Here is a 225,241-nt window from a genome sequence, read left to right as displayed (position 1 = left end):
GCCGAAGATGCGCATCTGCTCCGGGGTGGGACCCACGAACACGAGCCCGGCCGCTTCCACGGCCTCGGCGAAGGCTGCATCCTCTGACAGGAAGCCGTAGCCGGGGTGGATGGCGCCCGCGCCGGTTGCCTTGGCCGCGGCCAGGAGCGCGTCCACCCGGAGGTAGGACTCCTTGGCAGGGGCTGGTCCCAGCAGCACGGCTTCGTCGGCGAGCCGGACGTGCTTGGCGCCGCGGTCCGCCTCCGAGAACACGGCAACGGTCCGCAGGCCCAGCTTCCTGGCTGACTCGATGATGCGGCAGGCGATCTCGCCGCGGTTTGCGACCAGCAGGGTATGGAATGTGGTCATCGTGCTGCCTTCGGCCGGGTGACGATCATGCGGACGGGGGTGGGGTTGAAGCCGTTGCAGGGGTTGTTGATCTGCGGGCAGTTGGAGACGAGCACCAGGGTGTCCACCTCCGCGCGGAGTGCCACGCGCTTGCCCGGGGCGGACAGGCCGTCCACAATGCCCAGGGCGCCGTCCGGATCCACCGGGACGTTCATGAACCAGTTGATGTTGGACACCAGGTCCCGTTTGCCCAGGCCCCAGCGGGAGCCCTCGATCAGGAAGTTCTCCACGCAGGCGTGCTGTTCGCGGGTGTGCTGGCCGTAGCGGAGCGTGTTGGATTCCTGCGAGCAGGCGCCGCCGACGGTGTCGTGCACGCCCACTTCGTCTGCCACCACGGTCATGAGGGGTGCGCCGGTGTCGGCCCGGAGGACTGAGCCGGTGGTGAGGACGATCGACTGCTGGGCGGCGATGGTTGCCGGAGCGGAGTAACGCACAGTGGTGTCGGCTGCTGAGTACAGCAGGCAGTCCACCGCCTGGTTGCCTTCCAGGTCCACGATGGTCAGGACGTCGCCGGCTGCCACTACCGCTGACCAGGGGCCGCGGGCCTCGACGAATTCGTCCAGGATCACGGTGCCTGCGGCGAGCGCGGTTTCGGCGGCGTCCGGGATGGGCTTGGTGTCAGTGGCGGTGTTCATCGGGCATTCCTTGCGGTGAGGTCGTGTTCGGTGTTGCGGAGGGCCTGCCGGTGTTCGGGCGCCAGCGGGCCGGTGAGCGAGCCGGCTTCCAGCTCCTCGAGGTCCTGCGGTGCGTGCCAGGCAAGGATGTCGATGGCGGTCCCGGCGAAGTCCGGGCGGGGGTCCAGCGGGTGGGCGGTGTTGGCCAGCACCAGCACAGCGTCCATCTGGAGCAGGAGTTCGACGGCGGCACCCGGCCCGGCACTTCCGGTGAAGGTGATGCTGCCGGCGGGGTCCACGGTGATGCCCTTGAAGAAGGAGAGCGACGGCGCCACATCCCTGGTGCCGAGGCCGTTCTTGAGTGCGCCCAGGGTGAGCAGTTCGCGCGCTGCCGGGGAGGAGCTGTGCGCGGCTCCGGCGCCGTACTTGGCTGTGTTTCCTGCCAGCGTGGTGGCGCCGGTGAGGGTGTCGTGGCGCGATGAGGAGTCCGCGACGATGGTGGCCATCAGACGGCCGGCGTCGGACAGCAGCGGGTGGCCCGTGCCGGGGTAGGCCTGCCAGGGAACCTTGACGGTGTCCGCGATGTTCAGCCGTTCGTGCAGGCTGCCCGCGCGGTACAGAAGGGCGTGCACACACGCGTCGCCGGCAGTGTCGGTGAGGCGGATCCGGGTGCCGCGGGCCAGGACCATGGTGGTGTAGCGGCCAAAGGCGAGGGATTCGGCCCAGGTGGGGATCACGCCGTCGGGCATTCCGGCCAAAAGGCGGGCCGGGGCGGACGCTGCCGGCACGTGGCGCATGCTCTCGGCTGTCTTGCCGTGCTGCTCGCGGGCGTGGGCGCGGGCGCCGGCCGTCGTGGCCGTGCCGGTTACTGGTGTTTCGAGGGTCTGTGTCATGTCAGTCCTGTAGTTGCTGGAATTTTCGGAAGATCTGCGCGTGTCAGGCTTTGGCGGCCAGGTTCCGCTGCCGGACCCAAACACCCAGGAGCAGGACGGCCGTGACCATCAGTGGTGCGGACCAGAGGAGGAGCCCGTTTTCGCCGGAGGGGTCGTAGACCTCGGGCCGGGGCCAGGCGAGGTTGACCACCATGACGCCGCCGTAAAGGACTGCCAGGATGTTGACCGGAAGGCCCCACCGGCCCAGGGAGAACAAGCCCGCCGGCATGGTCTGTCCCACCCGGTCCCAGTCGCCGCGCAGGCGGTTGACCAACTGCGGGACGGTGACCAGGAGGTAGGCCAGGTAGACCATCACGATGCAGACGCTGCAGAGCGTGGTGAACAGGGCCGCGTTGCCCACGTTGATGGCCAGCACGGCAACTGCCAGGGCGCCGATCACAATGGAGGGCCACATGGGCGTGCCGCGGGTGGGGTGGACAGAGGAGAGAAGGGCCGACGCCGGGAGCTTGCCGTCGCGGGCCATGGAGAACACCAGCCGGGAACCGGCGGTCTGGATGGCCAGGGTGCAGACGAAGATGGCGATGGCCACGTCGACCAGCAGGACCTTGCCCCAGAAGGTGCCCAGGACTGCGGTGAGGACGTAGGGAAGGCCTTCGGTGGCCAGGCGGCCGTCATCGAGGCTGGGTGCGGCCATCAGGGCGGTGATGATCATCAGGGCGCCGCCGATGCCGGAGATGAGCAGGGCGGAGAGGATGGTCCGCGGGGCGGTGCGGCGCGGGTCCTTGGTTTCTTCGGACAGTTCGCCGGCGGAGTTGAAGCCCACCATGACGTAGGCGGCCATCAGCCCGGAGACCAGGAAGGCTCCCACGGCGCCGAGGTCTGATCCCTGCAGCACGGTGGTGTCCGCCACGACATCCGGTCCGCGCTGCGCGGCGCTGACCAGGGCCAGGATCACGGCCACGACGCCCACGATCTCGCAGGTGACGCCCACCGAGTTCACGTGCGCCATGAGCTTCACGCCGAGGGAGTTGATGATGGTGGTGGCCACCAGGAGTACGGCGCCCAGGACCACAGCGTTGCTGGCGCCAGTCACCGTGTTGAGCCCCGGGTCGCCGCCCACTACCTGGAAGCCGTCCCAGAGCTGGGGAAGGACCACCTGCAGGGCGATGGCGGCGGCAGCGGCGGTGACCACCTGCGCGATGGCCATGAACCAGCCCGCGAACCAGCCGACGCCCTCTCCCCCGACGCGGCGTGCCCACTGGTACACGGCGCCGGAGAGGGGGTAGCGGGCGGCAAGCTCGGCGAAGTTCAGCGCCACAAGCAGTTGGCCCACCAAGACAACAGGCCAGGTCCAGAAGAACGCGGGCCCGGCGAAGGAGTAACCGAACGCGAAGAGCTGGAAGATGGTGGTGAGGATCGAAACGAAAGAGAAGCCAGCGGCAAAGGAAGCGTAGCGGCCGAGCTTTCGGTGGAGGGTGGGCTGGTAGCCAAGGGACGTCAGGTCTGCATCGTCCTGGTGGACGGTGGGGAGAACGGTTGAGGTCATCGGGAATCTCCGGGCTGGAAAGGGATTGGGGGGCAAAGCCTCCCGGCACTGCAGCGCTCGGCCGAAGGCTGCTGATTACCGGTCAATTGATAGTTTTCCAGCGGGATGTCCCCAAACAGTTTCACCTCTGTAAAAGGCGGATAGACATCTTGTTTCGCGCAGATTTCCGTCCCCTCACCATTCCTGCCGGCCGTTTTCGGGCTGCCCACTGGTCCATCCGCCAGTGCAACAATGGGGCCGTGACTTCAGCCGGACCGGGACGCCCCCGCCACCAGCAGCCCTCGCGGCCAGGGGCTACCGCCCGCGACGAGATCCTCGACGCCGCGGCGGAGCTTTTTACCACGCAGGGCTTCGCCAGCACCTCCACCCGGTCCATCGCGGACGCCGTGGGAATCCGGCAGTCATCCCTCTACCACCACTTCAAAACCAAGGACGACATCCTTGAGGACCTCCTGGAGGGGACGGTGTCAGGGGGCCTGGAGTTCGCGCGCGCAGTTGCCGCGTTGCCAGCCGACCGACACGGAAGAGAAGGCCCGGCTGGAAGCCGGCTTCACGCCGTCGCGCTTTACGACGGCACCCAGCTGTGCAGCGCCCGGTGGAATCTTGGCGTCCTGTACCACCTGCCCGAGGTGCGCACCACGCGCTTCGCCCCGTTCCTCAGCCACCGCCAGGAGCTCCGGCGGCTGTACGGGGAGCTGGGCGGCGGGCTGTCAGCAACCGTGACCGGCCCGGACGGCGGCGACTTCACGTTCCGCCTGGTCGAATCCCTGATCTATCTGCGGGCTGATGGTGCCGTGACGGCGGAATCTGCAGTGCAGGCGGCGGACGCGGGATTGATCCTCTGCGGCCTCGGGGACCAACTGCCGGCCATCCGCGCGGCGAGCCAGGCCCTCATTCAGCAGCTGGCCTGAGCCGGAGACGCCCGCGTCCGTGATGCCCCCACCCGGCTTGCTCGGCTAGGCTCGGAGCATGACGCGAGAGAACATCAGGACCCCCGACGGCGGCACTGTGGAGCTCTTCTCCACTGGCGCGGAACTGGCTTCGGCCGGTTCGGGTGTGGTGGTGGTGCCGCCCTCCATGGTGACGGCCGCTGACTACACCAGGTTCGCCCAAAAACTGAGCGCGGCCCTGGGCCGGCCCGTGCACACGTTCAACCGTCGAGGCCGCGGCTCGTCGTCGCCTCAGCCTGAGGACTACACGCTGGACGTGGACATCCGGGACCTCGACACCGTCATGAAGCACACCTCCAGCACGGACGTCTTTGGGCACAGCTTCGGCGGGGCCGTTGCCCTGCATGCCGCGCGGACCCTCCCCGTGGAACGGCTCGCAGTCTACGACCCCGCGGTGTCGGTGAACGGCAGCGTCAGCGCGGACTGGATTGCTGAGTATGAGCGGGCCATTGCCGCCGGTGACGATGACCGCGCCCTCGCCGTGATCCAGCGCGGCCTGGAAGCCGGGGGATCGTTCTCATCGCGCATGCCGCTGTCCATGCTGACCCTGGCCAACAAGCTGACCGCCGGCACCACGGAAGGCAAGCAGCAGCGCGAACTCATGCGCGCCGGCGTCCGTGAGATCAAGGCCATCATCGCCGCGGACATGCCTGCCGAGCCGTTCCTGGACCTGCCGCTGGAGACCCTGATCGTGGTGGGCGAAAAAAGCCCGGCCTACTTCGGCATCGCCTGCGGCCAGATCCACGACGTACTGTCCGGCTCCAGCTACACCATCCTGCCCGGCTTCGGCCATGACGGCGCCATCAAGGCCCCGGACAAGCTCATCAAGGAACTGAGCGACTTCTACGCCGGCTGACCCATGTAGCTCGCAGTAGTTGTCGTTTTGGACGCTCAAAACGACAACTACTGCGAGCTAGTTGGGCTGGTGCCAGGGTTAGTGCTCTGCGCCGTGGCCCGGACCGGCACCTTCGGTCTTGCGCATCATGGCGGAAAGCACGACGGCGGCAAAGGCTATGACGGTTGCCGTCATGAACGCGGCGCTCATCCCGGCGACGAGTCCGGACGCCGCACTCACCACCGCGAAGATCGACACCAGCAAGGCCGTGCCGGCGGCACCGGCCACCTGCTGCGTGGTGCTCATGATCGCAGACCCGTGGGAGTAGAGGTGCGGCGGCAGCGGGTTCAGTCCCGTGGTGAAGGCGGGGGTGAACAGCAGTGCCAGGCCAAAACTCAGCCCCACGTGCAGGGTGACGATCCACCAAACGGCCGTGCCGGCGTCGAGCATTGAAAACTGCCAGAGGGTGACGACCATCAGGATGGATCCGGTGACCGTGAGGGGCAGCGGACCCACCTTGTCGAACGCGCGGCCGATGACCGGGCCCAGCAGGCCCATGGCCAGGCCGCCGGGAAGCAGGGCAAGGCCGGTTTCGAGCGAGCCCAGGCCGCGGACCTGCTGGAGGTAGAGCGGCAGCAGGATGACGCCGCCGAAGAGGGCCATCATGGCCACCACCATCAGCAGGACCGAGACGGTGAACATGCGGAAGTTGAAGGCGCGAAGGTCCAGCAGCGGCGCGGCGGTTTTCTGCAGCCGGACCTGTCGCAGCACGAATACCGTGAGCGCAGCGACTCCGATGACCAGGGCCGCGATGGCGCCGGCGCCCGGACCAGCCTGGCCGCCATGGCCGCCGCCGATTTGGCTGAGCCCGTACACCAGGCCACCAAAGGCCGGGACGGTGAGGATGACGGACAGCGCGTCGAGCCGCCCCTTTTCAGTCTCGCCCACGTTGGTGAGGTACTTGGCACCAATGGCCAGCGCGGCGAGGGCTACGGGCAGGACGAAGACGAACATGAAGCGCCAGGTGAAGTGCTCCAGGATCAGGCCGGAGACGGTGGGACCCATGGCCGGTGCCACCGAAATGGCGATGCTCACGTTGCCCATGACGGCACCGCGCTTGGCCAGCGGGACCAGGGTAAGGATGGTGGTCATCAGCAGGGGCAGCATGATGGCGGTGCCGCCCGCCTGGACGATGCGGGCCAGCAGCAGGATCTCGAACCCGGGGGCCACCGCGGCAAGCGCTGTTCCGCTGGCGAACAAGCCCATGGCCAGCAGGAAGACGGCCCGCGTGGAGAGCCGCTGGAGGATGAAGCCGGTAGTGGGGATGACCACGGCCATAGTGAGCATGAAGCCGGTGGAGAGCCACTGGACGGTGGGCGCATCCACGCGCAGGTCCACCATGAGCCGTTGCAGGGCGACGTTCATGATGGTCTCGTTAAGGATCACCACGAACGTCGCCACCAGCAGCGTGCTGATGATAGTCACCGATTCCCGGGACATCTTCTCCGGCGCAGCGAGCTGGGCTCCTTGGCGGACTCCACCGCGGAAATCGTCGCGGTTTCCTTCGCCCTGGACGGGCTGGCCGCCGGCGTTCGGAGAGACTTCGGTAGACATGGGTGTTCCCTCAGGGGTGTTTTATGAGTGATGCGCGGTGGACGCCGCTGCAGGTTCCAACACTCTACCCGCTGGAGTAATTCCTCCATACGGGTTTAAAAACCCTGAGGGAACTTTAGGGGTTAGGCAGTCTGGCCTGCGTGCTGCCCTTCGGAGATCTCCTCCACCAGCTTGTTGTTGAAGGCCGGGAGGTCGTCCGGGTTGCGGCTGGTCACCAGGCCCTGGTCCACCACCACTTCCTCATCAGTCCAGTTGGCGCCTGCGTTCTTCAGGTCCGTTTCCAGGGTGAAGTAGGACGTGACGTTGCGGCCCTTGATCACGCCGGCCTCGATCAACAGCCAGGGACCGTGGCAGATTGATGCCACCGGCTTGTGCTGCTCGAAGAAGCTGCGGGTGAAGTTCTGCGCATCCTTGTCGACACGCAGGTGGTCCGCGTTGACGACGCCGCCCGGAAGTACCAGGGCGTCGAAGTCGGAGGCGTTTGCGTCGGCGACCGTGAGGTCCACGTCGAAGGTATCGCCCTTGTCCGTGCCGTTGTAGCCCTGCAGCTTGCCGCTCTTGGGAGCGATCAGGCTGGGCTCGCCGCCGGCATCCTTCACTGCCTGCCAGGGGCTGGTGAGCTCTACCTGCTCCACGCCGTCAGTCAGCAGGAATGCCACTTTCTTGCCTGCGATGCTGTGCTCTGCCATTGTTCCTCCTCGACTGAGGCGGCCTGCGGCCTTGAGGCGCGCAGCAACCGCCCAAGAGTTGATTGCCTGACATGTTCCAGCCTAAGAAAGCTGAAAGTAATAAGCAAGCTGACTATCTTATTGGGCCGCGGGTGTTTTCGCTGTGCTGGTATTTGGGCTGCCAAAAGGTACCTGCGCGCGAAAAACGTACGACGACGGCACGCGGCTGCCGTGCGTGCGTCATCCTTGCTGCCACATGACTTAGGCCCGTGGAATGGTAGTCGGTGCGGCAAGTCCAGACGACCGCTACACCTCAAGTTCGAATGTCACACCCTCGTCGGATGATGTGTTTATGGGAATCGGCAGCGGTGTTGGGGTGGCTTGGGAGGGTGTTCATGCCTCTGTGGCCGCCCTTGATGCGCTCACTGCCCTTGGTGCGCTGGACCAGGAGGACGCCTTCCTGGCTTCCGGGGTTGCTGTTGGTTCGGGCGCTGCTCTCGGTTCCGGCGTTGTTATTGGTTCGGGCGTTGATGTGTTGCAGCGGCGGTACGAGATCCGGCTGGAGCGGCTGGAGCTCACGGCCCGGTTGGAGGCGCAGCTCGCGGCGATGAAGGCGCGGGATGCAGCGGAGGCGATCGGGTTTCAGCAGGCCATGACCCCGCCTGACGCTTCGGTGCAGGACCGCACCTACGCCGAGATGTCCGTGGTGGAGGAGATCGCCGGGGTCCTCACCGTCAGTTCCGCCGCCGCAGGTGCCCTGGTGGAACAGTCCCGGAAAATCTGCTCCCTCCCACCGGTGTTCCAGGCCCTGTCCGCCGGTGCCATGTCCTGGCAGCACGCCCGCATCGTCGCGGACGAAACCGAGGGCCTCGATCAGGCGGGCGCTGCGGCGCTGGTGGCGCACTTCTTCGACCCCGACGCACCCCACCCCGCCCGCGGCGCAGCCCCTGGCGAACTCGTCCCCTCCCGGTTCCGGGCCAAAGTCCGCGCCTGGCGCGAACGCCACCACCCCGAGACACTGCAGAAACGCCACGCCAAAGGGGTGGCGGACCGGCGGATGGAATACACCCCGGACCGGGACGGCATGGCCTGGGTCTCGCTCTACCTCCCCGGCGACACCGCCTGCGCCATCTGGAACCGCACCACCGCCACCGCCCGCGGCCTCCAAGGCCCCAACGAACCACGCACCATCACCCAACTCCGCCCCGACATCGCAGCATCCCTGCTCCTCAGCGACGGCGCCTCCAGGAGCGCGGATTCCCGGCCCGGCACGGAAATCGGCAAGGTCCCCACCCCGCGGGCCGACGTCCTGGTCATGGTGCCGGTGTTCTCCCTCCTCGGACTCACGGATGAGCCAGCCATGCTCGACGGGCTCGGACCCATCCCGGCATCCATGGCCCGCAAACTGGTCGCCGACGGGGCGAACTCCTTCTACCGCATCCTGGTCGACCCGAGAGACGGGGCACCCTTGGAGATCGGCCGGAAGAACTACCGGCTCACCGAAACCATCAAACGCTGGATCAGGATGCGCGACGCCAAATGCACCTTCCCCGGCTGCACCAACCGCACCCCGGACAACGAAACCGACCACCTCCAGGCCTGGGAAACCGGCGGAACAACCGGGGCCAGCAACCTGGCACAACTCTGCCCGAAACACCACCGGCTCAAACACCACACCCAATGGACACCAGACCCGGCCACCAACAACGAATCACCCGGCTGGACCTCACCCACCGGCCGCCACTACAAACCCGAACACCCCCACCCAGAACCCACCCACTGGCCACCGGCTATCCATCCGGGACAACGAAGCCTGCTGGAAGAAGTTCTCCTGCAGCGATTGGCTAACTAACCCTGCCCAGCACCATTGCTATGGCCCGAACTGCTATGGCCGGTGGTGCTCAATAAGCCAGCGCGCCATCTCCTTGGCGCGCTGGGCGGCCTGCAGGTCACCCTCGGTTGCGGAAATGATGGAGCCCTTCATCAGGATGTGCCAGGACCGCGCGAATTCCTCGGCGCATACCAGGCCGGCTTCTGTGGCCAGGGCCTCCACATGGCCGCGCATCTTCGCGAGATAGTCGATGCTGGCCTTCCCCAGCGGGTGCGACGGGCCCATCTCCAGCAGGACGTTGATGAAGGCGCTGCCTTCGAAACCGTCCTGCCGGAACCAGTCGCTGAACACGTCGAAAATCGCCAGCAGTTGCTCTACAGGAGTATCGCCCCGCGATCTCGCCTTCGAAATGACGGCGTCCACCGTCCAGTGCTTGTCCCGCTGCTCCAGGAAGGCGAGGACCAGCGAGTCCTTGGACGGGAAGTGCCGGTAGAAGGTAGCTTTCGCTACACCCGATCGCTCAATGAGCTCGTTGACGCCGACATCCCGGATGCCGCGACGTGAGAACAACCCGTACGCCACGGACAGGATCCGCTCCTCCGGGTTGGCGTGGCCGCACGGCCACTCCGTGGAAGGCGGGACTGCCGTTGACGTTGAACCCCCTGGCGCGGGAGACGATGAAATCGAAGGATCTGGATTCATCACGGTTTTAGTCTAATCCTCCGCGAGACAGACTTGTCTCTCTCGTTGTAGGGTTTGTCCTACGTGCAGTGCATTCGAACGTCGCACGGGTCTATGTGGCCCCTGCGGCTTGATGCAAGGAGGCCGCTATGACAGCAGAGCAGCTCGCCCCGGTACCCCCTGACCCGGAGCCATGGCTTCCCAGTGACACTCCTGCCGAAATACGCCAGTTTGCCATCGATTCCCTCCGGTGGCAGGCCCAGGAGATTATCGATGAACTGCTCTCCAGCACCGATCCCTCCGAAGAACTGTCAAGGGCACGGCTCCGCCGCTCCGTAGCGCGCAATCCCGGCCGGCCGGAGAAGGCACTCCTGGAACAGCTCATGGCAAGTGAGGACGGGCTGGGCCTCCAGGCCCACGGCCCGCATCCACAAACTCCCGCGCCCCCGCAAGGCCTGCCGACCCTGCACACTTCAACAGATTGGATCGGAAGCTAACCAGGCGTCAGGAGCTCAGCGGAACGTTGTCGATCAGCCGCACCGGACCCACCTTGGCTGCAATGAGCGCCAGGGCCTCGCCACGGAAAGGGGTCTCCCGGCAGTTCTCCGCCAGGGGTTCAAGGGTTCGTGGGTCCACCACGTCGAAGTAGTCGAGTTCCACCAGGGGCTGGGACTCCACCATCGCCAGGGCAGAATCAAGATCCAATGGCTCGTGCGCGTTCGCCCGCTCTTCCAGCAGCCGCAGCGCCCTGGACAGGACCAGCGCGGCGTCCCGCTCCTCGTCGGACAGGAAGCGGTTCCGGCTGGACAAGGCCAGCCCGTCGTCAGCACGGACCGTGGGAACGCCCACAATCTCCACCGGGAAGTTCAGGTCTGCGGCCATACGCCGGACCAGGGCCAACTGCTGGGCGTCCTTTTGGCCGAAGTAGGCCCGGTAGGCCGGGACGCTGCCGGACGGTCCCGCAGATCCGGCCGGAAGGCCAGCCGCCGGCATCCCATAGTGCAGCAGTTTGGCAACAACAGTCAGGGCGCCGTCGAAGTGGCCGGGCCGGGAGGCGCCTTCCCACTTCTCCCCCAGGCGCCCGGACGTAACCCGCACCAAAGGCTCCCCGCCTGGGTAGACCTCCTCCACGGAGGGGGCGAAGGCGAGGTCCACGCCCTGCTCCTCCAGGAGCGCAAGGTCCGCCTCAAGCGTCCGCGGGTAGCGGTCCAGGTCCACAGCGTCGCCGAACTGCAGGGGATTCACGAAGATGCTCGCCACCACCACGTCATTATTTTCGACGGCGGCACGGGCCAGGGCGGCATGTCCTTCGTGGAGTGCGCCCATGGTGGGCACCAGCCCCTGCGAGGTCCCCTGCTTCGCCGTGAGGAGACGTGCGCTTTCGGCGTGCAGGCCGGCCACGGTGGTGACGAGTTGAATGGACATTCAGTCCTCCTTCGGATCGAGGGCCTCGTGCAGCCCCTTCAGCTGGTCGGGTTTCAGCAGTCCGCGCCCTTCGGCGCGGAGGGCTGTGGCGCGTGCCATCGCAAGGTAGGCCTCAAGCACGTCGCCGTGCCCGCCGGCGTCGAACTCCCGCAACGCCTCGGCATGCGCGCTGACCGTTCCCACGTCCCCACGTGCCACGGGACCGGTCAGCGCAGACTCCCCCGAGGCCAGTGCGTTCTCCAGGGTGGCCCGCAGCAGCGGCCCCAGCATGCGTTCGGGCGATTCGACGCCAACCTCGCGCAGCAGCTGTGACGCCTGCGCCACCAAGGTAACCAGGTGGTTGGACCCGTGGGCCAGGGCTGCATGGTAGAGCGTCCGGTCCGCCTCGGCGATAGCCACGGGTTCGGCCCCCATCTCCACCACAAGCGCCTGGGCGATGGGCAACATGGGCGCATCGGCCGTCACCCCGAAGGTGCAGTCGAGCAGCCGGGTGAGGTCCAGGCTCATGCCGGTGAAGGTCATGGCCGGGTGCAGCGCCAGTGGAACGGCCCCGGCGGCGCGGACGGGATGGAGCACGCCCACGCCGAAGCGCCCGGAGGTATGTGCGACCAACTGGCCCGGCTGCCACGCGCCGAGCTTTGCCAACCCATCCACCAACCCGGGCAGTGCGTCGTCCGGCACCGCCAGCAGCACCAGTTCCGCGCGCTCCACGACGTCCTGCACTTCCAGGATGGGCACACCGGGCAGCAGGGTCTCGGCCCGCTCCCGGCTGGCTTCGGACACCGCTGACACCCCGACGACGGCGTGCTCGGCTGCGCGCAGGGCGGCGCCTAGTACCGCCCCTACCTTGCCGGCGCCGATGATTCCGACGCCGAGGCGTCCGGGCTTAGCCATGCTGCTGGCCTTCCTGTTGGTAATGGGTGCGGGGCGCTGGGGCAGCCCCGGGCTCAACGGCCGGCGTGGATTCCGGAGCTGATTCAACTGCCGGAACAACCTGCCGCAACCATTGTTCGGTGGTTTGCCGCTTCCGTGCCAGCCGGGCGCGTGCGGACTGCTCGTCGAAGAGTTGCCGGGCCTCGTCAAGCCCCGCCTGGGTCAGCCGCGGGGCCACCGGACCGGCAGTGGTGTGCAGCACCAGGTCCGCCACGCGGAAGCGGCGCGCCAGGGGCCCCTGTTGAAGCGCCATCGACTGCGTCCGCTGGTGCGGCACGACAACAAGTTCCCGCCACCAGCGGCCGGAGCGGATCAACAGGGCAGTGTCCGTGGCCGCAAAGCCGTTCCGCCGCCATGCAAGTGGTGCCAGCAGCCACGCCCGCCGCGGCGTGGTGACAAAGCCACCGTCGGTATCGAAACCACCCAGCCCGGCAGAAAACACCGCCTCAGGATGGTTGGTTCCGGGGTCGGGCAGGACCAGCGAGAGCATGGCAAGGACATCGGCGAATTTACCTACCGGCAACAGGATGGTCCTGGTATTGCCTTCGACGGCGTTGCCCGACGTCCCGTAGCCCGCCACGTTCACCTGCATCCGGTACCAGCCGAACGGGCGCCACAGCGGAGGCTGGGCAACCTTCACTGCCTGGATCCGGCCCGGCGGCAGGGTCTGCGCCTGCGTGTCCAGCAGCCCGTACCGTAGCCGGATACCGTCCGGGGAAATGGCGGCAGTGAAGTTGTACCCCTTGTTGAAAAAATTCCAGTAACTGGCTGCAAGGCCAAGGGCAGCCGGCACCAGGTAGAAGTAGAAGGCCCGGTTGTCCGTCAGCGCGGACAGGACCACCGAAGCGGCGCCTCCCACCACGATGAAGAAGCTTTGCTCACTCAGCAGCAACGATCCGACAAGGCGCGACGGCGGCACGGCAAGTACCGTAAACTCCGGCGCCTCGGACGCGTGCTGGGTGGGATGTTGCCGGCCAACCGCGCCTGCTGAACCGGTGCCCGACGGGCCGCCGGAACCGCCCACGTACCCAGTGCTTGAGCCGGCGCCGGCAACAGCACCGGAAGCGTGCGCCAGGATGGTGGCCCTCAGTTGGCGGGCGTCAGCAATCTTCAGGTAAGCCAGCCGCACAGCTGATTCGCCGGCGTCTGCCACCTCGAACTTGAGTTCGGCCAGGCCGAAGATGCGGGCCAGGAGGGGCTGCACGATGTCGATCGCCTGCACGCGGTCCAGCCGCGCCTGCCGGTGCTGGCGGAAGAGGAGTCCGCTGTTGACGCGGACATAGCCGGCGGACACCTGGTATTTGGTGAAGTACCAGGTCAGGACGAATCCCAGCACCGCCACGGCCAGCACCACGGCACCGCCTCCCAGGAGCCACGGCGCGCGGCGGGAAAACCCTTCCTCGAAAACTGGCTGGCCCTGCAGGGACCGCTCAAACAGCTCCCTGCCAAAGAAGAAGGCGATGGCAGCCAGGGCCACCCAGCCGCGGATGAATGGCGAGGCGGGATGGACACGCAGCCACTCGCCGTCGGCCACTATGGTTTCCGGGCCGGCCGCCGCAGGAGGCACGACTGGCCGTCCGGGCAGCTGGCCGTCAGCCGTCACAGCCCTGCCAGCCTGGCTTCGCCGCGGGCGGCCAGCTGTTCCCGGAGCCGCGCACCCTCCGCAGCCGGCAGGCCGGGGAGGCGGGCGTTGGTGCCGGGCGATGCTGTGTGGAGCTTCACGGTACACAGTCCCAGGCCGCGCTCCACGGGCCCCACCGCGATGTCCACGTATTGCATGCGCCCGTACGGAACGGCCATGGTGCGCTGGAAGAAGATGCCGCTCCTGACCAGCAGGTCGTCGTCGCGCTCGGCGTAGCCGATGGCCCTGACCTGCCGCGGGATGAGCACCAGCCGCCATACGGCAATCAGCATCATGACGGCCGGAACAGTAATGGCCAGCCACAGTGGAGGCCACCGCCACCAGCCCAGGAGGACAAACGCCAGCGGAACGGAAAGGATCAGGACCGCGGCCAGGTTGCCCAGGGCCCATTCCACGAGGCGGACTGTTATGTATTTTGGCGACACCCGCTGCCAGGCGATACCCGGGGGGTCAATCGCCTCGGTATGCATATTCGCCTTCCCCAGCAGCCTCCCCGCGGGCAGGGCGGCCCTTTTTCCCGTCCAGGTTTGAATCGCTGTCCTCGGGCGGAATCTTGCAGAACCGCTCCACGATGAGCCCAACGATGATCATCACCAGGCCGCCGCCGGCCATGGCCAACGCCAGCCAGGTGATTCCCTGGTCGCTGCGCATGCTCCAGATCCGCAATTGGTCCAGGAAGATGCCGACGTGCCAGCCGAGCAGCACTGTTCCGGCATACGCGCATGCCTGGGCCAGGACCAGGGTCCGGGCGGCCAGGAGGGGGTCCAACTGGGTCTTCTTTACGGTGCTGTTGGGTTTGAGGCTGTTACGCCACCTCAGGATGCGGATGCCAAGGATCAGCGTGATGATGACGATGACGCCCATGGTGGCAAGCGCGGTAGCAGGCAAAACAGGCGTGGCAATGCTGTAGCGGCTGGTCACCACCGTGGCAGACCAGCCTGCGATGGCGAGGATGACGCCGATCAGCAGCAGGCGCAGGGGGTTGATGGGCTTCATCGCTCCTCCACCGCGCCGGCCGTGGGCATCCCGTCGAAATCGCCGAAGCCGTCGAACGGAGCCAGATCGGGAAAATCGTCCGCCTGGGCGGCCAGCGCGCTGATCCTTTCGCCCTCCAGTGTGGCGGCGGGTTCGATCAGCGACCAGGGGTAAAGGACGAACGCACGGGAGGCAGCCCGGGGGTGCGGGAGCGTCAGGGCGGGATCGTCGCTGCGGAGGTCCCCGTAGGTGATGATGTCGACGTCGAGCGTCCGCGGTCCCCAATGCACCTCGCGGACGCGGAGGTGCTTGTTTTCGACGGCCTGGCAGTGTTCCAACAGTTCCTTGGGGGTCAGGCTGGTTTCCACGGTGATGACCATGTTCAGGAAGTCGGGCTGGCCGGCGGGGCCGCCCACGGCTTTCGTCTGGACGATCGGTGAGACGGCAAGGAGGCGCACCTCCGGCGGATCCACCAGGTCCGCCACGGCCTCAGTCAGAGTCTCGTTCCGTTCACCAAGGTTGCTGCCGAGCGCGAGGACGGCCTTGGTGTAGATGCCGTTCATCTGCCGGCCCCGGCCAGGGCATTGTCCGCGGGGACCCGCGTCCTGTGGACGGTGACGGCCACGTCGCCGAAAGGAACCTCGATGGGGGCCTGGGGTTTGTGGACGGTGATCTCCACGGCCTGAAGCTTGAATTCGGCCAGGAGGCTGTCCGCGATCCGTACCGCCAGTGCCTCGATGAGGTTCAGGGGTTCCCCGGAAATCCACTCGGTTATACGCTGCGCCACCTCGCCGTAGTGCGCCGTGTCCCGGACGTCATCGGACTGCGCCGCTTCGGTGAAGTCCAGGTAGAGCACCGCGTCCACCACGAAGGGCTGGCCCTCCCGGCGTTCGAAATCGAAGACACCGTGATGACCAACTGCGGTCACTCCAGTCAGCGTAATCCTGTCCATGGGTCCCCCGGCCCTACTGCGTTTTGGGTACGGCTGGTGCCGTAGGTACGGCCGCCATGCGCGCGGCCACCTTGACGGCGTCAAGGCTCGAGCCGACGTCGTGGACCCGGACGGCCCAGGCCCCACGGTAGGCGCTGATGGCCGTAATGGCCGCCGTGGCACCGTCCCGCTCCTCGGGAGCGCCGGCCTTTCCTGCCACGGTGAGCAGGGTGCCCAGGAAGCGCTTGCGGGAGGCGCCCACCAAGACCTTGTGGCCCAGGGTGTCCAGCTGGTCAAGGTTTTGCAGCAGTTCCCAGTTCTGGGCATCGTTCTTGGCGAAGCCCAGGCCCGGATCGATAATGATCTGTTCCGGGCTGACTCCGGCGGCATAGAGCTTGTCCCGCACTCCTGCCAGTTCCGCCACCACTTCCCCGGCAACATCGGCGTACTCTGCAAGCGAGTTCATGGTGCGGGCGTCGCCGCGGCGGTGGGTGAGGACGTAGGGCACCTTGGACGCTGCGACGAACTCGGCCATTTCGGGCTCGATGCTCAGTCCGGAGATGTCATTGACGATGGCCGCGCCTGCCTTGACGGCCGCTTCCGCCGTAGAGGCGTGGGTGGTGTCGATGCTGACCAGCGCCCCGGCCTTCACCAGGGCCTCGATCACGGGCAGGACCCGGCGCTGTTCCTCGTCGGGGCTGACGTCGTCTGCCCCCGGGCGGGTGGATTCCCCGCCCACGTCGATGATGTCCGCACCTGCGTAGAACATCCGCAGGCCGGCCGCGATGGCGGTGTCCGCCGTGGCATGCTTTCCGCCGTCGCTGAAGGAATCAGGGGTCACGTTCAGGATGCCCATGACCAAGGTCCGGCCGGTGGGCAGGTCTTCAAAGCGCGCGGCGGGGCGGGGCTTGCGGAGGATGGGCAGCGGGGAGGTTGCGGGCCCCGTTCCGGGGGCTGCAGCGAGTGAATCCATGGGTCTGTGGTTACCTTCCGAGGATGAGGCTCATGGCTTCGGCACGGGTGGCCGGGTCATGAAGCTGCCCGCGGACCGCACTGGTGACGGTCTTCGCTCCGGGCTTGCGGATGCCGCGCATTGACATGCACATGTGCTCGCATTCGACAACGACGATGGCGCCGCGGGGCTTGAGGTAGCGGACCATCGCTTCGACGATCTCTGTGGTGAGCCGCTCCTGCACCTGCGGCCGCCGTGCGTAGATGTCCACCAGCCGGGCCAGCTTGCTCAGCCCGGTGACCCTGCCGTCGTGCGAGGGGATGTAGCCAACGTGGGCCACCCCGTGGAACGGCACCAGGTGGTGCTCGCAGGTGGAGTAGAACGGAATGTCCTTGACCAGGACCAGTTCCTCATGGTCCAGGTCGAAGGTGGTGGACAGGACTTCCGCGGGGTCATGGTGCAGCCCGGCGAACACCTCGGCATACGCCTTCGCCACCCTTTTGGGGGTGTCGAGGAGGCCGCCGCGGTCCGGGTCCTCGCCGATGGCAAGGAGGATTTCGCGGACGGCCGCCTCGATCCGTGGCCGGTCCACCTTGTGGCTCGTCGAATGGTGGGAACCGTCCTGGGCCAGGTATCCGGCGGAGGCGGGAACGTCGTCGTCGTCGAAGGAAGTCACAGGGAAAGCTTAGCCGCGAAGGGTGTCGGGCCCCGAGTCGGTGACTCCGCCCTTGAAGGGTGCATCCTCCGGAACGCCCTGCGGGTGCGGGGGCTGGGCGTCCAGCGGCTCGTCCAGCCGGGCCTTCTTCGCTTCTTCCTGCGCTTCCCGCTCGGCCCGCTCCCGGCGGGTCTCCACCGGCCCTGCCAGGACGGGGCGGGTTTCCTTGGACAGCCACACCTCGCGGAAGTCGCGCTTGCGCACGTCGCGGAAGATGTCGGCAATCTCGGCCTGGTTGAGGGTCTCCCGCTCCAACAGCTCAAGGGCCAGCAGGTCCAGGATGTCGCGGTTCTCGGTAAGGATTTCGTAGGCCTCGTCGTGGGCCTGCTCGATCAGGCGGCGCACTTCCTCATCCACCACGTAGGCGATCTGGTCCGAGTAGTTGCGCTCGTGGCCTGCATCGCGGCCCAGGAACGGTTCACCGCCGCCCTGGCCCAGGCGGACAGCACCGACGCGTTCGCTCATGCCGTATTCAGTGACCATCTTGCGTGCGGTGCCGGTGGCCTTTTCGATGTCATTGGAAGCACCGGTGGAGGGGTCGTGGAACACGATCTCCTCGGCGACACGTCCACCCATGGCGTAGGCCATCTGGTCCAGGAGTTCGTTGCGGGTCACGGAGTACTTGTCGTTTTCCGGGACCACCATGGTGTAACCAAGGGCGCGGCCGCGGGGAAGGATGGTGATCTTGGTGACCGGAGCGGAGTTCCGGAGGGCCGCCGCCACCAGGGCGTGGCCGCCTTCGTGGTAGGCGGTGATCTTGCGCTCGTGTTCCTTCATGACGCGGCTGCGCTTCTGCGGGCCGGCCATGACGCGGTCAATGGCCTCATCCAGGGCGCGGTCGTCAATGAGGTTGGCGTTGGAACGCGCGGTGAGCAAAGCGGCCTCGTTGAGGACGTTGGCGAGGTCGGCGCCGGTGTACCCGGGCGTCTTCTTCGCCACACCCTTCAGGTCCACCCCGGGTGCCATCGGCTTGCCCTTGGCGTGCACCTGCAGGATCTGGTCGCGGCCGATCAGGTCCGGCGCTTCCACGGACACCTGGCGGTCGAAGCGGCCGGGGCGCAGCAGGGCCGGGTCCAGGACGTCGGGGCGGTTGGTGGCCGCAATGAGGATCACGTTGGTCTTGACGTCGAAGCCGTCCATCTCCACCAGCAGCTGGTTGAGCGTCTGCTCGCGTTCGTCGTTGCCGCCGCCGATGCCGGCGCCGCGGTGCCGGCCGACGGCGTCGATCTCATCCACGAAGATGATGGCGGGCGAGTTGGCCTTGGCCTGTTCGAAGAGGTCGCGGACACGGGATGCACCGACGCCGACGAACATTTCCACGAAGTCAGAGCCGGAAATGGAGAAGAAGGGTACGCCTGCCTCACCGGCAACCGCGCGGGCCAGCAGGGTCTTACCGGTACCTGGCGGGCCGTAGAGCAGCACACCCTTGGGGATCTTGGCGCCGACGGCCTGGAACTTGGCTGGTTCCTGCAGGAATTCCTTGATCTCCTGGAGTTCCTCCACGGCCTCATCGGCACCTGCAACGTCAGCGAAGGTGACCTGCGGCATGTCTTTGCTGACCATCTTGGCCTTGGACTTGCCGAACTGCATGATCTTGGAGCCGCCGCCCTGCATGCGGGTCATGAGGAACCAGAAGAGTGCGCCCAGCAGGATGACGGGGATCAGGAGGGAAAGCAGGCCGGAGAACCAGTTGCTTTCAATCGGCTGATCGGTGAAACCCTGGGCCGGCTTGGCGTCGGTGACAGCCTTCACCACGTCCTGTGCGCGGGCATCCACGAAGAAGAACTGGACGCTCTTGCCTTTGTCCTGCCCGTCCACCTGCAGGTTGTCCTTCAGCGTGAGGTCAACGCGGTTCTCGCCGTCGAAGATCTTGGCCTGCTCCACCTTGTTGCTGGAGAGCAGTTCCAGGCCCTTGTCCGTGTCGATCCGGGCCGCACCGCCGGGGGCGAGCGTTGCAAAAGCCACAAGGAGCAGACCGACCACAACGACGATCCAGATGCCCGGGCCTTTGAAGAAGTTCTTAGCTTTCATCTGTTCGGGGGCTGGCCCCGTCCCTTCCGGTAGTGCTTCACGGCGAGTACTCTGCGCACGTGATGGTGCTGCGTCAGCTTCTAGCTATACACCGTCCGGAGTACATCACGCATAGCGAAAAGCAAAAGTTCCCTGTGGGCGTAGCGGGACAGACAGCGCACCGAAGGCGTCGGAAGGGCCTGGGGTTACTCGTAGACGTGCGGGGCCAGGGTGCCGACGAAGTCCAGGTTGCGGTACTTCTCGGCGTAGTCCAGGCCGTAGCCCACCACAAACTCGTTGGGGATGTCATAGCCGACGTACTTGACGTCGATCTCCACCTTGGCGGCAGTGGGCTTGCGGAACGCGGTGCAGATTTCCACCGAGGCGGTGCCGCGGGATTCCAGGTTGGTCTTGAGCCAGGACAGGGTGAGGCCGGAGTCGATGATGTCCTCGACGATCAGCACGTCCTTGCCCATGAGGTCAGTGTCCAGGTCCTTCAGGATGCGCACCACGCCGGAGGACTGGGTTCCCGAGCCGTAGGAGGACACGGCCATCCAGTCCATGGAGATGTGGCTGTGCAGTGCCCGCGCCAGGTCCGCCATGACCATCACCGCGCCCTTGAGGACGCCCACAATGAGGATCTCGCGGCCTTCGTAGTCCTTGTCGATCTGCGCTGCGAGTTCGGTGATGCGCTGCTGGATCTGTTCCCTGGTGTAGAGAACGTGCTTGAGGTCTGCCTGGACGTCGTTTGAATCCACCAATGGCTCCTGTTTAGATGCGGGGTGCGACTATTTTGCGGGCGGTTTTTGAGGCCGGAATACTAGCTTCCCACAGCGCGCGCGTTCGCGGGGAACGGAAGGGGCGTCCCCCGCGGCGCCGGTGCCCGCATCGTCCTTCGATTCCTCCAGCTGCGCCAGCGACAAGCGGTACACACTCACGCCGCCCGGAAGCTCAACCGGACCGGCCGAACCCTGCCGCCGCAGCAGCGCTTCCGCCGCCAAAAGGCGCTCGTAACTGGGCTGTTGGCCGCCGACGTCGGCCGCTGCCTTGGCGATCACCCGGAACCTAATGGCAGGGGCCAGGGCGCGCAAGGCCTCCTCCGGCAGGCCCAGCCCGTCGCTGTCCTGCTCCACCAGGGAGGCGTAGGTGCTTTCCGCCACATCCTCCAGGTAATCGGCGTCCAGCTGCAGGATGGCGGCGGTGCGGGCCAGGGATTCGGCCACTCCGGGGCCGAGTTTGTCCTCAAGGTGCGGGAGGACCTCCACGCGGGTCCGCGAGCGGGCGAACGCGGGATCGGTGTTGGTGGGGTCGTGCCAGGGGTCCAGCTCCTCCACTGCGCAGATTTCCTCCGTGTCCGCGCGCCGGAGCCCCAGGAAGGGGCGCAGCAGTCTGCCACGGGCTGGCCGCATGCCGGCGAGCGAGCGGGTGCCGGAGCCGCGGGCCAGGCCCAGGAGTACCTGTTCGGCCTGGTCGTCAAGGGTGTGGCCCAGCAGGATTGCCTCCGCACCCTGCTCCGCAGCGGCGGCTTCGAGGGCTGCGTGACGGGCCTCGCGCGCAGCGGCCTCCGGACCCATGCCGGTGCCGGCCACGGTGACGGTCCGGACTTCCACCGGCGCTAGGCCCAGCTCCTCCAGTGCCTGGGCGGTGCGGGCAGCGATGTCAGCGGATCCATCCTGCAGCTGGTGGTCCACCACCACGGCACCCACGGTCACCGGATGTGCGTTCACGTGGCCCCTGCGGGCGAAGTAGGATGCGACGGCGGCGAGCGCCAGGGAGTCGGGGCCGCCGCTGCAGGCCACCAGGACGTGGCGGGGATAACCGGCGTCCGCCAGGGCGTCCTGCAGCATCTTGCGCGCAGTGCCGACGACGGGCGCCAGCCTTCCGGGCCGGCGTCGTCCGCTGGGAACGGCGGCAGGCGCGGGCGCCGCTTCAGGCAACTTGGCGTCAGGCAATCAGAGGCCCATCCGCTCAAGCCACAGCTTGGCGTCGTGGATCTCGGGCTCGGTGGGCAGGTGGTCCGCCGACTCCCAGACCTTGTTGAATCCGTCCATGCCAGCCACATCCACCACGGCGCGGACGAACCGGGCGCCGTCGGAGTACTGGCGCATCTTGGCGTCCAGGCCCAGGAGGCTGCGGATGAATTTCTCCACCATGCCGCGGTCCTTGCCACGGTCGTTGAAGCGCTGCCGGATGGTCTTCACCGACGGAACGATGCTGGCATCCACGCCGTCCATCACCACGTTCGCGTGGCCCTCCAGCAGGCTCATCACCGCGGTCAGGTGCGAAATGGCGGCCTTTTCCTCGGGGTCCTGCAACAGGTCAAGGATGGCACCACGGCGCGGCGTGTCCCCGGATGCAGAGCGGTCCTTCAGGGAGCGGGCGGCAGCGGAGGCCCGCTCCATCAGGGAATCGACGTTGCCCAGGAGGTGGCCGCTCAGGCTGTCGATCTGCTCCAGCATATGGTGGCGCAGCCAGGGCGCGGCGGCGAACTGGACGCGGTGGGTTTGCTCGTGGAGGCACACCCAAAGCCGGAAGTCCTCCGGAGTGACGTTGAGTTCGCGCTCCACGGAGATGATGTTCGGCGCCACCAGCAGGAGCCGGCCGCCGGCGGGAGCCGTGGAGTTCTCCGCGAGCGCCGCGAAGGGATCGTACTGGCCCAAAACCTTGCTGGACAGGAAAGCCAGGACCGCACCCAGCTGGCTGCCGGTGATGGCACCACTGACGCTGGCTGCAGAGGGGCTCAGGGACCCGCGCCGGCTGTCCAGCATCTTCTGCATGGCAGGCTTGAGCATCACCGCGAAACTCTGGGTGTTGGCCTTGGCCCACGATGCCCGGTCCACCACCAGCACGGAGGAGTCACGCAGGTCGCGTGCAGCCTCCAGCCCGGTGATGTCATGGACGTGCGAAACAGAGGCGTCCGCCAGGCGGCGCAGGCTGTCCACCGCCTCGCCGATGGCCTTTTCGTCAAGCACGGGGCCGGCCGGAGCCAGCCGCGCCGCGGTGGAGGCAGCGAGGTCCCAATTGATCAGGGCCTGCGCCTGGTCGGACTGGACCCCATTGGATTGGGCCCCGTTGGACTGGGCAGCTGAGGACAACGTCGATGCGGACTCGCGCGCAGTGGACTCCATGAGTCCCATCAGAACACAGCAGGCTGGGGATCGTCCTTAAGTTCGCTCACCGGCGAACTTCCACAGCCGCTGAACAGCCGCTGGACAGTGCTAGCGGCAGCCGCAGCCTGCAAGCGCCGTGGCCGCCCGGTCCAGTGCTTCCTTGTTGCCGGCCGCCCCTGGCACCAGGCCGTTGCCGAGGAACGAGAACACCAGGAGCCTGCCGTCAGCGTCCACCACATAGCCGCTCAGCGCCAGCACCGTGTTCAAGGTCCCCGTCTTGGCGCGCACCAGCCCAGCGCCGCCGGAGGTGGTGGCGTCCCCGTACCGGGTGTCCAGGGTGCCGGACAAGCCCCCAACCGGGAAGCCGTCCAAAGCGGCGCGAAGCCTGGCATCGGCACCGGTGGTAATGGCGCGCACCACGTCCGTGAACTGCCGGGCCGGAACCTGGTTGCCCATGGCCAGGCCGCACACATCCACGAGTTTCATGGTGTCCGAGGACAAGCCCGCGGCTCCGAGTTCGGCAGCAACCACCGCAGTGGCGCCGTCGTTGCTGCCCGGCCGGCCAGTGGCTACCGCGGCCATCCGGCCCATGGTCTCGGCCAGATAGTTGTCCGAGACCTGCAGCATGAGGTTCACCTGCTCCGCCACCGTGGCGGAGTCAGCGGCGGCGAGGACGGCAGCGTTGGCTTGGGAGCCTCCGGGTGAACGTTCGACGGCGGGTGCCACGGTCAGCCCCGCACCGGCACCTGCCGCACCGAGCCGGGCGGCAAATTCCTGGCCTGCGGCCATGGCGGAGTCCTGCGGACGGGGGCCGGTGGTGACGGCGGGGTCAAAGCGCGCGGAGTTGAGGGCCAGCGAGTACAGCGGGGCGATTTCGCCGGCTTCCACGTCGCCGGACTGCCAGTTGGGGTTCAGCGCGGGTCCCGTAAAGAGGGAGTCATCCACCAGCACCTTGATCTCACCCGTGGTGCCGGTGGCCTGCAGCGCCTGCACGGTGGCTGCGGCAAGAGTGGCGAGGCCGGCGCGGCCCATCGCCTGTTCCGGCTTCGACTCCCCGGCGCCCAGCAGGACGTCGCCGCCGCCCACCAGCACCACCTGTCCCGGGGCAGGGCCTTGAATCACCTTTGTGCTGAACCGGTGGTCGGGACCCAGAGTTCGCAGCGCCGTGACCGCCGTCAGCAGCTTAAGGTTCGACGCCGGCACCCGGCCGTCCTCGCCGCCGCGGTCAAAGAGGACCTGGCCCGTGAGCGCGTCCTGCACCATGCCCGTGAAGGTTCCGCCGCCGTCAGCCTTCAACACCGGGTCCACCTGGGCGCTCACCGCTGAGGGCACCGGCACCGGGGCGGAGGGCTGGAGCGGGGCAAGCACCTGGGGGGCGGAAAGCGTGGCGGGTGGTTGTTGCCAGGCGGGCGGCGCCGGGGCGGGTGCGGGAGCCTCGGGGCCTTTGAAGCCCGGGGCCACCAGCAGTGCTCCCGGGATGGCAAGGACGATCAGGATCAGGGCCGCCAGCGCCAGCGGCCAAGGCTTGCGCGGACTTTGGCCCGGGCCTCCCCCGCGGCTGGACCGACGGCTGCGCAACGGTTCCCCGCCGGTTGATTTGGTCATGCTGGTGCTGGTCCTCAAGTCCTGAAATTTCCCCACAAGTTCCTGATTCCAGGGCCTCTCGCTATATCCTCAATTGTAGTCGGCGGCACCGACACTCCTTTTTGTGGGCCCGTCAAGTGTGCCGCGCACCCCCTGCAATTGCCGAGGAGCATTCCCATGAAGCACGACGTGACCATCGAGATCCCCAAGGGATCGCGCGTCAAGTACGAAGTTGACCACGAGACCGGCCGCGTCCGCCTGGACCGCGTCCTCTTCACCTCCATGCAGTACCCCACGCACTACGGGTACTTCGAGAACACCCTCGGCGAGGACGGCGATCCGCTGGACGCACTGGTGCTCCTGCAGGACTTCGACCTGCACCCCGGCGTCATCGTCGAGTCCCGCCCCATCGGCGTCTTCAACATGACGGACGACGGCGGCGGAGACGCCAAGATCCTCTGCGTCCCCGTGGATGCCCGCTTTGACCACATCCAGGAAGTCAGCGACGTCAACGAGTTCCTGATCAAGGAAATCGAGCACTTCTTCACCCGTTACAAGGACCTCGAGCCGGGCAAGTGGGTCAAGGCCGAGGGCTGGGGCGACCGCGCCGCCGCGGAAGCCGAACTGGAAGCATCCATCAAGCGCTACGTGCCCACCGGACACTAGTCCCCACCGTCCCCCTAACCTCGCTTCGCCCGGTCAGGGAACCCTGACGGCGTGGGCCCACCCACCGAGGCCCTAACCTCGCTTCGCCCGGTCAGGGAACCCTGACGGCGTGGGCCCACCCACCCTTCACACCAGTCCGACGGCGGGTGCCTGGCTTTTCGAAGCCGGACACCCGCCGTCGTTGTTTCAGGAAGTTGTGGCATGGTGGGGCTGTGAGTTCCGAGCCCGCGCTGACCTCCCAGCTTCTGTTCCACCCGCCCTGCGGCCCCGTCAGCGGATGGCGCGACGACAGGGTTGTTCGTGCCACCGGTATCCCCTACGCCAGGGCACAACGGTTCCAGCCGCCGGCGCCAGTGCCGGACTGGACCGCCGAATTCGCCGCCACGTCCCTCTCGCCCGCCTGCCCGCAGGCGCCGGTCCCGTTCCTGGACGATGTCCTGGGCACCAAGTACGGCGAGCTTCCCGGCAGCGAGGACTGCCAGAACCTGTCGATCACCATGCCCGGCGATCTCTCTCGGGACGAAAAGCTGCCCGTCATGGTCTGGATCCACGGCGGCTCCTACACCACGGGATCGGGTGACCTGGCGATCTTCGATCCCGCCCGGCTGGTGGCCGAGAACCGGGTGATAGTGGTCTCGGTGACGTACCGGCTCGGCTTGTTCGGGTTCCTGGCGACGCCTGCCGGGCGTCCCGGCAACCTGGGGCTCCTCGACCAGCTCGAGGCATTCCGCTGGGTGCAGCGGAACATCGCTGCCTTCGGCGGCGATCCCGGCCGGGTCACCGCGTTTGGCCAGTCCGCCGGGGGCGATGCGATCGCCCACCTGATGGCCACGCCGGAGGCGCCCACACTTTTCCAGCGCGCCGTCATCCAGAGCGCGCCGCTGGGCATTACCCGGGGCCGGGCCAAGATGAACCACGCCATGGGCATCGCGGCCGACGGCGTCACGGAGCAGACGCCCGCCATGGATGTGGTGGCTCTCGAAGCACAGGTTACGCAAGTGGCCAAGAAGTTCGGCATGTTGGCGGCCATGCCGTTCGGCACCCAGTACGGCCACGATCCGCTCCCCGAGGAGTCCGAAATAGAGGCGGCCTGGAACCGGACTGCCCCTGCCATCGAAGTCCTGATCGGACATACCTCGGAGGAGGCCCGATTGTTCCTCCCCCGCAGTCCGCGCCTGATGCGCTTGGCGGGAGTTCCCGTGGTGGGTCCCGCGGCCGTCCGGGCCATCGACTGGCTGGTGACCGAGACCGTGTACGGTCGGGCAACCCGGAAGTTTGCGCGCCGGCATGCCAAGGCGGGCGGAAAAGTGCACCGCTATGTCCTGGACTGGCATGCGCCCGGCAACATCTTTGGCGCCGCCCATACCGTGGACCTGCCCCTGCTGCTCGGCAGCAAGAAGACGTGGGACGGCGTGGGACTGATCGCCGGGGCCGACTGGGCGAAAGTGGATATGACCGGGCGGGCAGTGCGCTCATTGTGGGCCGGTTTTGCCCGCGGGGATGACTTGGGTGAAGCCGGCGTGGTGGACGACGCGCTCCACTACCGCCGTGTCTGACAGGCCGATGAGGACCCTCGGTGTGGATCTGGCCGCCGCAACGAAGAAGACGGCGGTCGCCGTGATCGAGTGGGACCGGCACCCGGAGGCCAGGGAGGCCGCGGAGGCCGGCACGCAGCCGTCCGCCAGGCTCGCCCACCTGGCTCTGGACGTGGACGACCAGGAGATTGTGGACCTGTTCGGCACCTGTGACATGACCGGCGTCGACTGTCCCGTCGGCTGGCCGGACGCACTGATCCCCTTCCTGACCGGGCACCTGAACTTCGACGCCGCACCGGTCCTGGAACACGACGGGATCGCCGGCCGGCGGTTGCTGGCTTACCGGGACACCGACCGCTTCGTCACCCGGGAAACGGGGTTGATCCCGCTCAGCGTGTCCGCCGATCGCTTGGCGCATCCCGCCATGCGCTGCGCCGTGATCCAGGCGAAGATCGCCGGGCTCCATGGCCCGCAGCCGCGCGACGGCTCAGGCCGGCTCGCCGAGGTGTACCCCGCGGCATCATTGAAGATCTGGGGCCTCAATGGCCGCGGCTACAAGGGCCGCGGCATCCCCGAAGCCGAGCGCCTCGGTGTCCTGCTCGCTTCGCTGGAAGAGCAGGCACCATGGCTGGACCTGTCAGGTCACCGGGACAGGCTGGCAGCCTCGGACGACCTGTTCGACGCCGTCATCGCCGCCCTTGCCGCCCGGGCCGTGGCCCGCCGTCGTACGCTCCTGCCGGACGCCGCCCACGCCGCCGCAGCCCGCAGCGAAGGCTGGATCCACCTGCCGTCCTGCACCCTGGACGAACTGCCCTGCTGAGGGGAGAACTAGCCGCCCAGCTTCCAGTTCCGGATCTCCTCCGGGTCCTCGCCGTGGGTGCGGGTGTGCTCGCGGGCACGGGCCCTCCGGTCCTGCAGGTCCTGGCGCAGGAGTGAGTGTTTCTCGGCCATCCCCGGCACCCGGTCGATCGCGTCAACGGCCAGGGTGAAGCGGTCGATTCCGTTAAGCATGGCCATGTCGAACGGCGTGGTGGTGGTCCCCTCCTCCTTATAACCGTGCACGTGCAGGCCCTGCTGGTTGGTGCGCTTGTAGGCCAGCCGGTGGATCAGCGCCGGGTAGCCGTGGTACGCGAAGATGACGGGCTTGTCCGGCGTGAAGATCCCGTCGAAATCGTGGGCGGGCAGGCCGTGGGGGTGCTCGCTCTCGTCCTGCAGCCGCATCAGGTCCACCACGTTGACCACGCGGACTTTGAGCCCAGGCGCACCTTCGCGGAGCAGTTCGGCGGCCGCCACGGTCTCCACGGTGGGGACATCACCGGCGCAGGCCAGGACGACGTCGGGCTCCTCCCCGGGCACCTCGGAACCGGCGAACGTCCAGATCCCCAGGCCGCGGCGGCAATGGTTGGCGGCGTCAGCCGGGCCAAGCCAAGTGGGCGAGGGCTGCTTGCCGCTGACCACGATGTTCACGTAGTCCGTGGACGCAAGGCAGTGCTCCATCACCGAAAGCAAGGTGTTGGCATCCGGCGGCAGGTAGACCCGGATGACCTCCGCCTTCTTGTTCACGGCGTGGTCGATGAACCCCGGGTCCTGGTGCGAGAACCCATTGTGGTCCTGCTGCCACACGTGGGAGGACAGCAGGTAGTTCAGCGACGGCACCGGCTGGCGCCAGGGCAGTGCGCGGGATACCTTCAGCCACTTGGCGTGCTGGTTGAACATGGAGTCCACGATGTGCACGAACGCTTCGTAGCAGTTGAACACCCCGTGCCGCCCGGTCAGCAGGTAGCCCTCCAGCCAGCCTTGGCACAGGTGCTCGCTCAGTACCTCCAGGACCCGGCCGGAGCGCGCAAGGTGCTCGTCGACGTCGTCAATCCGGTACTGCCACACCTTGTCGGTAACCTCGTAGACGTTCTGCAGCCGGTTGGACGCCGTCTCATCCGGGCCGAACAGCCTGAAGTTCTCCATGTTCTGGGCGATGACGTCCCGCATCCAGGAACCGAGCGTCACCATGGGGCTGACGCGCTCGACGCCGGCAGTGGGGACCTCGACGGCGTGGTCCTGGTACGCGGGCAGTTTCAGCGCGCGCCGCAACACGCCGCCGTTGGCATGGGGCGTGGCACTCATGCGGAAGTCACCCGTGGGCGCGCCTTCGGCGACGTCGGGCCGGAGGCGGCCGTCGCCGTCGAACAGTTCATCCGGCCGGTAGGACTCCAGCCACTCCTCCAACTGCTTCAGGTGCTCGCCGTTGGTGCGGACCTCGGACAGCGGCACCTGGTGGGCGCGCCAAGTGCCTTCCACCTGCAGCCCGTCCACGGTGCGGGGCCCGGTCCAGCCCTTGGGGGAACGCAGGACGATCAGGGGCCAGCGGTGCCCGCCCTCCCCCGCCTTTTCGGCGGCCGGATCCTGGCGGTGGGCGTCCTGGATGGCCTTGATCCCGGCCAGGCAGCGGTCCAGCACGGCGGCGAAATCACGGTGTGCCTGCTCTGTGTTGTCCGGGTCCGCGACGTTCACGAAGTACGGCTCATGGCCGTAGCCGCGCAGCAGTTGCTCCAGCTGGTCCTGCGGCATCCGTGCCAGGACAGTGGGGTTGGCGATCTTGTAGCCGTTGAGGTGCAGGATGGGCAGGACCGCGCCGTCCGCCGCCGGGTCCAGGAAGTTGTGCGAGTGCCAGCTGGCGGCGAGCGGCCCGGTTTCGGCCTCGCCGTCGCCGATCACGACGGCGGTCACCAGCTGGGGGTTGTCGAACACCGATCCGTAGGCGTGGGCCAGGGAGTACCCGAGCTCGCCGCCCTCGCTGATGGAGCCGGGGCTTTCGGGGGCCGCATGGCTGGGGATGCCGCCGGGGTAGGAGAACTGGCGGAACAGCTCATGAAGGCCCGCCTCGTCATTGCCCACGTGCGCATAGATTTCGGAGTACGTTCCCTCCAACCAGGCATTGGCGACGACGGCGGGGCCGCCATGGCCGGGACCGGCAACAAAGAGCATCTCGAGGTTGTCGCGGCGGATCACGCGGTTCAGGTGCGCGTAGACAAAGTTCAGCCCGGGAGTGGTGCCCCAGTGGCCCAGCAGGCGGGATTTGGTGTCCTCTGCCTGCAGCGGCTCGCGCAGCAGTGGGTTGGAGCGGAGGTAGATCTGCCCCACCGAAAGGTAGTTGGCCGCCCGCCACCACTTGTCGACGAGGTCCAGTTCCTCCTGCGGAAGGTCCTCCTGCTGCGTCTCGTCCTGCGGCTTTACATCGTGCCCTGCGCTGCCGGCCATAACCATCCTCACCTCGGGTGTGCCGCTGCAGGCGGCCGTTCCCCCATCGCAACAGATGAAGGGGCAGGCAGGCAACCCCCGCCGTCGAACCTTGTCTTGCTGCCCCTGGCCACCTGTAGGGTAGTAAGCAAGCTTAGCTTCCGCTGCGGCGGGGCTGGGACCATCGAATGCGGGGAGATCGAAACATGCCAGCCGAAGACGACGTTGTAATTCCCGGAGTTCCGTCCAGTGAACCTCCGGCGCTTGAAGAGCCCACCACCCCGCGGGAGCCGTTGCCGCCGAAACCGGACCAACGGGGTCCCGAAGCCGTGTCCCCAACCGGCAGCCCGACCGGTGCCCCAGCCACCGCACGCGCCCAGTCGGGCCAATACCTGACCACAGCCCAAGGGCTGCGGCTGCCGGACACGGATCATTCCCTCAAGGCCGGTGCGCGCGGCCCCATTCTGCTGCAGGACCATCATCTGCGTGAAAAGATCACCCATTTCGACCATGAGCGGATCCCGGAGCGTGTTGTCCATGCACGGGGCGCCGGGGCGCACGGCGTGTTCCGTTCGTACGGGACGGCTTCGAAGGTCACCCGCGCCGGCTTCCTCGCCCCGGACGTCGAGACGCCGGTGTTTGTCCGGTTTTCCACCGTGCTTGGCTCGCGGGGCTCTGCGGACGCAGTCAGGGACACCCGCGGGTTCTCCACGAAGTTCTACACGGATGAGGGCACCTACGACCTGGTGGGAAACAACATCCCTGTGTTCTTCATCCAGGACGGCATCAAGTTCCCGGATGTGGTGCACGCGGCCAAGCCCCACCCGGACCGCGAGATTCCGCAGGCCCAGAGCGCCCACGACACCTTCTGGGACTTTGTGTCGCTCCACACCGAGGCACAGGCCCACACCCTGTGGAACATGTCCGACCGCGGCATCCCCCGGTCCTACCGGACCATGGAAGGCTTTGGCGTCCACACCTTCCGGCTCAGCAATGCCGCCGGGGACACCACGCTGGTGAAGTTCCACTGGAAGCCCAAGCAGGGCGTGCACTCCCTGGTCTGGGAGGAAGCCCAGATCATCAACGGCATGGACCCGGACTTCCACCGGCGCGACCTTGCTGACGCCATCGAGGCGGGGGCCTTCCCGGAGTGGGAACTGGGCATCCAGACCTTCCCGGATACCGAAGACCAGATGTTCCAGGGCATCGATCTCCTGGACCCCACCAAGTTTGTCCCCGAGGAACTCGCGCCGGTGCAGCCCATCGGACTCATGACCCTCAACGCGAACCCCACCAATTTCTTCGCCGAGACGGAGCAGGTGGCCTTCCACCCCGGCCACTTGGTGCCGGGCATCGACGTCACCAACGATCCCCTGCTGCAGGTGCGCCTGTTTTCCTACCTGGACACGCAAATCTCGCGGCTGGGCGGGCCCAACTTCGCGCAGATCCCGATCAACCGGCCGCATGCTCCGGTCAACGACATGCTGCGCGATGGCATGCACCAGACGGCAGTCCATGCCGGTGTTGCACCGTACCGGCCCAACTCCCTGGACGGCGGGTGCCCGTTCCTGGCCGGCCAGGACATGGGCGCGTTCGTGGACGTGCCCGAGGCGGTTGCGGAGTCCATCAAGGAAAGGCGCAACCCGGCCTCCTTCGATGACCACTACAGCCAGGCCCGGCTGTTCTTCCGGAGCCTGAGCGCGGTGGAGCAGGACCACGTGATCCAGGCGTACACGTTCGAGCTCGGCAAGTGCTTCGAGACCGCCGTCCGCGAACGCCAGCTGCAGGCCTTGGCCAACATCGATGCCGGGCTTTGCGCCGCCGTCGCCGCGGGCCTGGGAATGCCGGCCCCCGATGCGACGGAGCAGGTCCCGGACCGGGAACCAAGCCCGGCTGTGTCCCAGGTGGGCGAAACGTGGCCGGTTGCCGGCCGCGTGGTGGGCATCCTTGCCGATTCCTCCAGCGACCTGGCCCAGGTGGAGGCGGCCCGCAAGGCGCTCGACGGCGAAGGCATGGTCCCGCTGGTCATCGCACCAACAGGGGGCGTGCTTTCCTCCGACGGGCTTTCGGTGACGGTGCAGCGGACCTTCCTTACGGCGCGGTCCACCGAGTTCGACGCGCTGATCGTCGCCGGAGGCAAACAGTCCGCGCCTGACGCCACCGCCGGGCGCGACGCCAAGGCCGGGGAGCCTGTTGACACCCCGGATCCGCGCGTCGCGCTCATGCTGTCCGAGGCGTACCGCCACGCCAAGGCCATTGGCGTGTGGGGCTCCGGCTCTGCCGTCCTCGAGGCGATCGGCATCCGGCAGGAAACGGTTGGCATCGCTGCCGGGGACAGCGCGGCCGAAGTCACCGCCGAGGTCTCCGGACTCCTTGCCGCGCACCGCGCGTGGGACAGGTTCCCGGCGACCGGGGTAGGCGCGTCCGCTTCCGCGGCGCAGTAGGCCTGCACCGGCCTTCCGCTCCGCTGGTTTTGGCTGGGGCCCGCATCGAACGTGATGCGGGCCCCTCGTCATTTCCGCCAGTGCCCGGCGAGGCGCCTGCGCGCGAAACAGGCCGTTTCGCAGTTCCTACTTCCGGGTAGTGTGGACCCAGAATGTTCACCCTCACCATCAACCAGACGGACAGCCGGCGCGACGGCGACCAGGTTCCGCAGCTGCTCAAGGCACTGCGGCACATCCCCGCGCGCCTGGATTTTGACAGGTCCGTCGAGGACGAGGTCCAGGGGATTGTCGACTGCCCGCACCAGGCGGTGGATGCCGCCCTGATCGCGCTCCGCAGCGGGCATTGGTACGTGGGTATCGGGGCCGGGCCGGTGGATGAACCGCTGCCCAACCAGATCAAGGACGCATCCGGCCACGGCCTGGTCTACGCCCGCCGGGCGGTGGACCGGCTCCGCAACAGCAAGGAGCGGGTACCGGTTGCGGTGGAGGGACCGTTGGCCGATGTTGCCCACGATGCCGAGGCTATCCTCCGGCTGCTGGGCCACATCGTGCGGGACCGCTCCGGGGCAGAATGGCGGGTACTGGACCTGCTGACACCTGGAGTCCGCGGCCAGCAGAAAGCGGTGGCGCAGGAACTGGGCATCACCACGCAGGCCGTCAGCAAGGCCGTCGCGCGGGCCCAGTGGAATGAGGAACATGCCGCCCGGCCCGCGGCTGCCCGGTTGCTGGCGCTGGTCCTGGCGGTGGGCTGACCGCCCCCCCGCCGGGGGCAGCCGTCGCAATCTGTTTTTGGGGCCCTTGGACCCTTAGCTGCCGGTTGCCGCCATCACGGGCTCGCCGTTGAAGTACTCCAGCTTCCACCCGTCGATCGCGTGGTGGTGCGCCAGGTTCAGTACGGCGTTGTCCACGCTGGCCAGGGTCTGGCCGATGGCGCGGCTGAGCGTGACACGCAGCAGGGTTCCGTGGGTGACCACCAGGAGCCGTTGCCCGCGAAACTCCTCCGCCAGGGCTTCAAGTGCGGCGATTCCGCGGTCTGCGGCCTCGTCTTCGCTTTCGGCGCCCTTGAATCCGCCGGGTACCCGCAGGGCGTCCAGCTCCGGTCCGGCCTGCATTCCTTCGGCCGGGCCGAAGCTGCGCTCCGTGAGTTCCGGGACGCGCCGGGATACTGTCAGCCCGAGCCCTTCGGCAATGAGGTCCGCTGTTTCGGCGGCGCGGCTCAACGGCGAGGAAACGATGGCGTCCCACTCGTACGGGGCAAGGACGGCGACGGCCTCACGCGCCTGGCCACGTCCAACGTCGTTGAGGGGGATGTCGGTTGCCCCCTGCAGCCGGCGCTCGGCATTCCAGTCGGTCTGGCCATGGCGGACGAGGGCGAACGTCGTAAGGGTCATGCCCCTATTCTGCCTTGGCCCGGGGCCGGGACCGGAATCGCGGCAGCGGGCCTCGTCGCCGGGCGACTCAGAGGAGGCTTCGCAGCACGTGGGCGGCGCCGTCGTCGTGCACTGAGTGGGTGACCTCATCCGCTGCGGCCACCACCTCCGCCGGGGCCTGACCCATGGCCACCCCGCGGCCGGCCCATGTGAGCATCTCGATGTCGTTCCGGCCATCACCCACGGCAACGGTGAGGTGCTCTTCGAAGCCGAGCCGGACCCGGAGGTTTTCCAGGGCGCTGGCCTTGGTCACGCCTGCGGCCGCGATGTCCAGCCACGCGGTCCAGCCCACGGAGTAGGTAACTCCCGCAAGGCCCACGTGGTTGATGGCCTCGGTGAACTCCTCGGGCGTGTTCTCGGTGCTGAACACCACTACGCGGACGGCAGTGGACTCCAGCATGGTGTGGAAGTCCACGCCCACCGCCTCGACGCCGAAGCTGGCGTCCTGGAACCGCTCGGTGGACAGGAAGTTGCCGTCGGCGTCCTCCAGCGCATACTTGGCGGACGGGAGGCGTTCACGCAGGGCGCGCAGGGCCGGGGCCGGATCAAAGGTGGCCTTGTGGATCACCTCGTAGCCATTCTCCAGTTCGGGGTGGAGCCGGAGGGTCACGCCGCCATTGCAGCAAACCGCATATCCGCGCTCGATCCCGATCTTTTCGATAATGGGAAGCGTGGCATTCAAGGAGCGGCCCGTGGCGATCATCACCTCGTGCCCGGCGGCCACCACTGCCTGGGCGGCCTCCCGGACACCCGGGGACATGTGGCCGTCATGGTTCACCAGTGTGCCGTCCACGTCCAGCGCGACCATGAACTTCTGGTCGATAGCGGTGAACTCGATGTTGTTCAGGGCGTTGTTCTCGTTGTTCTCTCGCCGGTCATCGTTGCCGGCGACTGAGGTTTCAGTCAGCGTTGTCATCCACATAGTGAACCAGACGTAACTGACACGCGCTAGGACGGGGACCACAGGTTCACTGAACTGTTGGTTAACTCGGCGGGTTTCCACATGCGCGCGGCTGCGTGCGGCTGCGTGCGGCCACTCGCGGAAGCGCCGTCATCTGCGGTACGCACCCGCCCGCGGACACCACACCCCCGAACGCGCCGGTGCAACGTCCATCAGCCGGTGCGAATATGAGCTGCCTAGTTGTCCACATGCACCAACCGGCCCCTTCAACGGCCACTCATTGGCCGGTGACGATAAGGGCATGCACCTGATCTCCGCGCAGGACCTCCGCCGCACCACGGGGGACGCCCGTTCACTCAGTAGACGCTACGCGCAGGGTGAACTTGTCCGTGTCCGCAAAGGTGTTTATGCCGAGAAACGTGCATGGGTGTCATTGCCGCCATGGGAAAGATACGTCCAGACCGTCCGCGCGGTAGATCTGGAGCTCCCGCAATCGACATTCTGCCTGCACACGGCCGCTGTCATATGGGACCTGGAACTTCTCGCCGTGCCTGCATACATCCACCTCTCCGGGGCAACCAGAGGCCACACGGGCCGCAGGAAACCAACAACGTCCGCGGCACGTGACAGGTCCGGACAAACAGGAATCGAACACATCACCGCCTACGGCATCCACCGGCATTTCGCGAACGCAGCAGCAGTCCAACGAGGAGGGCTGCTGGTAACCCCTCTTGCGGAAACAGTCACTGGCGTCATTGCGACGGAGGACTTCGCGGCAGGAGTGGTGTTGGCGGATCATGCGATCAGCAGTCGGCGAGTATCCGGGCCCCCACTTGGCAAGGACGAACTGTTGAGAACGGCCTTCACGCTCGAATCAGCGGCCCGTCGGAACTGGGTGGCACAGGTGCTCGACTTCGCATCGCCGCTGTCAGAGTCGGCTGGTGAATCGCTCAGCCGCGCCCAGATGCATCTGCTCGGCTTTCCGGCCCCCATGCTCCAGGCAAAGTTCCTGCAGGAAGGTTCACTGCTCGCCCGGACCGACTTCTTCTGGCCCAAGTACCGGCTCATTGGCGAGTTCGACGGCGACGCCAAATACCTCAATGATGAATATCTGGGCACTCGAACAGCCCGCCAGGCCGTGCTGGCGGAAAAGAAACGCGAGGACAGGCTTCGGGCGGCAGGTTTCCGGGTTGTCAGGTGGGACTGGGCAACGGCGTCGAACCCTGTCCGCTTTGCAGCATGCCTCCGGCAGGCAGGGCTGCCAAGCAGCCGGAGCAGGCAACCGGGCACCCGCTAACGGACAGTGCACCCCCGAACTCGGCGGTGCACTGTCCGCTCAAGGGTGCACCGTCCAGTTGCGGGTGCACCGCGAAGAAGAGACCGCCCTACAGGACCGGCAGCACCTCGAGGCCGCCCAGGTACTTCTGGAGTGCCTTAGGCACGTTGACCGAGCCGTCCGCGTTCTGGTGGTGCTCCAGCAGGGCCACGATCCAGCGGGTGGTGGCCAGGGTGCCGTTCAGGGTGGCCACGGCGCGGGTGCCCTTTGCAACGCCCTCCGCATTGACGATGCGTTCACGGATGTTCAGCCGGCGTGCCTGGAACGTGGTGCAGTTGGAGGTGGAGGTCAGCTCGCGGTACGCGCCCTGGGTAGGGACCCAGGCTTCGCAGTCGTACTTGCGGGCAGCGGACATGCCCAGGTCGCCGGCCGCGGTGTCGATCACCCGGTAGGGCAGTTCGCACTTGGCCAGCATCTCCTCTTCCCAGGCAAGGAGCCTCTGGTGTTCGGCGGCAGCCTCTTCAACGGTGGTGTAGATGAACATCTCCACCTTGTTGAACTGGTGCACGCGGATGATGCCCCGGGTGTCCTTGCCGTGCGACCCGGCCTCGCGGCGGTAGCAGGAGCTCTGGCCTGCGTAGCGGATGGGACCGGCGGAGAAGTCGAGGATCTCGTCCGCGTGGTAGCCGGCGAGTGCCACCTCTGAGGTGCCCACCAGGTAAAGGTCGTCTTCGGCGAGACGGTAGATCTCGGCGTCGTGCTTCACGTCGAAGCCCGTGCCCTGCATTGTTTCCGGACGCACCAGGGTGGGCGTGATCATCGGGACGAAGCCGGCCTCGATGGCCTGGTCCATGGCCATCTGCAGCAGCGCCATCTCCAGCCGCGCTCCAACGCCCTTGAGGAAGTAGAAGCGGGCGCCGGAAACCTTGGCGCCGCGTTCCATGTCGATCGCGCCAAGCAGCTCGCCGATCTCCAGGTGGTCGCGCGGTTCAAAGTCAGGGAATTCGCGCGGCGTGCCGACGGTCTTGACCACCACGTAGTCGTCCTCGCCGCCCTCGGGAACGCCGTCCTCAACGAGGTTGGGGATGGTGCGCAGCAGTTCTTCCTGCTTGGTCTGGGCGGCATCGGCCTCGGCGGAGGCGGCCTTGACGGAGTTGGCCAGCTCCTTGACCTCGGCCAGCAGGGCCTGCCTCTCCTCGCCCTTGGCCTTGGCCACCTTCTTGCCGAACACGTTCTGCTCGGCGCGGAGGTTCTCGAAGCGGAGCAGGTCCTCGCGGCGGGCGGAATTCGCGGAGATGATCGCGTCCACCACTGATTCGTCCGCGCCACGGGCACGCTGGCTGGCACGGTACTTGTCCGGGTTTTCGCTGAGGTCTTTTACGTCGATCACCAGACAAGGGTATCCAATTCACTGCACGACGGCGGGCGGCCGGCTCCGTGCCCCCTCCCGCCGCGCGCCGGGCTACTGTTGAAACACCATGAGCGACTGGATTCTCTACCTGCTGATTGCGGTGGCGCTTGCCTTCGCCACCTCCAGCTGGTGGGGGGTGCGGCGCCTCAAGGCCCTGCACGTTCGCAGTACCGTGGCCGGCGAAGCTTATGACTCCGGGCTGGCGCAGCAGCGCGTGGCAGTAGTCCTGAACCCCATCAAGGCCAGGGCTGGCGAAGCCCGGGAAATGATTCACAGGGCCTGCCTTGCCGCCGGGTGGGACGAGCCCGTCTTCTTCGAAACGAGGGCGGAGGACCCGGGATTCTCCCAGATGCAGGCGGCACTGGCAGGAAAGCCCGACGTCGTCCTGGTGGGCGGCGGGGACGGCACGGTACGCGTGGTGGCTGAGGCCCTCGCACGCACCAACGTTGCCATGGGCCTGATTCCGCTGGGCACCGGCAACCTGTTGGCCCGCAACGTGGACCTGGACGTGAACGACCTCCACGGCAACGTCCAGACAGCGCTTTTCGGCCGCCAGCGCTATATCGACACTGCCCGCATGGCCATTGAGAACTCGCGGACCGGGCATTACTCCGAGCACGTGTTCCTGGTCATCGCAGGCATCGGCATGGATGCGGAGGTCCTGGCCGACACCAACGCAGGACTGAAGAAGGCGGTGGGCTGGCTGGCCTACACGGAGGCCGGTGTGCGGCACCTCCCCGGCCGGCGGAAGAGGGTATCCATCGCCCTGGACGGGAGCCCCGAGCAGATCCGGAACATCCGCAGCGTGCTGTTCGCCAACTGTGGTCTGGTACCGGGCGGCATCGATTTCATCCCGCAGGCCATGATCGACGACGGCATGCTGGACGTAGTGGTGATGAGCCCGCGCAGCGCCCTTGGCTGGCTCCTGATGTACGTGAAAATCATGTTCAAGCACAGCGGAAAGCTGCCCGTCATGACCGTGTACCGGTCAACCAGGGTGGTCATCAAGTGCCCCGAGCCCATGCCCACACAGCTCGACGGCGACACATCAGGGGAAGCGACACAGCTTACGGTTCAGGTGGAGCCCCGGTCGCTCCTGATCCGGGTGAAAGGGCAGGTACAGGCCACCGGCGCAACCGCGCGCTAATAAGGGGTAAATGCAGCGCCGGGTGGAATGCCGGCATTACGCAGCGCCGGGATCCAGCTCAGGCCCCGGACTCTTTCTCCGCGTCAGCGGCCTGCTTGGCAGCGGCATGGGCTTCTTTGGCAGCGGCGTGGGCTTCGGATTGCTCGCGGATCATGGCCTGCTCCTCCTCGAAGCGCAGGCGGTCGGCGCGGTCCGCGTCGTCCCCGTCCCAATCCTGGTTGTCCGCCGTCGGCTTGGGGTTGACGATCATCCCCTGGCCGTCGTTGTCATTGCTGCTGGTCATGACCCGCTCCCTTCATCAGGGGCCATACCCCATGTGGATCAAGCAAGCATACGCATTGTCCACAGCCCGCGGAAGTACCTCCAGAGGCATTCGCCTACGCTGTGCGCGAAGCCTCGGAACCGCTTTCACCTGCGACGGATTCCGCGGCAAGTATGGATTGGACCCAGGTGTGCGCCGCCGAGAAGGCTGCATCGGAGGTGTGCGCCGCCACCGGCGTGGCCTGCCCGTCAGCCCTGGGGTACGAGCCCAGGAAGCGGGTTCCCGGGCTGATGCGGTGCAGCCCGGCGAGCGCATCCGCCACCCTCGCTTCGCAGGCATGGCCGTCCGCGTCAATGCTGAAGAAGTAGTGGCCCAGGTACTGCCCGGTGGGCCGGGATTCAATCCGGCTGAGGTTGACGCCCCGGCTGGCGAACTGGTCCAGGATCTCCATCAAAGCGCCCGGACGGTCCTCCGGAAGCGGGACCACAAGGGTCGTCTTGTCTGCTCCGGTAGGCGCCGGCAGTGCACCGGGCCGGCTGACCAGGATGAAGCGCGTCACGGCACCGGGGTTGTCGCCGATGTCCTCTCCCAGCACGGACAGCTCCGGGTGCTCCCGGGCAACGAGCGGGGCGCAGATTGCGGCGTCGTAGGTGCAGTCCCGCTCCAGCAGTCCGAGTGCCGCTGCAGCTGTTGATGAGCCGGGCATATATTCCGCTTCAGGTATATGCTTCTCCACCCACAACCGGCACTGGGCCCAGGCATGGCCGTGGGTGGACACCTGCCGCACGTCTTCCACTCCTACTCCGGGCCGGGACACCAGGACAAAGCTGATGGGAACCAGGACCTCGCGGAGGATGCGCAGTTCCTGGCCGGAGGCGATCGCGTCCAGGGTGGCAGTGACTCCGCCCTCCACCGAGTTCTCGATGGGGACCATGGCACCGTCCGCTGACCCGTCGCGCACCCTGTCAAGGGCGGCATTGACGTTGGAGGCCGGGACCCTGACGGCCTGGGGTGCATCAGCCACCTGCAGGAGGGCCGCCTCGGTGAAGGTGCCCTCCGGTCCCAGGAAGGAGTAAGTTCGGGGACTGCCGGGCACTAAAGGACCAGCGGCTTAAGTCCGTTGTCCGAGACCAGGGGCTTGCCGGATTCCAGCCACTGGTCCATGCCGCCGGAGACGTTGATGGCGGTGTAACCCTGGCCGGTAAGCCATTGGGCAACGCGGAAGGACCGCCCGCCCGTGCGGCAAATGACATAGAGGTCCTCATCCGGGTCGAGTTCGCCGAGCCGGGCCGGGATCTGGTCCATGGGGATGTGGAGTGCGCCGTCGGCGTGACCGGCAACCCACTCGTAGTCCTCCCGGACATCCAGGATCACTGCGTCAGCGGGGACGTCGTGGACGGGGACGGTATCGAAATCGCTCATCGGAGTCCTGTCTTGGCGGATCAGAGTTCGCTTTAAGCCTAGCCCTTCTGCCCCTTGCCGCCTTGAAGAAGCCGGAAAAGCCGCGGGTTAGGCTGGAGGAACCCAAGGAGGTTTCCATGTCCCGACAGATCGCCACCCTCACCGGGGCACTGCCACTCCCCGGCCGCAACATGGAACCGGCTGCCGGACGACGAACGGTGGCGCGATTGCATGGCTGAACTCCACGAACTCCCGGCCCTGGACCTGCGGGATCTCCTGCGGAGCGGAACGGTGTCCGCGGTGGAGGCAGCCGAGCATTTCCTGGCACGGATTGAGCAGCAGAACCCCCTCCTGGGCGCCTTCATCACCGCGACTGCGGACCAGGCCCTGGAGGAGGCCCGTGCAGCGGACATCCGGCACTCGCGGACAGTCGCCGCGGACCTGCCCACACTGCACGGCATGCCGATTGCCTTTAAGGACCTTACCGACGTCGCGGGCGTGGTGACCACGCACGGCAGCGCCGCACTGGAGCACAAACCTGCCCCCGTCGACAGCCCGCTGGTGGCACTCTTTAGGGATGCCGGCGTGACCGTCCTGGGCAAAACGCAGGTGCCCGAATTTGGACTGACCGCGTACAGCGAAAACCGCATCGCACCGCCGTCGCGCAATCCCCGAGCACCCAGCCGGAGCTCGGGAGGCTCCTCCGGCGGCAGCGCCGCTGCGGTGGCGGCAGGGCTGCTGCCTTTCGCCCCGGGGACCGACGGCGGCGGGTCAGTCAGGATTCCGGCGGCCGCGTGCGGCCTGGTGGGGTTGAAGCCGGGACGGGGCCTCGTAACGGCCGGGGAAAGCGCGGGCGACCCCGCCCGGCTGGTGGTGCCCGGGCCCCTCGCCCGGAGTTCAGGGGACACGGCACTGATGATGGACGTCCTGGCCCCGGGGCACGCCTACCTCCAGGCGCTGCATCAGGAGCCACCGCGGGTAAGGATTGGTGTCACGCTGGACAGCCCGTGGTCGAGCACTTTCCCCTTCACCCTGGAGCAGGAGGCCCTGGACGCGCTGCGCGCGGGCGTTGCCCTCCTGGAGCAGGCCGGCCATGCTCTTGGTGATGCCGACATCCGCTACGACAACCGCTATCCAGATGCCTTCACCACGGCCTGGACCGCGGGGGTGGGTACCACCAGGATCAGCCCCACGCGGGAGGCGCTGCTGGCACCCCTCACCAGGACCTTCCGGCGGCGGGCCCAGCAGCGCAGCCCGGCCAAGCTCGCCGAGGCGCTGGCCTTCCTGCGGCAGTTCCAGCACGACACCCTGGCACAGTACGGGCAGTGGGACATGATGCTGATGCCCACGCTGGCACAGACTCCGCGGCCGGTGGGCTGGTTCACCGGGACGGCCCATGGAAGCGACCGCTGGCCGGCCGCCGAGTGGCCCGGGGATGCCGACGGCGACTACCGGAAACAGTGCGAATACGCGCCATGGTCCTCCATGGTGAACGTGTGCGGACTGCCGGCCATCACCCTTCCCGTGCACTGGACGGGAGGAACCGCCGGCAGCGGGCTTCCCATGGGCATCCAACTGGTGGGGCCTATGGGGTCGGAAACCCTCCTCCTGCAGGTGGCGCGTCAGCTGGGCTTCTAGGAAAGCCGGCCTGTTAGGCGGCCCCCCGAGGCTGTTGACCTGGATCTAACGCCGTCTTAACCCGCTGGTAACCGTGGCCGCGCAAACTGGAAATGCACGTTTCTGCACCTGCATCCGTCCTCCCCCGACCAGGAGTTGCCACCATGAACGCTGAACAGGCTGCGGCGAGCGCCGGGCCCACCGAGACCGTCGACGACGAACGGCCGGACTTGAGCAACGCCAACGTCAGGGAGGACGTGGCCTTGGCCGGCAGGTGCGGACTGGTCCACCTGCCCACGGGCCGGACCTGCCTCCTCCCCCTCCGCCATCAAGGGCCCTGCGAGTTCCACCGCCCGCAGGAGGCGGAGGACGTGGTGTCCAGCGGCGACTGACAGCTTCCTGCGCTGCTCTCTCGACTCCCACGCCCGGCAGGAGGACGATTAAAGGGCAGTCACCATAAGGAGGTCTGTGATGTGCTACGCATCGAGCAAGGACTTCGGGTGGGGCGCGAAGAAAGAAGCCACGCGCCGGCCTGAAGCGGAACCGGAAACCCCTGCGGAACCTCCGGAGGAGCCGGTCAAGGCACAGAATTTCACGTTCTGGGCCTTCCCCAACTGGCGCAGGACCCCTGCGCCGCGCACCCCCTCCGCCGACGGGGACAAGACCCAACGGAGCAGGGAGAGGGTCTGACGTCCGGGCACCTGCCCGCGCAAAAGTCAGCAATCAACGGAGGGGTCCTCATGGAGGGCCCCTCCGCGGTCTTCCCTGCAGCCTGCCCCAAATGCAGCAGCTTACGGCCGCAACTCACGGCGCCGCCCCGCCGGTCGTTGTGCTGTCCCAGCAGTGCGTCTATGGTTGAACAATAAGCATGCTTAGCATTCTGGGAAAGGGGATGAGCATGAGCGCAGGACAATACACTCCGGGGCCCGACCGTCGGCCGGAAACGGACAACGACATGACGCCGTCGAACGCAGCACCCTCAAACATGACGCCGTCGAACACAGCCCAGCCGGCAGCAGACCGCGCAACCTACGGCAACGCGCCATCCTACTCAGCGGGTGAGCCGGGAACACCTGCCGCCGGAACCACCCCAAGGGCCGGCGGCGCTCCGGAACGCAAAGTAACGCGCACCGGCGTCATCTGGGCGGCCGTGGTAGCAGCCCTGGTGCTGCTGATCCTGCTGATCATCTTCATCCTCCAGAACCAGGAGCTGGTCCTGGTGAAGTTCCTGGGCTTCGAAGGATCCGTCCCGTTGGGCATGGCACTGTTCATCGCCGCCGTGACCGGCGCCGTCCTGGTGGCCGTGGCAGGCGGCGCCCGGATCCTGCAGCTGCGCCGGAACGCCCACCGGTCCAGGGTCCAGCAGCGCAGGTAGGGGCACGGCCAATACAGAAAAGCCGCCCGGCAAGGAGAGGCTGCTGGCGATGGGCAAGGTTGTGGTGATGAACCACGTGACGCTCGACGGCGTCATGCAAGGTCCCGGCCGGCCGGATGAGGATACGCGGGGCGGATTCAGCGACGGCGGCTGGGCGGTTCCCTACGCCGACCAGGCCACGGTGCAGAAGATGGGCGAACGGACGGGTCCGGACCATGCCTTCCTGTTCGGGCGGCGTACCTACGGGCAGCTCCTCGCGTCATGGAACGCCCAGGGCGGCCCCTTCAAGGAGGCCCTGAACAACACGCCGAAGTACGTCGCTACCAGGGATCCGGCAACCAGGCTGGAGTGGCCGAACTCCATGCTCCTGCACGGTGACGTTCCCGCGGCCGTGCAGGAACTCCGGGAAAGCTTCGCCTCCAACCTCGTCATCATGGGCAGCGGAGTGCTGATCCGCGCACTCATGGCTGCCGGCCAGATTGACGAATACCTGCTGATGATCCACCCGGTCGTCCTGGGCAACGGGCAACAGCTTTTCGCGGGCGGCACCAAAACCCCGCTGCGGCTCATCGAAGCCGACCATACAAGCACCGGCGTCCTCATGGCTTTGTACACCCCGGACAAGCCTGATTAGGAACGCCGGCCGGATCAGGCGTCCAGAGCGTGGGGCACCGGGAAACCCCCGCGCCCCTCGGCGGAACCGAGCGTCAGCGGGAGCCCAGGCTGGCGAACTTGCGGGCCCGGGCCGCCACCAGCTCAGGCACGGGAACACCGGCCACGGAAACCAGCTCGTACTCAATGGCCCTGGCCATCCGGCTGCAGAATTCACGTGGTTCCACAGAAGCATCGCCGCGCTCATCCACGATGTGGTCCACCAGGCCGTTGGCATACAGTGCCGTGACGTTCACACCCTGTGCCTGCGCCATGTTCGGGGCGAACGCGGTGGTCCGGTGCACGATGGCACTGGCACCCTCCGGGGGCAGCGGCGAAAGCCAGCTGTGCTGCGCCGCGATGGTCCGGTCGGCCGGGAGCAGCGCAAGGGCGCCGCCCCCTGCGCCCTGGCCCAGCAGCACGGAGACCGACGGCGATTCCAGCCCGATCAGTTCGTGCAGCGAGCGCGCAATCTCACCCGCAAGCCCGCCTTCCTCCGCCTCCTGCGACAGGGCTGCGCCCGCGGTGTCGATGACGGTAAGCAGGGGCAGGCGCAACTCCTCCGCCAGCTTCATCCCCCGGCGCGCTTCCCGCAGCGAACCTGGCCCCATGCCGGCCGCGTCCTTCCGCAGCGGACGCGCATGCCCCAGCACGATGCATGGCTGGCTGCCAAAGCGCGCCAGGGCCAACAGCAGCCCCGGGTCCTTCTCGCCCTGCCCGGTCCCGTTCAGGGGCAGCGCGTCGGTGGCACCGAACTTCAACAACTGGCGGAGGTCGGGCCGCCGCTGCCGCCGCGAGATCTCGATGGACGTCCAGGCATCAACGGTCGAGGGGCGGACGTTGAGGGTCTCGGGCGGAGCGGGAACCCCTGCAGCGGCACCCTCCTTCATGGCCAGGATGTCCAGCGCCCGGCCCACCAGGTCGGCCAGGTCGCCAGGTTCCACGACGCCGTCGATCAAACCCTTCTGGAAGAGGTTCTCCGCCACCTGTACGTTCTCAGGGAACGGTTCGCCGTACAGCGCCTCGTACACCCGCGGGCCCAGGAATCCCAGCAGCGCGCCGGGCTCGGCCACGTTGATGTGCCCCAGCGATCCCCAGGATGCCATGACGCCGCCGGTGGTGGGGTGTCGCAGATAGACAAGGTACGGAAGCCCGGCCTGGCGGTGCGCCCGGACGGCACCGGTGATCTTGACCATCGACAGGAACGCAAGCGTCCCTTCCTGCATCCGCGTCCCCCCGGACGCGGGGCCGGCCAGCAGCGGCAGGCCCTCCGCAGTGGCACGTTCGACGGCGGCAACGATCCTTTGCGCCGCCGCGTGGCCTATCGACCCGGCCAGGAAGGAGAATTCGCTGACGATCAGCGCCACCCGGCGGCCTCTGATGAAACCGGCACCGGTGATGACCGACTCGTCCGCGCCGCTGCGTTCGCGGGCCCTGGCCAGGTCGCGGGCGTACTCAGAGGACAGGACCGGCTGTTCCGGCTCCGTATCCCATGAGATGAATGAACCCGGGTCCACCACCGCATCCAGCAGTTCGGTCGCTTTCAAGTGCCGCACCTTCTCCGCCGTCGCCATGCTATTCGGCCCCGGGAGCCGTGCCGTTGCCGGCCGCAGAAGCGAGGCCCAGCCACTCCCGGATCGCCGGCCCGTCCTCGTTGAGCAGCGGCGGGGCATCATGGTGCTTCCCGGTGGTTTCGGCGGCGTCGCCGGGGGCGAAGAACCGCAGCGGCGGGCCGGGCAGGCTGACTTTGCCGAGCAGGGGATGCTCCACATCCACCACCAGCCCCTGGGACGCCACCTGCTCCCAGGCGTACACCTCGTCCAGTGAGCGGACCTTCCCGGCCGGGATCCCGGCGTCGTTCAGTTTTTGCAGCAACTCCTCCGCGCCGTACGCCGCAAAGGCCCGTTCGACGGCGGCAATCACCTCTGCGCGGTTCCGCACCCTTTCGGCGTTGCTGGCAAAGCCCGGGGCGGCCAGGTCCAGGCCAAAGGCCGCAGCGAACGACTGCCACAGCTTCTCGCTGCCGACGCTGATCTGCACGCTGCCGTCCTTGCACTTGAACAGGCCGTAGGGGGCGATGGACGGGTGATGGTTGCCCTGGGCCTGCGGAACTTCGCCGGCGACGGTGGTCCTGGTGCCCTGGAAGGCATGGACCCCGATCAGCGATGCCAGCAGCGACGTGCGCACCACCTTGCCCTGGCCTGTCCGGTTCCGCTCCACCAGGGCGGCCAGCACGCCGGCCACCCCGTTCATCCCGGAGAGCAGGTCGGCAATGGGAACCCCCACCCGCTGGGGATCGTCCGGGCCCGACCCGGTGAGGGACATCAGGCCGGCTTCACCCTGCAGGATCTGGTCATAGCCGCTGCGCTGGGATTCGGGCCCGTCATGGCCAAAGCCGGTGATGGACAGGATCACCAGGCGCGGGTTGATCTCGTGCATGGCGCCGGTGGAGAAGCCTAGCCGGTCCATGACGCCCGGCCGGAAGTTCTCGATCACGACATCTGCCCGTTCCAGCAGGCCGCGGAGCACTGCCTTGCCGTCGTCGCTTTTCAGGTCAAGGGTGATGGATTCCTTGTTGCGGTTGCAGGACATGAAGTAGGTGGATTGCAGGTCGTCCTCCGGGCCCACGAAGGGCGGGCCCCAGCCCCGGGTGTCATCCCCCGTGCCCGGGTTTTCCACCTTGATGACACGGGCGCCGAGGTCCGCCAGCATCATGCCGGCGTGCGGTCCGGCCAGTGCCCGGCTGAGGTCGACGACGGTGTGCCCGGCCAGGGGGCCTTGGCGGTTCTCGGTGCTCATGTTCTGGTTTCCTCTCTAAAAAACAGGCTGGGTTGGGGTGCGGTGGCCGTTAGAGCCAGCCGGGGACCACCAATGCCAGCCACGCCAGGACGGGTCCGGCCACAATGACGATCCCGCTGTAGCCGAGGATCCGCTTGTAGAACTGGTCCTTGTCCACGCCCTCGGGGGCGTTGGCGAGCACCAGGGCGCCGTTGGTGGAGAACGGCGAGACGTCCACGATGGTGGCGGAGACGGCGAGCGCGCAGATAACGCCCACGGCGCCGATTTCGCCGGTGGAAAGGAACGGGACGGCCAACGGGATGAGGGCCGCAAGGATGGCAGTGGAGGACGCAAAGGCGGACACCACGGCGCCGATGAAGCAAATGATGAGGGCTGCAAGGAGCGGCATTCCCATGTCGGCCACGCCGCTGGACACGAACTTGATGGTGCCGGCTTCCTCCAGCACTCCAACGAACGTCAGCATGCCGCAGATCAGCAGCACTGTGGACCAGCTGATCTTGTTGATGGCGCCCTTCTGCGCTGCGGGTGACACCAGGGCCAGCACGATGGCGATGGTGATGGACACAAAGCCGACGTCCATCTTGAAACCGAGGGCCACGACGGCCAGCACAATCAGGCCGGCAATGGTGACCAGCTGCGGGATCCGGTCCTTGCGCTCCTTGGTGGCAGCGATACCGTCGCCGGCGGGGTCCCGGGGGCCGTACATGCCGGAGCCGAAGCCCTTGAAGGGGACGTCGCCGCCGGCGGCCTTGGCACCGACGCTGACGGACATCCGGGCCTCGGCCGCCTGCTCCACAAAGTGGCCCACCCTGGAGGACAGGAGGTTCTTGCCGCCCAGGACCACGAAGAGCACCATCGCGATGACCAGGTTGAAAATGAGGCTCGAGAGGAACAGTGCCGTGGGGCTGAAGGCGAGATCGGTCTTGGCAAGGATGCCGTTGACCGTAACGCCGTAGACCGCGATGGGTGAGAAGCCCCCGGCCTGGGCGCCGTGGATCACCATCATGCCCATCAGCAGCGGGCTGATCTTGTACTTGCCGGCAAAGCTCAGGGCGATGGGAGCGATGATGGCAACGGCGGCGGGAGACAGTGCGCCCACGGCGGTAATGACGGCGGTGATGGCGAACATGACCCAGGGAATGAGGGCCACGCGGCTGCCTACCAGCTTGACCGCGCCGCGGACCAGCAGGTCGATGGTGCCGTTGTTCTGCGCGATGGCGAACAGGTACGTGACGCCGACGATGGTCAGGAAGAGGCCACCGGGGAAGTTGGCCAGGATCTCGTTGGTGGACATGCCCAGCACCAGGGCGCCGAGCAGGAACGCGCCGACGAAGGCAAGCGCCCCCATATTCAGGGGCAGGACGGTGGCGAGCAGGAACATCGCCGCCAGGATGATGATCGATAAGACAGGAGCGGACATCGTTGGTTCTCCATTGGGGGTGCGAGGAGTGTGACGTGAGTTACTGGCTCACTGGACTAGCCTCTTAGACAGTGAGTCTATCTGTCAATAGACGAAGCAGGTATCCTGATCCGGTACGTCCGAGGGAGGGCTTTGTGGAGAAGACAGCACGGCTGGGCCTGGAGCGGGTCTCGCGGCCGCGGCTTTACGAACAGTTGGTGGAGCAGATCCTTGCGTACATTGAGTCCGCCCAGCTGAAGCCCGGCGACCTCCTCCCGGCGGAACGGGACCTCGCTGAGCGGCTTGGGGTTTCCCGCGCCACGCTGGCCCAGGCCCTGGTGGCCCTGGAAGTACTGGGCGTGATCGATGTGCAGCATGGCACCGGCGCCGTCCTGGCCCGGCGGCCCAGCGTCGCCTCGGTGGTCAAGGGCCTGCGCGAGCACCAGAGCCGGCTGCCGGAAATCGTGGAAGCCCGCAGCACCCTGGAAGTCAAGCTTGCCGCCCTCGCGGCGGAACGCCGGACCGACGCAGACCTGGCCGCCATCGACAACGCCCTGGACGTCATGTCGAAGGAAATCGACGACGGCGACCGCGGCGCCCAGGGCGACGAACTGTTCCACCAAGCCGTCACCGCCGCAGCCCACTCCTCGGTGCTCGCGCAGCTGATGGCCTTCATCGCCGAGATGATCCTGGAAACCCGGATGGAGTCGCTGGGCCAGCCCGGACGCCCCGAGCAATCCCTCGCCTCGCACCGGAAGATCGCCGATGCAATCCGTGCGCAAGACGCGGATGCCGCCGCGAAGGCCATGCTGGCGCATATCGAGCTGGTCTCGGACGTGGAACTGCTCCGCTAGGTCAGCCAAGGGCGTAGGCCCGCGGGAACCTGCTGCTAGAAGGTGCCGGTGTTCGACCCTGTGGTGGCGGCGACGGCCAGGCCAATGATGAACAGCAGCCAAATGGCGCCGTAGCCCAGCAGGCAGAGGTAGCCCAGCACCAGGCCGGTGATGGACATTCCCTTGCCCGAGGGTTCGCGGCGCAGGGCCAGGTGGCCGGTGATGATGGCGGCGAACTGGGGCAGCAGCAGCCAGCCCATGATCACCGACGCGATGCCGCAGACCATGCTGGCGATGCTCAGGGTCTTCGGTTCCACCGCCCTGCCGTAGTACGGCTGGCCGAAGTACTGGGGCTGGCCGTACTGGGCGTTGTTGTACTGTCCTTGGCCGTACTGCCCCGGGTTGTACTGGGACTGGCCATACTGCGGCTGCCCGTAGGAAGGCCCCTGGTTCTGCGGCGGCGGCTGGTAGCCGGGCCAGGGCGAAGAACCGCTGCGCTGGTAGTCAGGTCCCTGGGATGGCTGGTTGCTCATGATTTCTCCCCTATGAATCTGGCTACAGCCTACTTCAGTGCAGCGCCAGCCGGATGGCCAGGATTACCATCAGCACGCCGATGGCTCCGTCGATCCACCGCCAGGTGCGGGGACTGCTGAGCACGCCTGCCAGCGCCCTGGCCCCGTACCCCAGGCCAAAGAACCACAGCACGCTCCCGGTGACCGCGCCTGCGGCAAAGATCCAGCGCAGGTCGGGGCCCTGCTGGTTGGCCAGGCTGCCCAGCAGCACCACGGTGTCCAGGTAGACATGGGGGTTGAGGAAGGTCAGGGCGGCGGTGGTGGCAATCACCGAATTCTTCGACCGGGGCGCCTGCCCTGCCAGGGCCGAGGGCTTCATCGCAGCCATGAAGGAGCGCACCGCGAACCACAGCAGGTAGGCGGCCCCGGCCCAGCGCAGGACTTCCAGCGCCGCCGGGAAGTGGGTGACAATCGCACCGATCCCCGCCGTCCCGCCGACAATCAGCACGGCGTCCCCCGCCATGCACACGGCTACCACCGCACCGATGTGCTCCCGGCGGATGCCTTGGCGCAGCACGAAGGCGTTCTGCGCGCCGATGGCCACGATCAGTGCGAGGCCTGTCAGCATTCCGGTTATTCCTGCGGTCCACATAAGGACGACGGTAGGATCCAGGCGAAGTTCAGGCAAATAAAGGATCTTTGGGAATCATTAGGATGTCTTTATGAACCTTGAACACCTGAAAGCCCTCGTGGCGGTTGTCGACGAGGGAACGTTCGAGGCAGCCGCGGACCTGCTTCGAATCACCCCTTCCGCGGTGAGCCAGCGGATCAAGGCCCTGGAAGCCTCGGTGGGCCAGGTCCTGGTACGCCGCCGGCTGCCCTGCACCGCCACCGACGCCGGTGCGCTGCTGCTGCGGATGGCCCGCCAGGTGCAGGTACTGGAGGCGGAGACGGCGGCAGCGCTTGGTTCAGGAGTGAACGCGCGGGCCCACCTGCCGGTGGCCATCAACGCGGATTCACTGGCCACCTGGTTTGTCCCCGTCCTGCATCAGGCCGCGCAATGGGAGGACACCACCATCGATCTCCACGTGGAGGACCAGGGCTTCAGCAGCCAGTTGCTGCGCGAGGGGGACGTCATGGGGGCTGTGACCTCGGATCCTGTTCCCGTGAGCGGCTGCCGGGTGGAGCTGCTGGGCTCCATGCGGTACATCCCGGTGGCTGCCCCGGGGCTGCGGCGGCGCTTTTCCGCATCCGGGCGCGTGGATTGGGCCGCAATGCCGGTCCTGAAATTCAACACGAAGGACACCCTGCAGCAGCAGCTGCTCACCGCAAAAAACGTGCTGCAGCTTCCGCCCACGCACCTGGTGCCGTCCTCCCAGGGATTCCTCGCCGCGGTCACAGCCGGGCTGGGCTGGGGCATGATCCCGGAACTCCAGCTCACCGATGAGCTGGCCGACGGCGCCCTGGTCCGGCTGGATGACACCGCCTACCAGGATGTGGCGCTTTACTGGCAGGCCTGGACGCTCGATTCGGAACGGCTCAACCGGGTCACCGCCGCAGTGCGCAGCGCCGCCAAAAACCAGCTGCGGCCGGGTGAATCGGGGGAAGCTACCGGCCCAAGTAGGGCAGGATATAGACGGCAAAAATGACGAAGGCCGCCAGCAGGGCGAGTTTTCCTCCACTGGTAACGCCCCGCTGCTGCGCTTTGCCGTTCCGGCCGTGGCGGATTGGTCGCCCCGGCGTTCCCGCCTGGTGTCCCGGGACTGCCTGCCGGCCTCCCGTGGACTTTCTTGCCGGCGTTCCTTTTGCCGCTCCCTTCGCAGGCAGGGCACGGCCGGCGGGGTGCCTCGACACACTTCGAGTCCGGTCCGCGTCCTCGTCTGAACTGGACTTTCGCTGCGGGCCGGCCGAGGGGCCGGCGGGGGGAAGTGCTCCTGCCGGCCGCACCACGGTTCCCGGGCGCACGTTCCGAAGGGCAGTGATACCGGGCTCCTGCTCGTGGGTGAGCTGTTGGCCCAGTTGGGCGTACAGCCCCACAACTGCCTGCTGGTCGAGCACTGCCGGGAGCGCCTCGATGGCCGCCACCACCCGCTGGAAACCGGCCACGGCAACATCCGAGTCGGTCACCCCGAACAGGTCCGGCTGCGCGGCCATGCAGATGAGCGGGCGCACCAGCCTGCGGTGCGGCGGAGACAGCACGGAAGCCACGGCAGCGCACTGGGCCAGCGCACCTTCCACCGCCTGGGTCCGGGCATAGCGGCCCTGCCACAGCACACCAGATGCCACCCGGACTTCACCGGTCCAGTTCTTGGAATCGATCACCACTACCCCGCCGGGACCCACAAGGACGTGGTCAAGGTAGGCCTTGGGGCGGCCCGGCCAGTGGACATCGTGCAGCACGTACCAGCCGCGCGGGACCAACTCGCTGAGCTTGTCGGCCACCACCCGCTCCCCCACGGCCCCGGCATCCCACGACTTTGTCGCGCACTCGGCCTGGTCGAGCCGGCGCTTCAGGCGGGCAACGCGCTCGGCCGCCAGCCTGGACTGCTCCGCTGCCCCGTCTCCTGCCCCCATTGGACGTCCCCGTTTCCTTGCCGATGGGATGACGCCGGCGGCCCGCCGTCGTCCGTTCCTTCCGGTTTTCTTCCTGGAATTTTTTCGAAATTAGCAGGACGGGAAAGCGCCGGTATATAGGTACTTTCCGGGCCGTGTACTCAGGTGGACTACTTGGGTGTGGGCGTCATGGCGTGTCACAGGGTCCGGATTTTGGGCGGGTCGTTTTGACTCCTGCCAGGTTCTGGCATGCTGGAGCCATGGCTAGCCGCGCGGGCACAGTTGCCCAACCCCAGGACCTTGTTGACATCACTGCGCTCCTTGACGCGTATTACGACATCGCACCGGACCTTGGTGATCCCGGGCAGCGCGTGGTGTTCGGAACATCCGGGCACCGGGGGTCCAGCCTCAAGGCCTCCTTCAACGAGCAGCACATCGTGGCCATCACCCAGGCGATTGTCGAATACCGGGCAGCGCAGGGCGTCACCGGCCCGCTGTTCCTGGCCAAGGACACGCACGCGCTGAGCGAGCCGGCACAGAACTCGGCCCTGGAGGTGCTGGCAGCCAATGGAGTCCAGGTCCTGGTCGACGCCCGCCACGGCTACACCCCCACCCCGGCGCTGAGCCATGCCATCCTCACGTACAACCGCAAGGCGGCACAGGGTGCACCGCAGGCTGACGGCATTGTGGTCACGCCCAGCCACAACCCACCGGCCGACGGCGGCTTCAAGTACAACCCTCCGCACGGCGGCCCCGCTGACTCGGACGCCACCGGCTGGATTGCCAACCGCGCCAACGAACTGCTGGAAAACGGACTGCGCGGCGTGAAGCGGATCCCGCTGGCGGAAGCCCAGGCCGCGGACACCACCGGAAAGTTCGACTTCCTGAGCAGCTATGTGGACGACCTTCCGTCCGTCCTGAACCTGGACGCTATCCGCAACGCGGGCGTCCGGATCGGCGCGGACCCCATGGGCGGCGCCTCCGTTGACTACTGGGGCGAGATCGCCGAGCGCCACCACCTGGACCTCACCGTGGTGAACCCCACGGTGGACCCGCAGTGGGCCTTCATGACACTCGACTGGGACGAGAAGATCCGCATGGACTGCTCGTCGCCGTCCGCCATGGCCTCGCTGATCCAGCGCATGTCCGACGCCGCAGCTTCCGGGCAACCGGCCTTCGACGTGGCCACCGGCAACGACGCCGACGCCGACCGGCACGGCATCGTCACCCCCGACGGCGGCCTGATGAACCCCAACCACTACCTGGCCGTGGCCATCGACTACCTCTACCGCAACCGCAGCGGCTGGAACCCGGCCTCGGTGGTGGGCAAGACCCTGGTGTCCTCCTCGATCATCGACCGCGTGGCCGAGAGCCTGGGCCGGAAGCTTGTTGAAGTTCCGGTGGGCTTCAAGTGGTTTGTCCCCGGCCTGCTGTCCGGCGAAGGCGCATTCGGCGGCGAGGAATCCGCCGGTGCCTCCTTCAACAAGCTGGACGGCAGCGTGTGGACCACGGACAAGGACGGCATCCTGCTGGCCCTGCTGGCCTCCGAGATCACCGCCGTGACCGGCCAGTCCCCGTCCCAGCTCTACAAGGGCCTGACGGACCAGTTCGGCGCCCCGGTCTACGCACGGATCGACGCGGCCGCCACTCGCGAGCAGAAGGCGAAGCTGGGCAAGCTTTCCGCTGCGGATGTCACCGCTACCGAACTTGCCGGCGAGACCATTACGGCCAAGCTCACCGAGGCCCCTGGCAACGGCGCGCCCATCGGCGGCCTGAAGGTGGTCACCGAGAACGCCTGGTTCGCTGCCCGCCCGTCCGGCACCGAGGACGTCTACAAGATCTACGCCGAGTCCTTCAAGGGCGAGGAGCACCTGAAGCAGGTGCAGGCCGAGGCCAAGGCACTGGTGGACAGCGTTATCGCCTAGCTTCCACCTTCCAGGCGCCAGAGGCGGAGGATCCGCCTGATGGTGTGGTCGCCCTCGGGGGCCATGTCCACCAGGGCAATACGGTCAAGCACGACGGCGTCACCCGGGTGGAGTCGCTTGGCCTCAGTTTCTGCGGTGGCCGGGCTGGTGCTGGTTTGGTTCGTGACCGCCTGGTGGGAGACGTGCGGGCGGTAGCCGGTCAGGGTGTGGTGCGGGGTGAGGATCCTGCCGCCGGCATCCGTCACCACCTGCACCAGCCGCTCGTGCAGTTCCTGCAGGGCTGGGTGCGGTTGCACGAGGTTGACGGGGACGGAGCCGTTGCGGCCAAAAGCGGCGTCCTTCCCCACTGTCAGTCCGGCACCGAGCGCCGCGGCGGCGGCAGCGTGGGCCAGCCCGGCGATGCGTTCGGCGATGTCGGCACTGTCCTGGCTGCCGGCGTCGAACCTCACCAGGGTGATGTGCAGCGGCCAGTCAGTCCGCGGGAAAACCTGGCCCTCAGCCACGGGCTCGACGAAGGCCACAAAGATCAGGTTCCGCATCGCCATACCCCAGTCTCCCACCCGCCCCTTCGACGCCCGCTCACTTTTGGCAACGGATATTCCAACGCCCGCTCACATGTGACGGTAAAACAACGAACGCCCGCTCACCATCGTGAGCGGGCGTTCCCTAAAAGACCGTCAAAAGTGAGCGGGCGTTTAGGGGTTCTTGAGGGGCAGACGTTAGACGGTGCGGACGGCCTCGTCGTAGGAGAACTTCGGCTTTGCCTCGCCCCAGGCCTCTTCACCGGGCTGGCCGATGTTGACCACCAGGAAGCTCTTCTGGTCGCCGGCCGGGAAGAAGGCGGCGTCGATCGCGTCGAAGTCGGCGCCCGTCATGGGGCCGGCGGCGAAGCCGAGGGAGCGGACGGCCAGGATGAAGTAGCCGGCCTGCAGGTGCGCGTTGTTGTTGCCGGTGGCGGCAGCCAGGTCAGGATCGGCGTCGTACATGGCCTTGGGGGCGTTGTAGCCGGGGAGGAAGTTGTCCCATTTGCCGGCCCAGTCGGTGTCGTAGCTGAGGATGGCAACCAGCGGTGCGGAGGCCGTCTTGGCCTGGTTGCCGCGGGACAGGGCGTCCACCAGCGTGGCGCGGGCCTCGGGCGAGCGGACGTAGGTGACCCGCAGCGGCTGGGAGTTGAAGGCGGTGGGGCCGAACTTGGTGAGCTCGTAGATGGCCTGTGCCTGCTCCTCGGTCACCTCACCGGTAAAGGAGTTGGCGGTGCGGGCCTGGGCGAAGATGGCGTCCACGGCTGCCGAGTCGATAACCGCTTCGTCATGGGCAATGGTCATTGGCTTACCTTTCGCTGTGCCGCCCGCCTGCCGGGGTGGCCTCTGTTGCTTTCCATAGTTGCAACTTCAAGTGCTTTCCTCCTCTTCCCGTGACGCCGGGTGACCTTGGACACAGCAGGGCTGCGCGAAAAACTTGGCGGTATTCTTGAGCGAGTTGATCTTCGCCCCCTCGCGGCACCCCCTGAAAGGCATCCCTTCCCATGAGCATGCTCGGAATCAAATGGAAGCTGCACGGCACCGGCAAAAACATCAAGCCCGGCCAGGTGGTGGCCCCGGACGAGCGGTTGGCGTGGCCGCTGACCATTGGCGTGGGCATGCAGCACGTGGTGGCCATGTTCGGCGCCACCTTCCTGGTTCCCATCATTACCGGGATGCCGCCGGCCACCACGCTGTTCTTCTCCGGCATCGGCACGCTGCTGTTCCTGGTGATCACCAAGGGCCGGGTGCCCAGCTACCTGGGTTCAAGCTTTGCGTTCATCGCGCCCATCACCGCGTCCCAGGCGCAGTTCGGCATCCCCGGAGCGCTTGGCGGCGTGGTGCTGGCCGGCACCACCCTGGCCCTGGTGGGCGCAGTAGTGCAGAAATTCGGTGCCGGGTGGATCAACCGACTGATGCCGCCCATCGTCACCGGTGCCATCGTGGCGCTGATCGGCCTGAACCTGGCCCCCGCCGCCAAGCAGAACTTCGACGCTGCCCCCATCACCGCCTTGGGCACGCTGGTCACCATCATCCTGGTCAGCGTCCTGTTCCGCGGGATCCTGGGCCGGCTCAGCATCCTGGTGGGCGTGGTGGTGGGCTACGTCGTGGCCATGCTCCGCGGTGAGGTGAAGTACGACAAGATGGACGCCGCGGCCTGGGTGGGCCTGCCGCACTTCCAGACCCCCGAGTTCCACATCGGTGTCCTGGGTTTGTTCGTCCCGGTGGTCCTGGTGCTGGTGGCGGAGAACATCGGCCACGTGAAGTCGGTTGCGGCCATGACGGGACAGAACCTCGACGGCGTCTCCGGACGCGCGCTGATGGCTGACGGTGCCGCCACCATGCTGGCAGGCTTCGGCGGCGGCTCCGGCACCACCACCTACGCGGAAAACATCGGCGTCATGGCGGCCACCAAGGTGTATTCGACGGCGGCCTACTGGGTGGCGGGCATGTTCGCCGTCCTGCTCAGCTTTTCGCCGAAGTTCGGCGAACTGATTGCCACCGTCCCGGCAGGCGTGCTGGGCGGCGCGGCCACCATGCTGTACGGCATGATCGGCGTCCTGGGCGTGAAGATCTGGGTGCAGAACAAGGTCAACTTCTCCAACCCCGTCAACCTGACCACCGCGGCCGTGGCCCTGATCATCGGCATCGCCGACTACACGTGGACCATCGGCGACCTGAAGTTCACCGGCATCGCATTGGGCTCCGCTGCCGCACTGGTGATCTACCACGGCATGAAGGCGGTGGCGAAGGCACGGGGAACGGTGGCCGAACCCGAAACCGAGCAGGGAGTGCTGCCTCCCGCGGCCAAGGCCGCGATGAAGGCCTCCGCGAAACGCGCACCGAAGAAGCGCTAAGCCACCCTGCCCGTCCGCACGCCAGTCGGGTAGCAGCTAGGCCGCATGTCCTTCCGGTGCCGGGCCGCCCGCCATCCCGGCGTGCAGGCCCGCGACCTGGTGGCCCGGCGGGAACGGACCTGGACGGCCAAGGCCGAACACCGGAACCGGCAGCGGCCGCTTCGCCGCCAAAGAGCCGTCGGACTGGTGCGGGCGCAGCCGCTTCAGCACCCACGGCACGAAATACTGCCGCGCCCACACCAGGTCCTCGGCCCGGGCCTGCGTCCACCCGTGGGCCGGAAGCGGCCGTGGCTGGAGCGGCTTGAGCGCGTGCGCCACGCCCAGGGCGTTGAGGGTGGCCACGGCAACAGAGTGATGGCCCAGCGGGGACAGGTGCAGCCGGTCCGGGTCCCACATCAGCGCGTGCTGGAGCTCGGGCAGGCACCACAGGTCAACCATGATGGCGTGGTGCCTGGCCCCGATCCGGTGCAGGTGCTCGTTGTAGATGGCCACGCGGCCACGGATCTTGCCAAAGACCGGCGTATTCCCCCAGTCGGGCCCGGCGTACAGCAGCACGGTGGCACCCGTGGCGGTCACGACCCCCACGGCCTCGTCGATTTTTTCCGCCAGCTTGTCCGGATCCCCGTGGCGGAACACGATGTCGTTGCCACCGCCGGACATGGCTACCAGGTCGGGTTTGAGTGCCAGGGCCGGCGCCAGTTGCCCGTCCAGGATCTGTTTCAGCAGCATGCCGCGGATGGCCAGGTTGGCATAGGCGAAATCAGGCTGGCCGGCGGCCAGCTCCTCTGCCACCCGGTCTGCCCAGCCCCGCAGGCCGCCCAGGCTCTGCGGTTCGGGGTCGCCAATTCCTTCGGTGTAGGAGTCCCCCAGTGCGACGAACCGGTGCCAGGGGTGCTTGGCCGGTCCTCCCGCAGTGGAGCGCAGCTCCTGCTTCGCGATGGTCATGCCGTCCTCCCTTCTGCAGCGGACGGGGGTTCCTTCCCCGCCGCAGCGTCCTTGCGGGGCGACGACCCGGTTGGAAAGTCACGCCCCGCCGCCGACGGCCGCGGGAGCTCCGACACGCCGTCGTACGTTTCCTGCCGCAGCCCGGAAGGCTGCCCGGCACCACGGTCCATGCCGCTGGGGGCCACCACATTCAGTGCCGCGTCCCGGAGGTCCAGTTCGTGGTGCAGCGCCTGCGTCTGCAGGAACCGAAGCGCCCCCTCACGGGTGAGCCCGTATTCGTTCATGAGGCTGCGCACCGCAAGGTCCACCAGGACCAGGGAACTTTGGACGACGGCGAGACCCGCCGTCGTTTCCGCACGCTCAGCCACCCGGACCACAACACGCAGGGCCCGCGCCACCTGCCGCGCGTAGCTTTGGCTGTGCACCAGGTCATCACTGGTGAAGGTGTGCGGTGACGGTGAGTAAAGGTTGATGGCGGCGCTGGTGGCACCCTCGGTGAGGATGGGGACGGAGAGCAGGGACTGCACGCCGTGGACGGCGGCAGCACTGGAATACCCAGGCCAGCGGCGATCCCGGCTCAGATCTGACAGCAGGACGGATTCCCCAGTGCGCACGGCTTCCATCACCGGTCCATCGGCGAAGGAACATTGCTCACGGTCCGCTTCGCGCGCCTGCTCGGTACTGGCCGCGAGGGTGCGGGCCTTGCCCAGGCGAAAGAGGGTGGCCGCCCAGCTGATGCTGCGGCGCTCACCTTTGATACCCGTCATGAAGTCGCGGGTCACTTCCCAGAGGTAGTCTTCAACGTCCTTGCTGTCGAAAACGGGCTCCGGGGTAACTGGAAGCGGTCCCCAGCCAACCTGCCCCGTGGGATCAGCGGCCATGCTCCAGCCCTGCTATCAGCGCTTCGGCCCACTGCAAAACCTCTGATTCAAGAATACGACCCCATTGCACCCCGGTGGGGAATAGCGGGGAAACAAGGGGGATTCGCCCGGTTACCGATGAGCGGCGCGCCGGTGTCCCCTTCCGCCGGCCCCCTGCGCAGTAGCATCGGGAGAGGGAACGCCGAATACTCCCTGCTCGCTTGGGTACCTGTCCTTGAGCAAGGGGTCGTGGAGCATCCATGCCAGCACGGAAACGAGCAATGGAAAGAGGAGCTTTATGCAGGAGCCGGGCACCAGCGAGCACACTTCAGAAGCGGATACAGCCGCAGGCAACGGGGAAGTGGAAGCGGGCGCTGCGGAGCAGGCAGCGGAACTGGACGTCAACTTCGACGAGCAGTTCTTTGCCGCCCGGCCGAAGGCACTGCGGCCCATCGCCCGCCGGCGCCAGTTCGTCGGCAGCAGGCCATCCTTCGAATTCGACGGGCGCAACGCCGCCTATGTGGAGTGGCTGCGCAACCAGGCCATGCTCGGGGACGCGAACACCTTGGCCCGGCAGCTGTCAGGCCAAGCCAGCATGTGGCAAAACTCGTATGCGCACCCAAACCCCCGTGCCGCCGTCGAACGCGCCTCCGTGTGGTTCACCGCCTACCCGCTGTCCTTCATCACCCCCACCGGCCAGTCGTTCCTCTCGGCACTGGGAGACCCGCAGATGTGGAAGGCCTTCCGCGAAATCGGAATCCGCGGCATCCACACCGGTCCCGTGAAACTTGCCGGCGGCATCAGTGGCTGGTCCCACACGCCCAGCGTGGACGGGCACTTCGACCGCATCAGCATGGCCATCGACCCGGTCTTCGGCACCGAGGAAGAGTTCCGCAGGATGTGCGAGGTGGCTGCTGAGCACGAGGGCACCATCATCGACGACATCGTCCCCGGCCACACCGGCAAGGGAGCCGACTTCCGGCTCGCCGAAATGAACTTCCGGGACTACCCCGGGATTTACCACATGATCGATATCCCGGAAGAGGACTGGAACCTGCTCCCGGACGTCCCCGAAGGTGCCGATTCGGTCAACCTCAGCCCCGACGCCGAGCAGGCGCTGCAGAAGGCCGGCTACATCATCGGCCGGCTGCAGCGGGTCATCTTCTACGAGCCCGGGGTAAAGGAAACCAACTGGAGCGTCACCCGGCCCATCGTGGACACCACCGGCCAAACCCGCCGCTGGGTCTACCTGCACTACTTCAAGGCCGGGCAGCCCTCCATCAACTGGCTGGACCCCACGTTCGCCGGAATGCGGCTCGTGGTCGGCGATGCCCTGCACTCGCTCGTGGACCTTGGCACCGGAGCGCTGCGCCTTGACGCCAACGGCTTCCTGGGCGTGGAAAAGAGCGCAGAGGAACAGCCCGGCTGGTCCGAAGGCCACCCGCTCTCCGAGGCCGCCAACCAACTCATCGGATCCATGATCCGCAAGGTGGGCGGGTTCTCCTTCCAGGAACTGAACTTGACCATCGACGACATCAAGGCAACCTCGGAGTCCGGCCCGGACCTGTCCTACGACTTCATCACCCGGCCGGCGTACCACTATGCCCTGGTCACCGCGGACACCGAGTTCCTTCGGCTGACCCTCCGACTGTCCCTGGAAATCGGCGTCGACCAGGCCTCGCTGGTGCATGCCCTGCAGAACCATGACGAGCTCACCTACGAACTCCTGCACTTCGCGGCCGGGCACCGGGACGAAATCTTTGAGCTCAACGGCGAAGAACTTACCGGCGCACAGCTGGCCGAGCAGGTCCAGCAGACCCTGCGGGACCGGCTCACCGGCGAAAACGCGCCCTACAACGCCGTGTTCACCACCAACGGCATTGCCTGCACGTCGGTCAGTTTCATCATGGCCGCCCTGGGAATCCAGGACCCGGACGCCGTCACCCCGGAGCAGGAAGCCCAGATCCGGGACGTCCACCTGCTCCTGGCCATGTACAACGCCCTGCAGCCCGGCGTCTTCGCGCTTTCCGGCTGGGACCTCACCGGCATCCAGGCGCTGGACCGCAGCAGGGTCCGGGAACTCACGTCCCAGGGCGATACCCGCTGGATCAACCGCGGTGCCCACGACCTCATGGGAACCAGCCCGGACGCAACCACGTCATCGGCCGGGATGCCGCGGGCCCGCAGCCTCTACGGGCCACTGCCAGAACAGTTGAAGGACCCGGACTCGTTCGCGCGCAGGCTGCAGCGGATCCTTGCGGTCCGCGAGGACAACGGGATCGCCACCGGCACCCTGCTGGACGTGCCGGACGTCTCCAACCGCAGCGCACTGGTGCTGGTGAACCGGCTGACGGACGGCAGGCTGCAGGTCACGGCGCTCAACTTCTCCGGGCAGGACATCGCCGGCAGCATCCAGTCCAACGAGCTGCCGTCCGGCGCCAACGTCACGGACCTCTTCAGCGGCGAGACGGTGGGCCAGGTGGACGACCTGCACAGCTTCTTCCTTGAACTGCCCGCCTATGGCGGCACTGCACTGCTGCTGACCGAGGCACCTGAGCCGGAGGCCGAGGCCTAACGCCGGGGGTGGCGCCGGAAAACCCCGGCGCTACCCGACTGCTGCGGCCGTCAGCGTCGCTTCGATAATGGCCGGCGAGAGGACGTACTGGGTGACCAGCTGGCTGGCCCCAAGCACGCCCGCATGGGCGCCGGCCCGCGAAACGTTAATGCGCAGGTGCGAGGTGGCCAGCGGCGGAGAGCGCCGGTACACCACCTCGCGGATTCCGGCCACCAAGTGCTCCCCCGTCTCGCCGACACTGCCGCCCACCACGATGACGGACGGGTTGAGCAGGTTGACCACAGTTGCCAGCACCTCGCCGATGTCCCGTCCGGCCTGCCGCAGGGCCTGGATGGCCTGCAGGTTGCCGTCGGCGGCGAGCCGGAGCACGTCGGCGCCTATTGCCACGTCAAGTCCCTGCTCCTTCAAGGAGCGCGCGACGGCGGGACCTGACGCGAGTGCCTCCAGGCACCCAAAGTTTCCGCAGGCACACAGGACATCCGCGCCCCGTGCCACCTGGACGTGCCCCAGGTCGCCGGCCGTGCCGTTGGCGCCGCGCTGCAGTTCCCCGTTGCTGATGATTCCGGAGCCAATGCCGGTGGCCACCTTCACGAAGAAGAAGTTGCTGTGCTCGGGCCAGTGCGCGGACTGCTCCCCCAGCGCCATGATGTTCACGTCGTTGTCCACCAGCACGTGGACCGGCAGGGACCGCTGGACGTAGCTGACTACGTCGAACCCGTCCCACCCCGGCATGATGGGCGGCTTCACCGGCTTGCCGGTGTCGTGTTCCACCGGGCCGGGCAGCCCGATACCGATGCCGGCGAGCTCCCCCACGCTGCGTCCCACTGACGCCAGCAGCTCCTTGCCCTGCGCCACCACCCGGTCCAGCACCACCTCCGGCCCGTCGGCCACCTGCTGGGCCAGCCGGTGTTCGGCGAGGATGGCTCGGCCAAGGTCGGTGACCGCCACGATGACATGCGTGGCGCCCACGTCCACCGCCAGGACCAGGCGGGCGGAAGGGTTGAAGGCAAAGCGCGACGGCGGCCTGCCGCCACTGGAGAGCGCCTCCCCTGCCGGACCCACCAGGCCGGACAGCATCAAGGCGTCGATCCTGGAAGCGACGGTGGAACGGGCCAGCCCCGTGGTCAGGGCCAGCTCCGCACGGGTACGGGCCCTGCCGTCCCGGAGCAGCTGGAAGAGGTCGCCCGCACGCGACAGGCTGCCGACGTCAGCGTCTTTCGCGGCCTGTCTCCCCGTGGCTTGAGTCATGTCTAAGTCATAACACTCTTACTTACTACTGTCATCACAGCAGAAGAAGGACGCGCAACAAACAACTTTTGCTTGACGCGTGTCAAAAGTAGTCCTAGGTTGTGACTCACGGCACATTTGCGAATCCGATGCCTGGCATCGGCCGCAGTGATGGCCCAGCATCCCGGAGTCCGCTTACAAAGAGGTAGGAACTTGTCCCAGCACGCAGCGCCCGCAGGCCGCCCCCTCGGCGTCGGCATCCTCGGCGCCGGACCGGTCACCCAAGCCATCCACCTCCCGGCCCTGGCCCGCCTCCAGGACATCCTGGAAGTGCGGCACATCATGGATGTGGACTCTGCCGTCGCTTCCTCCGTGGCCGCCCGTGTCGGCGCCGTGGCCGGTACCAGCATGGAGGCCCTGCTGGCGGACCCCGGCGTAGACATCGTGGCGATCTGCAGCCCGCACCAGTTCCACGCAGACCAGGTCATCGCCGCCTGCAGGGCCGGCAAGAAGGCAGTCCTCTGCGAAAAGCCCTTCGCCATGAATGCTGAAGAAGCAGCCCGCATCTCGGCCGTCAGCACCGAAACCGGCGTTCCGATCGTCGTCGGCGCCATGCACATGTTCGATCCCGGCTGGCTGGCGGCCGAACAGAACTGGGGTGACCTCCCGGAGCAGGTCCACACCATCCGCTCTTCGATCGTGTTGCCGCCCAATGCGCGGTTCGAGGATTTCGCAACGGAAATCATTACCCGGCCCACCGCAGGCAACCCTGACTACTCGGACATCGAGGTCATCAAGGGCGCACTGCAGGGCGGAATCATGGGCCTGGCCATCCACGACCTGCCCCTGGTCCGCCGGTTCACGCCCGACTTCGCCGACGTAGAGGTCCTCCACGCGTTCCACGTCCGCCCGTTCGGCTACGCAGTCTCGCTCCGCACTCCCACCCGCGTTATCGAACTGCGGGCCGTCATGAACAGCACCTGGAAGCCGGAATGGACCTTCGAGGCCATCGGGGATGATGCGGCCCTGCACATCGACTTCACGCCGTCCTATGTCCAGGCCGGCTCCGCCGTCGCCACCATCTCCCGTGGCAAAGGTACCGAAACCACCGGCTTTGGCCCGTACGGCCACAACGGCTACGAGGGCGAATGGCGTGAACTCGCCGGGCTCGCCACGGGAACCCGCCGGGCCCCCTCCACCCAAACCCTGATCGACGACCTCACGTTCGCCCTGGCCATCGCCGAAGCAACGGTGGCAAGCGCCGCGGCAGCACACGCCGGCGCCGCAGAAAAAGCAGGAGTTATGGCATGAGCGGCCAGTACACAGTTTCGGCGGGCACCGGGGCCCGGGAAGCCGGCGCTGTCACCCAAACCATGGCTTCACTGCCTGAAACCTTCGGTCCCGCCCAGGACAGCCGGCAGGGCACCGCGGATGTGCTGGTGATCGCGGGCGAGCCCGGTTGGACCGCCGAGGCCGCAAATGCCGTCGCGGCGGGCGCCCGCGGGATCGTGGTGGCCAACCCTGCTCCCGAAGACACCACGCAACTGGCCGCAGCGGCAGGCGCCGCAGGAACCGCCGTCGTCCTTGACCTCCGCTGGGCCTCCAATCCGGCCCTGGTGGGTGATCCCACGGAACCCGACGCCCGTGATGCGGTGCGCAGCGCCGCCGGTACCGCCTCACTGCTGGACAGTGTGGCGACGGCGGCTCCCGGCACGGATCCGCAGCGGCTCCTGGTCGACCATCTCGCCGCATTGCTGGCCGTTTGCGGGCCGCTCGACGGCGTGCGGGTCCTGCACAGCGGCGCCACCGGGTACGCGGTGCGCGGCAGGCTGGCCAATGGAGCCCCGTTCACCGCCCAGGGCGTGCTGACCTCGGCCCGAATGGCCGGCGTCGATATCCGCCTCTACACCGCCGACGGCGGAGTCAGCGTCCAGGTTCCCGATCCGGACGCCGCCTGGCCGGCGAAAGTCCGGGTCACCGGGACCCAAGGCGAACTTTTGCTTCCCACGCTTTACGAATCCGCCCACCGGTCAGCGTGGCGGCGCCTGAAGGACCATCTTCGCGCCGGCACCAGCCCGGACGATCTGGCCGGGTTCGCCCAGCTGACCGACCTCTACGCAACCCTCGCTGCCACGTAACCAGCCCACCGATACGCAACCGAACAGCACAACCCAACAATCCAGTCCCACCTCCACTCTCAACGATGAGCAGGACCGCACCAACGGCGCTCAGCGCAAGCGGTCCCGAAAGGACACATCATGAACGCAACTTCCGAACAGCGCCGCTCCTTCTCCCGGCGCGGTTTCCTGGGCCTGACGGCTGCCGCTGCCGCAACACCCCTCCTCGCGGCCTGCGGCGGCGGTTCGGCGTCACAGGGCGGCGGCGGAGGCGGAGCCGGCGGGACCGTGAAGTTCTGGGACATGCCGTGGGCAACACCGGCCTACAACGACGCCGCCAAGGGCATCGCGGAAGGTTTCAACGGTGCCAACGGCGCCAAGGCGAGCTACCAGATCATCCAGTGGAACAACTTCTACCAGACCTTCTCCTCGGCGATCGCCTCCAAGACCGGCCCGGCTGTGTCCACGGGCGGCGGCTTCCAGGCGTTCCAGTTCGAGCAGCAGGGCCAGATCGCCTACGCGGACAAGGTTATCGAGAAGCTGAAGGCCAACGGCCAGTTCGACGATTTCCTGCCCGGCGTGCTGGACCCGTTTAAGTCGGACAAGGGCTACGTCGCCGTCCCGTGGCAGCTGGACATGCGCGTTTTCTGGTACCGCAAGTCCCTGTTCGAGAAGGCCAACGTGGCACTTCCCACGGACTGGCCCTCCCTCCTTGAAGCGGGCAAGGCCCTGAAAAAGGTGGGCGCGTTCGGCTTCACCACCGGAGCCGGCGCCGGCAACAACTACGCCAACCACTCCATGATCATGATGATGGTCAACAACGGCGGCGGTGTCTGGAACAAGGACGGCGAGCTGGACCTGATGAACGACCGCAACGTCGAGGCCATGGAGTTCGTCCTGGAACTTGTGTCCAACGGCATCATTGATCCCGCCGCAGTCAGCTACACCACGGACAACATGTCGGCGCAGTGGAAGGATGGAAAGGCAGGCTACGGCCTGTTCCAGGTGAACGTCCCGCAGCGCGTCGGCGACACCTCCGGCGACCTCCTGGTGGCAGACCCCATCACCGGACCACACGGCGACAAGGCCACCATCGTCTTCCCCAACAACATCATGATGTACACCAACACCCCCTCGCAGGAGGCCTCGGAGGAGTTCCTGGTGTACTACCTGGGCCAGCTCAAGCAGCTGTGGCAGAAGAAGCTGATGTCCGCCCTTCCGGTCTTCAAGTCGATCACCGAGCTTCCCGAGTTCGCCAACGACCCCAACAACGTCAAGATCGTCAAGGACTGGCAGCCCATCGCCAAGACCTTCGCTGCCCAGGGCAGCAAGCTGAACGCCAACCTTGCAGCACTCGACGGCGGGCAGGCACTGAACCAGTTCAGCCAGACCATCATCACCGGAAAGGCAGACGCCAAGACTGCCCTGCAGACCTTCCAGTCCGGCCTCGAATCGGTCCTGAAGAAGTAGGACGAACCGCCCATGTCCAGCACCACCACCCAGTCCGGCCTGTCCCGGGCCCGCCGCGGGATTGCCCCCGGCGGGTCCGGGGCCGTCCCCGGAAAACGCAAGAGCAAGCTTTCGGCGCAGGCCACCAGGACATTCTTCTGGCTCCTGCTCCCCTCCGTCGTCCTCCTTGTCCTGATCCACGGCTACCCGCTGATCTACGCCGCCGTCCAGGCAACGCACGACGGAAACCTGCTCCAGACCGGCAACTTCGTGGGCGGGCAGAACTTCGCAACCGTCCTGACCTCGCCGGCGTTCTGGAAGGCTGCCCAGTTCACGCTGTGGTTCACCATTGTGGGCGTTTTCGGCTCCTGGCTGGTGGGGCTGGGCCTGGCCCTGCTCCTGCGCACCAAGATCCCGGCCGGCGGCACGTTCAAAGTCCTGTTGCTCCTGCCCTGGGTAGTTCCCATCGTGGTCTCATCCACTGCCTGGAACTGGCTGGTGGCCACCCCGGACAGCCTGATCCCGTCGCTGTTCCGGAACCTGGGCATGGGCACCCCGCTCTTCCTGGCCGACCCCACCCTGGCCTCCATCACGGTGATGGTGTTCAAGGTCTGGGTCAGCTTTCCGTTCATGATGATGATGATCTCGGCTGCACTGGCGTCGGTGGACACCACTGTCTATGAAGCAGCGAGCATGGACGGCGCCAGCCGCTGGCAGCAGTTCACCCAGATCACCCTGCCGCTGATCGCCCGCTCCACGTACATCAGCTGGATCCTGATGACTATTTTCTGCGTCAACGACTTCCCCACCATCTACCTGCTCACCGGCGGCGGCCCGGTCAACGCCACCACGTCCCTGGTGGTCCTGGCCTACCGGACCGTGTTCCAGGACTTCGCCACCGGCCCCGGCGTCGCCATCGCCTTCCTCATGACCATGACCCTGGTGGTCATCTCGGTCATCCTGTACCGCCAGATCCGAAAGTCGAGCGTCGAATAATGAGCGCAGTCCTCCACGCCCATCCCGAATCCGGCCCGTCTCTTGGCATTGATGCCGGCAAGCGGCGCAGGGCCCTGTCGGAAGCCGGCCAGCGCGGCCGCTGGTGGCGGTTCGCGGCGATCCTGATCATCACCGGAATCGTCCTGGTGCCCATCATGGTCACGGTGCTCCTGGCCTTCACGCCGGGACCCAACAGCACTGCCACCGGCTTCACCTTCGAAAACCTCAGCAATGTCTTCTCCAAGACCCTGGCCGCTACCTGGCTCAAGAACAGCCTGGTCACCACCCTCTCCACCGTGGTGGTGTCCGTGGCCGTCGCCGCGCCTGCCGGCTACGTCCTCTCCCGCGGCCGCAGCAAGGCAGTCTCCGGCTACTCGCTGCTGCTGTTCGTGATGCAGTCGCTGCCCATCATCACCTCGGTGGTGCCGCTGTTCATCCTGTTCGCCGGCATGGGCCTGGTGGACAACCTCCTGGGCCTGACCATCATCTACGTCGGTTCCACCATGACCGTGGCCACCTGGATGATGGCGGCGTACTTCGATTCCATCCCCATCAGCCTGGAGGAAGCCTCCTGGATCGACGGGTGCTCCGTCTTCGGGTCCTTCACCCGGGTGGTCCTGCGGAACTCACTGCCCGGCGTCCTGTCCACCGCGATCTTCGCTTTCCTCCTGGCCTGGAACGACTACCTGGTAGCCATCGTGTTCCTGCGCTCCAACGAAATCTTCACCCTCCCCATGGGTGTGCAGTCCTTCTTCCAGCAGAACGCAACGGACTGGACTTCGGTCATGGCCCTGGCAGTGGTCATGATGCTCCCGCCCGTGATCGTCTTCGCCACCTTGAACAAGTACTTCAGCGTCGGCGGCATCGGCGGCTCGCTCGCCGGACGCTGACACCCCAACTTCCCCTGAACAACCACTCCACAAAGGAAATTTATGTCCTACTCACTGCAGCTTTACACCCTCCGCAACGCCATTTCGGAGGACCTCCCGGGAACCATCAGGAAGGTGGCCGAAATCGGCTACACCCAGGTTGAGCCGTACAACTTCGTGGCCACCGCCAAGGAACTTGGCGCGGCCCTGAAGGAGAACGGACTCACTGCCCCGTCCGGCCACGCACCCCTCATGAGCCAGGACCAGGACGAGATTTTCTCGGCAGCCAAGGAGCTGGGCATCACCACCGTCATCGACCCGTTCCTGCCCGCCGAGCACTGGCAGAAAGCCGAAGACATCCAGGCCACGGCAGCGAAGCTTAACGCCGCCGCCAGGAAGGGCGCCGAATACGGCATCCGAGTGGGCTACCACAACCACGCCTGGGAGCTGGAGTCCACCATCGAGGGCCGCACCGCCCTGGAGTACTTCGAGTCCCTGCTGGATCCGGAACTGGTCCTGGAAGTGGACACCTACTGGGCAGCCGTCGGTGGCCAGGACCCTGTTGAGCTCCTCCAGCGGCTCGGCGACCGGGTGAAGTTCATCCATATCAAGGACGGCCCGCTGACCAAGGACAACAAGGCCCAGCAGCCGGCAGGGCAAGGCAAGGTCCCCGTCATGGACGTCATCGCAGCCGCGAAGTCCCTCGAGGTGGGCGTCGTGGAGTTCGACGACTACGCCGGCGACATCTTCGAGGGCATCACCCAAAGCCTGTCCTTCCTTGACGCCGCAGGCGAAGGAGTCAAGGCATGACCACCACAGCATCCCGCAAGGGACCCGTAGGCGTCGGCGTCATCGGCGCCGGCGTGATCAGCAAGCAGTACCTGGACAACCTCACGGCGTTCCCGGACCTGAAGGTCCACGTCATCGCCGACCTCTTCGAGGAAGCAGCCGAGGCCCGCGCCAAGGAGTACGGCATCGCCGAGTGGGGCGGGGTAGACAAGGCCCTGAACCACCCCGACGTCGAAATCATCGTCAACCTCACCATTCCCGCCGCGCATGTGGAGGTGGCCACCGCCGCCGTCAACGCCGGAAAGCACGTCTGGACCGAAAAACCGTTCTCCCTGGACCGCGAATCCGGGCTGGGACTGCTCAAGACCGCCGACGCCGCAGGTATCCGCCTGGGCTGTGCCCCGGACACCTTCCTGGGCGCGGGCCTGCAAACCGCACTGCGGCTGATCCGGCGCGGTGACATCGGAACCCCGCTGACGGCCATGACCACGTTCCAGACCCCCGGTCCGGAGTCCTGGCACCCCAACCCGGCGTTCCTCTTCCAGCACGGTGCCGGTCCCCTGTTCGACATGGGCCCCTACTACCTCACCACCCTGGTCCAAGCCTTTGGATCCATCCGCAAGGTGGCCGCCGTCGGGTCCAAGGCCAAGGACGTGCGCGTGATCGGCTCCGGGCCCAAGGCGGGCGAGGAGTTCACGGTCGAGGTGCCCACGCACGTTTCGGCGATGGCGCAGTTCGAGTCCGGTGCCTCCTCGCACAGTGTCTTCTCCTTCGAGTCTCCGCGCACCCGCATGGGCTTCGTGGAAATCACGGGCACCGAGGCCACCATTTCGCTGCCGGACCCCAACTACTTCACCGGTGACATCAAGCTCTGGCGCGCCGGTGACGAGGACTGGACCACCGTTCCTGCCACCGGGCCGGCCAACGGCCGTGGAATGGGCGTGCTGGACATGGCCCGTTCCCTCCGCGCCGGCGTCCCGCACCGCGCCACCGGCGAGTTGGCCTACCACGTCCTGGACACCATGGTCTCCATCTCGGAATCCATCGACTCCGGCACGTTCATCAACGTCGAAAGCTCGGCCCCGGCATCCCCCGCCCTCCCCGAGGACTGGGCACCGGAAACCGCAACGATCTAACCCGGCAAGACCAGTCCAGCAAGCAGGAAGCACCCAGGAACGCATCATGACCATACCCGCTCACCCGTCCGAATCCCCGGCCTCCCGGCCGGCTTCCCGCCCGTTGGGGGTGGCTGCCATCGGTTATGCCTTCATGGGCAAGGCCCACTCCAACGCGTGGCGGAATGTGGCCAGCTTCTTCGACGTCCCGGCCTTCGAGCAGAAAGTCCTCGTGGGCCGGGACGCCGACGCCGTGGCGGAGGCGGCGGCCAAGTATGGCTGGGCCGAGTCCGCAACGGACTGGCGGACGGTCATCACGCGGGAAGACATCGACATCGTGGACATCTGCGCGCCGGGCTGGATGCACGCCGAGATCGCCATCGCCGCACTGGAGGCGGGCAAACACGTGCTGGTGGAAAAGCCGCTGGCCAACACCCTGGCCGAGGCCGAACTCATGACGGCCGCCGCTGCCAAGGCCCGTGCCAAGGGAGTGCAGTCGATGATCGGCTTCAACTACCGCCGCGTCCCGGCCCTGGCCTTGGCGAAGGAACTGATCGCTGAGGGCCGGCTCGGCACGGTCCGGCACGTCCGTGCCGCCTATTTGCAGGACTGGCTCAGCGACGCCCAGGCGCCCATGACGTGGCGGCTGCGCAAGGAAACTGCCGGTTCCGGCGCCCTGGGCGACATCGCCTCCCACGCCATCGACCAGGTCCTCTTCCTCCTGGGCGACCAGGTCACGGAGGTCAGCGGCCGGCTCAATACCTTCGTCAACCAGCGTCCCGCCGGAAACGGCGCCGGCTCCGGGTCCAAAGAGGACGTAACGGTCGACGACGCCGCCTGGGCCACGCTGTCCCTCACCTCCGGGGCCATCGCCTCAGTGGAGGTCTCCCGGGTGGCCACCGGCAGGAAAAACAGCCTCCAGATCGAAATTTACGGCGACAAGGGCAGCCTGTTGTTCGACCTGGAGAACCTCAACGAACTCGGTTTCCTGGACGCCACCCTTCCGGTCCGCGAACAGGGCTTCCGCAGGATCCTGGTCAACGAACCCGAGCACCCCTACCTCGAGGCGTGGTGGCCGCAGGGCCACATCATCGGCTGGGAGCACACCTTCACCCACCAGATCCGCGACTTCCTCGCCGCGATCAAGGACGGAACCCAGCCTTCGCCCTCGTTCGAAGAAGGCCTGAACGTCCAGTACGTCCTGGACGCGGTGGAGGAATCCGCAGCCAACAAAAGCACCCTCACCGTCGTCCGCCAGTAGCACCGCCCACCAGTTAAGGACCCCTCATGCCCCGCCCTTTCACCCTGTTCACCGGCCAGTGGGCCGACCTTCCCTTCGAAGAAGTCGCAAAGCTTGCTTCCGGCTGGGGCTACGACGGCCTGGAAATCGCCGTCTCCGGCGACCACCTGGACGCCTGGCGCTGGGACGAACCCGGCTACGTCGAGTCCAAACTCGAAATCCTGGACAAGTACAACCTCAAAGTCTGGGCCATCTCCAACCACCTCAAAGGCCAGGCCGTCTGCGATGACCCCATCGACTTCCGCCACCAGGCCATCGTCGGGTCCAAGGTCTGGGGCGACGGCGACCCCGAAGGCGTCCGCCAGCGCGCCGCCGAGGAAATGAAACACACGGCCCGGCTCGCCAAGGCCCTCGGCGTGGACACCGTCGTCGGGTTCACCGGCTCCTCCATCTGGCAGTACGTGGCCATGTTCCCGCCGGTCCCGGAAAAAGTCATCGATGCCGGGTACCAGGACTTCGCCGACCGCTGGAACCCCATCCTGGACGTCTTCGACGAAAACGGCATCCGGTTCGCCCACGAAGTCCACCCGTCCGAGATCGCCTACGACTACTGGACCACCGTGCGCACCCTCGAAGCCATCGGCCACCGCGAAGCGTTCGGCCTGAACTGGGACCCGTCCCACATGATGTGGCAGGGCATCGACCCCGTCTCCTTCATCTGGGACTTCAAGGATCGGATCTACCACGTGGACTGCAAGGACACCAAGGTCCGCCAGACCGGCCGGAACACCGTCATGGGCTCCCACCTGCCCTGGGGCGACCCCCGCCGCGGCTGGGACTTCGTCTCCGCCGGCCGCGGCGACGTCCCTTGGGAAGCCTCCTTCCGCGCCCTGACGGCCATCGGCTATGACGGCCCCATCAGCATCGAATGGGAAGACGCCGGCATGGACCGCCTCCACGGGGCCCCCGAAGCCCTCGCCGCCCTCAAGAAATACGACTTTCCCGCCTCCCAAACCAGCTTCGACGCCGCGTTCAGCAGCAAGGACTAGCGCGTGCGCGGGCTTCAGCCGGGCCAGCGCTGCGAAGTATGGGTTGCCTCGGTCTCAGGGGAAGCGGAACGGGCATACTCCACGGGGAATATGCTCCTTGAGGCACCTAACTGGACACTGGACGGCCGGGCTCTGATCCTCAACGGGGCTGGCAGGCTGTGGCGGTTCGATCTGAGGGAAAGCTCCCTCAGCGAGGTTCCGCTTACGGGTATTCCGGAACTCAACAACGACCACGTCCTGGACCCTGACGGTGGCCACATCTTCCTCTCGGGCGAGGACGGCCATATCTATCGGGCACCCCTTGCGGGCGGCCCAGCCACCAGGATCACGGACGATGACGGCTCCTGGCACTTCCTGCACGGCGTCAGCCCCGACGGCCGGCACTTGGCGTACATGGAGATCGCAGCAGGCGACTTCAGCAAACCCGGCCGGCTGCGGACCATCCCGGCAGCAGGCGGAGCTCCCCACGATGTGGAGGTCGGCCCAGGACACTGCGACGGGCCCGAGTACGCGCCCGACGGGAACTGGCTGTACCTCAACACCGAGTCCTTCAGCACCATTCCCGGGCATGCCCAGCTTGCCCGGGTCCGTCCGGACGGCAGCGGGTTCGAGCGGCTGCTGAACAGCAGCACCGTCGATTGGTTCCCGCACCTGTCCCCTGACGGCAGGCTGGCCAGCTACGTCCGCTTCCCCGCCGGAACCCAAGGCCACCCCGCTGACCTGCCGGTCGACGTCGTCCTTGTGTCCACCAGCGACTGGACCGCGCCGCTGCACACGTGGCCGGCATTCGGTGGGCAGGGCACCCTCAACGTCAACAGCTGGTCGCCGGACTCCCAGCGCTTCGCCTACGTGGCATACCCGCTCGACTGGGGCGTGCGCGCCGACTCCTGGCCAAGGACGACGTCGTACGCCTCCACGGCGCGGTCCGTTACGGTGGTGGGTGATTCCAGGTGGACCGCGCCAGAGGGCAGGATGCCTGCGCCGCCGTACCGTTCCATGACCTGCCACTGGGCCACCACGTCCTCCCCCGCGTGCCCGTCGGGAAGGCTGGTCCAGAACCGGAACCCGCCGGCGTCGTTCAGTGCTTCCCTTCGGTACAGCACGCACCCGCCCAGCCATGCGACGTGGTACGGCACCCACTGGCCGGGCTGCAGCGACAGTTCGGCGCTGAGGTGGCTGAGGTTGGCGGCGCTGTGCAGCGGCCACTGTTCGAATTCCGGGGTTCCCGGCCGGACGCGCTCCGGCGTCACGGGGCCGGCCCAGGCCTTGAAGTTTGCCGTCTGGTGTGGCCGGCGGTCGTCCAGGAAGGACAGGCCCTGGGGCGCCATTCCGACAAAACCGCACTGCAGTTCGTCAAGCGCCAGGCTCAGCCGTGCCAGGGCGCCCGGTTCCAGCCAGACGTCGTCGTCAAGGAAGAGGCACTGGTCCGCGGTGGACTGGTCCAGCAGGAACTGCCGGTGCTCTGCCAGTCCCCGGCGCGGGAGGTGGCGCAGCAGCATGACGGGCCGGCCCTGCGCCTCAAGCACCCGCACCATCGCGGCGGCGGCCGGGTGTTCCCAGGCAGGTTGCCCCGCTGACTGGTCGCTGACCACGACGGCGAACGCGGGTTCCTGCTGCGCGGCCAGTCCGGCGAGGGTGACGGCGAGTTCGGCCGGCCGATTGCAGGTGGGCACCAGCACATCCACCACAGCCTGGTCCGGCCGGTCCTGCTGCTGCGCCCACCGCTCCGAAAACCTCATGCCCACGGTCCACCTTCCTGGCGTCGAAGTTGGCGCCGACGGGGCAGCCCAACGTGTTGCTGCTGCCCGTTGCCGGCGAGTTGGTTTCGTGTGGTCCGTACCCAGCCGTGCGGGATGTATTCGCGTGGCCGTCCCGCGCCACAGCTCCGTGGGCCGGGACCCGGCCCTCCCGGAACGGCAAAACCCCCGCCTCCGCTGCCGGGCGGCAGGGAAGCGGGGGCCTTATGGATCAGGATGGCTTATCCGGCGTCGAAGCTCTCGTCGTCGTCATTGGGCGATTCCTCCTGCGGAAGGTCGTTGCCGCTTCCGTCGGGGATGCCGGCTGCTTCCTGGCCGGACTCGGATGAGACCGCTGCCGACCCCTGGGAATCGTCATTCGCCTCATCGATGTCCGCGGCGCTGGAGGGAAGGTCCATGTCGTGCGGGACGGGGTTCTGGCCTGTGCCCGACTGCGGCTCGTTGGTGTCCGTGCCGCCCGAAGAAGTGCCACCGCCGCCGGACTGCTGGCCTCCCTGCGTGCCGGCCGCCTCCTGCTCGGCGGTGGGGGTGCCGTAGCCGCCGGGAGCGGTCTCGGGTTCAGCCTGCTGGTTTTCCTGCGTCATGGTTCCTCCTGTTGTGCTTTGCCGATGGTGCTGGCCTGGTGAACTTTTGTGGGCTACAGCCCCTTGCCGCCGGTGACCGGCAGGACTGCCCCGGAAATGTAGGAGCCGTCCTCGGAGGCAAGCAGCACGTAGGCCGCTGCGAGCTCCGCGGGCTGCCCCGCGCGTTCCAGGGGTGTGTCCTGCCCGAAGGACGGGAGCTTGTCCGGCCACTCGGTGGCGGGGATCAGCGGCGTCCAGATGGGACCGGGGGCCACCGCGTTGACGCGGATTCCCTTGGGTCCCAGTTCCTGGGCCAGGGCCTTGGTGAAGGCCACCTGCGCCGCCTTGGTCATGGCGTAGTCGATGAGCCCGGGCGAGGGGTTGAAGGCCTGGATGGAGGCAGTGGTGATGATCGAGGCCCCCGCCTTCAGGTGTGGGACCGCAGCCCGCGCCGACCACAGCAGCGAGTAGAGGTTGGTCCGGAAGACCCGGTCAAACTCCTCGGTGGGAAGCGTCTCCAGGCTCTCGCGGTTCTTCTGGTATGCCGCGTTCAGCACCAGGACATCGAGCCGGCCGAATTCAGATACGGTCTCCTCCACGATGCGGGTGCTGAATTCCTCTTCGCGTCCGTCGCCGGGAAGGAGGAGAGCGCGGCGGCTGGCTTTCCGGATCCACTCTGCGGTGTCCTGCGCGTCGCCTTCCTCCTCTGGGAGGTAGGAAATGGCGACGTCGGCCCCTTCGCGGGCGAAGGCGATGGCCGCGGCCTTGCCGATGCCGGAGTCCCCGCCGGTGATGAGCGCGGCTTTCCCTTCGAGCTTGCCGTTCCCCTTGTAGCTGTGCTCCCCGTGGTCCGGTTTGGGGTCCATGGGCGCAGTGAGTCCGGGCTGTTTCTGTTCCTGCTCCGGGAACGGACCCGAGTGGTAGCCGCCGCGCGGATCCTTTGGCTGGTCTGTCTGCTTGTCCGTGTCGCTCATAGTCCGCCTGCCTGTGTCGGTTGACCTGTTCGGTCGGGAAGAGCACCGCCGCGCTCCGGCCCTTCGAAGCTATCGGGAGTGGCGGAACAAGTCCACCACTCCAAGGTAATAATCAGTAAACTTATCAAATGTCGTCGCAGGCGCAACGGCCGGCCTTGTTTCTGGGTATGGGAGGAGTAGAAAGAAGGCCTGGACGTGGCCGGAGTGGAAGGAGAGCCGCATGTCTGAAGTTGAGGACTATACGGGCCGGACGGGGCGGAATGAGACCCGTGAAGAGCAAATGGACCGTAACTGGGCGGAACTCCTGCAGGAGTTGCGCGTGCTGCAGACCGGGGTGCAGATCCTGGCCGGTTTCCTGCTGACGCTGCCGTTCCAGCAGCGCTTCGAAAAGCTGGACGACTGGGAGGTTGGCCTCTACCTCACCAACGTGGTGATCGCCGCACTGACCACCGCCTTCATCCTCCTTCCGGTCAGCGTGCACCGGCGGCTCTTCCGGAAGCGGCTCAAGGAGATGCTGGTTTCCAGCGCCGATACCATCACCAAGATTGCCCTTGGCGGCATCGCCTTGCTGAGCGCCGGCACTGCCGCCCTGGTGTTCGATGTCGCGGCCGGCCGGTCCGCGGGGGTCGCCGCAGGCGGGGCGCTGCTGGGCGTCATGGTGGTCATGCTGGTGTTCGTCCCGCTTCGGCTGAACAAGCTGGCCAGCGGCAGGGCGCTTCCCCCGGCCGCCGCGAAGGAGGGTTAAGACATGCGTAAATGGGCGAAAGAGCACGGACTGCTGGTTGCGAACCTGGCCTGCTTCCTGGTGTTCTTCGTGGGCATGGTCCTCTCCGGCGCCGCGTCCTACAGCGAGGACCAGCAGGCCCACGGCGAACCCGCGGTGTCCGTGCTCCAGTTCCTGGGCACCGGCGCTTTCGTCGAGGCTACGTTTGAGAACTGGGAATCCGAATTCCTGCAGATGGCCATGTACGTGGTCCTCACGGTTTTCCTGTTCCAAAAAGGATCAAGTGAGTCCAAGCCGATAGGAAAGAAAGCACCGCAGGACGAGGACCCGCAGCAAGCGGCCATCAGCAGGGCCACGCCGTGGCCCGTGCGGCGGGGCGGTGCAGTGCTCAAGCTGTACGAGAACTCCCTGTCGATCCTGCTCTTCGCCCTTTTCCTTGGATCCTTCGTCCTGCACGCCGCCGGAGGCGTGGACGAGTACAACCAGGACCAGCAGAGCCACGGCCAGCCCGCCATCACCTTCCTGCAGTACTTGGGCAGCAGCCGCTTCTGGTTCGAGTCCTTCCAGAACTGGCAAAGCGAATTCCTGGCCGTGGGCGTCCTGGTGGGCGCCTCGGTCTACCTGCGGCAAAAGGGGTCCCCGGAATCAAAGCCCGTCGCCGAACCCCACTACGAAACCGGCGCCTGAAGACCCCAACAAATCCAGCACCAATCCAACCAGCCCCACCCAAAAGGAGAGACTGTATGCGAACCTTCGTGCGAACCACCCTTCTGGCCCTGCTGCTCCTGGCCGCCCCGGCCCTGCCGGCCGGAGCGGCAACTGCGGCGGCACCGGCATCCGCCGCCGGCCAGGCAGTCCCGGAACAGGTGGCCTCGGGATCAACAGGCGCTGCGTGGGCGGCAGGCACTTCTCCCACGCCTTCTCCCGGGGATACCGCGTCCACCGGCCCGGCCAACCCCGGCACCGGGGAGTCGGCCCAGAATGAGAACACGCGCCTTAACTACACCCCGTGGGTGATTGCGGGCGTGGCCGTCCTGGTGGCGATCGCCATCCTGATCTTCCGGCGGCGCCGGAACACCACGATCGTCGGCTAGGCGCCCTCGAGTACCTGGCTTGTAACCCAGGCCAGGTACTTGCCGGCGTTCGCCACGGCGTCTTCCGGGCTGGATGCCACGTCCAGCAGCTGGGCAGCCGCCTCCACGCCGTGACCGGCGAGTTCCTCAACGGTCACCAGGATCCTGCCCGCCACCACGATCACAGGGATTCCGCGGTCCCGGGCGGCGTCGGCGAGCGCGATCGGGGCCTTGCCGGTGAGGGACTGCGAGTCCATGGATCCTTCCCCGGTGATCACCAGGTCCGTCTGGCCGAGTTGATCCGCCAGTCCGGTGAGGTCGGCCACCAGCGCGAAGCCGCCTTCCAGGGTGGCGCCGGTGAAGGCAAGGAACGACGCCGGGAAGCCGCCGGCGGCGCCCGCGCCGGGTACGTTCACGTCCCGGCCCGTCGCCTCCCGCAGCACTGACGCCCAGTTGCGGAGCCCGGCGTCGAGCATTTCCACAGCGTCCTGGTCCGCACCCTTCTGCGGCCCAAAGACGTGCGCGGCGCCGGTGGGACCGTACAGCGGGTTGCGGACGTCGACGGCGATGCGGAAGATGGTGGCGGACAGCCGCGGGTCCAGTCCGCTCGTGTCCAGGGCAACCACATCGGCCAGCGAACCGCCGCCCAGGGGCACCACGTTGCCGGCGGAATCCAGGGGCTTCAGGCCCAGGGCGCGCAGGGCCCCGCTGCCGCCGTCGGTCATGGCCGAACCGCCCAGGCCCAGGACGATCTCCGTGGCTCCGGCATCCAGCGCCGCCGCGATCAGCTGGCCGCAGCCGTAGCTGTGGGCGCGCAATGAGTTGGCCGGTGTCGGTTCCATGTCGGCCAGGCCCGACGCCTGCGCCGTCTCGATCACGGCAGTCACCTTGCCGTCACCCTTGTGGATAGCCCAGGCGGCACCGAGCGGGGCCAGGATGGGGCCAACCACCGCGTTCAGCCGCTCCTCATAGCCTGCCGCCACGGCCGCTTCCAGGGTGCCTTCCCCACCATCCGCGATGGGAAACTGGGTAGCCACGGCGTCCGGGTATACCCGCAGGGCCCCTTCGGCGATGGCCGCGGCTGCCTCGGCTGCCGTCAGGGACCCCTTGAACTTGTCGGGAGCGATAAGAATGCGCATGCGGTCCATCATGCCAGCACGAGTCGGGAAAGCGTTTGCCAGATCCGGGATGTGGACTTTCCCCCAGGGGTCGCTTAGGCTTCGCGCCAGTCGTGGCTGGTGATGTGCGAACCCGCCTGCGGTCCCATCTGCAGCATGCCACCGTCGACAACCCAGCCTGCGCCGGTGACATAGCTGGAGGCCGGTGAGGCGAGGAACGCGATGACGTTGGCGATCTCCCAGGCGTTACCCGGCCGGCCCAGCGGCACCCCGGGCCGCTCCGCCGTCGTCGGGTCCTGATCCTCCTGCCCGGTCATCGGGGTGGCAATCTCGCCGGGGGCCACCGTGTTGGCCGTGATGCCGTACTGTCCCAGCTCAAGGGCAAGCGTCTTCATGAGGCCGCCCAGTCCGTGCTTGGAGGCGTCGTAGGCGGATGAGCCCACACGCGGCTGGAACTCGTGCACGCTGGACACCGCTACAAGCCTTCCGCCCTTGCCTGCCTTGACCATGCGCCGTGCCGCAGCCTGCAGGCAGACGAACGCGCCGTTGAGGTTCGTGTCCAGGATCTGCATCCAGTCGTCGATTTCCATGTCCAGGAACTTGGTGCTTGCCCCCGTCCCCGCGTTGTTGACGAAGACGTCCAGTCCGCCCAGCTCCTCGGCAAGTTCGTCGATCACGCCTGCCGCGTGGCGCAGTTCAGTCGTGTCCAGCTGCCGGACCACAGCCTTGCGCCCCAGGCCCCGGATTTCCTCAGCAGTTTCCTCCGCCCCCTCCTTGTCCGAGTGCCAGGTGACGCCGACGTCCATCCCGGCGCGGGCGAGTGCCACGGCAGTGGCCTTGCCGATCCCGGAATCGGATGCGGTAACGATGGCGGTGGTGGGGGCAAAGTTGCTGGTATCCGGCATGGCGGGCCTTTCGTTAGGTCGAGCGGTGCGTTCGGTTAACGGTCGTCGGGTTAGGCGGCGGGCGGCTCAGGCGGGCGGGTGGCTCAGGCGGGCCGGCGCATGTCCGGTTGATAGGACTCGCTGGCGGCTTCGGCCGCGTCCTCGCGGCCCGCCGCCTCCGAATCATCAGCGGTTTCCGGCACGGCCATCAGCGGGACGGCGAAGGTCACCACGGGACGGCCGTCAGAGTCGTCTGCGGACCTGATGGTCAGGCTCCGGGTGCCCGGCGGTACCGACGGGCTGAACACCTGAAGATTGCGGGAACCGATGGCGGCCGATTCCCGCAGGGTGTATTCGGTACCAAAGTGGTCCTGCAGGATGAGCCGCGGTTCGGGTGCGTTGTCCGAGGGCAGATGGATGTTGACCACCAAGCCGGAGGCCCACACCTCCACGGAAAGGACGGTGAACTCGGTGGCGGAGGTGACATGCCGTCCGTAGGTGGGGGGCAGCAGCATCCGACGCAGTGCGCCGGATGGAATCAGGTTGCTCATGATATGTCCTGTAGGTCTTGCGCCGGCGGTTGGCGGGTAGCGTCGGAGGATGATCCGGCGCGCGTCAAGCGCTGGGGCGCGGGTGCGGCTTAGGCGTCTTCCCGGTTGGGGTTTTCCAACCGGAAGAAGTTCGATTGGGTGCCGTCGCTGCGCTGTTCCTGGTAGATGAAGTTGAGTTTTCGGGAGTCGAAAGTGTCAAACCATTCCTCCCAGCTAACGTGGCGGAGCTTGTCGTCCTTGCCACCGAAGTCGATCCGCAATACGCCGAGATGGTCGCCGTGTTCCGTGCCCTCCACTGTGGCGGGCACGCCATCGCGCTCTTCCGCCCACTGCTTGATGACTTCGTGGTGCGTTGTGGCCAGGCTGCGGCCTTCACGCTCCGGCTCATCCTCGGTTGAGGTGACTTCCTGCGAGTACTTCAGGGACTTTGCGGAATCCGGTCCGCGACGTATCTTCCCGCCCTCCGGGCCGGCCCCCAGGCCCTCTTCGTCCCCGCTTCCATCCGATTCACGGTTCTTGCTGCCTTTGTCTTCTGCCATGCCCGCCTTCCTTTCACCCCGGGCTAACTAGTAAGTCTACTTACCATGGAGCCTCCGGACAGGACCCGCTGTCAAGGGGACGGAAGACACTCTGCGGCCTGCCTGCGGAAGATGGGCAAAATCTGCGGGACCGGTGGAATGCTGCCGCTGGTGGGCTGCTCTACTTGCAGGGCGACTACCGGAGCGGGCGGACCACCGCGTAGTAGCCGGGCACCCGGTCCTGTCCCGGGACGCCGGTCACGGGGTTGGTTTCAATGGCCACGTGGCCATCCTCCAGCAGTTCCCATGCCGACGCCGGAAAGGCACGTTCGCGCTCTTCGGGCCCGAAGTGCCCCGGCATGGGGAGTCCGCGGATGGCGAGTTCCAATGGCGCCGGAATGCCGCGGGTGGTGGCTCCGAGGTGGGACACGTACTCCACCGGATTCCCCTGGAAATTGGTTTCGGCCATGAAGACCGTGCCGCGGCGGCCGGCAAGGTGCCGCAAGTTTTCGACGAGTGCCGTTTGGTGCTCCGGGTCGAGGACGTGCAGTACGCCGCGGATGAAAACATTGGCCCCGTCATCGCCGGCGCCAATGGACCGTACCAGGGCTGTACCGGCACCATCCGCCGTCATGTCCCGTGCTTCAAATACTGCTGTGCTGCTGCCTGCCGACTCCGCGCGCGCCCTGGCAATGGCGTGCCGCGACACATCAACGCCAATGACCCTGGGAAAGATCCCGGCGAGTGCGCGGGTAAAACTGCCGTGCCCGCAGCCGGTGTCGACCACGGGAAGCGCGGGATCGAGGTAGCGCAGGAGACCGTCCTTGTAGCCAAGGAACTCATGGTCGCTGCCGGAGTCCCACAGGACCTCCCCGCCCGGGCCCGTGGCGGTAATGCCGGCCCAGTAGGTGTCCCATGCCTTATGCCGGTCCTTCGGGGCGTTCCGCGAGAGCCTGACGAGTTTGGGGATCATCAGGTACTTCTGCCAGGCCGAGGAGGATGACTTTGTTGAGGACACGGCTCAAATATATGTTCCCTTGCTGGGAGCCGCGGCACGTTGGGCTGGATTACGGCGCGCCACGCCGCACATCGCGCGAACCGGGACGGAAACGGCAGAGGTGGGACGGGCGTCCTCCCTGGTAGACCCGCCAGGCTGCCATCCCCCTAGAATGTACTCAACTGGGAGGGAAGGGAGCACTGTGACGGCTGCGCCGAGTGACGTCCTCCTGCCCCGCACCGCCGTCGTCGCCGATCCCGACGCCGGCCGGCTGGCCACCAACGCCAGGGCACTGCGCGAAGCCGGATACAGCGTCTTCGAAGTAACCGACGCCGATGGCCTCGCCGCCCTGCTGGACACCACCGAACCCTCCGTCATCGTCGCCGATGCCGTCCTGTCCACAGCATTGCCAAACGCCCCCTCTGCCGCGCCCGTCCTGGTAATGGTGGACCTGGACAACCCCCAGGAGATCGGCGTGGCCAACGCGTCAGGCGTCCACGACTGCATCACCAAGCCGCCGGCGCCCAGGGAGTTGGTCCACCGCGCCTCCGTCCTGATCGAGCAGGTGTCCCGGCGCCGCGCCTCCCGGCAGGAAGCCGAAGGGCTGCGCGGGCAACTGCGCGAGGTCTCGGCTGCGGTGCGCGCCACCAACGATCCCCAGGAGATCGCAAACCACGTCGTCGCCGGATTCGGGCGGACCTTCAAGGCGGACCACGTTGTCCTGGCCACCTTCGAGGACCACCGGGTCCCGGCGATCACTGCCGAGTGGCACCGACCCGGCCTGGCGGCCCTGCCCCCGGACGCCCTTCCCGGCGAAGACGAAGGCCGCGCCATGGCGGACACGCTCTGGGCGGGGACCGAGACCCTCTCTGCCGAGGGGAACGAGGCCGAGCCCAGGACGGATGACAAGCCAGCGGCCGCCGTCGCCGGAGCCGCCTCCACCCTTGCGGTGCCCATCGGCGAAGGAAATTCCTCCCTGGGCATCATCTGGATCGCCACGATGGACCGGCCCCGCACGTGGTCCAACGCCGAGCTGGGGCTGATCCAGCACGTGGCAGGCAACGCCGCCTATGGCCTGATCCAAAGCCACCTGATCAGCAGCCAGCAGCAGGTGGTGAAGCAGCTGCGCGAACTCGATAAAGCCAAGACAGACTTCCTGGCCACCGTGAACCACGAGCTGCGCACGCCGCTGACCTCGATCATGGCGTACCTGGACATGATCCAGGAAAGCACCGAGCACCCCGTGTCCAGGGAAGTCCACCAGATGCTGGACATCGTGGTCCGCAACACCGAACGGCTCCGGACGCTCATCGAGGACATGCTCAGCGTCTCGCGCGGCGGCCTCGACAACACGGAGATGCACCTGGCACCGGTCCGTCTGGGACACACACTGGACCTCGTGGCCGCGGCGCTCCGGCCGTTGGCCACACTGCAAAACGTGACCATCGACGTGGACCCGGTGCCGGAGGATCCGGAAATCCTTGCCGACGAGGTGCAGCTGCAGCAGGTATTCACCAACCTGGTATCCAACGCCATTAAGTTCACGCCCAAGGGCGGAAGGATCGAGGTGGGCAGCGAATCCCATGCGGCGGAAGACGGCTCCAAGTGGGCCACCGTGCGGATCGCTGATACCGGCATTGGCATTTCGAGTGATGAAATCAACCACGTCTTCACCAGGTTCTACCGCGCCTCCAATGCCATGAATGGTGCCATCCCGGGGACAGGGCTGGGCCTTGCCATTTCCAAGGACATCGTGGACCGCCACGGCGGGCGAATCGACGTCGACTCCACCCTGGGCGCCGGGACCACGGTTACCGTCTGCCTCCCCCTTGGGACTGACCGCGTGCAGGCCAACTAGGCGCCGAAGGAGGACTGGCCATGTTTGCCGACGACGACCCCCGGCTTTCCCAGCTGCTGGAAGGCATTGTCCGGCTTGCCTCCGGCGACCTCAATTCCCGCATCGAGGTCTCACCTGCCCGGGATGAGCTGGATGCCATCATCATGGGCACCAACCTGCTGGCCGAAGATCTGCAGGTCATTTACGAGGAACTCGAGCAGCGGGTCCAGGTCCGTACCCAGCTCCTGCACGAGGCACACCTCGAGATGCAAAAAATGGCCATGCAGGACCCGCTGACAGGCCTGGCCAACCGTTCGGCGCTGATCGAAGCCCTTCGCACCGCCCTGGAGGCGCGCCCGGGGCCGGAGCGGGAACCGGCAGAAGGTCCGGCCATCCTGCTGATGGACCTCGACGCGTTTAAGTCGATTAACGACAGCATGGGTCACACCGCGGGTGACCAGGTGCTGGTGACCGTGGGCGAAAGGCTGCGGACCGCCGTCCGGGCATCCGACGTCGTTGCCCGCCTGGGCGGGGACGAGTTTGCCATCGTCATGCCGTCGGCGTCGGCGGACCAGGCTGCGGTGGTGGCACACCGGATCCTGGCCTCGCTCAATGACCCGATTGAACTGCCCGGCCGCAGCGTGCGCTGTGGTGCCAGCATCGGGCTCAGCGTGGGCAGCGAAGGCCAGACCCCGGAGGACATGCTGATGGAGGCCGACGTCGCCATGTACGCCTCCAAGGCTGAGGGGCAGAACAAGCTGCACAGGTTCGAGCCGGCCTTGCTGCTGATGCGGCGGCTCCGGAGCCAGTTGGTGGACGACCTGCGGGCCGCCATCAAGGACGACGCGCTGACGCTGCACTACCAGCCGGTGGTGGAGCTTGGTACCGGACGGATTGAAGGCGTGGAGGCGCTGGTCCGCTGGAACCACCCCACCCGCGGCTTCATCATGCCTGACGAGTTCATTCCCCTTGCCGAGGAAGCAGGGCTGATCTCGGAACTGGGCCTGTGGGTGCTCCAGACCGCGGTGAAGCAGCTCCGGTGCTGGACAGACGCCGAGTTGGTGGACAGCACCTTCTCGGTGCGCATCAACATTTCCGCTACCGACCTGCAGAGCCTGCAGTTCATTGAGGACGTGCGGAACATCCTCCAAGACACGGGGGTCAAGCCGGAGCAGGTGGTCCTGGAACTGACGGAAGTGGCCATCGTCAAAGGCAACGAGTTGGACCGGTATTCGCTGGGCGGGCTCCGCGGCCTGGGCGTGGGCATTGAAATCGACGATTTCGGCACCGGCTACTCCTCCATCAGCTATCTCCGCCGGCTGCCGGTGGACCGGGTCAAGGTGGACAGATCGCTGATCACTGGCCTTGAGAGCGACCCCAGCCAGCCCGCCCTTGTGGCAGCGGTGCTGCAGCTGGTGCAAGCCTGCGGACTGGAGGCGGTCTGGGAAGGCGTTGAGACGGCGGAGCAGGCGCAGATCCTGCGGGACCTGGGCTGCCGCAGTGCCCAGGGCTACTACTTCAGCCGTCCCGTTCCGCCGGAGCAGATCCCGGATCTGCTGGCTGACCAGCAGGAAAGCGCTAACCAGTAGCGCAAAACTACTGCGCTTTTGGAGCCGCCGTTATACGATCAGCGTGCGGTGTCCGGTTCGTCGCTGCCGCGGAATTCAGGGTCGTTCGGCACCGTACTTTTATAAGGCGTTTGGAAATTTGAACATAATTGGGCCATTGGGTCATTACTTCGTCAACTGGGGGCGTTGCTAATGTCGGTTCGGGTACAGGCATGGGGAATTATCGCCGCTGTCCTGGCGGATACGGATCCTGCGGGAGCGGCTGTCCGGCAGCGGTTGAGCAACAGCCTCGACGAAAATCCCGGCGTGCCGGAGCGGGCGCTGCTGGAGTATCTGCTTGAGACCAGGCGCAGTGATGCCAATACGGTGGAGACGCTGGAAACGGCCAGGGAAATGCGCCTGACCCCGCCCGCCCTGCCACCGCAGTTCGCAGAGCAGTTGGACGCCATCCGCAGCATGTCCCGGATAAGCGCCCTGCTCGATAACCAGATGCTGATGACCGCCTTCCAGCCGATCTATGGGCTCAAAGGAAAAACCGTGGTGGGTGCAGAGGCTCTCTCCCGTTTCGTCAGCGACGACGGAGCCGCCGCTGAATTGTGGTTCGCCGAGGCAGCCGCCGTGGGCCTTGGGGCAAACCTTGAGTTTTCTGCGCTCGGCTCCGCTGCCGCGGCGGCCCGCACCCTGCCGGAAGACCTATATGTTTCGCTGAACATTTCGCCCACGTCCTGCACGGACCCGCGGCTGCCGGAGCTGTTCGACCACATCGAGCTTCCCATCGACAGGGTGGTTCTCGAATTGACCGCGGATATTCCGGAAGAGGAATACCTGCAATTTATTTCTGCGATTAATCCGCTGCGCGAAAAGGGGCTGCGGATCGCCGTCGACGACACCCACACCGGCGCAGGGGCACTGAGCCGCATGATCCACCTGCGGCCCGACTTCCTCAAGGTGGGCCGCAACGTCATCGCCGATGTGGACAAGGACGGGCTGCAGCACGCCCTTGCGTCGTGCCTGGTGGACTTCACCGAGCAGATTGGTGTGACTCTGGTGGCGGAAGGCATCGAGACTGTGGGCGAACTGAAGGCCCTCACCGAGCTTGGCATCAGCGCCGGCCAGGGCTACCTGCTGGGTCGGCCGTCCGTCCGGCCCGAGGACTGGGCCAACTGGAATACGCGCCTGGACATGGACGGCCTGGAGCGCCACTTGGCCGGCCCGGGCGAGTCGCGGAAGAAGCGGGGCACAACGGCGTCGTGACGATGGACCAGCGGCCGGCGGACCGAAAGCCGCCAGCCGCTGCCCACCCAGGCACTACTCGGAGTGGCCCTGGTCCCTGCTCATTTGGTCCTCGGCGGGCGGGGTCTCCCCGGGAGGAACTCCCCCGCCCGGCTCCAGGCCGGTGACGTTGCCCTCCGCAGGGTCGGGGTTCGGCGATCCGCCCGACTCTTTGCTGCGCTGCTCAGCGAGGTGGGGCTGGGCGGCGCCAACATCGTCCTTCCCGGGACGGTCGGGATTCGCGGGGTCATTTTCCGGATGGTAAGTGCTCATGCTGCCTTTCCTTCCTCTCCGGCTGCGGTTCGGTTCCCCAGCACTGGACTAATTGTAAGCATGCTGATAATTCTGGAGGAGTAGGGCCGGTAAGCCGCTGGGGCGCCGGCATACGACGTCGGAAGGAGCAGTCAGATGGGAATCGGCGACAGCATCGGCAAGGCAGCGGAAAACGCGATGGAGGACCTGGCCGGGACATCCAAGCCGACAGAAAAGATGGATGTTCCGAATCCGGCGGACCCCAATGACGACGTTGAAGTGCACTCTTCCCTGAGTGAGGGTTCGAATGCGATGGAGGCGGAGAAGCAGAAGGCTCCAGGCCTCAAGACCGGGGCCGCCCCGGCCCCGGTGTCCAACAGCCCGTTGGGCGGGGACGTTGATGAGACGGACAACCTCAGGGCGCACAGCGACATGGCCCGGAACGACCAAAAGCAGAACGAGGCGTCGGACGACGGCGGCCTGGCCGGCGATGCGACAGCGCCCACCGAAGCGGACCGCGGCTAAGTCTCCCGACAGGTTGGATAAGCCGGGTGCGCTTCAGCCGGCCGGGTCCTCCGGCCCGGGCGCATGCCGCCACTGGCCGCGCGCCCGCAGCACGTCGCGAAGCAGGTCCGCCCGGTCCGTGACAATCCCGTCCACGCCAAGGTGGAGGAGCCGGCGCATTTCCGCCTCCTCATTGATGGTCCATACGTGCACCACCAGGCCCAGCTCATGGGCGCGCCGGATGAAGCCGGCAGTGACTACAGGTATCCGTCCATAGCGGACGGGTACCTGCAGTGCGTGCACGTCGCGCAGAGTCCGGCGCATCAGCCGCCGGAACACCGGGCGTGGCAGTAGCGGGCCCAGCAGCGTGAAGAGGGCATTCGAGGCCACTCCGGCGGACGAAGCCACCGGTTGGCTGAGCAGCTTCAGCACCGCCCGCCGTCGGCGGTCCGAAAAACTGGTGACCAGCACCCGGTGGTGCACCTGGTGCCGCTCGATGGCGGCCGCAGTGCTGCGGACCGAGCCCCAGTCCTTGACGTCGAGGTTGAGCCGGGCGTCTGGAAGCTGGGTTACCAGTTCGTCGAAGGTGGGGATGGGCTCGCGGCCGTTGATCCGCGCCTTTGCCACCTCCGCCGCGGGCAGCTCCGCCACCCGGCCCTTGCCGTCCGTCACCCGGTCCAGGGTTTCGTCGTGGAAGAGCAGCAGCACGCCGTCGGACGTGGTGTGGACGTCCGTTTCGAGGTACCGGAAGCCGAGTTCAACGCCGGCGCGGAACGCGGCCATGGAGTTTTCCAGACCCTCGCCCGAGAACCCGCGGTGGGCCATGGCGATGGGCAGCTGCCGCCCGGCGTCGTCCGGGTGCTCGAAGAAGGGCAGGGTCACACTGCGAGCGTACCCGAGGCCCGAGGCCTTCAGTCAGCGCGGCAGTTCAGCCAGCGCAGGGAAGGATGTCCACGCCGTCACCGCAGTGCAGCAGGGTCCGCCCGCGGCCGCCGTCGAGGTGGACCCAGACCGCCGTGTGGTCCGGCGTAATGGTGTCCACCACGCCGCCCGATTCGAAGCCGGGTGAAAAGAGGACCCGGACCCGGTCGCCCTGGCGCAGCTGCTTCCAGTGCGGAGCGGGCGTTGCTGGGCGGAGCGGCGCCTCGGCTGCGTGCTGCTTGGTGCTTCTTGCCATCGTTACCCCCTTCGAGCCGGCGGAGGTGCCTGCTCTCCACGCTTGACGCTACGGCGGGAAGGTAAACGCCAAGTGAGCGGAAGCTGGGAAAACGGTGGCGCCGGATGCGGCAGGCTGGGGTTCAGGAAAACTGGACGCCCAGGGAAGCGAGGCGGGCCTCCAAAACCTGGGCCACGCCGTCGTCGTCAAAATGCGGTGCCTGCTGCCCCGCCGCGCGGATGGCCTCGGGGTGGCCGCTGGCCATGGCATAGCCGTGGCCGGCCCACCGGAGCATTTCAATGTCGTTGGGCATGTCCCCGAAAGCCACTACGTCAGCGGCCCCAATGCCCAAGGCGGACGCATACTCGGCCAGCGTGACGGCCTTGTTCACACCGGGCAGGGACAGTTCCAGCATCGCGACGCCGGGCGAAGAATGGGTGGCCGCTGCCAGGTGTCCGACAGCGGGAGCCACCTCGGCGAGAAAGTCGTCAGGCGTGCCGTCGCGGACGATGGCGAGGAATTTCACCACAGAGTCCTCGCCCGTGAGCGTGTCCTTCAGCGGCGCCGGGGTGAATTCGGCGAGCAGCTCGCTGGACTCGTTCTCGATGAAGCCCGGTTCCAGATGGAAGCCGGTGAGCGTCTCCGCGGCGAACAGCGCAGCCGGGCGGAGCTCCTTGATGATGTGCCGGACTTCCAGGACAGTGTTGATGGCCAGGGTACGGGCGGAGACCAGGCGGTCCGCTTCCAGGTCCCACACCACGGCACCGTTTGAGCAGATCACGCGGCCGGTGTGGCCCAGCTGTTCTTCGAGGGGGTGCAGCCACCGGGGTGGCCGGCCTGTAACAAAGACAAGTTCGACGCCGGCATCACGGCAGGCGTGGAAGGCGCGGACGGTGCGGGGGCTGATTTTTCCGTCATGCCCGAGGATCGTTCCGTCAATATCGCTTGCTACCAGCCGCATCCTGCAAGTCTACGTGGGTCATTGGGCAGCCGGAGTGCGCTGGAAGGCGGCAGGGCGTCGTCGTACTTCCCCGCAACGCACCTCCCGCGTCTGTTGGATCACGGACGTGCCCCTTTCATCAGGGGATGATGGCAGCCGATTCCACGGAGTAGAGCCGGGCATAATTCAGGCACATGCTCAGGCTTTCATCGGCGGGGACCCGGTTGCCGGTGAGGGCTACCGGGTCCTGGTTGGCAAGCCGGGGGCCGGCGGGCAGGAGGAGTGTTTCGCCATCGAGGCTGGTTCCTTCGGGGAAGATCAGCGTGTAATCGTCCCCATCCTTCGACTGCAGGATGACGCAGCCTGCCCCGTCCTTGGCCAGCGTGCCTCTGAGCTCCGCCTCAGGCCCGGAAGCGGAAGGCTGGCCGGAATGGACCGCCACTTTCAGCCCGTCCGCGCCCTGCAGCATGCCGGTGGCAAGTTCCGGGGAGGCCGGCACCGGCCGGAAGGCGTAGCGGCCGGCGGCGCCGTCCGCAGGGTTCATGAGGAACTCCACTCCCCGCGCCTGGTCGGTGTCCAGGTTCCGAGGTGCCGTTGTCGGCGGGGCTGACGGCTTCGCCTGCCCCTCCGGCGGGCCGCTGTACTCGCAGCCCGTCAGCGCGGCGAGTATCGCTGCAGGAACCAGCCAAAACCGCACGAACCGCATCCGCTTCCCCCAGAGCTGACAGTGCTCCCAGCCTAGCCTCTCCGCGCCCTGGGCCGTGAGGAGTGCCGGTTGTCAGCCTCCGGGGCTACACTGAAACTATCGAACATATTTTCGAATAAAGGTGTGTTGTGGGCGTTATTGTCGGTCCCCGCGTGATAGACGCGGGTGCCTCGTTGTTCTCGGTGCTGATCTCGCCCGTGGCGGTGGCGGCGGGCTTTCCGTCGCCCGCACAGGACTACTTTGACGGCCGGATCGACCTGAACGCGCACCTGATCAAGGACATCACCAGCACCTTCGTGGTCCGCGTGACCGGTGACTCCATGGAGGGAGCGGGCATCAGTGACGGCGACGAACTGATCGTGAACCGGGCGTTGGAGCCCAAGGACGGATCCGTGGTGATCGCGGTGCTTGACGGCGAACTGACGGTCAAGCGCCTCCGCATTACCCGCACCGGGGTGCTGCTCCAGGCGGAAAACCCCAAGTACCCGGACATCCATGTGCCCGCCCTGTCCGAGCTGACCGTCTGGGGCGTTGCCACCAGGTGCCTGCACCATGTTTGAGGCCGTGATGGCTGGGAAGTCCCATGGCTAAGCCTATGGTGATGCGGCAGATGCCGCAGATCGCTCATGTGGACGTCAACTGCTTCTATGCCTCGGCCGAGCGCGCGTTCGACCCCTCCCTGGAGGGACGCCCGCTGGTGGTGCTGTCCAACAACGACGGGTGCGCGGTGACCCGCTCCCCCGAGGCGAAAGCCCTGGGCATCACCACCGGTGAACCCTGGTTCAAGCTCGCGCCGCGGGCCAAGGAGTGGGGCCTGGTGGCAAAGTCGAGCAACTATGAGCTGTATGGGGATATCAGCGCCCGTGTGATGGAACTGCTGGGCAGGTACTCGGCCTGGCTGGAGGTCTACAGCATTGATGAGGCATTTCTGGGCGTGAAGGGCGGCCCGGGAGAGCTGCTGGCCCTGGGCCGCAGGATGAAGGAGGCAGTCCGGCGGCACGTGGGCGTCCCGGTCTGCGTGGGCATTGCGCCCACCAAGACCCTGGCCAAGCTCTGCAATAAGTGGGCCAAGAACAATCCTGCTTTTGGCGGGGTCTGCCTTTGGGAGTCGGTCCCGGCAGACATGCGGGAGGCGCTGATGGGCCGCCTGCCCGTGGATGAGATCTGGGGCATCGCCGGCCGGCTCACCAGGCGGTTGAACGTCCTGGGGATCTTCACCGTCCTGGACCTGGTCCGCGCGGACCCCGTGGTGATCCGCGACAGGTTTTCCGTGGTCCTGATGCGCACCGTCCTGGAGCTCCGCGGCACCCCCTGCATCCCCATGGAGGAGGAACGGATTGGACGCGACCAGTTGATCTTCTCCCGCTCCTTCGCCACGCCTGTGACCACCACCGCAGGCCTTCGGGAGGTGCTCAGCATCTACGGGCAGCAGGCAAGCGCCAGGCTCTCAAAGCACGGGCTGCAGGCGAAGGTCCTGACGGCATTTGCTGCCACTTCCCCGTTCAGGGACAACGAGCAGGCCTACCCCTCGGTATGCGTCTCACTGCCCATGCCCACGGCGGATCCGCTGCTGCTCACCAAGGCCGCGCACGCCCTGTTGCCCCACACCCGCGAAGGGCTGAAGTACGCCAAGGCGGGCCTGATGCTCACCGACCTGCGGCCCACGGGAAACCAGCCGCCGCTGGAGCCGTTCGAGAACCGGCATGAGGAACGCGGGATCGGGCCGCTGCTTGAGGACGTGAGCAGGCGTTTCGGGCGGGGTGCCATCGGATTGGGGCACGCGGGCATCAAGTCCGGTTTGGACTGGACCATGAAACGGGACATGCGCTCCCCCCGGTACACCACGCACTGGGACGAACTCCCCCTGGTCAAAGCGGCCTGAAAAGCGGCAGGTCCCGCCGCCGGCACAGTGCCAGCGGCGGGACCTCATTCCTGCATGGAAGTCTTAGTCCGGACGTTGCCCGCCTAGACGCGCTTCCGGGCTGTGACGAAGTGGAAGATCAGGACGACTACTGCAACGACCAAAAGAATGTGGATAAGGCCGCCGCCGATGTTCGCGAGCAGTCCGAGAAGCCAGAGAACAGCGATGATAATGGCGATCCAAAGCAACATGAGAGTCTCCTTGACTAGTTTTTCAAAATCCCCATGCGGGCCACGTACCCACCAAGGCGGCAGCTGAATCAATGCAGGCGAAACAGGAAAAGCAAGCGTCGATCGCATCCGCCGCCGATACCGGCTGCCTATCAGCCCGAACCAAGACGTCCCGGGACGAATTTTGACTTCCCGCTACGCCGCGTTGAGCCTGCGAGTCGCCCCGTGAACGCCTGCTACATGATCGATTGTCGGGCCGCCGGGCGCTCCGTAATCTCGTCTCAGCATCCGCCCCAGCAAAGGATTTACCCATGGCAAACCCGCAGGACAACAGTCCGCAGAACCAGCAAGGCTCCACCCGCATCGTCGCCGGCCAGTCCGCCAAACCCAAACGCCCGGTAGGCCTGAAAATTGGGATCGCGGCAGCCGTCCTGGCACTCATTGGCGGGGGAGCCGCCGTCGCCTCCTCCGTCAACAGCGCCACCCCTGCCGCCACGCAGGAGACCGTCCCGTCCGGCAACCCCGCCGCCGAACTGAAGCTGGGCTACTTCGGGAACGTCACGCACGCCCCCGCACTGGTGGGCGTCAGCAAGGGCTTCATCGCCGATGAACTCGGCAGCACCAAGCTCAGCACGCAGGTCTTCAACGCCGGCCCCGCAGCCATCGAAGCGCTGAACGCGGGCGCCATCGATGCCACCTACATCGGACCGAATCCGGCCATCAACTCGTTCGTCAAGAGCCAGGGCGAATCCGTCAACATCATCGCCGGCGCAGCCGCCGGTGGTGCGCAGCTGGTGGTCAAGCCGGAGATCAACTCCGCCGCGGACCTGAAGGGCAAGACCTTGGCTTCGCCGCAGCTTGGCGGCACGCAGGACGTGGCGCTCCGCGCCTGGCTTTCGTCCCAGGGATACAAGACAAACGTCGATGGCAGCGGCGACGTCGCCATCAACCCCACGGAGAACGCCCAGACCCTCAAGCTGTTCCAGGATGGAAAGCTCGACGGCGCGTGGTTGCCTGAGCCATGGGCCTCACGCCTGGTACTGACCGCCGGAGCCAAGGTACTGGTGGACGAAAAGGACCTGTGGGACGGTTCGCTGTCCGGCAAGCCGGGCGAGTTCCCCACCACCATCCTGATCGTGAACCGGAAATTCGCCGCGGACCACCCGGACACCGTCAAGGCCCTGCTGAAGGGCCACGTGAAATCGGTTGAGTGGCTGAACTCAGCGTCCACCAGTGAGAAGGCCACCGTCATCAACGCGGCACTGAAGGAAGCTGCCGGCGCCGAGCTCAAGCCCGACGTTATTGACCGCTCCTTGAAGAACATCGTCTTCACGGTGGACCCGCTGGCCGGGACCTACCAGAAGCTCCTGGCCGACGGCGTGACTGCCGGCACTACCAAGCAGGCCGACATCAACGGCATCTTCGACCTGCGGGCGCTCAACAGCGTGTCCGGCGACAAGACCTCGGCGGCGGGACTCGGCAAGGAGTAGCTCTCACCCCCATCCATTGCTGCGTACTTGTCCTTCTGCACCCTCAGAACGACAAGTAGGCAGCAATCGGCGGGTGGGCGGCGCCACCTGCACCCCGCAGCCGGGCCTACCTGGGTCCACTACGCCTCGGTGCCGGCGCTGATTTCTTGCGCAAATCCTGTGCTTTTGCGGCGCCAAGGCTGGAAAGCCCGCCGCTAGGCTGAGGGGGTTGCCCTGCGGCGGGCGGCGAAGGATTGGGGGTTGCCGGTGCACGGTTTCGGGACAAACAGGGATTCGCTGTCGAAGGTCCCAGGCGGTTTTCTCCCACCCAACGTCCGCCGTTCCGCCAGCGGACGGATCCCGCAGTGGGCCATCGATGAAGCTCTTGGAAAGGCCGAGCCCCCGGCACCTTGGCGCAGTCCTGACCCTTCCCCGCCTGGCCGGGGGAAATTCCGGCGCCGGCCAAGGAAGCAACAGCGCCGGCCGAAGCGGTCGGTGCAGTTCAGGACGATGCTGGGAATCGCCGTCGTGGTCTGCCTGTACTTCACACCGACGCTCTTCGACCGCGTGGTCCTCCCTGTCGCTGCCCCGTACCTGCCCGGCGCGAAGGTGCCGCCGCCCGGCGTCGAGGCCGCTCCTTCTCCCCTCGGGACGCCACCGGCAAGCACCGGTTCCACTGCCTTCATGCTGCAGGAGTCGCCCAGGGCGGGACAGTCCCTAGTAGCGTACGATCCGTGCCGCCCCGTGCACTACGTTGTGCGTCCGGACAATGCCTTGCCGGATGGAGCCGCCCTAATCAGCGAAGCGGTGGCATCAGTTTCCCGCGCCTCCGGGCTGCAGTTCGTCTACGACGGGCCCACTACGGAGGCGCCGGCCGATCAGCGGCAAGCTTTCCAGCCTGACCGCTACGGGAAGCGCTGGGCCCCAGTGCTGATCGCCTGGTCAACGCCGACGGAAACGCCCGACCTCGCCGGAAACGTGGCAGGCCTCGGCGGGAGCGGGTACGCGGAAGCCGTGGGGCAACCGCTGGTCCTCGCCGCCGGCCAAATCAGCCTGGACGCCCCTGACCTCGCCGGCATCATGGCCAGCCGGCCGGACGGCGCCGCGGAAGTGCGGGCCATCATCATGCACGAACTCGGACACGTGCTGGGCCTGGCCCACGTCAATGATCCCACCCAGCTCATGTACGCCGAGAACAAGGGCGTGCAGGACTTCGCCGCCGGCGACCGGGCGGGGCTTGCGCTGCTGGGAAGCGGCCCTTGCGTGCCGCAGTTGTGACGCCCGCCCGAAGAAGAACCCCCATCGATTGCCGCGTAAATGTCCTTTTGAACCCTCAAAACGGCACTTAGGGAGCAGTCGATTCCGGCTTAGGCTTCCTTTTCGGCGCCGCGCTTTTCAACACCGTGCAGCTCGGCGCGGGTGGGCGGGTTCGCGCCGGGACGGGAGACCGTGACCGCTGCCGCACGGGCAGCGTGCTCCAGGAGCTCAGCCAAGGCCTCGACGGGGAGTTCCCGCAGGTCCTGCCGGTTCTGCGCCCCGTCCAGCTCGCGGTCCACCAGGCCCGACAGCAGCGCCGCCATGAACGAGTCCCCCGCACCCACCGTGTCCGCCACTTCAACCTTGGGCGCGGGAACGGATGTTTCGCCGGCGCGGCATACACCCCAGGGGCCCTCCGCGCCGCGGGTCACCACCACCATTGCCGGTCCTTCGTCACCGCCCAGCGCCAGCCACTTTCGCGCCGAATCCAGCACGTCCTCCCCCGGGTATAGCCAGGCCAGGTCCTCGTCGGACGCCTTCACCACATCCGAAAGCGTGACGAACTTCTCCGCCTGCCCCCGCGCATAATCCACGTCCGTGATGATGCTGGGCCGGCAGTTCGGATCGAAGCTGATGGTGGCGGACGGGTGGGCGTATTCGACGGCAGCCAGCACCTCGGTGGCGCCCGGCTTCAGCATGGTGGCGATGGACCCCGTGTGCAGCAGCGTGGTGCCCTGCAGCATGAAGCCGAGCCGGTCCCCCATGCCGGGAAGCTCCCAGGCGAGATCGAACGTGTAGGTGGCCGCGCCGTCGTCGTCAATCAGCGCAGTGGCCACGCTGGTAGGCAAGTCATCCGGGGGTACCGGCAGCATCACCGAACTCGCCCGCAGGTGCGCTGCCACCGAATCCCCGTAGGCATCCCGGCCGTAGCGGCCGATGAACTGCACCGGATGGTCCAGCCGGGCCAGGCCCACTGCCACGTTTAGCGGGCTGCCGCCCACGTGGGCCTGGATTCCGGAGGCGCGCTGGACAACGTCAACAAGGCCTTCGCCGATCACTGTGAGCATGGTCATACTCTGCCAGAAATAGGCCGCTGCCAGCAGTTCGTGTCAGCGCAGCAGCCTGCCCACCAGTTCCCGGCACGTCACATAGGCTTCCGCGGTGACGTCGATCAGGGAGAAGTGATCGCCCGGCACCATGACGAGCTCCGCTGGCACAGGGCCCACGCTGCTGGCATCCACGTATGTGGTGGACATGCTCAGCGGCACGTCCACATCCTCCGCGGCGTGGACGGCAAACACCGGGACGTCCAGCGGCAGGGCGGCCATGGGGTCAGCCACACGGTGCAGCACGGAGAAGTCCGACGACGGTCCGCCCAGCAGATTGGCCACGGCTCCGTTGCTGTGGTTCAGGCGTTCGGCCTCGGCCAGGTTGAGGACGCCGGACTGGCTCACCACGCCGGTGAGGCGGACGCCGTCGTGCTCCATCTGCAGGCCGTCTGCAGGCCCAAGCCCGCGCAACCGGTCCCTGCCTGCGGCCCACACTGCCAGGTGGCCGCCGGCCGAGTGGCCCAGCGCCACCACTTTGCCCAGGTCCAGTGCGTGCGGTTCCGCGAGCGCGGCGAGCTTGTCGATCCCCGCGAGGATGTCCTGGATGGTGCCGGGCCAGCCCCCGCCGTTCCCGGCCCGCCGGTATTCCAGGTTCCAGGCGGCCATGCCGTGTTCGGCGAGGTCCTTCGCCAGCGGCTCCCCCAGTTCTGCCCCGTACTGCGAGCGCCAGTAACCGCCGTGAATCACCACCACTACGCCTCGGTGTTTCCCACCAGGTGGAAGGTCTGGCAGGAACAGTTCGCCCCACTGGTTGGGGTCCTGGCCGTAGTCATAGCGGTGGCGGTGCGTCACACTGGCCCACTTTAGCTGCCCGGTTCCGCGGAGATGCCGCGGACTTTCGGGGCCACGGCCGTGAAAACTGGGCCAGTTTGTGCGGTCCGCGGCTCCGTTGCCCTTCCATCGTTTAGCCTGAGGCCTTTGTGGGCACGCCTCCTGGTATGGAAAAGCCTGAAGTGACCACCCAGGAATCGACGGTTGAGGAATGGACGCGCGCGCTGGCAGAGTCCACGGGGTCGCCCGGCGGCGGGGCGGGCACGGGGCTGATGCTGGCGGTGGCGGCGTCGCTGACGTCGATGGTTGCCGGTTACAGCGGGGACGACGGCGGCGAGCCGGATCGGATACGTGAGCGGGCCCAGGAGCTGCGCCAGGAAGCCCTTCGACTGGCAGATGACGACGCCTCGGCGTCCAAGGCATTCGGTGCTGCCTTCCGGCTGGAGCCGGGGGACGAGCGGGACGAAGCAATCCGCCGCGCATCCGTGGAGGCCGCGGCTGCTTCCGCCGTCCTTGGCGAGCGGGCCATCGAAGCGATCGACGACCTCGCCTGGCTGGCGACCAATGGCAACCGTGCACTGGTAGCGGATGTCGTCGTCGCGTTCGGTGCCCTCCGCGCTGCTGTGGCGGGTGCACGCACCAATGTCAGTTTCGATCTCGGATCGCTCCGATCGGCCGGCACGGACCTGGAACAGGTCCGTGAGCAACACCCGGACCTGTGGGCGGCCGTCGAAAAACTCAACGCCGGGATGGACCGGATTGACGAACTTACCGCAGCCATCGATAACCGCGCTGCCCCTACGGATGCCCTCTGACACTGACGCACCGCATTTGGACCTGCCACCTGACCTGTGCTTATGGTGGACAGCATTGCTTGCCGAAGCGCACCTGTGGGGAGGGGTACCACGTGAAGTCCGAAAGCACTGCTTGGGCGTTCCTCCGGCCCCTCCTGCTCGCTGTGGCGGCAACTGCAGCCTGGATTGCCCTGTCGGCCGCGGGCGCGTCGGCTGACTCCTCACCCTCCCGCGACTTGCTTCCGGGGGTTTTGGATGCTGCCGCCGCCAACCTTACCCACCAGGGTAAAGATGACCCGGAACCGGTGGTGGCAGGGCCGGACGGCGGGAAGGCCACGGCCACGGCTTCCACGGTTGCTTCACTTGTTCCGGCGCCGTCCCTCCGCCCCGCCGCGGAGGAGGTCTCCGGCCTGGCCGAGGATGTTGTGCAGTCGGTTCCGGCGGCCAACGAGCTTGTGCCCTCGGGAACGGTAGCGGCTGTGGTGGATCCTGCAGTGGTTGCCGTGGATGGCATCGTGGACGGGACGGTGGGGGCTGCTGTTCCGCTGGCAGTTACCGTCCTGGCACCCCTGGACCCGGTCCTTGAACCGGCCCTTGAACCGGTCATCGACGCAATGCCCCTGCCCATCGCTGCCCCGGAAGCAGAGCCCGTCGCGGTCCTTCCCGTCACTACGAATGTCACCGCGGCTCCCGCTCCGGAGCCCGCACCTGCCTCTCCCCCAGCTGCTGAACTGCCGCAGACCACCGGGGGCGTGACGGGTCCCGCGCAGTCCCCCGGATTGTTGCAAAGCACCAGCCCGGAAAGCCGGGTCCAGATGAAGCTTGCGGCCGTAACGCCGGTGCTTTTCAAGGCCGGCCCCGAAGACGCGCCATTCCGCACGCCGTGGGATGTTCCCCCTGCCGTGCCAAGTGCTGCCACGAGCGGAAGCAGCCTATCCGGTGGCAACGACCCGGCGGCTTCGGGCTGGACCAGCTCACCTCACTTCCCAGCCCCGGCAGCTGGGACGTCTGCCATCGGGGGCCCTTTGCTTACCGCCCCCTCTCCGGTGTCCTTCGACCCCGGCTCTTCACCTGACTAGTTAAGGCCCTCCCCGCGTCGCTTTCGCGCGGGCACGCGCCAGCTTCCGGGGTAAGCAGTAGCCCCAATTCAACTTTCAGGAGAATTCCCCATGATGCACCGCACCTTCCGCAGATGCCTGTTCGGTACCGCTTTCGCAGGCGGACTCTTGGCCTTCGGCGGTGTCGCAGCCAATGCAGCCGCTGCGGCAATGCCAGTGGGCTACTCCTCAACTCCATCAACGCTGGCCAACACGGGCGTGAACCCCGGCCTGTTGGTAGGGGGCCTGTTGTTTCTTGCCTTTGGTGGACTGCTGACGCTGGTCCTGAGCCGCAAACGCCGCTGAGCGCACCCGCTGCTGCCGGGCGCGGCCTGCGTCATGAACTAAAGCCGGCAGAAGTAGCGTAGGGACAACACCCACAAACCAGGGAGGTCCCGCATGGCACGCGTCTTCATTACCGGATCCACCGACGGGCTGGGCCGGGCCGCCGCCGCCTCGCTCCTGCAGGACGGCCACGAGGTGATCGTGCACGCCCGTTCCTCCCACCGGCTCCCCGCGGTGCAGCACCTGCTGGACCGCGGGGCACTGTGCGTTGTCGGCGACCTGGCAGTGGATCAGGAAGTCCGGGGGGTCGCCGACCAGGTCAACGGGATCGGCGGCGTTGACGCCATCATCCACAACGCTGGTGTCCTGAACGGCGCCGCGCTGCTGCCAGTGAACGTGGTGGCACCTTACCTATTGACGGCCCTCATTTCCGGCCCCCGCCGGCTCATCTACCTGAGCAGCGGCATGCACCGCGGCGGCGACACCGGCCTGGACGGCCTGGACTGGTCAGGACGGACGACGACGGCCTCCTACTCCACCACCAAGCTCCAGGTCACTGCGCTGTCGGCAGCCGTGGCCCGGCTTTTTCCGAACGTCACCAGCAACGCGGTGGACCCCGGCTGGGTGCCCACGAGGATGGGCGGCCGGTCCGCACCGGACAGCCTGGAACTGGGCCACCGCACGCAGGAATGGCTGGCCACCAGCGACGACCTGGCGGCGCTGGCCAGCGGCGGCTACTGGTACCACCAGCGCCGGCAGACCCCGCACCCCGCCACCCAGGATCCCCAGTTCCAGGACGCCCTGCTGGACCGGCTCGCCGAGCACACCGGTGTCACGCTGGACGCGCCTGCTTAGTTCCCCGCCCCCTCATCGATTGCTGAGTACTTGTCGTTCTCGAGCCTGAAAACGGCACCTGCTCAGCAATGGACGGGTGTAAAAGGTGCGGAGCGCTCAGACAAGGATGGCGAGGGGGTGGGGGTTAGGGCGTGCGGAGGCGGCGTTCGACGTCGGCCGCTTCCGGGTATGCCGCCTGGGTGCCTTTGCGGGTGGTGGCCAGAGCCGCGGCAACCGAGGCGAAGGCTGCAGCGTCCGCGAGCGCATCACCGGCCGCCAGCCGGACTGCAACCGCACCGGTGAAGGCGTCACCCGCCCCGGTGGTATCCACGGCCTGCACCTGCATGGGCTGGACAAATGCCACCCGTGAACCCGCCGAAGCCAGCGAGTCCAGCACAACGGAACCCTGCGAACCCAGCGTCACCAATACCTGCTGGATTCCCCGCTCAGAGAACCGAGACCGCACCGCATCCCACTCAGAGGCAGCGGCGCCGGCAGCGGGAACCGAAGAACCCAGGAACAGCGCGGCCTCATGCGCGTTCACCAGCAGGACGTCCGTCAACCCGGCCAGGCCTGACGGAATCTCCGCATACGGCGAGAGGTTCAGCAAAACCGTTGCGCCGGCGTCGTGCCCTGCCTGGGCGGCCGCAAGCACCGTGTCCATGCTGACCTCCAGGCACAGGCTCACCACGGCGGCGCCCTCCATGACATCCGCGGCCTCGGCGACGTCCTTCGGTGACAGCGTGCCGTTGGCGCCGGCCGAGATGATGATGTTGTTCTCACCGTGGGCGTCCACGGCGATCACGGCAACACCGGTGGGTTCGCCCGAGGTCCGCACATGCCCCACGTCCACGCCGGCCCCGGCCACCGAGGCCTCAAGCATGGCGCCGTTGGGGTCCTCCCCCACTGCACCCACCAGGCTGACGTGGCCGCCCAGGCGCGCCGCGGCGACGGCCTGGTTGGCGCTCTTGCCACCCGGATTCACCGCGAACCCGTGGCCCTGGACCGTTTCGCCGGGCTGCGGGAGGCGGTCGCAGTAAATGGTGAGGTCGGCGTTGAGGGAGCCGACGACGACGATCCGGCCCGCCCCGGCAGCTGCGGCACTCATGGTGCCACCTCGGCCTCAACCGGTTTGGGGATCAGCAGCGAGGCAGCGAACGCGGCCACAGTCAGCGCCAGGCCGACCACCACCACGGTCAGGTACGACGCCGCCGCATCGCCAAAGGCCGACGTCGCCACCAGCACGGCCGGCAGGATCAGGAAGCTCAGGCCCGCGCCGAGGTTGAAGGCGCCGGCGTTCATGCCGGGCAGGAAGCCGGGGTTGCCGGCGGGCGAGAGGATAACGCCGAGTCCGTTGAGCATGATGTTGACCGTACCGGCGTACATGATGCCCAGCAAGACCGTGCCGGCGATCATCATCGGCAGGCTGTGCAGGCCAAGGAACCCGATGATGGCGAGCGCGGCGATGCTGCCCAGGAGCCCGATGCGCAGCACCTTGGTGTACCCGAGGACCGGGGCCAGCTTCCCGCTCAGCGGTCCCACCACCCAGCCGAGCAGGGCGTACGGGGTGAGGATGATCAGCGACATCTCGGTGGGTCCCACGCCGAACCCCGGGGAGGCGGCTTGGACGTAGGCGGGGACAATGCCGTTGATCACCGCGAAGATGCCGGTCATGGTCAGCGTGGTGGTCAGCAGCGGCGCCCACGTGGCGCGCTGGCGCAGATGGACCGTTTCCACCATGGGCTGGGCCGCACGCTGTTCGGTGCGCCAGAAGGCAAGGAACGCGACGGCGGCCACGAGCACCAGTGCCAGGCTCAGGACCAGCACGCCTGGGTTAAATCCGGCGACCAGCTTGGAGCCTTCGTTCAGGGCGGTCAGCAGGGCGCCCACGGCCACCACGATGAAGAACACGCCCAGCCAGTCCATCCGGGTGCCGGCGGCAGGCTTGCTTTCGGCGGCGAGGAGCAGGATGAGGGCGGTGGCCGCGACGGCGAGGACCACCATGAGCCAGAAGATGCTGCGGAAGCCGAAGTGCTCTGCGAAGTAGCCGCCCACGAAGGAGTCCACGCCCGCCACGCCGCCGTTGACGGCAGTAATAAGGCCCATCAGCGTGCCGTACTTGCGCGGGTTGCTGACGGCCGAGCGCAGCATGATGAGGCAGAGCGGGACGGTGGGGCCGCTGACACCCTGGATGATGCGGCCCACGAACAGCCACGTGATGTCCGGGGCAAGGGCGGCGATGACAGAACCCACCGCCATGAGCACCATCATGCCCACCAGGACCTTCTTGCGGCCCACGATGTCGCTCAAGCGTGGCAGGAACAGGGAGAAGAGCGCGGCAGCGGTGAAGAACCAGGTCTGCGAGAGCCCGATGAGGGCCTGGTCCGCCTTGAGTTCCTGGCCCATCGTCACCAGGGCGGGACTGAGCATGGAGGCGTTGAGCTGGAACGCCACGCAGGCGGCCAGCAGCGCGGTCATGAGGGCGGCGATGTTGCCGCGGCCGGTCTTGGTTTCAGCCAGGGTTGCGGTCGTCATTTACTTGATCCCTCCGGCGGTGAGGTGGGCACTGTCCGGCGTACGACGTCGGCTGCCCCGCCTTGGGTGCGCTCCGCACCGAGGTGCGTGCCGCCGTCGTCCGCGTTGCCTTTGTTGGTTTTGTCGCCGGCGCCCGGCTCGCCGATCCTGACCAGCGCGTCGGTGACGAGGTCCCAGAAGCGCGCGTGGTCCAGGTCCACGGCCACGCTGGTGTGGCAGTCGGCGGGGGCGGGGGCGCGGAAATCGGCGACGGTCATGCCCAGGGTGAGCGTTCCGGTCAGTTCGATGTTCACGGGGACCTTGCGGGTGCTGACGATGCTGGGGTCGATCACGTAGGCGACGGCACAGGGATCGTGGACGGGCGGGTAGTCGAAGCCCTGGGCGTCCTTGTAGGCATGCGCGAAGAAGTCCATCAGCTCGGTGACGAACTTTGCAGGCTTCGTGCCGATGGCGGCGATCTTTTCCACCACGTCCGGGGTGGCCAGCGCCTGGTGGGTGAGGTCCAGGCCCACCATGACCACCGGCCACTTCTCGTTGAAGACGATGTGCGCGGCCTCAGGGTCGATGATGATGTTGAACTCGGCCACGGCGCTCCAGTTGCCCACGTGGTAGCCGCCGCCCATGAGGACAACTTCCTTGACGCGTTCCACGATGCGCGGTTCCTTGCGGGCGGCCATGGCGACGTTGGTCAGGCCGGCGGTGGGGACGAGTGTGACGGTGCCGGGCTCGTGCGCCATGACGGTGTCGATGATGAGGTCGACGGCGTGCCGCGGGTCCAGCTCGATGGTAGACTCGGGCAGGGCCGGGCCGTCCATGCCCGAGTCGCCGTGGATGTCCGGCGCGGTTTCGATGCTCCGGACCAGGGGGCGCGGGCAGCCGGCGGCGAAGGGGACGCCGGTGATGCCGGCGATGGTGCCCACGGCCAGGGCGTTGCGGGTGACTTTTTCGAGGGTCTGGTTGCCCACCACGGTGGTGACGGCCAGCAGTTCGATGTTGGGGTTGCCGTGTGCCAGCAGGAGGGCCACGGCGTCATCGTGGCCGGGGTCGCAGTCCAGGATGATCTTCCTGGGTTCTTGCTGGTTCGTTTTCGGATCTGGTTCCACGATGGTTCTCCACGTCATTGGGGCCTGCCTTCGGGGCAGGGGCTTCTGTCTTCCGGGAGCGATCATGGCAGGGTTCTGTGGTCTGCGTCAAACGCTTAACGTTGGTCGGGTATCAGCGCGCGTCAAACGCTTGACGCCTTGCCCTCCCTAGTCAGTCCGCCGGCGGATAGGATCGAGGTATGGATTCCGGGAAACAGGTGCAGCAGCGCGCGCGGCCGAGGCGGGTGACGGCGGCGATGGTCGCCGCCCGGGCCGGGGTGTCGGTGGCAACGGTGTCCCTGGTGGCCAACGGCAAGACGGCGGGCCGCGTGTCGGAGGACAACATTTCCCGGGTGCGCGATGCCATCTCCGAGCTGGGCTACGTGGTGGATGGGATCGGCAGCTCGCTGGCCAAAGGCGTCAGTTCCATCGTGATTTTGGTTGCGCCGGATATTTCCAACCCGTTTTTCGCAAAGGTGATCGGCGGGGTGCGCGAATCCTTGGGGCCCAGTTACCAGCTGCTGCTTTCCGTCACGGATTCGGGCGAGTTCCCCAAGGCCGACGACGTCCGGAAGCTGATGTCCCTCCGTCCCGCCGGGCTTTTGGTGGACGCGCCGAACGCAGGTTTCCTGGCCGATCTCTCGGTTGCCGGGCCGCTGGTCCTGCTGGACGCGCCCGGCCTTGAATCGCTGGCCCCGGCCGTCAACCTTGACGTCGCGCAGGGGGCCCGGGAGCTGGCCTCCCACCTCGCCGCCGCTGGCCACCGTCGGGTGGCCTACCTTGACAGTGTCACCGGGACGGAAACCTTCGCGATCCGCCGCGAGGCATTCCTGGCCGAGGCCACTGCACTGGGCATGTCTGTGGATGCGGACCACATGCCTGCCACCACCATCGACGTCGGTGAGGCGGCGGCCGCCTTCGCCGCAGCGTGGCCGGACTGGCAGAGCGAGGGGGTGACCGCCGTCGTCTGCGCCACTGATACGCATGCCTATGGCGTGCTGCAGGAAGCACGCGTGGCGGGGGTCCGGATTCCGGAGGAGCTGGCGGTGGCCGGGTTCGACGACCTCCCGTACTCCGCCACCAGCAGCCCCGGCCTGACCAGCGTGCACCTGCCGGCCAAGCTGCTGGGCCTCAAAGCCGGGGAACAGCTGCGCCGGCTAATGGAGGGCCAGGAGCTGGAGCAGGAGGAGCTGACGCTGGAAAGCTCGCTGGTGGTGCGCGGGTCCACATCGCCGGCCGCAACGTAAGGGCTTTTTGACCGGCTCGTGTCGGACCCCGGCCGTAAGCTGGGATCATGCCGACTAACTGGGAAAGCCTGGACGCCCCGCTGCGCGAGTCTGTGCAGCACAACGTGGAGATCTATGAACGCGTCCGGCCTGCCCTGAAGCTTGTCACCCGCGACGTCCTGCTGACCCTGCGCGGCATGCTGAAGGACAGCGAGGTGACGCCGCTGTTCGTCACCGGCCGCACAAAGACGGTGGAGTCCTTCAAGGAGAAGATTTCCCGCACCGAGGAACCGCTGGAGCCGGGCGGGCGGCGGCTGCTGAAATTCCCCGACCCGTTCCGCACGCTGAATGACATGGTGGGCATCCGGGTCATCACCAAGCTGCCCGCGGAAAACGCCGTGGTGGCCAACATCATCAAGCGGCAGCGCCAGGTTTTCGATTGCCGCGGGGACCGCGAGAAGGACATTGGTTCCATCGAGTCCGGCACCTACGGGTACTCAAGCCGCCACCTGATCCTGCGGAGCATCCAGAACGAGGCCGTCAAGGAGTACCAGCAGGTCTTCAACCCGGACGCGCAGCCCAACGGCAGCTACTTTTTCGAGTGCCAGATCCGCACCATCTTCGCCCATGCCTGGAGCGAGATCGAGCATGACATCCGCTTCAAGGCCGAGGATCCCCGCGCCTGGACGCCACACTTCGACCGGCAATTCACCGCCACCGCTGCCATGCTGGAGACGGTGGAAACCGCCTTCGCCGACCTGCACGAGCGGTATGAGGAAGTCCGCAGCTACTGGGATATGGACGGCGAGGGGGCAGCCCCCCTCACGCCCAACCGGATCCGCGACGTCTGGCGAACGCTGCTCCCCCACGTTGACCGGAAAGTGGACGATGACTGGGGCTGGGCCGCCGAACTGCTCGCTGCACACGACCTGAACCAGACCATGCAGCTGGCCGGGCTCCTGAATGCCAACCGGATCACCGAGGTCCGCAAGGCCCTGGACCACCGCTACTCCCCCGGCCCGGACCGGCTCCTGGACGACCTCCTCCTCTGGCAGTACGGCACCAGGCATGTGGACCTCACCGCAGAAGCGCCCGACGTCGTCCCGCACCCGCGGCGCGACAGCCTCCTGCGGCGGCTGCGGCAGATCGAGCGGTACCGGATGACGAACAAGTAGATGGCTTTGGGCGTGCGCCTGGTCCTGTCCGGGTTCGGTGCCGTGGGACGGGCGTTTGTTGACTCCGTTTTGGAGCAGGATTCCTTGTTGCAGGTCGCCGCGGTCCGGGGTCACGGGACGGAGGTTCTCCTTGCGCCCGGCCGCCCACTGCCGGAGCGCTCTTCCTGGGGGCCTCTGCGGCCAATCGAGGAGACTCTTACCCTTACCCGGGCTGACATCCTGGTCCAGGCGCTGCCTTCTTCACCCGAGGCCCACGCGCGTGTCCTGCACGAGGCGATTGCTGCGTTGAGGAGCGGCGTCGATGTGGTGACGGCGACGAAGAGCCATGTACTCAGCCATTGGCGTGACCTTGAGCGCGCTGCGGAGGAAGGCCAGGCCGGGATCCGGTTTTCCGGGGCCACCGGCGCTGCGCTTCCATCGGCCGACATGGCGCGAGTCGCGCTGAGGGGGATGGGCTGTACCGGTATACGGGCCTGCCCCAACGGCACGTCAACCTTCATCCTGGATGAGCTTTCCGCTGGCACCGGGCTTGACGCGGCGGTGTCGGAAGCACAGCGGCGGGGCATTGCGGAGGCCAACCCTTCCGCGGACCTGTCCGGACAGGATGCAGCCACCAAGGTGCGGCTGATCGCCGGACTCCTGTGGGACTGGGACGTTTCCCGGATTGCGGTGGAAACGGAGCCAATCGATTCTTCCACGCCCGACAGGGCGTTGGCTGCCACTGGGAACGGCCTGCGCCTCCGCGCCGTTGCCAGGGCGTCCCTGGACCGGCCCATGGTGGTCAGCGTGCAGTTGGAAGCTGTGCCGCCCGGCGACCCGCTGTTCTCCCTCACTGGTCCGGAAAAGGCCATGGTCTTCAGCTGCCCCGAGGCCGGGGACATCACTGTGCAAGGGGGCCGCTCCAGTCCGAAGGGCGCGGCGCTGGCGATGCTGAAGGACGTACTTAACTTGGCCGGGTCAAAGCTGGGCGGTTTCCGCTAGCCGTAGGTGCCCTTTTCATCAGCGACGCACCCCTGTCCCCGACGAACAGCCAAAAGGTCCAACAGCGCAAAATGTAGTGCCTCGGTTCTGTCGTCGGAAATGTTATCGACGAGATGGCCCCGGGTTCCAAAATCCCGGCATGGGACTCTGGCGGCCAAACCGCAGCAAGCGTAGCGTCGAGCAGAGAGCCGCCATGGTCAAGAAACAGGGGCCCGATGGCCCATGGCCAGCGGTTGTCGAGTTCCCAAGGAGACAGGTAATGGCGGGGTGGAACGCTGATACGGCAGCCGGACCTTTAGGGGCCGGAACTGTCACCCTGGTGGAAGGTTCGTCCTTCTGCATCTCCATGCCCAACGGAGATATCAATCCAGCGCATCCCCATGGCCTGTTCGTCCAGGACACCCGTTATGTTTCCAAATGGGCCCTGACAGTGAACGGGCTGCCGCTGGAGCCGCTCACTGCCGAGCTTAAGGAACCCTACCGGGCCCTTTTCGCCGGCCGTATTCCGCGTTCTGACGGCTATGCGGACAGCCCCCTGATCGTGGAACGGCTGCGTGAGGTGGGTGAAGGCATCCGGGAACAAGTCACCATCCGCAATTTCTCCCTTGAACCCATCGAATGCACTCTGCAGCTGGTGGTTGGCTCGGACTTCGCTGACCTCTTCGAAGTCAAGGAAGCCAGGATCCAGAGGCAATGGGAAGAGCTCCGGCACGCTAACGCGGGCATGCTGGCGATCCGTGGCAGGTGGAAGGACGTCCAAAAGGACATCGCATTCAATGCTCCCGGTGCGGACGTGACGCCGGAAACCATCACATACCGGACCATCGTCCAGCCAAGGTCGGAATGGTCCACACTTATCAGCGCCGTACCGGCCACCGGGAAGTCAGGTCCGGCAAGCTTCAGCCACTCGGGGGGCGGGCTGTCCCCAAGTGACCGGCGCCGCCGGGAGTGGGTGGCAAGGATCCCGATGCTGCGGATGGGAAACCCGGCTATCGAGCGCACCCTCCGTCGCAGCTATGACGATCTGGGCGCTCTCCGGATCGAGGACCCGAACCATCCGGACCGGGTGGTGGTGGCAGCCGGGGCGCCATGGTTCATGACCATCTTCGGCCGCGATTCGCTCTGGGCCTCAGAGATGGCGCTTCCGGTCGACCCCTCCCTTGCACTGGGCACCCTGCAAACCCTTGCCGACCGCCAGGGAAGCGTGGTTGATCCAGTAAGTGAAGAGGAACCGGGGAAGATCCTCCACGAAGTCCGGCTGGATGTCTCCAGTGGGCTGTCACTCGGAGGAAAATCCACGTACTACGGCAGCGTGGACGCCACCCCTTTGTTCGTCGACGTTCTGGGCGCTGTCAGCCGCTGGGGCTTCGCAAAGGAAACCATCAACGCCCTGCTGCCTCACGCGGACCGCGCCCTGGACTGGATCCGCGACTTCGGCGACAAGGACGGTGACGGGTTCGTCGAATACCAGCGGCTCAACCCCAACGGGCTGGTCAACCAGGGGTGGAAGGACTCGTGGGACGGGATCAATTTCGCGGACGGACGGCTGGCCGAACCTCCCATCGCGCTGTGCGAAGTCCAGGCATATGTCTACGCTGCATACCTGGCCAGGGCCTGGATGGCATACGACGACGGCGATGATGGGCTCGGAGCCGCATATGCGGACCGCGCAGCGGTCCTGAAGAAGCGGTTCAACGAGGAGTTCTGGATCCCGGAGCGGGGCTATTACGCCATTGCCCTCGACGGTCACAAGCAAAAGGTCGACGCGTGCGCCTCCAACATGGGCCACTGTCTGTGGCTGGGCCTGGTGGACGACGACAAAGCTGCGGAAGTGGCCGGGCACCTGATGTCACCCGAAATGTTCAGCGGCTGGGGCGTCCGCACGCTGGCAAGCAACATGGGCGCCTATAACCCTGCCAGCTACCACAACGGCTCAGTATGGCCCCACGACAACGCCATCATCCAGGCAGGCCTGGTCCGCTACGGGTTCGTGGAAGAAGCGCAGCGGATCTCCACCGCGCTGCTGGAGGCAGCTGAATTTTCCGGTGGCCGGCTACCGGAGCTTTTTTGCGGGTTCAGCCGCGATCAATTTGCCGAACCCGTCCCCTACCCCACCGCCTGCTCGCCCCAGGCATGGGCGGCGACCTCGCCGATCCTGCTGCTGACCAGCCTGATGCGCTACGACGCCCATGTTTCCCGCGGCGGAGTCTGGATGGACCCGGTGCTGCCAAAATCCTACGGCGACCTGCAGATCACCAATGCACCGCTGGCTGGCGGACGCGTCACGATCAACATCAGGGACTCTGTCCCCAGCATGGACGGGCTTCCGGAGGGCATGGCGTTCCACCGCGGCCACCGCCCCTGGATTACCGAACTCGTAGAACAAGCCGACCACCGCAGCAAGAGCTGACCAGGCCGCGAGGTCAACCCTGAAGGAAGTCCTATTTCACGAACCGGGCCCCTGAACACCGGCCCATGCAGGGACATTTTTTCGAACGCCGTCCACTATACTGAACTCATGACTTCACGTAAGACCGTGGCCATCGCCGTCCCGCTCGAAGCTGAGCTCGTGGAACGGATCCGTGCCGTTGACCCGTCCATCACCGTCCTCTACGAACCGGACCTCCTGCCTCCCGAACGTTTCCCGGCGGACCATGCCGGTGATCCCGCCTTCAAGCGCAGCGAGGAGCAGGAGGAACGCTACTGGGCCATGCTCAACAGCGCCGAAGTGCTGTACGGCTTCCCCAACGAGAGCCCTGCGGGGCTGGCCCGGATCGCACGCGAAAATCCAAAGCTGCAATGGGTCCACGCCATGGCGGCCGGGGCGGGCGGGGCCGTCAAGGCTTCGGGTCTCAGCCAGGACATCCTGCAGAAGTTCAAGATCACCACGTCGGCCGGAGTGCACGCCCTGCCCCTGGCGGAATTCGCAGCGATGGGAATCCTGAACGGCTTCAAGCGGAGCGCGGAACTCGCGCAGGACCAGTCGGCAAAGGTCTGGCCCGAACTCCGGGTCCCCACCCGGCTGGTCAACGGATCCAACCTGGTTATTACCGGCCTAGGTGAGATCGGACTGGAAACCGCCCGGATAGCCAAAGCGCTCGGCATGAAGGTCAGCGGCACCAAACGGACCGTTGAACCCATTGACGGCATCGACGAAGTGACAGACAACGAAGGCCTGCCGGGCCTCCTGGCCGCGGCAGACGCCGTCGTCAATACACTGCCCGGGACCGCCTACACGGAGAAACTGTTCAACCGTGAACTGTTCGCCGCCATGAAGCCCGGAACCACCTTCGTCAACGTGGGCCGCGGAACCGTGGTGGATGAGGAGGCGCTGCTGGAGGCGCTGGACAACGGCCAGGTGGGCTACGCCTGCCTGGACGTCTTCGCCGTGGAACCGCTGCCGCAGGACAGCCCCCTCTGGAACCACCCGAAGGTCATGGTCTCGCCGCACACTTCCGCGCTCAGCGCGGCGGAGAACAGGCTGATCACCGAGCGGTTCTGCAGCAACCTCCGGACGTTCCTGGACGGCGGGGATCTCCCCCACCTCGTGGACACCGTGCATTTCTACTAAGCCGGAGCACCCATGCGTATCGCCAGAATCAATACAGCAGCAGGTGCCCAGCATGCCGTCGAACGGGACGGCACGTGGCACCACGTCAGCGACCCCTTCGAGGCCCCCCTTTGCTACACGGGGGACGCCACTCCACACGAAGAGGCCGTATTCCTCGCCCCGGTGGCACCCGCCGTCGTCATCGGCATTGGCCATAACCGGACCCTGAATGACCATCCCCTGCCCATTCAGGCATGGCACAAGTCCGTCCACACGGTGGCGAGCCCCGAGGATGCCATTGTGGCGGCCCGCGATCGCGGCATCGTCCATGCGGAGGGTGAACTCGCCGTCGTGATTGGCAAAACGGCCACGGACCTCACAGCGGAGAACGCCCTGGAGCACGTCCTGGGCTACACCTGCGTCAACGACGTCACCAACGTGGACCAGAACGCCGTGGACGAGCGGAACTTCCAGGGCAAGGCCGGCGTCAACTACACCCCCCTTGGCCCCTGGATAGAGACTGAACTCCCGGACCCCGAGCAGGCGGCCATCGACGTCCACGTCAACGGCACCGCAAGGGCCAGGTCCGGCACGTTCAACCTGCCCTCCAGCGTGGTCGAGTGCCTCACCTACGTCACGTCCTGGCTGACCCTTGAACCGGGTGACGTCGTGATGACGGGGGCACCCGGCACCGCCGTTCCCGTGGAACCCGGCGACCGGGTAGACATCGTGGTGGAAGGCATCGGCACGTTGAGCAGCACCGTAGCCTGACGTCGGCGGCGGCCTCGACGCCTTTATGATGGATAGCGTTCAGTTGACTGAACGCTCAGCCATCGTCCGGCGACCTAAGGAGAATCATTGGTCGATTCCCATACCCCCGCTTCATCCGAAAAGCCGGGAGCCTCCTCACCGGCACCGGCAGTCACCCGGGCAGCAGCCGTACTGGACGCCCTCGCTGCCTCGGCTACCGGACGGCTGACCCTGAGCGACCTCTCGCGCGAGGTGGGAATTCCCAAGTCCTCCACCTCCAACCTCCTGCTGGCCCTGGAGGAAGCACGCCTGATCAGCAGACAGGGTGCAGAGTTCACCCTGGGCCGCAAGCTCGTGGAGCTCGGCGCGGCCTACCTTGGCCGCATGGATGAGGTGCAGGAGTTCTACCGATACTGCGAACAGGCCTCCGTCCTCTCCCGCGAGACGGTCCGGATCGCCATGCTGGACGGCGCGAACGTGATTTACCTTGCCCGCTACGAAGGCCATCCCGCCGTACGGCTCACGTCCAATATCGGCGACAAGATGCCCGTTTCCCTCTGCGCAGTGGGCAAGGCGCTGATCGCCCGGCTCAACTGGCATGACATCGAGGAGATGTTCCCGGACGACGCCGAACTCCCCGTCCTCACGCCCAAATCCCTGCGCACCGGCGCGGAACTGAAGGCACAGCTGAAGGAGATCCGCGAGCAGGGCTTCGCCTTCGAAGATGAGGAATCGACCACCGGGGTGGTGTGCCTCGCCGTCTCCGTCCCCACCCGCGGCGCCCACGGTCCCAGCCTTGGCCTCTCCGTCACGGCACTCAAGGCCACCTACACCCCCGAGCAGGGATCCCAGATGATCAAGGAACTGCAGGAACTGGCCCACTCCCTGGGCAACCCCATGGGATAGGCGCGGCCCCTCCCGCCTAACCCCTTCGCAAAACTGAAAACTATTGCCAGCCGTTCAGGATGCTGTATTGTGTTCAGCATAGTGACCGGCACAACAGGTGTTGTCGCTATCCCACCAGGCCAACGGGGGCCTGGAGTGCATTAGAGGGAGTTTTCGTGACAACTCGTACTAACTCACCGCAGGCCATCACGGACGGCGCCGTCGTCGATCCGGACCAGCTGCGAAGGGCAACACTTGCCAGCTCCGTAGGCTCCGCCTTGGAGTACTACGACTTCTACATCTACGGCCTTGCCTCGGCCCTGATCTTCGGACCGCTGTTCTTTGCCCCGCTTGGGGAGAGCGGAGCGGTCATCGCCTCCTTCGCCACCTACGGCGTCGGGTTCGCCGCCCGGCCGTTCGGCGGCGTGGTGTTTGGCCATATCGGCGACCGGTTCGGCCGGAAGATGGTGCTGATCCTGACCATCGGCCTGATGGGCCTGTCCAGCTGCGCCATCGGCCTGCTGCCCACCTTTGACCAGGCGGGAATGCTGGGCGCAGTGCTCCTGGTGACGCTGCGCATCCTGCAGGGCCTGGGCGCCGGCGCCGAGCAGGCAGGCGCCACCACCCTCATCTCGGAGGTGGCCCCGCGCCGCCGTCGCGGTTTCTTTGCTTCCCTGCCCTTCGTGGGCATCCAGCTGGGCACCCTCCTGGGCGCAGGCACCTTCGCCCTCATGGCGTTGGCTGACAAGGAAGTCCTGCACGGCTGGCTGTGGCGCGTTCCCTTCCTGGCAAGCATCATCCTGATTGCGATCGCGGTGTTCATCAGGCTGCGGCTCAAGGAGACCCCGGTCTTCCAGGAACTCGAAAAGCACAAGGCCGTGGTGAAGAACCCGGTGGGCCAGATCTGGAAGCACTCGAAGAAAAACGTACTGATCGGCATCGGCCTGCGGATGGGCGAAAACGGCAACTCGTCCATCTACTCTGCCCTGTTGGTCTCCTTTATCAGCATGCCGGCGGGGGTCTTTGCCGGGGACAAGTTCATCGGCCCCACGGGCCTGCTGATTGCCGCCGGCTTCGCCGCGGTGCTGGTGGTTGCCTTCGGCGCCCTGTCCGACCGCTACGGCCGGGTTCCCGTTTACCGCTACGGCGCGCTCTTCCAGGCCGTCATCGCCCTGCCCGCGTTTTACCTGGTCACACTCGGCAACGTCGCCCTGGTCTGGGTGGTCATGGTGGTGGGCATCGCCCTCGGCGTGCAGGCCATGCTCGGCCCGCAGTGCGCGCTGCTGCCCGAACTCTTCGGTTCCCAGCACCGCTTCACCGGCGTGGCCCTCAGCCGTGAACTCTCCGCGGTACTCGCCGGCGGCTTCGCCCCGATGATCGGCGTGGCACTGCTGGCCGCCACCAACCACTCCTGGCTCGTTCCGGCGCTTTATTCACTGGTCCTGGCAGCAATCTCCTTCGTCACTACGTTCTTCACCCCCGAGACCAACGGCCGTGACCTGGTGCTCGTGGAGGATGCCAGGTGAGCAGCGGCACCACCGTGCCCGCCCCGGCGGATCCTGCGCCCAAGCGTGCAGGGTTCGTCGGGCTGGGACTCATGGGTGCCCCCATGGCGGCCAACCTGCTCAAGGCAGGCTGGCAGGTCAAGGGGTGGAACCGCTCCCCCGGTGCCGTCCGGGCGCTCGAGGGGTTGGGCGGGACCGGCGTGGACAGCGTCACGGACCTGCGTGATGAACCCGTCCTTATCTTCATGCTCCCCGACCTTCCATTCATCGAAGAGGCCGCGGCGGGGCTTCTTGAGGCGTGGCGGGAGGTGCCGCCCGCCACTGGAACGCTCGTAGTGGTTATGAGCAGCGTGTCGCCGGTTGGTGTGCGGGCTTTCGCCAGCACTGTTGCGGACGCGAGTAATGGAAACGCCTCGGTGCTCGACGCCCCGGTCAGCGGCGGCACGGACGGCGCGCGGCGGGGAACCCTCGCCATCATGACGGGTGGATCGGAGCAGGACTTCCGGCGGATCCTGCCAGCCCTGGAAGCCATGGGCTCGTCAGTCCGCCTGCTCGGGGACCTGGGCGCGGGATCGCTGGCCAAGGCATGCAACCAGCTGATCGTAGGAACCACGACGGCGGCACTCGCCGAGGCTGCCGAACTCGCCGAACGTTCCGGCATGGACGTCCACGCCCTCTTTGAGGTCCTGTCCGGCGGCCTGGCAGCCAGCCGGGTGCTGGAGCTCGTGGGCCCCCGACTGGCGGCAAAGGACTACACTCCGACGGGGCCCGCGAAGTTCATGCACAAGGACCTCTCCTTTGTCCTCGAAAGCGCCGGCACTGCCGGCACTGCCGCTCCCATGGCTTCGGCCGGCGTCGACCTCTACGCGGAGGTGGTGGCCCAAGGCCTGGGCGACCTGGACCTGGCCGCGGTGCGGCAGGCCATCGCCACTATGGGTACCGCGTAAAGTGCCACTGACCACCACCACGTAATCCCGCAGCGCACATCGAGAAGAGGCCCCCTCCATGGACCACGCATCACCATTCGACCTGACCGGACGGACGGCCCTGGTCACCGGATCAAGCAGGGGCATCGGGAAGGCTTTGGCCGCGGGCCTCGCGCAGGCCGGTGCCACGGTGGTACTCCACGGACTGGACGCGGCACGCCTGGAAGCCAGCCGCAAGGAACTGGCAGCCATCTTCGGTGACGACAAGGTGGGTGCAGTCTCTTTCGACATCACAGCCGAAGGCCAAGTGGCGGCGGGGGTAGCCGAGGCCCAGGCAACCTTCGGCGCGCTCGACATCCTGGTGAACAACGCCGGTATCCAGCACCGGGTGCCCTTGCTGGAACTGGAAGTGGCGGACTGGAACCGGGTGCTCGCCACCGACCTCACCAGCGCCTTCCTGGTGGGCCGCGAGGTGGCCCGCCGGATGCTGGAGCGCAAGCGCGGGAAGATCATCAACATCGGCTCGGTACAATCCGACCTGGCCCGGCCAACCATCGGCGCCTACACGGCCGCCAAGGGCGGACTCCGGAACCTGACCCGGGCCATGACGGCCGAATGGGCCTCCCAGGGTCTGCAAATCAACGGCATCGCCCCGGGCTACATCCACACCGAAATGACCCAGGTCCTGGTCGATGACGAGGCCTTCAACTCATGGATCCTCGGCAGGACACCGGCCGGCCGCTGGGGAACCGTGGAGGACCTGGCCGGGCCTGTCACCTGGCTGGCCTCGGACGCCTCCAACTACGTGAACGGCCAAACAATCTTTGTCGACGGCGGAATGACGACGGTGGTCTGACGTGGCAACGGCAACAAGCAGCCCACTGTCCGGACAGGCCATTGTGGTCCATGGCGTCAACGACCTCCGGATCGAAACCGTCGAACAGGCCGCCCCCCGGCCCCACGAAGCCGTAGTGGACATCGCCTACGGCGGCATCTGCGGATCGGACCTGCACTACTGGCTGCACGGGGCAGCCGGTGAATCGATCCTGCGCGCACCCCTGGTGCTGGGCCACGAAGTGGTGGGCACAGTTGTCCAGGCCGCGGCGGACGGCTCCGGCCCCGCCGTCGGCACCAACGTCGCCGTTCACCCTGCCACCCCGGGCGGAACGGGCGTCCGGTACCCGCAAGACCGGCCCAACCTTTCGCCGGGCTGCACCTACCTGGGCAGCGCCGCGCGCTACCCGCACACCCAGGGCGCCTTCAGCCGCTATTCAGTCCTGCCCGCCAGGATGCTCCGGCCGCTCCCCAGGGGCCTGGACCTGCGCGCCGCCGCCCTCACCGAACCGGCCAGCGTCGCGTGGCATGCCGTCGCCCAGGCCGGCGACCTTGCCGGCAAACGCGTCCTGGTGATCGGCAGCGGTCCCATCGGCAGCCTCGTCGTGGCCGTTGCCAAGCGGGCGGGCGCCGCGGAGATCATCGCCGTCGACATGCATGAGGAGCCCTTGAAGATCGCGACGGCGGTGGGCGCCACCGGGACCATCCTCGCCTCCGACACAGATGCCATCGCAGCCGTGGAGGCCGACGTGGTGCTGGAATCTTCAGGCAACCACCGCGGCCTGGCGTCGGCGCTTCGCGGCGCCATGCGCGGCGGCCGCGTGGTCATGGTGGGACTCCTGCCCAGCGGCGACCAGCCCGTCCCGATCTCCCTGGCCATCACCCGCGAACTCCAGCTGGTGGGCTCGTTCCGCTTCAATGCTGAGATTGACGACGTCCTGGCCGCCCTGGCCGACGGATCCCTGTACGTGGAGCCGGTGGTCACCCACGAATTTCCATCCACCCGGGCACTTGAAGCCTTCGAGCTTGCCAAAGACCCCACCAGGTCCGGCAAGGTGCTGATTTCGTTCCGCACCGGGTAAAGCCACCACGGAAGCACGTGGCCGGTGAACCTGGCTGCGCCGGGACTGGACACCTAACTGGCATTCCAATTGCTATATTCTGGTGTTTTCGCGCCGGGCAGGGGGTAGCCCGCGTACCGCACGTAGGAATGGCCCTTTATTGACAGCCAGCAGCAATGATCCAGGACCCGTGCAGGGGAGGGTCCACCAAAACGACTTCCTCGACTGCCCCACCGGCCTTGTCGAGTACTACTTCGAGGACGGAATCTTCCGCTGGTCTGACGGGCTGTACCGCATGTACGGGTATGAGCGGGGCGAGGTGGTCCCCTCCATGGACATGGTTATGCCCCATCTCGAGCCCGAAGACCGCCCAAGGGTCCAGGCGTATTGGGAGCACGTGTCCAAGAACGGCGGGCCGTCATCCATTTATGTGTCCATCCGGGACCGCAAGGACCGGCAGCACAAACTGCTTTACTCTGCCGACTACATCCTGGACGGAACCACCCCCATCGGTGTCTGGGGCGTAATCGTGGACCTGACCACGTCAATCCATTCGGACCGGCACCAACTCGCCACGGAGGCGGTGGCCGCGTCGGCCGTGAACCGGGCGGTCATTGAGCAGGCCAAGGGCATCCTGATGGGGCGCACCGGCATCACGGCCGACGAGGCCTACGGGCTCATGAGCCAACTGAGCCAGGATACGAACCGCAAGTTGTACGCGATCGCGCAGGAGATCGTCGAACGCACCACCGTCGGGGCCGGCAAACAGGGCAACCAGGACCATCCCCTGCTCTAGCTGCAGGACTGGAAGATGAATTACCCCTTCCGCTCCGCCCGGTAGACACTGGGGCTGACCCCGTGCAGGCGCCGAAACTGGCGGGAAAAGTAGAACTGGTCCTGCAGGCCCACTTCCCGGCCCACCTGCGCAATGGTCAGGTCGGTCGTATCCAGCAGATGCCGTGCGCGCGCCATCTTCAGGGCTGTGTGATGGGTCAGCACTCCCCCGCCGGTCGCCTCGCGGAACAGCTTGCTGAGGTGCGACGACGACACCCCCACCAGCGCGGCAAGCTCGGGCAGCCGGATGGTCCCGTCCGCCCGTTCCTCCAGGTAGTTCATCGCCTGCTGCAGCGGTGTCCCCTTCTCAGGGACGCGACGGTCCGCCGCCAGCGTGGCCAGCAGCTTCCACGCCATGCCCGCCGTAACCACCAGCCGCGCCGGTGACTGGTCCTTCTCCAGTGCCGTGATGATCTCATCCAGCATGGCCGTCAAGCGGTCCACGGCCAGCAGCGGGATGATGGGTCCATCGGGGCGTATCCCGGCCTCCGTAACCAGCTCGGGGACATCGCTGCCCCGCACGTGGCACCACCAGATCGTCCATGGATCATGTGTCGCGGCACCGTATGCATGTGCCTGGCCGGTTCCGCCGGGAAGCACCACGGCGGTTCCCTTGCCTACGTCGGTCCGGGTACCGGCGGTTTCCACCCAGCCCCGTCCGGCGACGCAGAGGATAATGATGGTTTCCTCGGCACCCCCCGGACGGTAGCGTCCATGGTCCTCCGCGGCCGGGAAGACGCCGGCGTCCGTGACCACGAGGTGCCGGGTGATGGGACGGGCAAGCGCCTCACGGACCAGCGGACGTGGCACCACCACCAGCCGCTGGTTGGCGAACCCGTGTGCCCGCTCCACATCCGCTCCCTCCGTCACGAAACGTCCATCCTATGCCGGAGGGGCGCCTCAGGCTCGGGCTTCCCGCCATTCAGTCCAGTGCACCATCTGCACGCTGTCCAGGGCGAGCAGGTCCCCGTCCACGGCATCCCTTCGGAGCTGGGCCGGTGCGGGCACGCCCACCTTGGCTGCCTTGGGCAGCGGCAGGATCTGAAGGACGACGTCGGAACCTGGCTGGATGCCCACGTCACTGGTTTCGAGGATCCAGGGGGAGCCGTCCCAGAAACGGTCCGCCACCACCCTGCCGTCCACCACAAGGCGGGCGACATCGCCCGCCCAGGCGACCTCCAACTCAGCCAGCCCTCCCCCGGTGGTGGGTCCCGCCGTCGGAAGTTCCAGCCGGTACACCGCTGCGGAGTGGCTGATGGCTGCATCGTCCGGGGCTCCGGCCCGGCCCGCCAGTGAGCCGAAGAACGCAGGAACGGCCTGCGCGGAGCGGACAAGCTCCACCGGCACGGCCAGGCGTGCGGGCTCCAGTCCCTCCGTTTCGACGGCCACGTCCTCAAAGCAGCCAGGCTCCGGGGAGTACCGCCGGACTGCCGGCGTTCCCCCAGACCTTCCCGACAGTCGGCCCCCGGCATCCAGCCAGACTGGATCTGCGGACAGAACCAGCTCCCGGCCGCACGAGGTATCCAGGACCCAGGTCTGGTCCGCCAATACGGCGGGCAGCATCAAAATTGCCAAGGAACCTGTGGGGGTAGCCGCAGCCAGCGTCACCGGAGCAGAGGCAGCAATCACATAGGCGTTGCCCCCAAGCGCAGTTGCGGGGCCCTCCAGCACCGTCCCCTCCTGGAAACACAGCTGGGGCTCGATCCCCTCTTCGGCTGCAAGGACCAGGGTGGCCGAACCGTCGGCATCGAGAACGGTCAACGGCGTTGCCGTGGCCCACAGCAGCCGCACACCCCCAATTTCCAGGTTCACCGGCCACGCCGCGATGGTGCCGGCGGGAACGTCCACGGGCGCGGCAGGAAACGTCACCGTCTCCACATCGAGGTCCAGCCGGAACTGCGCACCGGAGTATTCCGGAAGGGGAATATGCGGCTGGTGCCAGGTGATGAAGACAAATCCGGAGTTCCCATCGGAGCGAAGGGCCCAGCGGAGGGTCGCCGAATCCTCCACCCCGGAGGGCACCCGGTCCGGCAGCGTGGAGGGCATCGGCGCCAGAAGCTCTCCGAACGCGGCCAGGAACGCGTGCTGTCGGCGCAGCAGCCCGAAACTCTGCGCCAGCCGGCCCGAGGCGCCGATCGGAGCGTGGAAGTCGTAGTCGAATGCCGGAAGATCGTTGGGATAACCCGTCGCCTGCGATTCCTGCAGCTCCGGCCCCGGATTCATGCCGCCGGCGAACATGTAGTAGCCCTGCCAACTGGAGCCGCTGCCGATCTTGTTGTTCGCCACCGCTGCCACATCCTTGCCCGAAGGCCAGGGCCGGCGCTGGTACGCCGTGGCCATGCCGCCGGTCAGCTCGCAGGTGGCAGGCGGGTAGAGCTCGGATGGCGAGCGCGGAGCGGAAGCCTCCGCCCCGGAAAAATGCTCGCGTAGATCCGCGCCGATGCCGGGATCGTCCCACTGGTGGCTGAAGAGGTAGTGCTGTCTGAAGGTGGGGTCCCAGGGAGCCTCGGCGTCCACCCAGAACCCGTCGCCGTAGCCCCCGAAGACCGGCAGCACATCCTCCAAGGGAAGATCGGCACCGCCCCATGCAGTCGCCGTCCAGATCGGGGCAGTGATCCCCGACGCACGCGCCAGCCTCTTCAGCTCGGTGATATGCCCGGGCTGGTCGTACAGCTCGTTCTCCAGCTGGATGCCGATCACGTTGCTGCCCGGCCCGGTCAACCCGTTCAACTGGGCACCAATGAGGTTGAACCAGCGCTCTACCAGTGCCAAGTACGCGGGATCGTTGGTGCGGTGCCCGACGTCGGCGGCCTGCACCCAGTCCGGAAACCCGCCGTTGCGGGCCTCGCCGTGGGCCCAAGGCCCGATGCGCAGGACGACGTCCAGGTCCAGGGCCGCGCACAGCCGGACGAAGGCAGCGACGTCCAGGTTGCCGTCAAACCGTAGCTCCCCCTGCACCGGCTCGTGGTGGATCCAGAAAATGTAGCAGGCCACCACGGTGATGCCGCCGGCCTTCGTCAGCCGGAGTCGGTCCTCCCAGCGGTTCCGGGGAAGCCTGCTGAAGTGGATCTCGCCCGACACCGGAATGTACGGGCCGCCGTCGCGCTCCAGATAGTGGCTGGTAAGCCGCCAGCGGTTGTGCACGTCCTCGGTATTGCTCATGGCAGGCAGTTGCCGCCGCCCGGCGAAAGGCCGGTGGACGGCAGTCAGCAGCTCAAGGGCGGTGTGTTGGCCAGTCAATGCGGGAGTCCTTCAGTTCGCAGGGGCGGTAAGTATCAGCTTGTTGATGCGGCGTTGCCACGCCTCGTCGGCCCACAGGGGATGGTGGGGAGCCGCGTTGGAGCAGGGCACCATACCCCATACGCCATGGTCCAGGGCTGTGCGGATGCCGTGCTCGGCCAGGTCCCGCCCCACCGGCCCCTCCTCGAACGTGCCCAGGAGCGGGGTGTACCCGATCCAGCCCTCACCCACCAGGGCGGGCACGTTTTTCCACCGCGCCCAGGCGGCGATGGCGATGACGCGGGACTCGATCTCGCGCCGCATCACCTCCCGGTAGGGACCGTAGTTGTTGTACAGCCAGGTGTCCCACGCGTCCGGGTCGATCCAGTCGTAGCCGTAAAACATCTGGTCGGTCACCACGGTGGCGCGGTATTTCCAGGCGGCGAGGCGGCCGTAGTCCGGAAAAGGACGTGCGTCGGCCCGCAGCAGCGCACGCAGTGCCGGGTTGGGGAAGCCGTCGGTCCCCTCGGACCGAATGTCGATCTGCTGCTGCAGCGCGTCCAGCACGCCATAGCTGTAGACATGGAATTGCGCTGCACCCAGGCCGTCGGGCACCGTGTGCATGGCCAGGTGCGGGGGTTTTCCGTAGCTGGCCGTCACCAGCAGGTCGGGATGCAGCCGGCGCAGGCGCTGTACCTGCTCGCTGCCGCCGTCGGCCAGGGCCGGCAGGATGGAAAAGTCCACCTCGTTGTGCAGTTCCACGAGGGCGATGCTGTCCCGGTGCCCGGCGTCGGCGACCGCCCGGATCAACCGGTCCCAGGCGTCGGCCAGGACCCCGTACCGGTCCGCCAGCGGGACGGCATCGATGGCTTCGAACCACTGCGGCGACGCGGCGAACACCGGCGACTGCTGGTACTCCCAGCTGGCCAGGACCACCACCAGGCCGTGCCGTTGGGCGGCGTCGAACAGGTCCAGCAGCCGCTGCCGCAGGTTCAGCCGGTAACCGCCCGGGGCGTCATACCAGCGCGTCCCGCGGCCGTAGATACCGCCGTCGGGCGCCGTGCCCAGTCCCTCGATCTCCAGATCCTCCGCCAGCGCGTCCAGGCCCAGGCCTCCGAAGAGCAGCAACGGCGCGGCGCAGATGCGGATGGCGTTGTACCCGAGCTCCGCTGCCTTGGCACACGCCTTGTCCAGGTCCGCGTACGGCCCGCCGTCCTCGGCGCGGGTGTACCAGGAGAAGTCCCAGAGCGAGATGGCCATGCGGGAGGGAAGGTGCGCCGGCGGCGCGCCGGTCAGGCTGCGCGTGTCACCTTCCAGGCTCCCGGACCCGAGGTATCGCGGTTCTTCAGTCACCGGGAGACCTCTTCCTTCATTTGCAGGGGCCCGGACAGCCGGCCGCGCCTGGCCAGTTCCCGAAGCGAGGCCGCCGCAGCGCCACGCGACGCAGCGGTATCAGTGGCGAACAGCAAAAGCTCCGGCAGCGAGGTGGCGAAATAGTCGGGTTGCGCGGGCGCCGCCTCCAGTTCGGCTGCCCGGATTTCCAGGCTGTCCCAGATCCGGTCCGCTTCCTGGCGCCTCCCCAGACGGATGAAAGCCACACCCCTCCAGTAGTCGGCTGGCCCGGCCGGACCCCGATCCACGGCCAACGCATTCCCCCCGCCGCAGGCTGCAGCCCAGGCCTCCCTCGCAGCCACGCCGCCACCCGACCGTTCCAGCGCATCGCCCAGCGCCACGAGCCGTTCAGCCATGCTGTCCCCCGGATGCCGCCCCTCGCCCAGGTTCGCCGGCGCTGCGATGCCCTCGCGCAGCAGGGTGATTGCCGCCGTCGGCTCCTGCTCCATTAACGTCCGCGCCTGCTGGACCGCGGCCCGGTCGTAGGCGGCGAGCGCCAGCCCCTCGCCGCCTTCAAAGGGCTGGAAGGTGCGCGAGGCCAGGAGTGCCAGGGCGTCCTGGGCGCGTCCGACGTCGGTCAACAGGTTGGCGTAGAGGACGGCGAGATCATCACGGGCCAGGACGGCGGGCCCCTGCTGTTCGATGTCCGCGATACGCTGCTCGGCAGGCAGGCCGCGCAGCCCCGACAGCACGGCCCGTTCAAAGACAAGCCGGGCGTCCCCCGGACTGAGGTTTAAAGCCCGCGCAAGGCAGCTGTCGGCAGTGGCGGGGTCGCCGCCGGTGTTGGTCACAGCCAGGGCGCTGTTCCGCCACACCACAGGGTCTGTGCTGCCGTGTGCCATGGCCTGCTCCAGGTGGCCCAGAGCGTCGGCGGTCCGCCCGCTGTCCAGCAGCCAGCAGCCCAGGAGTCCGTGGGCCACGTGGTCGCGCGGGTCGGCTTCGAGGGCGCGGAGCAGCGCGTCATAGTCATCCAGGCCGTAGGGGAAGGCGTAGCACGAGTCCGCGCACCGGGCCTTCGTGCGCTCGGCAGCCGCGGCCCGGGAATCCTGGAGTTCCTCCAACCAACAGGCACGCAGATAGTGGCGGAGCGGACCGGGGTTGCCGAACGCCGGGTAGTCCGCGGCTTCGGCTTCGGCTTCGGTCAGGTCCAGGGCACGCTGCCACTGCCCCGCCCGGGCCAGCCAGCAGGCCACAGTCAGCCCGGTCTTCGGATCCGCCACGTCCAGGGCCCCGCGAGCGCCAGGGCCACGGGATCCAGCGGGTCGGCGGCCGCGATGTCCTGCAGCAACTGCCCACTCTCCGTCCTGCACCCCAGCTGTTCCAGCGCCAGGTACCGGAGGTGCCGTGCTTCGGGGCTGGTGGTTTCCAGGGACGATGCGGCGTCAGCGTGCTGCAGGGCCCGGGCTGGGTCTTCGTCGCGCAGGGCCAGCCGGGCCAGCGCAAGCTGCGCCGGATGTGCCCATGCCCTGTCCCAGGCAGCCTTCCCAAACCGTTCCCGGGCTTCGTCCATGAGGCCAAGGCGTTCCAGGACGAGGCCCAGCCGGTAGCTGGCCTCCCCGCTGGGCGGGTTAAGGTTCCGCCGGGTCAGTCGTGCCAGCGCATTCGCCAGCAGGTCCCGCGCCTGGCCGTAGCGGCCTTCCCGGTACCTGGCTGCGCTCAAGGCGATGGATGCGCGGGAGTCCAACGGATCCCGGCGGATCATCTCCTCGAAGTAGGGCAACGGCGACCGTGTGGGGTGCCGGTTTTGCGCCAGGTGGGTTGCGGTGACAAACAGCTCGTCCTGGCTTTCCATGTCCCGCGGCTGCGCGGGTTCGGTGGCCACCCAGGGCCCGGCCGCATTATCGACGGGCTCCCGGGGCGTCCAGGTAATGAGTTCGCGCCCGGCATCGAGGACCTGGAGCGTCAAGTCCGTTGCCCTGGCCGGCGAGGGCAGGTCAAAGGTGGCGGTAAACGGATGCGCTGGCGAGAGAAGGACAGTCCAGCTCCGGACCGTTTCGCCGGAGCACTTCAGGACAACGGCCGCATGTTCCCTGCGGGTGGTGCCGGAGACGCCAACGGTGGCGGTCCTGCCGGAACCGTCCAGGGAAAGCGCGACGGCGGCGTCCAGGTTCGCCTGGTGCGCCGGCCCCATCTGCCGGATGGGGTACCAGTGCTGGCTGAAGGTGCGCGTCTCGCCCGGGGCGAGGTAGCTGAAGTCCGGCTGGTTATCCGTGAAGACGCCGGCCATCAGCTCAACGTACGGGCCGTCGTCGTCCGTTAAATGCCCGTCCCATGTCTGGCCCACCGGACCGTTGCCCCACGTCCACTGCTTCTTGCCGGGCGCGATGCTGCGGTCCGCCCAATGGACGAACCCGGCATCCGCCTGGTGGTCGTAACCGCCGAAGAAGCTGTCCGCCGTGTCCGTAATCATGTAGGAGGTGGGGACGGGGATGTTGGCGTAGAAGTCGAGCCGGTCCGCGTCCGGCCGGCCCTCGGCAGGGCTGCTTACGGCGGCCCGGGCGGGATAGTCCACGCCGTAATAGGGCCGGTCAGCGCGCGGAAAAGCGGTGATAGCCCGGCGGGCGTGGTCCGCCACGTACCGGACGTCGGTGGGAAAGAAAGACTGGTAGCCGTCATGCGCCCGCGCGGCCACGTTGGCCCACCAGAGGAAGGTCTGCGGCTCATCGGTCCGGTTATGCAGCCGCGCATCGACCTCGATGAGTGAACTGCCGGGCCGGAGCCGGACGCCGTGGGTGCCCCGCATCCGCTGCAGCGGGTCCAGGTCGCTGTGCCAGACGGTCACGTCACCGTTGCCGGCGCGCTCAACGGCCGTTTCCACCGGCAGGAACGTGGCGGGCCGGTGGTGCTGCGGCCAGTTGAACTCCACCCCGCCGGAGATCCACGGCCCGGCCAGGCCCACCAGCCCGGGCTTGATCACGTTGTTCCGGTAAAAGAAGTCGTAGCCGGTGGTCTTGTCGTAGCCGACGTGGATGCGGCCCCCGATCTCCGGGAGCAGCATCAGGCGGACGTACTCATTCTCCAGGTGGATGGCCTGCCACAGCCTGGGCTGTTTCACCGCCTCGATGCTGTCGATGAACGGCATCGGATATACCTTGCCGCTGGATCCCTGGTAGACGCGCCGGTCCAGGAACAGCGGATATCTGTCCGGCTTACCGGGTGCGTAAGTGTCGATCCATACCGGCTCGCTCCAGCAGGCCACGCCGCCTGCCGCCAGGAGGTCCTGCTGGCCAGCGGGGGCGTCGGGCAGGAGGATCATGCTGGGGTTTTGGGGGTCGCTGGTCACCCCTCAAGGCTATGGAGCCCTGGAACCGGTTCCCATGGCAAAAACGATCAGCTATATGGACGATCGTGTACCACGCGGGAGTGGACGCCGGCGATTCCCGCGGCGCCTGTCCGCCGGATTGCTACAGAGCCAGGCGCGGCCCGTCCGCCACTACCGGCGCCGAGGACACCACAGGCAGGGCGTCGGTGAGGGCCTCGACAATGGCCATCTGGCCTGTGGAGTCCGGAACGCCCGGGTACTGGACATGGGCAGCTTCCGCAGGCTCGGCGGCCGCCTCCTCCGAGCGCATCCGGACCAGCGCCACCGCGGAGATGAGGAACCACGCAACGTTAGTGACCACGGACGGCCAGGCGCTGTGCAGGGTGCCGTTGATGATGAAAGCCACGGAACCGAAGAGGTTCGCTGTCTGGAAGCCCTTCCCTGCCTTCAGCCAGCCCATGGAAACGGCGAGGTACGCACTGAGAATCGCAACCGCGCCTGCCCAGCCGGCGATTTCCCACAGCAGATTCATGGCGTCCTTTCAAGGGTCCCGAGCAGTATTCGGGCAGGGTTTAGGAGGGGGTGAAACAGGGTTGGTTTGCCGGTGCCGGGTTTCTCGAGCCCTGTTCGGGCGAGGACCTCATGCTGGTCAGCGGGATAATCATACCCTCCGCCGCAGGGTCAAAATGTCCACCGGAACCCCGCTGTCCGGACTCTGGACAACCCCTCCCGGACGTAGCACGATCGGAGCTGTGACCAGCACACCCGCCAATGATCCGTACCTGCGCGAACTCTTCCAGCTGAGGCGCGTCAAGGACCGGATGGACCGCGAGTACGCCCAGCCGCTCGACGTCGAATCGCTCGCCAAGGACGTCCACATGTCCGCAGGCCATTTCAGCCGCCGCTTCAAGCTCGCCTACGGCGAATCGCCCTACAGCTACCTCATGACGCGCCGAATCGAACGGGCCATGGCACTGCTGCGCAAAGGTGACCTCAGCGTCACGGAGGTGTGCTTCGCCGTCGGCTGTTCCTCCTTGGGGACTTTCAGCACCCGCTTCAGCGAACTGGTGGGAATGCCCCCGAGCGTATATAAGCAAGAAGCGGGAGGATCGACGGCGGGGATCCCCGCGTGCGTGGCGAAACAGGTCACCAGACCGGTCAGGAATCGAGAAGCGCCCACCCCCGAGCCGTTACTAGCATGACTGCCATGGACATCAACATTTCCTCAACCTTCCTTCCCGCAACCGATCCCGATGCTTCGCTGGCGTTCTACCGCGACGCTTTGGGCTTCGAAATCCGCAACGACGTGGGCCGCGGCACCATGCGCTGGATTACCGTTGGCCCCGCAGGGCAGAAGGACGTTTCCATCGTCCTGCACCCGCCTGCGGTAGACCCTGGAATCACCGAGGATGAGCGCCGTACCATCACCGAAATGATGGCCAAGGGCACCTACGCCACCATCGTGCTCTCCGCCCCCGACGTGGACGCCGCCTTCGCCAAGGTGGAGGCGACCGGGGCCGACGTTGTCCAGGAACCCATCGACCAGCCGTACGGCATCCGCGACTGCGCCTTCCGCGACCCCGCCGGGAACACCGTCCGCATCAACCAGCAGCCTTAGGCATATAAACAGCCACGTATATAAGGGACGACGCGGGTCGGAGACTCACAGTGCAGCCTCCGTCCCGTGCCGCTCCACGAGAAGGGGGACACCTTGAGCACGGACGCCGACATGGAGACCAGGCAGGCGCTGCACATCGCCGACAGCCACGACCGGATCCGGGTGCAGGGCGCCCGGGAAAACAACCTGAAGGACATCAGCCTGGAGCTGCCGAAGCGCCGCCTGACCGCCTTCACCGGCGTGTCCGGCTCCGGCAAGAGCTCGCTCGTGTTCGCTACCATCGCCGCGGAGTCGCAGCGGATGATCAACGAGACCTACAGCGCGTTCGTGCAGGGCTTCATGCCCAACCTTGCCCGGCCGGATGTGGACCGGTTGGAGGGGCTGACCACCGCCATCATTGTGGACCAGGAGCGGATGGGCGCCAACCCGCGCTCCACCGTGGGCACCGCCACCGACGCGAACGCCATGCTGCGGATCCTGTTCAGCCGCCTGGGTAAACCGTATGTCGGGCCGCCCACCGCCTTCTCCTTCAACGTGCCCACCCGCAAGGCCAGCGGCATCATGAGCACCGAAAAGGGCGGCCGGGTGGAAAAGAACGTGGTGCGCCAGGTGACCTACCTCGGCGGCATGTGTCCTCGCTGCGAGGGCATGGGGAACATCAGCGACATCGACCGGACTGCGCTGTACGACGATTCCAAGTCCCTGAATGAGGGCGCGCTCACCGTCCCCGGCTACTCGATGGACGGCTGGTACGGACGCCTGTTCGGGGGCATGGGCCTGCCCATGGACAAACCGATCGCCAAGTTTACGGCGAAGCAGCTGGACACAATGCTGTACGCCGAACCCACCAAGATCAAGGTGGAAGGCGTCAACCTCACGTTCGAGGGCATCATCCCCAAGATCCAGAAGTCCATGCTGTCCAAGGACGTGGAGGCCATGCAGCCGCACGTGAAACGCTTCGTGGAGCGGGCGGTCACCTTCGCCACCTGCCCGGACTGCGGCGGAACCCGGCTCACCCCGGAAGTGCTCAATTCGAAGATCAATGGCAGGAACATCGCGGACCTGTGCACCATGCAGATCAGCGACTTGGCGCAATGGATCCGTGACCTGGACGAACCCTCGGTCCGGCCGCTGCTGGCCGGGCTGCGGGACCTGCTGGATTCCTTCGCCGAGATCGGCCTGGGCTACCTGTCCCTGGACCGCCCGGCGGGCACCCTTTCCGGCGGCGAGGCGCAGCGGACCAAGATGATCCGCCACCTGGGCTCCTCGCTCACCGATGTCACCTATGTCTTCGATGAGCCCAGCATCGGGCTGCATCCGCACGACATCGAGCGGATGAACACGCTCCTGCTGCAGTTGCGGGACAAAGGCAACACCGTGCTGGTGGTGGAGCACAAACCGGAGATGATCGCCATCGCCGATCACGTCGTCGACCTCGGCCCCAAAGCCGGCACGGGCGGCGGCGAGATTGTCTATGAAGGCGACGTGGACGGGCTCCGTTCCAGTGGGACCATCACCGGCCGGCACCTGGACGACCGCGCCCGACTCAAGGAATCCGTCCGGAAGGCAACCAGCGCGCTTGAAGTCCGGGGCGCCTCCACGAACAACCTGCAGAATGTGGACGTCGACGTCCCTCTCGGCGTGCTGTGCGTGGTGACGGGCGTGGCCGGCTCGGGGAAGAGCTCGCTGATCCATGGCTCGCTGGCCAAGCGGGAGGGCGTGGTGGTCATCGACCAGGGCGCCATCAAGGGGTCCCGCCGCAGCAACCCGGCCACCTACACCGGCCTGCTGGAGCCCATCCGCAAGGCCTTCGCCAAGGCCAACGGGGTGAAACCGGCGCTGTTCAGCTCCAACTCCGAGGGCGCCTGCCCCACCTGCAATGGCGCCGGGGTGATCTTCACCGAGCTCGGCGTCATGGCCACCGTGGAGTCCACCTGCGAGGACTGCGAGGGCCGCCGCTTCCAGCCCGCCGTCCTCGAATACACGTTGGGCGGGCAGAACATCGCCGACGTTCTGGACATGTCAGTGGACGCGGCGCTGGCGTATTTTGCCGGGGGTGAGGCGAAGACGCCCGCCGCGCACAAGGTCCTTGAGCGGCTGGCGGACGTCGGCCTCGGCTACATCACCCTGGGCCAGCCGCTCACCACGCTGTCCGGCGGCGAGCGCCAGCGGCTCAAACTGGCCACGCAAATGGCGGAGACCGGGGACGTGTACATCCTGGACGAGCCCACCGTGGGCCTGCACCTGGCGGACGTCCAACAGCTGCTGGGCCTGCTGGACCGGCTCGTGGATGCAGGGAAGTCGGTGATCGTGATCGAGCACCACCAGGCGGTGATGGCCCACGCGGACTGGGTCATCGACATCGGCCCGGGAGCAGGGCACGACGGCGGCAGGATCGTTTTCGAGGGAACGCCGGCTGAGCTGGTGGCCGGGCGGGCAACGCTCACCGGGCGGCACCTGGCAACGTATGTGGGGGCCTAAAGCCGCCCCAGGAAGGCGACGGTGGCGGCGGCGATCTGCTGCTGGGCGGCCTGGCGGCTGACGCCGGGTTCGCCGTCGCCCGGCTGGTTGCCGTAGTCGCCAAAGAACGCGTGCACTCCGCCCCTGACAGCCGCAAATTCCGTGTCGGCGGGCAGCAGTTGGCGGGAGGCGTCGATTTTTGCCGGGGTGCTTAGTCCGTCGCTACTGCCGGAGACGGACAGGATGGACAATCCGGTCCTTCCCCGCAGCGACTCCACAGGGTAGGAGGCGTACAGGACCAGGCCCTTGATGTCGGCGTTGTGGAGGGCGAACGAGGATGCAGAGACACCGCCGAGCGAGTGGCCGCCCACGGCCCAGGTGGTGATGTCCGGGTTGTCCCCGATGGCGCCGCGGGCCTGGTTGCCGTCCAGCAGGCTGAGCCCCAGCGGTTCCTTCAGGATGACCACCCGGTACCCGGCGCCTACCACCGGCGCAAGAATGTCCTGGTAGGCCCGGGCATCCACGCGCGCGCCGGGGTAGAAGACCAGGCCCTTGGCAGTGGCGCTCCCCTCGGGTGACATGGTGACGGCGGCGTTCGTTTCGGTGACGCTGAAGTCCGACGTCGGGCCCGCCTCCGCCGTCGCTCCCGGCTGGTAGGCAAAGGGGTTGAGCCAGGCAAGCCCGGCAGCGAACTCCAGAACGGCCAACCGGCCCAACCATGCGCCAACAATCCTGGGTAGGGAGCGGGGCCGGGGAACATCCCGGCGCAGCCACAGCAGGACCGCCCAAGCCACGCCCGCGGCGCCGGCCGCCAGCAGGATTCCCGGCAGCAGCGGATGACCGGCCAGGACGGCGGGGTTCCCGGCCAGCATCCACACGGCAACCCCCGAGAGGGCCGCGGCGCAGACCACTGATACCCAGAAAATGACCGTCCGCCGTCTGGGCGGCGCAACGGCGGCCGGGGAGGATGAGGTGTCCATGGTTCCTGATCCTGCCACCGAAGCGCGGGATTTCAATGCCGGCCTGCCCTACGCTGGTTTTACCAGGGCCCCGCGGCCGCAGGGTTCCCTGGCCGAGCTTGCGAGGTGAGGGAACGGTTGGGGACCTACCGGTACGACGTCGAGATCCTGCATCTGCTGGTGTCCCCCGCGCATGCCTATTTCGGCCGCGCCCGGGACGGTGCCGCCGACGTTCCCACCACTGATGCAGACCAGGCGGAGGTGGTGGCCGGCAAGGGCATCGTGGGTGACCGGTTCTTTGGCAAGGCCGCGCACATGGACGCGGCGGTGACCCTGTTCGCCGTCGAATCCCTCGAAGCCATCGCCGCCGAGCTGGGCGCCCGGCCGTTCGATCCCCTGCTGACCCGCCGGAACGTGGTGCTCCGCGGAGCCCAGTTGGCGCCCCTGCTGGGGCAGGACTTCACGCTGGAATCCGGCGGGTCTGCGGTGTCCATGCACGTCGGCCGGCACGCCCAGCCTTGTGCGTGGATGAACGAGATGCTGGCGCCCGGCGCGCATCCGGCCATGCGGGGCCGCGGGGGCATCCGCTGCCGGGCCGTCTCCAGCGGCTTCCTGCACCGGGGCCCTGCGGTGCTGGTCAGTCCGGTACCGCTGCACCCGGACCGGGCCGGCGAAGCGACCCTGCTGCGGCCATCCCGCCTGCCGTAGATCCGGGCGCCCCGCGGCGGGGGACCTGCATCCTGTCGGTCCTGAAGCTCCACGGCAGTCCGGCGGACCGGCTTGAGGAACTCACCGGCGAGCCCCACACCTTGCGCCGCAAGCCTGGGATTACAGATTAGTTGAGCGAATAACTGATTTAGGAATCTTATTTACAACTTTGTCATACCGGGATAGGTTCATCCCCAGCGTACCACATCAGGTCCGCTTCACCCGAACCTACCGAGGACAGCTATGACATCACCCAGGACTCTGGCCACAAGCCTCATGAGCCTCACAACAGCAGCACTGTTCGCCCTTTGCTCAGCGGGTCAGGCAACGGCGGCGCCCGCATCGCCGGACACCAAGGACGTTGCCGGCGTCAGCAGCTTGGCCCTCGCCGACACAACCGGCGCCGACTACTGGACGCCCGAACGCATGCGCTCGGCCATCCCGGCGGACGTTCTGGCGAAAAAGGCTGTGGACCGGCAACAGTCCAGCCCGGCCGTCCTCCCGGAGCAGGCTAAGGTCCCGGAGACCAAGATCCAGGGCTCGGCACCCCAGATCCAGACCAAGGCCAACGCCAGCGAAAGCCCCGTGTCCCACATCGGCAAGGTGTTCTTCACCCTCGGCGGCACGAACTATGTCTGCTCGGCAAACTCGGTGGCATCGGCCAACCGGAACACCGTGTCCACCGCCGGCCACTGCCTCAATGAAGGACCCGGAGCCTTTGCCACCAAATTCACGTTTGTTCCTGCATACCTGAATGGCTCCGCACCCTACGGAAAGTGGACTGCCAAGGCGCTTTACGCCCCCACCCAGTGGAGCTCGTCCGGCAGCATGGAGTATGACACGGGCTTTGCCGTAGTAAGCCAGCTCAACGGCCGCAACCTCGCCGACGTCGTCGGGGCCTCCGGGGTGAGCTTCAACGCCGCCCGCGGCCTCGTCTACAAGGCATTCGGCTATCCGGCAGCCTCACCGTTCAACGGCGAATCCCTGAAAAGCTGCTCCGGCACCGCCACCAACGATCCCTACAACCCCCAGTTCAACAGCCAGGGAATTCCCTGCAACATGACGGGCGGTTCCTCTGGCGGGCCGTGGTTCATCGGCACCAGCTCCAGCGGCTACCAGAACTCGGTCAACAGCTACGGCTACGGCAGCAACTCCACCAAGATGTACGGCCCGTATTGGGGTTCAGTGATCCAGCAGGCGTATAACGCGGCGTCCTCAGCCGCTTAAGGCGGACGACGGCGGTGCCCGGCATCTTCCGCTGATCCAAGCCAGCTTCACAATGAACGCAGAAAGGTCCGGTCGGTGACTCACACCGGCCGGACCTTTCTGTGGCGTCACGGAGGGCACTCCCTAGTGGTCGGGGTCAGGTGATGGCTGTGGCGTTGGCCGGGGAACCGGTAGCCCCGGTGATGTTCAGGGGCTTGATGCTGATGAAGGCATCCCAGCGGCCGGTGGTCCTCATGTGCCGGGCCAGGGGCATGAGTTTCCAGAGTTCGCCCAAGGGCAGGCCGAGTTTGGCCAGGAGTTGCTGGTGCATCATGCCGTGGTCGTTGGTGGCCGAAGACCGGTACGGGCTGTCAGGAACCGCTGGCAGGCATTCGAACGCGAAGTTGTCCGCGGCGACAAGAGCGAACTGGCTGTCCCACGCCCAGGCCACGAACTCCTCCGACTGTGCCACACCGGACGCCTTGCGGCTCTCGCGGATGCGTTGCTTCTCCTCCGGACCAAGCGCAAGGAACCATTCGCACCAGCCGGTGTGGAGCATGAGGATGTCGCCGGGACGGGTGGTGATGGATTGCGCCGCCATGGCTGCCTGGACCAGGCCCAGGGTGAGAGGTTCCCCGGCAGCGTGGTCGATCGGCTCTCCCGCAGCGTTCCGGTACCCCTCCACGTCGACGAGCACGGCCCGGCCGGTGATCGGGTGTTCCGCCCATTCCTGGATGCCGAGGTCCGGGGTGCCTTCAGTGATCCGGTCATCCGCGGTGCCGTTATAGAAGCCCACGTCGTCTGCCCGCCGGTGCCGAAGCCCGTCAACCTGGCTCGATCCCTGCAGATAGTACCCGTCAAGGTAGTCGTCCCGGTGGGCCGGATGGGAGGAATAGATGGTGTGCCGGGGCGCCCCGCGCTTTAGCGACATGCCGGGATCGAAGGCATCAGCCGGATAGTCCAGGCCGAACACCGTCCCGGTCCGAATACTGTCCCTGGCCTCCAGGACAATGTCTGGCGTGATGAACGATGGCGTGCCGCGCTCCGGTTCGGGAAACAGTCCCCAGGATGTCCCTGACAACCCGCCTTCCCGCTGCAGGAGATCGGCGAAGCGCGGAAACTGTTTGTGCCCGGTCATCGGGTGGTTGCTTCCTGTTGCTGCGGCGACTGCTTTTGCGGGCGCTTGTAGCTGAGCAGGAACCCGGCCACCGCGCAGACGGACGCCGCAATGCAGATCGGGGGCTTGATGAAGTTATTGAAGAAATCGAGCCATCCGCCCTGGCCGGCCACCAGCCCGGCGGCCTGCCCTGCCACAAACAGAACGCCGCCGATGAGGAGCGCTCCGAGGGTGATGACGAAGACGGTTTCGGTGACTCTTCGAGATGTGTCCATGGTGGTTCCTTAGATCGGCAGGACGCCGAGGATGATCAACACGCCGATGACCAGCAGGGGCAGGGCGTAGTGGGTGAGCAGGCGCGCGAAGGTCTTGATGGGGTTGACGTCCGCTATGCCACAGGCAACATAGAGCGGGGCGCCGCCGGGCGGGACCGCCGCTTCGCAGGAGGAGAAAACCAGGACGGCGACGGCGGCCGTGGTGGCCGGAACACCGGCCGCGACGAGGGCTGCGACGCCAACCGTCCCGACGGCGGCCATGGTGGCCGTGGCGGACAGCGGGGCCGCGACGGCGATGACGATCAGGCCGATCAGGATGGCGAGCAGCCAGAGGGGGAGGTTCATGCCGTTCAGGAGTGCCGTCATCTGCTTGGGAAGGCCGGTGGCGGCGAGCGCATTGGCACCGGCGAAAGCGAAGACCACCGTCACGCCAACAATTCCGAAGCGCGGTGCAGAGCCTTGGAGCAGTTCGACCCAGGCGCGGCCGGTGCGTGGCAGTTGTTTCCGCCCCAGCAGGGCACCTGTGATGAGCAGGACCACAGGGATCCAGACGATCACGCTGACGGACTTGCTGACGTCACCACCGGTCCAGTCCGAGAGCGCCGACGTGAGGAATCCCGAGGTGATGACCAACGGGATGGCGACGACGACGAACAGCAGGAGGGTGGCCCAGCCCTGGCCGAAAGCGGCCCGGACGGACATCCGGTGGGCTGCATCAAGGGGTGCCATCCCGCTTTTGCGGATCAGCAGCCAAGTGACGATGAGCCGGTGCAGGAAGCACCACAGGCCGCCGAAAAGCAGTGGCAGGACCAGCGCGTTGATGTTCAGGAGGGGCCCCACCGTGGCTGAACCGACCAGGACGAACATGGAGGCGCTGAACGGGAAGGTAATGCCCATCCCCGCGTTGCCTGCCACAAGGGTGGCGGCCGCGGGCTTGTCCAGCCGGGACTTCTCCATCCAGGGGATAGTGACCGACCCCACGGTCGCGGCGATCGCAGCCTGGTTGTGGACCACGCCGCCCAGCCCCGCTGAAGCCACTGTCGAAACCCAGGCCGGCCCGCCCTTCACGCCACCAATCAGGGAGTTGAGCAGGTCGATCAACCTGTCCAGGACGCCGCCCTTGTCCAGCAGGTAGCCCATGAAAACGAAGGCCATGGTGGCGTAGACAATTTCGTCAGTGGCAGCCGAATAGAGTGCCGACCATCCAACTTGCGCCGCGGCTGCGCCGGTGAACGGGAGGACCACCAGGAATCCGAGGATCATCGCTTCCCCCACGCTCCGCTTGATCAAGGTGGTCCAGAGCAGGATGACGGCCAGATAGGCGCCGAGTGCCCAGATGCCGATCATGCTGCTGCTCCTGACGGCGGAATGCCGGTTGTTGTGGAAATCATGTGTTGCCTGTTCCTGATTGTGCCCGACCGGGCGGTCAGCGCAAGGCCGGTTCCGTTGCGTGCGCGATGCGGGCCAAGGCATTGGCGGAAGCGGTTGTCATCTCTGCAGGGACGCCAAGGTCCGAGAGATAGCTGGCGGTGTCCTGCATCTCCCTGGACCGGCGCGCGGCATGTTTGGCAGTGCCGGTGAGGAACCTGTCGATAACGGCCTGGCCGTCACCGGCAAGCTGCCCGGCAATCTGGGCGCGGATCCAGTCCTCGAGGCCCGCGGCCTTGCCGGCCGTGACGGCCTCGACCACCACGGAGGCCAGGCCCTTCATGAGGACGCTGCGCAGCAGCTTGTGCGCCATGGCCGCCCCGGGGCCGCCATCGGCGATTTCCACCTGGACGCCCAGGGGTTCCAGCAGGGCGGCGACGGCCTGGGCGCCGGGGCCACTGACCATCAAGGGCGTCTTCTCCCCCAGCGCTGAGACCGGGCCGAGGATGGCGACGTCGGCGAAGGCGGCCTGGGTGGGCAGCTGCCCGAGTTCCTGCATGACGCCGGGCGATGAGGAGGTGAAGTCGGCGTAGCAGCTGCCGGGGGCCAGGACCGGCAGGCACTCCTGGGCCACACTGCGGGCAGCTGCGGCTCCGGTCATCACCAGGACGATATCCGCCCCTTCACAGGCTTCTGCAGCGGTGGCGGCGCGGGTGACGCCGGCGGGGGTGGACGCTGCCACGGGGTCGAACCCGGTGACCGCGTGGCCGGCAGCGGTAAGTGCCGCGGCGTAGGTGGCGCCGGCTTCGCCGAGGCCAATGACGGTGCATGCTGTCATGGAATTGGTGTCTTTCTTGCTTGGAAAGGTGCGGCAGCTAGGAGCGTGCCGCGACGATGGTTTGACGGCGGTTGGTTTCGTCCGCGAAGACGGCCTCCGCTGCTTCGGCGACGGCGTTTGCCTGTTCGCGGGGAACCACCACCACGCCGTCGGAGTCTCCGATGATGATGTCGCCTGGCAGGACAGGAACACCGCCAAAGGCGACGGCGGTGCCCATTCGGAACGGACCGTCCTTGTAAGGACCTGCCGGCGAAGTAGCCCGGGCAAAGACCGGCATGCCGATCTCACCCAGCGCCTCGGCGTCGCGCGCTGCTCCGTCCAGCGCAAAGCCCGCGACGCCGAGGTTGATGGCGCGCTCCCCTATCAGTTCGCCCAGCAGGGCGCGGGACTCATCGCCGCCGCCGGCAACGACAATGACGTCCCCGGGCCGCACCTGCTGCAGGGCGGCGTGGATTCCCTTGTTGTCTCCGGGCCGGGTCCACACCGTGAAGGCCGGTCCTGCGAGCTTTGCACCGGGCCAGACGGCCTGGATGGCCGAGTCGGCTACGCCGAGCCGGTCCATGGCATCGCCGATGTTCGCGGCGGGCAGCTTGGCGAGGCGGTCCACTACGTCCCGGTCCGGCCGGGCGAAGTCAGCGTCAACAGTGTCAAGGGCTGGGGTTGTCATAGGGGTTCTTTCGGTGGGTGGGGCGGGTGGATCAGTCTTTTTTCTGGACCAGCGGGAGGACCTGCTTGAAGTCGCCTTCCTGGCCGGCCCACATCTGTTCGTAGTCCTTGGCCGTGAGATAGCTGGTCTGCAGGCCCAGGTCCTTCATCTTCTGCACCACGGCCGGGTCTTCGATGGCCTTCTCAAGGGCAGCTTCGAGTTTCTTGGCAACGGCATCGGGGAGTCCGGCCGGTGCGGAGTAGCCACGGGCGGTGCCCGCTTCGACGTCGTATCCGGATTCCTTAAAGGTGGGCACGTCAGGCAGCGCCGGAGAGCGTTCGGCGCTCATGACACCCAGGACGCGGGCCTTGCCCTGCTTGGTGAGGTCGTTCACGTCGCTGACGTTGGCCACCAGGACGTCCACGTGCTTGCCGAGGAACGCGGTGGTTGCCTGCGAGGCCCCTTCGGAGAAGTGGACCGGGGCAAACTCGGAGCCGGTGACCTGCTGGATCTGGGCCAAGGCGAAGTGCTCGCCCGTCTGGATGCCGGTGGTGCTGGCGGTGAGGGACTTGGGGGTGGCCTTCTCGGCGTCCAGGAGTTCCTTCAGCGTCTTGTAGGGGCTGTCCGGCTGCACGGCGATAACGGCGGGGTCAAAGACCTGCCGGCCCAACGGCTTGAAGCTGTCCCGGGTGTATTTTGCGCCGCGGGCGGGATCGAGCGGCGAGACGACGACGGACGGTGAGCCCGTCGCGCCGATGGTGTAGCCGTCCGGCTTGGCGCTGGTCAGCGCTGTGTAGCCGATCTGGCCGCCTGCGCCGGGCTTGTTGACCACTTCGACCTTGGTGCCGAGTTCCTTCTCCAGGACGGGCTGGATCAGCCTGGCGGCCGTGTCCACGGCGCCGCCGGAGGAGAACGCGACGATCAGGTCGATCGACTTCCCCTTTTTCGGGAAGTCGGTGGCACCTGCGGTCGAGTTGGAGGCGCCGGCGTTGGCGTTGGCGCCGCAGCCGGTGAGGGCGATCAGGGATGCTGCTGCGAAGGCAGCAATGATTTTCTTGCGTGACAAGGGTCTTCTCCTTTGAAGTGATGCGGATGGAGCGGGGATGGGTGTTTGTTGGGGAGTCTTAGGCTTCGGGGTCCTCGGTGAGGGCTTTGGGCTTGCGGATTTTCAGCAGCGGGCTGCAGAGGATCAGCAGGCCGACGGCGATCAGCACGGCTGAGATTGGCCGGCTGAGGAAGACGCTGAAATCGCCCTGGGAAATCTCCAGCGATTCGCGCAGCGAGCGTTCCATCAGGGGGCCCAGCACCAGGGTGAGGACCATCGGGGCCAGCGGAATGTCGAGGTTCCGCAGTGCAAGGCCCAGGAGGCCGAAGCCGACCATGACGTAGACGTCGAAGACGCTGAAGTTGATGGTGTAGGCGCCGATGACCATGAACAGCAGGATCACGGCGGTCAGGATGGGGGTGGGGACGCGCAGGATGGAGGTCCACAGTCCCACCAGCGGAACGTTGAGCAGGAGCAGGATGACGTTTCCGATGAAGAGGCTGGCGATGATTGCCCAGGCAATATCCGAGTGCTCGGTGAACAGGCTGGGCCCCGGTGTGAGGCCCTGCTGGAGGAAGGCTCCCATCAGCACCGCAATGGTGGGCGATGCCGGGATGCCCAGGGTGAACAGCGGGATGAGTGCCGCGTTGGCGTGGGCGTTGTTGGCGGTTTCGGGGCCGGCCACACCTTCCACCGCGCCCTTGCCGAGCTCGTGGCGGAAGCGGGAAAACTTCTTCTCGGCGGCGTAGGACAGCAGGGAGGACACCGATCCGGTCATGCCCGGGATCAGGCCAAGGCCGAAGCCGACGCCGGTGCCGCGGGCCATGGACGGAGCGCTTCGCCGCCACTCGGTCCGCGATGGGAACAGCTGCCGGAAACCGGGAGCGTGGACGATGGGGGTTACGTCGTTCCGGCGGAAGGAGAGGATTTCCGAGAGCCCGAAGACACCCACGATGACGGCCACGAAGCTCACGCCGTCCAGAAGGTTGTCGATGCCAAAGGTGAAGCGGGGGGCGCCTGCCACGGGGTCGATGCCCACCATGGAGATCAGCAGGCCCAGCGCGCCGGAAATCACGGCCTTGACCAGGGATTTTCCGGCCAGGGCCACCAGCAGCGAGATCCCGACGACCATGAGCGCGAAGAACTCGGGCGGGCCGACCAGGAGTCCCATTTCACCGAGAGGCTTGGCCGCCGCCACCAGGCCTACGGTGGCGATGGTGCCGCCGATGAAGGACCCGACCGCGGCCAGCGTCAGCGCGGCCCCTGCCCTGCCGATCTTGGTCATGGCGTAGCCGTCGATGGTAGTAATCGCGGACGACGCTTCACCGGGGGTGTTCAGCAGGACGCTGGTGATGGTGCCGCCGTACTGGGTGCCGTAGAAGATGGCGCAGAGCATGATGATCGACCCCGCAGGGTCCAAATTCAGCGTGATGGGGATCAGCAGGGCCACGCCTGCCACTGGTCCTACCCCGGGCAGGACCCCGATGATGGTGCCCAGCAGGCAGCCGAGGAAGGCAAAAATCAGGTTCTGCCAGGTCATGGCGGTGGCAAAGCCGCCAAGGAGTTCATTGAGGGTTTCCATGCCTAAAGTCCGATCAGGTTCAGTGGAGCGAGTGACGAAACCGGGAGTGCCACGTTCAGGCCGTAGTTGAAGGCGTAAAAGGCGCCGACGCTCCCCGCCAGGGCGATGATCAGGGAGGGCACCCACGCCCGGTGTCCGCGGATTTTCAGGTGGTAGAGCAGGAACGCGAACATGCTCAGCTGGAAGCCCAGCAGGTCCATCACGGACGCCAGGATGACCAGGCTGGCCACGACGGAAATCACCACTCCTTTGTCCACACCTTCACCTCTGGCGCTCGGCCGGCGGAGTTCCTGGAGGAGCCAGACTGCCGACATCGCCACCAGGAGCGCCCCCATCGCGAAGGGGAACAGTCCGGCGCCCGGGCCCAGGGACGTCCAAAGGCCCAGGCCCAACGAGCTGACCAGGACGTAGATGCCGACGGCGGCGAAGGCGCCAATTCCCGCCAGCACACCGGGAGCAATCCGGATGGTGCTGCCTGCTTTCGTCGTGACTGACTCCGTTGTCATGAGCTTCCTTTTCACAGCGCGTCATTGCGTTTCACAGAATGAAACTATATTGCGTACTGAGAAATAGTGACAGGAGACACAGATGCTGTCAAGCGCAAGGAACTTACATACAATGAAAGAATGGAAACCACGACTTCCACCCCGGCCAGCACGGCAGAAGAGAGCCCCAAGTCCTCGAACATGCGCTCCCTTTCGAGGGCCATGGAGGTCTTTGCCGAGTTGCAGCGGGCCGAGCGGCCGCAGCGGCTCAGTGATCTGGCGCGGAACTGCGGCATGAGCCTGCCCACCACGCTGAGGATCCTCCGGGTGCTGCAGGATTTCGGAATGGTGAGCCAAACGGACAAGTCCTACCGGATCGGCCCCGCCGTCCTGCCGGCGGCAAAGAGTTTCCTGGAAAACGATCCCTTGGCGGTCGCGGGACGTCCGGTTCTGCAGCAGCTCGCGGCCCAGACCGGAATGTCTGTTTCCCTGCACACCCGGCTCGGGTTTGAGCGGATCCTGGTGGCACGGGTTCAAGGCGAAGCGCCCATGCAGTATGACCTGCCCCTGGGTAAACGCCTCCCCCTGACTCGTGGCGCGGCCGGAAAGATCCTGATCGCGGGCGCCTCCGATGCCGAACTCCAGCAGGTGGTAGCGGCCGCTATCGCCTCCGGTCACGAGGAGCAGGGATTCACGGTTGAGGAACTGAAGTCACGGCTGCCCGAACCTGGTTGTGACTACGCCTATTCTGCGAATGAGCGTGTGGTTGGCGTGCTCTCCGTAGGGGTGGCATTGACGAACAGAGCCGGCCGCGCCAACGAATCAATGGCTTTGAACTGCCCAGCGGAGGCGACGACCGAGGAGAAGATCAAAGCCAACGTTCCGGAACTGCGCCGTGCCGCCAGGCGACTCTCCGAACTGCTGGAGGGCTCCGTCTACTGAGCGGCAGCCCTCCGGCCCACTGCAGGAAGGCGGACGACGGCGTCACGCACGGCACGCCTTCGGCCCACCCTTGGCGGGGGTACCCCGGAAACGCGGGCCACCGCCGTCGTACGCTGACTGAAAGCGTGCCCAGCGTGACGGACCTGCCGGAGAAGGGCTCCATGGGCAGGCGCGGGAAAAGGAGGAGACAGCCACCGGCTGTCCCCTCCTTTTCAGGTCGATGGTGAAGTTATGCGTGCAGGTTTCCGGCCCGGCCGGCCCTCGGCGCCTCAAGGTCCTCCAGCGAAGTGCCCTTGGTGTCGCTCGACATCAGGGTGGCCACCGCAGAGACCAGGCAGATGCCCAGCGTGGTCAAGCCGATCGTAAGCGGTACATTGGCGGATCCTGGAGGCGCGATCGCCGTGAAGATGCTGGGAAAGAACGAGGCAATCATGAGCCCGATGTTCTGCGATACCGCAAAACCGGTCACCCGGATCCGCATGGGGAACTGCTCCTGGAAGAACGTGGCGAACGTGGCGTTCCACATCTGGAAGAAGATGCCCTGCACGATTACCACGCAGACGAAGACCAGCGGAAGGCTTCCCTGCTCGATGGCCCACAGGTAAACGCCCACCAGCAGGCCTCCGACCATGCCGCCGGCCGCCATGAGCATCCGCCGGCCAACCCGGTCGCTCAGCGCGCCGAACAGCGGGATGGTCGCCACGGCCGCGATGTTGGCCACCAGCGTGACCCACAGGAACTCACTGCTTGAGAAGCCATTGCCGTAGCCCTTTTGGGTGGCGTAGGAGACACCGAAGATCAACGTGGCCATGCCGATGACGTTGGTGAAGGTCATGAGGACGCAGCGGACCAGGACCCCGGGGCGGGTGCGCAGGAGTTCCACGAGGGGAAAGCGGCGCTTGGTTTCACCGGCACCGGACTGCGCCACATACGTGGGCGGTTCCTGCACGCGGCGCCGGATGAAGTACCCGGCCAGGATCACGACGGCGCTGAGCAGGAACGGGATGCGCCAGCCCCAGCTGCCGAACTGGTCGGCCGGGAGGACTGCGGCGAGAGGGAGCAGGACCGCGGTGGCAAGGATGGAGCCCACCTGGGTGCCCTGCAGGCTGAAGCTTGCAAAGAAGCCGCGCTTGGCATCGGGAGAGTGCTCGACGATCATGGCACTGGCGCCACCCAATTCCCCGGCCACGGCAAAGCCCTGGATCAGGCGAAGGATCACCAGGAGCGCCGGCGCCAGGAGGCCTACTTGGCCGTACGTGGGCAGCAGCCCCACAGCGAAGGTCGCGAAGCCCATGAGCAGCATGGCGAAGACGAGCACCTTCTTGCGTCCGTGCCGGTCACCGTAGGCACCCAGGACGACGGCGCCCACCGGACGGGACACGTAGCCCACGGCATACGTGGCAAGGGAGGCGATGATCCCGACGGTTGGGTTCTCCGAAGGAAAGAAGATGGAGGGAAAGATCAGCGTTGCCGCCAATGAGTACAACGCGAAGTCGTAGTACTCCAGGGCGCTTCCGATCCAGCCGCTCATCGCCGCTTTCCGCGGATCCCGCGAAGGGGCGTCAACACCCTGGCTGGGAACGGCGACGCGGGTGGGGGTGGTGCTCATGTGCTTATGTCCTTCGTCTTCATTGGCAAGGAACCGGAACCGCTGGGTTCAGCAGGTGTTCTTGGCTGTGTCTGCGCCGGAATTGGTCCAACCGGACCTGAAGCGACAGCTCTTGAATCGATTCATCCAATATAGAAGGTGACCCCCGTTACGTCAACGGGCAAGCGTTATCCCCCATTCTCCCCGCGGTCCCGGCCGTTCCTCGGAAGGACCCTGCCTGCTACCGGCTGGCGTAATAGGCCGCAGCCATGTCCTGCTTGGCCCGACCCTGCTCCGACACCCGGTCCAACCTTGCGGCGAAAGCTTCCGCGCCGTCGAGCTTCACGCCCTGCTCAGCAGCCGCATCGACAATGAGGTGGGCATCCTTGCACGCCGTATCCACTGCGAAGGAGGCGGGGTCCAGGCCGTCTTCCATGATGAGGCCCATCTTGGTCCGCAAGTAAGGAAGGTCAAGGCCGCCGCCTTCGATCACGCCGAGGAACTGCTGCGGATCGACCCCAAGGGCTTCGGCGAGCGCAACCACTTCCCCGGCGGCGTTGGAGGCGGCGATGACCCAGCTGTTGACCACGAGCTTGAGGCGGGCTGCCGATCCGGTTGAGGCGTCTTCCCCAGTCCAGATGGTGCGGGCGCCGATGGCGTCGAGGACTTGCTCCACGCGCCGGCGCACAGCTTCGGGCGCGGCGGCAAGGACCAGCAGCTGGCCGGCTTCGGCAGGACCGCGCGTACCTGAGACCGGCGCCTCCACCAGGTCCAGGCCAAGCTCGCCGGCCAGGCCAGCCAGGACGGGTACGTCCCGCACGCCCACGGTGGTGGACTGAACCCAGGCCGTACCGGCCTTGAGCCCCGGGGCCGCGGAGCGCATGACCTGCTCCACCGCGGCGGCGTCGTACAGCATGGTCAGGACCACATCAACATCTGCCACTGCTTCGGCGGGGTTGGCGGCCCGGTGTGCGCCGTCCGCAGCCAGCGGTTCGGTTTTTGCCGGGTCCCGGTTCCACACCGAGACGTCGTGACCGGCACGCAGGAGGTTGCGGGCCATGGCCGCCCCCATGATTCCGGTTCCCAGCACAGCCACTTTGAGCTTCGTATCCATTGAGCAGTCCTCCTGGTCCAGTTTGGCTTTCCCTACCAACTCAACGTCTCCAGGATTCAGTTACTTATGCAAACCGGGTTCCTGCGGAATGTCAGCGCGCCCACCTAGACTCGTACCCATGAGCGACAGCAACCAGGAAACAATCGGCAGCCCGGAACCCGAACCCAATGCAGGCCTCAACAGGGACCCGGAAGACTGGGTGACTGGGGACGAACCCATGACGGCGGCACAGCGCAGCTACCTCGACACGCTGGCACGCGAGGCCGGGGAGGAACTGCCTGCAGACATGAGCAAGGCTGAGGCGTCAAAGCACATCGACCGGCTGCAGCAGCACAGCAACCGCGTGGCCGGCAACGGCGGCGACGGGGCCGGCGCCTAGGCCGCCGGAGCCGCAAAACGCTGACGACGGCGGCAGCACAGGACGGTGCCTAAAGACAGGATTGTGCCACAAGCACCTATGCGAAAGGCGGCTGCCCTGCGGCGGCTACCGGAGGTGGGTTGACGAAGGCCTGCTGAAAAGGAGCCTTACCAGGCCTGGCACTCGCGGGTTACGCCGAAGGGAACCGTCTCGCTGAGGTCAACGGTGAACTGGTTCACGCCGTGGCGGGTTACCAGGATGCCGTGGCGCTTGCCGCTGAGCGCGTGGGCCTTAGCGGCTGCGACGGCGGCGTCGAGTTCGCTGTCCATGCTTTGGCGGTCGGACACGGTGAGGGTCAGGGGGAAGTTCAATGTCTTGCCTTTATGTCTTTGGGGGCCGGGGTGGGCAGGCGCCGCCCAGCGCTCCCCCTGGCTGCATAGGCGGTGGGCACTTTCGTGCCTCGCACTATGGTGCCCGAGCAGATAAGGGCCAGCAACTTTAGATAAATGACGCAGGTCAGCGGGCTGTCTGCCTTGCTTTGTCTTGACAATTACTGGCCGCAGGCCACCGTCAATTAGAGTTGGACAGGAGTGGAAGCTGATTTTTCCGGCTTCCGGCTGCCCCTGAAACCCCGCCCCGCGGCCTGACCCCGGGCCACATTGTGCCACCGCTGACTGTGCAACGACCTGACAAGGATTCCGCCATTTCCACCGACGCTCTCTTCGGCAATCTGACCAGGATCCGCAACGTCCTCCTCCCCACCCCGGTGCGGAGCGTGCTGAACACCGGGCGCGGCCTGCTGGGCGGCTTCATCGTGGTGCACCTTGTCTTCCTCATCTTCGCAGCGTCGCTCTCCCTGCGTGGCGAGGCGTTCAGCGACACCTTCATTTACCGTGACTGGGCCATGGCGGGGTTCAATGAAGCCAACCTCCGCGGCGGCCCCAGTCCCTGGGTCTACCCCATCCTGGCCCTCATCCCCATGGCCATCGCGGGCATGGCCGGACCCGCACCGTTCTTCTTCCTGTGGGTCCTCATGACCACGGTCCTCAATGGCTGGGCGCTGCTGAAACTCACTGCCCGCGGCCGCAACAGCAGTGCCATCCCCGCGGGCTGGTGGTGGCTGGCCTTCACGTTCCTGATGGGCTGGCTGGGATTCGCCCGCGTTGACGGCCTCACCGCCCCGCTGGTCCTGGTAGCCCTGGCCTACGGCGTCAACCGCCCGTTCATCGCCTCGGTCCTGCTGGCCATCGGCACTTGGGTAAAAGTGTGGCCGGCGGCCATCATGCTGGCCCTCTTCGCCGTCGTAAAGAACCGCCTGCTGGTGGTGCTGGCAGGGATCTCGGTGACGGCCGGCGTCGTGGCGCTGGCAGCCGTGCTGGGCAGCGTTCCCAAGCTGCTGAACTTCCTCACGCAACAAGGTGACCGCGGAATGCAGCTCGAGGCCACCTTCACCACCCCCTGGCTCTGGCTTTCCGTCCTGAACGTGGGCGGCTCCCGCATGTACATGAATACGGACATCAACTCGATGCAGGTGGACGGGCCGGGCACCGCCATCCTGTCCGTCCTCATGCAGCCGCTCCTGGTCCTGGCCGCCGTACTGGTGGCCGGGCTGACCTTCTGGGCCCTGCACAACGGCAAGCAGCACAGGGTGGCCGGCGGTGTGGACCGCACCGAACTGCTCCTGGCCGGCGCGCTGACCCTGGCCACCGCCTTCGTGGTGTTCAACAAGGTGGGCTCCCCGCAGTTCATGGTGTGGCTGGGCCCCGCCGTCGCCGTCGGCCTTGCCCACAACTGGCGGGAATGGCGTGTCCCGGCACTGATGCTGATCGCCATCGCCGTGGCCACGTACTTCATCTACCCCCTCTTCTACGATGCCCTCAGCCACAACAACCCCTGGATGGCGCTGGTGCTGACCATCCGCAACGTCCTGCTGGTGGTGCTGTTCCTGTGGAGCGTCCGGCGCCTTTACTCGCTGGGCAAGAAGACGGCCGCACCTGCCCCCGCGCTCAAGGAGACCTAAGATTTCCACGAGGTTCTTTGACCGCCTGGTGACGGTCCGCACCAAACTGCTCCCGGCAAAAGTGGTGGACTGGTTCGCCCGCCCGTCCAGTGTCTGGTGGGGCTTCGCCGTCGTCCATCTCTATTTCCTGGGCTGGATGGCGTCCTTCTTCCTGAACGGCGATACGTTCAGCGACACCGAGCAGTACCGGCAGTGGGCCATGGACGGCTACAACCCGGCGGACCTGACCGGCAAGATCAGCCCCTGGGTCTATCCGGTGCTGGCGCAGATCCCCATCTTCCTCGCCAACCTTGCCGGGCCCAGTCTCTACCTCCTGGTCTGGTTCCTGATCATCGCGGCGCTCAACGCCGTCGGCCTGCTCTACCTCACCCGGGGCCCCCGGAAAGTGACGGGCGTTGCGCCGGCCTGGTGGTGGCTGTTCTTCACGGTCTTCATGGGCTACCTGAGCTTCGCCCGGGTGGAAGGCATCACGGCCCCGATCGTGCTGATCGCCCTGCTCTACGCCGCCGAACGGCCCGTGGTGGCGGGCCTTCTGCTCAGCATTGCCACGTGGATCAAGGTGTGGCCGGCCGCCGTCCTGGTGCCCATCGTCATCGCAAGCCACAAGCGCCTCCAGGTGGTGCTCGCCGGCGTTGCCGTCACCGCCGTCGTGGGCCTGGGGACGTGGCTGTCCGGCGGCCTCCCGCACATCATGGACTTCCTCCTGAACCAGGGCGAGCGCGGCATGCAGCTCGAGGCAACGTTCTCCACCCCCTGGGTCTGGTTGAGCGTGTTCCATATCGCCGGTTCGAAAATGGCGGACAACACGGCCATCAACTCCACCGAGGTCTACGGGCCGGGAGCCAGCACCGCGGCGTTCCTCATGCAGCCGCTGCTGATCCTCGCCGCCGTCACCGCGGCCATCCTGCTGGTGCGGGCCATGCGCCGCGGCGCGGAGCGTGAGGAACTCTTCCTTGAGGGTTCGCTCATGATGGTCACCGCGTTCATTGTGTTCAACAAGGTGGGCTCGCCGCAGTTCATCATCTGGCTGGCCCCGGTGATCATTGCGGGCCTGACGCACGACTGGGAGCGGTGGAAAGTCCCGGCGGCCCTGCTCATGGGCATCGCCATGACAACCTTCGTGATCTACCCCCTGTTCTACACCCCGCTCATCCACGCCCACCCGGTCATGGCCGCCATCCTCACCACCCGCAACGTGCTCCTGGTGGTGCTGCTGTGGTGGTCGGTGAAGCGGACGGCCGAGCTGGGACGGAAGACTGCAGCGACGGTTCCGGCGGGAGCCTAAGGGGCTTCGCGGCGTTCGACGGCGGCGCTGTCGCCCTGGCGGGCGGCCGCTGCCCGGCGCTGGGCCCGGCGTTCCAGAGCCCACTCCCAGCCCCGGCGGGCCAGGTCCAGCGGTTTGCCTTCGATGAGCAGTTTGCGCGTGTGGACGTCCAAAACCAGCAGGTAGAACGTGAACGCCAGGGCGGTGAAGAACGCCAGGGACGAGGCGTCGATGGGCAGTTCCACGAAGGACCAGACCGAGAGTTGGTCCTGGGCGCCGAACACGACAAAGAACGTCACGCCCACGTACAGCGACCGGATCTGCCAGTCGTCCCGGATCCCGGTGACGGCAAGGAACGGCAGGAACCACAGGATGTACCAGGGCTGGATGATGGGCGAGAGCATCACGACGGCGGTGAACGCCAGGGCCATCCGGCGCACCGCCCGGGAGTAGTCGCCGCGGAACATCAGCAGCAGGACCAGGGCGATGGCGGCCCACTTCATGGCGGTCCGCAGCCACGTGGCCAGCGTCCCGCCGGGCAGTCCCAGCGCGTTGGCGAGCATCTCCACCTGTTGGCCGAGGAAGCCTGACGGTGAGTAGCCGGTGTAGCCGGGGGTGGGATCCATGATGGCCCAGGTCCATCCGATGCCCAGATTGAATGGGATGCCGCTGAGGACCAGGACGCCGAAGCTGATGCCCGCCGTCGCGGCCCACATCAGGAACTTGCGCGGCCAGGTGGCGGAAGGACCGGCCCACATGATGCCGATGAACGGCAGCAGCAGCACGGTAATGGGCTTGATGCCGATGGAGGCGGTGACCAGGAGGATGCCAAGCAGGTAGCGGCGGGTGGCGGCGAGGTACACGCCCGCGACGGCGAGACCCACCATCAGGGCGTCATTGTGGGCGCTGGCGATGAAGCTGATCAGGAAGAGCGGGTTGGCCACGGAGATCCAGAGGGCGCGCGCACCGTTGATGCCGTGCAGTTCGGCCAGTTTGGGCACGTAGATGACGCACAGCAGCACCCCGACGCCGGCCAGCAGCCGGAAGAGCAGGACGGACGCGTCCGGCTGGGCTCCCGTCAGTCCCACCACCGCCCGCGCCAGCCACAGGAAGTAGGGGCCGTAGGGGGTCCGGTTTTCGGCCCAGGCGGGATCGGCGCCCAGGGCGAACCAGTTGTTGAGGGTGGAAATGCCCACCTCGTACGGGTTCTGGCCCTCCATCACCAGCCTGCCTTGACCGGTGTAAGCGTAGACGTCGCGGGAAAAGACCGGCACGCAGAACAGCAGGGGCAGGGACCACGCGGAGATGGCCACCACCACGGAACGCAGGGACGACTGTCCCCAGTCCCCCAGCCGCTGGCCCAGGCGCAGCCACGAGCGCATCAGCAGCATGGCGCCGGCCGTCAGCAGGACAGTGGACACCGCCACCCCCCAGCCTTCGGTGCGGAGCGCGATCACCACAGGCTGGCGGATCATGGGGGAACCGTTGGCGATCCAGCCCGTTCCGATGGAGCCGACGAACATCATGAGGGCGCCGATGAAACCCTCGAGGGTTGCCAGGTAGGCACGACCCTTGGCAGGCATGGAAGCCTCGGCCGACGTGCCCGGCCTGCTTTCCGATGTCCTGAGGTGCGACCCGCCTGCCGTCATGATTGTGTGGTCCCCTACTTCGTTACGGCACTGCTCGCCCCAGCTTCACAAGGCCGCCCTGCAACCCGGTCATTTTATCAGCCATACTTACTGCCTCTTCAGGGCCCCGGGGTAGTGTTGCATGCGCAGCCGATATCACCGGCGCATTCCCTCCACCCCCATTGTCTTCCATGGCAGGGCGGGACCCGGCGCACCGTGGCGCACAGAAACTTTGCACACCGCTCTCCCAGAGCCCAGTCCCCTGGAGCCGCTCCTTGGCCGTCGCTGACCGCACCCGTCCCCTTCGGCAACCGATCACAGTCCTCACCGCCCTGCGTTCCCCGCGGCAGCTCAGCCGCGAGGTCCTGGCCGGGATGGTCACCACGCTCGCACTGGTTCCGGAAGTCATTTCATTTTCGATCGTGGCCGGTGTCGATCCCATGGTGAGCCTTGTCGCCTCGATCGTGCTGGCCCTGGCCATGTCCATCCTGGGCGGACGCCCTGGTGTGGTGACCGCGGCCGCCGGTTCCGTCGCCCTGGTGATCGCTCCGCTGGTCCACGGGCACGGCGTCGAGTACGTCCTGCCCACAGTGCTCCTTGCCGGCGTGATCCAGGTTGTCTTTGGCCTGGCCGGGCTGGCGAGGCTGATGCGGTTCATTCCACGGTCGGTGATGATCGGGTTCGTCAACGCCCTGGGCGTGCTGATCTTCATGGCGCAGGTGCCCCATGTCCTCAACGTCCCCTGGCTCGCCTACGCCCTGTTCGCCCTGACGTTCGCCATCATCTTCATCCTGCCCCGGTTCACCAAGGTGGTCCCGTCGCCCCTGGTGGCCATCGTCGTCGTCACCGCAATCGTCATCATCGCCGGACTGACCGTGCCGAACGTCTCGGACGAAGGCCCGCTCACGGGCAAGCTGCCCGGGTTCACGGCATTCCTTTTTCCGGTAAACCTTGAGACCTTCCAGCTGGTCCTGCCCACGGCGCTGAGCGTGGCCTTCGTCGGACTCATGGAAACCCTCCTCACGGCGAAGCTCGTGGACGACATCACAGAGACCCCTTCGCACAAGGGCCGCGAGTCCTGGGCACTGGGCGTCTCGAACATCCTTGCCGGCTTCTATGGGGGCATCGCCGGCTGCGCCATGATCGGGCAGACCGTCCTCAACGTGAAGACCGGCCAGGCCCGCACCCGCATTTCGACACTCGTGGCCGGGCTGTTCCTGCTGGCACTGGTGACCGGGCTCAGCTCGATCATGGGCCAGATTCCCATGGTGGCCCTTGCCGCGGTGATGATGGTGGTTGCCGTGACCACCGTCGACTGGCACAGCGTGAAGCCGTCCACCCTGAAGCGGATGCCGGTGCCCGAGACGCTGGTCATGGTGGTCACCGTCGCCGTCGTGGTCTTCACGGGGAACCTGGCATACGGTGTGCTGGTGGGCGTCATCCTGGCGATGGTGCTGTTCGCCCGCCGGGTGGCCCACGTCATCACGGTGGATCGGACCCTGGCGGACGACGGTGGAACCGTCCGCTACGACGTGGTGGGGCCGCTGTTCTTCGGAAGCAGCAATGACCTGGTGGAGCAGTTCGCGTACGCCGACGATCCCGCCTCGGTGACCATCGACCTCAGCCGCGCGCAGATCTGGGACGCCTCAACCGTCGCCGCGCTCGACTCCATCGAAACCAAGTACGGGGACCACGGAGCCACGGTGGCGATCGAAGGCCTCGACGAACGCAGCACCGGCTTCCACCGACGCCTCACGGGACACCTGGGCGCCTGAGCGGAACCTCACCCCCGGCATGCGGAAGAGGCGGGGCTGCAGACTGCCGCCCCGCCTCGTTTTTCCAGGCGTGCCTAGGAGAAGCGGCCGGGCCGGAACGTCGCCAGCATGGGGTGCTTCCTGCCCGTCAGGATCTCACCGGCCAGCAGTTCGCCGGCGATGAGTCCCAAGGTGGCACCGGAGTGCGTAAAGGCGACGAAGCAGCCCGGTACCTGGCCCAGTTCGCCCAGGACCGGCTCGCCGTCGCCCGGGATCGGCTTGTACCCCATCTTCCAGGAGGCCGGCTTGAGTTCCGGGTTGCCGGCCACCAGCTTGGAGGCCTCGTCGGCCAGTTCCTGCACCACGTCGTCCGGAATGGTGAAGGAGCCGTCTGCGTGCTCAGTGATGTGCTCCTCGTACCAGTCGTGGTCCAGGGCGAACGTGCCGCCCGGGTTGGGCCGCAGCGCGGCGCGGGGGGTGTTCATCACGGCGGTGACCTCGTGCTGCACCTGCTTGGTCACCACCAGCATGGAGACGGGCGAACCGTTGGGAATGTGCACACCCAGGGGTTCGACGACGGCGGGCGTCGCTGCGCCGCAGGCCACCAGGACGGCGTCGGCCGGGTACGTCCCGCCCGCCGCGGTTTCCACCCCGGCGGTCCTGCCACCCTCCACCATGACGGAGGCCTTGCCGGCGTTGAGCACCAGCTCGCCGCCGCGGGCGTGGAACTCCTCCATCAGGAAGTCGATCAGGTCCGGCAGGCTCACCCAGCCTTCGCCGGGGTTGAAGATGGCCTTGTCCGTCACGGCGCTGGAATCGACGCCGGGGGTAGCCGAGGCGATCTCCTCCGGGGCAAGCAGCTTCGAGTCATAGCCGATGGACTTCTCGTAGGCATGCCGCGCCTCCGTGGCGTCGGCCTGGCCGGCCGCGTTCCACATGAGGCCGCCGCCGAACTGGAGCCACTCCCGCTTGGGGTCCGAGGCGAAGAGGGTGCGGTAGCGGTCCACGCCGGCAACGCGCAGCTGGTGGTACGGGGTGGACCGTTCGCCGGCGGAGTTGAGCCAGGACAGCGAGCGGCCGCTGGCTTCGCTGGCGAGTCCGCGCTCGGTCAGCAGGATCACGGAGGCGCCTTCGCGGAGCAGGTGCACGGCAGTGGAAACGCCCAGGATGCCGCCGCCGATGATCGCGACGCGCTTGGAAGCTGGAGCAGAGGACATTGGTGTCCCTTTCTGTGGAATTCGTGGTTGGGATGGACGCGAACGGTGCGTCAACGGAACAGAGCGCGGGCAGTCAGGCCAGGGCGTGGATGCCCTCGATGACCTTCAGGACTTCGAGCGGACCGGCGGGATCCACCGGCAGCGGTCCGTTCCCGCGAAGGGCGGCGGCCAGCTGCACGTAGAACTGCGGGTAGTCGCCGCGCTCGGCAGGAACGGGACGCGTTGCTCCATCGACCCCCAAGAGCCCCCAACGCTCCTGGGGATCGATGCCATAGGCCGGGTCCGACGGCGGGATCCCCGCTGCGAGGGCAGGTTCCTGCCCGTCGAGTCCCCATTTGGTGTAGGCGGCCTGCGAGCCAAGGATGTGGAAGCGGGCGCCCGCCTGGGCAGCCATGCCGTTCATCCACAGGCGTGAGCGGACGCCGGATGCGTGCAGCAGGGACACGAAAGCCTCAGTGTCGGCTGCGTCCGGATGCGGGCCGCGGTTGGCGGTCTCGCCGTAGCTCTGATCCACCGGGCCGAACAGCTGGATGGCCTGGTCGATCAGGTGGGCGCCCAGGTCGTGGAGGATCCCGCCGCCTTCGGCCAGGGATACCGTGTCCCGCCAATTTCCAAAGCCTTCCGGCCGCCACCATTCGAAACGTGACTCGAAGCTGCTGACCTGACCCAGCGCTCCGGAGGCCAGGACCTTCCGGAGGGTCAGGAAGTCCGCGTCCCACCGGCGGTTCTGGAACACCGTAAGCCGCACCCCGGCGTCGTCCGCCCTGCTGATCAGTTCCTCCCCCAAGGCGGACGTGGGCACGAAAGGCTTGTCCACCACCACGTGCAGGCCGTGGGCGATGGCCGCTGCCGCCAGCCCGAAGTGGGTGTGCGGCGGGGTGCCCAGGATGACCAAATCCAGGTCGGCGGACAGGACGAAGAGCTCCTCCGGGGTTCCGACAATCCGTGCCTGCGGGTAGAGGCGTGCCGCCTCCGCAGCCCGTTCCGGCTGCGCCGTCACGATCACGTCAAGCGAGAAATCCGGGTTGGCCGCAATCAGCGGCGCGTGGAACACCTTGCCGGAGATCCCAAAGCCGACGACGGCGGTCCGGATGGGTGCCGCTGCAACAGTGCGCATCAGAGCACCTCGGAGAGGAAGCGTTGGAGGCGTTCGCTGCGGGGGTTGTCGAAAAGTTGGGTGGGAGTTCCTGCTTCGACCACTTCGCCTTCATCCATGAAGACCACCTGGTCTGCGACTTTGCGGGCGAATCCCATTTCGTGGGTGACCACGAGCATGGTCATGCCGCGGCGGCCCAGGCCGGCCATGAGGCTCAGGACGCCTTTGACCAGTTCGGGGTCCAGGGCACTGGTGGCTTCGTCGAAGAGCATGACTTCGGGTTCCATGGCCAGGGCCCGGGTGATGGCGACGCGCTGCTGCTGGCCGCCGGAGAGGTCGCGGGGGCGGTGGTCGGCGCGTTCGGCGAGACCTACCTCGGCAAGGCGCTGGCGGGCTTTGGCCATGGCCTGGGCTTTGGGCATCCCCTTGACGGCCCAGAGTGCCAGGGCCACGTTTTCTTCGGCGGTGTGGTCCGGGAAGAGGTTGAAGTGCTGGAAGACCATGCCGATCCGGGTGCGCAGCGTGTCCGGGTTGCTGCCCAGGGTGCTGTCTCCGGCCAGGAGCACATCGCCGCCTTTGGGCTCGTGGAGCCGGTTGATGCCGCGCAGCAGGGTGGACTTGCCGGAGCCGGAGGGGCCGATGATGCAGGTGGTGGTGCCCGGGGCGACCGTGAGGCTGACGTTGCGCAGGACCTCGATGTCGCCGTAGGCCATGGTCAGGTTGCGCAGTTCCAGGGACGAGCCGTGGAACGTTGGGGCTTCCTGGCCGCTGGTGGTGTCTTTGGTGGGGGTGGTCATGTGTTGCTCCCGGTGGTGAGCGGCGAAGCGGAGGCGAGTTCCTTGACTTCCTTCAGCCCGCTGGTGGGCGGTACGGGGCGGCGGCGGCCGGTGCGGAACTTGTTGTCGAAGTAGTTGACCAGGTGGGTCAGCGGGACGGTGATCACCAGGTAGAACAGGCCCGCGGCGACCAGGGGTGAGAGGTTGCCGGAGAGCACGGCGGCGTCCTGGCCCACGCGGAACAGTTCGCGTTCGCTGACCAGCAGGCCCAGGAAGTAGACCAGGGAGGAGTCCTTGACGATGGCGATGAACTGGTTCACCAGGGCCGGGAGGACCCGGCGGACGCCCTGCGGGACCACCACCAGGGCCATGGACTTGGCGTAGCTCATGCCCAGGGCGCGGCAGGCCTCGCCCTGGCCCTTGTCCACGCTAAGGATGCCGGCGCGGAAGATTTCGCCGATGTAGGCGCTGGCGATCAGGCTAAGCGCGATGATGCCGAGTGGGTAGGGGGACGGGCCGAAGATCGACTGGCTCAGGCGTGCGAAGCCCTGGCCGATCAGCAGGATGGTCAGGATGGCCGGCAGGCCACGGAACAGGTCGGTGTAGATCCGGGCCGGGATGCGCAGCCACTTGGACGGTGAGATGCCCATGACGGCCACCACCATTCCCAGCACCGTGCCAAGGACGGTGGCGGCAATGGAAATGATCAGCGTGTTCAGCAGGCCGACCGCCAGCAGTTGGGGCAGGACCTCGGCCATAGCGCCGAAGTCAAAGAAAGTTCGGATGATGGTGTTGAACCAGTCCATGATTGCTCTCAGACGTTGATTGGGTGAAGGTGCCGGGCGCGCCGCGGGCTGCAGCCCGCCCGGCAATGTGCTGAAGCCTTGCTGGCTCCGGCGCCTATGTGCTTACTTGCCTACTTGCTCGGCGTGGGCGACGCGGAGGCGCCCTGTTCGGCCTTGGGCAGGTACTGCTCGGGCATCGGGGAGCCCGGGAACCACTTCTGGTAGAGCTTTTTCCAGGTCCCGTCCTCCATCGCAGCTGCCAGTCCCTTGTTCAGGGCTTCCTTGAAAGCGGTCTTGCCCTTGGCCACGGCGAACCCGGCCGGGGCGTCGAAGGACGGAATGTCCGCGGCGCTGACCAGGCCGTGCTGTTCCTCGTAGGCTTTCGCTGCCTCGTAATCCAGGAAGTGTGCATCCACCGTGCCGCTGTTCACTGCGGCAATGGCGGTGTTGTTGTCCGGGAACCGCACCAGGCTGGCAGAGGTGAAGTTCTTCACCGCGTAGGCTTCCTGCAGCGTGCCCTGCACCACGCCCAGGCGTTTGCCGGCCAGGCCGTCCACACCGGTGATGCCGGAATTCTTGGTGGTGATCACCGTCAGGTAGCCGGCCAGGTAGCCGTCGGAGAAGTCCACGGTTTCCTTGCGCTTGTCCGTGATGCCGATCGCGGCCACGCCGGCGTCGAACTGCCCGTTGGCAACTGCGGCAAGGAGGCCGGAGAAGTCCTGTCCGGTGAAGACCACGTTGTCCACACCGGCCCGGTGGGCCACATCCTTGAACAGTTCCACGTCGAAGCCGGTGAAGTTACCGGAAGCGTCGGCGAAGGTGTAGGGCTTGGAGTCGCCCAGGCTGGCAACGCGGATGGTACCAGGCTGGATCAGGCCGTAGGGGTTGTTTTCCGTAGTGGAAGCTGCGGAGGTGGAGCTGCAGCCGGAAAGTGCCAGTACCGCTGCAAGTGCGGCGGCGGCAAATCCGGCCGGGCGGAGGTTCTTTTTCTTCACAGCGTTGTCCAATCGTTGGGAGGGAGGCGGTGCTGTCAGGGCCGCCGAAGAAAGTCGCCGATGCTCTTGTTGAGTCCGGTCTCACACCCTAGGATTGAGACCGGACTCACATCGATGGATAGAAATGTAGCTGAAGTCACAGGGGCCGTCAACAGCCCCTCGAAAGGTGAAGATGAAGGCTGAAGGAGCACGACGGCGGGACGTCACCGTTGCCGACGTCGCCAAGGCTGCCCAGGTTTCCAAGGCCCAGGCCGCGCGGGCACTAGGGAATTACGGGGCCGTCAGCGAGGATGTCCGCGAACGCGTCCTCGCTGCTGCCGAGGCGCTTGCCTACCGGCCTAATGAGCTTGCCCGCAGCATGAACACCGGGAAGTCACACACCATCGGGGTGGTTGTGGGTGATATCGAAAACCCGCACTTTGGCTTGGCCACGCGGGGAATCACGGACACCGCAAAGAAGGCCGGCTACAACGTCATCCTGGTCAACACGGACGAGGACCGGGCTGCCGAAGTGGATGCGGTCCGGGTCCTGCTGGACAAGCGCGTGGACGGTCTCATCGTCGCTCCTGCGTCATCGGTGGACACCGGACACCTCCAGGAAGTGCACCGGTCGGGACGGCCCTTGGTCTTCATTGACCGCACGGCCGGTGACATGCCGGTGGAGACCATGGCCGTGGACATGGCACGGATTTCCCGGGAAGCCACCCAGTACCTGCTGGATGCGGGGCACCGCCGCATCGCCTTTATTTCAACGCTGACGACAGACGCTCCCTACACGGCCGGGATGGCGCTTGGGTCTTCCCAGATCGCTGACCGCATCGAGGGCATGCGGGAGGCTTACCTTGACTCCGGGCTGGATTTTCCGGAGGACCTGGTCCGGCTGAATGCAGGCGACGAAGACTCCATTCGGAGCATTACGCGTGAGGTGCTGCGGGGGCCGGACCGGGCCACCGCCGTGGTGGCGTCCGACGGTCTGATCGCCCTGAGCGTGGTGGAGGCCATCCAGGAACTGTGCCTGTCCATTCCGGGCGACGTGTCATTCCTGATGTACGACGACTTTGCGTGGACCAGGCTCACAAGCCCGCCTCTGACCGTCATCGCCCAACCGGTCTACAACATGGGGGTGGCAGCAGCCAAGGCACTGATTCGGCAGATGGAGGGGCTGCCTTCCGCCGCCCCCGCGCAGTTCACGGCCACCCTGGTGCGGCGGGGGTCGGTGGGGCCCTGCCCGGAAAGGTCGGCGAACGAGCCGGAGTTGGAAGCTGTGGATCGTTAGCTCCGCGATCCACAGCTTCCTCTTGTTGTTTCAGTCAGCCCCGGCGGGCGGGCTTGTCGAAGCGCCACCCCTCTGACCTGAGTTCGGGAATGATCTGGTCGACGGCGTCGACTGTTTGGCTCCTATCGCCGCCGCCGTCATGCATGAGGACTACCGCCCCGGGGGTGATGCCCTCCCGGAGGCGGCGGACCAGTTCCGGCGTTCCCGGCGGCTCCCAATCTCCGATGGCCAGGCGCCACCCGAGAGGCTGCATCCCCATGTCAGCGGCTACCTCCGGCGTCTGTCCCCAGCTGCCGTAAGGGGCCCGGAAATAGTTGATGGTGGCATCCGGAACGGCGTCGCGGATGACGGCACTTGTCTCTTCCAGGTCCGCCCTGATCGCCTCGGTGCTCCACGTGGACATGTCGTCGTGGTACATGGTGTGGTTGCAGAGCGTATGCCCGGCGTCAGCTATCTGCCGGACGATTTCAGGGTGCTGCTTCACGTGGTCACCCCAAAGGCAAAAGGTCGCCTTCACGTGGTGCTTCTCCAGCACGGCAAGCAGCTTGGGTGTGTTGACAGGATCGGGGCCGTCGTCGAAGGTCAGGCTCAGGTAATTGCCGTCGTGCCGGGTGGAGTCGACAACGGCCGGCGTTGCCTGGTCCGCAAGGGCAGGAGCCGCAGTTGCAAGCCCCGCCGGAACAGCGGCGGCTGCCGCCAGGGCGATGGCAGCCAGGGGCAGCACAGTCTTTGGCATCAGATCGAGACGTCGTGGTGGCATCTTCATTGCTACCTCTTCAGGTCACAGGAACTTCCGGAAACTTCCGGAATTTGAACAGCGTAGGGAGCTGTCCGGAGCCACGTCAAGGGTTGTTGGGGGAACTGAGCCGAAGAGGAGCAATCACTGCCGGCGTGGCGGCGCCGTGCTCTCCCGGGGGACGAGCCTCGTGGCCAACTCCACGCGTGGACTCTCCACGCCTTCACCCTGCAGCATCCTGAGGATGGTGCGCGCGGCGAGCTTGCCCATTTCGGCCAGCGGTTGCCGCACGGTCGTCAGAGGCGGAGAGGCCCAGCGGGCTTCCGGAAGGTCATCGAAGCCCACCACACTGATGTCTTCCGGCACGCGGAGCCCGTTTTTGCGGACCGCCTCATACACACCCAATGCCATCTGGTCACTCGCAGCGAACACGGCAGAGGGCCGGTCGGCCAATTCAAGGAGCCTGCAGCCAGCGCGGAAACCCGACTCGTAATCGAAGTCCCCCTCCACTACAAGGGCAGGATCAAAGGCAATGCCGGCAGCATCAAGGCCTGCCCTGTAGCCGTCCAGCCGGGCCCGGCTGCACCACAAGCCCGGCACACCGGCCACGAAGCCGATCCGCCGGTGGCCCAGACCGGTGAGATGCTCGGTGGCACCGACAGCCCCCATCCAGTTGGTTGCGCCGATTGTGGGCACCTCCAGGTCAGGGACGCCGGCAGGATCGACCACCACAACGGGCACGTCCAGGCGCTGCAGTTCCGCTTGCAGGAAGGGATCGAGGTCGGTAGTGACGAGTATGGCACCGTCGGTCGCCCTGGCGCTGAGGTTGTCCAGCCATTGCCGCGTGGACGTTGTGCCTGCCCTGCGGTGGATGGCCGACACCACCGTGGATGCCCCGGCTTCATTGGAAGCTTCCTCCACACCACGGATGATTTCAACGGCCCAGGGGCTGTCCAGGTCGTTGAAGACAAGGTCGATAAGGCCCGACCGTACCTCCGGACGGACGCCCCTCCGCTTGTAACCGTGGTCGCGCAACAAGTTTTCCACCCGTTCGCGGGTACGTGGCGAAACGTCTCCACGCCCGTTCAGCACGCGGGAAACGGTGGGTACCGAGACGCCGGCTTCCGCCGCGATCGCGGAAATTGTGACTGCCGGGCGTTGGGTCTCGCGCACGCATTTCCTCCTGCTTTCGCTGCAAGTATAGGCCTTCACAAATACGCGGATCCGAAACTTTCTGCGAAAACCCTTGACGCAGCGCTGAGAAGATTCCTAAGTTACAACGACGCGGTTCCGGAATTTTCCGGAACCGCGGGTCGGCTTCCCCACCCGATCCACTCGTACCTCAAAGGAGAGCTCTCAATGAAGGTTGCCAAGACTCTCGCCGCTGCAGTGCTTGCCTCGGCGTTCGCCCTTCCCACGGCACTACCTGCCCTGGCCGGCGGGAACGACACCCCGCAGCCGCCGGGACTGGCCAAGCAGGACACCCTGCGCTGGGCCGCGCCAAAGGATTTGCGCATCGGTACCGCCGTCGCCGGCGGCGGCCACCACGAGACCATGCCGTACCCCAATCCCTTCACCTTCGACCAGCAGTACCGCAGCGTCCTGGCCTCCGAGTTCAGCTCGGTCTCACCGGAAAACCAGGCAAAGTGGGAATTCATCCACCCGCAGCGGGACCAGTACCGTTTCGCAGAGATGGACGCGATTGTGGAATTCGCCCAACAGCACGGACAGGTGGTCCGGGGCCACACGTTGTTCTGGCACAGCCAAAACCCGGCCTGGCTGGAGCAGGGCAACTTCAGCAAGGAGGAACTCCGGTCCATCCTTAAGGACCACATCACCACTGTTGTTGGCCGGTATGCGGGCAAGATCCAGCAGTGGGACGTCGCCAACGAGATATTGAACGGTGACGGCACATTGCGGACCTCGGACAATATTTGGATCCGCGAACTTGGCCCGGAGATCATCGCCGACGCCTTCCGGTGGGCGCATGAGGCTGATCCCGCCGCCAAACTTTTCTTCAACGATTACGGCGTAGAAAGCATCAACCCGAAAAGCACCGCGTATGTGGCCCTCATCTCCAAGCTCCTCGCAGAGGGCGTGCACGTGGATGGCTTCGCGGTCCAGGGCCACCTCAGCACGCAGTACGGCTTCCCGGGTGACCTGAAGGCGAACCTCCAGCGCTTCGATGACCTCGGCCTGGAGACGGCGGTGACGGAAATCGATGTCCGCATGAACATCGCTGCCGGGACCAAGCCCACGGAGGCGCAGCTGGCAAAGCAGGCAAGCTACTACCAGCAGGCGCTCGAAGCATGCCTCAATGTCGAAGACTGCAAGTCCTTCACAATTTGGGGCTTCAACGACAAGTACTCGTGGGTTCCCGTCTTCTTCAGCGGTCAGGGTGAAGCTACGGTGATGTGGGAGGACTACACGCGCAAGCCCTCGTACTACGCACTGCAGTCCACCCTTCTTCAGGCGAACCCCGGCGGCGGCGCCCGCGACGCCCACCACCCCGCCTACCAGCAGTAGCGATTCCCGGAAGAGCTGGAGCGGTCTGGGAACACCTGTTTCCAGACCGCTCTGCTGTTCCTGTTACCAAGCTTCCGAAGCCGGTGGCGGTAACTCTCGAATCCCTGAAAGGAAACCCCATGGAAACGTTGCAGTCCCTCATTGTCGAGGCCACCACCCGCTCGGAGGTTGATGAGAAGCTCAACGCCTCCTGCAACGGTTATCGATGCCCGCCAATGGCGGGGCCCCCGGCTGCAGTGGCCAGGTTGAAGTAGGAGCGGGCATCCGGCGGGCGGATGTCAGCGACCGCATCAGTGAAGATCCGCATCGGGTGCGGCGTGTACGGACGCTCGGCGATGGCGTCCAAGTCCAATTCGATGCCCAAGCCAACGCCCTCGGGGATGAGAACATCACCCTCGTCCGTCAATTGGAGGCGCTCATTCGAGATCTCGCTGCGCCAAGGCACGTCCGTCGCCATGATCTCCAGGTAGCGGAAGTTGGGCAGGGTGGCGCCCAGTTGCAGGGTGGCGGCAGTACTGAGCGGGCCGCTGGGGTTATGCGGTGCGAACGGAACGTAATGCGCGGCCGCGAGGGTGGAAATGAACGAAAGTTCCAGGAGGCCGCCGGCGTGGGTGACGTCGGGCTGGACGTAGTCAACGGCGTTGCGGGCCAGGGCAGGAATGAAAGTATTCCGTCCCATCCAGCGCTCTCCCGCTGCAATGGGGACGGGGGATTTGCTGCGAACCTCGATGAGCGCATCGATCCCATCAGGCGGGCACGGCTCTTCGAAGAACACCGGCTGGAACTGCTCGATTTCACGCGCCACCCGGATCGCTGTGGGCACATCGAACCGGCCGTGTCCTTCGATGAAGAGTTCAACATCATCACCGACCGCCTCCCGGACAGCGGCGACGGGTTCGAGCATGCGCCGCAGGTCCCGTGGCTCCAGGATGAGGTCGGCCGCCTCGAAGGGGTCCCACTTGAGTCCCCGGAAGCCTTGCGCAACTGTCTGGACGGCCGCCTGGGCAAAATCTTCAGGGGTTTTGGCGCCGGAAAACCAGCCGTTGGCGTAAGCGCGGACCCGGTCACGGACCTGTCCGCCCAGCATGCGGTGGACTGGCACATCCAAGGCGCGGGCTGAGACGTCCCACATCGCCATTTCAAGGGCACTTAGCGCGGTCATCGACACAGGTCCGCCGCGCCAGTACGCGTCGCGGTTTACCTCGTAGATGGTTTGCGTGATTCGAGTCGGATCCTTGCCCCGGACCGCGTCGGCCAGGACCGCCACGGCTCCGCGGACTGCATGTTCCTGGCCCTCAAGGGTGGCCTCCGCTATCCCGGTAAGGCCCTCATCGGTGCGCAGCCGGACGAAGACCAGGTTGGTCCGGTAAAAGTCCACGACCACAGTGTCCAGGTTGGTGATTTTCATATGTCCGCGTCTTTCGTTGGAGGCAGGGCTCAGTGGGTTCAGTCAGGCCGCCGGCGGGGCGGTGGATTCGCGGACGATCACTTGGGTGGCCAGCTCCACGCGGTGGGAATCCAGCACCTCGCCCTGGGCCTGGCGCAGGAGTGACCTCAGTGCGGCCCTGCCCATCTCTTCAAGGGGCTGGGCCACCGAACTCAACGAGGGGACGGACTGCTCGCCCTGGTTCGTGCCGTCAAAACCGATGAGGCTCATGTCCTCCGGAACCCTGATCCCGTGGTGCCGCGCCTCGCTGAGGACACCCAGGGCAATGGAGTCGCTGCCGGCAAAGATGGCCGTTGGGAGGGAGTCCAGCTTCAGCAGCTCTTTGAATCCGCTAACTCCGCCCTCGGTGCGGAAATGGCCTCCGGACACCACGTACTGAGGGTCCACCGCGATGCCTTGCGCCATCAGGGCAGCCATGTACCCATGCAGCCGCGCCTGGTTGCACTCCGAGCCCTCGATTCCGCCGATGTAGGCGATGCGGCGGTGACCGAGTTCCAGCAGGTGTTCGGTGGCCGCCTTGCCGCCCGCCCAGTTGGTTGCGCCAACACTGACCACGTCCGCGGAGGGCGGGTTGAGCGGGTCGATCACCACAACCGGGATCTGGCGCCGGCGGAAGGCATGCAGTTGTGCCTCGCTGAATGCCGAGGTCACCACGATCATCCCCGCCCTGCCCTCTTCGAGCATGCGCTGGGCCCGGCGTTCCGGGGTCTGCCGGCCAGGTGTGGACCTGCCTGTCACACTCACCAGGATTTCGACGTCGGCACCGGCGGCGAACTGCAGGATGCCGTTCAGTACCTGGATGGTGTAGGCGGAATCGAGCACGTCGATCACCACTTCGACCACGGTCCCGCTTTCCGCGGCCGCCCGGCGCTGCACCGGCGACTGGTAACCCGCCTGCTCAAGCACGGCAAGGATCCGCGCCCTGGTTTCAGGTGCTACATCGTCACGGCCATTGACCACCTTGGAGACAGTGGGCGCTGAGACTCCTGCTTGCCTGGCCACGGTTGCGAGCGTGGGTTTGGTCCGCTCCGGCAATTTGGTCGTCATGGGTTCGCAATCTTTCGAAGGTGGGAAGTGCATTCATTCTGAGGAACAGGCACTTCGTCCGTCAAGGTTTGGTCAAATTAGGCTGTTTCTCCAAAAATATCCTCTACGATCCCTTGACTACGGGGGTTTTTGCCGCTTTAGTTTACAGCGTGACTTATATCACCGTTCGAAATGTTTCGAACGAACGTCGGAGCTGACGCCCCGTACCTCGACAGCAAATTCACAATGGAGAAGCAATGAAGCAACCCCAGACCTCACGGCGCTCTTTCCTCGCCCTCGCTGCCCTTACTCCCTTTGCCGTTGCCGCAACCTCTGCCTGCGGCACGTCAGGTCCGGGTGCCTCCAGCGGCAATGGTGGCGCCAGCATGTGGTTCCTGTCCGGTGAGCCGAACCAGACCAACATGCAGAAGGCTGTCGATGCCTTCAACCAGGCAAACCCGGACAACAAGATCGCGATCACGTTCTTCCAGAACGACGCCTACAAGACCAAGATCAAGACCGCGATTGGCGCCAACCAGGCACCCACCATCATCTACAACTGGGGTGGCGGCACGCTGAAGACATACGCCGAGGCAAACCAGGTTGAAGACCTCACCAGCTGGCTGGATTCCGAACCGGACTTGAAGAAGAAGTTTTTCCCCTCCACCTTCAGTGCCGCCACGGTCAACGGCAAGATCTACGCCCTGCCCAACATGTACGTCGGTCCGATCGTCCTGTTCTACAACAAGGAACTTTTCCAGAAGGCCGGCGTCACGCCGCCCAAGTCCTGGGACGACGTCATGTCCCTGGTCAAGACCTTCAACGGCATGGGGGTGGCACCCTTCTCCCTGGGCGGCCAGTCGCGCTGGACTTCCATGATGTGGCTCGAATACCTGCTGGACCGCATCGGCGGACCCGACGTGTTCAAGGCAATCTTCGAAGGCAAGCCCAATGCCTGGATGGACCCGGCTGTGATCGAAACCGGCACCAAGATCCAGGAACTGGTCTCCGCCGATGGCTTCATCAAGGGCTTCTCCTCCATTACGGCCGACTCGAACGCGGACCAGGCCCTGCTGTACACCGGCAAGGCCGCCATGATGCTGCATGGTTCCTGGACGTACGGTCCGATGAAAAAGGACGGCAAGAACTTCGTCCAGGACGGCAAGCTGGGCTTCGTCCAGTTCCCCTCAGTTCCCGGCGGCAAGGGCGACCCCAAGAACGGCGTCGGCAACCCAGCCAACTACCAGTCAATCTCCGCGAAGGCCAGCGACAAGGAAAAGGAGTCGGCCAAGAAGTTCCTCAAGGACGGCATCATGACGGACGCGATGATCGACGCGTACATCAACTCCGGTTCGGTCCCCATTGTCAACGGCATCGAGAGCAAGCTGAACACGTCCCCGGACAAGGATTTCCTCAACTTCGTTTACGACCTGGCTAAGAACGCCCCCAGCTTCCAGCAGTCCTGGGACCAGGCACTGAGCCCCACCGCCGCCGAGGCCCTGCTGAACAACATCGACCAGCTGTTCCTGAAGTCGATTACGCCGCAGCAGTTTGCCGAGAATATGAACGGCACCCTCGGGAAATGAGTAACGCCGTCTCCACCGCCCCGGGGCCCAGCGTCGGCGTCAGGAATTCCAAGCAGACCGAACAGCGCAAGGCCGCGCTGGCATGGCTGACCATTCCTGCACTGTTCTTCTTCCTGGTGTTCGCCGTCATCCCGCTGGCTGGTGTGCTCATCCTCAGCTTCACCAGCTGGGACGGCATCGGTGCCATCGGGGCGGCGGGACTGGACAACTGGTTCTCCGTGCTGGCAGATCCGGGGCTGTACAACGCCCTGGGCCTGACCTTCCTGATCATGATCGTCTCCTGGCTGGTCCAGACGCCCATCAGCCTCCTGCTGGGCGTCTTCACCGCGGGAAGCCAGCGCTACCGGGCGGTCCTGGCCGTGCTGTACTTCCTGCCCCTGCTGCTGTCTTCAGCCGCCGTCGCCATCGCTTTCAAGGCGCTGCTGGATCCCAACTTCGGCCTGGCAACCGGCCTCGGCCTGCCGTTCCTTGCCCAGGACTGGCTGGGTGTCCCGCAGTTGGCCCTCGGCCTGGTCATCTTCGTCATCGCCTGGCAGTTCGTGCCGTTCCACACGCTCATCTACCAAGGCGGTGTGCGGCAGATCCCGAAGTCTTTGTACGAGGCGGCCCAGATCGACGGGGCCGGGACCATCAAGCAGTTCTTCCACATCACCCTTCCGCAGTTGAAGTACACGATCATCACCTCCTCCACGCTGATGGTGGTGGGTTCACTGACCTACTTCGACCTGATCTTCGTCCTCACCGGCGGCGGGCCCGGAAACTCCACCCGCATCCTGGCCCTGGACATGTACCTCCGCGGCTTCCGGGCCAACCTCATGGGTCCGGCCAGCGTCATCGCCGTCATTCTCGTCATCATCGGCCTTGCACTCGCTTTGTTCCTCCAGCGCCTTGGGGGCAAGGACAAGCAGGGCAGCCAATTGGAAGGTTTGTAGGGTGAGCACCGTCCTGAAAAGCAATACCCAGGAAGCCCGCACCGGGTCGCTTGGCAGCACTGCAGCCGCCAAGCGGGGACTTGGCACCAAGCTTCGGGGCCTCAATATCCCCGGTGGCCTGGGCGGCTGGATCTGGCTGGCCATCATCATCCTGCCCGTCTACTACGTGGTAATCACCAGCCTCAAGACGCAGGCCGGCTACTTCGGCCAGAATCCGCTGGCCATCCCCACCGAGCCCACGCTGGAGAACTACCAGCTGGTCCTGGAGGCGGACTTCGCCCAGTACTTCATGAACAGCGCCATCGTCACGCTCGGTTCCGTGATTCCCACGGTGCTGATCTCATTTATGGCATCGTTTGCCATCGTTCGCGGCGCCGGCAGGTTCCTGAAGCTGGTCAACGGTATGTTCCTGATGGGGCTGGCCATCCCGCTGCAGGCCACGATCATCCCCATCTACCTGATGATCATCCGGCTTAACCTGTATGACAGCCTGCTGGCGCTGATGCTGCCGTCCATTGCCTTCGCCATTCCGCTGACGGTGCTGATCCTGTCCAACTTCATCCGCGACGTCCCGAACGAACTGTTCGAGTCCATGCGGCTGGACGGCTGCAGCGAGTGGCAGACCATGTGGCGGCTGGCCCTGCCCCTGACCCGGCCGGCCATTGTGACGGTTGCCATCTACAACGGGTTGCATGTCTGGAACGGGTTCCTGCTTCCGTTGGTTCTTACCCAGAGCCCCAGCCTGCGTGTCCTGCCCCTGGGCCTGTGGACCTTCCAAGGTGAATTCAGCGTCAACATTCCTGCCGTTCTCGCCTCCGTGGTGCTTAGCACACTGCCCATCCTGGTGCTTTACGTCGTCGGCCGGCGACAGCTGCTCGCAGGCCTGACCGCCGGCTTCAGCAAGTAACGCCCCGGAATTTACCGAAAGGACTTTCAACATGACCACCGCCAAGCCCCTGCGGGTCGGAATGGTGGGCTACGCCTTCATGGGTGCAGCCCACTCCCACGCCTGGCGCACCGCGCCCCGGTTCTTCGACCTGCCGCTGCAGCCACAGCTCACCGCGGTGGCCGGCAGGAATGCCGACGGCGTCCGTGCCGCCGCGGACAAGCTGGGCTGGGACTCTGTTGAGACTGACTGGCGCCGCCTGATCGAGCGCGACGACATCGACCTCATTGACATCTGCACTCCAGGGAACACCCACGCCGAGATCGCCATCGCCGCCCTGGAAGCCGGCAAGCACGTGCTGTGCGAAAAGCCGCTGGCCAACTCCGTGGACGAGGCTGAGCGGATGACGCTCGCGGCGGAAACGGCCGCAAAGAACGGCGTCTTCTCCATGTGCGGCTTCAGCTACCGCCGCACCCCGGCACTGGCACTGGCCAAACGGTTCGTGGAACAGGGCAGGCTCGGCGAGATCCGCCACATCCGTGCCCAGTACCTGCAGGACTGGCTCTCCGACGCCAACGCCCCCATGACCTGGCGGCTGGACAAGAGCAAATCCGGGTCCGGCTCCCTGGGTGACATCGGAGCCCACAGCATCGACGCGGCGCAGTGGGTCACGGGCATGAACATCAACGGGGTATCCGCAATGCTGGAGACCTTCGTCCGGGAACGCCCGCTTGCGGGCGACATGGTGGGCCTGGGTGGCCACGGCGACCTGAGCGACGACGCCCCGCGCGGGCAGGTCACTGTGGATGATGCGGCCATCTTCAGCGCAAAGTTCGACGGCGGCGCTTCCGCAGGTGCCATCGGCGTCTTCGAAGCCACGCGCTACGCCCTGGGCAGGAAGAACGCCATGCGCCTGGAGGTCAACGGCACCAAGGGTTCCCTCGCCTTCGATTTCGAGGACATGAACGTCCTGTCCTTCTATGACGCGGCGGAGTCCCCGGATGCGGGCTTCCGTCGGATCTTCGTCACCGAGCCCGAGCATCCCTACGTGGGGAACTGGTGGCCCACCGGCCACGGACTGGGATATGAACACGGCTTCACCCACCAGGTGGTGGACCTCGTCACGGCCATCGGTGAAGGACGCCAACCGGAACCATCCTTCGCCGACGCCCTGCAGGTGCAGCGGGTCCTCGCCGCGGTGGAGTCCAGCGCCGCCAACTCCAGCCAATGGCAAAAAGTCTGAGCAACGTACGGCTTCGATCAAATAGGAACTCACATGACACGACCAATCACGCTCTTTACCGGCCAGTGGGCCGACCTGCCCTTCGAGGAGGTGGCGCGGCTTGCCGGCGAATGGGGCTTTGACGGGCTCGAAATCGCCTGCTGGGGCGACCACCTTGACCCCCGCCGGGCCGCCGAGGACGACAACTACCTCCAGGGCCGTCTGGACATCCTCGAAAAGAACAACCTCAAGGTGTTCGCCATCGCCAACCACCTGACCGGACAGGCCGTGTGTGACGATCCCATCGACGAGCGCCACCGGGACATCCTGTCGGCAGAGACCTGGGGCGACGGCGAGCCCGAAGGGGTGCGCCGCCGGGCAGCGGAGGCCATGAAGGACACCGCACGGGCGGCTGCCCGCCTCGGGGTGAAGACAGTAACGGGTTTCACCGGCTCCTCCATCTGGAAAGCCGTGGCCATGTTCCCGCCGGCCTCGCAGGCAATGATCGACGCCGGCTACCAGGACTTCGCCGACCGCTGGAATCCCATCCTTGACGTCTTCGAGGAAGAGGGTGTCCGGTTCGCCCTGGAAGTCCACCCGTCCGAAATCGCCTACGACTACTGGACCGCCAAGCGCACGCTTGAAGCCATCGGGCACCGCGAGAGCTTCGGCCTGAACTTCGACCCCTCCCACTTCATCTGGCAGGACCTGGACCCGGTGATGTTCCTGCAGGACTTCGCAGACAAGATCTTCCACGTTCACGTGAAGGAATCCGTCCGCCAGCTTGACGGCCGCAACGGCCGCCTGGGCTCGCACCTTGCCTGGGCGGACCCCCGGCGCGGCTGGGACTTCGTCACGGCAGGGCATGGCGATGTGCAGTGGAACCGCATCTTCCGGACCTTGAACGCCATCGGCTATGAAGGTCCCACCAGCATCGAATGGGAGGACGCCGGGATGGACCGGCTCATCGGCGCCCCGCAGGCGCTGGCCATGGTCCAGGAACTGGCCCGGATCGCCCCGCCGGCAGCTGCCTTCGACGCCGCCTTCGCCAGCCGCTGACCATGCTTCGCCGGCACCAGCCGGCAACCAAACAAAGGAAACTTTAATGACAGATCGCAAGCACGCGCTGGTCGTCCGCGGCGGCTGGGACGGCCACCAGCCCTACGAGGCCACCGAGCTCTTCATTCCCTACCTCAAGGACAACGGCTATGACGTCCGGGTAGAGGAATCGCCCAAGGTCTACGCCGACGCCGAATACATGGCCGGGGTGGACCTGATCATGCAGTGCATGACCATGAGCACCATCGAAAAGGACGAATTCGCCGGACTGCGGACGGCCGTGGAAAACGGCACCGGCCTGGCCGGCTGGCACGGTGGCATCGCCGACTCCTACCGGAACACCTCCGACTACCTGCACCTGATCGGCGGCCAGTTCGCCTGCCACCCCGGCAAGCACCCGGACGAGTGCATCGGCGAACAGTCGGACAACTACGTTCCGTACACCGTCAACATGCTGCCCGCCGCGGCGGAGCACCCCATTACCAAGGGCATCAAGGACTTCGACCTGGTCACCGAGCAGTACTGGGTCCTCGCCGATGACTACATCGATGTCCTGGCCACCACCACCCAGAAAGTCCGCGAGTGGGATCCCTGGCACCGCGAAGTGACCTCCCCGGCCATCTGGACCCGCCAGTGGGGCAAGGGACGCATCTTCGTCTGCACTCCCGGCCACCGCGTCGAAATCCTCCAGGACCAGAACGTACGCACCATCATCGAAAGGGGCCTGCTGTGGGCAAGCCGTTGAACGTCGGAATCATTGGCTGCGGAGCCATCATCGCCCAGTACCTCACCAATTTCCGGCGGCTGGACCAGGTCAACCTGGTGGCCGTGGCGGACCTGGATCCGGCACGTGCCCGGGCCGTAGCGGATGATTACGACGGCGTCCGCGCCCTCTCGGTCGAAGAACTGCTCGCCGCTGACGATATCGACCTGGTTCTGAACCTGACCATCCCCGCCGCGCACGCCGACGTGGCACTGAAGGCGATCGCGGCCGGCAAGAACGTCTACGGCGAAAAGCCGCTGGCGGCCACGACTGAAGAGGCACGCCAGGTGCTGGACGCGGCACGCCAGGCAGGCGTCGTCGTCGGCTGTGCCCCTGACACCGTGCTGGGCACCGGAATCCAGACCGCCCGCAAAGCCATCGACGACGGGCTCATCGGCGCCCCCATCTCGGCATCGGCCACCATGGTGACCCCCGGCCATGAACGCTGGCACCCCAACCCGGACTTCTACTACCAGCCCGGTGGCGGCCCCCTCCTGGATATGGGCCCCTACTACGTCACCGCCCTTGTGACATTGCTGGGTCCCGTGGTGTCGGTACTGGGCGCGGCCAGCCATACCCGCAACGAGCGGACCATCGGCTCCGGGCCGCGGCAGGGCGAAAAAGTGCCGGTTACCATCGACTCCCACGTCACGGGCATCCTGGTCCACGCCTCCGGGGCGCTTTCCACGCTGTTCATGAGCTTCGACGCCGTGAAGTCCAAGTCGCCGAACATCGAGATCCACGGCGAACGCGGATCCCTGGTGGTGCCCGACCCCAACCACTTCGACGGCGACGTCCAGCTGTTCTCCCTGGGCGCCGAGGACTGGGAAACCCTGCCTGTCTCGGCGGGATACGTGGATGCCGGCCGCGGGTTTGGCATCGCCGATCTCGCTTCCACCCCCCGGGGCAAGGAACCCCGGGCAGGCGGAGCCCTTGCCTACCACGCGCTGGAGGTCATGGAATCTGTCCTCAAGGCCGCGCACAGCGGCATGACCGTAAGCATCCAGAGCACTGTTGAGCGGCCGGAAAGCGTGGCACTCACCGTCCTCGCCGAACAGGCAGACGCCCTCCAGGCGAAGTAGCCCTCTCCGGAACCGGAACCGCGCCGCCCGCCGCAGTGGAGCTAGTGCAGCTCATCGCTGCGGGCGGCGCGGTTCCTTCCCAGTGACTTGGCCCTGTACAGGGCCGCATCCGCTGCGGCGATGAGGCGGTCCACGTCGGAGGTCCCGCCGTCGTAGGTCGAAATGCCGTAACTGGCGGTGGGCATCTCCATGCCGTCCGGCGCTTCGGCGCCTGCCAGCCGCCTGCTGATTTCCTCGGCAATCGTCTCTGCCCGTTCGGCGTTGGCCCCGGGGACCAGGATCACGAATTCTTCCCCGCCATACCTGCCGGCCAGGTCGGTGGAGCGGACCGTGGCAACGCAGGCGTCAGCGAAGGCCTGCAGCGCCAGGTCGCCTGCGGCGTGGCCGTGGGTATCGTTGACCACCTTGAAATGGTCAAGGTCGGCCAGGATCAGCGCGCCGGAGCCACCGGTGATGGTGCGGTCGGCCAACTGTTCCGCAGCCAGGTCCAGGAAGGCCTTGCGGTTCAGGAGTCCGGTGAGGTCGTCCCGGGTGGCAACCACCCGCAGGGCGCGGGTCTGCTGTTCGGTGCTCAACCCGGCCATGCTGAAGGACACCACCACCAGCAGCACCATGGTCACCATGGTGGTGACGGCGGATCCAAAAACGGTAACGAAAATGGCCCCGTCCGGGCCCTCCACCAGGAACGCCAGCCAACGGAAGAAGTAATAAGCGGACAGCCCGCCCGCGGCCACTGCCATGGGAATCCGCACCCGCGAGTAGCCCGGCTCGAGCCGCCACAGCTCACGCGACGCCAGTCCGATGGTCAGGCTCATGGCGGCGAGGAACACCGGACCGCCGGACCAGGTGTTGGTGGCGGGATGGTCCAGCAGGGACGCCACCAGGGTGGCAAGCGGAATACCCGTGAAGGCCCACCGGGGCCGGGGCACCGTGCGCAGCGAGCGGGCGCCCGCCCACACGGCAACTCCGCCATGCACCAGCAGCGTGTTACCCACCGGGTTGGCCCACCACTGGTGCGGCGTGCCGTCCAGCAGGAAGCAGGCGGAGCCGGAAAGGAAGAAGAGCAGGGCGCCGCACCACCAGGCGCTGTAGGGCGAGCGGGTTACCCGGTAGGCGGAAAAGTAGAAGAGAACCACCAGCACCAGGGCCATCAGGCCAAACGCGATGCGCAGGGTTGCCGTATCCAGAACCATGTGCCAGAAGTCCCCCCAGAAGCCCGAATGCTGCCCACGCCAGTATCGCACCCGCCCATATGGCGCAAAGCATCCCTACCCCGGATGGGCACCCGTCAAACTCGCCTAGGGTGGGAGGTTAACCATCCGGACAACGTAAGGCCGCCAATGCTCCTCCTCTTCGGGTTCAAGACCGTGTTCAAGGCGCTGCCGGGCAGGACAGCAACCTGCCCGCACTGCGGCGCTTTCATCCACCACCTCCTTGAAGAACAAGCCACGAAATTCACCCTGTTCTTCATTCCGCTGCTCACGGTGTCCCGGAAGTTCCGGATTACCTGCACTAACTGTGGCTACGTTTCGTCCATCAGCGGGCGTCAGAAGCGGGCCTTGGAGCTGCGCCGGTAGGAGGCAGCGGGAACTTCGCCGGTGCCAGCGGAGTTGAACCACATATGGACGACCCTCCTTCACACATGCCCTGGCCCCTCTGCCAACTGACCGGACCACCGGCCACCACAGGAGAGGGGCGCTCCAATGTATGAATGGATCATGTTGGGCATCGGCCTGGTCCTGACCGTCGGCACCGGCTTCTTCGTCGCCTCGGAGTTCGCCCTGGTGAACCTGGACCGGCACGATCTCGAAGCACGCCAGGCCCGCGGCGAGAAGCGCCTGGGCCCCACCATCAAGGCCCTTCGCATCACCTCCACCCACCTCTCGGGTGCCCAGCTGGGCATCACGCTGACCACGCTCCTCACGGGCTACACCTTTGAACCGGCCATCAGCCGCATGCTCAGCGGCCCGCTGCAGTCCGTCGGCGTCCCCCAAGCCCTGGTGCCCGCCGTCGGCTCCGTTGCCGGCATCTTCCTGGCCACGGTCTTCTCCATGGTGGTGGGCGAGCTGGTGCCCAAGAACTTCGCCCTGGCCCTGCCGCTGGCCACCGCCAAGGTGGTAGTCCCCTTCCAGGCACTCTTCACGGCCGTGTTCAAGCCCGTGATCCTGCTCTTCAACAACACCGCCAACAAGATCATCCGCGGGTTCGGCATCGAGCCCAAGGAGGAGCTTTCCGGCGCCCGCAGCGCAGAGGAGCTAAGCTCCCTGGTGCGCCGCTCCGCCGTCGAAGGCGTCCTGGACCTGGACCATGCCACCCTGCTGCGCCGCACCCTCCGGTTCTCCGAGTACAGCGCCGCGGACGTCATGACACCCCGCGTCAGGATGGCCGCCGTCGGCCTGTCCGACACCGCAGAGGACATCGTTTCCCTTGCCACGGCCACCGGCTACTCCCGGTTTCCCGTGATCGGGCGGGACCGGGATGACGTCCTGGGCCTCCTGCACGTGAAGCAGGCGTTCGCCGTCGCCCTGGAGCATCGGGCGGACACCACCGCGGCGGAGCTCATGATCGAGCCCCTGCGGATCCCGGAATCCATGGGCGTAGACACCCTCCTGGGCCTGCTGCGGCGCCAGGGCCTCCAGGTGGCCATCGTTTCCGACGAGCATGGCGGGACCGCCGGGATCGTCACCCTGGAGGACTTGGTGGAAGAGATCGTTGGCGAGCTGGAGGACGAGCACGACCGGGCGCGCGCGGGCGTTGTCCGCGTGGGCCGGTCCGTCACGTTCGATGCCGCGCTGCGGCCGGACGAGCTGCTGGACCGCACCGGAATCGAAGTGCCGGACGGGGACGAGTACGACACCGTGGGCGGGTTCGTCACGGACCGGCTGGACCGCCTGCCCGAGCTGGGCGACGAGGTGGAGGTCGACGGCGGCACCCTCCGCGTGGAGCGCGTGGCAGGCATGCACGTGGAGCGGCTGCGCTTCACCCCCGCCGCGTCCGGCGAACCACCCCGGAGCCCGCACGACCGGATCATCGACGGCCTGACCAGGGAGCTGACCCATGAGTGAATACCTTCCCGGCATCATTTGGCTGGCAGTGCTCCTGGTGGTCAACGGCTTCTTCGTGGGCGCAGAATTCGCCGTCATTTCCGCCCGCCGCTCCCAGATCGAGCCAAGGGCCGAGGCCGGCAGCAAAGCGGCAAAAACCACGCTGTGGGCCATGGAACACGCCACGCTCATGTTGGCCACCAGCCAGCTGGGCATCACAGTCTGCTCGTTGGTCATCCTGAACGTCTCCGAACCGGCGATCCACCACCTGCTGGAGATCCCGCTGGGCCTGACGTCCTTGTCCTATGAGGCGATCAGCATCATCGCGTTCATCGTGGCGCTGCTGCTGGTGACCTTCCTGCACGTGGTGGTGGGTGAAATGGTGCCCAAGAACATCTCCTTTTCGGTCCCCACCCGTGCAGCCCTCCTGCTCGCCCCGCCGTTGGTCATGGTGGCCAAGGTGTTCAAGCCGGTGATCTGGACCCTGAACGGGATTGCCAACTCCGTCCTGCGGCTGTTCGGGGTTGAGCCCAAGGACGAGGCCACCAGTGCGTACACGCTGGATGAGGTGGCCACCATCGTGGAGCAGTCCACCCGGGACGGCATGCTGACAGACACCACGGGCACCCTGACCAACGCGTTCGAATTCACCGCCAAGACGGTTGCGGACGTCCAGGTGCCCATGGCCGACATGGTGCTGCTGCCCGAATCCGCCACGCCCGCCGACATCCAGCAGGCCGTGGCAGGGCACGGCTACTCCCGCTACATCCTGACCAACAGTGCCGGCGAGCCGGACGGCTACCTTCACCTCAAAGACGTCATGGACCTCACCGCGGCGGAGAAGTTCCACCGGCCGGTTCCGGCCAAGCGGGTCCGGCGCCTGGCGTCGGCATTTGCGGGTGCCGACCTTGAGGATGCATTGGCGTCGATGCGGCGGACGGGCGCCCACGTGGCCCGGGTGTTCGACTCAGACGGCAGGACCACCGGGATGCTCTTCCTCGAGGACATCATCGAGGAACTGGTGGGCGAGGTGCAGGACGCCACCAGCGCGTAGTCTGCTTCCTGGGATTGGGTGCGGTTTCCTTCGGGGGCCGCACCCTTTTTGCGCCCGCACCCTAGCGCCCGACGGCGGCGGGAACTAAGGTGGGATCGGTTCTCCCCTGCCGTCCCCGGCAGGAGGACGAAAACCCGCACGAGGGAAGGGAGGTGGTTTTGATGACTGCTGTTGCCGCGCGCCCGGAGCGCCCCGCACCCACCCCATCACCCATCCTCCCGGCTGCCCACGATTGACCGACGGCACCTGCCCGCCATAGCACCGCGGCACCGGGGACCCTCGCAAGGAAACCAACGTGCACAATTCTTCAGGCAACGCCCTGGACAACACCCCCAGTACCACCCAACCAACCCGCACGCTAGCCGCGTACGGCTACACCCCTGCCGTCGCCCGCCACTTCGACCATCACCCCTGCCCGGGCGCCACGGGACGCGGACGGGTGGTCCGCGTGGACCGAACCCTGCTGCTGGTTGCAGTCGACGACGGACTGCTCCACCTGCCCTATCCGCTGTCCGGCGAGCCGGCGGTCACCGGCGACTGGGTCTGGACCGGTCCCAACCGCGCCGGAGGGTGCCAGATCCTGGCAGTCCTCCCCCGGCGTTCCGAGCTCACCCGCAAGCGCGCGTTCGAGGACTCCTCCGAGGAACAGGTCCTCGCCGCCAACATGGACACCGTGGGGGTCGTAGTTCCCGTGGACCGGCCGCTCACCCACAACAGGCTTGAACGAACCCTCGTTGCCGCCTGGGACTCCGGCGCCACCCCGCTGGTGATCATCACCAAGGCGGACCTGGCCCAAGTGGCTGACGACGTCGTCGGGAAAGTCATCCTGCAGGCGGCGGGCGTCGACGTTGTGACCACGTCGGCCGAAAACGGCGACGGGGTCGACGAACTGATGTCCCGCATCCCGCCCGGCGGCACCATCGTGCTCCTGGGACCGTCAGGCGCCGGCAAGTCCACCCTGATCAACGCGCTCGTGGGCCGGAAGGTGCAGCAGACCGCGGAGGTGCGGGCCGGTGACTTCAAAGGCAAGCACACCACCACCTCCCGCGAGCTGGTGCCGCTGTCCAACGGCACCGTGCTGATGGACACTCCCGGGGTGCGCGGCTTCGGGCTGTTCGACGCCGGGGAAGGCCTGGGCGGGATGTTCGGCGATGTGGAGGAACTGGCCGCCGGCTGCCGGTTCTCAGACTGCGCGCACGGGAACGAGCCGGGCTGTGCGGTCCGTGAGGCGATCGACAGCGGTAACCTTCCCGAGCGCCGCTGGAACTCCTATCTGAAGATGCAACGGGAGCTTGCAGCGCTGGCACGGCGGTCCGACGTCGCGGCCCAGCGCGCGTACCACCGCGAGTGGCACCAGAAGGTGGTGGCGGCGGGAAAGTCGCAGCGCTGGGCGGAGCGGGAGGCCACTGAGCGCGGCAACCGGAGCGAAGGGAAGGACCGGAAGCGGAAGCGGTAGGAATGCCGTATTCCGTGTCGGGGGTGGGGAGTAGGGTTCGGTCATGGACATCATCCTGGTACCCGGTTTTTGGTTGGACGCCTCATCGTGGGAGGGAGTGGCACCGGCCCTGGAAGCGGCAGGGCACCACCCCCACCCCCTCACCCTTCCCGGCAAGGAGTCGGCGGACGCCAGCCGCGCGGGCATCAACCTGCAGGACCACATCGATGCGGTGGTGGAGGTGATGGACGGCCTGCCCGGCAAGGTGGTCCTGGTGGGGCATTCCGGCGGCGGAGCCATCATCCATGGAGCCGTGGACGCCAGGCCGGACAAGGTGGAGCGCGCCATCTACGTGGACAGCGGCCCCCTGGGCGAAGGCGGCGTGATCAATGACGAGTTGCGGGTTGTCGGGGACGATGTGCCCTTGCCTCCCTGGGAGGATTTTGACGACGCCGACCTGGTGGACCTCGACGACGGGCTGCGGCAGGCACTCCGGGCGCGGGCAGTACCGGAGCCCCGCGGCGTGGCCCGCGGCAGGCAACAGCTGCACGATGAGCGGCGTTACAACGTGCCCGTCACCGTGATCACCTGCGAGTTCCCGTCCGCCATGCTCCAGGAATGGGTCGCCGCCGGCAATCCTTTCGTTGCAGAGCTGGCCAGGATCCGGGACGTGGAGTACATCGACCTGCCCACCGGGCACTGGCCGCAGTTCACCAAACCTGGCCAACTGGCCAAGGCCATCCTGGCGGCTGTGGACGGAACGGAGGCGGATGAAGCCTGAAACACTCTTGCGTGCGGCCTTAGCCGTCCCCATAATAAATGAATGGCATTCATTTATTCGACCACCGTCACGGGCAACGCCGCCCCTGGCCACGCGGTAATCGGCACCGCAACCCACATGCCCGCAGAGTGGGAACCGCACCAGCGCACCTGGATGGCCTTCCCGCCGCCCAACGACACCTTCGGCCCGCTGGGAAGCTCCACCCTTGACCAGGCGCGGGCCGCGTGGACCAGGGTGGCGCGCACCATCGCCCGCTACGAACCCGTCACCGTCATCGCCGATCCCCGGGACGCCACCGCCGCCAGGGAATGGCTTGGCAGTGGCATCGACGTGCTGGAGGTGCCGATCGACGACGCCTGGCTGCGGGACAGCGGCCCCACGTTCGTCCACGCGGCCGACGGGTCGCTGGCCGCGGTCGACTGGACCTTCAACGGCTGGGGCGCCCAGGACTGGGCCGCCTGGGGCAAGGACCAGGAGGTGGCCCGGACGGTCGCGGCAAGCGCAGACGTGCCCGTCCGGGCGTCCGCCCTGGTGAATGAGGGCGGCGGCTTCCACGTGGACGGTGCAGGAACCGTGCTGCTGACCGAAACAGTCCAGCTTGACCCCGGACGCAACCCCGGCGCCACCAAGGAATCTGTCGAGGCAGAAGTCCACGCGGCCCTGGGCACCACCAAGGCCATCTGGCTGCCGCGCGGGCTCACCCGGGACTACGACGAATTCGGAACCCGCGGCCACGTAGACATCGTGGCCGCTTTTGCCGGGCCGCGCACCATCCTGCTGCACCGCCAGGACGACCCCGCGCACCCGGACCACGCGGTCTACCTCCAACTGAAGACGGTCCTCGCCGGACAACTGGACGCCCAGGGCCGGCCGCTGCGCATCATCGACGTCCCCGCACCCACCACGCTCAAGGATGAGGAGGGCTGGGTGGACTGGTCCTACATCAACCATTACGTGGCCAACAACGTGGTGGTGCTCTGCAGCTTTGGCGATCCGAACGACGCCATTGCGGCAGGCATCCTGGAACGGGCCTATCCCGAGCGCAACGTGGAACTGGTGGACGCCCGGGACATCTTTGCCTTCGGCGGCGGCATCCACTGCATTACCCAGCAGCAGCCAGCCCCGCGGGAAGGCGATGCGGCATGAAACTGGCAGAGCACATGCGGCAGCCGGTGGCAGCGGAAACGTTCGACGTGGTGGAAGCCAGTATTAGCCAACTCCGGGCTGCCCTGGAGGGCGGTGACGTGACCAGCGAGGAACTGGTCCGTCTGTATCTTGAGCGAATCGAGAAGTATGACTCAACGGGCATATGCCTGAATGCACTGGTCGTCATGAACCCTTACGCCATTGCCGAGGCGCAGGCGTCCGACCGTCGCCGCGCTGCCGGGTTCACACTTGGCCCGCTCGACGGCATCCCCTACACGGCAAAGGACAGCTACCAGGTTAAAGGCCTTACCGTGGCTGCGGGGTCGCCGGCCTTCAAGGACCTGGGGGCGCAGCAGGACGCATTTACCATCGAGCGCCTAAAGGCCGGCGGGGCAGTCCTGATAGGACTGACCAACATGCCGCCCATGGCCAACGGAGGTATGCAACGCGGAGTATATGGACGGGCGGAAAGTCCCTACAACGCCCGCTTCCTCACGGCGGCGTTCGCCTCGGGATCGTCCAACGGGTCAGGAACCGCCACCGCGGCCAGCTTCGCTGCCTTTGGCCTGGCGGAGGAAACCTGGTCCTCGGGGCGCGCGCCGGCGTCGAACAATGCCCTCTGCGCCTACACGCCGTCGCGCGGCGTCATCTCCGTCCGAGGCAACTGGCCGCTGGTCCCCACCATGGACGTGGTGGTTCCGCACACCCGGACCGTGGCGGACCTGCTGGAAGTCCTGGACGCCGTGGTGGCGGACGACACCCAAACGCGCGGTGACTTCTGGCGCACCCAGCCCTGGATCCAGGTGCCCAAGGCATCCGCCGTCCGCCCGCCGTCGTACCTTGAGCTGGCTGTCCCGGACGCAACCGCCGCCGCAGCCGTCCTTGCGGGCAAACGTCTGGGTGTCCCCCGGATGTACATCAACGCCGACCCAGAGGCCGGAACGGCGCAGGCCCCGGGCATTGGCGGCCCCACCGGCCAACGGATCGAGACGCGCGCGTCCATCCTGGACCTGTGGGCTGCGGCCCGCCGCGACCTGGAAGCCGCCGGCGCCGAGGTGGTGGAGGTGGACTTCCCGGTGGTGTCCAACTACGAAGGCGATCGGCCCGGCGCGCCCACCATCGCCACCCGTGGCCTGGTGTCCCCCGAGTATCTCCGACGTGAAATCGTCGACCTCTCCGCTTGGGCCTGGAATGACTTCCTGGCCGCCAACGGCGACCCCCAGCTAAGCACGCTTGCCGACGTCGACGGTTCAATGATCTTCCCCGCTCCCCAGGGCGCTCTGCCGGACCGCTATGACGGGTTCGATGACGACATCGCGGACTATCCTGCCTGGATCCGGGAGCACGGCGTCCCTGCCCTCACTGACATCCCGCAGCTGCCCGAAGGCCTGGCGGGACTCGAGGAAACCCGCCGGGTGGACCTGGAGCAGTGGATGGACCAGCTGGGACTGGACGCCGTCCTGTTCCCGGCGGCCGCCGATGTCGCCCCGGCAGACGCCGACACCAACGAACGCTCGGCGGACATCGCCTGGCGCAACGGCGTGTGGGTGGCCAACGGGAACCTGGTCCCGCGGCACCTGGGGATTCCCACGGTGACCGTTCCCATGGGCCTCGCCGCGGACATCGCGATGCCGGTGGGACTCACCATCGCGGGCAAGGCCTACGACGACAACGCGCTGCTCCGGTTGGCAGCGGCGTTCGAAGCCACAGGCCGACGCCGTGTACCACCGCCCCGCACTATGCCGCGAGGAGCTGTAGAAAGCCCCTGACCCAGCAAGCCGCATGGGTAGTCTGGAGGCATGGCACCGCCCCTTGCCACCCCGGCTGCCCTGCGGCCTGACTGCTCGCAATGCTTTGCCCTGTGCTGCACCGCGTTCGGCTTCACCCGCTCGGCGGACTTCGCTATCGATAAGCCGCCGGCCCGCCCGTGCCCCAACCTGGCCGCGGACTTTTCCTGCACCATCCATGACAGGCTCAGGCCGCGCGGTTTTGCCGGCTGCACGGTGTTCGACTGCTTTGGCGCCGGGCAGGCCGTCAGCCAGCGGCTGTTCCACGGCACCAGCTGGCGGGACAACCCGGGTTCGGCGCCGGACATGTTCGCCGCGTTCAGGGTCATGCGCCAGCTGCATGAAATGCTGTGGCACCTGGCGCAGGCGGAGGCGGTTGCGTACAGCCCGGACGCCGCCGACGAGGTCCGCCTTCTCCAGGTGAAAGTCCGGGAGGTGGCTGAAGGCAACCTGGGGAAGGTCTTTACTGCCGACGTCGGGAGCCTCCATCTGCAGGTGGGTGAAGCATTGCGCTGGGTCAGCGAGGAGGTCCGCGCGGGGTATTTCTCCGATGGGCCGCAACGCCACGGCCTGGCACCGGGCGCGGACCTGGCAGGAGCAAACCTGAGCGGGTCGGCCCTGTGCGGCGCCGATCTTCGCGGCTCATACCTGATCGGTGCCGACCTCCGCGGTGCAGACCTGACGGCGGTGGACTTCCTGGGCGCAGACCTGCGCGATGCAAGGCTCGACGACGCCGACCTCAGTCATTCCCTCTTCCTCACCCAGGCACAAATCACCGCAGCCCGCGGCAACCTGTCCACGGCTGCCCCCAGGGCTTGAGGTGCCCGCACATTGGATTCCATCACCGCCACGCCCGGCCTCCAGCCCGCCGGGTTCGGCCCACCCAGCGGAAGCGCCTTGACAGTCCCGATTGTTAGCGCTGACAGTGGGAGGAAACCGACGCCAACCGAAAGCCACTTGATGAAGAACTGGGCAGGAAACCTCGAATACTCCTCCGCGGATGTCCGGCGGCCGGAATCTGTAGCGGAGCTGGCCTCCATCGTGGTTGATTCGCCGCGCGTCAAGGCCCTGGGGTCCCGGCACTCGTTTAACCGGGTGGGCGACACGGGCGGCGTCCACGTGCTCCTCGATGCCCTTCCCCAGCAGGTCGAAATGGATTCCGCCCGTGGCACGGTGCGCGTCAGCGGCGGAGTGAGTTACGGGGCACTCTGCCGGACCCTCGAGAAATACGGCGTTGCCATCCATAACCTCGCCTCGTTGCCGCACATCTCGGTGGCAGGCGCCGTGCAGACCGGAACGCACGGCTCCGGGGTCAACAACCCTTCGCTTGCCGGTGCCGTGGAATCCATCGACCTGGTCCGCGCCTCCGGCGAGCAGGTCACGCTGACCAAGGCGGACGGGGACGAGTTCCTGGCCAGCGTCGTGGGCATCGGGGCCCTGGGCATTGTCACCGGCCTGGACCTTGCGGTGCGCCCGAGTTTCCGGATGCGGCAGCGCGTCCTTGAGGACCTGCCCTGGGACAACGCCCTTGCCGACTTCAAAGCCATCGTCTCTGCGGCCTACAGCGTGAGCCTTTTTACCGACTACGCCGGTAACACCGTCAACCAGGTCTGGCTCAAAGCCCTTGATGAGGAGCCCGCGCTTCCCAGCCTGTTCGGGGCAACCGCCGCCCTGCGTCCGCGGCACCCCCTGCCGGACATGTCCGCGGAAAACTGCACGGCACAGCTGGACGAACCGGGATTGTGGCTGGACCGGCTGCCGCACTTCCGGCACGAATTCACTCCCAGCAACGGCGATGAACTCCAAAGCGAGTTCATTCTTCCCCTGGAGCACGCCCCCGCTGCCCTCCAGGCAGTCCGCGGGATGGCCGGACAGCTTTCACCCCTGCTTTTCGTCTCGGAAGTGCGCACCGGGGCCGCCGACGAGTTCTGGCTCAGCCCGTTCTACCGTCAGCAGAGCGTGGCGCTGCACTTCACCTGGAAGCCGATGCAGCCGGAGGTTGAGGCATTCCTTCCGGTCCTGGAGGAGGCCCTGCGCCCCTTTGGCGCCCGCCCGCACTGGGGCAAGCTGTTCACCCCCGGCGGGCACGACTGGGAAAAGCTGTACCCGCGCTTCGCCGACTTCCGTTCCTTCGCCGCAGGTCACGATCCTGAGGGCAAGTTCCGGAACGGGCTGCTGGACAGCATTCTGGGTGTCCCGGCCCACCGCTAGCCGCAGCCGCTCCCGGAAGCTTCGGCCGGCCGGAGCGGAGACGTCCGCCGGTACGCTGGAGCCATGACCTTTCGTACCGCCACCACCCGCGCCGCTGCCCTGTCCACCGTATTGATGCTGCTGACCGGTTGCGGCGCTGTCGGGGAAGCGGCGGGCACCGCGGCCAGCGATGCCGCGTCCAAGGTCGCCTCCAGTGCCGCCCAGGAAATCAACCGGCAAATATGCGCCGTAGTGGAAGACGGCCTGGTCAGCCCTTCAGACCGGCAGGCATTGGCCGGCTTGGTCTCGGCAGCACGGACGGCAGGGGTCCCGGCGGAAATCACGACGCCGCTGGGCAAGATCGCCGAGGCCGGGGACCAGGTGCCGGAAGACTCCGTCCGGGCATTGCAGGACGCCTGCCACGCCTGAGCAGGAAGCCCCACCGAACCCCTTTAGCCGCCTGCCCGTTGGTGCTACGGTGAAGTGACGAACTAGTAAGCCTGTGATACTAAATCGCTCGCGAAGGAGATCGTCATGGCAGAACGCGGCAACACCACCCACGGCCAGAATCTGGACGACCAGATGAAGCATGAAGCGCAGGGGGTGGTCCAGGGAAACCAGCCCGCCCATGCCGAGGAATGGCGCGAAACAGAGCCTTTTCCGGATGCCACGGACCCGGCGGAAGTCCGGGAGGCGTTGAATCCTGTCGCCTCGCCGGATCCCCTTCCCACCGAGGAGGGGGAACAGTGACCACCAGCCTGCAGAAATACGCCGACCTGTACCGCCGCCCCGGACCTTGGTGCACCGCCTACGTGCCTGCCGGGACCGGAACGGTGGACTCACTGGAAGCCGGCGATGTCCGCCCGGGCAACGCGCAGGCCCAGCTCGAGGCGCAGGGGGCAGCCGCAGCTGACATTGAGGCAATGGAGCAGGCACTCCAGCCGGCAGCAGGGCTGCCCTCCCCCGTCTCGAGATTCGTCCTGGTCCACAGCGGGAAGGCCGAAATCAACGAGGTACTTCCCGGAGACCTCGTCCTCCCCGAACGGGTGGCCATGGAGTCCATCCCGGACCTGCTGCCGCTGGTCAAGCACCGGCCGGAAGAACTGCCGTATGTTGTGGCGGAAGTCAGCCGGGAACACGGCGAGATCCGGTTGTACCGGGCGGGCGCCGGGGCTCCCAGCAGCGTCCAGGAAGTGGAAGGCGAGTCCGAGAACATCCACAAGTTCCACGGCGGAGGCTGGTCGGAACTGCGGTTCCAGCACCACACCGAAGACATCTGGCGCCGCAACGCGGATGAAGTGGCGGGTGAGATTGACCGGGTGGCCCGTGCCAGCGGTGCACGGCTCATCGTCCTCGCCGGTGATATCCGGGCCCGCGGCCTGGTGAAGGACAACCTCTCCGAGGCCAGCAAGGCGCTTGTATCCGAGGTGGATTCGCACACCCACACCGGCGGGGCGGACAGCGCAAACCTGGAGGATCGGGTCAACCAGCACGTTGCAGAGGTATGGGCAGAAGAACAGCGCAGCGTGATGGACAGGCTGGCGGTCCAGGAGGGACAGGCCAACCCGGAAGCAGCCCACGGTGTGGGAGCCGTGGTGCACGCGCTGCAGCAGGCGCAGGTGGACACCCTGATCCTGGATGACGACGCCCTGTCTGAACGCACCATGCTGGCCCTGGACGCGGAACCGTGGATCGCCACCGCCAAGGAGGAGGCCCTGGGTGCGGAAATCCTGGGCGAAGTCCCCGCTCCGGCGGCGCTGCTTCGGGCCGCTGCGTTGACTGACGCCCGCGTTCTCCTCGTCCCGGGACCGGTCCTGCCGGAGGGCGTCCATGTCGCGGCACTCCTGCGCTGGTCCTCGGGGCCGGGCGTCCCGTCGTCGTAAAGCCCTGCTAACCCTTTTCGCCGAACCATGTATTGGAAGGTGCGCCATGAGCACTGCAGATGAAAACCCGGATGATGTCCTCGACAGCGTGATGGTCCCGGAGGAGGACGCGCTTCCGACTCCTACCCGCACGGGCCACGGCAAGATGCCGGAAGACGTTGACGACGACGATTACCAAAAGGCCGTCGAACAGGAGCGGGTGGCGGCCGGGCTGGCCGATTACGCCCCCAGTGACGTTCCGCCGGCCACGGATCCATTGCCGCCGGAAGCGGCTGATGCCGCAGACCTTGCCCAGCGGGGCCTATTGGAAGAGGAACCGGACGACAACAGTTAAACCAAAAAGCAGTGGCCGGCCCCACTGGGCCAGCCACTGCTTTTGGTTTAGGCAACAACTTCTGTCAGCTCAGTTCTGGCCTGGCTGCTCCCAACCCCGCATGCCCGCCGCCCGCCCCGCCTGGGGACGGTGCCCGGTCCGGTGCTCCGGTGGGGCAAACGGGACAACCCCGGCATCGCGCGTGAGCGGCACCGCACGGACAAACTTCGTCAGTTCATCCCGCAGCACCTTCCACTCAATGTCCGGATCGTCCGGGTAGGCATTGATCTCAGCCTGTCGCGCCGCGTCAACGGCGGCAGCCCCGGCATCCGTCAGCTCAACCTTCAGCTGCCGGCGGTCGGAGGCGTGGCGGGTCCTGGTGATGAGTCCGGTAGCTTCGAGGCGGGTAAGGACCCGCCCCAGCGTCTGGCTTTGCACCCTGATCGCGTCTGCGAGCTGTTCCTGGTTCAGTGGGCCCCCCGTCAGGCCTTCCAATGCAATAACTGCCGCACGGGTGAGGCCAAGGGGGGCCAGTGCATCGTCCTGCCGCCGCTGGATCAGCCGGGCCGCCAAAGTGATCAGGCGGTAGCTGCTCCGGGCGTCCGGATCGAGATTGCTGGTCATCGGCCGCGGCCTTCCTGTAGGTGGCGAAGTGCTGGTCACCCTGCGTCGCTACACCTCTACAATAAGCATGCTTAGCAACATATTCGCAAGTAGGCTTACTATCCGATTGGCAAGCGGCGCCGGCGCCGGCCATCTTCCGACCCAAAAACCGGCACTGCCCCTTGCATTCGAAATGGGAAGTGTGCTTAGTATCTAATTAGTAACCTTGCTTACTAAGTCGCCAGCACTGCTGGTTCTTGATCGCCAGCTAACCCTTTCTGAAAGAGAGCGAAGATGACAGAGAACCAATGGCCCCAGACCCCGCACACCGGCGCCGACCCGGCCATCACTGATCCGTACGGAGCAACAGAGGTGGCTCCCGGGCAGGCCTCCTATGCTGCAGAGGGCGATACCTCGAAGACCCAGGCAGCCAAGGACGAGGCTTCCAACGTGGCCGGCGAGGCGGCATCTGCCGCCCAGGGAGTAGCGCAGACTGCCAAGAGTGAAGCCGCGAACGTGGCGCAGGAGGCGAAGTCCAATGCGCAGGACTTGCTGCACCAGGCCAAGTCGGGGCTGACCAGCCAGGCCGGCACACAGCAGCAGAAAGCAGCCGAAGGCATCCGCAACATTTCCAGCCAGCTGCACAGCATGGCCAGCGCCCCGGACCAGCAGGGCATGGCCAGCGACCTTATCCGGCAGGCAGCCGAGCGCACCTCCTCGGCAGCATCCTGGCTGGAGAACCGCGAGCCCGGTGACCTCCTGAACGAGGTCCAGCGCTTCGCCCGCAACCACCCCGGCACCTTCCTGCTCCTCGCAGCAGGCGCCGGCGTCCTGGCCGGACGCCTCACCCGCGGCCTCACCGCGGGAGCCCCGGAATCACAGGGACAGGTGCAGGCAGGATCGGCCCAGGGCACGGGCCAGTACCGGGCCGTGCAGTCGCCGCCGGTTGCGCCGCTGCACCAGGAGACCGTGTACGCCGCGGGCACCGATGACCTCTTCGATGAGCCGGTAGTGGGCGGAGCCCCCGTTTCCACCAGCACCCTGCCCTCGGGCACCGCAGAGGAGTCCCCACTTCGGTTCGAGGACGACCCCTACCGGGCCGAAAATGGCGCATACACCGGTGAAGAAACCTTCGGCAGCGAAGGCACCTCCGGCAGCGGCCGCCACCAGACGGGTGGTCTGTGATGAGTAGCCAGATTCCTGAGCCGCCGCCCAGCGCGGCGCATGTGAAAGCGGACAACGCGTCCCTGGGCGATCTGCTCGGTGATGTGACCCGGGACCTGTCCACCCTGATGCGCCAGGAAGTGGAGCTGGCCAAGGCCGAACTCAAACAATCCACCTCCCGGGCCGGCAAGGGCGCAGGCATGCTCGCCGGCGCCGGCGTAGGCGGACACTTCGTCCTGCTCTTCCTCTCCCTGGCCCTGATGTGGGCCCTGGGCGCCGTCATGGCCCTGGGCTGGGCCGCGCTGATCGTCGCCGTGATCTGGGCGATCATCGCCGCAGTCCTGGCCTCGATCGGCCGCAAGGAACTCAAGCAGATCAAGGGCCTGCCCCAAACAGGCGAAACCCTCTCAGAAATTCCCCCAACCCTAAAACCAGGTGAGGTAAACCGATGAGCGAAAACCCTGACGTCATCCGAGCAGACATCGAAGCGACCCGGGCACGCCTGGGCACCAACGTCGACGCCGTAGCCGACAAAGTCACCCCGTCCAACATCGTGCACCGCCAAACCGACAAAGTCCGTGATGCCGTGACCGGGGTGAAGGAGAAAATCATGGGAGCAGCAGACACCGCCACCACCAAGGTCCACGACACAACCTCCGCCGGCGCCGGACACACCAGCAACGCCATGAGCTCGGCCGGGGACAGCCTGCACCAGGCCACCGACACCGTCTCGGCCAAACTCTCCGACGCCGGCCACACCGTCAGCGCCGCCCCGGACCAGGTCAAAGCCAAAACCGCCGGCAACCCCCTGGCCGCCGGACTCATCGCCTTCGGCGCCGGGCTCCTGGTCTCCTCCCTGATCCCGCCAAGCCAGAAAGAACGCGAAGCCGCGGACCAACTCAAAACCGCAGCCCAGCCCCTGGCAACCCAGGTCACCGACGCCGCCAAAACCGTCGCCCAGGACCTAAAGGAACCCGCCCAGGAAGCCATGGAAAACGTCAAGGCCACCGCCACCGACGCCGCCCAAAACGTCAAAACCGAAGGCCAACAAGCCGCCACCGACGTCAAAGACCGCGCCACAGACGCCAAAGACCACGTCCAAAACACCTAGCCCGCCTGGCTAGGCAAGGATAAACAACGAAGCCGGACCGCGTGAGCGGGCCGGCTTCGTTGCTGCCCGCCAATAAACCAGGCCCGTCAGGCCCGGCTAGCGCTTGCCCTTTTTGCGGGAACCCTTGCCGCGTCCCTTGTCCGGGTTGGGCGCGTAGCGCTGGGCCACCTTGGGCGCTTTCTTCGCTCCGGTGCCGCGGCGGTCCGGTTTGGGCTCCTTCTTCACCTTGGCAGGCTGGGCGGAGGGCTGCCGCGAGCTCTGGGCGGTGCGTCCGCGGACAATGCCGACAAATTCCTCCAGCACCTCGTCCGTGGCCTCGGTGGGCCAGGCCAGTGCAATGTCCGTCCCCTCCGCGCCCGTCAAACGGCGCGCAACAGTGTCCTTGACGTTGAAATGTCGGGCCACCGCCATGGGAAGGACCACCAGGCCCGCGCCGGAAGCAACCACCTGGAGCGCTGCCTCCGGTCCGCCCAGGGCGGCAACATCCAGGAACGATTCCTCAGCGAGGTCAGCAAACGGTACTTCCTCGAACACCGAGATCTCATGGCCCTTTGGGGCCACCACCACTGGCTGTTCCTCGTAGAGCGGGATCACGCTGAGGCCCTCCCGTTCGATGGGGAGGCGGACAAAGCCCATGTCCGCACTGCCGTCCTGCAGCGGCCCAAGCTGGGCAGCGTCCTCGACCATAAATGCCTGCAGGGGAATATGCGGCATGCGTTCTTCCCACCGGCGGATCCACTTGCCGGGTGTTACCCCTGCCACGTAGGTGATGCGCAGCACCCGCGGGGCCGCCTCTTCAGGGGCAACGGGGGCATCGGGCGTGGGGGTATCATCGGCTGGCACGTCTTCACAGTACCCGCCGCCCGGATACCCTTGAAGCATGACCTCTGCAAACTCCCAGTCCATGAAGCCGGCCACCGTTGCCAAGAAACTTGGCATCTACCTCCCGGCCACGCCGCAGGAGTTCCAGGATTCAACCATCACCCGCGAGCAGTTCGCCGAGCTCCAGGCCAACCCGCCCGAATGGCTGGCCGAGCTGCGCCGCAACGGCCCGCACCCCCGCCCGGTGGTAGCCCAAAAGTTGAACGTGTCCATCAGCGGCCTGGCCCGCGGCGGCGTGGAGGAGGCATTGACGACGGCGGAAATCACCGCACTGCTGCAGGCCCCGCCGCAGTGGCTGGTCGCCGAGCGTGCCACACACGCCGCCGTCCGGGCCGAAGCCCAGCGGGTCAAGGAAGAGGCCGCCAAGAAGCAGGCGAAAAAGGACCGCGCCCAGGCCGAGTAGCCTTTAGTCACGTCTCAGAAGCTTGTTCGCCGGCCTGGACCTTGAACGTCCGGATGCGCGGACAAGCTTCAGTCGCGTCCCGGGGCCTCGTCAGTCCTGGTGGATCTGGATGTAGTTGCCGCAGCCGTCGTCGAACACCGCGCTGGTCCCGAACGGGTCCGTGGTGGGCGGGATCTTGAAGCTGACACCAGCGGCCACCAGCCGGTCATACTCCGCCTGCACATCCGGGACCCCAAAGACGATGGCGGGCAGCCCCGCCTCGCGTACCGCGTTCATGTAGTCCGCGCCGATCGGGTTGTCACTGGGTTCCAGGAGCAGCCCGACTGAACTGTCGTCCGCTCCAGGATCCTTGATGATGTACAGGTTGTGCTCCGGCATCACCATGAGCGTGTCAAAACCAAGCGTTCCCGTGTAAAAGGCGTAGGCCGCGGCGGGGTCCTGGACATGGATGCTGCACATTTTGATTCGCATGGACCCACGGTACCTGCCAGGCCATGACCGTCTGCAGTGCCTTCTTTCCCTTCTCACCTGCCATTGACCCTGTGGACCGAACACGGTGCAATGGAAGGACCACCGCGGGCTTTTCGGCCCGGGGCGGTGTAGTGGGGAATGCCGGGCGCCGGAGGTGCAGGATGTCAGCCGCGGAATCGTTGATGCAGGGACTGCTTCATAGTGCGTGGGCGGTCCTGTTATGTGGCCCGTTGCTGGTTGCCGCCGTAGCCGCCACCGTTTTTGTCGTCCGGCGCCGGTCCCTTGCCCCCAATAACAGCGCGGCGGAGCGGACGGACCAGCTGTTCTGGGACCTGTTTTTGGGTTCCTGCGTGGCCCTTCCTGCGTTGATCATTCCGGCGCTGGTGTCGCCGTGGGCGGGTTTGGTGCTGGCAGGGGCGGCAGCCGCGTCAGGTATTGCCGCGCACCGCGCCACCCCGAAATTCCTGGCCCGGCGTGCAGCACGCACCGAGGAACGGCAGCGGATTGCCGCGCACCAGGAAGCCCGGCTGCAGCATGATGAAATCCTGCTGCGATGGCGGCGCTACGAGCTGGATCCGGCATGCGGCATCGACTATCCGGCGTTGACCGACGTGCGGCTTCCGGAAACGTCCGCGCTGATCAAGTCGATGCGGGCTGCGGACCAGCTGCGGACCGCCGCGCACAAGGGGTACCCGGATGCCGTGGACAGCCTGGCCGCGTCACTGGCAGCGGCGGAACGGGCAGCCGGCATTCCGGCCGGCCTGCCCGCAGAGCAGGCCGGCCGAGGTTAACTGCCGTGTCGCCGGCATTGGATCGGCCCGGAGGACCGGCGATAGCATCCAAAGATGAAGCCTGAGGAACTGCCTGCCCATGACGAGTACGGCCGGCTGCTGGAGGACCGCGGGGTCTGGCGGCAGGCCACCACCCTGGAGGCCGCCGGAGAGTTGACCGCCCGCTGGTTAGAGGGTGGGAGCTCGTACCAGCCGGGGCATTTCGCCCCCGGCTTCGACACCGAGACCATCCCGCTGGCCGCAGCCTTGGCGGAGCTGAACCGCAACGGGCTGTTCACCAAGGAGTCCCAGCCGGGCATCCTCACTGATAGTGCAGCACAACGGGAGTATGTCACGGGCTTCTGCAGCGCCGGCACCGCCCGCGAACTGCTGGCCCTTTCCACGCGCACCGAACTGGTCACCGTGGCCCACGCCCCGGGTGAGGCAAGCAATGCTGCGATTCCCGTGACCCTGGCGGGCACGGAGGTCACAACGGTGCTCGGTTCCAGCGAGAACCCTGTAGACGAGGCGCAGATCAGGGACTGGGCGGACGAAACCAATGACGCGCTGGCCCTGCTGCTCGCGGACTCCTGGTATGTGGAAGTCCTTGATCCGGTGTGGGGGCGCAACGACGTGCTGTTGCCGGCGGTCCTGCAGGCGTTAAAGGGGGCGGGGCAGCCCTAGCCGCCCCGCCCCTTCAACGTCCGGTACTACAGCTCCACGGTGCCGCTTTCGCCAACACTCATCCGGCTGTGGGTGACCTTGGCCTTCACCCACTGAAGCACCGTGGCGGCCGTGCCGCCGGGGCTGGTCCAGTATTCGGCGGAATCCGAGTCGACGCGCAACAGGCACACTTCGGGAGTATCCGGGCCATCCGGGAACCAGGCTTCAACAGCCTGGTTCCAGAGTTCGTGGATCTTGGCCCGGTCGGTGACCACTTCGGCGGTTCCGGCCACGGAAACCCATTCGGTGTTCTTGCCAAAGGCGACGTTGACGCGTGAATCAGCCCGGACGTGCGCAACCTGGGAGGTGCCGAGGCCGGTGAAGAACCACATGTCGCCGTCGTCCTTTACCTCCTGGACGGCCAGCGGCCGGCTGACGAGGGCGCCTTCTTCGTTGATGGTGGTGACCATTCCGATCCTGGAATCGTTGATGATCTCCGTAACCTTGCTGATGCTCTGGGCGTCAGTCATGCCTCACCTCGTTCGTCTGAAGTCGGGGACGCTCCCCGTCGCCAGCCTATTAGTAAGCATGCTTATTTACCAGCGGCAGCCACCGGCACCTTTGCCACTTCGGCGATCCGGGCAGCAGTGAGACGGCCCATGCGGATGGCGCCGTCCACGTGTTGGTAGCCTTCAGCAGCAAGGTCGGAGGAGGACCAGTAAATGGGGCCCACAGGGGCGTGCTGGTCCTTGCCGTAGCGGTGGAGGCCGCCCAGATCATAGCTGGAGGCATAGGCACCGCGGGTCCATTCCTCCGAACCCCAATCCGACTCGTAGTACACCTCCGGGGTGAGGGCCTCGTCGCCCAGGTAGCCGGCGATGGATTCCAGGATGGCCTTCCGGCGCTCTTCGGGGGACAGCTCGAACATGGCGTCTGCCTTCTCATCCGAAACGAAGCCCACCAGGGTTCCGCGCGGATCGGCGTGGTTCGTGTTGTCGTAGACCTCCTGCACCAGGGCATCGGCCCCGAAGCCGGTGCCGGAGAGCCCCTTGTCCCGCCAGAAGGGGGTGCTGTAGACGGCGTGGACCTTGATGACCAGGCCCAGGGACTGGTGCTGGTGCATCTGGTGCTGGCGGCGCGGCAGCGGCGGATTAAAGGAGACGCGGGAGTAGAGGTTGGGCGGTACGGCCATGATGACGAACCGGGCGTTCACGGTGGCGCGGTCGGATACAACGGTCACGCGATGTCCGCCGTCCGCGTCCGGCTCCCAGTTGATGGTCCGCACCGGAGAGTCAAGGACGACGTCGTCACCCAGCTCCTGCGCCTGCAGCAGCGACACCTGCTGCATCCCGCCCACCACCCGGCGGTCCAGGATGAAGTCCTCATCCGTGAGGTGGGTGAAGGAGCCGGCGGAGGCGGCCATCAGTACCGCCTGAAGGGCGGAGAAGGCGTGGGCCGGCTTGGTGAGCATGCCGCCGGCGATGAAGAGTCCGATGTTATTGCAGGCTTCCTCATTGGCGGAGTTCTGCCTCAGCCAGTGATGGAAGGAAATGGTGTCCAGCTCGCGCGCCTTCGGGTGGGCCCAGGGTTCGGTGGGGCCGATCTCGGCCGCCAGCCCGTCAAGGAGGGTCACCAGGCGGTCCATTTCGACGGCGGTGTCCGGGTCCACCGGGAAGGTGTCACCGGTGTAGCGCACGGGGCTGCCGTCCGCTCCAATGTAAATGGACTCTCCGTCCCGGTACCGCGGATAGGTTTCCAGATTCAGTTCTGCCAGGAGTTCCAGGAGGGCAGTCTGGTCCGGGGAGACCCATTGGCCGCCGATTTCGAGCATGGCGCCATCCACAGTGTCGGTCCAGGTCCGGCCGCCCACACGGTCGCGGGCCTCGAGCACAGCTACGGTCAGGCCGGATTTCTTCAGTTCACGGGCGGCGGTGAGTCCGGACGGCCCGGCTCCAACGACCACGACGTCGCGGTTCAGGTTCAGCATGATGTCCTCTCTGCGGCCCCTGGTGACGGGGACCACTAAATGAATGTCATTCATTTATTAGAACTATAGCTGCTGCCCGCTTTGAGCGGAAGTATCGGATGGAATAATGCAGGGGACACCGACGAAAGGGCAGGAATGCCGGCAGTATCAGCCGCACAGGCACGCTCCACCAACAACGGCGGCGCGCAGCGAAGGCGGGCCGGTCGCCCGTCCGCGGCAGTGCTGGACAAGTCCGGAATCACGGCGGCGGCGCTTGAGCTGGTCAGCCGCAAGGGCTACGACGGGTTGACCATGGCAGCCCTGGCCAAGGAACTCGACGTGGCACCGTCTGCCCTCTACAACCACGTGGCATCAAAGCAGGATGTGCTGCTCCTGGTGGAGGACCACCTGATGTCCCTCGTGGACGTCTCCGGTTTTGACGGCCGCAGCTGGGAGGACGCGGTCCGCACTTGGGCCCGGAGCTACCGCGACGTATTTGCCGAGCACACTCCGCTGATCCCCGTCATCGCCGTCCTGCCGGTCACCGACGCACCGCAGACCCTGGCGATGTACGAGACCGTGAGTAAGGGATTTTCCGACGCCGGATTTCCAGAGGAGCGCATTGTGCCGGCCATCGTGGCGCTGGAGTCCTTTATTTTCGGATCCGCGTACGACGTCACCGCCCCGGAGGACATCTTCGACTCCGGCAGCATGGCTGAGTCCACTCCGTATTTCACTGCAGCAGTGCGCAGTTCCTCTGCCGGCCAGGATGCATCTGCCGGCCAGGGCGGCCAGGAACGCGGCCGCCCGGCAGACACTGCCTTCCAGCTTGGGCTGGATGCCCTGATCGCCGGATTGGGAGCGCTGCGGAAGGGCTAGCGCCTAGTCCTCGGCGGCGGCCAGCTGGCCGCAGGCGCCGTCGATTTCCTTGCCGCGGGTGTCCCGGAGGGTGCAGGGCACGCCCGTGGCGCGGAGCCGCTCGATGAATTCCTGCTCCACCGACTTGTCCGAGGCGGTCCAGATGGAGCCTGGAGTTGGATTGAGCGGAATCGGGTTGACGTGCACCCAGCCGCGTCCGCGCTGGTTGAGCTTCTTGCCCAGCAGGTCCGCACGCCACGGATGGTCATTCATGTCCTTGATCAGCGCGTACTCGATGCTGACGCGGCGGCCCGTCTTGCGGTAGTAGTCGTAGGCGGCATCGAGCGCCTCGTCCACCTTCCAGCGGTTGTTGACCGGAATCAGTTCATCACGGAGCTCGTCGTCGGGGGCGTGCAATGACAGCGCGAACGTGACGGGAAGGTCCTCTTCCGCCAGCTTCCGAATAGCCGGAACCAGGCCGACAGTGGAAACGGTGATGTTCCGGGCGGACATCCCCAGGCCCTCCGGCGCGGGATCCACGAAGCGGTGCAGGGCGGCCATGACCCGCTTGTAGTTGGCCAGGGGCTCCCCCATGCCCATAAACACGATGTTGGTGACCCGCTCGTCGTCGTGCTCCTTCGGACCCAGCTCACCGGCCGCGATGGCCCGGTTGGCAGCAACCACCTGGTCAACAATCTCCGCCGTGGACATGTTGCGGGTCAATCCGGCCTGGCCGGTGGCGCAGAAGGGGCAGTTCATGCCGCAGCCTGCCTGCGAGGAGACGCAGAGGGTGATGCGGCCGGGGTAGCGCATCAGGACGGACTCCACCAGGGCACCGTCGAACAGCCGCCAGAGGAACTTGATGGTGTCCCCCTTGTCGGTGCGTTGCCGGCGGACCTCGGTGAGCAGCGGTGGGAACATCTGGGAGACAAGCTCCTCCCGGCCCGCCTTGGGCAGGTCGCTCATCCGCTCCGGGTCCACCGTCCAGTGTTGGAAGTAGTGCGTGGAGAGCTGTTTCGCCCGGAAAGCCGGCAAGCCAAGCTCCTTCAGCTTCTCACCGCGCTCGGCCAGGCTCAGGTCCGCCAGGTGTGCCGGCGGCTGCTTCACGCGGGGGGACGCGAATTGGAGCAGCGGCCGGCCTTCGACAGTACGCGCCTGCTCCCAGCCCTCGGCAGTGGGGCGGACCTGCGGCCGGGCAGTGCCGGCGGCTGCCTTGGAGGCGCGGACAGGAGTTTCAGGGGAAGGATTGGGGGAAGTCATCCCCTCTATCATCCCACGAGGGCAAAATAGGACGGGAATCGCCAAGAGACACGTAAATTGGATTCGCACGGAGCTACTTGTAATACAAGTTTGATACTTATATCCTAGGGAAGTGGGCGAAGGAGCCCGCCCGTCTTCCAGGAGAATCAATGAGTCCCGTCGACATGATCCGGCACGTCAGGCTATCCACCGCCTGCCTACCCCTCGCTGTCCCCATCAGCGACGCCAAGGTTTTCACCGGCCGGCAAAAGCCCATGAGCGAGGTCGTCTTCCTGTTCGCGGAGATCAGCACCGAACTGGGGCACTCCGGCATCGGCTTCAGCTATTCCAAGCGTGCCGGCGGTCCCGCCCAATATGCGCATGCCAAGGAAGTCGCCGAAGGCCTCCTCGGCGAGGACCCCAACGACATCGCCCGGATCTACACCAAACTCCTGTGGGCCGGGGCTTCCGTGGGGCGCTCCGGCGTCGCCACCCAGGCCCTCGCCGCCGTCGACATCGCTTTGTATGACCTGAAGGCCAAACGCGCCGGGCTGCCGCTGGCAAAGTTCCTCGGCTCCTACCGCGACTCGGTGCGGACCTACAACACCTCCGGGGGCTTCCTGAACGCCAGCCTTGACGAAGTTAAGGCACGCGCCACCCAATCCATCGAGGAGGGTATCGGCGGCATCAAGATCAAGGTTGGCCTGCCGGACGGCAAAGAAGACCTGCGCCGCGTCTCCGGGATCCGCGACCACATCGGCCCCGACGTCCCGCTCATGGTGGACGCCAACCAGCAATGGGACCGCGCCACCGCCCTGCGCATGGGCCGACGCCTCGAGGAATTCGACCTGGTGTGGATCGAGGAACCCCTGGACGCCTACGACTTCGAAGGCCATGCCCACCTGGCACAGGTCCTGGACACCCCCATCGCCACCGGCGAGATGCTCGCCTCCGTGGCTGAACATAAGGGACTCATGGCCGCCAGCGGCTGCGACATCATCCAGCCCGATGCCCCGCGCGTCGGCGGCATCACCCAGTTCCTCCGCCTCGCCGCCCTGGCCGACGAACGCGGACTGGGCCTGGCCCCGCACTTTGCCATGGAAATCCACCTCCATCTGGCCGCTGCCTACCCGAGCGAACCGTGGGTGGAGCACTTCGACTGGCTGGACCCGCTCTTCAACGAGCGCCTGGAAACCAAGGGCGGCCGGATGATGGTTCCGGACCGCCCCGGCCTTGGCATCACCCTGAGTGACCAGGCCCGAGCCTGGACCACCGAGAGCGTCGAGTTCGGCGCATAACCCCGAAGCCGTAATCTTTAGCCATGACCCGGAACCTCACCGCGGACCTAGCCGCCGACCTTCGCAACCGCATCGTCGACGGCGTCATCCAGCCGGGGGAAAAGCTGCCCAGCGAGAACACGCTGATCAGCGAGTTCGGTGTCAGCCGGACAGTGGTCCGCGCCGCCCTTACCCGGCTGCAGGCCGAAGGACTGGTCGAAACCGAGCGCGGACGCGGCAGTTTCGCCCTCACTCCCCCGGCGGACAGGCCCTCGGAGGGTGTGGGGATCCGTCCGGTGGCCAGCACGGAGGACAGGCTGCACCTGCTGGCCTTCCGCATGGGAGTGGAGACCGAAGCCGCAGCACTGGCAGCCCGGAACCGCACCGAGCGGCATTTAAGGGCCGTGAGCACTGCCCTGGACACCTTTACGGAAAGTTCCGGGCACCCGGCGCATGCCATGAAGGCTGACTTCGAATTCCACCGTGCGGTTGCCGCAGCCTCCGGCAACCCCTATTTCTCCGATTGCCTGTCGGCCCTCGGGCAGACCATGATCGCTATGCCGCGCACCCGCTTGATGACGGACGCCGAGCATTACGCCCGCGACCATTTCGACCAAGTCGTGTTGGAGCACAGGTCCATCCGGGATGCCATTGCCGATGGTGACGAGGCTGCCGCTGCGGCCGCCATGCGAACCCACCTGGCAAATTCACGACGCCGGTTCAAGGCTTCGGCGCGCCCGTCCACCTAGGCCCCGCCCCGCCGTCGTCCATTGCGGCCAGGTGCCCAAGCACCCGCCACCGGACGTATCACCAGCGAACGCGGGGGTGTGAAATCCGGACGTTGGTGCAATCCCCGGAACTTGGGTTTCACGGCAGGAACGCAAAAGAGCCCCGGTCCAAAGACCGGGGCTCTTCCAATTGCGTGCGCGAGGGGGGATTTGAACCCCCACGCCCTTTCGGACACTGGCACCTGAAGCCAGCGCGTCTGCCGTTCCGCCACTCGCGCGCAACTTCTTCCACTCAACCGGACCGGTTTCCCGTTTCCGCGTCTCGTAAAAGCAGCGAGATCAAGCATAACGGACACTTGCCGGAAATTACCAATTGGCCTCCACCCGCCCCTCACCTCCCGCACGCGCACGGCGCAAAACCGCTGCGAATCGGGCCGCATGCCGGTGCCGGAAGCCGCAGGAAGACAGCACGACGGCGGGTTGCTGCGGCCCGGAAACCGAACTTTCGCGGGCGCCCGGCCGTTGCGGATTAAGGTCATTCACAGGGGTGGCAAGTAGTATCGGATGTAGGAGTGGGCACTGCCGGCGGGCGAACCGTACGGCAGCGGACTGCCCTGCAGGTGCTGGTCAGCAGCAACTAATGCCCCGGAGCCGGGGGGAAAGGAGAAGAACCATGGGTCTGCTGGACAAGGTGGAACGTGGCATCGAAAAGGCCGTCCGCGGCGTCTTCTCCACCGGTTCCAAGGCGCAGGTGGAACCGGTGGAAATCGCCAGCAGGCTCCGCCGCGAAGTGGACCACAAAGCCCTTACAGTGGCGGCCGGACGCACGCTGGTGCCCAACGTGTTCGACGTGCAGCTCAGCGACGACGACTTCGCGCGGGCACAGGAATGGGGCACCCCGCTGGCCGAAGAACTCTGCGATGTGGTGATCAACCATGTCCGCGGCCAGGGCTACATACTCCAGGGGCCCGTGCGGATCTCCTTCCGCCGGGACAGCGAGCTCCGTGCCGGTGCCTTCGAAATTGCTTCAACCACTGAAAAATCCCAAGGCGCGGGCGCCGCCCAGCCAAGGCCCAACGTTCCCGCCGCACCAAGCCGGCAGCCCGTCAGGCTCCAGCCGGTCCTGGACATCGACGGCCAGCGCTATTCGCTTAACGCCCCGTCCATCGTCCTGGGACGGTCATCCGAAGCGGACATCCACATTGAAGATACGGGAGTTTCCCGGCGCCACCTGGAAATCCGCACGGCCAACGGCGTTACCAGTGCCGTGGACCTCGGATCCACCAACGGCAGCTATGTGAACGGCCAAAAGGTCTCCGGAAGCACCGAACTCACAGACGGCTCCACCATCACGATGGGACGGACAAAGATCATTTTCCGCCTGCTTCCTGCCAACCCGGGTGGCCACGCATGAGCGACCTGACCATCACCGCGCTGCGGTTCGGGTTCCTGCTGCTCCTCTGGGTACTCATTTTCAGCATCGTCTCCGCCATGCGGCGCGACCTCATGGTGGGACGCAAGGCCGCGGCCGGCGCGCCCACCGCCCGGCAGGTCCGGCGGAATCCGGAACTCGCCGAGGCACAGCCCCAGCCTGTGAAGCAGCAGGCGCGTCAGCTGGTGGTCGTCGAAGGCCCACTCAAGGGCCGCACCCTGCCGCTGGCCGCCAGCCCCATCCTGCTGGGACGCGCACAGGAAGCCACCCTCGTTTTGGAGGACGACTACGCCTCCGGCCGCCACGCCCGGCTCTTTCCGCAGGGCAGCCGCTGGTTCATCGAGGATCTGGGCTCCACCAACGGCACCTACCTGGGAGACCAGCAACTTACCCGTGCCCTGCCGGTTGAGCCAGGGGTACCCGTGAGAATCGGCAAGACGGTCATTGAATTGAGGCCGTAACCGTGGCCGTGCCTGAAAACCCCGCAACCGGCTCCAGCCCGGCGCAGCGGCCCCTCATCATGCGCTTCGCGGCGCGGTCCGACGTGGGCCGGATCCGGTCCAAGAACGACGATTCCGCTTACGCCGGCCGCCACCTTGCCGTCGTCGCGGACGGCATGGGTGGGCACGCCGGCGGTGACGTCGCCTCGGCGGCGACCGTCCTGGACATGATCCACTTGGATAGTCCGGAATATGGGGACGACGCCGGCACCGTCCTTGCCGATGAGATCCAGACTGCGAATTCGCTGCTCTCCGAGCTCGTGCACATCAACCCCAAGCTCGCGGGCATGGGCACCACGGTCACCGCGCTCCTGCTCGCTGACAACAAACTCCATTTCGCGCATATCGGCGATTCCCGCGCGTACAGGCTGCGGGATGGTGAGTTCAAGCAGATCAGTGTGGACCACACCTTTGTCCAGCGCCTCATCGATGAAGGCCGGCTCCGCCCGGAGGAAGCCGAAACACACCCACACAAGAATGTCCTGATGCGCGTCCTGGGCGATGTGGATGCCAGTCCGGAACTGGACCTGGACACCCTGGACGCCAAGCCCGGCGACCGATGGCTGCTGTGCTCCGACGGGCTGAACTATGTGGCCGCGCACGCCGTCGAGCGGACGGTCCGGGAAACCCACAACCTGCACGAGTGCGCCGAAACCCTGGTTGAACTGACCCTTGAGGCCGGCTCCCCGGACAACGTCACCGTGGTCATGGTGGACATCGTGGAGGAAACGCCCGACGACGTCAGCACCGCCGCCGTCGACATCGTCCCGCCGGTGCAAGGCAGCAAGCCGGCCGCGGCTTTGGCGGCTGGCGCACCCGCCGCCGAAGCTGCAGCCACCGGCCCTGCGGGTCCCGCCGAGGGCAAGGAACCCGCCGAAGGCGGTGCCAAGGATGGCGCCGCCGATGACGAGGCCTCCGACAATACGAATGCCGACGCCACGGAACCCGGCAGCACCGACCCGCATCTCGGTGAACACCTGTCTGCCGAAGTGCTGCGCGAAGAGCTTGCCTCGCGCCCGCACGAGCTGGTGGGTGCGGCCGCCGCCGCAGCGGAATCGGGATCCATCCCCACTGTTGCCGGACGAACCGTTGCCCGGCGGGCTGCCACGCTCCTTACCCACAAGGCAGAACCCGCCGCCGATCCCGGGGAAAACCTGGTGCCGCTTCGGCCACGCCGCTGGTTGGCATGGTCCGTTGCAGCTGCAGTGCTGGTTGTTGTGGCCGTTGGGCTTTGGCTGGGCTACGCCTGGACCCAGACCCGCTACTACGTGGGTGAGTTCGATTCCCGGGTGGCGATCTACAACGGTGTCTCCCAGAGGCTGGGTCCCATCCAGTTGTCATCCCTTGAAGCCGTGACCGATATCCGGATGGACTCCCTCCCGCCGTTCTCGCAGCAGCGCGTGCGGCAGACGGTTCCGGCCAACGACCTCTACGACGCGCAGCGGATCGTCAAGAACCTGGAGCTCACGGGGACCACTTCTCCGGAGGAGGCGTGCCCCAAGCCTTCGGGCTCCGCCACTGCCCCTGCCCCGTCCGGCAGCCCCGCACCGCCTTCCAGCGCCCCACCCGCGAGTGCAGCGGCTCCGCCGCCGGCACCGGGCGCCTCCGCCCCTGCCCCGGCACCGTCGGCAGCTTCCCCATCACCTACTCCCACCATTACTTGCGAGGCGGCCAAATGAGCCAGGTAAGCAGCATGCCCAAGCCTCGCCGCAACGTCGAACTCGCGTTGCTGCTGCTGGCCCTTGCCGTAGGAATTGGGGCCAACATGCTGGTGGGCGTGGACCAGGAGAAGGCCTTCGACTCCGACTTCTGGTTCCAGTCCAGTCTGCTGGCAGTCGCCGCCCTGGTGTTCCACGGTGTCCTGCGGTTCCGCGCAAAATATGCTGATCCGGTAATACTTCCCCTGGTGGTTGCACTGAACGGCCTGGGGCTGGCTATGATCCACCGGCTGGATCCGCCAGGCGGGGACACGGGAAACAACCAGCTCCGGTGGACGCTGATTGCCATGGCGGTGGCCATCGCCGTCATCTGGTTCCTGAAAGACCATCGTGTACTCCGCAGGTTCACGTTCATCTCGCTTGCAGCCAGTGCGGTCCTCCTGGTCCTTCCCCTGATCCCCGGGATCAGTGCCGGGGAGATCCTTGGTGCACGGGTGTGGATCCGTTTGGGCCCCATGACGTTCCAGCCCGGTGAAATCGCCAAGATCACCCTCGCCATTTTCTTCGCAGGGTATTTGTCCTCCAACCGTGACCTGATCCTGCTGGCGGGCCGGAAGATCGGGCCGCTGCAGTTCCCGCGCTTCAAGGACCTCGGGCCCATGGTGGCCGCATGGCTGGTGAGCATCGGCGTGCTGGTCTTCCAGAGCGACCTCGGGTCCTCCGTCCTGTTCTTCGGCCTCTTCATCGTCATGATCTATGTGGCTACCAGCCGGATCAGCTGGGTTGTCATCGGCCTGGCCCTCCTCCTGGGCGGCGGCTTCATCGCTTCACAGGTCTTCTCGCACGTGGGCCTGCGCATCGACGGCTGGCTGAATGCCTTCACCGACGAGGTCTACGGCCGCCAGTATGGCGGCAGCTTCCAGATCGTCGAGGGGATGTTCGGCATGGCCAATGGCGGCCTGGTGGGAACGGGCCTGGGGCAGGGCCGTCCGGACCTGGTTCCCTTTGCCAACAGCGACATGATCATCGCCTCCCTGGGCGAGGAACTTGGCCTGATCGGCCTCTTCGCCGTAGTCCTGATGTACCTGCTCCTGTTCACCCGCGGGTTCCGCGCCGCCCTTGGCACACGCGATGCCTTCGGAAAACTGCTGGCCTGCGGCCTGTCCTTCGCCGTGGCGCTCCAGTGCTTCGTGGTGATCGGCGGCGTCACCAGGCTCATCCCGCTGACCGGCCTGACCACTCCGTTCCTGGCCGCCGGTGGCTCATCGCTGCTGGCCAACTGGATCATCGTGGGACTGCTCCTGATGATCTCGCATACGGCACGGGGCCCGGTGGACACCACTCCCCTGCCGCCGTCAGCGGGGGCGGAATCCATAGGCATTGATACCCCAACCGAGGCGGTGAAGCACGCATGAACCAGGCAATACGGCACTCATGGGTAGCGGCCATCGCCATGTTCGCCCTCATCTTCGGTGCCATCAGCTATGTCCAGGTGATTGGTGCGGACGCACTGAAGGACAACCCCTGGAACAAGCGCGCCATCCTCCAGACCTACTGCAATGACCGCGGCTCCATCATCGTGGGCGGCACCCCGGTGGCGGAATCGGTGGAGAGCAACTCTGAGACGTGCAAATTCCAGCGCACCTACCCGCAGCCGGAGCTGTATGCCGGCCTGACGGGCTACTTCTCCCAGAACTACGGGGCCACCGGACTGGAGCAGTCCATGGGTGCTGAGTTGGCAGGCAACTCGGACCAGCTCTTCCTGGACCGGGTGGGCCAGCTCTTCCTGGGCAACCAGCCCAAGGGTGCCTCCGTGGAACTCACCATCGATCCCCAGATCCAGCAGCTGGCCTACAACCTGATCCCGGACGGCCAGCGCGGCTCGATCGTGGTCACCAATCCCAAGACCGGTGCCATCCTGGCCATGGCTTCCAAGCCGTCCTACAATCCGAATTTGGTGGCCACCCAGGATCCAAAGGCTGAAAGCGCCAACATCAATGAGCTGGTCAAGATCCCGGGCATCAACCTGAACCAAAATGTCAGCGGTCCCACCGGTGAGCTCCTCGCCCCGGGGTCGGTCTTCAAGCTCGTGGACACGGCGGCCGCCCTGGCCTCAGGGAAATACAACAAGGACAGCGTCCTGCCCAACCCCGCGGAGATGCCTTTCGACGGCATCCAGTACAAACTGCCCAACTACGCCGGCGGCAACTGCTACACCAGGGACACCGCCAGCTTCGCCTTCGCACTGCAGCAGTCCTGCAACACGCCGTTCGCCAGCATCGCGCTGGACCTTGGCCGGGACGCCATCGCCGCCCAAGCCAAGAAGTTCGGGTTTGGCGAGGACGTGGGGGACCTGCTGAAGCTGGGCCATGCAACAGGTAATGGGTTCCCTGAAAACCTGGACGCACCCGGATTGGCCCAGTCCGCCATCGGCCAGAAGGATGTGCGGGTCACGCCGCTGCAGGTGAACATGATGACAAACGCCATCGCAAACGGCGGTGTCCAGATGGCGCCGAGCCTGGTCAAAACCCTGCGGTCCCCGGACCTGCGCGTCATTGATGAGCCCCAGCCGGCACAGCTCAGGACGTCCACCACCCCGGAAATCTCCAAGCAGATCACGGACTGGATGACCAGCGTCGTTATGGACGGTATCGCCAAAGGTGCCGCCGTTCCCGGCGTACAGGTGGCGGGCAAGACCGGCACGGCCGAACTCGGAAACGGAACCAACAATTCGTGGTTCACCGGGTTCGCCCCCGCTGACAACCCGAAGGTCAGCGTCACGATCGTCATGGAAGGCGTAGACATTTACGCGGGAGCAAAGCTGACCAGTCCTAACGCGAAGAAGATTTTTGAGGCGGTGTTGAATAAGTGAGGCCTACAACGGGAATCACCCTCGGCGGCAGATTCCAGCTGACCACGCGGATCGCCATTGGCGGCATGGGCGAAGTCTGGAAAGCCAAGGACCTGGTCCTGGGCCGCATCGTCGCCATAAAGGTGCTCAAGGAGGAATACACGGGGGACCCCGGGTTTCTCCAGCGTTTCCGTGCCGAGGCCCGCCACACCGCGCTCCTGAACCACGTGGGCATCGCCAACGTCTTCGACTACGGCGAAGAGGAAGGCTCCGCCTACCTGGTCATGGAACTGGTCCCTGGGCAGCCGCTGAGCAGCATCATCGAGCACGAGCAGGTGCTGTCGCCGGACCGTACGCTCTCGATCATTGCGCAGACCGCCCGCGCTTTGGCCGTGGCGCACGCCCAGGGCCTGGTCCACCGTGACGTCAAGCCCGGAAACCTCCTGATTACGCCCGACGGACGGGTCAAGGTCACCGACTTCGGCATCGCCCGGCTCGCCGACCAGGTGCCGCTCACCCAGACCGGGCAGGTCATGGGGACGGCGCAGTACCTGGCACCCGAACAGGCAACCGGCCAGACCGCCACCGGATCCTCGGACATCTACTCCCTCGGCGTCATCGGCTATGAGTGCCTCAGCGGCCACCGTCCCTTCTCCGGCGAATCGCAGATCGCCATTGCGCTGGCCCAGGTGAACGACGCTCCGCCGCCGCTTCCGGACAGCCTGCCTGCCCCGGTCCGGGCGCTCCTGATGTCGATGCTGGCCAAGGATCCCAAGGACCGGCCTGCCAATGCCATCAAGCTGGCCGAGGCAGCGGAAGCCATTCGCAACGGCGATATCAGCGCAGCCCGCGCCGCCGTGCCCGGAATGCTCCTCTTCGACGCGGACACCGGCCCCATCACCGCGCCCGTCGACACCACCACCGCCCCCACCGGCGTCATTGGCACCCAGCGGGATTCCCCCACCGCCACCTCCGCCCTGCCCGTGCTCGGTGCAGGTGCGGCCGGCGCCGCCGCCGCAATGGCTGCAGGGGCCCATGGCGCATCAGCCACTGAGGGCGACGCGCCCCAGGGTCCGCTTGCCCGCGCCAATGCGCTGGCTGCCCAGCGCAACTGGGACCAGCAGGACGAGGACACGTACGGCGGGGAAACGTACGACGACGACCGCACCGACGAGCCCCGGCGCAAGGGACGCAGTCCCTGGACATGGCCTCTGGTCGCCTTGATCCTGCTGCTCCTGTTTGCGTTGGTGGGTTTCCTCCTGAACCAGGTGGGGCTCTTCTCGCCGTCCGGCAGCCCCAGCGCCAGCGCCACCGCCAGCAGCGCGCCGCCGTCGTCCGCGACGCCAACACGGACCACGCAGTCGGCGACGCCCACGCAGACACGCAGCACGCCGACGCCCACACCTACCCCGGAACCCACCCAGGCAACGGTCAACGTCATTCCTGAGGCTTACCTGGGCAAGCCGTACCGGCAGGTGCAGGCTGCCCTCGCCGGACTTGGACTGCAGGTGACGGTGCTGCCGCAGGAAAGCAGTTCCGCGGCCCCCGGCACGGTCCTGGAACTGAACCCCACGGGGGTTATTCCCAAGGGATCAGCCATTACTGTCGTCTACGCAACGGCTCCGGCGCCGGCGCCGACTCTTACGCCCACCACGGTGGTGCCGACCCCGGCGCCCACAACGTCCTCCCAGGCCGGGCCCACGCCCATCTCGCCGCTTGCAACCTGCGCGGTGGGCCAAGCGCCCGGGACGCCCCCTACCTGCACGCCGTAAACGTCAGGAAACGCCAGTGAATGAGTCACCACGCGCACCGTTGCACCGGGAGGACAGCCTCCCGGTGGATAACCGGCGTGTCCTGAGCGGCCGCTACGAGCTGGGGAACCTCATTGGCCGCGGCGGCATGGCGGATGTCTACAAGGGGATGGACACGCGGCTGGGCAGGACTGTTGCCGTTAAGCTGCTCAGGCCGGACATGGCCAGGGACCCGCAGTTCCAGGCCCGGTTCAAGCGCGAGGCCCAGGCAGTGGCCGCCCTGAACCACCCGTCCATCGTTGCCATCTTCGATACCGGCGAGCACACCGTGCATGACGGCTCGGCCGAGGACGTGCGGGTGCCCTACATCGTCATGGAATACGTTGAGGGCAAGACGCTGCGTGATTTGATCCGCGCCAACGACGTCACCATCGACCAGGCCATCGACTACACCCTGGGCGTCCTTGGGGCCCTCGAATACAGCCACAAGGCCGGGATCGTGCACCGGGACATCAAGCCTGCCAACGTGATGTACTGCCCCGGCACAAACTCCGTGAAGGTGATGGACTTCGGCATTGCCCGGGCCATCGCCGACTCCTCGGCCACGATGACCCAGACCCAGGCGGTGGTGGGAACGGCCCAGTACCTGTCGCCGGAGCAGGCCCGCGGTGAAACCGTGGATGCGCGCAGCGACCTCTACTCGGCCGCCTGCCTGCTCTACGAAATGCTTACCTCGCGGCCGCCGTTCGTCGGCGATAGCCCCGTGTCCGTTGCCTACCAGCACGTCCGTGAAATCGCCGAGCCTGCCAGCAGCCTCAACCCGCAGGTGTCACCGGCGCTGGACACGGTCCTGGCCAAGGCCCTGCAGAAGAACCGGGCTGACAGGTTCCAGGACGCCGCCGCTTTCCGGCGCGCCCTGCGGGCTGCCAGGGCCGGGGTCGCAGTCCCGGCCGTGCCGGCGTCCGAGGCGCCCACCGACCCCAACGACCACGTTCCCGAAGCAGCGCCTCCCACGGAGGCATTCGCTGCCGGAGGGGCGGCGGGTTTCCTTGATAACGCGCCCACGGGGCGGCTGGCCGCCACCAACCTATTCCATGACGACGGCGGGCCGGCGGTTCCGCTGGAACTTGCGGATGAGCACCGGACTAATGGGTACGACGGCGGCGGGTACAGTCCAGCTGGCGCCTTGCCGTTAGGCCTCCCTCCGGAACGTGAGCGGACCGCACGGCAGAAGTCCCGCCGTCGTGCGTGGATTGCCACCCTGGTGATTTTCACCCTGCTGGTCCTCGCCGGGGGCGGCCTCTGGCTGTACCAAACCGTCAACCGTCCGGCGCCCGCTCCCGCCAAAGTGCAGATCCCATCGGTGGCATCCTTGTCGGAAACTGCCGCGCTGCAGGAGCTGTACAACTCCGGGCTTCGGCCCAGGATCGCGCGCGCGGCGAACGACACGGTGCCTAAGGGGACAGCCGTCGGGACCGATCCTGCCGCCGGCGGTGCACTCGACCCGGGCGCCGAGATCATCCTCAACATCTCCGACGGGCCGAGCTCGGTGAAGATCCCGGACAGCCTCCCGGGCAAGACAGAGGCCGCTGCACGGGACATCCTGCGCCAGGCGGGCCTTGTCGGCGCCCCGTCCACCACAACCGCCAACAGCGCCACCGTTCCTGCCGGAATCGTCATCACCTCCAACCCGGCGCCAGGGCAGAGCGTTGCCGTCGGCACCAGCGTGGAACTCATCGTTTCCACCGGCAAGGTGGTTGTCCCGGAACTTCGCGCCCTTACCCGGGACGAAGCCGAAGCCGCCCTGAAGCAGCTGGGCCTGGTGCCCTCGGTGATCGAAATGGAGAACTCGCAGGTAGAGCCGGGCAAGGTCACGGACCAAAGCGATCCAGCCAACACTGCCGTGGACCAGGGAAAGACCATTACCATCGTGGTGGCGAAGGCACCCCCACCACCGCCACCACCAACGGAAACCCCCACGCCTACGGCCACACCCAGCCCGAAGCCGACCAAAAAAGGCTGACGTTTCGCTGGCCGGGGACAGTTCCGGCTAGTGCTGGATCAGCGGGCTGAGCTTCGCGGCCCGGGCAGCCGCACCCTTCATGCCCAGTGATTCCAGCCAGTTGCCGAGCATCTGGTACCCGCCCTCGGTGAGCACCGACTCCGGGTGGAACTGCACCCCGCACAGCGGTGCCGTCCGGTGCTGGAGCCCCATGACCACGCCTGATGCGGTTTGCGCCGTGACTTCCAGGACGTCTGGAATCGATTCCTTGACGGCGGCCAGCGAGTGGTAGCGGGTGGCCGTGATGGGGGAGGGGAGCCCGGCGAAAACGCTGGTGCCAATGTGTTCTACCTGGGACGTTTTGCCGTGCATGAGCTCGGGAGCGTGCGTTACCTTGCCGCCGAAGGCCTCTGCCAGCGCCTGGTGGCCCAGGCACACGCCAAACATGGGGACGCTGTTTTCACCGCACCACTTGATCAGTTCAATGCTGACTCCAGCCTCCGCCGGGTTCCCCGGACCGGGCGAAATGAGAACGCCGTCACGGGTGCCGGCAAGTTCGATCGCCTCCGCCAACGTGACGTCGTCGTTGCGGACCACCGTGGTCTCGGCGCCGAGTTCCTGGAGGTAGCCCACCAGGGTGTAGACAAAGCTGTCGTAGTTATCCACTACAAGGATCTTGGTTGTAGTCATGGCTGGTCTGCAGAACCAATCGTTGAGTCGGTGAATTGGGTGAAATGGGACATCCAGGGGAAAAGGAACTGGACCATCAGGACCAGGGCAATGAAGACCAATGCCAGCGACATGATGATCCTGACCCAGAGCGGTCCCGGGAGGTGACGGAAAATCCAGGCGTACACGGTCAGCTCCTTCCGGTGGCTGCCGCAACCTGCGCCGCGATTTCTGCCGGCGGCCCGGCCGAGGCGGGGCGCCAACTGTCCAGCAGGGCGTAGGCAATGATGCGTTCTTCCGCGCCGAAGCGGGGGTTGCAGCTGGTCATGGTGAGGTAGCTTTCGGTGGGTGCGGCGCCGGGCTGGGTGGGTACCGGTTCCAGCACATCCGTGCGGGAGGGCATCACGATCTGGTTGTTCCGGAAGACATAGACGTAGTAGCCGTCCTTGGTCTGGACGTAGATCTTGTCGCCCGGCACCAGCGTGTGGATGTTGTCCAGCACGGCCCCATGGGTCTGGCGATGGCCGGCGACGGCAAAGTTGCCCACCGCCCCGGGCATCGCCGTGTTGCTGTAGTGCCCCAGGCCAAGGGTGTCCAGGACGTCCTGGCTGGTTCCCTCGACGATGGGGCGCGTGTAGGTAGGGCCGAACCGCGGGATGTATACGATGCCGATGGTGCCGGCGTGGGCGGGAGCAGTTCCCACCACAGGCTTGCCGAAGTCTTCGGGGGCAGCGGGTTGGGCAGCAAGCGCGCTGGTTGCCGGGGCAGGTGTGGCGGTGCCCAGGTCCTTGGCGAATTCCTTGATGACCTGGCTTTGTTTGGCGTCAGACTCCACGTTGGTCCACCACAGCTGCCATGCCACAAAGAGGAGGAGGATGACGCCTGCGGTGATCAGCAGCTCGCCAAGCACCTGGATAGTGCCGCGCAGCAGGGCACGACGGGGGGCGGTCGCAGTGGCGGGCCCCGCCTTCTCCTGCAAAACCACGCGTTCCCCTCCGGGCGTTTACCCTGGCAGTGCCCCGGCCACGCCCGCACGGGCGGCCCAGCAACTGCGGCTAGAATTGGCTGCTAGTAAGAATCCAGATTTGACCAAGATCGCGCAGACCGCTGGCAATTTCCTTCTTGCAGGATACCAAGCCCGGGCCGCCGAGCTTGCCCAGCCCGTCAAGGAGAGCCAGTGCCCGAGTCAAAGCCTCGCAAGAAGACCGCCAGCACCGCCCAGCCGGCTTCCCCACAGGCTTACAAGCCCAATCCCGTCTGGTTCAAGCCTGTCATGTTCGGCCTGATGATTATCGGCCTCCTGTGGATCATCACCTTCTACATCAGTGAGGGCCGGTTTCCGGTCCAGGCCTGGCAGTCCTGGAACATCGTGGCGGGTTTCGGCATTGCCATCGTCGGGTTTTTGATGACCACCCGCTGGCGTTCCTAGCGGCACGCAGCCTGAATCAGGGAGGACTGCACTGGCTGCCGGGTCCGCCGGGGTGATCGTTGGCGAGGATGGCCTCGCCCGGCCCGCCTGGGCTGCAACCGATCCGCTCATGCGGAATTACTACGACCAGGAATGGGGACTGCCCGTCACGGACGAGCAGGGCCTGTACGAACGGATCTGCCTCGAGGGCTTCCAGGCAGGGCTTTCCTGGGCAACCATCCTGCGAAAGCGCCCTGCATTCCGTGCCGCCTTCGCCGGGTTCGATCCCGAGCAAGTCGCCTTGTTCAGCGTCGCTGACGTGGAGCGGCTGATGCAGGATCCGGGGATCATCAGGAACAGGCTTAAGATCCTCGCCGCCGTCAGGAATGCCCAGGCCACCCTCGAGCTAAGGAACGACGGCGGATTGGTGGACTTCGTATGGAGCTTCCGCCCTGCCAGCACGCCCAGGCCGCAGGCAATCACCGACATCCCCACCCAGTCGGCAGAGTCCCTTGCCTTATCCAAAGCGCTCCGAAAGCGTGGCTTCTCTTTCGTGGGACCTACCACCATGTATGCGCTGATGGAGGCCGTGGGGATTGTAGACACCCATCTCCTGGGCAGCCACCGCCGGGGTTCCTCGGGCATCTGGCCTGAGTAGCCCCTTTCCCACCCCGCGTCCTGCAACTGCCTTTCTGTTCGTTGCGCGTCCTGCTCCGGCTATCCAGTTATCCCCAGCTGTTGGGAAAGTTATCCACACTGTGGAAAAGCGGTGTTTGCATGGCCGGGGAAACCAGGCGCGGCGGTGGGCAGCAGGGGTCCTGCGTCATCCCGCCCCTCAACCTGCTGTTATTAACAGTGTGGAATACCTGTGGATAAAGCGTTGGCCGGGCTGGGATCGGCTTCATGCACAGTAACGCCTGTGGCTAAGGACGCTCCCGCCTGACGGGATGATGGCTGGTGATGGAGACCCGATTAAATGCATTCATTGTCACGGCAACCCAACTCACGGCGGAAAATTCTTCAGCTGTAAGGCATTGCCGCGCGACTGCCTCTGCGTGCTCCCTGGCACGGTCGTCCGGGAGCTGCGTAATGCTTTCCACGAGCCCCAGTGCCGCCCGCTCCTTGTCCGTAAACAATGCAGTCTCACGCCATGCCGGCAGGACCGCCAGCCGCTGGGAGGTCTCTCCCGCCTCTCCTGCCCTCCGCACGTGCAGGTCCAGGCAGTAGGCGCAACCGTTGATTTGTGAAATGCGGACGTTGAGCAGTTCCAGCAGGCCCCGCCCTATTCCGGCCTCTTCCGCCGTTTCCTGCACCTTGAGGCCCAATCCGCTGATGGCCTTCCACAGGGCTGGATGCTGTTTGTCCAGGTACAGATGCTCGGTGACGCTCACGGGTGTCCTTCTCGCGGTAACGGCTGGCAGGCAACCATCATAGGCAGGATGGGAACCCTGCCCGGCTGCCTGTTATCCACTTACCAACATCGCAATACCCACAAGTTATCCACAGCTGTGGGAAACAGAGTGGAAATCCCCACCGCGAAGGGCTTTTGGCCCTACTCCCACGGGTTGATCCGGCTCGGGAACTACAACTCTGTGACTTATTAACACTGTGTATATCGCTGTCGATAACTCTGCGCCGGGATCAGCCGCGGGGGCTTTGGGGCTGGATATGGCCCGTTTTTCCACAGCAGCGTCCAGAATCCCCCGCTTATCCACTTACACACAGCGATATCCCCACAGGTTATCCACAGGTGTGGAGAAATGGCCGACCCACGAGGCAGGCTTGCCAGTACAAGCCGTCAACGCCGGGGTTGGTGCATGAACTACACCTTTGTAAGTTATTAACACTGTGGATAAGGGCTGTGGAAAAGAAAGCGACTCCGCACCTTCCGGTCCGGAGTCGCTGAGTACTGCACGCTCGAGGGGGCTAGAGAGACACGCGCACCCAACTCACGGCGATAAGCAGCGCAAACACGGCTGCGAGGCCCAATGCCTGGATGAGGCCCCGCCGCCGCCCGCGCGGAGCGTAGGCAAGGACGGCGGCACACAGAGCGCCGGTGATCAGGCCCCCCAGGTGGGCTTGCCAGGCGATGTGGGGGATCAGGAAACCGATGACGCCGTTGATGGCGATCAGGACCCACAACTGGCGGGTATCTCCGCCGCGCTGCCGCTGGACCAGGAGCATGGCACCGAAAAGGCCGAAGATGGCGCCGGAGGCGCCCACCAGCCCCACCAGTCCCTGCCCGGGCACCAGCAGGGGGTTCAACAGCAGGTAGCCCACAGAGCCGCCGAGCGCGGAGATAAGGTACAGCGCCAGGAACCTAACGCGGCCCAGGATCGGTTCCAGGGCCTGCCCGAAGATCCAAAGCGTGTACATGTTCAGGAGGATGTGCAGCAGCGAGTCCGGCGAGTGGAGGAAAGCTGACGTGATCATCCGCCAGGGTTCGAAGGCCCCGTACTGCGGGGCGGCAAAGATGTTGTTGTAGGCGAACTGCTTGTACACCCAGTCGCCGGGAATGAGCATCTGCAGCGCGTAGACAACAACGCACGCTGCGATGATGCCGAACGTCACCAACGGCTTGCCAGTGGCAACGGCACCGCCATAGACGGTCCGTACCTCCGGCGTCGCCCGTTGTGTTTCGTTGACGCAGTCAACGCATTGGAATCCGACGGCGGCCGCCCGCTGGCAGTCGGGGCATGCCGGGCGCCCGCAGCGCTGGCAGCGCACGTAGGACGGCCGGTCCGGGTGCCGGGGGCAGACCGGAACCTGGGCGGACGGCTCAGCCGACGGAATTCCGTAACTCATGGTGGAGCGTTACAGCTGTTCGATGTCGATGCTGTTGATGGTCACGTCTTCCACCGGGCGGTCGCCCATGCCGGTGCGCACGCCCTCGATGGCGTCGACGACCTTCCTGGATTCTTCGTCAGCCACCTCACCAAAGATGGTGTGCTTGCCCTGGAGCCAGTCCGTGGGAATGGTGGTGATGAAGAACTGTGAACCGTTGGTGCCCTTGCCCATCTGGATGCCGGCGTTGGCCATTGCGAGCTTGTAGGGCTGGTTGAAGTTCAGTTCCGGGTGGATTTCGTCGTCGAAGCGGTAGCCGGGCCCGCCGGTTCCACGGCCCAGGGGGTCGCCCGCCTGGATCATGAAGTCCTTGATGATGCGGTGGAAGATGGTTCCGTTGTACAGCGGGGTGCCGGTCTTGTCCTCGCCGGTCTCAGGGTGGGTCCAGGCCTGCTCGCCGGTGGCAAGGCCCACGAAGTTCTTGACCGTCTTGGGCGCGTGGTTGCCGAAGAGGTTAACCACGATGTCGCCGAGGCTGGTGTGGATGGTTGCTTTTGCAGTTGCGATGGCAGTCATAGGCCCCATTCTTCCATGCCGGTTCGGGCCGGCCACGGCTGCGCAGTCAGTTCCGCGCTGGGTGAAATCCCCCTAAAATCCGCAGAGTGAATAGCCCGTGAAGATCTGGGCACGTAGGCTAGCGACAGAACCGTCACATTAATCGGGAGGTAGTTGTGAAGAAATCGGATCGTATTGCCCGTGACCTTGAGCAGTCGGTCACCAGCGCGGTGGTAAACGCCAAAGATTGGGCGGCTCCCCGGGTGGAGGCTGCCGTGGACTGGGCTGTTCCCCGCCTGCAGCAGAGCCTTGATACTGCATCTCCCAAGATCCAGGAGGGCCTGAAGTCTGCCGCCCATAACCTGGCAGACGGTGTTGCCACCGTAACTCCCCGGATCCAGGACGGACTGGCCCAGTTGGCTCCCAGGATCAACGACGTTGTCGAAGGCGCATCCCCTAGGCTGCACGAAGCATTGGACAAGGCCACCCCGGTGGTCCTGAATGCGCGTGACCGGGTTGTGGTGGAGTACCTCCCCAAGCTCTCGGACCAGATCGGCGTGGCGTCCGGAGCGGTGCACCGCACCCTGGAAAGCACTCCGGCGCGGGTTGACGCCGTGGCTCAGAAGCTGGGGGACGTGGGACTCATCAACGCCATCCAGGAGCAGGCCCAGGCGACTGGAGCCCAACTCAAGGCCGCTGCGGCCGGCGCCGGCCGCGCGGTGGACGTCCAGTTGGCCCAGCCGGAAAAGCCGAAGAAGCGCGGCTGGCTGATCTTCGGCGTGGTGGCCGCAGCCGTGGCAGCCGGCGTTGCAGCCTGGAAGGCATCCAAGCCGGTGGAAGACCCGTGGAAGACTCCTTCGCCGGTCACGCCCACTCCCGCCCCCGTTCCCTCCACCACCGTCAGCGACGTCAAGGAAACTGCTGCAGACGCCGCTGGCAATGCTGCGGCTGCAACCGGTACGGCCGCGGAAGCCGTGGCGGACAAGACCGCTGATGCAGCAGAGGCCGTCAAGGAAAAGTCTGCCGACGCCGCCGAGAAGGCCAAGCATGTGGCCGACGACGCTGCCGAAGGTGCCCAGAGCGCCGCCAAGGATGACAAGGGCAGCAGCCAGGCCTAGCTTTCCCCGCGGCACAAAAGCCTGCACCTAAAAGGAGCTCCGTTTCACGCGGAGCTCCTTTTTTGTGCCTACGGTCCGGTTCCGGGACCGGCCCCTCGGTCCCCGGCAGGAAGAGGCCGGATGCTAGATTTGAGGTAATGCCAGCCAACCGATCCTCTGGGGATGCCGTGAACGACGCAGCCATACAGCTCCGCGTGTCCATCGTTATCCCGGCGTACAACGAGGAGAGCGTGATCCGCCAATGCCTCATCGCTGCCATCTATCAGTCCGTTCCTGCCCACGAGATCATCGTGGTGGACAACCTCTCGAAGGACCGGACCGCTGACATCGTCCGTCAAATGCAGCTGGAATATCCGGAAAGCCCCATCATCCTCCTGACCCAGGACCGGGAGCAGGGGCTTATCCCCACCCGGAACTTCGGGCTCAACTGCGCCACCGGGGACATCCTGGGACGTATTGACGCGGACTCCATCGTGGAACCGGACTGGGTTGAACAGGTTCAGAAGGCGTTCGCTGATCCGTCTGTCCAGGCCGCCACCGGCCCCGTGGTTTATTACGACATGCCGATGCGCCGCTTCGGGCTTAAGGCGGACGACAAAATGCGCCAGCTTATGTTGAAGCTGGCCAAGCACCAGTACCATTTCCTCTTCGGCTCCAACATGGCCCTGCGTGCCAGCGCCTGGGAGACCATCCGCGACGAGACCTGCCGGGACGAAAAGGACGAGATGCACGAGGACATCGATTTGTCCCTGCACCTGGCCGACCATGAGCTACCGGTGCGCTACTGGCCGCAGATGGTGTCGGGGATGTCGGCACGCCGGCTGGAGGACTCACCCCGCGACTACCGCTACTACGTCACCAGGTTTGACCGAACTTACAAGGCCCACAACGTCAAGAAGATGGCGCTGAAGGCTCCCATGGTGGTCTTCTTCTCGGTGTATTTCCCGGCCAAGCTCCTTAGGGCCATCCACACGGTGAACACGGCACAGCCGATGCGCCGCGGCGGCCAGTAGCGCTCAGTCAGTTCCCAGCTCGGCCAGGCGTTCCGACGGCGGCTCCTCCTGGGTCGCCGCCCCGCGCCTGCCGGCCCTGCCGTTCCTTTGACCCAGGACCACGACGGCGAGTCCCACCAGGATCAGCCCGAGCCCGGCGTAAGTGCCTGCAGGCAGGGTCTCGTGCAGGAACACGGCCGCCAGCAGGGCCGCGCCGGGGATTTCCAGCAGGATGATCATGGAGACGATGAGCGGGCTCATGGTGGCCAGCAGGTGGTTGAAGGCGGTATGCCCCACCAATTGCGCGCAGACGGTAATGGCGGCGATGCCGAGCCACCCGGCAGGTTCGAAGCCGGCGAGGGGCTGGCCTGCGATCAGGGCCAGCACGGCCACCAAAGCCGCGCACATGCCGTAACAGAGCGTGGTGTAGGTTCCAGTGGTCATGCTCTGCCGTGCCTTGCCTCCGGCCAGTGTGTAAAGGCCGGCCAAGGCACCGCCGGCCATGGCCAGCAGGTCACCCACGAGGGCTTGCGGGGACGATCCCAGATCGAAGCCGGTGATGGCCACGACGCCGCCGAACGCGATGCCCAGGCCAACCAGTACCTGCCAGCGGTGCCGGGTACCGCGGACAAGCTGGAAGACCGCAATCCAGGCCGACTGCAGGCACACCAAGGCCGTGGCCGCAGCCACGGAGGTGAGCTGCAGGGATGTGATGAAGCAGGCAAAGTGCAGGGCAAGGGCGACGGCGGCCAGTGCTGACCAGCGGAACTCGCGGCCGGTGATGCGGCCGAACTGGCGGGGCTGCCGGACCAGGGTGGGCGTGGCCATGACGGCTGCACCGATGGCATTGCGCCAGAAGGCGATGGCCAGGGCGCTGACGCTGGTGGCACCAAGGGTGGCCGCGATCAAGGGACCCGAGGAAGCGACACCCAGCACTCCCAGGGCCGCCAAGAGCAAGTTCACTGCAGCCCCCTGATACTGGTTTCCCGGCGACGATAAAAAGCAAAAGTCCCGGTCTGCGTTATACGCTGACCGGGACTTTCCTATGGTGGAGGCACGGGGACTCGAACCCCGAACCCCCTGCTTGCAAAGCAGGTGCGCTACCAATTGCGCCATGCCCCCATAAGAAGCAACCCGTCCATCATACCCTAGAACCGGGGAGCGTCTGACCGCTCCCGGAGCGGGTGTCCGGGCTAATCAACCGTATCGGTTGACTTGCTCCAGACTGTTTTCCGGGCTTCGGACTCCTGTGCTTTCCGGTAGACAAGGACGCCTGCGATTGCCGCTGCCAGTACAAGCAACTTCTTCACATGCTCCCCGTTCCGGCCAGGTACCGGACGAACCGGACCAAACCTCCGTTTGAAACCTGCACAGGTTCCGTGGGCGTACCAGGACTTGAACCTGGGACCTCTTCGTTATCAGCGAAGCGCTCTAACCGCCTGAGCTATACGCCCCGATCCCTCATCGGGCCGAGACATGACTTTACAGCACACCCCGGCCCGATCTCAAATCGGGCTTTTCCGTCGGGCCGCAGCCGCCGGAAGTGGCCTCCTAATCGTCCGTGAGGGTGACACCAATACCGCCCACCAGGGTGGCGGAGATGTTGTAGAGGACGGCGGAAAGCATCGACAGTGCCGTCAGCAGGACAACGTTGACCACGGCAATGATGGTGGCGAACGAGGCCACCTGTCCCAGCGAGGCAACCTTCTTCAGTTCAAAACCGCCGCTTTCAGAGCCGGCGAGCGTGCCGAGGAGGCTGTCCACCTGGTCGAAGATTCCGGTCAGGTCCAGGACAGTCCAGAGGACGATGGCGGCCACCACGGTGACGATGCCCAGTGCCACGGAGAGCAGGAACGCCATTTTCAGGACGGACCAAGGATCCACCTTGCTGACCAGAAGGCGCGCGCGGCGGACCTTGGCCTTGGGAGCCGGCTTGACCAGGCCGGGCGTCCCCTGGCCGGAGGATCCCTGCGCAGGGCGCTGTCCTGCCGGTGCCGGGCGCTGCCCCTGCTGGCCCTGGAGGGGGCGCTGGCCGGGCTGCACAGGGCGGTCACCCTGCTGCGGGCGCTGACCGGGGACGGCGGGCCGCTGGCCCGGCGCACCGGCGGGGGCCGCCGGGCGCTGCTGCGGACGTACGGGGGCGTTCACGCGGGGTGCCGCTGAAGGCCGGTTCCCGTCGGGAACAGTACTGTTCGGCTTGGGAAATGAGTCGGAATTACTCACTCGTTACCTCCGTGTTGTCTTCGTTCGGCTCAGCGTCGCCCGAGGCGTCCTCTGACTCTACGGCCGGTGATTCTTCTGCCATTGCTGGCGCGGCGGATTCCCCAGCGGTACCGCCATCTTCAGCCAACGTTACGTCATCACCGCCGGATTCTTCCTCCTCGAGGCCGCGTTCGCTGTTGCGTGCCACCTCGATGATCCGGTCATTCTTGTCCGGTTTTGCGAAGATGACGCCCATGGTGTCGCGTCCCTTTGCGGGAACACCGGCAACGGAAGACCGGACAACCTTGCCGCCCTCCATGACCACCAGTACTTCATCCTCCTCCTGGACGATGAGTGCGCCCACCAGGTGGCCGCGTTCCTCCTGGTACTTGCCTACCTTGATCCCCAGGCCACCGCGCCCCTGCAGGCGGTATTCCTCCACCGCCGTGCGCTTGGCATAGCCGCCCTCGGTGACGATGAACACGAACGAACCGTCGGTGACCACGTCGGCGGCCAGCAGTTCGTCGTCCTCGCGGAACTTCATGCCGGTGACGCCGGACGTCGCACGTCCCATGGGACGCAGCGCATCGTCGGTTGCCGTGAACCGGATCGACTGGCCCTTGCGGGACACCAGGAAAAGATCGTCGGTTTCCGAGACGAGCTGCGCGGAGACCAATTCATCGCCATCACGCAGGTTGATCGCGATGACGCCGGCCGAACGGTTGGTGTCGTAGTCCTCCAGCCTGGTCTTCTTTACCAGTCCCCTCTTGGTGGCCAGGACCAGGTACGGCGACTGCTGGTAGTCCTTCAGGTCCAGGACCTGGGCGATATGTTCATCGGGCTGGAACGCCATCAGGTTGGCAACGTGCTGGCCCTTGGCGTCCCTGCCCGCTTCCATCAGCTCGTACGCCTTGGCACGGTAAACGCGGCCCAGGTTGGTGAAGAACAACAGCCAGTGGTGGGTGGTGGTGACGAAGAAGTGTTCCACCACGTCGTCGCCGCGCAGCTGGGCACCCTTAATGCCCTTGCCGCCGCGCTGCTGCGACCGGTAGTTGTCGCTGCGGGTCCGCTTGACGTAGCCGCCGCGGGTGATGGTGACCACCATCTCCTCTTCGGGGATCAGGTCTTCCATGGACATGTCGCCGTCGAAGCCCATGAGGATCCTGGTGCGCCGGTCATCGCCATGCTTGTCCACGATTTCGCCCAGCTCGGTGCTGATGATCCCGCGCTGGCGCTCTTCGGAGCCAAGGATTTCCTTGTACTCGGTGATCATGGCCTCAAGTTCAGCATGCTTTTCCTGGATCCGCTGGCGTTCCAGGGCAGCCAGGCGGCGCAGCTGCATGTCGAGGATGGCACGCGCCTGAATCTCGTCGATGTCGAGCAGTTCCATCAGCCCGTCACGTGCGGCCTCGGTGGTGCTGGAGGCGCGGATAAGGGCGATGACCTCGTCCAGCATGTCCAGTGCCTTCAGGAGGGCCCGCAGGATGTGGGCCTCTTCCTCCGCCTTGCGCAGCCGGTACCTGGTACGGCGCGCGATGACGTCCATCTGGTGCGTCACCCAGTGGCGGATGAACGCGTCGAGGCTCAGGGTGCGCGGCACGCCGTCCACGATGGCCAGCATGTTGGCAGAGAAATTGCTCTGCAGCTCGGTGTGCTTGTAGAGGTTGTTCAGCACCACCTTGGGCACGGCGTCACGCTTCAACACGATGACCAGCCGCTGGCCGGTGCGGCCGGACGTCTCGTCCCGAAGGTCCGCGATGCCCTGGATCTTGCCGTCCTTGACCAGTTCGGCGATCTTGATGGCCAGGTTGTCCGGATTGGCCTGGTATGGAAGTTCCGTGACCACCAGGCAGGTGCGTCCCTGCAGCTCCTCCACGGCAACCACGGCGCGCATGGTGACGGAACCGCGACCGGTCCGGTAGGCGTCCTCGATGCCCTTGTGCCCCAGGATGGTCGCACCGGTGGGGAAATCGGGGCCCTTGACCCGAACCAGCAGCTCCTCAAGGAGCTCCTCACGGCTGGCCTCAGGGTTGGCCAGGTACCACTGCACGCCGTCGGCCACTTCCCGCAGGTTGTGTGGCGGGATGTTGGTGGCCATGCCCACGGCAATGCCGGACGAACCGTTGACCAGCAGGTTGGGGAACCTGGCCGGCAGGATGGTGGGTTCCTGGTTCTTGCCGTCGTAGTTGTCCTGGAAATCGACCGTTTCCTCGTCGATGTCCCGGACCATCTCCATGGCCAGCGGGGCCATCTTGGTCTCGGTGTACCGGGGCGCCGCGGCACCGTCGTTGCCCGGCGAGCCGAAGTTGCCCTGACCCAGCGCGAGCGGGTACCGCATGGTCCAGTCCTGGATCAGGCGCACCAGGGCGTCGTAGATCGCGGTGTCACCATGCGGGTGGTACTGGCCCATGACCTCGCCCACCACGCGGGCACACTTGTTGAAGGAACGGTCCGGGCGGTAGCCGCCGTCGAACATCGCGTAGAGCACGCGGCGGTGTACGGGCTTGAGGCCGTCCCGGACGTCGGGGAGGGCACGGCCCACGATGACGGCCATGGCGTAGTCCAGGTAGGAACGCTGCATTTCCGTCTGCAGGTCCACCTGCTCCACGCGGTCGATCAGAACGTCGCCTTCAAGAACGGTGTCCGGAGTTCCGGCCTCGGGGGCGGGATTCTCGGGTGTTTCGTCGCTCATTCTTTATTTTCCGTTTCAGGTATATGTCTGGTTCTGAATACTTTGGAGCTGGTCCTTAGATGTCCAGGAACCTGACGTCCTTGGCGTTCTGCTGGATGAAGTTACGGCGCGATTCCACGTCTTCGCCCATCAGGACGGAGAAGATCTGGTCGGCGGCAAGGGCGTCGTCCATGGTGACCTGCAGCAGGGTGCGGTGATCCGGGTCCATGGTGGTATCCCACAGTTCGGTGTAGTCCATCTCGCCCAGGCCCTTGTAGCGCTGGATGCCGTTGTCCTTGGGGATGCGGCGTCCTGCTGCCTGCCCTGCCACCAGCTTGGCGTCGCGTTCGCGGTCGCTGTAGACGTAGTCGTGCGGCGCGTTGGACCACTTGATCCGGTAGAGCGGGGGCTGGGCCAGGTATACGTAGCCGTTCTCGATCAGCGGCCGCATGTAGCGGAACAGCAGGGTCATCAGCAGGGTGGTGATGTGCTGGCCGTCCACGTCCGCGTCTGCCATGAGGACGATCTTGTGGTACCGCAGCTTGGCGAGGTCGAAGTCTTCGCCGATGCCGGTACCGAAGGCGGTGATCATGGACTGGACTTCGGCGTTCCCAAGGGCTTTGTCCAGGCGGGCGCGCTCCACGTTCAGGATCTTGCCGCGCAGCGGCAAAATGGCCTGCGTTTCAGGGTTGCGGCCGCGCTTGGCGGAACCGCCGGCGGAGTCACCCTCCACGATGTAGACCTCGCACTTTTCCGGGTCTTTGGAGGAACAGTCGGACAACTTGCCGGGCATGCCGAAGGATTCAAGCGGGCTCTTGCGCCGGGCATTGTCGCGCGCCTTCCTGGCCGCCATTCGAGCCTGTGCGGCGGAAATCGCTTTGCGGATCACATCGCGGGCGGGGCCGGGATTGCGCTCAAGCCAGTCGCCCAGCCCGTCGGTGACGACGCGCTGGACGAACCCCTTGACCTCGGAGTTGCCCAATTTGGTCTTGGTCTGGCCCTCGAACTGGGGCTCGGCCAGCTTGACGGAGATGACGGCAGTCAGGCCCTCGCGGATGTCATCACCCGTGAGGTTGTCATCCTTCTCCTTGATGATGCCCTTTTCCCGGGCGTACCGGTTGATCAGGGACGTCAGGGCAGCCCGGAAACCTTCTTCGTGGGTGCCGCCCTCGTGGGTGTTGATGGTGTTGGCGTAGGTGTGCACGCTCTCGGAGTAGGCACTGGTCCACTGCATGGCCATTTCCAGGGCGATCTTGCGTTCCGTGTCCTCGGTTTCGAAGGCGATGACGTCCTCGTGGACCACTTCCACTTTCTTGCCCGAGTTCAGGTGCTTGACGTAGTCCAGCAGGCCTTCGTCGTACTGGTACACCACGGTGCGGTGTTCCGCGCTGACCTCACCTTCAGTGCTGAGGTCGTCGAGGTCCAAGTCGCCGTCGGCGTCACTTGACGCGGACTCGCGCTCATCGGTCAGCGTGATGCGCAGGCCCTTGTTGAGGAAGGCCATCTGCTGGAAACGGGCCCGGAGCGTTTCAAAATCGAATTCGGTGCTTTCGAAGATTGTGGGATCCGGGTAGAACGTCTGGCTGGTACCGGTGGCATCCGTTTCTTCGCCCTTGACCAGGCTGCCCTGGGGCTTGCCGCCGTCGGCGAAAGACATCCGCCAAACGTGGCCCTGGCGCCGCACTTCGGTATCCACCCGGCTGGACAGGGCGTTGACCACGGAAATGCCCACGCCGTGAAGGCCGCCGGACACGGCGTAACCGCCGCCGCCGAACTTTCCGCCCGCGTGCAGGATGGTCATGACCACCTCGACAGTGGGCTTGTGCTCAGTCGGGTGCATGTCGACGGGGATTCCACGGCCGTCGTCAACCACTTTGACGCCGCCATCTGCCTGCAGGACTACCTCGATATGGCTGCAGTAGCCGGCCAGCGCCTCATCCACGGAGTTGTCCACCACTTCGTAGACCAGGTGGTGGAGGCCGCGGGGACCGGTGGAGCCGATGTACATGCCGGGACGCTTGCGGACAGCCTCGAGGCCTTCAAGGACAGTGATGTCACTGGCGCCGTATTCCCGTGGAGTGGCTGCCGCAGGTGGAGTATCAGGGGTGCGGCCATCCTCGACTGCTGTATCTGCTGCCAGAATATCTGTATTGTCGTTAGCCACAGGCGCTGCGACTCCTCTGTTCTCGATGATGGCCGGCCGGTTTCTCTTCCCATGGGAAAAGCCACCGGCCAACAGGCACAAACTTATGGCGCCGGTGACTTGCTGACGGTTGGTGATCCATGCTCCGCACACGGGAAGTGCGCGGAGAACGGACTGAAGTCAACGTCTCATCCGCGCCCAGTTATCTGCGTCAATTCTACCGCGAACAGGCTCATATCCCCGCATTCCAGGGCCTTCGCCCGCAGCGAATATGCCCATGCGAGGCTCTACGCCCCGCCTAGGGCGGCCCAGCGGTACGCCCTCCGGGTGCCTATACACGCTGCGGTCCCTACAGCGCCCTACACGGCCTTGGACGCAGTTTCAAGAGCTGCCGTCCGGACTATCCATACGTATCCCGCGGCCCGCGGCCGTTGACGCTGCGCCCGCCTTTGCGCCAACTAGGTGCCGAGGGGCCAAGCACCTGGATGCTGGTAACCACGCCGTCGCCCAGTTCGCGGCGGAATTTCTCGAGCAGGCTGCTGCTCAGAAGCCGAAGCTGGGTTGCCCAGGCAGTGGAATCACACCGCACGTGGAGAGTGGTATCCGTGAAGCTTTCGGGTGTGCAGTGGGCGGAAATTTCCGGCCCGACCAGGGTTGCCCACTCGGCCATGACGGATCCAACGGCCACAGGCGAGGTCCAGCCGCGCTCCGCGACAAGCCGGCCAACGACCTTTCCCAGGCCCAGCGGATCGCGGCCGGTGGCGTGGAACTGGCTGAAACCCCTGGTGTCCCGGATGCTGCCTTTGGCCTTTGCGGCACCCGGCTTCGCCACTTTCCGGCGGACTTCGCCTCTTGCGGCCGCCGCTTCGCGCATGCGGTTCAGCGCAGCCTGCGGGGCGTCGATGTTGTCAGGTTCGCGGCCTGGCTGCAGCCCGCCGCCCTGTTCACTGCTCATCGATACCTCCCGGGATGACTTTCACCCGCCGCCCGGACAGCTCTTCCGGAATATCGGCGTCGACGGCGGCGGTCACCAGGACCTGTTCCGCGCCGGAGACTATTGCCGCCAGTTTACGCCGACGCTGGACGTCCAGTTCGGCAAAGACATCGTCAAGGATGAGGACGGGAGCGGAACCGCCAGTCCGGGCATCGTCCAGCATGACGTAGTAGGAAGCGAGCCGGAGGGACAGGCACATGGACCACGTTTCCCCGTGCGAGGCGTAGCCCTTGGCGGGCGCCTGGCCGAGCATCAGTTCCAGCTCGTCGCGGTGCGGGCCAACCAGGGAAATCCCCCGTTCCAGTTCCTTCTTCCGGGATTCGGCGAATGCCCGGACATACCGTTCCGTGAGTTGTTCGACGGAGAGAAGCCGCAGGTCATCCTGTTCGTCTGGGGAACCTCCGTCCGTGGTGCGCTGGGCGCCGGAGGCCGGGACGCCGTCGTCGTCCATCTGGTTCTGGAGGGTTGAACGGTAGGTGGCGTCAGCGGGCTTTGATGCGTCGGTGAGTTCCGCATAGGCGCGGGCGAGGTGCGGGCGAAGCCGTTCCACCAGCTCCAGCCGCGCGTGCAGCAATTCCGCTCCGGCCCGGGCCATGTGCTGGTCCCACACGTCCAGGGTTGACTCATGCGCGGCGGTGAACCGCCCGGCCCGCGCCGACTTTAGCAGGGCGTTGCGCTGCTTGAGAACCCGGTCGTAGTCACTGCGGGTGGCGGCGTGGTGCGGCACGAGGCTGGCAAGCAGCTCGTCCAGGAACCGGCGCCGGTTGGACGGATCGCCCTTGACCAAGGCCAGGTCCTCCGGGGCAAAAAGGACGGTCTGGCAGATGCCCAGCAGGTCGCGGGCGCGGACGGGGTTGCTGCGGTTGATGCGTCCCCTGTTGGCGCGGCCGGCATTGATTTCCAGCTCGAGGACTGTGGTCTGGGTGCCCCGGACCAGCCGGGCGCGGACCAGTGCCCGTTCCGTGCCGAACCTCAGCAGTGGCCCATCGGAACTGACCCGGTGGGAGCTCAGTGTGGCCAGGTACCCGATCGCTTCCATCAGGTTGGTCTTGCCGATGCCGTTGGAACCCACCAGGACGGTAACGCCGGGGCCCAGGGCAAGGTCAACCTGGGCGTAACTGCGGAAGTCGGTCAGTGAAAGGTGTTCCAGATACACGCGGTTTTCGGCAATTCTGGGAACCCTGCAGGTTCCCGGTGGGTGCTACTTGGCGGGACGGGTTGCGTGGCCGCCGAACTGGTGGCGAAGCGCGGAGACCATCTTCATGGCGGGTGAAGTGTCCTCCCTTGATGCGAAGCGGGCGAACAGTGCGGCGGTGATGGCGGGGGCGGGGACGGCGTTGGCGATGGCCTCTTCCACCGTCCAGCGGCCTTCGCCGGAGTCCTCCACGTAATCGTCGATCGAGGCCAGGCCCGGGTCCTCGTCAAGGGCCTTGACCATGAGGTCAAGCAGCCAGGAACGGACAACAGTTCCCTTCTGCCAGGCCCGGAACGTGCCGGGCAGGTCGGTGACGATGTCCTTGGCCGCAAGCAGTTCGTAGCCCTCGGCATACGCCTGCATCAGTCCGTATTCGATCCCGTTGTGGACCATCTTGGCGTAATGGCCGGCACCGATGCCGCCCACGTGGACAAAGCTGTCCGCCCTCTCACCCTCCGGACGCAGAGCATCAAAAACCGGAAGCGCCCGTTCGATGTCGGCGGCGTCGCCTCCGGCCATCAGGCCGTAGCCGTTCTGCAGGCCCCAGACTCCGCCCGACACGCCGCAGTCGGCGAACTGGATCCCCCTGGCGGCGAGCAGTTCGCCGTGTTTCTGGTCTTCCGTGAACCTGGAGTTGCCGCCATCGATGACAAGGTCTCCCGGCTGCAGCTTCTCGCTGAGTTCGGTGACCACTGCGTCGGTGATGGGCCCTGCCGGCACCATGACCCAGATGATCCTCGGGGCCGGAACAGCAGCGATCAGGTCATCAACGGTGGCGGCGTCGGTGACATCGGGATTCCGGTCGTACCCGGTGACCTCCACGCCGCCCTTGCGAAGGCGTTCGCGCATGTTGAATCCCATTTTGCCGAGACCGATCAGTCCAATGTGCACGTGGAACTCTTTTCTGCGCGGGTGGGGACGGGAAATTTGACGTTGCTGCCAGCCGGCGTCCTTGGCTGGGCCGGTCTGGCAGCCGTCAGCCAGCTAGTTGGGCAGGCGGACGGGCATCACCAGGTAGCGGTAGTCGTCCTGGTCCTCGCCGTCGGCATCGGCCTGGGCCGTGATCATGGCGGGCTTGGGTGCCGTGGTGAAGGAGAACCGGACGAACTTGGTCTCTATGACGCTGAGGCCTTCGATGAGGTAGTGCGGGTTGAAGGCAACGGTGATGTCCTCGCCGGACAATTGGGCTTCGAGTTCCTCCGACGCCTGGGCGTCCTCACCGGTGCCGGCATCCAGGTTCAGCAGGCCGGCAGTGAAGGCGAGCCGGACAGGGGTGTTGCGCTCGGCCACGAGCGATACACGGCGGACGGCTTCCACCAGTTCCTGCGTATGGACCGTGGCGTGGATAGGCGTGGACTCAGGGAACAGCGAGCGGATCTTGGGGTAGTCGCCGTCCACCAGCAGGGATGTTGTGGTGCGGCCGCCGCTTTCGAATCCGATAAGCCGGCTGTCGTCGTTGGACAGTGCCAAGTTGATGTCTCCGCTGTTGCCAAGGGTCTTGGCAACCTCGTTGAGGGTCTTGGCCTTGACCAGGGCGCTGGTGGAGATGCCCGGCGTGACCGGCTTCCAGGGCACTTCCCGCATTGCCAGCCGGTAGCGGTCGGTGGCCAGCAGGGTGATCAGGTCATCCTCGATCTCCATGCGGACGCCGGTGAGGATGGGAAGGGTGTCGTCCTTGCTGGCCGCGATGATGACCTGGGAAACGGCCTGGGCGAAGGCATCGCCGGGGACGGTTCCGCTGATGGCGGGAAGGGCAGGCAACGGAGGGTATTCCGCCTCCGGCATGGTGGCCAGGTGGAAGCTGCTGCGGCGGCAGGTAAGGGTGACTTTGTTGCCGTCGGTCTCAACGTCCACGGGAGCGGAAGGCAGGCTGCGGCAGATATCGGCGAGCAGCCGGCCGGAGACCAGGATGGTGCCTTCATCGCTGATGTCCGCGGTGATTTCAAGACGTGCCGAGGTCTCGTAGTCAAAGCTGGAGAGGCTGACGGTTCCTGCTTCAGCCTTCAGGAGCAGGCCGGAGAGGACGGGCACAGGTGGCCGCGGAGACAAGGACCGGGCTGTCCAGGTAACGGCTTCTGCCAGGACGTCCCGATCGACTCTGAACTTCACGGAGGGGTGCCGCCTTTCATTGCTGCTGCCATGTAAACCCGGGAATTTCGTGCGGAAACTCCGGAAGAAGTTGGGCGCACCCCTGCTGGTGCATGGTCCGCGGAGACGGAAACCACACAGAAACCCAAGGACGGGAGCGCTGCTGACAGCTTAGCCGGAAGATCCGGGATTAACCCATCCCCCCGAAGTCCAGTCCGGCCCTTGAGGGGCCGGTAGGACCCGTTGGTGGACCTGCGCATCGATCTTGTTGTTTGAGGGACTTCGATTTTTTGGGATTCGTAGTGTTAATAACTGCTGTGGAAACTGTGGATAACCCGGTCCTGCCCCACGGTTCCGCGGTTAAGCCCTGTTCATGGAGTGTGCGTTACCTGGGTTTTAAACAGGGTGTGGATGGGGACAACGCAAAAGCGCATTTTTAACGATCCACAGGCGGCTTAAGGGTTTTAAGCCCATTAACCGCGCTTGTCCCCTTAACTATCCACAGGCTTATCCACATGCCCCTGTTAATAAGGTATAGAGTGCGGGCCGCGGTGTGGATTCAGGAGTCGCGCTGCTGCTGCTTGATCCGGTTGGTCAGCTCGGTCACCTGGTTGTAAATCACACGGCGCTCGGCCATCAGCTCGCGGATCTTGCGGTCTGCATGGATGACGGTGGTGTGGTCGCGGCCGCCAAGTTCCTGGCCGATCTTGGGAAGCGACATGTCAGTGAGCTCCCGGCAGAGGTACATGGCGATCTGCCGTGCAGTGACCAGGGTCCGGGTGCGGGACTTGCTGCAGAGTTCCTCCATGCTGAGCTTGAAGTAGTCCGCCGTCTGCTGGAGGATCTGCGCGGAGGTGATCTCCTGCGCACCGTCATCGGTAATGAGGTCCTTCAACACCATCTCGGCAAGGGCCACATCCACCGGCTGCCGGTTCAGGCTGGCGAACGCCGTGACGCGGATCAGGGCGCCCTCGAGTTCACGGATGTTGCTTGAGATCTTGGAGGCGATGTACTCCAAAGCGTCATCCGGGGCGGAGAGGCCCTCGCTCAGGGCCTTCTTCCGGAGAATGGCGATACGGGTTTCAAGTTCCGGCGGCTGGATGTCGGTCAGCAGGCCCCATTCGAAGCGGGATTTCATGCGGTCTTCGAAGCCCGCCAGCAGCTTGGGCGGCTGGTCCGAGGTGATGACCACCTGCTTGTTGTTGTTGTGCAGGGAGTTGAACGTGTGGAAGAACTCCTCCAGCGTCCGGTCCTTGCCGGCCAGGAACTGGATGTCATCGATCAGCAGCACGTCGACGTTGCGGTACGTGGTCTTGAAGCTGGCGCCTTCATCGTCGCGGATCGAGTTGATGAAGTCGTTGGTGAATTCCTCAGAGTTGACGTAGCGGACGCGGATACCGCTGTACAAGCGCCGGGCATAGTGGCCGATGGCGTGGAGGAGGTGGGTCTTGCCCAACCCGGAATCACCGTAGATGAACAGCGGGTTGTAGGCCTTGGCCGGAGCTTCAGCGACCGCGACGGCGGCAGCGTGGGCAAAGCGGTTGGAGGAACCGATCACGAAGGTATCAAAGACGTACTTGGGATTCAGCCGGCCGAACTCATGCGAGGTGCTGGGCAGCATGGGCTGCGGCTTCTGCTCGATGAGCTGGTCGGGTGCGTACGCGGGCTCGACGACGGGCTCAGGCTCTTCGTGGATGGGAACCAGATCCGTGTCGACGTCAATGGCGCAGCGGATGTCCTCGGAGAAGACGTTGTGCAGCGCGTCGTCCAGCGCGTCCTTGACCTGGGTCTGCAGTACTTCACGGGTGAGTTCGTTGGGAACAGCCACCAGGAGGGTGGAACCGATGAGTCCCTGCGCCTGGGCAAGGATGACAAAGCCCCGCTGCCGTGGGGAAACGCGGTGGTCCTGTTCAAGCAGGCTGACAACCCGGCGCCAGGAACTTCCGACAGTATTGGCGTGGTTGGCTTCGTCTACTGTCAT

The 225,241-nt window shown here is 66.2% G+C and carries 218 protein-coding genes and 3 tRNA genes (1 of these 221 cut by a window edge); 109 read left to right on the top strand and 112 right to left on the bottom strand.

All coding sequences use genetic code 11. The features are described from left to right. The 4 genes in view from uca to LFT46_RS01090 are tightly spaced (at most 43 nt apart) and all read right to left on the bottom strand, a layout consistent with a single transcriptional unit that may run on beyond the window. Positions 1-348: the 5' end (the start) of an urea carboxylase gene (gene uca, locus LFT46_RS01105; protein WP_236821051.1), read on the bottom strand. 3,378 nt of this gene lie to the left of the window's left edge; only the first 348 of its 3,726 coding nucleotides appear in the window; its start codon is at positions 346-348; its stop codon lies off the left edge, out of view. Further along, positions 345-1,022, bottom strand: a complete 678-nt coding sequence (locus LFT46_RS01100; RefSeq protein ID WP_236800597.1) for an urea amidolyase associated protein UAAP2 — start codon at positions 1,020-1,022, stop codon at positions 345-347. Before LFT46_RS01100 ends, uca begins: the two co-directional genes overlap by 4 nt. Next, positions 1,019-1,894: an urea amidolyase associated protein UAAP1 gene (locus LFT46_RS01095; protein WP_236800596.1), complete on the bottom strand. Its 876-nt coding sequence runs from the start codon at positions 1,892-1,894 to the stop codon at positions 1,019-1,021. The genes LFT46_RS01100 and LFT46_RS01095 overlap by 4 nt, the downstream gene beginning before the upstream one ends. Before the next feature lie 43 nt (positions 1,895-1,937). After that, the gene (locus LFT46_RS01090; protein ID WP_236800594.1) at positions 1,938-3,440 is read right to left on the bottom strand and encodes an amino acid permease; all 1,503 of its coding nucleotides are present in this window, start codon (positions 3,438-3,440) and stop codon (positions 1,938-1,940) included. Between the two features lie 239 nt (positions 3,441-3,679). Here LFT46_RS01090 and LFT46_RS01085 point away from each other — a divergent pair, with 239 nt between their 5' ends. Beyond that, entirely contained in the window at positions 3,680-4,351 is a 672-nt protein-coding gene (locus LFT46_RS01085) for a TetR/AcrR family transcriptional regulator (RefSeq protein ID WP_236800592.1), read from the top strand. A gap of 58 nt (positions 4,352-4,409) precedes the next feature. Further along, positions 4,410-5,246 carry an alpha/beta fold hydrolase gene (locus LFT46_RS01080; protein ID WP_236800590.1) on the top strand — a complete coding sequence of 279 codons (837 nt, stop codon included), beginning with the start codon at positions 4,410-4,412 and terminating at the stop codon, positions 5,244-5,246. A 78-nt stretch (positions 5,247-5,324) separates the two neighbouring features. Here LFT46_RS01080 and LFT46_RS01075 read toward each other — a convergent pair whose 3' ends face one another. After that, entirely contained in the window at positions 5,325-6,839 is a 1,515-nt protein-coding gene (locus LFT46_RS01075) for a DHA2 family efflux MFS transporter permease subunit (RefSeq protein ID WP_236821050.1), read from the bottom strand. Between the two features lie 122 nt (positions 6,840-6,961). After that, complete coding sequence (locus LFT46_RS01070) at positions 6,962-7,528, bottom strand: type 1 glutamine amidotransferase domain-containing protein (protein ID WP_236821048.1); 567 nt, start codon at positions 7,526-7,528, stop codon at positions 6,962-6,964. Positions 7,529-7,859: 331 nt separating this feature from the next. On the opposite strand from LFT46_RS01070, the gene LFT46_RS01065 reads away from it, so the two are divergent. Then, positions 7,860-9,359 (top strand): HNH endonuclease signature motif containing protein, encoded by a 1,500-nt coding sequence (locus LFT46_RS01065; protein WP_236821046.1) that lies wholly within the window; start codon positions 7,860-7,862, stop codon positions 9,357-9,359. A gap of 33 nt (positions 9,360-9,392) precedes the next feature. On the opposite strand, the gene LFT46_RS01060 is transcribed toward LFT46_RS01065, so the two are convergent. Then, on the bottom strand, positions 9,393-10,040 hold the full coding sequence (locus LFT46_RS01060) for a TetR/AcrR family transcriptional regulator (protein ID WP_236822108.1): 648 nt from the start codon (positions 10,038-10,040) through the stop codon (positions 9,393-9,395). Positions 10,041-10,168: 128 nt separating this feature from the next. On the opposite strand from LFT46_RS01060, the gene LFT46_RS01055 reads away from it, so the two are divergent. Then, the gene (locus tag LFT46_RS01055; RefSeq protein ID WP_236821045.1) at positions 10,169-10,516 is read left to right on the top strand and encodes a hypothetical protein; all 348 of its coding nucleotides are present in this window, start codon (positions 10,169-10,171) and stop codon (positions 10,514-10,516) included. A 7-nt stretch (positions 10,517-10,523) separates the two neighbouring features. Here LFT46_RS01055 and LFT46_RS01050 read toward each other — a convergent pair whose 3' ends face one another. From LFT46_RS01050 to dacB, 14 genes are all read right to left on the bottom strand, one after another. After that, positions 10,524-11,444: a 4-phosphopantoate--beta-alanine ligase gene (locus tag LFT46_RS01050; RefSeq protein WP_236821043.1), complete on the bottom strand. Its 921-nt coding sequence runs from the start codon at positions 11,442-11,444 to the stop codon at positions 10,524-10,526. Beyond that, complete coding sequence (locus tag LFT46_RS01045; RefSeq protein WP_236821041.1) at positions 11,445-12,338, bottom strand: Rossmann-like and DUF2520 domain-containing protein; 894 nt, start codon at positions 12,336-12,338, stop codon at positions 11,445-11,447. Further along, on the bottom strand, positions 12,331-13,980 hold the full coding sequence (locus tag LFT46_RS01040) for a PH domain-containing protein (RefSeq protein WP_442863661.1): 1,650 nt from the start codon (positions 13,978-13,980) through the stop codon (positions 12,331-12,333). The genes LFT46_RS01045 and LFT46_RS01040 overlap by 8 nt, the downstream gene beginning before the upstream one ends. Then, entirely contained in the window at positions 13,977-14,489 is a 513-nt protein-coding gene (locus tag LFT46_RS01035; RefSeq protein ID WP_236800578.1) for a PH domain-containing protein, read from the bottom strand. The genes LFT46_RS01040 and LFT46_RS01035 overlap by 4 nt, the downstream gene beginning before the upstream one ends. Continuing rightward, positions 14,470-15,015, bottom strand: coding sequence for a DUF3180 domain-containing protein (locus LFT46_RS01030; protein ID WP_236800577.1), 546 nt, complete (start codon positions 15,013-15,015; stop codon positions 14,470-14,472). Before LFT46_RS01030 ends, LFT46_RS01035 begins: the two co-directional genes overlap by 20 nt. After that, positions 15,012-15,557, bottom strand: a complete 546-nt coding sequence (gene folK, locus LFT46_RS01025; RefSeq protein WP_236800575.1) for a 2-amino-4-hydroxy-6-hydroxymethyldihydropteridine diphosphokinase — start codon at positions 15,555-15,557, stop codon at positions 15,012-15,014. The genes LFT46_RS01030 and folK overlap by 4 nt, the downstream gene beginning before the upstream one ends. Then, positions 15,554-15,946, bottom strand: a complete 393-nt coding sequence (gene folB, locus LFT46_RS01020) for a dihydroneopterin aldolase (protein ID WP_236800573.1) — start codon at positions 15,944-15,946, stop codon at positions 15,554-15,556. The genes folK and folB overlap by 4 nt, the downstream gene beginning before the upstream one ends. 13 nt (positions 15,947-15,959) lie before the next feature. Then, a complete protein-coding gene (gene folP, locus LFT46_RS01015; protein WP_236821040.1) occupies positions 15,960-16,898 on the bottom strand; it encodes a dihydropteroate synthase in 939 nt (312 codons plus the stop codon). Between the two features lie 10 nt (positions 16,899-16,908). Next, on the bottom strand, positions 16,909-17,553 hold the full coding sequence (gene folE, locus LFT46_RS01010; RefSeq protein ID WP_236821038.1) for a GTP cyclohydrolase I FolE: 645 nt from the start codon (positions 17,551-17,553) through the stop codon (positions 16,909-16,911). A 9-nt stretch (positions 17,554-17,562) separates the two neighbouring features. Further along, positions 17,563-19,623 carry an ATP-dependent zinc metalloprotease FtsH gene (gene ftsH, locus LFT46_RS01005; RefSeq protein WP_236821036.1) on the bottom strand — a complete coding sequence of 687 codons (2,061 nt, stop codon included), beginning with the start codon at positions 19,621-19,623 and terminating at the stop codon, positions 17,563-17,565. A 185-nt stretch (positions 19,624-19,808) separates the two neighbouring features. Next, positions 19,809-20,360 (bottom strand): hypoxanthine phosphoribosyltransferase, encoded by a 552-nt coding sequence (gene hpt, locus LFT46_RS01000; RefSeq protein ID WP_102977004.1) that lies wholly within the window; start codon positions 20,358-20,360, stop codon positions 19,809-19,811. Positions 20,361-20,390: 30 nt separating this feature from the next. Next, positions 20,391-21,449 (bottom strand): tRNA lysidine(34) synthetase TilS, encoded by a 1,059-nt coding sequence (gene tilS / locus LFT46_RS00995; protein WP_236822106.1) that lies wholly within the window; start codon positions 21,447-21,449, stop codon positions 20,391-20,393. Positions 21,450-21,554: 105 nt separating this feature from the next. Then, positions 21,555-22,730 (bottom strand): zinc-dependent metalloprotease, encoded by a 1,176-nt coding sequence (locus tag LFT46_RS00990; RefSeq protein ID WP_236822104.1) that lies wholly within the window; start codon positions 22,728-22,730, stop codon positions 21,555-21,557. Positions 22,731-22,820: 90 nt separating this feature from the next. Beyond that, positions 22,821-24,317, bottom strand: coding sequence for a D-alanyl-D-alanine carboxypeptidase/D-alanyl-D-alanine endopeptidase (gene dacB, locus LFT46_RS00985; protein ID WP_236821035.1), 1,497 nt, complete (start codon positions 24,315-24,317; stop codon positions 22,821-22,823). Positions 24,318-24,473: 156 nt separating this feature from the next. On the opposite strand from dacB, the gene LFT46_RS00980 reads away from it, so the two are divergent. The 3 genes from LFT46_RS00980 to LFT46_RS00970 all read left to right on the top strand — a co-directional run bounded on the left by LFT46_RS00980 (position 24,474) and on the right by LFT46_RS00970 (position 27,317). Next, positions 24,474-24,962, top strand: a complete 489-nt coding sequence (locus LFT46_RS00980; protein ID WP_018762663.1) for an inorganic diphosphatase — start codon at positions 24,474-24,476, stop codon at positions 24,960-24,962. 212 nt (positions 24,963-25,174) lie between these two features. Beyond that, positions 25,175-26,518 carry a carboxylesterase family protein gene (locus tag LFT46_RS00975; RefSeq protein ID WP_236821034.1) on the top strand — a complete coding sequence of 448 codons (1,344 nt, stop codon included), beginning with the start codon at positions 25,175-25,177 and terminating at the stop codon, positions 26,516-26,518. Positions 26,519-26,525: 7 nt separating this feature from the next. Then, a complete protein-coding gene (locus LFT46_RS00970; RefSeq protein WP_236822103.1) occupies positions 26,526-27,317 on the top strand; it encodes a DUF429 domain-containing protein in 792 nt (263 codons plus the stop codon). 8 nt (positions 27,318-27,325) lie between these two features. Here LFT46_RS00970 and LFT46_RS00965 read toward each other — a convergent pair whose 3' ends face one another. Next, entirely contained in the window at positions 27,326-29,752 is a 2,427-nt protein-coding gene (locus LFT46_RS00965) for a phosphoketolase family protein (RefSeq protein ID WP_236821033.1), read from the bottom strand. 185 nt (positions 29,753-29,937) lie between these two features. Between LFT46_RS00965 and LFT46_RS00960 the strand changes: the two genes are divergently transcribed. Both LFT46_RS00960 and LFT46_RS00955 read left to right on the top strand, forming a co-directional pair. Next, positions 29,938-32,175, top strand: a complete 2,238-nt coding sequence (locus LFT46_RS00960) for a catalase (protein ID WP_236821032.1) — start codon at positions 29,938-29,940, stop codon at positions 32,173-32,175. Between the two features lie 152 nt (positions 32,176-32,327). Continuing rightward, the gene (locus LFT46_RS00955) at positions 32,328-32,927 is read left to right on the top strand and encodes a hypothetical protein (protein WP_236821031.1); all 600 of its coding nucleotides are present in this window, start codon (positions 32,328-32,330) and stop codon (positions 32,925-32,927) included. 54 nt (positions 32,928-32,981) lie between these two features. Here the strand turns inward: LFT46_RS00955 and LFT46_RS00950 are convergent, their stop codons facing one another. Beyond that, entirely contained in the window at positions 32,982-33,566 is a 585-nt protein-coding gene (locus tag LFT46_RS00950) for a histidine phosphatase family protein (protein ID WP_236800559.1), read from the bottom strand. A 67-nt stretch (positions 33,567-33,633) separates the two neighbouring features. Then, the gene (locus LFT46_RS00945; protein WP_236800558.1) at positions 33,634-34,521 is read right to left on the bottom strand and encodes an HAD family hydrolase; all 888 of its coding nucleotides are present in this window, start codon (positions 34,519-34,521) and stop codon (positions 33,634-33,636) included. A 286-nt stretch (positions 34,522-34,807) separates the two neighbouring features. Between LFT46_RS00945 and LFT46_RS00940 the strand changes: the two genes are divergently transcribed. Further along, the gene (locus LFT46_RS00940) at positions 34,808-35,803 is read left to right on the top strand and encodes a hypothetical protein (RefSeq protein ID WP_236821030.1); all 996 of its coding nucleotides are present in this window, start codon (positions 34,808-34,810) and stop codon (positions 35,801-35,803) included. Positions 35,804-35,891: 88 nt separating this feature from the next. On the opposite strand, the gene serS is transcribed toward LFT46_RS00940, so the two are convergent. After that, a complete protein-coding gene (serS, locus tag LFT46_RS00935; protein ID WP_236821029.1) occupies positions 35,892-37,172 on the bottom strand; it encodes a serine--tRNA ligase in 1,281 nt (426 codons plus the stop codon). Between the two features lie 88 nt (positions 37,173-37,260). Between serS and LFT46_RS00930 the strand changes: the two genes are divergently transcribed. Then, entirely contained in the window at positions 37,261-38,340 is a 1,080-nt protein-coding gene (locus LFT46_RS00930; RefSeq protein ID WP_236821028.1) for a diacylglycerol/lipid kinase family protein, read from the top strand. A 58-nt stretch (positions 38,341-38,398) separates the two neighbouring features. Here LFT46_RS00930 and LFT46_RS00925 read toward each other — a convergent pair whose 3' ends face one another. The 3 genes from LFT46_RS00925 to LFT46_RS00915 form a co-directional block, all read right to left on the bottom strand. Continuing rightward, positions 38,399-38,623, bottom strand: coding sequence for a hypothetical protein (locus tag LFT46_RS00925; RefSeq protein WP_236800554.1), 225 nt, complete (start codon positions 38,621-38,623; stop codon positions 38,399-38,401). A gap of 94 nt (positions 38,624-38,717) precedes the next feature. Further along, a complete protein-coding gene (gene pheA / locus LFT46_RS00920; RefSeq protein WP_236821027.1) occupies positions 38,718-39,698 on the bottom strand; it encodes a prephenate dehydratase in 981 nt (326 codons plus the stop codon). Further along, a complete protein-coding gene (locus LFT46_RS00915) occupies positions 39,698-40,024 on the bottom strand; it encodes a rhodanese-like domain-containing protein (protein WP_142131663.1) in 327 nt (108 codons plus the stop codon). The genes pheA and LFT46_RS00915 overlap by 1 nt, the downstream gene beginning before the upstream one ends. Positions 40,025-40,234: 210 nt before the next feature. On the opposite strand from LFT46_RS00915, the gene LFT46_RS00910 reads away from it, so the two are divergent. The 5 genes from LFT46_RS00910 to LFT46_RS00890 all read left to right on the top strand — a co-directional run bounded on the left by LFT46_RS00910 (position 40,235) and on the right by LFT46_RS00890 (position 43,629). Then, positions 40,235-41,641, top strand: coding sequence for an amidase (locus tag LFT46_RS00910; protein WP_236821026.1), 1,407 nt, complete (start codon positions 40,235-40,237; stop codon positions 41,639-41,641). Positions 41,642-41,784: 143 nt separating this feature from the next. Beyond that, positions 41,785-42,012 (top strand): hypothetical protein, encoded by a 228-nt coding sequence (locus LFT46_RS00905; protein WP_236821025.1) that lies wholly within the window; start codon positions 41,785-41,787, stop codon positions 42,010-42,012. A 79-nt stretch (positions 42,013-42,091) separates the two neighbouring features. Further along, complete coding sequence (locus LFT46_RS00900) at positions 42,092-42,310, top strand: hypothetical protein (protein ID WP_236821024.1); 219 nt, start codon at positions 42,092-42,094, stop codon at positions 42,308-42,310. 208 nt (positions 42,311-42,518) lie between these two features. After that, positions 42,519-42,995 carry a LapA family protein gene (locus tag LFT46_RS00895; protein WP_236821023.1) on the top strand — a complete coding sequence of 159 codons (477 nt, stop codon included), beginning with the start codon at positions 42,519-42,521 and terminating at the stop codon, positions 42,993-42,995. Positions 42,996-43,062: 67 nt separating this feature from the next. Continuing rightward, positions 43,063-43,629 (top strand): dihydrofolate reductase family protein, encoded by a 567-nt coding sequence (locus tag LFT46_RS00890; RefSeq protein WP_236821022.1) that lies wholly within the window; start codon positions 43,063-43,065, stop codon positions 43,627-43,629. Between the two features lie 73 nt (positions 43,630-43,702). On the opposite strand, the gene LFT46_RS00885 is transcribed toward LFT46_RS00890, so the two are convergent. From LFT46_RS00885 to LFT46_RS00875, 3 genes are read right to left on the bottom strand one after another with little or no spacing between them, the layout of a single operon-like run. Continuing rightward, complete coding sequence (locus LFT46_RS00885; RefSeq protein ID WP_236821021.1) at positions 43,703-45,220, bottom strand: acetyl-CoA carboxylase carboxyltransferase subunit alpha/beta; 1,518 nt, start codon at positions 45,218-45,220, stop codon at positions 43,703-43,705. 1 nt (position 45,221) lies between these two features. After that, entirely contained in the window at positions 45,222-46,445 is a 1,224-nt protein-coding gene (locus tag LFT46_RS00880; protein ID WP_236821020.1) for a CaiB/BaiF CoA transferase family protein, read from the bottom strand. 49 nt (positions 46,446-46,494) lie between these two features. Beyond that, entirely contained in the window at positions 46,495-47,865 is a 1,371-nt protein-coding gene (locus LFT46_RS00875) for an SLC13 family permease (protein ID WP_236800545.1), read from the bottom strand. 134 nt (positions 47,866-47,999) lie between these two features. On the opposite strand from LFT46_RS00875, the gene LFT46_RS00870 reads away from it, so the two are divergent. Beyond that, positions 48,000-48,698 (top strand): FadR/GntR family transcriptional regulator, encoded by a 699-nt coding sequence (locus LFT46_RS00870; RefSeq protein ID WP_236821019.1) that lies wholly within the window; start codon positions 48,000-48,002, stop codon positions 48,696-48,698. Positions 48,699-48,733: 35 nt separating this feature from the next. Here the strand turns inward: LFT46_RS00870 and LFT46_RS00865 are convergent, their stop codons facing one another. Then, positions 48,734-49,210, bottom strand: coding sequence for a DUF4190 domain-containing protein (locus tag LFT46_RS00865; protein ID WP_236800543.1), 477 nt, complete (start codon positions 49,208-49,210; stop codon positions 48,734-48,736). 34 nt (positions 49,211-49,244) lie between these two features. Next, positions 49,245-49,817 (bottom strand): LysE/ArgO family amino acid transporter, encoded by a 573-nt coding sequence (locus tag LFT46_RS00860; RefSeq protein ID WP_236821018.1) that lies wholly within the window; start codon positions 49,815-49,817, stop codon positions 49,245-49,247. Positions 49,818-49,911: 94 nt separating this feature from the next. Between LFT46_RS00860 and LFT46_RS00855 the strand changes: the two genes are divergently transcribed. Next, positions 49,912-50,838, top strand: a complete 927-nt coding sequence (locus tag LFT46_RS00855; RefSeq protein WP_236821017.1) for a LysR family transcriptional regulator ArgP — start codon at positions 49,912-49,914, stop codon at positions 50,836-50,838. Here LFT46_RS00855 and LFT46_RS00850 read toward each other — a convergent pair. Next, positions 50,798-51,763, bottom strand: coding sequence for a nuclease-related domain-containing protein (locus LFT46_RS00850; RefSeq protein WP_236821013.1), 966 nt, complete (start codon positions 51,761-51,763; stop codon positions 50,798-50,800). The two genes, LFT46_RS00855 and LFT46_RS00850, sit on opposite strands and share 41 nt — an antisense overlap. Positions 51,764-52,002: 239 nt before the next feature. On the opposite strand from LFT46_RS00850, the gene pgm reads away from it, so the two are divergent. Next, entirely contained in the window at positions 52,003-53,667 is a 1,665-nt protein-coding gene (gene pgm, locus LFT46_RS00845) for a phosphoglucomutase (alpha-D-glucose-1,6-bisphosphate-dependent) (protein ID WP_236821011.1), read from the top strand. Here pgm and LFT46_RS00840 read toward each other — a convergent pair. Then, positions 53,664-54,206: a 2'-5' RNA ligase family protein gene (locus tag LFT46_RS00840; protein ID WP_236802978.1), complete on the bottom strand. Its 543-nt coding sequence runs from the start codon at positions 54,204-54,206 to the stop codon at positions 53,664-53,666. The genes pgm and LFT46_RS00840 overlap by 4 nt on opposite strands. A gap of 180 nt (positions 54,207-54,386) precedes the next feature. Next, the gene (locus tag LFT46_RS00835) at positions 54,387-54,992 is read right to left on the bottom strand and encodes a malonic semialdehyde reductase (RefSeq protein WP_236821009.1); all 606 of its coding nucleotides are present in this window, start codon (positions 54,990-54,992) and stop codon (positions 54,387-54,389) included. 200 nt (positions 54,993-55,192) lie between these two features. Between LFT46_RS00835 and LFT46_RS00830 the strand changes: the two genes are divergently transcribed. After that, positions 55,193-56,545, top strand: coding sequence for a uracil-xanthine permease family protein (locus tag LFT46_RS00830; protein ID WP_236821007.1), 1,353 nt, complete (start codon positions 55,193-55,195; stop codon positions 56,543-56,545). 36 nt (positions 56,546-56,581) lie between these two features. On the opposite strand, the gene LFT46_RS00825 is transcribed toward LFT46_RS00830, so the two are convergent. Continuing rightward, complete coding sequence (locus LFT46_RS00825) at positions 56,582-57,490, bottom strand: SGNH/GDSL hydrolase family protein (protein WP_236821005.1); 909 nt, start codon at positions 57,488-57,490, stop codon at positions 56,582-56,584. Continuing rightward, positions 57,487-58,371 (bottom strand): GAF domain-containing protein, encoded by an 885-nt coding sequence (locus LFT46_RS00820; protein WP_236821003.1) that lies wholly within the window; start codon positions 58,369-58,371, stop codon positions 57,487-57,489. The genes LFT46_RS00825 and LFT46_RS00820 overlap by 4 nt, the downstream gene beginning before the upstream one ends. A 277-nt stretch (positions 58,372-58,648) precedes the next feature. Here LFT46_RS00820 and treS point away from each other — a divergent pair, with 277 nt between their 5' ends. Further along, positions 58,649-60,925: a maltose alpha-D-glucosyltransferase gene (treS, locus tag LFT46_RS00815; protein ID WP_236821001.1), complete on the top strand. Its 2,277-nt coding sequence runs from the start codon at positions 58,649-58,651 to the stop codon at positions 60,923-60,925. Positions 60,926-60,955: 30 nt separating this feature from the next. Here treS and LFT46_RS00810 read toward each other — a convergent pair whose 3' ends face one another. Continuing rightward, the gene (locus LFT46_RS00810; RefSeq protein ID WP_236821000.1) at positions 60,956-62,173 is read right to left on the bottom strand and encodes an ROK family transcriptional regulator; all 1,218 of its coding nucleotides are present in this window, start codon (positions 62,171-62,173) and stop codon (positions 60,956-60,958) included. 192 nt (positions 62,174-62,365) lie between these two features. On the opposite strand from LFT46_RS00810, the gene LFT46_RS00805 reads away from it, so the two are divergent. The 9 genes from LFT46_RS00805 to LFT46_RS00765 all read left to right on the top strand — a co-directional run bounded on the left by LFT46_RS00805 (position 62,366) and on the right by LFT46_RS00765 (position 71,776). Further along, positions 62,366-63,463, top strand: a complete 1,098-nt coding sequence (locus LFT46_RS00805; RefSeq protein WP_236820998.1) for a Gfo/Idh/MocA family protein — start codon at positions 62,366-62,368, stop codon at positions 63,461-63,463. Beyond that, a complete protein-coding gene (locus LFT46_RS00800; protein ID WP_236800531.1) occupies positions 63,460-64,290 on the top strand; it encodes a hypothetical protein in 831 nt (276 codons plus the stop codon). Before LFT46_RS00805 ends, LFT46_RS00800 begins: the two co-directional genes overlap by 4 nt. 120 nt (positions 64,291-64,410) lie before the next feature. Further along, complete coding sequence (locus tag LFT46_RS00795; RefSeq protein WP_236800530.1) at positions 64,411-65,739, top strand: ABC transporter substrate-binding protein; 1,329 nt, start codon at positions 64,411-64,413, stop codon at positions 65,737-65,739. Between the two features lie 12 nt (positions 65,740-65,751). Next, entirely contained in the window at positions 65,752-66,714 is a 963-nt protein-coding gene (locus LFT46_RS00790) for a carbohydrate ABC transporter permease (RefSeq protein WP_236800529.1), read from the top strand. Next, on the top strand, positions 66,714-67,604 hold the full coding sequence (locus tag LFT46_RS00785; RefSeq protein WP_236800528.1) for a carbohydrate ABC transporter permease: 891 nt from the start codon (positions 66,714-66,716) through the stop codon (positions 67,602-67,604). The genes LFT46_RS00790 and LFT46_RS00785 overlap by 1 nt, the downstream gene beginning before the upstream one ends. A gap of 42 nt (positions 67,605-67,646) precedes the next feature. Continuing rightward, complete coding sequence (locus tag LFT46_RS00780) at positions 67,647-68,393, top strand: sugar phosphate isomerase/epimerase family protein (protein ID WP_236800527.1); 747 nt, start codon at positions 67,647-67,649, stop codon at positions 68,391-68,393. Continuing rightward, positions 68,390-69,508 carry a Gfo/Idh/MocA family protein gene (locus tag LFT46_RS00775; protein ID WP_236800526.1) on the top strand — a complete coding sequence of 373 codons (1,119 nt, stop codon included), beginning with the start codon at positions 68,390-68,392 and terminating at the stop codon, positions 69,506-69,508. The genes LFT46_RS00780 and LFT46_RS00775 overlap by 4 nt, the downstream gene beginning before the upstream one ends. A gap of 46 nt (positions 69,509-69,554) precedes the next feature. Further along, the gene (locus LFT46_RS00770) at positions 69,555-70,748 is read left to right on the top strand and encodes a Gfo/Idh/MocA family protein (RefSeq protein ID WP_236820996.1); all 1,194 of its coding nucleotides are present in this window, start codon (positions 69,555-69,557) and stop codon (positions 70,746-70,748) included. A gap of 26 nt (positions 70,749-70,774) precedes the next feature. Continuing rightward, positions 70,775-71,776, top strand: coding sequence for a sugar phosphate isomerase/epimerase family protein (locus LFT46_RS00765; protein ID WP_236820993.1), 1,002 nt, complete (start codon positions 70,775-70,777; stop codon positions 71,774-71,776). Positions 71,777-72,621: 845 nt separating this feature from the next. Here LFT46_RS00765 and LFT46_RS00760 read toward each other — a convergent pair. From LFT46_RS00760 to LFT46_RS00750, 3 genes are all read right to left on the bottom strand, one after another. After that, positions 72,622-73,515 (bottom strand): glycosyltransferase, encoded by an 894-nt coding sequence (locus tag LFT46_RS00760; protein WP_236820988.1) that lies wholly within the window; start codon positions 73,513-73,515, stop codon positions 72,622-72,624. 239 nt (positions 73,516-73,754) lie between these two features. Then, positions 73,755-74,117: a hypothetical protein gene (locus LFT46_RS00755; protein ID WP_236820987.1), complete on the bottom strand. Its 363-nt coding sequence runs from the start codon at positions 74,115-74,117 to the stop codon at positions 73,755-73,757. Positions 74,118-74,170: 53 nt separating this feature from the next. Further along, positions 74,171-75,070, bottom strand: a complete 900-nt coding sequence (locus tag LFT46_RS00750; RefSeq protein WP_236820985.1) for an SDR family oxidoreductase — start codon at positions 75,068-75,070, stop codon at positions 74,171-74,173. Between the two features lie 220 nt (positions 75,071-75,290). Here LFT46_RS00750 and LFT46_RS00745 point away from each other — a divergent pair, with 220 nt between their 5' ends. From LFT46_RS00745 to LFT46_RS00735, 3 genes are read left to right on the top strand one after another with little or no spacing between them, the layout of a single operon-like run. Beyond that, positions 75,291-75,815: a DUF6328 family protein gene (locus LFT46_RS00745; RefSeq protein WP_236800519.1), complete on the top strand. Its 525-nt coding sequence runs from the start codon at positions 75,291-75,293 to the stop codon at positions 75,813-75,815. Between the two features lie 3 nt (positions 75,816-75,818). After that, the gene (locus tag LFT46_RS00740) at positions 75,819-76,481 is read left to right on the top strand and encodes a DUF6766 family protein (protein WP_236820983.1); all 663 of its coding nucleotides are present in this window, start codon (positions 75,819-75,821) and stop codon (positions 76,479-76,481) included. 56 nt (positions 76,482-76,537) lie between these two features. Continuing rightward, complete coding sequence (locus LFT46_RS00735) at positions 76,538-76,888, top strand: LPXTG cell wall anchor domain-containing protein (RefSeq protein WP_236820981.1); 351 nt, start codon at positions 76,538-76,540, stop codon at positions 76,886-76,888. On the opposite strand, the gene LFT46_RS00730 is transcribed toward LFT46_RS00735, so the two are convergent. The 5 genes from LFT46_RS00730 to LFT46_RS00710 all read right to left on the bottom strand — a co-directional run bounded on the left by LFT46_RS00730 (position 76,885) and on the right by LFT46_RS00710 (position 80,911). Further along, on the bottom strand, positions 76,885-78,006 hold the full coding sequence (locus LFT46_RS00730) for a glycerate kinase (RefSeq protein WP_236820979.1): 1,122 nt from the start codon (positions 78,004-78,006) through the stop codon (positions 76,885-76,887). The two genes, LFT46_RS00735 and LFT46_RS00730, sit on opposite strands and share 4 nt — an antisense overlap. A gap of 74 nt (positions 78,007-78,080) precedes the next feature. Further along, a complete protein-coding gene (locus LFT46_RS00725) occupies positions 78,081-78,890 on the bottom strand; it encodes an SDR family oxidoreductase (RefSeq protein ID WP_236820972.1) in 810 nt (269 codons plus the stop codon). Between the two features lie 83 nt (positions 78,891-78,973). Continuing rightward, the gene (locus LFT46_RS00720; RefSeq protein ID WP_236800514.1) at positions 78,974-79,420 is read right to left on the bottom strand and encodes a hypothetical protein; all 447 of its coding nucleotides are present in this window, start codon (positions 79,418-79,420) and stop codon (positions 78,974-78,976) included. An 89-nt stretch (positions 79,421-79,509) separates the two neighbouring features. Next, entirely contained in the window at positions 79,510-79,959 is a 450-nt protein-coding gene (locus LFT46_RS00715; RefSeq protein WP_236800513.1) for a hypothetical protein, read from the bottom strand. Between the two features lie 175 nt (positions 79,960-80,134). Then, positions 80,135-80,911 carry a class I SAM-dependent methyltransferase gene (locus tag LFT46_RS00710; RefSeq protein WP_236822101.1) on the bottom strand — a complete coding sequence of 259 codons (777 nt, stop codon included), beginning with the start codon at positions 80,909-80,911 and terminating at the stop codon, positions 80,135-80,137. A gap of 226 nt (positions 80,912-81,137) precedes the next feature. Here LFT46_RS00710 and LFT46_RS00705 point away from each other — a divergent pair, with 226 nt between their 5' ends. The 3 genes from LFT46_RS00705 to LFT46_RS00695 all read left to right on the top strand — a co-directional run bounded on the left by LFT46_RS00705 (position 81,138) and on the right by LFT46_RS00695 (position 85,594). Beyond that, positions 81,138-82,793: an ATP-binding protein gene (locus LFT46_RS00705; RefSeq protein WP_236820970.1), complete on the top strand. Its 1,656-nt coding sequence runs from the start codon at positions 81,138-81,140 to the stop codon at positions 82,791-82,793. 20 nt (positions 82,794-82,813) lie between these two features. Then, complete coding sequence (locus tag LFT46_RS00700; RefSeq protein WP_236820968.1) at positions 82,814-84,361, top strand: putative bifunctional diguanylate cyclase/phosphodiesterase; 1,548 nt, start codon at positions 82,814-82,816, stop codon at positions 84,359-84,361. Between the two features lie 171 nt (positions 84,362-84,532). Beyond that, positions 84,533-85,594, top strand: a complete 1,062-nt coding sequence (locus LFT46_RS00695; protein WP_236820966.1) for an EAL domain-containing protein — start codon at positions 84,533-84,535, stop codon at positions 85,592-85,594. Positions 85,595-85,648: 54 nt separating this feature from the next. Here the strand turns inward: LFT46_RS00695 and LFT46_RS00690 are convergent, their stop codons facing one another. Then, positions 85,649-85,885, bottom strand: coding sequence for a DUF6480 family protein (locus LFT46_RS00690; RefSeq protein ID WP_236800509.1), 237 nt, complete (start codon positions 85,883-85,885; stop codon positions 85,649-85,651). A 135-nt stretch (positions 85,886-86,020) separates the two neighbouring features. Between LFT46_RS00690 and LFT46_RS00685 the strand changes: the two genes are divergently transcribed. After that, positions 86,021-86,389 carry a hypothetical protein gene (locus LFT46_RS00685; protein ID WP_236820964.1) on the top strand — a complete coding sequence of 123 codons (369 nt, stop codon included), beginning with the start codon at positions 86,021-86,023 and terminating at the stop codon, positions 86,387-86,389. Positions 86,390-86,422: 33 nt separating this feature from the next. On the opposite strand, the gene LFT46_RS00680 is transcribed toward LFT46_RS00685, so the two are convergent. The 4 genes from LFT46_RS00680 to LFT46_RS00665 form a co-directional block, all read right to left on the bottom strand. Further along, positions 86,423-87,250, bottom strand: coding sequence for a glycerophosphodiester phosphodiesterase (locus LFT46_RS00680; RefSeq protein ID WP_236820958.1), 828 nt, complete (start codon positions 87,248-87,250; stop codon positions 86,423-86,425). 46 nt (positions 87,251-87,296) lie between these two features. Beyond that, a complete protein-coding gene (locus tag LFT46_RS00675; RefSeq protein ID WP_236820957.1) occupies positions 87,297-87,545 on the bottom strand; it encodes a hypothetical protein in 249 nt (82 codons plus the stop codon). Positions 87,546-87,666: 121 nt separating this feature from the next. Then, positions 87,667-88,485, bottom strand: a complete 819-nt coding sequence (locus LFT46_RS00670; protein WP_236820956.1) for an HAD family hydrolase — start codon at positions 88,483-88,485, stop codon at positions 87,667-87,669. A gap of 118 nt (positions 88,486-88,603) precedes the next feature. Beyond that, positions 88,604-89,161: a hypothetical protein gene (locus LFT46_RS00665; RefSeq protein WP_236820955.1), complete on the bottom strand. Its 558-nt coding sequence runs from the start codon at positions 89,159-89,161 to the stop codon at positions 88,604-88,606. Between the two features lie 137 nt (positions 89,162-89,298). Here LFT46_RS00665 and LFT46_RS00660 point away from each other — a divergent pair, with 137 nt between their 5' ends. Together LFT46_RS00660 and LFT46_RS00655 are read left to right on the top strand one after the other, a co-directional pair. Then, entirely contained in the window at positions 89,299-89,730 is a 432-nt protein-coding gene (locus LFT46_RS00660; RefSeq protein WP_236800503.1) for a LexA family protein, read from the top strand. A gap of 23 nt (positions 89,731-89,753) precedes the next feature. Then, a complete protein-coding gene (locus tag LFT46_RS00655; protein WP_236820953.1) occupies positions 89,754-91,052 on the top strand; it encodes a Y-family DNA polymerase in 1,299 nt (432 codons plus the stop codon). Positions 91,053-91,135: 83 nt separating this feature from the next. Here the strand turns inward: LFT46_RS00655 and LFT46_RS00650 are convergent, their stop codons facing one another. Then, positions 91,136-91,282 (bottom strand): lmo0937 family membrane protein, encoded by a 147-nt coding sequence (locus tag LFT46_RS00650; RefSeq protein WP_236800501.1) that lies wholly within the window; start codon positions 91,280-91,282, stop codon positions 91,136-91,138. Positions 91,283-91,572: 290 nt separating this feature from the next. Here LFT46_RS00650 and LFT46_RS00645 point away from each other — a divergent pair, with 290 nt between their 5' ends. Together LFT46_RS00645 and LFT46_RS00640 are read left to right on the top strand one after the other, a co-directional pair. Then, positions 91,573-92,751, top strand: coding sequence for an ABC transporter substrate-binding protein (locus tag LFT46_RS00645; RefSeq protein ID WP_236820952.1), 1,179 nt, complete (start codon positions 91,573-91,575; stop codon positions 92,749-92,751). Between the two features lie 474 nt (positions 92,752-93,225). After that, positions 93,226-94,008, top strand: coding sequence for a matrixin family metalloprotease (locus LFT46_RS00640; protein WP_236820951.1), 783 nt, complete (start codon positions 93,226-93,228; stop codon positions 94,006-94,008). A gap of 89 nt (positions 94,009-94,097) precedes the next feature. Here the strand turns inward: LFT46_RS00640 and LFT46_RS00635 are convergent, their stop codons facing one another. Together LFT46_RS00635 and LFT46_RS00630 are read right to left on the bottom strand one after the other, a co-directional pair. Beyond that, positions 94,098-95,054, bottom strand: a complete 957-nt coding sequence (locus LFT46_RS00635) for a carbohydrate kinase family protein (protein ID WP_236820946.1) — start codon at positions 95,052-95,054, stop codon at positions 94,098-94,100. A gap of 42 nt (positions 95,055-95,096) precedes the next feature. After that, positions 95,097-95,888: an alpha/beta hydrolase gene (locus LFT46_RS00630; RefSeq protein WP_236820945.1), complete on the bottom strand. Its 792-nt coding sequence runs from the start codon at positions 95,886-95,888 to the stop codon at positions 95,097-95,099. Positions 95,889-96,034: 146 nt separating this feature from the next. Here LFT46_RS00630 and LFT46_RS00625 point away from each other — a divergent pair, with 146 nt between their 5' ends. The 4 genes from LFT46_RS00625 to LFT46_RS00610 all read left to right on the top strand — a co-directional run bounded on the left by LFT46_RS00625 (position 96,035) and on the right by LFT46_RS00610 (position 98,898). Next, a complete protein-coding gene (locus tag LFT46_RS00625) occupies positions 96,035-96,682 on the top strand; it encodes a cyclodeaminase/cyclohydrolase family protein (protein ID WP_236820944.1) in 648 nt (215 codons plus the stop codon). Between the two features lie 92 nt (positions 96,683-96,774). After that, positions 96,775-97,740 carry a hypothetical protein gene (locus tag LFT46_RS00620; protein ID WP_236820943.1) on the top strand — a complete coding sequence of 322 codons (966 nt, stop codon included), beginning with the start codon at positions 96,775-96,777 and terminating at the stop codon, positions 97,738-97,740. 90 nt (positions 97,741-97,830) lie between these two features. Further along, positions 97,831-98,064, top strand: coding sequence for a hypothetical protein (locus tag LFT46_RS00615; RefSeq protein ID WP_236820942.1), 234 nt, complete (start codon positions 97,831-97,833; stop codon positions 98,062-98,064). A 93-nt stretch (positions 98,065-98,157) separates the two neighbouring features. Continuing rightward, a complete protein-coding gene (locus LFT46_RS00610; protein ID WP_236820940.1) occupies positions 98,158-98,898 on the top strand; it encodes an SDR family NAD(P)-dependent oxidoreductase in 741 nt (246 codons plus the stop codon). 124 nt (positions 98,899-99,022) lie between these two features. On the opposite strand, the gene LFT46_RS00605 is transcribed toward LFT46_RS00610, so the two are convergent. From LFT46_RS00605 to uriH, 3 genes are read right to left on the bottom strand one after another with little or no spacing between them, the layout of a single operon-like run. Continuing rightward, entirely contained in the window at positions 99,023-99,985 is a 963-nt protein-coding gene (locus LFT46_RS00605; RefSeq protein WP_236820935.1) for a ribokinase, read from the bottom strand. Continuing rightward, a complete protein-coding gene (gene uriT / locus LFT46_RS00600; RefSeq protein ID WP_236820933.1) occupies positions 99,982-101,412 on the bottom strand; it encodes a uridine transporter UriT in 1,431 nt (476 codons plus the stop codon). Before uriT ends, LFT46_RS00605 begins: the two co-directional genes overlap by 4 nt. Continuing rightward, positions 101,409-102,533 (bottom strand): uridine-preferring nucleoside hydrolase UriH, encoded by a 1,125-nt coding sequence (gene uriH, locus LFT46_RS00595; protein ID WP_236820932.1) that lies wholly within the window; start codon positions 102,531-102,533, stop codon positions 101,409-101,411. Before uriH ends, uriT begins: the two co-directional genes overlap by 4 nt. A gap of 218 nt (positions 102,534-102,751) precedes the next feature. Here uriH and LFT46_RS00590 point away from each other — a divergent pair, with 218 nt between their 5' ends. From LFT46_RS00590 to LFT46_RS00535, 12 genes are all read left to right on the top strand, one after another. Then, positions 102,752-103,741 carry a LacI family DNA-binding transcriptional regulator gene (locus LFT46_RS00590; protein WP_442863701.1) on the top strand — a complete coding sequence of 330 codons (990 nt, stop codon included), beginning with the start codon at positions 102,752-102,754 and terminating at the stop codon, positions 103,739-103,741. Between the two features lie 47 nt (positions 103,742-103,788). Beyond that, complete coding sequence (locus tag LFT46_RS00585) at positions 103,789-104,895, top strand: GTP pyrophosphokinase (protein ID WP_236820931.1); 1,107 nt, start codon at positions 103,789-103,791, stop codon at positions 104,893-104,895. After that, complete coding sequence (locus LFT46_RS00580) at positions 104,896-105,876, top strand: hypothetical protein (RefSeq protein ID WP_236820930.1); 981 nt, start codon at positions 104,896-104,898, stop codon at positions 105,874-105,876. A gap of 259 nt (positions 105,877-106,135) precedes the next feature. Continuing rightward, positions 106,136-108,286 (top strand): amylo-alpha-1,6-glucosidase, encoded by a 2,151-nt coding sequence (locus tag LFT46_RS00575; protein WP_236820929.1) that lies wholly within the window; start codon positions 106,136-106,138, stop codon positions 108,284-108,286. A 108-nt stretch (positions 108,287-108,394) separates the two neighbouring features. After that, positions 108,395-109,447 carry a D-2-hydroxyacid dehydrogenase gene (locus LFT46_RS00570; protein ID WP_236820928.1) on the top strand — a complete coding sequence of 351 codons (1,053 nt, stop codon included), beginning with the start codon at positions 108,395-108,397 and terminating at the stop codon, positions 109,445-109,447. 12 nt (positions 109,448-109,459) lie between these two features. Further along, the gene (locus tag LFT46_RS00565; protein ID WP_236800485.1) at positions 109,460-110,197 is read left to right on the top strand and encodes a fumarylacetoacetate hydrolase family protein; all 738 of its coding nucleotides are present in this window, start codon (positions 109,460-109,462) and stop codon (positions 110,195-110,197) included. Between the two features lie 87 nt (positions 110,198-110,284). Further along, positions 110,285-111,082: an IclR family transcriptional regulator gene (locus LFT46_RS00560; RefSeq protein WP_236820927.1), complete on the top strand. Its 798-nt coding sequence runs from the start codon at positions 110,285-110,287 to the stop codon at positions 111,080-111,082. Positions 111,083-111,237: 155 nt separating this feature from the next. Beyond that, positions 111,238-112,587, top strand: a complete 1,350-nt coding sequence (locus LFT46_RS00555) for an MFS transporter (protein ID WP_236820926.1) — start codon at positions 111,238-111,240, stop codon at positions 112,585-112,587. A 71-nt stretch (positions 112,588-112,658) separates the two neighbouring features. Next, a complete protein-coding gene (locus tag LFT46_RS00550) occupies positions 112,659-113,513 on the top strand; it encodes an NAD(P)-dependent oxidoreductase (protein ID WP_236822100.1) in 855 nt (284 codons plus the stop codon). Between the two features lie 58 nt (positions 113,514-113,571). After that, complete coding sequence (locus LFT46_RS00545; protein WP_236820925.1) at positions 113,572-114,348, top strand: SDR family oxidoreductase; 777 nt, start codon at positions 113,572-113,574, stop codon at positions 114,346-114,348. Between the two features lies 1 nt (position 114,349). Further along, on the top strand, positions 114,350-115,408 hold the full coding sequence (locus tag LFT46_RS00540; RefSeq protein WP_236820924.1) for an L-idonate 5-dehydrogenase: 1,059 nt from the start codon (positions 114,350-114,352) through the stop codon (positions 115,406-115,408). A gap of 139 nt (positions 115,409-115,547) precedes the next feature. Next, complete coding sequence (locus LFT46_RS00535) at positions 115,548-116,183, top strand: ANTAR domain-containing protein (protein ID WP_236820923.1); 636 nt, start codon at positions 115,548-115,550, stop codon at positions 116,181-116,183. 20 nt (positions 116,184-116,203) lie between these two features. Here LFT46_RS00535 and LFT46_RS00530 read toward each other — a convergent pair whose 3' ends face one another. The 6 genes from LFT46_RS00530 to LFT46_RS00505 all read right to left on the bottom strand — a co-directional run bounded on the left by LFT46_RS00530 (position 116,204) and on the right by LFT46_RS00505 (position 124,626). Continuing rightward, positions 116,204-117,091 carry a helix-turn-helix transcriptional regulator gene (locus LFT46_RS00530; protein ID WP_236820922.1) on the bottom strand — a complete coding sequence of 296 codons (888 nt, stop codon included), beginning with the start codon at positions 117,089-117,091 and terminating at the stop codon, positions 116,204-116,206. 30 nt (positions 117,092-117,121) lie between these two features. Next, entirely contained in the window at positions 117,122-119,461 is a 2,340-nt protein-coding gene (locus tag LFT46_RS00525) for a beta-galactosidase (RefSeq protein WP_236820921.1), read from the bottom strand. Positions 119,462-119,473: 12 nt separating this feature from the next. Continuing rightward, the gene (locus LFT46_RS00520) at positions 119,474-120,793 is read right to left on the bottom strand and encodes a cellulase-like family protein (RefSeq protein WP_236820920.1); all 1,320 of its coding nucleotides are present in this window, start codon (positions 120,791-120,793) and stop codon (positions 119,474-119,476) included. Continuing rightward, positions 120,790-122,052, bottom strand: coding sequence for a hypothetical protein (locus tag LFT46_RS00515; RefSeq protein ID WP_236820919.1), 1,263 nt, complete (start codon positions 122,050-122,052; stop codon positions 120,790-120,792). The genes LFT46_RS00520 and LFT46_RS00515 overlap by 4 nt, the downstream gene beginning before the upstream one ends. Then, entirely contained in the window at positions 122,028-124,115 is a 2,088-nt protein-coding gene (locus LFT46_RS00510) for a DUF5107 domain-containing protein (protein ID WP_236820918.1), read from the bottom strand. The genes LFT46_RS00515 and LFT46_RS00510 overlap by 25 nt, the downstream gene beginning before the upstream one ends. A gap of 121 nt (positions 124,116-124,236) precedes the next feature. Beyond that, positions 124,237-124,626 (bottom strand): CBU_0592 family membrane protein, encoded by a 390-nt coding sequence (locus LFT46_RS00505; protein WP_236800475.1) that lies wholly within the window; start codon positions 124,624-124,626, stop codon positions 124,237-124,239. A gap of 220 nt (positions 124,627-124,846) precedes the next feature. Here LFT46_RS00505 and LFT46_RS00500 point away from each other — a divergent pair, with 220 nt between their 5' ends. From LFT46_RS00500 to LFT46_RS00490, 3 genes are all read left to right on the top strand, one after another. Next, complete coding sequence (locus tag LFT46_RS00500) at positions 124,847-125,296, top strand: helix-turn-helix transcriptional regulator (RefSeq protein WP_236800474.1); 450 nt, start codon at positions 124,847-124,849, stop codon at positions 125,294-125,296. After that, positions 125,293-125,712 (top strand): VOC family protein, encoded by a 420-nt coding sequence (locus LFT46_RS00495; protein ID WP_236800473.1) that lies wholly within the window; start codon positions 125,293-125,295, stop codon positions 125,710-125,712. Before LFT46_RS00500 ends, LFT46_RS00495 begins: the two co-directional genes overlap by 4 nt. A gap of 111 nt (positions 125,713-125,823) precedes the next feature. After that, positions 125,824-128,193 carry an ATP-binding cassette domain-containing protein gene (locus tag LFT46_RS00490; RefSeq protein ID WP_236802975.1) on the top strand — a complete coding sequence of 790 codons (2,370 nt, stop codon included), beginning with the start codon at positions 125,824-125,826 and terminating at the stop codon, positions 128,191-128,193. Here LFT46_RS00490 and LFT46_RS00485 read toward each other — a convergent pair. Then, a complete protein-coding gene (locus tag LFT46_RS00485; RefSeq protein WP_236800472.1) occupies positions 128,190-129,152 on the bottom strand; it encodes an alpha/beta hydrolase in 963 nt (320 codons plus the stop codon). The genes LFT46_RS00490 and LFT46_RS00485 overlap by 4 nt on opposite strands. Positions 129,153-129,257: 105 nt before the next feature. Between LFT46_RS00485 and LFT46_RS00480 the strand changes: the two genes are divergently transcribed. Further along, complete coding sequence (locus LFT46_RS00480; protein WP_236800471.1) at positions 129,258-129,839, top strand: MOSC domain-containing protein; 582 nt, start codon at positions 129,258-129,260, stop codon at positions 129,837-129,839. 243 nt (positions 129,840-130,082) lie between these two features. Continuing rightward, positions 130,083-131,066, top strand: a complete 984-nt coding sequence (locus LFT46_RS00475; RefSeq protein ID WP_236820917.1) for a trypsin-like serine peptidase — start codon at positions 130,083-130,085, stop codon at positions 131,064-131,066. A gap of 136 nt (positions 131,067-131,202) precedes the next feature. On the opposite strand, the gene LFT46_RS00470 is transcribed toward LFT46_RS00475, so the two are convergent. From LFT46_RS00470 to LFT46_RS00435, 8 genes are all read right to left on the bottom strand, one after another. Then, complete coding sequence (locus LFT46_RS00470) at positions 131,203-132,183, bottom strand: cyclase family protein (protein WP_236820916.1); 981 nt, start codon at positions 132,181-132,183, stop codon at positions 131,203-131,205. Beyond that, positions 132,180-132,437: a hypothetical protein gene (locus LFT46_RS00465; RefSeq protein WP_236820915.1), complete on the bottom strand. Its 258-nt coding sequence runs from the start codon at positions 132,435-132,437 to the stop codon at positions 132,180-132,182. The genes LFT46_RS00470 and LFT46_RS00465 overlap by 4 nt, the downstream gene beginning before the upstream one ends. Positions 132,438-132,446: 9 nt before the next feature. Beyond that, on the bottom strand, positions 132,447-133,784 hold the full coding sequence (locus tag LFT46_RS00460; protein WP_236820914.1) for a TRAP transporter large permease subunit: 1,338 nt from the start codon (positions 133,782-133,784) through the stop codon (positions 132,447-132,449). 79 nt (positions 133,785-133,863) lie between these two features. Beyond that, positions 133,864-134,643: an NAD(P)-dependent oxidoreductase gene (locus LFT46_RS00455; RefSeq protein ID WP_236820913.1), complete on the bottom strand. Its 780-nt coding sequence runs from the start codon at positions 134,641-134,643 to the stop codon at positions 133,864-133,866. Positions 134,644-134,680: 37 nt separating this feature from the next. Beyond that, the gene (locus LFT46_RS00450) at positions 134,681-135,310 is read right to left on the bottom strand and encodes a methyltransferase (protein WP_236820912.1); all 630 of its coding nucleotides are present in this window, start codon (positions 135,308-135,310) and stop codon (positions 134,681-134,683) included. Positions 135,311-135,341: 31 nt separating this feature from the next. Further along, positions 135,342-136,355 (bottom strand): tripartite tricarboxylate transporter substrate binding protein, encoded by a 1,014-nt coding sequence (locus tag LFT46_RS00445; RefSeq protein ID WP_236800464.1) that lies wholly within the window; start codon positions 136,353-136,355, stop codon positions 135,342-135,344. Between the two features lie 58 nt (positions 136,356-136,413). Then, on the bottom strand, positions 136,414-137,916 hold the full coding sequence (locus tag LFT46_RS00440) for a tripartite tricarboxylate transporter permease (protein ID WP_236800463.1): 1,503 nt from the start codon (positions 137,914-137,916) through the stop codon (positions 136,414-136,416). Between the two features lie 2 nt (positions 137,917-137,918). Beyond that, a complete protein-coding gene (locus tag LFT46_RS00435) occupies positions 137,919-138,422 on the bottom strand; it encodes a tripartite tricarboxylate transporter TctB family protein (protein ID WP_236820911.1) in 504 nt (167 codons plus the stop codon). Between the two features lie 120 nt (positions 138,423-138,542). On the opposite strand from LFT46_RS00435, the gene LFT46_RS00430 reads away from it, so the two are divergent. Next, a complete protein-coding gene (locus tag LFT46_RS00430; RefSeq protein WP_236820910.1) occupies positions 138,543-139,343 on the top strand; it encodes an IclR family transcriptional regulator in 801 nt (266 codons plus the stop codon). A 229-nt stretch (positions 139,344-139,572) separates the two neighbouring features. On the opposite strand, the gene LFT46_RS00425 is transcribed toward LFT46_RS00430, so the two are convergent. Further along, positions 139,573-140,952: an MFS transporter gene (locus LFT46_RS00425; RefSeq protein WP_236820909.1), complete on the bottom strand. Its 1,380-nt coding sequence runs from the start codon at positions 140,950-140,952 to the stop codon at positions 139,573-139,575. A 220-nt stretch (positions 140,953-141,172) separates the two neighbouring features. After that, the gene (locus LFT46_RS00420; protein WP_236800459.1) at positions 141,173-142,045 is read right to left on the bottom strand and encodes an NAD(P)-dependent oxidoreductase; all 873 of its coding nucleotides are present in this window, start codon (positions 142,043-142,045) and stop codon (positions 141,173-141,175) included. A gap of 118 nt (positions 142,046-142,163) precedes the next feature. On the opposite strand from LFT46_RS00420, the gene LFT46_RS00415 reads away from it, so the two are divergent. After that, positions 142,164-142,424 carry a DUF3072 domain-containing protein gene (locus LFT46_RS00415; protein ID WP_236800458.1) on the top strand — a complete coding sequence of 87 codons (261 nt, stop codon included), beginning with the start codon at positions 142,164-142,166 and terminating at the stop codon, positions 142,422-142,424. 146 nt (positions 142,425-142,570) lie between these two features. Here the strand turns inward: LFT46_RS00415 and LFT46_RS00410 are convergent, their stop codons facing one another. Further along, entirely contained in the window at positions 142,571-142,774 is a 204-nt protein-coding gene (locus LFT46_RS00410; RefSeq protein ID WP_236820908.1) for a hypothetical protein, read from the bottom strand. A gap of 305 nt (positions 142,775-143,079) precedes the next feature. On the opposite strand from LFT46_RS00410, the gene LFT46_RS00405 reads away from it, so the two are divergent. Then, entirely contained in the window at positions 143,080-144,423 is a 1,344-nt protein-coding gene (locus LFT46_RS00405) for a glycosyltransferase 87 family protein (RefSeq protein ID WP_442863660.1), read from the top strand. A 28-nt stretch (positions 144,424-144,451) separates the two neighbouring features. After that, positions 144,452-145,708 carry a DUF2029 domain-containing protein gene (locus LFT46_RS00400; RefSeq protein WP_236820907.1) on the top strand — a complete coding sequence of 419 codons (1,257 nt, stop codon included), beginning with the start codon at positions 144,452-144,454 and terminating at the stop codon, positions 145,706-145,708. Here LFT46_RS00400 and mptB read toward each other — a convergent pair. Next, complete coding sequence (mptB, locus tag LFT46_RS00395; protein WP_236820906.1) at positions 145,705-147,336, bottom strand: polyprenol phosphomannose-dependent alpha 1,6 mannosyltransferase MptB; 1,632 nt, start codon at positions 147,334-147,336, stop codon at positions 145,705-145,707. The two genes, LFT46_RS00400 and mptB, sit on opposite strands and share 4 nt — an antisense overlap. Positions 147,337-147,590: 254 nt before the next feature. Here mptB and LFT46_RS00390 point away from each other — a divergent pair, with 254 nt between their 5' ends. Then, on the top strand, positions 147,591-149,090 hold the full coding sequence (locus tag LFT46_RS00390) for a SulP family inorganic anion transporter (protein ID WP_236820905.1): 1,500 nt from the start codon (positions 147,591-147,593) through the stop codon (positions 149,088-149,090). A 74-nt stretch (positions 149,091-149,164) separates the two neighbouring features. On the opposite strand, the gene LFT46_RS00385 is transcribed toward LFT46_RS00390, so the two are convergent. The 5 genes from LFT46_RS00385 to LFT46_RS00365 all read right to left on the bottom strand — a co-directional run bounded on the left by LFT46_RS00385 (position 149,165) and on the right by LFT46_RS00365 (position 153,938). Next, positions 149,165-150,286, bottom strand: coding sequence for an NAD(P)/FAD-dependent oxidoreductase (locus LFT46_RS00385; RefSeq protein ID WP_236820904.1), 1,122 nt, complete (start codon positions 150,284-150,286; stop codon positions 149,165-149,167). Positions 150,287-150,359: 73 nt separating this feature from the next. After that, complete coding sequence (locus LFT46_RS00380; RefSeq protein WP_236820903.1) at positions 150,360-151,403, bottom strand: Gfo/Idh/MocA family protein; 1,044 nt, start codon at positions 151,401-151,403, stop codon at positions 150,360-150,362. Further along, positions 151,403-152,179 carry an amino acid ABC transporter ATP-binding protein gene (locus tag LFT46_RS00375; RefSeq protein ID WP_272910819.1) on the bottom strand — a complete coding sequence of 259 codons (777 nt, stop codon included), beginning with the start codon at positions 152,177-152,179 and terminating at the stop codon, positions 151,403-151,405. Before LFT46_RS00375 ends, LFT46_RS00380 begins: the two co-directional genes overlap by 1 nt. Beyond that, positions 152,176-152,964, bottom strand: coding sequence for an amino acid ABC transporter permease (locus tag LFT46_RS00370; RefSeq protein WP_236820902.1), 789 nt, complete (start codon positions 152,962-152,964; stop codon positions 152,176-152,178). Before LFT46_RS00370 ends, LFT46_RS00375 begins: the two co-directional genes overlap by 4 nt. Before the next feature lie 110 nt (positions 152,965-153,074). Continuing rightward, complete coding sequence (locus LFT46_RS00365; RefSeq protein ID WP_236820901.1) at positions 153,075-153,938, bottom strand: ABC transporter substrate-binding protein; 864 nt, start codon at positions 153,936-153,938, stop codon at positions 153,075-153,077. A gap of 172 nt (positions 153,939-154,110) precedes the next feature. Here LFT46_RS00365 and LFT46_RS00360 point away from each other — a divergent pair, with 172 nt between their 5' ends. Continuing rightward, positions 154,111-155,214, top strand: coding sequence for a LacI family DNA-binding transcriptional regulator (locus LFT46_RS00360; RefSeq protein WP_236820900.1), 1,104 nt, complete (start codon positions 154,111-154,113; stop codon positions 155,212-155,214). A gap of 34 nt (positions 155,215-155,248) precedes the next feature. On the opposite strand, the gene LFT46_RS00355 is transcribed toward LFT46_RS00360, so the two are convergent. Further along, positions 155,249-155,950 carry a polysaccharide deacetylase family protein gene (locus tag LFT46_RS00355; protein ID WP_236820899.1) on the bottom strand — a complete coding sequence of 234 codons (702 nt, stop codon included), beginning with the start codon at positions 155,948-155,950 and terminating at the stop codon, positions 155,249-155,251. Positions 155,951-156,094: 144 nt separating this feature from the next. Continuing rightward, positions 156,095-157,123: a LacI family DNA-binding transcriptional regulator gene (locus tag LFT46_RS00350; RefSeq protein WP_236820898.1), complete on the bottom strand. Its 1,029-nt coding sequence runs from the start codon at positions 157,121-157,123 to the stop codon at positions 156,095-156,097. A 186-nt stretch (positions 157,124-157,309) separates the two neighbouring features. Between LFT46_RS00350 and LFT46_RS00345 the strand changes: the two genes are divergently transcribed. Continuing rightward, positions 157,310-158,476, top strand: coding sequence for an endo-1,4-beta-xylanase (locus LFT46_RS00345; protein ID WP_236800446.1), 1,167 nt, complete (start codon positions 157,310-157,312; stop codon positions 158,474-158,476). Positions 158,477-158,675: 199 nt separating this feature from the next. On the opposite strand, the gene LFT46_RS00340 is transcribed toward LFT46_RS00345, so the two are convergent. Both LFT46_RS00340 and LFT46_RS00335 read right to left on the bottom strand, forming a co-directional pair. Beyond that, on the bottom strand, positions 158,676-159,884 hold the full coding sequence (locus tag LFT46_RS00340; protein ID WP_236820897.1) for a mandelate racemase/muconate lactonizing enzyme family protein: 1,209 nt from the start codon (positions 159,882-159,884) through the stop codon (positions 158,676-158,678). Between the two features lie 42 nt (positions 159,885-159,926). Next, entirely contained in the window at positions 159,927-160,970 is a 1,044-nt protein-coding gene (locus tag LFT46_RS00335; RefSeq protein ID WP_236800444.1) for a LacI family DNA-binding transcriptional regulator, read from the bottom strand. Between the two features lie 236 nt (positions 160,971-161,206). On the opposite strand from LFT46_RS00335, the gene LFT46_RS00330 reads away from it, so the two are divergent. Genes LFT46_RS00330 through LFT46_RS00300 form a run of 7 tightly spaced genes read left to right on the top strand, consistent with a single transcriptional unit; the run spans position 161,207 to position 168,479 of the window. After that, positions 161,207-162,535, top strand: coding sequence for an extracellular solute-binding protein (locus tag LFT46_RS00330; protein ID WP_236800443.1), 1,329 nt, complete (start codon positions 161,207-161,209; stop codon positions 162,533-162,535). After that, positions 162,532-163,467, top strand: a complete 936-nt coding sequence (locus LFT46_RS00325; protein WP_236800442.1) for a carbohydrate ABC transporter permease — start codon at positions 162,532-162,534, stop codon at positions 163,465-163,467. Before LFT46_RS00330 ends, LFT46_RS00325 begins: the two co-directional genes overlap by 4 nt. Position 163,468: 1 nt before the next feature. Continuing rightward, positions 163,469-164,374 (top strand): carbohydrate ABC transporter permease, encoded by a 906-nt coding sequence (locus tag LFT46_RS00320; RefSeq protein WP_236800441.1) that lies wholly within the window; start codon positions 163,469-163,471, stop codon positions 164,372-164,374. A 31-nt stretch (positions 164,375-164,405) separates the two neighbouring features. Next, entirely contained in the window at positions 164,406-165,596 is a 1,191-nt protein-coding gene (locus LFT46_RS00315; protein WP_236800440.1) for a Gfo/Idh/MocA family protein, read from the top strand. 33 nt (positions 165,597-165,629) lie between these two features. Continuing rightward, positions 165,630-166,634, top strand: coding sequence for a sugar phosphate isomerase/epimerase family protein (locus LFT46_RS00310; protein WP_236800439.1), 1,005 nt, complete (start codon positions 165,630-165,632; stop codon positions 166,632-166,634). 46 nt (positions 166,635-166,680) lie between these two features. Further along, entirely contained in the window at positions 166,681-167,379 is a 699-nt protein-coding gene (locus LFT46_RS00305; RefSeq protein WP_236800438.1) for a ThuA domain-containing protein, read from the top strand. Beyond that, positions 167,364-168,479, top strand: coding sequence for a Gfo/Idh/MocA family protein (locus LFT46_RS00300; RefSeq protein ID WP_236800437.1), 1,116 nt, complete (start codon positions 167,364-167,366; stop codon positions 168,477-168,479). Before LFT46_RS00305 ends, LFT46_RS00300 begins: the two co-directional genes overlap by 16 nt. A 41-nt stretch (positions 168,480-168,520) precedes the next feature. Here LFT46_RS00300 and LFT46_RS00295 read toward each other — a convergent pair whose 3' ends face one another. Further along, on the bottom strand, positions 168,521-169,672 hold the full coding sequence (locus LFT46_RS00295) for a GGDEF domain-containing protein (protein ID WP_236800435.1): 1,152 nt from the start codon (positions 169,670-169,672) through the stop codon (positions 168,521-168,523). 147 nt (positions 169,673-169,819) lie between these two features. Here LFT46_RS00295 and LFT46_RS00290 point away from each other — a divergent pair, with 147 nt between their 5' ends. The 13 genes from LFT46_RS00290 to LFT46_RS00230 all read left to right on the top strand — a co-directional run bounded on the left by LFT46_RS00290 (position 169,820) and on the right by LFT46_RS00230 (position 182,133). Beyond that, complete coding sequence (locus tag LFT46_RS00290; RefSeq protein WP_236800434.1) at positions 169,820-170,056, top strand: zinc-ribbon domain-containing protein; 237 nt, start codon at positions 169,820-169,822, stop codon at positions 170,054-170,056. A 126-nt stretch (positions 170,057-170,182) separates the two neighbouring features. Beyond that, positions 170,183-171,544 (top strand): hemolysin family protein, encoded by a 1,362-nt coding sequence (locus LFT46_RS00285; protein ID WP_236800433.1) that lies wholly within the window; start codon positions 170,183-170,185, stop codon positions 171,542-171,544. Next, positions 171,537-172,577 (top strand): hemolysin family protein, encoded by a 1,041-nt coding sequence (locus tag LFT46_RS00280; RefSeq protein WP_236800432.1) that lies wholly within the window; start codon positions 171,537-171,539, stop codon positions 172,575-172,577. Before LFT46_RS00285 ends, LFT46_RS00280 begins: the two co-directional genes overlap by 8 nt. Before the next feature lie 295 nt (positions 172,578-172,872). Further along, positions 172,873-174,033, top strand: coding sequence for a ribosome small subunit-dependent GTPase A (gene rsgA, locus LFT46_RS00275; protein ID WP_373462137.1), 1,161 nt, complete (start codon positions 172,873-172,875; stop codon positions 174,031-174,033). 43 nt (positions 174,034-174,076) lie between these two features. Further along, on the top strand, positions 174,077-174,793 hold the full coding sequence (locus LFT46_RS00270; protein ID WP_236800431.1) for an alpha/beta fold hydrolase: 717 nt from the start codon (positions 174,077-174,079) through the stop codon (positions 174,791-174,793). A gap of 42 nt (positions 174,794-174,835) precedes the next feature. Continuing rightward, the gene (locus LFT46_RS00265) at positions 174,836-175,939 is read left to right on the top strand and encodes an agmatine deiminase family protein (protein ID WP_236800430.1); all 1,104 of its coding nucleotides are present in this window, start codon (positions 174,836-174,838) and stop codon (positions 175,937-175,939) included. Further along, on the top strand, positions 175,936-177,708 hold the full coding sequence (locus LFT46_RS00260) for an amidase (RefSeq protein WP_236820896.1): 1,773 nt from the start codon (positions 175,936-175,938) through the stop codon (positions 177,706-177,708). Before LFT46_RS00265 ends, LFT46_RS00260 begins: the two co-directional genes overlap by 4 nt. 30 nt (positions 177,709-177,738) lie before the next feature. Next, on the top strand, positions 177,739-178,545 hold the full coding sequence (locus LFT46_RS00255) for a pentapeptide repeat-containing protein (protein ID WP_336885539.1): 807 nt from the start codon (positions 177,739-177,741) through the stop codon (positions 178,543-178,545). 141 nt (positions 178,546-178,686) lie between these two features. Next, the gene (locus LFT46_RS00250; RefSeq protein ID WP_236800427.1) at positions 178,687-179,937 is read left to right on the top strand and encodes a D-arabinono-1,4-lactone oxidase; all 1,251 of its coding nucleotides are present in this window, start codon (positions 178,687-178,689) and stop codon (positions 179,935-179,937) included. 63 nt (positions 179,938-180,000) lie between these two features. Then, positions 180,001-180,345: a hypothetical protein gene (locus tag LFT46_RS00245; protein WP_236800426.1), complete on the top strand. Its 345-nt coding sequence runs from the start codon at positions 180,001-180,003 to the stop codon at positions 180,343-180,345. A 105-nt stretch (positions 180,346-180,450) separates the two neighbouring features. After that, positions 180,451-180,666: a hypothetical protein gene (locus LFT46_RS00240; protein WP_236800425.1), complete on the top strand. Its 216-nt coding sequence runs from the start codon at positions 180,451-180,453 to the stop codon at positions 180,664-180,666. Continuing rightward, positions 180,663-181,799 carry a baeRF2 domain-containing protein gene (locus LFT46_RS00235; protein WP_236800424.1) on the top strand — a complete coding sequence of 379 codons (1,137 nt, stop codon included), beginning with the start codon at positions 180,663-180,665 and terminating at the stop codon, positions 181,797-181,799. Before LFT46_RS00240 ends, LFT46_RS00235 begins: the two co-directional genes overlap by 4 nt. Positions 181,800-181,845: 46 nt before the next feature. Next, complete coding sequence (locus tag LFT46_RS00230; protein ID WP_236800423.1) at positions 181,846-182,133, top strand: hypothetical protein; 288 nt, start codon at positions 181,846-181,848, stop codon at positions 182,131-182,133. Positions 182,134-182,202: 69 nt separating this feature from the next. Here the strand turns inward: LFT46_RS00230 and LFT46_RS00225 are convergent, their stop codons facing one another. Then, positions 182,203-182,736, bottom strand: a complete 534-nt coding sequence (locus tag LFT46_RS00225) for a MarR family winged helix-turn-helix transcriptional regulator (RefSeq protein ID WP_236800422.1) — start codon at positions 182,734-182,736, stop codon at positions 182,203-182,205. 273 nt (positions 182,737-183,009) lie between these two features. Between LFT46_RS00225 and LFT46_RS00220 the strand changes: the two genes are divergently transcribed. Genes LFT46_RS00220 through LFT46_RS00210 form a run of 3 tightly spaced genes read left to right on the top strand, consistent with a single transcriptional unit; the run spans position 183,010 to position 184,990 of the window. Beyond that, on the top strand, positions 183,010-183,900 hold the full coding sequence (locus tag LFT46_RS00220; protein WP_236820895.1) for a hypothetical protein: 891 nt from the start codon (positions 183,010-183,012) through the stop codon (positions 183,898-183,900). Then, on the top strand, positions 183,900-184,331 hold the full coding sequence (locus LFT46_RS00215) for a phage holin family protein (protein WP_236800420.1): 432 nt from the start codon (positions 183,900-183,902) through the stop codon (positions 184,329-184,331). Before LFT46_RS00220 ends, LFT46_RS00215 begins: the two co-directional genes overlap by 1 nt. Then, positions 184,328-184,990, top strand: a complete 663-nt coding sequence (locus tag LFT46_RS00210; protein ID WP_236800419.1) for a DUF3618 domain-containing protein — start codon at positions 184,328-184,330, stop codon at positions 184,988-184,990. Before LFT46_RS00215 ends, LFT46_RS00210 begins: the two co-directional genes overlap by 4 nt. Positions 184,991-185,086: 96 nt before the next feature. Here LFT46_RS00210 and LFT46_RS00205 read toward each other — a convergent pair whose 3' ends face one another. Next, positions 185,087-185,872, bottom strand: a complete 786-nt coding sequence (locus tag LFT46_RS00205; protein ID WP_373993138.1) for a LysR family substrate-binding domain-containing protein — start codon at positions 185,870-185,872, stop codon at positions 185,087-185,089. On the opposite strand from LFT46_RS00205, the gene LFT46_RS00200 reads away from it, so the two are divergent. Beyond that, positions 185,871-186,275, top strand: coding sequence for a DUF5997 family protein (locus LFT46_RS00200; RefSeq protein WP_236800417.1), 405 nt, complete (start codon positions 185,871-185,873; stop codon positions 186,273-186,275). The two genes, LFT46_RS00205 and LFT46_RS00200, sit on opposite strands and share 2 nt — an antisense overlap. 90 nt (positions 186,276-186,365) lie before the next feature. Here LFT46_RS00200 and LFT46_RS00195 read toward each other — a convergent pair whose 3' ends face one another. Further along, positions 186,366-186,746, bottom strand: a complete 381-nt coding sequence (locus LFT46_RS00195) for a VOC family protein (RefSeq protein WP_236800416.1) — start codon at positions 186,744-186,746, stop codon at positions 186,366-186,368. A gap of 161 nt (positions 186,747-186,907) precedes the next feature. Here LFT46_RS00195 and LFT46_RS00190 point away from each other — a divergent pair, with 161 nt between their 5' ends. Together LFT46_RS00190 and LFT46_RS00185 are read left to right on the top strand one after the other, a co-directional pair. After that, entirely contained in the window at positions 186,908-187,537 is a 630-nt protein-coding gene (locus tag LFT46_RS00190; RefSeq protein WP_236800415.1) for a hypothetical protein, read from the top strand. 54 nt (positions 187,538-187,591) lie between these two features. After that, a complete protein-coding gene (locus LFT46_RS00185; protein ID WP_236800414.1) occupies positions 187,592-188,200 on the top strand; it encodes a DUF6919 domain-containing protein in 609 nt (202 codons plus the stop codon). Positions 188,201-188,226: 26 nt separating this feature from the next. On the opposite strand, the gene LFT46_RS00180 is transcribed toward LFT46_RS00185, so the two are convergent. Beyond that, a complete protein-coding gene (locus LFT46_RS00180) occupies positions 188,227-188,709 on the bottom strand; it encodes a pyridoxamine 5'-phosphate oxidase family protein (protein WP_236800413.1) in 483 nt (160 codons plus the stop codon). 62 nt (positions 188,710-188,771) lie between these two features. Further along, positions 188,772-190,166: a flavin monoamine oxidase family protein gene (locus tag LFT46_RS00175; protein ID WP_236802972.1), complete on the bottom strand. Its 1,395-nt coding sequence runs from the start codon at positions 190,164-190,166 to the stop codon at positions 188,772-188,774. Positions 190,167-190,301: 135 nt separating this feature from the next. Between LFT46_RS00175 and LFT46_RS00170 the strand changes: the two genes are divergently transcribed. Beyond that, positions 190,302-191,024, top strand: a complete 723-nt coding sequence (locus LFT46_RS00170; RefSeq protein ID WP_236800412.1) for a TetR/AcrR family transcriptional regulator — start codon at positions 190,302-190,304, stop codon at positions 191,022-191,024. Positions 191,025-191,027: 3 nt separating this feature from the next. Here the strand turns inward: LFT46_RS00170 and rlmN are convergent, their stop codons facing one another. Beyond that, entirely contained in the window at positions 191,028-192,263 is a 1,236-nt protein-coding gene (gene rlmN / locus LFT46_RS00165; RefSeq protein WP_236800411.1) for a 23S rRNA (adenine(2503)-C(2))-methyltransferase RlmN, read from the bottom strand. 149 nt (positions 192,264-192,412) lie between these two features. Between rlmN and LFT46_RS00160 the strand changes: the two genes are divergently transcribed. Together LFT46_RS00160 and LFT46_RS00155 are read left to right on the top strand one after the other, a co-directional pair. Further along, entirely contained in the window at positions 192,413-193,540 is a 1,128-nt protein-coding gene (locus tag LFT46_RS00160; protein WP_236800410.1) for an L-talarate/galactarate dehydratase, read from the top strand. A 23-nt stretch (positions 193,541-193,563) separates the two neighbouring features. After that, positions 193,564-194,268, top strand: coding sequence for a FadR/GntR family transcriptional regulator (locus LFT46_RS00155; protein WP_236800409.1), 705 nt, complete (start codon positions 193,564-193,566; stop codon positions 194,266-194,268). Between the two features lie 174 nt (positions 194,269-194,442). Here the strand turns inward: LFT46_RS00155 and LFT46_RS00150 are convergent. Further along, positions 194,443-194,525 (bottom strand) — tRNA-Leu (locus tag LFT46_RS00150). A 395-nt stretch (positions 194,526-194,920) separates the two neighbouring features. On the opposite strand from LFT46_RS00150, the gene LFT46_RS00145 reads away from it, so the two are divergent. The 7 genes from LFT46_RS00145 to pknB are packed head-to-tail and all read left to right on the top strand — an operon-like array spanning position 194,921 to position 204,462. Then, positions 194,921-195,661, top strand: coding sequence for an FhaA domain-containing protein (locus LFT46_RS00145; RefSeq protein WP_236800408.1), 741 nt, complete (start codon positions 194,921-194,923; stop codon positions 195,659-195,661). Beyond that, positions 195,658-196,140: an FHA domain-containing protein FhaB/FipA gene (locus LFT46_RS00140; protein ID WP_236800407.1), complete on the top strand. Its 483-nt coding sequence runs from the start codon at positions 195,658-195,660 to the stop codon at positions 196,138-196,140. The genes LFT46_RS00145 and LFT46_RS00140 overlap by 4 nt, the downstream gene beginning before the upstream one ends. A gap of 2 nt (positions 196,141-196,142) precedes the next feature. Next, a complete protein-coding gene (locus LFT46_RS00135; RefSeq protein WP_442863659.1) occupies positions 196,143-197,858 on the top strand; it encodes a PP2C family protein-serine/threonine phosphatase in 1,716 nt (571 codons plus the stop codon). After that, on the top strand, positions 197,855-199,252 hold the full coding sequence (locus tag LFT46_RS00130) for an FtsW/RodA/SpoVE family cell cycle protein (protein WP_236800406.1): 1,398 nt from the start codon (positions 197,855-197,857) through the stop codon (positions 199,250-199,252). The genes LFT46_RS00135 and LFT46_RS00130 overlap by 4 nt, the downstream gene beginning before the upstream one ends. Continuing rightward, positions 199,249-200,709 carry a peptidoglycan D,D-transpeptidase FtsI family protein gene (locus tag LFT46_RS00125; RefSeq protein ID WP_236800405.1) on the top strand — a complete coding sequence of 487 codons (1,461 nt, stop codon included), beginning with the start codon at positions 199,249-199,251 and terminating at the stop codon, positions 200,707-200,709. The genes LFT46_RS00130 and LFT46_RS00125 overlap by 4 nt, the downstream gene beginning before the upstream one ends. Further along, positions 200,706-202,460 carry a serine/threonine-protein kinase gene (locus tag LFT46_RS00120; RefSeq protein WP_236800404.1) on the top strand — a complete coding sequence of 585 codons (1,755 nt, stop codon included), beginning with the start codon at positions 200,706-200,708 and terminating at the stop codon, positions 202,458-202,460. The genes LFT46_RS00125 and LFT46_RS00120 overlap by 4 nt, the downstream gene beginning before the upstream one ends. A gap of 16 nt (positions 202,461-202,476) precedes the next feature. Further along, positions 202,477-204,462, top strand: coding sequence for a Stk1 family PASTA domain-containing Ser/Thr kinase (gene pknB / locus LFT46_RS00115; RefSeq protein WP_272910818.1), 1,986 nt, complete (start codon positions 202,477-202,479; stop codon positions 204,460-204,462). 27 nt (positions 204,463-204,489) lie between these two features. Here pknB and LFT46_RS00110 read toward each other — a convergent pair whose 3' ends face one another. The 3 genes from LFT46_RS00110 to LFT46_RS00100 are packed head-to-tail and all read right to left on the bottom strand — an operon-like array spanning position 204,490 to position 206,095. Beyond that, positions 204,490-205,131, bottom strand: coding sequence for an aminodeoxychorismate/anthranilate synthase component II (locus tag LFT46_RS00110; RefSeq protein ID WP_236800403.1), 642 nt, complete (start codon positions 205,129-205,131; stop codon positions 204,490-204,492). Next, positions 205,128-205,298 (bottom strand): hypothetical protein, encoded by a 171-nt coding sequence (locus tag LFT46_RS00105; RefSeq protein WP_236800402.1) that lies wholly within the window; start codon positions 205,296-205,298, stop codon positions 205,128-205,130. Before LFT46_RS00105 ends, LFT46_RS00110 begins: the two co-directional genes overlap by 4 nt. A gap of 2 nt (positions 205,299-205,300) precedes the next feature. Then, positions 205,301-206,095, bottom strand: a complete 795-nt coding sequence (locus LFT46_RS00100; protein ID WP_236800401.1) for a class E sortase — start codon at positions 206,093-206,095, stop codon at positions 205,301-205,303. Between the two features lie 192 nt (positions 206,096-206,287). Between LFT46_RS00100 and LFT46_RS00095 the strand changes: the two genes are divergently transcribed. Both LFT46_RS00095 and LFT46_RS00090 read left to right on the top strand, forming a co-directional pair. Further along, positions 206,288-206,539, top strand: a complete 252-nt coding sequence (locus LFT46_RS00095; protein ID WP_236800400.1) for a cell division protein CrgA — start codon at positions 206,288-206,290, stop codon at positions 206,537-206,539. Between the two features lie 52 nt (positions 206,540-206,591). After that, complete coding sequence (locus LFT46_RS00090) at positions 206,592-207,176, top strand: DNA-3-methyladenine glycosylase I (protein WP_442863658.1); 585 nt, start codon at positions 206,592-206,594, stop codon at positions 207,174-207,176. A gap of 265 nt (positions 207,177-207,441) precedes the next feature. On the opposite strand, the gene LFT46_RS00085 is transcribed toward LFT46_RS00090, so the two are convergent. The 3 genes from LFT46_RS00085 to LFT46_RS00075 all read right to left on the bottom strand — a co-directional run bounded on the left by LFT46_RS00085 (position 207,442) and on the right by LFT46_RS00075 (position 209,878). Then, positions 207,442-207,909, bottom strand: coding sequence for a carboxymuconolactone decarboxylase family protein (locus LFT46_RS00085; protein WP_236800399.1), 468 nt, complete (start codon positions 207,907-207,909; stop codon positions 207,442-207,444). 535 nt (positions 207,910-208,444) lie between these two features. Then, entirely contained in the window at positions 208,445-209,323 is an 879-nt protein-coding gene (locus LFT46_RS00080; RefSeq protein ID WP_236800398.1) for a rhomboid family intramembrane serine protease, read from the bottom strand. 9 nt (positions 209,324-209,332) lie between these two features. Then, positions 209,333-209,878 (bottom strand): peptidylprolyl isomerase, encoded by a 546-nt coding sequence (locus tag LFT46_RS00075; protein WP_236800397.1) that lies wholly within the window; start codon positions 209,876-209,878, stop codon positions 209,333-209,335. Positions 209,879-210,033: 155 nt separating this feature from the next. On the opposite strand from LFT46_RS00075, the gene LFT46_RS00070 reads away from it, so the two are divergent. Beyond that, entirely contained in the window at positions 210,034-210,975 is a 942-nt protein-coding gene (locus LFT46_RS00070; protein ID WP_236800396.1) for a hypothetical protein, read from the top strand. A 137-nt stretch (positions 210,976-211,112) separates the two neighbouring features. Beyond that, entirely contained in the window at positions 211,113-211,988 is an 876-nt protein-coding gene (locus tag LFT46_RS00065; protein ID WP_236800395.1) for a glycosyltransferase, read from the top strand. Between the two features lie 3 nt (positions 211,989-211,991). On the opposite strand, the gene LFT46_RS00060 is transcribed toward LFT46_RS00065, so the two are convergent. The 12 genes from LFT46_RS00060 to dnaA all read right to left on the bottom strand — a co-directional run bounded on the left by LFT46_RS00060 (position 211,992) and on the right by dnaA (position 225,241). After that, positions 211,992-212,930 carry a DMT family transporter gene (locus LFT46_RS00060; RefSeq protein ID WP_236800394.1) on the bottom strand — a complete coding sequence of 313 codons (939 nt, stop codon included), beginning with the start codon at positions 212,928-212,930 and terminating at the stop codon, positions 211,992-211,994. Positions 212,931-213,013: 83 nt separating this feature from the next. Further along, positions 213,014-213,089 (bottom strand) — tRNA-Ala (locus tag LFT46_RS00055). Between the two features lie 71 nt (positions 213,090-213,160). Then, positions 213,161-213,277, bottom strand: a complete 117-nt coding sequence (locus LFT46_RS00050; RefSeq protein WP_229748488.1) for a DLW-39 family protein — start codon at positions 213,275-213,277, stop codon at positions 213,161-213,163. A gap of 70 nt (positions 213,278-213,347) precedes the next feature. Beyond that, positions 213,348-213,421 (bottom strand) — tRNA-Ile (locus LFT46_RS00045). Positions 213,422-213,518: 97 nt separating this feature from the next. Further along, positions 213,519-214,190: a DUF3566 domain-containing protein gene (locus LFT46_RS00040; RefSeq protein ID WP_236820894.1), complete on the bottom strand. Its 672-nt coding sequence runs from the start codon at positions 214,188-214,190 to the stop codon at positions 213,519-213,521. Continuing rightward, positions 214,183-216,861: a DNA gyrase subunit A gene (gene gyrA, locus LFT46_RS00035; RefSeq protein ID WP_236800392.1), complete on the bottom strand. Its 2,679-nt coding sequence runs from the start codon at positions 216,859-216,861 to the stop codon at positions 214,183-214,185. The genes LFT46_RS00040 and gyrA overlap by 8 nt, the downstream gene beginning before the upstream one ends. A gap of 55 nt (positions 216,862-216,916) precedes the next feature. Next, positions 216,917-219,004 (bottom strand): DNA topoisomerase (ATP-hydrolyzing) subunit B, encoded by a 2,088-nt coding sequence (gyrB, locus tag LFT46_RS00030; RefSeq protein WP_272910817.1) that lies wholly within the window; start codon positions 219,002-219,004, stop codon positions 216,917-216,919. 379 nt (positions 219,005-219,383) lie between these two features. Further along, a complete protein-coding gene (locus LFT46_RS00025; RefSeq protein ID WP_236800391.1) occupies positions 219,384-219,938 on the bottom strand; it encodes a DUF721 domain-containing protein in 555 nt (184 codons plus the stop codon). After that, a complete protein-coding gene (gene recF, locus LFT46_RS00020) occupies positions 219,928-221,133 on the bottom strand; it encodes a DNA replication/repair protein RecF (RefSeq protein ID WP_236800390.1) in 1,206 nt (401 codons plus the stop codon). Before recF ends, LFT46_RS00025 begins: the two co-directional genes overlap by 11 nt. A 45-nt stretch (positions 221,134-221,178) precedes the next feature. Next, the gene (gnd, locus tag LFT46_RS00015) at positions 221,179-222,063 is read right to left on the bottom strand and encodes a phosphogluconate dehydrogenase (NAD(+)-dependent, decarboxylating) (RefSeq protein ID WP_236800389.1); all 885 of its coding nucleotides are present in this window, start codon (positions 222,061-222,063) and stop codon (positions 221,179-221,181) included. A 93-nt stretch (positions 222,064-222,156) separates the two neighbouring features. Then, on the bottom strand, positions 222,157-223,281 hold the full coding sequence (gene dnaN / locus LFT46_RS00010; protein ID WP_236800388.1) for a DNA polymerase III subunit beta: 1,125 nt from the start codon (positions 223,279-223,281) through the stop codon (positions 222,157-222,159). A gap of 538 nt (positions 223,282-223,819) precedes the next feature. Beyond that, entirely contained in the window at positions 223,820-225,241 is a 1,422-nt protein-coding gene (gene dnaA, locus LFT46_RS00005; protein ID WP_018769876.1) for a chromosomal replication initiator protein DnaA, read from the bottom strand.

Origin of the sequence: Arthrobacter sp. FW306-07-I, assembly GCF_021800405.1 — a bacterium.
Taxonomy (GTDB): Bacteria; Actinomycetota; Actinomycetes; order Actinomycetales; family Micrococcaceae; genus Arthrobacter.
The sequence above is the reverse complement of the archived record's forward strand: the minus strand, read 5'-3'. Positions and strand labels throughout refer to the sequence as shown.

Coding starts and splice junctions, on each gene's coding strand:
- uriH (WP_236820932.1), bottom strand. CDS start 102,533: ATGACGTGGAGAACCATCGTGGAACCAGATCCGAAAACGAACCAGCAA.
- tilS (WP_236822106.1), bottom strand. CDS start 21,449: ATGCTGCAGGACGCCCTGGCGGACGCCGGTTATCCCCGCCACGTCCTG.
- LFT46_RS00270 (WP_236800431.1), top strand. CDS start 174,077: ATGGACATCATCCTGGTACCCGGTTTTTGGTTGGACGCCTCATCGTGG.
- LFT46_RS00690 (WP_236800509.1), bottom strand. CDS start 85,885: ATGAGCACTTACCATCCGGAAAATGACCCCGCGAATCCCGACCGTCCC.
- LFT46_RS01075 (WP_236821050.1), bottom strand. CDS start 6,839: ATGTCTACCGAAGTCTCTCCGAACGCCGGCGGCCAGCCCGTCCAGGGC.
- LFT46_RS00075 (WP_236800397.1), bottom strand. CDS start 209,878: ATGACTGCCATCGCAACTGCAAAAGCAACCATCCACACCAGCCTCGGC.
- LFT46_RS00820 (WP_236821003.1), bottom strand. CDS start 58,371: ATGGCCGCTGATCCCACGGGGCAGGTTGGCTGGGGACCGCTTCCAGTT.
- LFT46_RS00110 (WP_236800403.1), bottom strand. CDS start 205,131: ATGACTACAACCAAGATCCTTGTAGTGGATAACTACGACAGCTTTGTC.
- LFT46_RS00825 (WP_236821005.1), bottom strand. CDS start 57,490: ATGACCATCGCGAAGCAGGAGCTGCGCTCCACTGCGGGAGGACCGGCC.
- LFT46_RS00625 (WP_236820944.1), top strand. CDS start 96,035: ATGGAAAAGCCTGAAGTGACCACCCAGGAATCGACGGTTGAGGAATGG.
- dacB (WP_236821035.1), bottom strand. CDS start 24,317: ATGACCAAATCAACCGGCGGGGAACCGTTGCGCAGCCGTCGGTCCAGC.
- LFT46_RS00130 (WP_236800406.1), top strand. CDS start 197,855: ATGAGCCAGGTAAGCAGCATGCCCAAGCCTCGCCGCAACGTCGAACTC.
- LFT46_RS00250 (WP_236800427.1), top strand. CDS start 178,687: ATGAAGAACTGGGCAGGAAACCTCGAATACTCCTCCGCGGATGTCCGG.
- LFT46_RS00505 (WP_236800475.1), bottom strand. CDS start 124,626: ATGAATCTGCTGTGGGAAATCGCCGGCTGGGCAGGCGCGGTTGCGATT.
- LFT46_RS01095 (WP_236800596.1), bottom strand. CDS start 1,894: ATGACACAGACCCTCGAAACACCAGTAACCGGCACGGCCACGACGGCC.
- LFT46_RS00170 (WP_236800412.1), top strand. CDS start 190,302: ATGCCGGCAGTATCAGCCGCACAGGCACGCTCCACCAACAACGGCGGC.
- LFT46_RS00915 (WP_142131663.1), bottom strand. CDS start 40,024: ATGAGCGATTTCGATACCGTCCCCGTCCACGACGTCCCCGCTGACGCA.
- LFT46_RS00855 (WP_236821017.1), top strand. CDS start 49,912: ATGAACCTTGAACACCTGAAAGCCCTCGTGGCGGTTGTCGACGAGGGA.
- LFT46_RS00490 (WP_236802975.1), top strand. CDS start 125,824: ATGGAGACCAGGCAGGCGCTGCACATCGCCGACAGCCACGACCGGATC.
- LFT46_RS00960 (WP_236821032.1), top strand. CDS start 29,938: ATGCCAGCCGAAGACGACGTTGTAATTCCCGGAGTTCCGTCCAGTGAA.
- LFT46_RS00575 (WP_236820929.1), top strand. CDS start 106,136: ATGGCGGGGTGGAACGCTGATACGGCAGCCGGACCTTTAGGGGCCGGA.
- LFT46_RS00175 (WP_236802972.1), bottom strand. CDS start 190,166: ATGCTGAACCTGAACCGCGACGTCGTGGTCGTTGGAGCCGGGCCGTCC.
- LFT46_RS00450 (WP_236820912.1), bottom strand. CDS start 135,310: ATGACAACCCCAGCCCTTGACACTGTTGACGCTGACTTCGCCCGGCCG.
- LFT46_RS00335 (WP_236800444.1), bottom strand. CDS start 160,970: ATGACGACCAAATTGCCGGAGCGGACCAAACCCACGCTCGCAACCGTG.
- LFT46_RS00590 (WP_442863701.1), top strand. CDS start 102,752: ATGGTCGCCGCCCGGGCCGGGGTGTCGGTGGCAACGGTGTCCCTGGTG.
- dnaA (WP_018769876.1), bottom strand. CDS start 225,241: ATGACAGTAGACGAAGCCAACCACGCCAATACTGTCGGAAGTTCCTGG.
- LFT46_RS00470 (WP_236820916.1), bottom strand. CDS start 132,183: ATGACCGGGCACAAACAGTTTCCGCGCTTCGCCGATCTCCTGCAGCGG.
- LFT46_RS00890 (WP_236821022.1), top strand. CDS start 43,063: ATGAACCACGTGACGCTCGACGGCGTCATGCAAGGTCCCGGCCGGCCG.
- LFT46_RS00565 (WP_236800485.1), top strand. CDS start 109,460: ATGCGTATCGCCAGAATCAATACAGCAGCAGGTGCCCAGCATGCCGTC.
- LFT46_RS00580 (WP_236820930.1), top strand. CDS start 104,896: ATGGCTTTGGGCGTGCGCCTGGTCCTGTCCGGGTTCGGTGCCGTGGGA.
- LFT46_RS00875 (WP_236800545.1), bottom strand. CDS start 47,865: ATGTCCGCTCCTGTCTTATCGATCATCATCCTGGCGGCGATGTTCCTG.
- LFT46_RS00910 (WP_236821026.1), top strand. CDS start 40,235: ATGGCTGAACTCCACGAACTCCCGGCCCTGGACCTGCGGGATCTCCTG.
- LFT46_RS00325 (WP_236800442.1), top strand. CDS start 162,532: ATGAGTAACGCCGTCTCCACCGCCCCGGGGCCCAGCGTCGGCGTCAGG.
- LFT46_RS00650 (WP_236800501.1), bottom strand. CDS start 91,282: ATGTTGCTTTGGATCGCCATTATCATCGCTGTTCTCTGGCTTCTCGGA.
- LFT46_RS00795 (WP_236800530.1), top strand. CDS start 64,411: ATGAACGCAACTTCCGAACAGCGCCGCTCCTTCTCCCGGCGCGGTTTC.
- LFT46_RS00955 (WP_236821031.1), top strand. CDS start 32,328: ATGTTCACCCTCACCATCAACCAGACGGACAGCCGGCGCGACGGCGAC.
- LFT46_RS00745 (WP_236800519.1), top strand. CDS start 75,291: ATGTCTGAAGTTGAGGACTATACGGGCCGGACGGGGCGGAATGAGACC.
- LFT46_RS00945 (WP_236800558.1), bottom strand. CDS start 34,521: ATGACAACGCTGACTGAAACCTCAGTCGCCGGCAACGATGACCGGCGA.
- LFT46_RS00125 (WP_236800405.1), top strand. CDS start 199,249: ATGAACCAGGCAATACGGCACTCATGGGTAGCGGCCATCGCCATGTTC.
- LFT46_RS00685 (WP_236820964.1), top strand. CDS start 86,021: ATGGGAATCGGCGACAGCATCGGCAAGGCAGCGGAAAACGCGATGGAG.
- LFT46_RS00495 (WP_236800473.1), top strand. CDS start 125,293: ATGACTGCCATGGACATCAACATTTCCTCAACCTTCCTTCCCGCAACC.
- LFT46_RS00485 (WP_236800472.1), bottom strand. CDS start 129,152: ATGGACACCTCATCCTCCCCGGCCGCCGTTGCGCCGCCCAGACGGCGG.
- LFT46_RS00800 (WP_236800531.1), top strand. CDS start 63,460: ATGAGCGGCCAGTACACAGTTTCGGCGGGCACCGGGGCCCGGGAAGCC.
- LFT46_RS00080 (WP_236800398.1), bottom strand. CDS start 209,323: ATGAGTTACGGAATTCCGTCGGCTGAGCCGTCCGCCCAGGTTCCGGTC.
- LFT46_RS00290 (WP_236800434.1), top strand. CDS start 169,820: ATGCTCCTCCTCTTCGGGTTCAAGACCGTGTTCAAGGCGCTGCCGGGC.
- LFT46_RS00145 (WP_236800408.1), top strand. CDS start 194,921: ATGGGTCTGCTGGACAAGGTGGAACGTGGCATCGAAAAGGCCGTCCGC.
- LFT46_RS00190 (WP_236800415.1), top strand. CDS start 186,908: ATGTCAGCCGCGGAATCGTTGATGCAGGGACTGCTTCATAGTGCGTGG.
- LFT46_RS00155 (WP_236800409.1), top strand. CDS start 193,564: ATGACCCGGAACCTCACCGCGGACCTAGCCGCCGACCTTCGCAACCGC.
- LFT46_RS00785 (WP_236800528.1), top strand. CDS start 66,714: ATGAGCGCAGTCCTCCACGCCCATCCCGAATCCGGCCCGTCTCTTGGC.
- LFT46_RS00865 (WP_236800543.1), bottom strand. CDS start 49,210: ATGAGCAACCAGCCATCCCAGGGACCTGACTACCAGCGCAGCGGTTCT.
- LFT46_RS00615 (WP_236820942.1), top strand. CDS start 97,831: ATGATGCACCGCACCTTCCGCAGATGCCTGTTCGGTACCGCTTTCGCA.
- LFT46_RS00655 (WP_236820953.1), top strand. CDS start 89,754: ATGGCTAAGCCTATGGTGATGCGGCAGATGCCGCAGATCGCTCATGTG.
- LFT46_RS00635 (WP_236820946.1), bottom strand. CDS start 95,054: ATGCTCACAGTGATCGGCGAAGGCCTTGTTGACGTTGTCCAGCGCGCC.
- LFT46_RS00905 (WP_236821025.1), top strand. CDS start 41,785: ATGAACGCTGAACAGGCTGCGGCGAGCGCCGGGCCCACCGAGACCGTC.
- LFT46_RS00265 (WP_236800430.1), top strand. CDS start 174,836: ATGGCATTCATTTATTCGACCACCGTCACGGGCAACGCCGCCCCTGGC.
- gyrA (WP_236800392.1), bottom strand. CDS start 216,861: ATGAGCGACGAAACACCCGAGAATCCCGCCCCCGAGGCCGGAACTCCG.
- LFT46_RS00260 (WP_236820896.1), top strand. CDS start 175,936: ATGAAACTGGCAGAGCACATGCGGCAGCCGGTGGCAGCGGAAACGTTC.
- LFT46_RS00355 (WP_236820899.1), bottom strand. CDS start 155,950: ATGCCAAAGACTGTGCTGCCCCTGGCTGCCATCGCCCTGGCGGCAGCC.
- LFT46_RS00735 (WP_236820981.1), top strand. CDS start 76,538: ATGCGAACCTTCGTGCGAACCACCCTTCTGGCCCTGCTGCTCCTGGCC.
- LFT46_RS00990 (WP_236822104.1), bottom strand. CDS start 22,730: ATGGAGTCCACTGCGCGCGAGTCCGCATCGACGTTGTCCTCAGCTGCC.
- LFT46_RS00720 (WP_236800514.1), bottom strand. CDS start 79,420: ATGAGCAACCTGATTCCATCCGGCGCACTGCGTCGGATGCTGCTGCCC.
- LFT46_RS00725 (WP_236820972.1), bottom strand. CDS start 78,890: ATGCCGGATACCAGCAACTTTGCCCCCACCACCGCCATCGTTACCGCA.
- LFT46_RS00925 (WP_236800554.1), bottom strand. CDS start 38,623: ATGACCAGCAGCAATGACAACGACGGCCAGGGGATGATCGTCAACCCC.
- treS (WP_236821001.1), top strand. CDS start 58,649: ATGCAGGAGCCGGGCACCAGCGAGCACACTTCAGAAGCGGATACAGCC.
- LFT46_RS00385 (WP_236820904.1), bottom strand. CDS start 150,286: ATGTCCTCTGCTCCAGCTTCCAAGCGCGTCGCGATCATCGGCGGCGGC.
- LFT46_RS00710 (WP_236822101.1), bottom strand. CDS start 80,911: ATGATCCCCAAACTCGTCAGGCTCTCGCGGAACGCCCCGAAGGACCGG.
- LFT46_RS00360 (WP_236820900.1), top strand. CDS start 154,111: ATGAAGGCTGAAGGAGCACGACGGCGGGACGTCACCGTTGCCGACGTC.
- LFT46_RS00195 (WP_236800416.1), bottom strand. CDS start 186,746: ATGCGAATCAAAATGTGCAGCATCCATGTCCAGGACCCCGCCGCGGCC.
- LFT46_RS00245 (WP_236800426.1), top strand. CDS start 180,001: ATGACCTTTCGTACCGCCACCACCCGCGCCGCTGCCCTGTCCACCGTA.
- LFT46_RS00840 (WP_236802978.1), bottom strand. CDS start 54,206: ATGCGGAACCTGATCTTTGTGGCCTTCGTCGAGCCCGTGGCTGAGGGC.
- folP (WP_236821040.1), bottom strand. CDS start 16,898: ATGGATTCACTCGCTGCAGCCCCCGGAACGGGGCCCGCAACCTCCCCG.
- LFT46_RS00305 (WP_236800438.1), top strand. CDS start 166,681: ATGACAGATCGCAAGCACGCGCTGGTCGTCCGCGGCGGCTGGGACGGC.
- LFT46_RS00550 (WP_236822100.1), top strand. CDS start 112,659: ATGGGTGCCCCCATGGCGGCCAACCTGCTCAAGGCAGGCTGGCAGGTC.
- LFT46_RS00695 (WP_236820966.1), top strand. CDS start 84,533: ATGTCGGTTCGGGTACAGGCATGGGGAATTATCGCCGCTGTCCTGGCG.
- LFT46_RS00605 (WP_236820935.1), bottom strand. CDS start 99,985: ATGAGTGCCGCAGCTGCCGGGGCGGGCCGGATCGTCGTCGTCGGCTCC.
- LFT46_RS00185 (WP_236800414.1), top strand. CDS start 187,592: ATGAAGCCTGAGGAACTGCCTGCCCATGACGAGTACGGCCGGCTGCTG.
- mptB (WP_236820906.1), bottom strand. CDS start 147,336: ATGACGGCAGGCGGGTCGCACCTCAGGACATCGGAAAGCAGGCCGGGC.
- LFT46_RS01045 (WP_236821041.1), bottom strand. CDS start 12,338: ATGGCTAAGCCCGGACGCCTCGGCGTCGGAATCATCGGCGCCGGCAAG.
- LFT46_RS00900 (WP_236821024.1), top strand. CDS start 42,092: ATGTGCTACGCATCGAGCAAGGACTTCGGGTGGGGCGCGAAGAAAGAA.
- LFT46_RS00455 (WP_236820913.1), bottom strand. CDS start 134,643: ATGACAGCATGCACCGTCATTGGCCTCGGCGAAGCCGGCGCCACCTAC.
- LFT46_RS00730 (WP_236820979.1), bottom strand. CDS start 78,006: ATGCGCATTCTTATCGCTCCCGACAAGTTCAAGGGGTCCCTGACGGCA.
- LFT46_RS00380 (WP_236820903.1), bottom strand. CDS start 151,403: ATGCGCACTGTTGCAGCGGCACCCATCCGGACCGCCGTCGTCGGCTTT.
- LFT46_RS00810 (WP_236821000.1), bottom strand. CDS start 62,173: ATGACTCAAGCCACGGGGAGACAGGCCGCGAAAGACGCTGACGTCGGC.
- LFT46_RS00370 (WP_236820902.1), bottom strand. CDS start 152,964: ATGGACTGGTTCAACACCATCATCCGAACTTTCTTTGACTTCGGCGCT.
- LFT46_RS00860 (WP_236821018.1), bottom strand. CDS start 49,817: ATGCTGACAGGCCTCGCACTGATCGTGGCCATCGGCGCGCAGAACGCC.
- LFT46_RS00950 (WP_236800559.1), bottom strand. CDS start 33,566: ATGACCCTTACGACGTTCGCCCTCGTCCGCCATGGCCAGACCGACTGG.
- LFT46_RS00465 (WP_236820915.1), bottom strand. CDS start 132,437: ATGGACACATCTCGAAGAGTCACCGAAACCGTCTTCGTCATCACCCTC.
- LFT46_RS00850 (WP_236821013.1), bottom strand. CDS start 51,763: ATGGGGGCAGGAGACGGGGCAGCGGAGCAGTCCAGGCTGGCGGCCGAG.
- LFT46_RS00435 (WP_236820911.1), bottom strand. CDS start 138,422: ATGACAACGGAGTCAGTCACGACGAAAGCAGGCAGCACCATCCGGATT.
- LFT46_RS00205 (WP_373993138.1), bottom strand. CDS start 185,872: ATGCTTCAAGGGTATCCGGGCGGCGGGTACTGTGAAGACGTGCCAGCC.
- LFT46_RS00310 (WP_236800439.1), top strand. CDS start 165,630: ATGACACGACCAATCACGCTCTTTACCGGCCAGTGGGCCGACCTGCCC.
- LFT46_RS00440 (WP_236800463.1), bottom strand. CDS start 137,916: ATGGAAACCCTCAATGAACTCCTTGGCGGCTTTGCCACCGCCATGACC.
- LFT46_RS01080 (WP_236800590.1), top strand. CDS start 4,410: ATGACGCGAGAGAACATCAGGACCCCCGACGGCGGCACTGTGGAGCTC.
- LFT46_RS00830 (WP_236821007.1), top strand. CDS start 55,193: ATGAGCATGCTCGGAATCAAATGGAAGCTGCACGGCACCGGCAAAAAC.
- LFT46_RS00280 (WP_236800432.1), top strand. CDS start 171,537: ATGAGTGAATACCTTCCCGGCATCATTTGGCTGGCAGTGCTCCTGGTG.
- rlmN (WP_236800411.1), bottom strand. CDS start 192,263: ATGACTTCCCCCAATCCTTCCCCTGAAACTCCTGTCCGCGCCTCCAAG.
- LFT46_RS00160 (WP_236800410.1), top strand. CDS start 192,413: ATGAGTCCCGTCGACATGATCCGGCACGTCAGGCTATCCACCGCCTGC.
- LFT46_RS00200 (WP_236800417.1), top strand. CDS start 185,871: ATGACCTCTGCAAACTCCCAGTCCATGAAGCCGGCCACCGTTGCCAAG.
- uriT (WP_236820933.1), bottom strand. CDS start 101,412: ATGACGACCGCAACCCTGGCTGAAACCAAGACCGGCCGCGGCAACATC.
- LFT46_RS00220 (WP_236820895.1), top strand. CDS start 183,010: ATGACAGAGAACCAATGGCCCCAGACCCCGCACACCGGCGCCGACCCG.
- LFT46_RS01035 (WP_236800578.1), bottom strand. CDS start 14,489: ATGCATACCGAGGCGATTGACCCCCCGGGTATCGCCTGGCAGCGGGTG.
- LFT46_RS00610 (WP_236820940.1), top strand. CDS start 98,158: ATGGCACGCGTCTTCATTACCGGATCCACCGACGGGCTGGGCCGGGCC.
- LFT46_RS00750 (WP_236820985.1), bottom strand. CDS start 75,070: ATGAGCGACACGGACAAGCAGACAGACCAGCCAAAGGATCCGCGCGGC.
- LFT46_RS00965 (WP_236821033.1), bottom strand. CDS start 29,752: ATGGCCGGCAGCGCAGGGCACGATGTAAAGCCGCAGGACGAGACGCAG.
- LFT46_RS00780 (WP_236800527.1), top strand. CDS start 67,647: ATGTCCTACTCACTGCAGCTTTACACCCTCCGCAACGCCATTTCGGAG.
- LFT46_RS00585 (WP_236820931.1), top strand. CDS start 103,789: ATGCCGACTAACTGGGAAAGCCTGGACGCCCCGCTGCGCGAGTCTGTG.
- LFT46_RS01070 (WP_236821048.1), bottom strand. CDS start 7,528: ATGGCAGAGCACAGCATCGCAGGCAAGAAAGTGGCATTCCTGCTGACT.
- LFT46_RS00415 (WP_236800458.1), top strand. CDS start 142,164: ATGAGCGACAGCAACCAGGAAACAATCGGCAGCCCGGAACCCGAACCC.
- LFT46_RS00295 (WP_236800435.1), bottom strand. CDS start 169,672: ATGGTTCTGGATACGGCAACCCTGCGCATCGCGTTTGGCCTGATGGCC.
- LFT46_RS00285 (WP_236800433.1), top strand. CDS start 170,183: ATGTATGAATGGATCATGTTGGGCATCGGCCTGGTCCTGACCGTCGGC.
- LFT46_RS00025 (WP_236800391.1), bottom strand. CDS start 219,938: ATGAGCAGTGAACAGGGCGGCGGGCTGCAGCCAGGCCGCGAACCTGAC.
- LFT46_RS00570 (WP_236820928.1), top strand. CDS start 108,395: ATGACTTCACGTAAGACCGTGGCCATCGCCGTCCCGCTCGAAGCTGAG.
- LFT46_RS00225 (WP_236800422.1), bottom strand. CDS start 182,736: ATGACCAGCAATCTCGATCCGGACGCCCGGAGCAGCTACCGCCTGATC.
- LFT46_RS01060 (WP_236822108.1), bottom strand. CDS start 10,040: ATGAATCCAGATCCTTCGATTTCATCGTCTCCCGCGCCAGGGGGTTCA.
- LFT46_RS01090 (WP_236800594.1), bottom strand. CDS start 3,440: ATGACCTCAACCGTTCTCCCCACCGTCCACCAGGACGATGCAGACCTG.
- LFT46_RS00230 (WP_236800423.1), top strand. CDS start 181,846: ATGAGCACTGCAGATGAAAACCCGGATGATGTCCTCGACAGCGTGATG.
- LFT46_RS00430 (WP_236820910.1), top strand. CDS start 138,543: ATGGAAACCACGACTTCCACCCCGGCCAGCACGGCAGAAGAGAGCCCC.
- LFT46_RS00700 (WP_236820968.1), top strand. CDS start 82,814: ATGTTTGCCGACGACGACCCCCGGCTTTCCCAGCTGCTGGAAGGCATT.
- LFT46_RS00790 (WP_236800529.1), top strand. CDS start 65,752: ATGTCCAGCACCACCACCCAGTCCGGCCTGTCCCGGGCCCGCCGCGGG.
- LFT46_RS00460 (WP_236820914.1), bottom strand. CDS start 133,784: ATGATCGGCATCTGGGCACTCGGCGCCTATCTGGCCGTCATCCTGCTC.
- LFT46_RS00065 (WP_236800395.1), top strand. CDS start 211,113: ATGCCAGCCAACCGATCCTCTGGGGATGCCGTGAACGACGCAGCCATA.
- LFT46_RS00765 (WP_236820993.1), top strand. CDS start 70,775: ATGCCCCGCCCTTTCACCCTGTTCACCGGCCAGTGGGCCGACCTTCCC.
- folK (WP_236800575.1), bottom strand. CDS start 15,557: ATGAACGGCATCTACACCAAGGCCGTCCTCGCGCTCGGCAGCAACCTT.
- LFT46_RS00670 (WP_236820956.1), bottom strand. CDS start 88,485: ATGCGGCTGGTAGCAAGCGATATTGACGGAACGATCCTCGGGCATGAC.
- LFT46_RS00475 (WP_236820917.1), top strand. CDS start 130,083: ATGACATCACCCAGGACTCTGGCCACAAGCCTCATGAGCCTCACAACA.
- LFT46_RS00880 (WP_236821020.1), bottom strand. CDS start 46,445: ATGAGCACCGAGAACCGCCAAGGCCCCCTGGCCGGGCACACCGTCGTC.
- LFT46_RS00895 (WP_236821023.1), top strand. CDS start 42,519: ATGAGCGCAGGACAATACACTCCGGGGCCCGACCGTCGGCCGGAAACG.
- LFT46_RS00775 (WP_236800526.1), top strand. CDS start 68,390: ATGACCACCACAGCATCCCGCAAGGGACCCGTAGGCGTCGGCGTCATC.
- LFT46_RS00375 (WP_272910819.1), bottom strand. CDS start 152,179: ATGACCACCCCCACCAAAGACACCACCAGCGGCCAGGAAGCCCCAACG.
- LFT46_RS00315 (WP_236800440.1), top strand. CDS start 164,406: ATGACCACCGCCAAGCCCCTGCGGGTCGGAATGGTGGGCTACGCCTTC.
- LFT46_RS01100 (WP_236800597.1), bottom strand. CDS start 1,022: ATGAACACCGCCACTGACACCAAGCCCATCCCGGACGCCGCCGAAACC.
- LFT46_RS00330 (WP_236800443.1), top strand. CDS start 161,207: ATGAAGCAACCCCAGACCTCACGGCGCTCTTTCCTCGCCCTCGCTGCC.
- LFT46_RS00715 (WP_236800513.1), bottom strand. CDS start 79,959: ATGGCAGAAGACAAAGGCAGCAAGAACCGTGAATCGGATGGAAGCGGG.
- LFT46_RS00930 (WP_236821028.1), top strand. CDS start 37,261: ATGAGCGACTGGATTCTCTACCTGCTGATTGCGGTGGCGCTTGCCTTC.
- LFT46_RS01055 (WP_236821045.1), top strand. CDS start 10,169: ATGACAGCAGAGCAGCTCGCCCCGGTACCCCCTGACCCGGAGCCATGG.
- LFT46_RS00255 (WP_336885539.1), top strand. CDS start 177,739: ATGGCACCGCCCCTTGCCACCCCGGCTGCCCTGCGGCCTGACTGCTCG.
- LFT46_RS00755 (WP_236820987.1), bottom strand. CDS start 74,117: ATGACGCAGGAAAACCAGCAGGCTGAACCCGAGACCGCTCCCGGCGGC.
- LFT46_RS00240 (WP_236800425.1), top strand. CDS start 180,451: ATGGCAGAACGCGGCAACACCACCCACGGCCAGAATCTGGACGACCAG.
- LFT46_RS00770 (WP_236820996.1), top strand. CDS start 69,555: ATGACCATACCCGCTCACCCGTCCGAATCCCCGGCCTCCCGGCCGGCT.
- LFT46_RS00180 (WP_236800413.1), bottom strand. CDS start 188,709: ATGACTGACGCCCAGAGCATCAGCAAGGTTACGGAGATCATCAACGAT.
- LFT46_RS00980 (WP_018762663.1), top strand. CDS start 24,474: ATGAAGCACGACGTGACCATCGAGATCCCCAAGGGATCGCGCGTCAAG.
- ftsH (WP_236821036.1), bottom strand. CDS start 19,623: ATGAAAGCTAAGAACTTCTTCAAAGGCCCGGGCATCTGGATCGTCGTT.
- LFT46_RS00210 (WP_236800419.1), top strand. CDS start 184,328: ATGAGCGAAAACCCTGACGTCATCCGAGCAGACATCGAAGCGACCCGG.
- LFT46_RS01030 (WP_236800577.1), bottom strand. CDS start 15,015: ATGAAGCCCATCAACCCCCTGCGCCTGCTGCTGATCGGCGTCATCCTC.
- LFT46_RS00885 (WP_236821021.1), bottom strand. CDS start 45,220: ATGGCGACGGCGGAGAAGGTGCGGCACTTGAAAGCGACCGAACTGCTG.
- LFT46_RS00760 (WP_236820988.1), bottom strand. CDS start 73,515: ATGAGGTTTTCGGAGCGGTGGGCGCAGCAGCAGGACCGGCCGGACCAG.
- LFT46_RS00215 (WP_236800420.1), top strand. CDS start 183,900: ATGAGTAGCCAGATTCCTGAGCCGCCGCCCAGCGCGGCGCATGTGAAA.
- folB (WP_236800573.1), bottom strand. CDS start 15,946: ATGGACAGGATTACGCTGACTGGAGTGACCGCAGTTGGTCATCACGGT.
- LFT46_RS00940 (WP_236821030.1), top strand. CDS start 34,808: ATGCACCTGATCTCCGCGCAGGACCTCCGCCGCACCACGGGGGACGCC.
- LFT46_RS01050 (WP_236821043.1), bottom strand. CDS start 11,444: ATGTCCATTCAACTCGTCACCACCGTGGCCGGCCTGCACGCCGAAAGC.
- LFT46_RS00345 (WP_236800446.1), top strand. CDS start 157,310: ATGAAGGTTGCCAAGACTCTCGCCGCTGCAGTGCTTGCCTCGGCGTTC.
- LFT46_RS00675 (WP_236820957.1), bottom strand. CDS start 87,545: ATGGCAAGAAGCACCAAGCAGCACGCAGCCGAGGCGCCGCTCCGCCCA.
- LFT46_RS00420 (WP_236800459.1), bottom strand. CDS start 142,045: ATGGATACGAAGCTCAAAGTGGCTGTGCTGGGAACCGGAATCATGGGG.
- LFT46_RS00425 (WP_236820909.1), bottom strand. CDS start 140,952: ATGAGCACCACCCCCACCCGCGTCGCCGTTCCCAGCCAGGGTGTTGAC.
- LFT46_RS00340 (WP_236820897.1), bottom strand. CDS start 159,884: ATGAAAATCACCAACCTGGACACTGTGGTCGTGGACTTTTACCGGACC.
- LFT46_RS00970 (WP_236822103.1), top strand. CDS start 26,526: ATGAGGACCCTCGGTGTGGATCTGGCCGCCGCAACGAAGAAGACGGCG.
- pgm (WP_236821011.1), top strand. CDS start 52,003: ATGGCTAGCCGCGCGGGCACAGTTGCCCAACCCCAGGACCTTGTTGAC.
- LFT46_RS00645 (WP_236820952.1), top strand. CDS start 91,573: ATGGCAAACCCGCAGGACAACAGTCCGCAGAACCAGCAAGGCTCCACC.
- LFT46_RS01065 (WP_236821046.1), top strand. CDS start 7,860: ATGGGAATCGGCAGCGGTGTTGGGGTGGCTTGGGAGGGTGTTCATGCC.
- LFT46_RS00140 (WP_236800407.1), top strand. CDS start 195,658: ATGAGCGACCTGACCATCACCGCGCTGCGGTTCGGGTTCCTGCTGCTC.
- LFT46_RS00835 (WP_236821009.1), bottom strand. CDS start 54,992: ATGACCATTGCCCATGACGAAGCGGTTATCGACTCGGCAGCCGTGGAC.
- LFT46_RS00740 (WP_236820983.1), top strand. CDS start 75,819: ATGCGTAAATGGGCGAAAGAGCACGGACTGCTGGTTGCGAACCTGGCC.
- LFT46_RS00545 (WP_236820925.1), top strand. CDS start 113,572: ATGGACCACGCATCACCATTCGACCTGACCGGACGGACGGCCCTGGTC.